The sequence below is a fragment of the Pseudomonas sp. HR1 genome, from assembly GCF_030175875.1.
In the GTDB taxonomy this organism is placed as follows: Bacteria; Pseudomonadota; Gammaproteobacteria; order Pseudomonadales; family Pseudomonadaceae; genus Chryseomonas; species Chryseomonas oryzihabitans.
In genome coordinates, this window is sequence record NZ_JASNRF010000001.1 from 1,272,459 (window position 1) to 1,496,662 (window position 224,204).

General features: G+C 66.9%; 212 protein-coding genes, 3 tRNA genes and 1 pseudogene (1 of these 216 only partly in view). 103 read left to right on the plus strand and 113 right to left on the minus strand.

What is annotated here, in order from left to right; translation table 11 throughout:
- Positions 1–37: 37 nt before the first annotated feature.
- Both QKY98_RS05910 and QKY98_RS05915 read left to right on the plus strand, forming a co-directional pair.
- A complete protein-coding gene (locus tag QKY98_RS05910; protein WP_284670591.1) occupies positions 38–1,771 on the plus strand; it encodes a terminase ATPase subunit family protein in 1,734 nt (577 codons plus the stop codon).
- Complete coding sequence (locus QKY98_RS05915; RefSeq protein WP_284670518.1) at positions 1,771–2,781, plus strand: phage portal protein; 1,011 nt, start codon at positions 1,771–1,773, stop codon at positions 2,779–2,781. Before QKY98_RS05910 ends, QKY98_RS05915 begins: the two co-directional genes overlap by 1 nt.
- A gap of 9 nt (positions 2,782–2,790) precedes the next feature.
- Here QKY98_RS05915 and QKY98_RS05920 read toward each other — a convergent pair whose 3' ends face one another.
- From QKY98_RS05920 to QKY98_RS05935, 4 genes are all read right to left on the minus strand, one after another.
- Positions 2,791–3,615 (minus strand): hypothetical protein, encoded by an 825-nt coding sequence (locus tag QKY98_RS05920; protein WP_284670519.1) that lies wholly within the window; start codon positions 3,613–3,615, stop codon positions 2,791–2,793.
- A 14-nt stretch (positions 3,616–3,629) separates the two neighbouring features.
- The gene (locus tag QKY98_RS05925) at positions 3,630–4,277 is read right to left on the minus strand and encodes a helix-turn-helix domain-containing protein (RefSeq protein WP_284670520.1); all 648 of its coding nucleotides are present in this window, start codon (positions 4,275–4,277) and stop codon (positions 3,630–3,632) included.
- A gap of 3 nt (positions 4,278–4,280) precedes the next feature.
- Complete coding sequence (locus QKY98_RS05930) at positions 4,281–5,063, minus strand: TIGR04255 family protein (protein WP_284670521.1); 783 nt, start codon at positions 5,061–5,063, stop codon at positions 4,281–4,283.
- A gap of 890 nt (positions 5,064–5,953) precedes the next feature.
- Positions 5,954–6,029 (minus strand) — tRNA-Thr (locus QKY98_RS05935).
- Positions 6,030–6,147: 118 nt separating this feature from the next.
- Between QKY98_RS05935 and QKY98_RS05940 the strand changes: the two genes are divergently transcribed.
- Positions 6,148–6,495: a hypothetical protein gene (locus QKY98_RS05940; protein ID WP_027597345.1), complete on the plus strand. Its 348-nt coding sequence runs from the start codon at positions 6,148–6,150 to the stop codon at positions 6,493–6,495.
- Between the two features lie 153 nt (positions 6,496–6,648).
- Here the strand turns inward: QKY98_RS05940 and betA are convergent, their stop codons facing one another.
- The 3 genes from betA to betI form a co-directional block, all read right to left on the minus strand.
- Positions 6,649–8,391 carry a choline dehydrogenase gene (gene betA / locus QKY98_RS05945; RefSeq protein ID WP_027600605.1) on the minus strand — a complete coding sequence of 581 codons (1,743 nt, stop codon included), beginning with the start codon at positions 8,389–8,391 and terminating at the stop codon, positions 6,649–6,651.
- A gap of 90 nt (positions 8,392–8,481) precedes the next feature.
- Positions 8,482–9,954 (minus strand): betaine-aldehyde dehydrogenase, encoded by a 1,473-nt coding sequence (betB, locus tag QKY98_RS05950; RefSeq protein WP_284670522.1) that lies wholly within the window; start codon positions 9,952–9,954, stop codon positions 8,482–8,484.
- Between the two features lie 256 nt (positions 9,955–10,210).
- Complete coding sequence (betI, locus tag QKY98_RS05955; RefSeq protein WP_007159951.1) at positions 10,211–10,798, minus strand: transcriptional regulator BetI; 588 nt, start codon at positions 10,796–10,798, stop codon at positions 10,211–10,213.
- Between the two features lie 195 nt (positions 10,799–10,993).
- Between betI and QKY98_RS05960 the strand changes: the two genes are divergently transcribed.
- Both QKY98_RS05960 and QKY98_RS05965 read left to right on the plus strand, forming a co-directional pair.
- A complete protein-coding gene (locus QKY98_RS05960; RefSeq protein WP_044342493.1) occupies positions 10,994–11,404 on the plus strand; it encodes a winged helix-turn-helix transcriptional regulator in 411 nt (136 codons plus the stop codon).
- The gene (locus QKY98_RS05965; protein WP_007159949.1) at positions 11,388–12,389 is read left to right on the plus strand and encodes an LLM class flavin-dependent oxidoreductase; all 1,002 of its coding nucleotides are present in this window, start codon (positions 11,388–11,390) and stop codon (positions 12,387–12,389) included. Before QKY98_RS05960 ends, QKY98_RS05965 begins: the two co-directional genes overlap by 17 nt.
- A gap of 330 nt (positions 12,390–12,719) precedes the next feature.
- On the opposite strand, the gene nfsB is transcribed toward QKY98_RS05965, so the two are convergent.
- Genes nfsB through QKY98_RS05980 form a run of 3 tightly spaced genes read right to left on the minus strand, consistent with a single transcriptional unit; the run spans position 12,720 to position 15,541 of the window.
- Positions 12,720–13,367 (minus strand): oxygen-insensitive NAD(P)H nitroreductase, encoded by a 648-nt coding sequence (gene nfsB / locus QKY98_RS05970; RefSeq protein ID WP_074584227.1) that lies wholly within the window; start codon positions 13,365–13,367, stop codon positions 12,720–12,722.
- Positions 13,368–13,385: 18 nt separating this feature from the next.
- Entirely contained in the window at positions 13,386–14,534 is a 1,149-nt protein-coding gene (locus tag QKY98_RS05975) for an L-dopachrome tautomerase-related protein (protein ID WP_284670523.1), read from the minus strand.
- A complete protein-coding gene (locus tag QKY98_RS05980) occupies positions 14,534–15,541 on the minus strand; it encodes a zinc-binding alcohol dehydrogenase family protein (protein WP_284670524.1) in 1,008 nt (335 codons plus the stop codon). The genes QKY98_RS05975 and QKY98_RS05980 overlap by 1 nt, the downstream gene beginning before the upstream one ends.
- Before the next feature lie 105 nt (positions 15,542–15,646).
- On the opposite strand from QKY98_RS05980, the gene QKY98_RS05985 reads away from it, so the two are divergent.
- Complete coding sequence (locus QKY98_RS05985) at positions 15,647–16,555, plus strand: LysR family transcriptional regulator (protein WP_077171141.1); 909 nt, start codon at positions 15,647–15,649, stop codon at positions 16,553–16,555.
- 56 nt (positions 16,556–16,611) lie between these two features.
- Here QKY98_RS05985 and QKY98_RS05990 read toward each other — a convergent pair whose 3' ends face one another.
- The 3 genes from QKY98_RS05990 to QKY98_RS06000 form a co-directional block, all read right to left on the minus strand.
- Positions 16,612–17,637 carry an alpha/beta hydrolase gene (locus QKY98_RS05990; RefSeq protein WP_284670525.1) on the minus strand — a complete coding sequence of 342 codons (1,026 nt, stop codon included), beginning with the start codon at positions 17,635–17,637 and terminating at the stop codon, positions 16,612–16,614.
- A gap of 68 nt (positions 17,638–17,705) precedes the next feature.
- A complete protein-coding gene (locus QKY98_RS05995) occupies positions 17,706–18,122 on the minus strand; it encodes an organic hydroperoxide resistance protein (RefSeq protein WP_027597355.1) in 417 nt (138 codons plus the stop codon).
- A gap of 145 nt (positions 18,123–18,267) precedes the next feature.
- Positions 18,268–18,702: a MarR family winged helix-turn-helix transcriptional regulator gene (locus QKY98_RS06000; RefSeq protein ID WP_027597356.1), complete on the minus strand. Its 435-nt coding sequence runs from the start codon at positions 18,700–18,702 to the stop codon at positions 18,268–18,270.
- Between the two features lie 88 nt (positions 18,703–18,790).
- On the opposite strand from QKY98_RS06000, the gene gcsR reads away from it, so the two are divergent.
- The 4 genes from gcsR (at position 18,791) to QKY98_RS06020 (ending at position 23,705) form a co-directional block, all read left to right on the plus strand.
- Positions 18,791–20,311: a transcriptional regulator GcsR gene (gene gcsR, locus QKY98_RS06005; RefSeq protein WP_027597357.1), complete on the plus strand. Its 1,521-nt coding sequence runs from the start codon at positions 18,791–18,793 to the stop codon at positions 20,309–20,311.
- Between the two features lie 90 nt (positions 20,312–20,401).
- Positions 20,402–21,127: a substrate-binding periplasmic protein gene (locus QKY98_RS06010; protein WP_042134706.1), complete on the plus strand. Its 726-nt coding sequence runs from the start codon at positions 20,402–20,404 to the stop codon at positions 21,125–21,127.
- Positions 21,128–21,132: 5 nt separating this feature from the next.
- A complete protein-coding gene (locus tag QKY98_RS06015; protein ID WP_186380406.1) occupies positions 21,133–22,992 on the plus strand; it encodes a GGDEF domain-containing protein in 1,860 nt (619 codons plus the stop codon).
- Positions 22,989–23,705, plus strand: coding sequence for a substrate-binding periplasmic protein (locus QKY98_RS06020; protein WP_108581663.1), 717 nt, complete (start codon positions 22,989–22,991; stop codon positions 23,703–23,705). The genes QKY98_RS06015 and QKY98_RS06020 overlap by 4 nt, the downstream gene beginning before the upstream one ends.
- An 18-nt stretch (positions 23,706–23,723) precedes the next feature.
- Here QKY98_RS06020 and poxB read toward each other — a convergent pair whose 3' ends face one another.
- On the minus strand, positions 23,724–25,448 hold the full coding sequence (poxB, locus tag QKY98_RS06025) for a ubiquinone-dependent pyruvate dehydrogenase (RefSeq protein WP_169854540.1): 1,725 nt from the start codon (positions 25,446–25,448) through the stop codon (positions 23,724–23,726).
- Positions 25,449–25,742: 294 nt separating this feature from the next.
- Between poxB and vapB the strand changes: the two genes are divergently transcribed.
- The 5 genes from vapB to gcvT all read left to right on the plus strand — a co-directional run bounded on the left by vapB (position 25,743) and on the right by gcvT (position 31,284).
- Positions 25,743–25,973, plus strand: coding sequence for a type II toxin-antitoxin system VapB family antitoxin (vapB, locus tag QKY98_RS06030; protein ID WP_027597360.1), 231 nt, complete (start codon positions 25,743–25,745; stop codon positions 25,971–25,973).
- Positions 25,973–26,386: a type II toxin-antitoxin system tRNA(fMet)-specific endonuclease VapC gene (gene vapC / locus QKY98_RS06035; RefSeq protein ID WP_027597361.1), complete on the plus strand. Its 414-nt coding sequence runs from the start codon at positions 25,973–25,975 to the stop codon at positions 26,384–26,386. Before vapB ends, vapC begins: the two co-directional genes overlap by 1 nt.
- A gap of 297 nt (positions 26,387–26,683) precedes the next feature.
- Positions 26,684–27,052, plus strand: a complete 369-nt coding sequence (gene gcvH, locus QKY98_RS06040) for a glycine cleavage system protein GcvH (RefSeq protein WP_284670526.1) — start codon at positions 26,684–26,686, stop codon at positions 27,050–27,052.
- Positions 27,053–27,059: 7 nt separating this feature from the next.
- Complete coding sequence (gcvP, locus tag QKY98_RS06045; protein WP_284670527.1) at positions 27,060–29,915, plus strand: aminomethyl-transferring glycine dehydrogenase; 2,856 nt, start codon at positions 27,060–27,062, stop codon at positions 29,913–29,915.
- A 259-nt stretch (positions 29,916–30,174) separates the two neighbouring features.
- Positions 30,175–31,284: a glycine cleavage system aminomethyltransferase GcvT gene (gene gcvT, locus QKY98_RS06050; RefSeq protein ID WP_074584221.1), complete on the plus strand. Its 1,110-nt coding sequence runs from the start codon at positions 30,175–30,177 to the stop codon at positions 31,282–31,284.
- Between the two features lie 95 nt (positions 31,285–31,379).
- On the opposite strand, the gene QKY98_RS06055 is transcribed toward gcvT, so the two are convergent.
- Positions 31,380–31,994, minus strand: coding sequence for a glutathione S-transferase (locus QKY98_RS06055; protein WP_284670528.1), 615 nt, complete (start codon positions 31,992–31,994; stop codon positions 31,380–31,382).
- Between the two features lie 155 nt (positions 31,995–32,149).
- Here QKY98_RS06055 and QKY98_RS06060 point away from each other — a divergent pair, with 155 nt between their 5' ends.
- Positions 32,150–33,055, plus strand: coding sequence for a LysR substrate-binding domain-containing protein (locus tag QKY98_RS06060; protein ID WP_042134696.1), 906 nt, complete (start codon positions 32,150–32,152; stop codon positions 33,053–33,055).
- Between the two features lie 18 nt (positions 33,056–33,073).
- Here the strand turns inward: QKY98_RS06060 and QKY98_RS06065 are convergent, their stop codons facing one another.
- The gene (locus QKY98_RS06065; protein WP_144954499.1) at positions 33,074–33,265 is read right to left on the minus strand and encodes a hypothetical protein; all 192 of its coding nucleotides are present in this window, start codon (positions 33,263–33,265) and stop codon (positions 33,074–33,076) included.
- A gap of 243 nt (positions 33,266–33,508) precedes the next feature.
- Between QKY98_RS06065 and QKY98_RS06070 the strand changes: the two genes are divergently transcribed.
- The gene (locus QKY98_RS06070; protein WP_284670529.1) at positions 33,509–35,473 is read left to right on the plus strand and encodes a DNA topoisomerase III; all 1,965 of its coding nucleotides are present in this window, start codon (positions 33,509–33,511) and stop codon (positions 35,471–35,473) included.
- Here the strand turns inward: QKY98_RS06070 and QKY98_RS06075 are convergent.
- The 11 genes from QKY98_RS06075 to QKY98_RS06125 all read right to left on the minus strand — a co-directional run bounded on the left by QKY98_RS06075 (position 35,460) and on the right by QKY98_RS06125 (position 46,306).
- Positions 35,460–35,792, minus strand: a complete 333-nt coding sequence (locus tag QKY98_RS06075; RefSeq protein WP_284670530.1) for an endonuclease domain-containing protein — start codon at positions 35,790–35,792, stop codon at positions 35,460–35,462. The genes QKY98_RS06070 and QKY98_RS06075 overlap by 14 nt on opposite strands.
- Before the next feature lie 853 nt (positions 35,793–36,645).
- Positions 36,646–36,954 (minus strand): hypothetical protein, encoded by a 309-nt coding sequence (locus tag QKY98_RS06080; protein ID WP_027597369.1) that lies wholly within the window; start codon positions 36,952–36,954, stop codon positions 36,646–36,648.
- A gap of 175 nt (positions 36,955–37,129) precedes the next feature.
- Positions 37,130–38,437, minus strand: coding sequence for an MFS transporter (locus QKY98_RS06085; RefSeq protein WP_042134690.1), 1,308 nt, complete (start codon positions 38,435–38,437; stop codon positions 37,130–37,132).
- Between the two features lie 169 nt (positions 38,438–38,606).
- Positions 38,607–39,935, minus strand: coding sequence for a two-component system response regulator MifR (gene mifR, locus QKY98_RS06090; RefSeq protein ID WP_108581658.1), 1,329 nt, complete (start codon positions 39,933–39,935; stop codon positions 38,607–38,609).
- A gap of 65 nt (positions 39,936–40,000) precedes the next feature.
- Positions 40,001–41,374 carry a sensor histidine kinase gene (locus QKY98_RS06095; RefSeq protein WP_278388664.1) on the minus strand — a complete coding sequence of 458 codons (1,374 nt, stop codon included), beginning with the start codon at positions 41,372–41,374 and terminating at the stop codon, positions 40,001–40,003.
- Entirely contained in the window at positions 41,371–42,030 is a 660-nt protein-coding gene (locus tag QKY98_RS06100) for a response regulator transcription factor (protein WP_027597373.1), read from the minus strand. Before QKY98_RS06100 ends, QKY98_RS06095 begins: the two co-directional genes overlap by 4 nt.
- A 10-nt stretch (positions 42,031–42,040) precedes the next feature.
- Positions 42,041–42,688 carry a tetratricopeptide repeat protein gene (locus tag QKY98_RS06105; protein WP_169855060.1) on the minus strand — a complete coding sequence of 216 codons (648 nt, stop codon included), beginning with the start codon at positions 42,686–42,688 and terminating at the stop codon, positions 42,041–42,043.
- Positions 42,685–43,494 carry an SDR family oxidoreductase gene (locus QKY98_RS06110; protein WP_278893988.1) on the minus strand — a complete coding sequence of 270 codons (810 nt, stop codon included), beginning with the start codon at positions 43,492–43,494 and terminating at the stop codon, positions 42,685–42,687. The genes QKY98_RS06105 and QKY98_RS06110 overlap by 4 nt, the downstream gene beginning before the upstream one ends.
- Positions 43,481–44,164 carry an iron-containing redox enzyme family protein gene (locus tag QKY98_RS06115; RefSeq protein ID WP_144960891.1) on the minus strand — a complete coding sequence of 228 codons (684 nt, stop codon included), beginning with the start codon at positions 44,162–44,164 and terminating at the stop codon, positions 43,481–43,483. The genes QKY98_RS06110 and QKY98_RS06115 overlap by 14 nt, the downstream gene beginning before the upstream one ends.
- Entirely contained in the window at positions 44,161–45,642 is a 1,482-nt protein-coding gene (locus tag QKY98_RS06120) for an AMP-binding protein (protein WP_284670531.1), read from the minus strand. The genes QKY98_RS06115 and QKY98_RS06120 overlap by 4 nt, the downstream gene beginning before the upstream one ends.
- Positions 45,632–46,306: a thermostable hemolysin gene (locus QKY98_RS06125; protein WP_284670532.1), complete on the minus strand. Its 675-nt coding sequence runs from the start codon at positions 46,304–46,306 to the stop codon at positions 45,632–45,634. Before QKY98_RS06125 ends, QKY98_RS06120 begins: the two co-directional genes overlap by 11 nt.
- Before the next feature lie 131 nt (positions 46,307–46,437).
- Between QKY98_RS06125 and QKY98_RS06130 the strand changes: the two genes are divergently transcribed.
- Positions 46,438–46,659: a hypothetical protein gene (locus QKY98_RS06130; protein ID WP_284670533.1), complete on the plus strand. Its 222-nt coding sequence runs from the start codon at positions 46,438–46,440 to the stop codon at positions 46,657–46,659.
- Here the strand turns inward: QKY98_RS06130 and QKY98_RS06135 are convergent.
- The 3 genes from QKY98_RS06135 to phoB are packed head-to-tail and all read right to left on the minus strand — an operon-like array spanning position 46,656 to position 50,484.
- Complete coding sequence (locus QKY98_RS06135) at positions 46,656–48,407, minus strand: sensor histidine kinase (RefSeq protein ID WP_144954470.1); 1,752 nt, start codon at positions 48,405–48,407, stop codon at positions 46,656–46,658. The two genes, QKY98_RS06130 and QKY98_RS06135, sit on opposite strands and share 4 nt — an antisense overlap.
- Before the next feature lie 55 nt (positions 48,408–48,462).
- Positions 48,463–49,776, minus strand: a complete 1,314-nt coding sequence (phoR, locus tag QKY98_RS06140; RefSeq protein ID WP_027597381.1) for a phosphate regulon sensor histidine kinase PhoR — start codon at positions 49,774–49,776, stop codon at positions 48,463–48,465.
- An 18-nt stretch (positions 49,777–49,794) separates the two neighbouring features.
- Entirely contained in the window at positions 49,795–50,484 is a 690-nt protein-coding gene (phoB, locus tag QKY98_RS06145) for a phosphate regulon transcriptional regulator PhoB (RefSeq protein ID WP_007159925.1), read from the minus strand.
- Positions 50,485–50,643: 159 nt separating this feature from the next.
- Between phoB and QKY98_RS06150 the strand changes: the two genes are divergently transcribed.
- From QKY98_RS06150 to QKY98_RS06180, 7 genes are all read left to right on the plus strand, one after another.
- Positions 50,644–51,438, plus strand: coding sequence for an IclR family transcriptional regulator (locus tag QKY98_RS06150; RefSeq protein WP_027597382.1), 795 nt, complete (start codon positions 50,644–50,646; stop codon positions 51,436–51,438).
- Positions 51,435–52,388 (plus strand): 2-dehydro-3-deoxygalactonokinase, encoded by a 954-nt coding sequence (locus tag QKY98_RS06155; protein WP_284670534.1) that lies wholly within the window; start codon positions 51,435–51,437, stop codon positions 52,386–52,388. Before QKY98_RS06150 ends, QKY98_RS06155 begins: the two co-directional genes overlap by 4 nt.
- Positions 52,381–53,007 carry a 2-dehydro-3-deoxy-6-phosphogalactonate aldolase gene (locus QKY98_RS06160; RefSeq protein WP_284670535.1) on the plus strand — a complete coding sequence of 209 codons (627 nt, stop codon included), beginning with the start codon at positions 52,381–52,383 and terminating at the stop codon, positions 53,005–53,007. The genes QKY98_RS06155 and QKY98_RS06160 overlap by 8 nt, the downstream gene beginning before the upstream one ends.
- 114 nt (positions 53,008–53,121) lie before the next feature.
- Complete coding sequence (gene dgoD, locus QKY98_RS06165; RefSeq protein WP_197852111.1) at positions 53,122–54,270, plus strand: galactonate dehydratase; 1,149 nt, start codon at positions 53,122–53,124, stop codon at positions 54,268–54,270.
- A gap of 314 nt (positions 54,271–54,584) precedes the next feature.
- Positions 54,585–55,910 carry an MFS transporter gene (locus QKY98_RS06170; RefSeq protein ID WP_077171127.1) on the plus strand — a complete coding sequence of 442 codons (1,326 nt, stop codon included), beginning with the start codon at positions 54,585–54,587 and terminating at the stop codon, positions 55,908–55,910.
- Between the two features lie 91 nt (positions 55,911–56,001).
- The gene (locus QKY98_RS06175; RefSeq protein ID WP_042134668.1) at positions 56,002–57,054 is read left to right on the plus strand and encodes an SMP-30/gluconolactonase/LRE family protein; all 1,053 of its coding nucleotides are present in this window, start codon (positions 56,002–56,004) and stop codon (positions 57,052–57,054) included.
- Positions 57,055–57,163: 109 nt separating this feature from the next.
- Positions 57,164–58,564, plus strand: coding sequence for a sugar porter family MFS transporter (locus QKY98_RS06180; protein ID WP_074584205.1), 1,401 nt, complete (start codon positions 57,164–57,166; stop codon positions 58,562–58,564).
- Between the two features lie 45 nt (positions 58,565–58,609).
- Here the strand turns inward: QKY98_RS06180 and QKY98_RS06185 are convergent, their stop codons facing one another.
- Positions 58,610–59,056: a YMGG-like glycine zipper-containing protein gene (locus tag QKY98_RS06185; RefSeq protein WP_007159917.1), complete on the minus strand. Its 447-nt coding sequence runs from the start codon at positions 59,054–59,056 to the stop codon at positions 58,610–58,612.
- A gap of 231 nt (positions 59,057–59,287) precedes the next feature.
- Between QKY98_RS06185 and QKY98_RS06190 the strand changes: the two genes are divergently transcribed.
- On the plus strand, positions 59,288–60,496 hold the full coding sequence (locus QKY98_RS06190; protein ID WP_037007502.1) for an aldose 1-epimerase family protein: 1,209 nt from the start codon (positions 59,288–59,290) through the stop codon (positions 60,494–60,496).
- Positions 60,497–60,514: 18 nt separating this feature from the next.
- Here the strand turns inward: QKY98_RS06190 and QKY98_RS06195 are convergent, their stop codons facing one another.
- Positions 60,515–60,916: an acyl-CoA thioesterase gene (locus QKY98_RS06195; RefSeq protein WP_026083995.1), complete on the minus strand. Its 402-nt coding sequence runs from the start codon at positions 60,914–60,916 to the stop codon at positions 60,515–60,517.
- A 487-nt stretch (positions 60,917–61,403) separates the two neighbouring features.
- On the opposite strand from QKY98_RS06195, the gene QKY98_RS06200 reads away from it, so the two are divergent.
- The 5 genes from QKY98_RS06200 to gltP all read left to right on the plus strand — a co-directional run bounded on the left by QKY98_RS06200 (position 61,404) and on the right by gltP (position 67,143).
- On the plus strand, positions 61,404–62,711 hold the full coding sequence (locus tag QKY98_RS06200; RefSeq protein WP_169742418.1) for an MFS transporter: 1,308 nt from the start codon (positions 61,404–61,406) through the stop codon (positions 62,709–62,711).
- Between the two features lie 167 nt (positions 62,712–62,878).
- Positions 62,879–64,078 (plus strand): formaldehyde dehydrogenase, glutathione-independent, encoded by a 1,200-nt coding sequence (gene fdhA, locus QKY98_RS06205; RefSeq protein ID WP_027597391.1) that lies wholly within the window; start codon positions 62,879–62,881, stop codon positions 64,076–64,078.
- A 145-nt stretch (positions 64,079–64,223) separates the two neighbouring features.
- Positions 64,224–64,586, plus strand: coding sequence for a hypothetical protein (locus tag QKY98_RS06210; protein ID WP_223855398.1), 363 nt, complete (start codon positions 64,224–64,226; stop codon positions 64,584–64,586).
- Positions 64,587–64,652: 66 nt separating this feature from the next.
- Positions 64,653–65,483, plus strand: coding sequence for an aldo/keto reductase (locus tag QKY98_RS06215; RefSeq protein ID WP_284670536.1), 831 nt, complete (start codon positions 64,653–64,655; stop codon positions 65,481–65,483).
- Between the two features lie 310 nt (positions 65,484–65,793).
- Entirely contained in the window at positions 65,794–67,143 is a 1,350-nt protein-coding gene (gene gltP, locus QKY98_RS06220; protein WP_284670537.1) for a glutamate/aspartate:proton symporter GltP, read from the plus strand.
- A 51-nt stretch (positions 67,144–67,194) separates the two neighbouring features.
- On the opposite strand, the gene QKY98_RS06225 is transcribed toward gltP, so the two are convergent.
- Complete coding sequence (locus QKY98_RS06225) at positions 67,195–68,040, minus strand: NAD-dependent epimerase/dehydratase family protein (RefSeq protein WP_144945229.1); 846 nt, start codon at positions 68,038–68,040, stop codon at positions 67,195–67,197.
- Positions 68,041–68,191: 151 nt separating this feature from the next.
- Between QKY98_RS06225 and QKY98_RS06230 the strand changes: the two genes are divergently transcribed.
- The 3 genes from QKY98_RS06230 (at position 68,192) to QKY98_RS06240 (ending at position 72,666) form a co-directional block, all read left to right on the plus strand.
- Positions 68,192–69,124 (plus strand): hydrogen peroxide-inducible genes activator, encoded by a 933-nt coding sequence (locus QKY98_RS06230; protein ID WP_007159908.1) that lies wholly within the window; start codon positions 68,192–68,194, stop codon positions 69,122–69,124.
- Positions 69,121–71,196, plus strand: a complete 2,076-nt coding sequence (recG, locus tag QKY98_RS06235) for an ATP-dependent DNA helicase RecG (RefSeq protein WP_027597395.1) — start codon at positions 69,121–69,123, stop codon at positions 71,194–71,196. The genes QKY98_RS06230 and recG overlap by 4 nt, the downstream gene beginning before the upstream one ends.
- Before the next feature lie 75 nt (positions 71,197–71,271).
- Positions 71,272–72,666 carry an aminoacyl-tRNA deacylase and HDOD domain-containing protein gene (locus tag QKY98_RS06240; protein ID WP_074584201.1) on the plus strand — a complete coding sequence of 465 codons (1,395 nt, stop codon included), beginning with the start codon at positions 71,272–71,274 and terminating at the stop codon, positions 72,664–72,666.
- A gap of 104 nt (positions 72,667–72,770) precedes the next feature.
- On the opposite strand, the gene rpmG is transcribed toward QKY98_RS06240, so the two are convergent.
- Positions 72,771–72,926 (minus strand): 50S ribosomal protein L33, encoded by a 156-nt coding sequence (gene rpmG, locus QKY98_RS06245; protein WP_007159904.1) that lies wholly within the window; start codon positions 72,924–72,926, stop codon positions 72,771–72,773.
- Positions 72,927–72,937: 11 nt separating this feature from the next.
- On the minus strand, positions 72,938–73,174 hold the full coding sequence (gene rpmB / locus QKY98_RS06250; RefSeq protein WP_007159903.1) for a 50S ribosomal protein L28: 237 nt from the start codon (positions 73,172–73,174) through the stop codon (positions 72,938–72,940).
- Between the two features lie 383 nt (positions 73,175–73,557).
- On the opposite strand from rpmB, the gene QKY98_RS06255 reads away from it, so the two are divergent.
- Complete coding sequence (locus QKY98_RS06255) at positions 73,558–75,135, plus strand: ABC transporter substrate-binding protein (RefSeq protein ID WP_027597397.1); 1,578 nt, start codon at positions 73,558–73,560, stop codon at positions 75,133–75,135.
- A gap of 23 nt (positions 75,136–75,158) precedes the next feature.
- Here QKY98_RS06255 and QKY98_RS06260 read toward each other — a convergent pair whose 3' ends face one another.
- The 9 genes from QKY98_RS06260 to QKY98_RS06300 form a co-directional block, all read right to left on the minus strand.
- Entirely contained in the window at positions 75,159–75,488 is a 330-nt protein-coding gene (locus tag QKY98_RS06260) for a Na+/H+ antiporter subunit G (protein WP_017642340.1), read from the minus strand.
- A 14-nt stretch (positions 75,489–75,502) separates the two neighbouring features.
- The gene (locus tag QKY98_RS06265; RefSeq protein ID WP_007159900.1) at positions 75,503–75,772 is read right to left on the minus strand and encodes a K+/H+ antiporter subunit F; all 270 of its coding nucleotides are present in this window, start codon (positions 75,770–75,772) and stop codon (positions 75,503–75,505) included.
- A complete protein-coding gene (locus QKY98_RS06270) occupies positions 75,757–76,254 on the minus strand; it encodes a Na+/H+ antiporter subunit E (RefSeq protein ID WP_284670538.1) in 498 nt (165 codons plus the stop codon). Before QKY98_RS06270 ends, QKY98_RS06265 begins: the two co-directional genes overlap by 16 nt.
- The gene (locus QKY98_RS06275; protein ID WP_027597399.1) at positions 76,251–77,750 is read right to left on the minus strand and encodes a monovalent cation/H+ antiporter subunit D; all 1,500 of its coding nucleotides are present in this window, start codon (positions 77,748–77,750) and stop codon (positions 76,251–76,253) included. The genes QKY98_RS06270 and QKY98_RS06275 overlap by 4 nt, the downstream gene beginning before the upstream one ends.
- Positions 77,747–78,076 (minus strand): Na+/H+ antiporter subunit C, encoded by a 330-nt coding sequence (locus QKY98_RS06280; protein WP_027597400.1) that lies wholly within the window; start codon positions 78,074–78,076, stop codon positions 77,747–77,749. The genes QKY98_RS06275 and QKY98_RS06280 overlap by 4 nt, the downstream gene beginning before the upstream one ends.
- Position 78,077: 1 nt before the next feature.
- Entirely contained in the window at positions 78,078–80,885 is a 2,808-nt protein-coding gene (locus tag QKY98_RS06285) for a monovalent cation/H+ antiporter subunit A (protein ID WP_284670539.1), read from the minus strand.
- A 434-nt stretch (positions 80,886–81,319) separates the two neighbouring features.
- Positions 81,320–82,753 (minus strand): efflux transporter outer membrane subunit, encoded by a 1,434-nt coding sequence (locus QKY98_RS06290; RefSeq protein ID WP_284670540.1) that lies wholly within the window; start codon positions 82,751–82,753, stop codon positions 81,320–81,322.
- Positions 82,750–85,926 (minus strand): efflux RND transporter permease subunit, encoded by a 3,177-nt coding sequence (locus tag QKY98_RS06295; protein WP_027597403.1) that lies wholly within the window; start codon positions 85,924–85,926, stop codon positions 82,750–82,752. The genes QKY98_RS06290 and QKY98_RS06295 overlap by 4 nt, the downstream gene beginning before the upstream one ends.
- Before the next feature lie 141 nt (positions 85,927–86,067).
- Positions 86,068–87,285, minus strand: coding sequence for an efflux RND transporter periplasmic adaptor subunit (locus QKY98_RS06300; RefSeq protein WP_027600643.1), 1,218 nt, complete (start codon positions 87,283–87,285; stop codon positions 86,068–86,070).
- Positions 87,286–87,567: 282 nt separating this feature from the next.
- Here QKY98_RS06300 and QKY98_RS06305 point away from each other — a divergent pair, with 282 nt between their 5' ends.
- Complete coding sequence (locus QKY98_RS06305) at positions 87,568–87,888, plus strand: hypothetical protein (protein ID WP_284670541.1); 321 nt, start codon at positions 87,568–87,570, stop codon at positions 87,886–87,888.
- On the opposite strand, the gene QKY98_RS06310 is transcribed toward QKY98_RS06305, so the two are convergent.
- On the minus strand, positions 87,885–88,805 hold the full coding sequence (locus QKY98_RS06310) for a LysR family transcriptional regulator (protein ID WP_027597405.1): 921 nt from the start codon (positions 88,803–88,805) through the stop codon (positions 87,885–87,887). The genes QKY98_RS06305 and QKY98_RS06310 overlap by 4 nt on opposite strands.
- A 149-nt stretch (positions 88,806–88,954) precedes the next feature.
- Here QKY98_RS06310 and QKY98_RS06315 point away from each other — a divergent pair, with 149 nt between their 5' ends.
- Positions 88,955–89,971 (plus strand): zinc-dependent alcohol dehydrogenase family protein, encoded by a 1,017-nt coding sequence (locus tag QKY98_RS06315; RefSeq protein ID WP_027600644.1) that lies wholly within the window; start codon positions 88,955–88,957, stop codon positions 89,969–89,971.
- A gap of 68 nt (positions 89,972–90,039) precedes the next feature.
- Here the strand turns inward: QKY98_RS06315 and QKY98_RS06320 are convergent, their stop codons facing one another.
- Together QKY98_RS06320 and QKY98_RS06325 are read right to left on the minus strand one after the other, a co-directional pair.
- The gene (locus QKY98_RS06320; RefSeq protein ID WP_027597407.1) at positions 90,040–91,101 is read right to left on the minus strand and encodes an acyltransferase family protein; all 1,062 of its coding nucleotides are present in this window, start codon (positions 91,099–91,101) and stop codon (positions 90,040–90,042) included.
- Positions 91,102–91,404: 303 nt separating this feature from the next.
- Positions 91,405–91,701, minus strand: coding sequence for a YciI family protein (locus tag QKY98_RS06325; protein ID WP_027600646.1), 297 nt, complete (start codon positions 91,699–91,701; stop codon positions 91,405–91,407).
- Positions 91,702–91,897: 196 nt separating this feature from the next.
- Here QKY98_RS06325 and QKY98_RS06330 point away from each other — a divergent pair, with 196 nt between their 5' ends.
- On the plus strand, positions 91,898–92,854 hold the full coding sequence (locus QKY98_RS06330) for a sulfonate ABC transporter substrate-binding protein (RefSeq protein WP_197852121.1): 957 nt from the start codon (positions 91,898–91,900) through the stop codon (positions 92,852–92,854).
- A gap of 5 nt (positions 92,855–92,859) precedes the next feature.
- On the opposite strand, the gene znuB is transcribed toward QKY98_RS06330, so the two are convergent.
- From znuB to QKY98_RS06345, 3 genes are read right to left on the minus strand one after another with little or no spacing between them, the layout of a single operon-like run.
- Entirely contained in the window at positions 92,860–93,645 is a 786-nt protein-coding gene (znuB, locus tag QKY98_RS06335; RefSeq protein ID WP_017642327.1) for a zinc ABC transporter permease subunit ZnuB, read from the minus strand.
- Positions 93,638–94,408 carry a zinc ABC transporter ATP-binding protein ZnuC gene (gene znuC, locus QKY98_RS06340; RefSeq protein ID WP_074584194.1) on the minus strand — a complete coding sequence of 257 codons (771 nt, stop codon included), beginning with the start codon at positions 94,406–94,408 and terminating at the stop codon, positions 93,638–93,640. Before znuC ends, znuB begins: the two co-directional genes overlap by 8 nt.
- The gene (locus QKY98_RS06345; protein WP_027597410.1) at positions 94,405–94,890 is read right to left on the minus strand and encodes a Fur family transcriptional regulator; all 486 of its coding nucleotides are present in this window, start codon (positions 94,888–94,890) and stop codon (positions 94,405–94,407) included. The genes znuC and QKY98_RS06345 overlap by 4 nt, the downstream gene beginning before the upstream one ends.
- Before the next feature lie 65 nt (positions 94,891–94,955).
- On the opposite strand from QKY98_RS06345, the gene znuA reads away from it, so the two are divergent.
- The 4 genes from znuA to QKY98_RS06365 all read left to right on the plus strand — a co-directional run bounded on the left by znuA (position 94,956) and on the right by QKY98_RS06365 (position 99,037).
- Positions 94,956–95,936, plus strand: coding sequence for a zinc ABC transporter substrate-binding protein ZnuA (gene znuA / locus QKY98_RS06350; RefSeq protein ID WP_074584193.1), 981 nt, complete (start codon positions 94,956–94,958; stop codon positions 95,934–95,936).
- Positions 95,937–96,454: 518 nt separating this feature from the next.
- Complete coding sequence (locus QKY98_RS06355; protein WP_007159882.1) at positions 96,455–97,132, plus strand: response regulator transcription factor; 678 nt, start codon at positions 96,455–96,457, stop codon at positions 97,130–97,132.
- The gene (locus QKY98_RS06360) at positions 97,129–98,523 is read left to right on the plus strand and encodes an ATP-binding protein (protein WP_042134637.1); all 1,395 of its coding nucleotides are present in this window, start codon (positions 97,129–97,131) and stop codon (positions 98,521–98,523) included. Before QKY98_RS06355 ends, QKY98_RS06360 begins: the two co-directional genes overlap by 4 nt.
- Before the next feature lie 61 nt (positions 98,524–98,584).
- On the plus strand, positions 98,585–99,037 hold the full coding sequence (locus QKY98_RS06365) for a thioesterase domain-containing protein (protein ID WP_007159880.1): 453 nt from the start codon (positions 98,585–98,587) through the stop codon (positions 99,035–99,037).
- A 206-nt stretch (positions 99,038–99,243) separates the two neighbouring features.
- On the opposite strand, the gene QKY98_RS06370 is transcribed toward QKY98_RS06365, so the two are convergent.
- Complete coding sequence (locus QKY98_RS06370; protein WP_284670542.1) at positions 99,244–100,947, minus strand: peptidoglycan D,D-transpeptidase FtsI family protein; 1,704 nt, start codon at positions 100,945–100,947, stop codon at positions 99,244–99,246.
- Positions 100,948–101,076: 129 nt separating this feature from the next.
- Between QKY98_RS06370 and QKY98_RS06375 the strand changes: the two genes are divergently transcribed.
- A complete protein-coding gene (locus QKY98_RS06375) occupies positions 101,077–101,391 on the plus strand; it encodes a YkgJ family cysteine cluster protein (protein WP_027597413.1) in 315 nt (104 codons plus the stop codon).
- Between the two features lie 153 nt (positions 101,392–101,544).
- Here QKY98_RS06375 and QKY98_RS06380 read toward each other — a convergent pair whose 3' ends face one another.
- On the minus strand, positions 101,545–101,949 hold the full coding sequence (locus tag QKY98_RS06380) for a YkgJ family cysteine cluster protein (RefSeq protein ID WP_027600650.1): 405 nt from the start codon (positions 101,947–101,949) through the stop codon (positions 101,545–101,547).
- A gap of 3 nt (positions 101,950–101,952) precedes the next feature.
- Entirely contained in the window at positions 101,953–102,525 is a 573-nt protein-coding gene (locus tag QKY98_RS06385) for a xanthine phosphoribosyltransferase (protein ID WP_027597415.1), read from the minus strand.
- Between the two features lie 180 nt (positions 102,526–102,705).
- Here QKY98_RS06385 and QKY98_RS06390 point away from each other — a divergent pair, with 180 nt between their 5' ends.
- On the plus strand, positions 102,706–104,763 hold the full coding sequence (locus QKY98_RS06390; RefSeq protein ID WP_284670543.1) for a methyl-accepting chemotaxis protein: 2,058 nt from the start codon (positions 102,706–102,708) through the stop codon (positions 104,761–104,763).
- Positions 104,764–104,814: 51 nt separating this feature from the next.
- Here the strand turns inward: QKY98_RS06390 and QKY98_RS06395 are convergent, their stop codons facing one another.
- From QKY98_RS06395 to QKY98_RS06445, 11 genes are all read right to left on the minus strand, one after another.
- Entirely contained in the window at positions 104,815–105,081 is a 267-nt protein-coding gene (locus QKY98_RS06395) for a hypothetical protein (RefSeq protein WP_108581639.1), read from the minus strand.
- A gap of 89 nt (positions 105,082–105,170) precedes the next feature.
- Positions 105,171–106,277 carry a hypothetical protein gene (locus tag QKY98_RS06400; protein WP_284670544.1) on the minus strand — a complete coding sequence of 369 codons (1,107 nt, stop codon included), beginning with the start codon at positions 106,275–106,277 and terminating at the stop codon, positions 105,171–105,173.
- Between the two features lie 76 nt (positions 106,278–106,353).
- Positions 106,354–107,025, minus strand: a complete 672-nt coding sequence (bioD, locus tag QKY98_RS06405; RefSeq protein WP_284670545.1) for a dethiobiotin synthase — start codon at positions 107,023–107,025, stop codon at positions 106,354–106,356.
- Positions 107,026–107,030: 5 nt separating this feature from the next.
- Positions 107,031–107,846 (minus strand): malonyl-ACP O-methyltransferase BioC, encoded by an 816-nt coding sequence (bioC, locus tag QKY98_RS06410; RefSeq protein ID WP_108581636.1) that lies wholly within the window; start codon positions 107,844–107,846, stop codon positions 107,031–107,033.
- The gene (locus QKY98_RS06415; RefSeq protein WP_042134626.1) at positions 107,827–108,552 is read right to left on the minus strand and encodes an alpha/beta fold hydrolase; all 726 of its coding nucleotides are present in this window, start codon (positions 108,550–108,552) and stop codon (positions 107,827–107,829) included. Before QKY98_RS06415 ends, bioC begins: the two co-directional genes overlap by 20 nt.
- Before the next feature lie 7 nt (positions 108,553–108,559).
- A complete protein-coding gene (bioF, locus tag QKY98_RS06420) occupies positions 108,560–109,735 on the minus strand; it encodes an 8-amino-7-oxononanoate synthase (protein WP_027597422.1) in 1,176 nt (391 codons plus the stop codon).
- Positions 109,736–109,872: 137 nt separating this feature from the next.
- Entirely contained in the window at positions 109,873–110,922 is a 1,050-nt protein-coding gene (gene bioB, locus QKY98_RS06425; RefSeq protein ID WP_027600655.1) for a biotin synthase BioB, read from the minus strand.
- 425 nt (positions 110,923–111,347) lie between these two features.
- Positions 111,348–112,898 carry a phospholipase D family protein gene (locus tag QKY98_RS06430; protein WP_284670546.1) on the minus strand — a complete coding sequence of 517 codons (1,551 nt, stop codon included), beginning with the start codon at positions 112,896–112,898 and terminating at the stop codon, positions 111,348–111,350.
- Positions 112,895–114,175: an NAD(P)/FAD-dependent oxidoreductase gene (locus QKY98_RS06435; protein WP_027597424.1), complete on the minus strand. Its 1,281-nt coding sequence runs from the start codon at positions 114,173–114,175 to the stop codon at positions 112,895–112,897. Before QKY98_RS06435 ends, QKY98_RS06430 begins: the two co-directional genes overlap by 4 nt.
- 173 nt (positions 114,176–114,348) lie before the next feature.
- The gene (locus tag QKY98_RS06440; RefSeq protein WP_284670547.1) at positions 114,349–115,158 is read right to left on the minus strand and encodes a class I SAM-dependent methyltransferase; all 810 of its coding nucleotides are present in this window, start codon (positions 115,156–115,158) and stop codon (positions 114,349–114,351) included.
- Positions 115,159–115,225: 67 nt separating this feature from the next.
- A complete protein-coding gene (locus tag QKY98_RS06445) occupies positions 115,226–115,714 on the minus strand; it encodes an Lrp/AsnC ligand binding domain-containing protein (protein WP_007159864.1) in 489 nt (162 codons plus the stop codon).
- Between the two features lie 157 nt (positions 115,715–115,871).
- Between QKY98_RS06445 and dadA the strand changes: the two genes are divergently transcribed.
- The 4 genes from dadA to QKY98_RS06465 all read left to right on the plus strand — a co-directional run bounded on the left by dadA (position 115,872) and on the right by QKY98_RS06465 (position 119,402).
- Positions 115,872–117,170 (plus strand): D-amino acid dehydrogenase, encoded by a 1,299-nt coding sequence (gene dadA, locus QKY98_RS06450; protein WP_284670548.1) that lies wholly within the window; start codon positions 115,872–115,874, stop codon positions 117,168–117,170.
- Positions 117,145–117,501: a RidA family protein gene (locus QKY98_RS06455; RefSeq protein ID WP_027597427.1), complete on the plus strand. Its 357-nt coding sequence runs from the start codon at positions 117,145–117,147 to the stop codon at positions 117,499–117,501. The genes dadA and QKY98_RS06455 overlap by 26 nt, the downstream gene beginning before the upstream one ends.
- Before the next feature lie 93 nt (positions 117,502–117,594).
- Positions 117,595–118,665 carry an alanine racemase gene (gene alr, locus QKY98_RS06460; RefSeq protein ID WP_145248801.1) on the plus strand — a complete coding sequence of 357 codons (1,071 nt, stop codon included), beginning with the start codon at positions 117,595–117,597 and terminating at the stop codon, positions 118,663–118,665.
- A 182-nt stretch (positions 118,666–118,847) separates the two neighbouring features.
- On the plus strand, positions 118,848–119,402 hold the full coding sequence (locus QKY98_RS06465) for a cupin domain-containing protein (protein WP_027597429.1): 555 nt from the start codon (positions 118,848–118,850) through the stop codon (positions 119,400–119,402).
- 646 nt (positions 119,403–120,048) lie between these two features.
- Here QKY98_RS06465 and QKY98_RS06470 read toward each other — a convergent pair.
- A complete protein-coding gene (locus QKY98_RS06470) occupies positions 120,049–120,600 on the minus strand; it encodes a DinB family protein (RefSeq protein ID WP_284670549.1) in 552 nt (183 codons plus the stop codon).
- A 148-nt stretch (positions 120,601–120,748) separates the two neighbouring features.
- Here QKY98_RS06470 and QKY98_RS06475 point away from each other — a divergent pair, with 148 nt between their 5' ends.
- Both QKY98_RS06475 and QKY98_RS06480 read left to right on the plus strand, forming a co-directional pair.
- Positions 120,749–121,726 carry a glycosyl hydrolase 53 family protein gene (locus QKY98_RS06475; RefSeq protein WP_284670550.1) on the plus strand — a complete coding sequence of 326 codons (978 nt, stop codon included), beginning with the start codon at positions 120,749–120,751 and terminating at the stop codon, positions 121,724–121,726.
- A gap of 283 nt (positions 121,727–122,009) precedes the next feature.
- Positions 122,010–124,661, plus strand: coding sequence for a cellulase family glycosylhydrolase (locus QKY98_RS06480; protein WP_284670551.1), 2,652 nt, complete (start codon positions 122,010–122,012; stop codon positions 124,659–124,661).
- Positions 124,662–125,286: 625 nt separating this feature from the next.
- Here the strand turns inward: QKY98_RS06480 and rep are convergent.
- Together rep and QKY98_RS06490 are read right to left on the minus strand one after the other, a co-directional pair.
- A complete protein-coding gene (gene rep / locus QKY98_RS06485) occupies positions 125,287–127,299 on the minus strand; it encodes a DNA helicase Rep (RefSeq protein ID WP_027597433.1) in 2,013 nt (670 codons plus the stop codon).
- A 199-nt stretch (positions 127,300–127,498) separates the two neighbouring features.
- Positions 127,499–128,191: a hypothetical protein gene (locus tag QKY98_RS06490; protein ID WP_284670552.1), complete on the minus strand. Its 693-nt coding sequence runs from the start codon at positions 128,189–128,191 to the stop codon at positions 127,499–127,501.
- Between the two features lie 173 nt (positions 128,192–128,364).
- Here QKY98_RS06490 and QKY98_RS06495 point away from each other — a divergent pair, with 173 nt between their 5' ends.
- The gene (locus QKY98_RS06495) at positions 128,365–128,949 is read left to right on the plus strand and encodes a flavin reductase family protein (RefSeq protein WP_042134596.1); all 585 of its coding nucleotides are present in this window, start codon (positions 128,365–128,367) and stop codon (positions 128,947–128,949) included.
- A gap of 39 nt (positions 128,950–128,988) precedes the next feature.
- Here QKY98_RS06495 and QKY98_RS23925 read toward each other — a convergent pair whose 3' ends face one another.
- The 6 genes and pseudogenes from QKY98_RS23925 to QKY98_RS06520 form a co-directional block, all read right to left on the minus strand.
- Entirely contained in the window at positions 128,989–129,702 is a 714-nt protein-coding gene (locus QKY98_RS23925; RefSeq protein WP_437127535.1) for a methyl-accepting chemotaxis protein, read from the minus strand.
- Positions 129,688–130,950, minus strand: a pseudogene (locus tag QKY98_RS23930) (HAMP domain-containing methyl-accepting chemotaxis protein); the annotation flags it as partial. The pseudogene QKY98_RS23930 and the gene QKY98_RS23925, both read right to left, overlap by 15 nt.
- A 101-nt stretch (positions 130,951–131,051) precedes the next feature.
- Entirely contained in the window at positions 131,052–131,381 is a 330-nt protein-coding gene (locus QKY98_RS06505; RefSeq protein ID WP_115946352.1) for an Arc family DNA-binding protein, read from the minus strand.
- A 29-nt stretch (positions 131,382–131,410) separates the two neighbouring features.
- Positions 131,411–132,052, minus strand: coding sequence for a LysE family translocator (locus QKY98_RS06510; RefSeq protein WP_027597438.1), 642 nt, complete (start codon positions 132,050–132,052; stop codon positions 131,411–131,413).
- Position 132,053: 1 nt separating this feature from the next.
- Positions 132,054–132,824: a 2OG-Fe(II) oxygenase gene (locus QKY98_RS06515; protein ID WP_150340475.1), complete on the minus strand. Its 771-nt coding sequence runs from the start codon at positions 132,822–132,824 to the stop codon at positions 132,054–132,056.
- A gap of 35 nt (positions 132,825–132,859) precedes the next feature.
- On the minus strand, positions 132,860–133,498 hold the full coding sequence (locus tag QKY98_RS06520) for an alanyl-tRNA editing protein (RefSeq protein ID WP_144954396.1): 639 nt from the start codon (positions 133,496–133,498) through the stop codon (positions 132,860–132,862).
- A gap of 92 nt (positions 133,499–133,590) precedes the next feature.
- On the opposite strand from QKY98_RS06520, the gene QKY98_RS06525 reads away from it, so the two are divergent.
- The 3 genes from QKY98_RS06525 to QKY98_RS06535 all read left to right on the plus strand — a co-directional run bounded on the left by QKY98_RS06525 (position 133,591) and on the right by QKY98_RS06535 (position 136,736).
- Positions 133,591–134,574 carry a LysR family transcriptional regulator gene (locus QKY98_RS06525; protein WP_007159848.1) on the plus strand — a complete coding sequence of 328 codons (984 nt, stop codon included), beginning with the start codon at positions 133,591–133,593 and terminating at the stop codon, positions 134,572–134,574.
- Between the two features lie 199 nt (positions 134,575–134,773).
- Positions 134,774–136,174 carry a sugar porter family MFS transporter gene (locus QKY98_RS06530; RefSeq protein WP_037007504.1) on the plus strand — a complete coding sequence of 467 codons (1,401 nt, stop codon included), beginning with the start codon at positions 134,774–134,776 and terminating at the stop codon, positions 136,172–136,174.
- A gap of 76 nt (positions 136,175–136,250) precedes the next feature.
- Positions 136,251–136,736, plus strand: a complete 486-nt coding sequence (locus tag QKY98_RS06535) for a UPF0158 family protein (RefSeq protein WP_027597441.1) — start codon at positions 136,251–136,253, stop codon at positions 136,734–136,736.
- Positions 136,737–136,739: 3 nt separating this feature from the next.
- On the opposite strand, the gene QKY98_RS06540 is transcribed toward QKY98_RS06535, so the two are convergent.
- From QKY98_RS06540 to QKY98_RS06560, 5 genes are all read right to left on the minus strand, one after another.
- Entirely contained in the window at positions 136,740–137,264 is a 525-nt protein-coding gene (locus tag QKY98_RS06540; RefSeq protein ID WP_027597442.1) for a glycine cleavage system transcriptional repressor, read from the minus strand.
- Between the two features lie 58 nt (positions 137,265–137,322).
- Complete coding sequence (locus QKY98_RS06545; protein WP_042134584.1) at positions 137,323–138,381, minus strand: HAD family hydrolase; 1,059 nt, start codon at positions 138,379–138,381, stop codon at positions 137,323–137,325.
- A 136-nt stretch (positions 138,382–138,517) separates the two neighbouring features.
- A complete protein-coding gene (locus QKY98_RS06550) occupies positions 138,518–139,798 on the minus strand; it encodes an MFS transporter (RefSeq protein WP_027597444.1) in 1,281 nt (426 codons plus the stop codon).
- A gap of 219 nt (positions 139,799–140,017) precedes the next feature.
- The gene (locus QKY98_RS06555; protein WP_144949145.1) at positions 140,018–141,751 is read right to left on the minus strand and encodes an OPT/YSL family transporter; all 1,734 of its coding nucleotides are present in this window, start codon (positions 141,749–141,751) and stop codon (positions 140,018–140,020) included.
- A gap of 70 nt (positions 141,752–141,821) precedes the next feature.
- The gene (locus tag QKY98_RS06560; protein ID WP_284670554.1) at positions 141,822–142,736 is read right to left on the minus strand and encodes a LysR family transcriptional regulator; all 915 of its coding nucleotides are present in this window, start codon (positions 142,734–142,736) and stop codon (positions 141,822–141,824) included.
- 270 nt (positions 142,737–143,006) lie between these two features.
- Here QKY98_RS06560 and QKY98_RS06565 point away from each other — a divergent pair, with 270 nt between their 5' ends.
- Positions 143,007–143,987, plus strand: coding sequence for an aldo/keto reductase (locus tag QKY98_RS06565; protein WP_284670555.1), 981 nt, complete (start codon positions 143,007–143,009; stop codon positions 143,985–143,987).
- Between the two features lie 68 nt (positions 143,988–144,055).
- Positions 144,056–144,208, plus strand: a complete 153-nt coding sequence (locus tag QKY98_RS06570) for a hypothetical protein (RefSeq protein WP_169742412.1) — start codon at positions 144,056–144,058, stop codon at positions 144,206–144,208.
- A gap of 93 nt (positions 144,209–144,301) precedes the next feature.
- Here QKY98_RS06570 and QKY98_RS06575 read toward each other — a convergent pair whose 3' ends face one another.
- From QKY98_RS06575 to QKY98_RS06585, 3 genes are read right to left on the minus strand one after another with little or no spacing between them, the layout of a single operon-like run.
- On the minus strand, positions 144,302–145,282 hold the full coding sequence (locus QKY98_RS06575; RefSeq protein ID WP_115946359.1) for a DUF3618 domain-containing protein: 981 nt from the start codon (positions 145,280–145,282) through the stop codon (positions 144,302–144,304).
- Positions 145,279–145,692 (minus strand): phage holin family protein, encoded by a 414-nt coding sequence (locus QKY98_RS06580; protein ID WP_027597449.1) that lies wholly within the window; start codon positions 145,690–145,692, stop codon positions 145,279–145,281. Before QKY98_RS06580 ends, QKY98_RS06575 begins: the two co-directional genes overlap by 4 nt.
- Positions 145,689–146,399, minus strand: a complete 711-nt coding sequence (locus tag QKY98_RS06585; RefSeq protein ID WP_284670556.1) for a hypothetical protein — start codon at positions 146,397–146,399, stop codon at positions 145,689–145,691. The genes QKY98_RS06580 and QKY98_RS06585 overlap by 4 nt, the downstream gene beginning before the upstream one ends.
- A 374-nt stretch (positions 146,400–146,773) precedes the next feature.
- Between QKY98_RS06585 and QKY98_RS06590 the strand changes: the two genes are divergently transcribed.
- Positions 146,774–147,304 carry a Dps family protein gene (locus QKY98_RS06590; protein WP_017639603.1) on the plus strand — a complete coding sequence of 177 codons (531 nt, stop codon included), beginning with the start codon at positions 146,774–146,776 and terminating at the stop codon, positions 147,302–147,304.
- Here the strand turns inward: QKY98_RS06590 and QKY98_RS06595 are convergent.
- Positions 147,286–148,539 carry a XylR family transcriptional regulator gene (locus QKY98_RS06595; RefSeq protein WP_074584173.1) on the minus strand — a complete coding sequence of 418 codons (1,254 nt, stop codon included), beginning with the start codon at positions 148,537–148,539 and terminating at the stop codon, positions 147,286–147,288. The two genes, QKY98_RS06590 and QKY98_RS06595, sit on opposite strands and share 19 nt — an antisense overlap.
- A gap of 185 nt (positions 148,540–148,724) precedes the next feature.
- Here QKY98_RS06595 and xylA point away from each other — a divergent pair, with 185 nt between their 5' ends.
- The 4 genes from xylA (at position 148,725) to QKY98_RS06615 (ending at position 153,914) form a co-directional block, all read left to right on the plus strand.
- A complete protein-coding gene (xylA, locus tag QKY98_RS06600) occupies positions 148,725–150,041 on the plus strand; it encodes a xylose isomerase (protein ID WP_027597452.1) in 1,317 nt (438 codons plus the stop codon).
- 115 nt (positions 150,042–150,156) lie between these two features.
- Entirely contained in the window at positions 150,157–151,158 is a 1,002-nt protein-coding gene (gene xylF / locus QKY98_RS06605) for a D-xylose ABC transporter substrate-binding protein (protein ID WP_007159832.1), read from the plus strand.
- A gap of 63 nt (positions 151,159–151,221) precedes the next feature.
- Positions 151,222–152,778: a D-xylose ABC transporter ATP-binding protein gene (gene xylG / locus QKY98_RS06610; RefSeq protein WP_027597454.1), complete on the plus strand. Its 1,557-nt coding sequence runs from the start codon at positions 151,222–151,224 to the stop codon at positions 152,776–152,778.
- Positions 152,778–153,914, plus strand: coding sequence for a sugar ABC transporter permease (locus tag QKY98_RS06615; RefSeq protein WP_007159830.1), 1,137 nt, complete (start codon positions 152,778–152,780; stop codon positions 153,912–153,914). The genes xylG and QKY98_RS06615 overlap by 1 nt, the downstream gene beginning before the upstream one ends.
- Before the next feature lie 322 nt (positions 153,915–154,236).
- On the opposite strand, the gene QKY98_RS06620 is transcribed toward QKY98_RS06615, so the two are convergent.
- Positions 154,237–154,521: a hypothetical protein gene (locus QKY98_RS06620; RefSeq protein WP_017639596.1), complete on the minus strand. Its 285-nt coding sequence runs from the start codon at positions 154,519–154,521 to the stop codon at positions 154,237–154,239.
- 289 nt (positions 154,522–154,810) lie between these two features.
- Between QKY98_RS06620 and QKY98_RS06625 the strand changes: the two genes are divergently transcribed.
- Complete coding sequence (locus tag QKY98_RS06625; RefSeq protein ID WP_284670557.1) at positions 154,811–156,130, plus strand: Na+/H+ antiporter family protein; 1,320 nt, start codon at positions 154,811–154,813, stop codon at positions 156,128–156,130.
- 70 nt (positions 156,131–156,200) lie between these two features.
- The gene (locus QKY98_RS06630) at positions 156,201–157,142 is read left to right on the plus strand and encodes a GNAT family N-acetyltransferase (RefSeq protein ID WP_181085571.1); all 942 of its coding nucleotides are present in this window, start codon (positions 156,201–156,203) and stop codon (positions 157,140–157,142) included.
- On the opposite strand, the gene QKY98_RS06635 is transcribed toward QKY98_RS06630, so the two are convergent.
- The 5 genes from QKY98_RS06635 to QKY98_RS06655 form a co-directional block, all read right to left on the minus strand.
- Positions 157,139–157,369 (minus strand): DUF2934 domain-containing protein, encoded by a 231-nt coding sequence (locus tag QKY98_RS06635; protein WP_145248785.1) that lies wholly within the window; start codon positions 157,367–157,369, stop codon positions 157,139–157,141. The two genes, QKY98_RS06630 and QKY98_RS06635, sit on opposite strands and share 4 nt — an antisense overlap.
- 175 nt (positions 157,370–157,544) lie before the next feature.
- Positions 157,545–158,372, minus strand: coding sequence for an AraC family transcriptional regulator (locus QKY98_RS06640; protein WP_278388584.1), 828 nt, complete (start codon positions 158,370–158,372; stop codon positions 157,545–157,547).
- 36 nt (positions 158,373–158,408) lie between these two features.
- Positions 158,409–158,720 carry an AzlD domain-containing protein gene (locus QKY98_RS06645; RefSeq protein ID WP_027597460.1) on the minus strand — a complete coding sequence of 104 codons (312 nt, stop codon included), beginning with the start codon at positions 158,718–158,720 and terminating at the stop codon, positions 158,409–158,411.
- Entirely contained in the window at positions 158,717–159,409 is a 693-nt protein-coding gene (locus tag QKY98_RS06650; RefSeq protein WP_007159822.1) for an AzlC family ABC transporter permease, read from the minus strand. Before QKY98_RS06650 ends, QKY98_RS06645 begins: the two co-directional genes overlap by 4 nt.
- An 83-nt stretch (positions 159,410–159,492) precedes the next feature.
- The gene (locus QKY98_RS06655; protein ID WP_144949169.1) at positions 159,493–160,251 is read right to left on the minus strand and encodes a ParA family protein; all 759 of its coding nucleotides are present in this window, start codon (positions 160,249–160,251) and stop codon (positions 159,493–159,495) included.
- 229 nt (positions 160,252–160,480) lie between these two features.
- On the opposite strand from QKY98_RS06655, the gene QKY98_RS06660 reads away from it, so the two are divergent.
- Together QKY98_RS06660 and QKY98_RS06665 are read left to right on the plus strand one after the other, a co-directional pair.
- Entirely contained in the window at positions 160,481–161,275 is a 795-nt protein-coding gene (locus QKY98_RS06660; RefSeq protein ID WP_169854910.1) for an OBAP family protein, read from the plus strand.
- Positions 161,276–161,319: 44 nt separating this feature from the next.
- Positions 161,320–161,865 (plus strand): GNAT family N-acetyltransferase, encoded by a 546-nt coding sequence (locus tag QKY98_RS06665; protein ID WP_284670558.1) that lies wholly within the window; start codon positions 161,320–161,322, stop codon positions 161,863–161,865.
- Here QKY98_RS06665 and QKY98_RS06670 read toward each other — a convergent pair.
- Together QKY98_RS06670 and QKY98_RS06675 are read right to left on the minus strand one after the other, a co-directional pair.
- Positions 161,831–162,907 (minus strand): zinc ribbon domain-containing protein, encoded by a 1,077-nt coding sequence (locus tag QKY98_RS06670; protein ID WP_284670559.1) that lies wholly within the window; start codon positions 162,905–162,907, stop codon positions 161,831–161,833. The genes QKY98_RS06665 and QKY98_RS06670 overlap by 35 nt on opposite strands.
- Positions 162,908–162,961: 54 nt before the next feature.
- Positions 162,962–163,807, minus strand: coding sequence for an EamA family transporter (locus QKY98_RS06675; protein WP_284670560.1), 846 nt, complete (start codon positions 163,805–163,807; stop codon positions 162,962–162,964).
- A 127-nt stretch (positions 163,808–163,934) separates the two neighbouring features.
- On the opposite strand from QKY98_RS06675, the gene QKY98_RS06680 reads away from it, so the two are divergent.
- Both QKY98_RS06680 and QKY98_RS06685 read left to right on the plus strand, forming a co-directional pair.
- Positions 163,935–164,624, plus strand: coding sequence for a YoaK family protein (locus tag QKY98_RS06680; protein ID WP_267397668.1), 690 nt, complete (start codon positions 163,935–163,937; stop codon positions 164,622–164,624).
- On the plus strand, positions 164,621–166,252 hold the full coding sequence (locus QKY98_RS06685; protein WP_144960822.1) for an ATP-binding response regulator: 1,632 nt from the start codon (positions 164,621–164,623) through the stop codon (positions 166,250–166,252). The genes QKY98_RS06680 and QKY98_RS06685 overlap by 4 nt, the downstream gene beginning before the upstream one ends.
- Here QKY98_RS06685 and QKY98_RS06690 read toward each other — a convergent pair.
- Both QKY98_RS06690 and QKY98_RS06695 read right to left on the minus strand, forming a co-directional pair.
- On the minus strand, positions 166,245–166,886 hold the full coding sequence (locus QKY98_RS06690) for a LuxR C-terminal-related transcriptional regulator (protein WP_027600685.1): 642 nt from the start codon (positions 166,884–166,886) through the stop codon (positions 166,245–166,247). The genes QKY98_RS06685 and QKY98_RS06690 overlap by 8 nt on opposite strands.
- A 119-nt stretch (positions 166,887–167,005) precedes the next feature.
- On the minus strand, positions 167,006–168,409 hold the full coding sequence (locus QKY98_RS06695) for a NorM family multidrug efflux MATE transporter (protein WP_267397676.1): 1,404 nt from the start codon (positions 168,407–168,409) through the stop codon (positions 167,006–167,008).
- A gap of 105 nt (positions 168,410–168,514) precedes the next feature.
- On the opposite strand from QKY98_RS06695, the gene QKY98_RS06700 reads away from it, so the two are divergent.
- The 3 genes from QKY98_RS06700 (at position 168,515) to QKY98_RS06710 (ending at position 171,896) form a co-directional block, all read left to right on the plus strand.
- Entirely contained in the window at positions 168,515–169,444 is a 930-nt protein-coding gene (locus QKY98_RS06700) for a LysR substrate-binding domain-containing protein (RefSeq protein WP_077171080.1), read from the plus strand.
- Positions 169,445–169,605: 161 nt separating this feature from the next.
- Positions 169,606–171,576 carry a methyl-accepting chemotaxis protein gene (locus QKY98_RS06705; RefSeq protein WP_037006627.1) on the plus strand — a complete coding sequence of 657 codons (1,971 nt, stop codon included), beginning with the start codon at positions 169,606–169,608 and terminating at the stop codon, positions 171,574–171,576.
- Positions 171,577–171,704: 128 nt separating this feature from the next.
- Positions 171,705–171,896 (plus strand): hypothetical protein, encoded by a 192-nt coding sequence (locus QKY98_RS06710; protein WP_027597468.1) that lies wholly within the window; start codon positions 171,705–171,707, stop codon positions 171,894–171,896.
- On the opposite strand, the gene QKY98_RS06715 is transcribed toward QKY98_RS06710, so the two are convergent.
- Positions 171,893–173,383 (minus strand): YifB family Mg chelatase-like AAA ATPase, encoded by a 1,491-nt coding sequence (locus QKY98_RS06715; RefSeq protein ID WP_027597469.1) that lies wholly within the window; start codon positions 173,381–173,383, stop codon positions 171,893–171,895. The genes QKY98_RS06710 and QKY98_RS06715 overlap by 4 nt on opposite strands.
- Before the next feature lie 63 nt (positions 173,384–173,446).
- Complete coding sequence (locus QKY98_RS06720) at positions 173,447–173,746, minus strand: accessory factor UbiK family protein (protein WP_027597470.1); 300 nt, start codon at positions 173,744–173,746, stop codon at positions 173,447–173,449.
- 393 nt (positions 173,747–174,139) lie between these two features.
- On the opposite strand from QKY98_RS06720, the gene glnK reads away from it, so the two are divergent.
- The 4 genes from glnK (at position 174,140) to sutA (ending at position 176,863) form a co-directional block, all read left to right on the plus strand.
- Entirely contained in the window at positions 174,140–174,478 is a 339-nt protein-coding gene (gene glnK / locus QKY98_RS06725) for a P-II family nitrogen regulator (RefSeq protein WP_003096476.1), read from the plus strand.
- Between the two features lie 48 nt (positions 174,479–174,526).
- Positions 174,527–175,867 carry an ammonium transporter gene (locus tag QKY98_RS06730; RefSeq protein WP_027597471.1) on the plus strand — a complete coding sequence of 447 codons (1,341 nt, stop codon included), beginning with the start codon at positions 174,527–174,529 and terminating at the stop codon, positions 175,865–175,867.
- A gap of 172 nt (positions 175,868–176,039) precedes the next feature.
- A complete protein-coding gene (locus tag QKY98_RS06735) occupies positions 176,040–176,459 on the plus strand; it encodes a secondary thiamine-phosphate synthase enzyme YjbQ (RefSeq protein ID WP_007159806.1) in 420 nt (139 codons plus the stop codon).
- Positions 176,460–176,530: 71 nt separating this feature from the next.
- Positions 176,531–176,863: a dormancy-specific transcriptional regulator SutA gene (gene sutA, locus QKY98_RS06740; RefSeq protein WP_007159805.1), complete on the plus strand. Its 333-nt coding sequence runs from the start codon at positions 176,531–176,533 to the stop codon at positions 176,861–176,863.
- A gap of 263 nt (positions 176,864–177,126) precedes the next feature.
- On the opposite strand, the gene QKY98_RS06745 is transcribed toward sutA, so the two are convergent.
- On the minus strand, positions 177,127–177,462 hold the full coding sequence (locus QKY98_RS06745) for a hypothetical protein (protein WP_007159803.1): 336 nt from the start codon (positions 177,460–177,462) through the stop codon (positions 177,127–177,129).
- A 728-nt stretch (positions 177,463–178,190) separates the two neighbouring features.
- Between QKY98_RS06745 and QKY98_RS06750 the strand changes: the two genes are divergently transcribed.
- On the plus strand, positions 178,191–178,529 hold the full coding sequence (locus QKY98_RS06750; protein WP_077171075.1) for a cupin domain-containing protein: 339 nt from the start codon (positions 178,191–178,193) through the stop codon (positions 178,527–178,529).
- Positions 178,530–178,716: 187 nt separating this feature from the next.
- Here the strand turns inward: QKY98_RS06750 and QKY98_RS06755 are convergent.
- From QKY98_RS06755 to QKY98_RS06770, 4 genes are all read right to left on the minus strand, one after another.
- Positions 178,717–178,792, minus strand: a tRNA-Phe gene (locus QKY98_RS06755).
- An 86-nt stretch (positions 178,793–178,878) separates the two neighbouring features.
- Positions 178,879–179,151, minus strand: coding sequence for an oxidative damage protection protein (locus QKY98_RS06760; protein WP_027597475.1), 273 nt, complete (start codon positions 179,149–179,151; stop codon positions 178,879–178,881).
- Entirely contained in the window at positions 179,148–180,212 is a 1,065-nt protein-coding gene (gene mutY, locus QKY98_RS06765) for an A/G-specific adenine glycosylase (RefSeq protein ID WP_027600689.1), read from the minus strand. The genes QKY98_RS06760 and mutY overlap by 4 nt, the downstream gene beginning before the upstream one ends.
- Positions 180,209–182,434: an AsmA family protein gene (locus tag QKY98_RS06770; protein WP_284670561.1), complete on the minus strand. Its 2,226-nt coding sequence runs from the start codon at positions 182,432–182,434 to the stop codon at positions 180,209–180,211. The genes mutY and QKY98_RS06770 overlap by 4 nt, the downstream gene beginning before the upstream one ends.
- Positions 182,435–182,729: 295 nt before the next feature.
- Between QKY98_RS06770 and QKY98_RS06775 the strand changes: the two genes are divergently transcribed.
- The 9 genes from QKY98_RS06775 to QKY98_RS06815 all read left to right on the plus strand — a co-directional run bounded on the left by QKY98_RS06775 (position 182,730) and on the right by QKY98_RS06815 (position 190,129).
- Positions 182,730–184,394 carry an OFA family MFS transporter gene (locus QKY98_RS06775; RefSeq protein WP_027600691.1) on the plus strand — a complete coding sequence of 555 codons (1,665 nt, stop codon included), beginning with the start codon at positions 182,730–182,732 and terminating at the stop codon, positions 184,392–184,394.
- A gap of 144 nt (positions 184,395–184,538) precedes the next feature.
- Complete coding sequence (gene hisB, locus QKY98_RS06780; RefSeq protein ID WP_007159790.1) at positions 184,539–185,132, plus strand: imidazoleglycerol-phosphate dehydratase HisB; 594 nt, start codon at positions 184,539–184,541, stop codon at positions 185,130–185,132.
- Positions 185,132–185,770, plus strand: coding sequence for an imidazole glycerol phosphate synthase subunit HisH (gene hisH, locus QKY98_RS06785; RefSeq protein WP_027600692.1), 639 nt, complete (start codon positions 185,132–185,134; stop codon positions 185,768–185,770). The genes hisB and hisH overlap by 1 nt, the downstream gene beginning before the upstream one ends.
- Positions 185,770–186,027: a DUF2164 domain-containing protein gene (locus tag QKY98_RS06790; RefSeq protein ID WP_027597480.1), complete on the plus strand. Its 258-nt coding sequence runs from the start codon at positions 185,770–185,772 to the stop codon at positions 186,025–186,027. Before hisH ends, QKY98_RS06790 begins: the two co-directional genes overlap by 1 nt.
- Positions 186,028–186,058: 31 nt before the next feature.
- Positions 186,059–186,796, plus strand: coding sequence for a 1-(5-phosphoribosyl)-5-[(5-phosphoribosylamino)methylideneamino]imidazole-4-carboxamide isomerase (hisA, locus tag QKY98_RS06795; protein ID WP_027597481.1), 738 nt, complete (start codon positions 186,059–186,061; stop codon positions 186,794–186,796).
- Positions 186,797–186,806: 10 nt separating this feature from the next.
- Positions 186,807–187,589: an imidazole glycerol phosphate synthase subunit HisF gene (hisF, locus tag QKY98_RS06800; protein ID WP_007159785.1), complete on the plus strand. Its 783-nt coding sequence runs from the start codon at positions 186,807–186,809 to the stop codon at positions 187,587–187,589.
- A 29-nt stretch (positions 187,590–187,618) separates the two neighbouring features.
- Entirely contained in the window at positions 187,619–188,380 is a 762-nt protein-coding gene (locus QKY98_RS06805; RefSeq protein ID WP_027600694.1) for a substrate-binding periplasmic protein, read from the plus strand.
- A gap of 49 nt (positions 188,381–188,429) precedes the next feature.
- Positions 188,430–189,191 carry a substrate-binding periplasmic protein gene (locus QKY98_RS06810; protein WP_027597483.1) on the plus strand — a complete coding sequence of 254 codons (762 nt, stop codon included), beginning with the start codon at positions 188,430–188,432 and terminating at the stop codon, positions 189,189–189,191.
- A 176-nt stretch (positions 189,192–189,367) separates the two neighbouring features.
- A complete protein-coding gene (locus QKY98_RS06815; protein WP_027597484.1) occupies positions 189,368–190,129 on the plus strand; it encodes a substrate-binding periplasmic protein in 762 nt (253 codons plus the stop codon).
- 17 nt (positions 190,130–190,146) lie between these two features.
- Here QKY98_RS06815 and QKY98_RS06820 read toward each other — a convergent pair whose 3' ends face one another.
- From QKY98_RS06820 to QKY98_RS06835, 4 genes are all read right to left on the minus strand, one after another.
- On the minus strand, positions 190,147–190,908 hold the full coding sequence (locus QKY98_RS06820) for a divergent polysaccharide deacetylase family protein (protein WP_027597485.1): 762 nt from the start codon (positions 190,906–190,908) through the stop codon (positions 190,147–190,149).
- On the minus strand, positions 190,905–192,248 hold the full coding sequence (locus QKY98_RS06825; protein WP_027600695.1) for a S41 family peptidase: 1,344 nt from the start codon (positions 192,246–192,248) through the stop codon (positions 190,905–190,907). The genes QKY98_RS06820 and QKY98_RS06825 overlap by 4 nt, the downstream gene beginning before the upstream one ends.
- A 29-nt stretch (positions 192,249–192,277) precedes the next feature.
- A complete protein-coding gene (locus QKY98_RS06830) occupies positions 192,278–193,561 on the minus strand; it encodes a murein hydrolase activator EnvC family protein (protein WP_267397798.1) in 1,284 nt (427 codons plus the stop codon).
- A 133-nt stretch (positions 193,562–193,694) separates the two neighbouring features.
- Positions 193,695–194,306, minus strand: a complete 612-nt coding sequence (locus tag QKY98_RS06835) for an NAD(P)-dependent oxidoreductase (RefSeq protein ID WP_267397799.1) — start codon at positions 194,304–194,306, stop codon at positions 193,695–193,697.
- 182 nt (positions 194,307–194,488) lie between these two features.
- Between QKY98_RS06835 and QKY98_RS06840 the strand changes: the two genes are divergently transcribed.
- Genes QKY98_RS06840 through secB form a run of 3 tightly spaced genes read left to right on the plus strand, consistent with a single transcriptional unit; the run spans position 194,489 to position 195,696 of the window.
- Positions 194,489–194,908 carry a rhodanese-like domain-containing protein gene (locus tag QKY98_RS06840; protein WP_007159777.1) on the plus strand — a complete coding sequence of 140 codons (420 nt, stop codon included), beginning with the start codon at positions 194,489–194,491 and terminating at the stop codon, positions 194,906–194,908.
- Between the two features lie 41 nt (positions 194,909–194,949).
- Positions 194,950–195,204, plus strand: coding sequence for a glutaredoxin 3 (gene grxC / locus QKY98_RS06845; protein ID WP_007159776.1), 255 nt, complete (start codon positions 194,950–194,952; stop codon positions 195,202–195,204).
- A gap of 27 nt (positions 195,205–195,231) precedes the next feature.
- Complete coding sequence (secB, locus tag QKY98_RS06850; RefSeq protein ID WP_007159775.1) at positions 195,232–195,696, plus strand: protein-export chaperone SecB; 465 nt, start codon at positions 195,232–195,234, stop codon at positions 195,694–195,696.
- A gap of 45 nt (positions 195,697–195,741) precedes the next feature.
- Here the strand turns inward: secB and rarD are convergent, their stop codons facing one another.
- From rarD to QKY98_RS06875, 5 genes are all read right to left on the minus strand, one after another.
- Positions 195,742–196,629, minus strand: a complete 888-nt coding sequence (rarD, locus tag QKY98_RS06855; protein ID WP_042134534.1) for an EamA family transporter RarD — start codon at positions 196,627–196,629, stop codon at positions 195,742–195,744.
- 440 nt (positions 196,630–197,069) lie between these two features.
- Positions 197,070–198,044, minus strand: a complete 975-nt coding sequence (locus tag QKY98_RS06860) for a serine/threonine protein kinase (RefSeq protein WP_007159773.1) — start codon at positions 198,042–198,044, stop codon at positions 197,070–197,072.
- Positions 198,045–198,154: 110 nt separating this feature from the next.
- The gene (locus QKY98_RS06865; protein ID WP_284670562.1) at positions 198,155–200,044 is read right to left on the minus strand and encodes a PhoX family protein; all 1,890 of its coding nucleotides are present in this window, start codon (positions 200,042–200,044) and stop codon (positions 198,155–198,157) included.
- Positions 200,045–200,109: 65 nt separating this feature from the next.
- Positions 200,110–200,847, minus strand: a complete 738-nt coding sequence (locus tag QKY98_RS06870; protein ID WP_260984933.1) for a ComFC family protein — start codon at positions 200,845–200,847, stop codon at positions 200,110–200,112.
- 58 nt (positions 200,848–200,905) lie between these two features.
- Positions 200,906–201,202 carry a hypothetical protein gene (locus QKY98_RS06875; protein WP_007159771.1) on the minus strand — a complete coding sequence of 99 codons (297 nt, stop codon included), beginning with the start codon at positions 201,200–201,202 and terminating at the stop codon, positions 200,906–200,908.
- A gap of 112 nt (positions 201,203–201,314) precedes the next feature.
- Between QKY98_RS06875 and QKY98_RS06880 the strand changes: the two genes are divergently transcribed.
- Both QKY98_RS06880 and QKY98_RS06885 read left to right on the plus strand, forming a co-directional pair.
- Positions 201,315–202,016: an alpha/beta fold hydrolase gene (locus QKY98_RS06880; protein WP_027600701.1), complete on the plus strand. Its 702-nt coding sequence runs from the start codon at positions 201,315–201,317 to the stop codon at positions 202,014–202,016.
- 70 nt (positions 202,017–202,086) lie between these two features.
- On the plus strand, positions 202,087–202,674 hold the full coding sequence (locus QKY98_RS06885) for a cupin domain-containing protein (RefSeq protein WP_081347950.1): 588 nt from the start codon (positions 202,087–202,089) through the stop codon (positions 202,672–202,674).
- Here QKY98_RS06885 and QKY98_RS06890 read toward each other — a convergent pair.
- Together QKY98_RS06890 and QKY98_RS06895 are read right to left on the minus strand one after the other, a co-directional pair.
- Entirely contained in the window at positions 202,671–203,093 is a 423-nt protein-coding gene (locus tag QKY98_RS06890) for a DUF1810 domain-containing protein (RefSeq protein ID WP_284670563.1), read from the minus strand. The two genes, QKY98_RS06885 and QKY98_RS06890, sit on opposite strands and share 4 nt — an antisense overlap.
- 70 nt (positions 203,094–203,163) lie before the next feature.
- A complete protein-coding gene (locus tag QKY98_RS06895) occupies positions 203,164–204,498 on the minus strand; it encodes an MFS transporter (protein ID WP_197852310.1) in 1,335 nt (444 codons plus the stop codon).
- A gap of 165 nt (positions 204,499–204,663) precedes the next feature.
- Here QKY98_RS06895 and QKY98_RS06900 point away from each other — a divergent pair, with 165 nt between their 5' ends.
- The 14 genes from QKY98_RS06900 (at position 204,664) to QKY98_RS06965 (ending at position 221,253) form a co-directional block, all read left to right on the plus strand.
- Positions 204,664–204,987 carry a thioredoxin family protein gene (locus QKY98_RS06900; protein WP_027600705.1) on the plus strand — a complete coding sequence of 108 codons (324 nt, stop codon included), beginning with the start codon at positions 204,664–204,666 and terminating at the stop codon, positions 204,985–204,987.
- A gap of 146 nt (positions 204,988–205,133) precedes the next feature.
- The gene (locus tag QKY98_RS06905) at positions 205,134–206,939 is read left to right on the plus strand and encodes a phenylacyl-CoA dehydrogenase (protein WP_027600706.1); all 1,806 of its coding nucleotides are present in this window, start codon (positions 205,134–205,136) and stop codon (positions 206,937–206,939) included.
- Between the two features lie 187 nt (positions 206,940–207,126).
- Complete coding sequence (locus QKY98_RS06910) at positions 207,127–208,896, plus strand: acyl-CoA dehydrogenase C-terminal domain-containing protein (RefSeq protein WP_284670564.1); 1,770 nt, start codon at positions 207,127–207,129, stop codon at positions 208,894–208,896.
- 359 nt (positions 208,897–209,255) lie between these two features.
- Positions 209,256–209,414 (plus strand): YqaE/Pmp3 family membrane protein, encoded by a 159-nt coding sequence (locus QKY98_RS06915; RefSeq protein WP_007159763.1) that lies wholly within the window; start codon positions 209,256–209,258, stop codon positions 209,412–209,414.
- Between the two features lie 263 nt (positions 209,415–209,677).
- A complete protein-coding gene (locus tag QKY98_RS06920; protein ID WP_044342246.1) occupies positions 209,678–213,214 on the plus strand; it encodes a response regulator in 3,537 nt (1,178 codons plus the stop codon).
- A 3-nt stretch (positions 213,215–213,217) separates the two neighbouring features.
- Entirely contained in the window at positions 213,218–214,036 is an 819-nt protein-coding gene (locus tag QKY98_RS06925; RefSeq protein ID WP_027597501.1) for a CheR family methyltransferase, read from the plus strand.
- A gap of 1 nt (position 214,037) precedes the next feature.
- Entirely contained in the window at positions 214,038–214,625 is a 588-nt protein-coding gene (locus tag QKY98_RS06930; protein WP_044342245.1) for a chemotaxis protein CheB, read from the plus strand.
- Positions 214,618–215,814 (plus strand): hybrid sensor histidine kinase/response regulator, encoded by a 1,197-nt coding sequence (locus QKY98_RS06935; protein WP_027600709.1) that lies wholly within the window; start codon positions 214,618–214,620, stop codon positions 215,812–215,814. Before QKY98_RS06930 ends, QKY98_RS06935 begins: the two co-directional genes overlap by 8 nt.
- Positions 215,815–215,910: 96 nt before the next feature.
- Positions 215,911–216,729 carry an NAD-dependent epimerase/dehydratase family protein gene (locus tag QKY98_RS06940; RefSeq protein WP_044342244.1) on the plus strand — a complete coding sequence of 273 codons (819 nt, stop codon included), beginning with the start codon at positions 215,911–215,913 and terminating at the stop codon, positions 216,727–216,729.
- Positions 216,730–216,740: 11 nt separating this feature from the next.
- On the plus strand, positions 216,741–217,619 hold the full coding sequence (locus tag QKY98_RS06945; protein WP_284670565.1) for an SMP-30/gluconolactonase/LRE family protein: 879 nt from the start codon (positions 216,741–216,743) through the stop codon (positions 217,617–217,619).
- A gap of 160 nt (positions 217,620–217,779) precedes the next feature.
- The gene (locus QKY98_RS06950; RefSeq protein WP_284670566.1) at positions 217,780–219,039 is read left to right on the plus strand and encodes an acyltransferase family protein; all 1,260 of its coding nucleotides are present in this window, start codon (positions 217,780–217,782) and stop codon (positions 219,037–219,039) included.
- A 58-nt stretch (positions 219,040–219,097) separates the two neighbouring features.
- Complete coding sequence (locus QKY98_RS06955) at positions 219,098–219,679, plus strand: DUF4337 domain-containing protein (RefSeq protein ID WP_007159754.1); 582 nt, start codon at positions 219,098–219,100, stop codon at positions 219,677–219,679.
- 135 nt (positions 219,680–219,814) lie between these two features.
- Entirely contained in the window at positions 219,815–220,066 is a 252-nt protein-coding gene (locus tag QKY98_RS06960) for a helix-turn-helix transcriptional regulator (RefSeq protein WP_026083668.1), read from the plus strand.
- Complete coding sequence (locus QKY98_RS06965; RefSeq protein WP_284670567.1) at positions 220,066–221,253, plus strand: type II toxin-antitoxin system HipA family toxin; 1,188 nt, start codon at positions 220,066–220,068, stop codon at positions 221,251–221,253. The genes QKY98_RS06960 and QKY98_RS06965 overlap by 1 nt, the downstream gene beginning before the upstream one ends.
- Before the next feature lie 81 nt (positions 221,254–221,334).
- Here the strand turns inward: QKY98_RS06965 and QKY98_RS06970 are convergent.
- The 3 genes from QKY98_RS06970 to dnaG form a co-directional block, all read right to left on the minus strand.
- A tRNA-Ile gene (locus QKY98_RS06970) sits at positions 221,335–221,411 on the minus strand.
- A 104-nt stretch (positions 221,412–221,515) separates the two neighbouring features.
- On the minus strand, positions 221,516–223,369 hold the full coding sequence (gene rpoD, locus QKY98_RS06975; RefSeq protein WP_077171042.1) for an RNA polymerase sigma factor RpoD: 1,854 nt from the start codon (positions 223,367–223,369) through the stop codon (positions 221,516–221,518).
- 76 nt (positions 223,370–223,445) lie between these two features.
- Positions 223,446–224,204, minus strand: the 3' end of a protein-coding gene (gene dnaG, locus QKY98_RS06980) for a DNA primase (protein ID WP_144960789.1). Its footprint extends 1,149 nt past the window's final position; the window shows 759 of its 1,908 coding nt (coding positions 1,150–1,908); its start codon lies off the right edge, out of view; its stop codon occupies positions 223,446–223,448.

Here is a 224,204-nt window from a genome sequence, read left to right on the forward strand (position 1 = left end):
CGAAACGCCGGCGGCCGCCCCGTCCACCGACCTGCTGATGGACGTGCGTCGGCGCGCCAAGCATCTGTACTGGATGGGCTGGCGGGTGACGGAGATCGCCGAGGCGATTGGCGAGAAGGAAAAGACCGTCCACAGCTGGAAGGCCCGGGACGAATGGGATCGGGCGGACAACGTCGAGCGGATCGGCGGTGCCCTGGAGGCGCGCCTGGTGCAGCTGATCCTCAAGGACGGCAAGACCGGCGGCGACTTCAAGGAGATTGATCTGCTCCACCGCCAACTGGAGCGCCAGGCGCGGATCCAGCGCTTCCAGGGCGGCGGTACCGAGGCTGAGCTCAATCCCAAGCTGGACAACCGCAATGCCGGACCGAAGAAGAAGGCCGCGCGCAACGAATTCACCGAGGAGCAGATCGAGGCCCTTGAAAGCGCCTTCCGCGACCAGTGCTTCGGCTATCAGCTCGACTGGTACCGCGCAGGCCAGCAGCGGACCCGGGCGATCCTCAAGAGCCGGCAGATCGGCGCCACCTACTACTTCGCTCGCGAGGCCTTCCTGGACGCCCTGATCACCGGGCGCAACCAGATCTTCCTCTCGGCCAGTAAGAACCAGGCGCATATCTTCAAGGCGTATATCCAGGCCTTCGCCCGGGAGGTCTGTGGCGTCGATGTGACCGGGGATCCGATCATCCTCGCCAACGGCGCCGAGCTGCACTTCCTCGGTACCAATGCCCGCACTGCCCAGGGCTACCACGGCAACTTCTACTTCGACGAATTCTTCTGGACCTTCCGCTTCGAAGAGCTGAACAAGGTGGCCAGTGGCATGGCCATGCAGAAGCAATACCGCCGTACCTACTTCTCGACGCCCAGTTCGATGGCCCATGAGGCCTATACCTTCTGGACCGGCGAGCGCTTCAACAAGGGCAAGCCCGTCGCCCAGCACCTCAAGTTGGACGTCTCCCACGACGCTCTGCAGGAGGGCCGGCTGTGCGAGGACCGGATCTGGCGGCAGATCGTCACCATCCTGGACGCTGAGGCCCGCGGCTGCGACCTGTTCGACCTGGAGGAGCTCAAGCTCGAATATTCGGCCGAGGCCTTCCAGAACCTGCTGATGTGCCAGTTCGTCGACGACGGCGCGAGCATCTTCCCCCTGGCCATGCTGCAGCCCTGCATGGTGGACAGCTGGGTCGAGTGGGCCGAGGACTACAAACCGTTTGCAGCCCGCCCCCTGGGCGATCGCCCGGTCTGGGTCGGCTATGACCCCGCCGAGACCGGCGACACCGCCGGCCTGGTGGTGGTCGCGCCGCCGGCGGTACCGGGCGGCAAGTTTCGCGTGCTCGAGCGCCACCAGTTCCGCGGGATGGACTTCGCCGCCCAGGCCGAGGCGATCCGCCAAGTCTGCCAGCGCTATTGGGTGACCTATATCGGCATCGATGTCACCGGCATGGGCAGCGGCGTGGCCCAGCTGGTGAAGCAATTCTTCCCGGGCGTGACCACCTTCAGCTACTCGCCCGAGGTCAAGACCCGCCTGGTGCTCAAGGCCTACGACGTGATCAAGAACGGCCGGCTCGAGTTCGACGCCGGTTGGACTGACGTCGCCCAGTCGCTCATGGCCATTCGCAAGACCACCACCGCCAGCGGCCGCCAGTTCACCTACACCGCCGGCCGCAACGACACCACCGGCCACGCGGATCTCGCGTGGGCCCTCTTTCATGCCCTGCACAACGAGCCGCTGGAAGGGCAGACCGCCCGCAATACCGGCGTCATGGAGATCTACTGATGAGCGATTCCACCAGCCTGGCCGTCCAGGCCACCGCGGCGCCCGGCCCGATCGAGGCCTTCACCTTCGGCGATCCCTCGCCGGTGCTCGAGGGCCGCGAGGTCTTCGACTACCTAGAATGCTGGTTTAACGGTCGCTACTACGACCCGCCGCTGTCCCTCGACGGCCTGGCCAAGGCCACCCGGGCCAGCGTCTATCTGGACTCGGGCCTCAAGTTCAAGCGCAACCTCCTGGCCCGGACCTTCATCCCGCACAAGCTGCTGAGCCGCGGGGCCTTCGAGCAGTTCGCCCTGGACTGGCTCTGGTCGGGCAATGCGTACCTGGAGCGGCGCAAGTCGCTGCTAGGCAATCCGGTCAGCCTGCAGCCGGTGCTGGCCAAGTACATGCGCCGCGGTGAGGGCGACCAGTTCTTCCAGGTGCGCGGTTGGCGGGACGAACACGAATTCGCCCCGGGCACCATCTGCCACCTGCGCGAGGCCGATATCAACCAGGAGATCTACGGCATGCCGGAGTGGCTTGCCGCCATGCAGTCGGCGCTGCTCAACGAGTCGGCCACGCTGTTCCGCCGCAAGTACTACAACAACGGCAGCCACGCCGGCTTCATCTTCTACATGACCGATGCCGCCCAGAAGGAAGAGGACATCGACTCCCTGCGCACCGCGCTGCGCTCGGCCAAGGGCCCGGGCAACTTCCGCAACCTGTTTGTCTACGCGCCCAACGGCAAGAAGGACGGCATCCAGCTGATCCCGGTCAGCGAGGTGGCCGCGAAGGACGAATTCAACTCGATCAAGAGCATCACCCGCGACGACATGCTCGCCGGCCTGCGGATCCCGCCGCAGCTGATGGGCATCGTGCCGCAGAACGCCGGCGGCTTCGGCTCGATCAGGGACGCCGCTCAGGTCTACGCCGCCAACGAGCTGGAGCCGCTGCAGGCGCGGCTTATTCAAGTCAACGACTGGATTGGCGAGGAAGTAGTACGTTTCAGACCATATGAAATTGGATTGGACTAATGGATGTTTTTAATAATGGCCAGTCGGTAAAAATTCTTCATCATTGGCCGCAAGACTAATCCATTCAATCCGCCACTGGTCGAGCTTCAATAGATCAGAAAGGGCGATTTTATTGTCAGCCAGTGCTTTGCATTCTACTAGGCAGATTGAATCTGAGTCCCTTCCATAAGCTTGGAGAAACAAATCGTTTATACCAGTTTCAATCTCTTCCGCCGCAGCTCTGCATTCAAAAATATTGTCGGAGCTTTTGTAGGCGATGTATATGCTCAAAAAGTAAGGGTTTCCCTCTTCGAGATCATTATATTTGTCCTCGTCAAGACTAATAAATAGGCCAGTTATTTTCTCTTGATGAGGTTCTATAAGCTTAGATATTTTTCTCTCGAGGAAGTCCTTTCCGATTTTGACTCTCAAACGATCCTCAAAATTGTTGGGAAACGCCGGTCTGCCATAGCGGATACTTAGCCATTGCTTAAAAATTCGTTTTTCTGAGTCATCTAATACGTAGCTAGCGTCTGGGCCTGAAAGATTTTCGAAAAAGCTGTCTCTTGAGATTATGATTCTTGCTTGGAAACAAAGCTCTAGGCACAGAGGTGCGGCTTCTCTATTAATAATTAAGTGAAGTTTTCTGACATTCCTTGATGCCATGAGGTTTTTGTCTGCATTGACAATCTCGCAAACAATAACTTCAATCTGTCCTTCCTTTTTTTGCGGAAGATCGCAGTCGTGCGTTATGACAATCCCGAGTTTATTGCCTTCATTCGGGATGCCTACATTAGGAAGCTCATCCTGTTTGATAATGCTACCTTGCCGCCAATCTGTAAGGCGCTCGTTCAACTTGGCTACCTTTTTTATACTTCATTAGCAGAAGGGACTGAAATGCTACTTTTCCAATCACTATTCCCAGCCCCTTTGAGGACGGAAATCTTTGAGGCAGTATAAGAAGCATCTAAAACTCTATACTCTTTTATCAACGCTGCTAGAGATTCCGAGTAATCCTCATCTCTCTTCATAAGATCGAGTATAGAGCTTCCATTGAAAGCTTTAGCTTTCACCAGATCCGAAGGCCTACTAACCTTAGCTTCTGCCAAGCCATCGGCAAGCCTGCTAAGCTCGCGGACTTTCATGATGTTTTCCGTGTCAGGCGTAGATAAACCGGCTTGCCATTTATAGATTGCTTGCCGAGTTACTCCAAGAAAACCCGAAAGTTCAGATATGGAAAGACCAATATGGGTCTTTATTTTCTTCAGATGTTGTTCGACAGTAATAAGGTCGGCAACCTCTGGCGATAATTTTGCAATAGGTCTTGAGCCTAGGTTGCTGGTAGGGTTAACGGGTCGATAGTTCCCATGGCGATCATTATAGTTCGTGCTTGGCGCAACACTACCTGTTCCAAGTACTAATCCAATTGCAGCTACAGTAGCTCGCGTAACCGATTTAAAAAATTCGCGATTACTGGTGGCCGGGATCGACATATATCCGGTTGATGTATAGCTCATAAGTTAACTCCAGTATTTAAAAGCTAAAGGAGTTGTGATTCTTGTAAAGCAGTCACTTGTATCGTTGTGAAGCATGTTGAGAGTGTCGTTTACAATTTCTTCATCTGGCGGAATAATTGCTTCAGAATAATGATCTATATCAATTACTGCGTGCCTTAAAGGAGCTTCCGTTATGAAGCGATCTTGCATTCTGATAGACTTTATTTGAAGGTCTGCCGGAAAGCCAAGATGGGAATTGGCTGCTCTATAAACCTTTGAAACTAGTATTCCATGTTCAGTGGGGAAGACGCTTTCAGATGAGCCCGCTATCCAGTCTTTTCCTAAGTTGATACCTTGGACTCCTGGATCTAAATAGTCCTCAACTTTTTGATTGTGCGCTGGAATTACTGCATTGAGGTAGCGTAATCCTAGTCTATTGATGCTAGGAATCTTTACTATTTCATTCAGTAGGCGCAGGCCATTAATCATTTGCTCGAAGAAATGATAATGCGATGTGTATGCGGTTGTATGAAATGTTAAATAATCATGGCCCAATACGAACCCACTAGATCTGTCTTGCGAGGTGAAATACCACTGATTCTCTTGAGTTAGAATCGGCGAGTTATTGTTTTCACCATTAAAGGATATCGAGAACGACTGAATAGTATCTGTTTCAAAAACAGGGTAGCCATTCAACCTCAAGCGCTCTTGAATATCATTTGCAAATTTTGCCATAGATGCGACGGCATCAAACCTCATCTGCACTAAGGCGTAGTAGACGGGCGCGTTGGCAAGTGTTGCACTCATTTCATCATCCCTATCGTCGAGACGGTGGTAGACCAAACCATGGTCTTGATAAAAGCAGTTTACACACTGGTTGACACCCTCTCAATGCAAAAGTGCTGCAAAAGTTAATGATAAGCACTATCAAAAGCATTAAAAAGCTCGTAGGGATGCGCGGGCTAGAGCTGCTAGAAGGCATTGCCACCTAATGATATTGATTATCATTAGGTGGCTAACCTGGCAGCCCTTCTGCGCGCCGTCGTCCCCCCGCCACGCCCGCGGTCTAAATGTGTCGCTTTTTCTGCAGCCCTGCACCTGTGCCCGTTCCGCGCCGCTACTGGGGCTGTACGGGGGTTGGCAGGCCTGAAAAACCCTGCGAATCCCTGCACCACCGGCCCTTATCTGGAGGTGTGACCTGGCTCAAATCCTAGACAGGGTGGTACGGGGCGTTACTTCCGTTCCTTGGAGATCAGCAGCGCACTGGCAACCCGCGTCACTGCTGGGCTAGCACCTGATTTCGTGGCCGTTACCCAGCCGTTACCTCTACCGTTACTTTTTCTCAAACCATTGATTTAGAAGGGTTTGTGGTTCATCAAAAGTAACAGTGAAAATTGTTACTAAAGAACGGTGAAGTAACGGAAAAGTAACGGCAAGCGGATGGGCTGAAAAGCTTGTGGGGCGGGCTTTCGAGCGGGGGAAGGAAGGCAGGTAACGCAAGTAACGCAATCCCCTTGGCCGAACATGAAAAGGGGATAAAGCCAGTGGGAGGGGACTAGAATGGCGAGGCATCCAGCCGTCTCCACACTGCCACTGCCTGGCAGAGACGCTCTGCCATTCATGCTGGCTTGTTACGTCGCTTGTTACGTAGACGCTGACCTGTCGACGAATCGAGCGGCTGGAAGCCGTGGTGTAGATGGTGCCGGCACCAGGAGTCGAACCCGGGACCTACTGATTACAAGTCAGTTGCTCTACCAGCTGAGCTATACCGGCAAGGGGGACGCCATTATAGCCATGGGAAAGCCCTTGTAAACCAAGGATGTGCGGCGGTTAAGGCTGGCGTAAGCCAGCTGCGGCTAAAATGACGCAAAGAGCTTGCGAGGAGCCGCTGATGAGAACCAAAACCCTGGCCTTCCTGGCCGCTGCCCTGGCCGGTTGCACCAGCCAGGCGAATCTTGAACGCAATCCGCCCATGGAGCTGCGCACCGGCAAGAGTGCCGAGGACTATCGCACCTGCCTGGTGACCGGTCTGGAAAAGGACGGCCGCCATGTGCTGGTCCAGCCGCAGGGCAGCAGTGGGCAGCGGGTGCTGGTGGACAGCAAGGTGCCGGGCGCCACGGCGGCCATCATCGACATCGGCTCGGCGTCGCGCGGTACGCGCATCCAGTTGCGCGAGCAGATGGCGAACAACCCGCTGCGGCCGCGGACCATTCTGACGGCGGTGAAGGATTGTCTGTGAGGTGAGGGGCTGGGCGGCCCTCACCCCGGCCCTCTCCCAGAGGGAGAGGGGGGAAGAGCGGGCTGTCTTGCCGAGTCCCTTGCCAGGCGATTCGAAGAGCCAGATACAAGAAGGGCGCCCGAGGGCGCCCTTCTTGCGTTCCGCTGCCTGGGATCAGGCGGCCGGCTGGTTGCGGCGCTGCGGGACCGGCTCGGCGGCGCGCTGACCGTTGACGTCACGCAGCGGGGTACCTCGTACCGGGGCGCCGTTGGCGACGTAGTAGGCGGCATTGCTGCGCGGCAGCGGGGCGCGACCGCGGATTTTGTCGGCGATCTTCTCGGCGATCATGATGGTCGGGGCGTTGAGGTTGCCCGTCGCGATGATCGGCATGATGGAGGCGTCCACCACGCGCAGGCCTTCCAGGCCGTGCACGCGACCGGCGCCGTCGACCACCGCCATGTCGTCGGTACCCATCTTGTTGGAGCAGGAGGGGTGGTAGGCGGTCTCGGCGTGGGAGCGCACGAAGGCGTCCAGCTGGGCGTCGGTCACGCAGTCGCGGCCCGGGTTGATCTCTTCGCCACGGTAGGGATCCAGCGCCGGCTGCTGCATGATCTCGCGGGTCAGGCGGATGCCGTCGCGGAATTCGCGCCAGTCCTGCTCGGTGCTCATGTAGTTGAACAGGATGCTCGGGTGCTGGCGCGGATCGCGCGAGGTCAGTTCGATACGACCGCGGCTGGGCGAGCGCATGGAGCCGACGTGGGCCTGGAAGCCATGGGCCTCGATGGCGTTGGTGCCGTTGTAATTGATGGCGATCGGCAGGAAGTGGTACTGGATGTTGGGCCAGTCGAATTCTTCGCTGGAGCGGATGAAGCCGCCCGCCTCGAAGTGGTTGCTGGCGCCCAGGCCGGTGCCCTTGAGCATCCATTCCAGGCCGATCTGCGGCTGGTTGTACCACTTCAGCGCCGGGTACAGCGAGACCGGCTGCTTGCACTCGTACTGCAGGTACATCTCCAGGTGGTCCTGCAGATTCTGGCCGACGCCCGGCAGGTCGTGGACCAGCGGGATGTCGAAGCGCCGCAGCAGCGGCGCGGGGCCGACGCCGGAGCGCTGCAGGATCTGCGGCGAGGCGATGGCGCCGGCGCAGAGCAGGACTTCACGACGGGCGCGCACGGTGATGGCTTCCAGGGAATCGCCCTTCATGTAGGCGACGCCGTTGGCGCGCTTGCCCTCGAAGAGGATGCGATCGGTGGTGGCGTGGGTGACGATGGTCAGGTTCGGGCGACCCTTGGCCTGGTCCAGATAGCCACGCGCGGTGCTAGAACGACGACCGTTCGGGGTGACGAAGCGGTCCATCGGGCCGAAGCCTTCCTGCTGATAGCCGTTGAGGTCTTCGGTGCGCGGATAGCCCGCCTGGACACCGGCTTCGACCATGGCTTCGAACAAGGGATTGGTATTCGGCTTGGCGGTGGTCACCGAGACCGGGCCGTCGCCGCCGTGCCAGTCGTTGGCACCGGCATCGCGCTTCTCGGCTTTGCGGAAGTAGGGCAGGCAGTCGAGGTAGGTCCAGTCTTCCAGGCCGTCGAGTTGCGCCCAGTTGTCATAGTCCAGGGCGTTGCCGCGGATGTAGCACATGCCGTTGATCAGCGAGGAGCCGCCCAGGCCCTTGCCGCGACCGCATTCCATCCGGCGGTTGTCCATGTGCGGCTCGGGCTCGGTCTGGTAGGCCCAGTTGTACTGCTTGCCCTGCAGCGGATAGGCCAGGGCGGCCGGCATCTGGGTGCGGAAGTCCAGGCGGTAGTCGGGTCCGCCGGCTTCCAGCAGCAGGACGGTGACGTCCTTGTCTTCGGTCAGCCGGGTGGCCAGGACGTTGCCGGCCGAGCCGGCGCCTATGACGATGTAGTCGAATTCGTGTGCCATGAAAAAGTCTCCTCCTGACGGCGGGTGGGGTCTGGCCCCAGCCCCGGACCCTCTCCAGCGGAGAGGGGAGAACAGCGCTGCCTGAGCGGCTTAGAAGATCGAGGCGTAGTCGCCCAGCTCGACCTGCACCGACTTGATGCGGGTGTAGTGGCCGAGGGTGGTGAGGCCGTTTTCGCGACCGACGCCGGAATGCTTGTAGCCACCCACCGGCATCTCAGCGGGGGATTCGCCCCAGGTGTTGATCCAGCAGATGCCGGCTTCCAGGCGATGGATCAGGCGGTGGGCACGGGCCAGGTCACGGGTGACCACGCCGGCCGCCAGGCCGTACTCGGTGTCGTTGGCGCGACGCACCACCTCGTCCTCGTCGGCATAGGCCAGGATGCTCATGACCGGGCCGAAGATCTCTTCGCGGGCGATGGCCATGTCGTCACGGCAATCGGTGAAGACGGTGGGGGCGACGAAGTTGCCCTTGGCCAGTTCGCCCTGGGTGACGCGCTCGCCACCAATGAGCAGGCGGGCGCCTTCGGCCTGGCCCTGGGCGATGTAGCCCAGCACGTTTTCCATGTGCGGGGTGCTGACCAGCGGCCCGAAGTTGGTCTCGGCGGCCAGGGGATCGCCCAGCTTGATGCGCTTGACCCGCTCCACCACCTTGGCCTCGAAGTCGGCCTTCAGCGCCTGGGGCACGAAGACGCGGGTGCCGTTGGTGCAGACCTGACCGGAACTGAAGAAGTTGGCCATGACGGCGATGTCGGCGGCGCGCTCCAGGTCGGCGTCGTCACAGACGATCAGCGGCGATTTGCCGCCCAGCTCCATGGTGACTTCCTTGAGGGTCGAGCCGGCGGCGCTGGCCATGACCTTCTTGCCGGTGGCGACGCCGCCGGTAAAGGAGATCTTCTCGATGCCAGGATGCTCGGTCAGGGCCACGCCCACCTCCGGGCCGACGCCATTGACCACGTTGAAGACGCCAGCGGGCAGACCGGCCTCGGTGTAGATCTCGGCCAGCTTCAGCGCGGTCAGCGGGGTGACTTCGCTGGGCTTGAAGATCATGGCGTTGCCGGCGGCCAGGGCCGGAGCGGATTTCCACAGGGCGATCTGGATCGGGTAGTTCCAGGCGCCGATGCCAGCAACCACGCCCAGCGGCTCGCGGCGGGTGTAGACGAAGGAGGTCTCGCGCAGCGGGATCTGCTCGCCTTCCAGGGCCGGCACGAGACCCGCGTAGTACTCGAGCACGTCGGCACCGGTGACGATATCGACGGCCTGGGTCTCGGACAGGGCCTTGCCGGTGTCGAGGGTTTCCAGCAGCGCCAGCTCGTCGTTGCGCTCGCGGAGGATATCCACGGCCTTGCGCAGGATGCGCGAGCGCTGCATGGCGGTCATCGCGGCCCAGACCTTCTGGCCGGCGGCGGCGGCGGCCACCGCCTTGTCCACGTCGGCGCGGCTGGCGCTCTGCACCGTGGCGAGCACCTCGCCGGTGGCGGGATTCAGGGTTTCGAAGGTGGCACCACCGGTGGCGGCGACATAACGGCCACCGATGTACAGCTGCTGTTCGGCGAAACGGGCCATGGACGTTCTCCCAATCTGGGCGGGCGCCGTGGCACCCGCAAGGAACACAGGGGGCGCGAAAGAAAGGTCTCTCTGCGCCAGCGATGAATCCAGTCTACTTAATTTTTATTGAACGTTCAATCAATTAAAAATTCACAGGCGTGCCGAAACGGGGCGATGGGCGGCCCAGAGCGGTTCTGTCGAAGCGGGGAGGGAGCGGGAAACGCGGGAGGAGAGCCTCGCGCCGAGTGGACGGGGCGGGGCGGCGAGAGAGGGGTCAGGCCTTGGCCAGTTGCAGGTCCAGGTAGTCGTAGGCGATCTGCAGGGCCTGCTGGGTGTTGAAGGTGTCGCCGGAGAGGGCGCCGCGCAGCCAGAGGCCGTCGATGATAGCGGCCAGGCCCTTGGCCGAGGCGCGGGCCTGCTCATGGGGCAGGAGGCGACGGAATTGCCAGCAGAGGTTGGAGTAGAGCCGCAGGTCGTTGATGCGTTGCAGCCGGCGCAGATTGGGCTGGTGCATGCTGGTGGCCCAGAAGGCCAGCCAGGTCTTCATGGCCGGGCCGCTGACCTGGGTGTCGTCGAAGTTGCCCTGGATGATGGCGCGCAGGTTGGCGGCTGGGTCGTCACCGGGCAGGGCAGCGCGGCGTTCGCGCACGGCCTGGCGCAGGGCATTCATCAGATGCCGCATGGTGGCTTCGAGCAGGCCGTTCTTGTCCTGGAAGTAGTGGCTGATGATGCCGTTGGAAACGCCGGCCTTGCGGGCGATGAAGGCGATACTGGCATCGCCCATGCCGACTTCGTCGACGGCTTCGAGGGTCGCGGCAATGAGCTGCGAACGGCGGATGGGCTGCATCCCGACCTTGGGCACGAGGCATCTCCTGGACAGAGCGGAAGGAGCCTCGGAGGGTAACTATTTTTTATTGAACGTTCAATCAATAAAAACGGTCACGACCTCCTGGATTGTGCCCTGGCCCAGGCGGCAATACCAGTCCTGACGGGTGGTTACTTTTAATAACCGCCCGAAAGGCGTAGGCTGGAAGCCAGTTCTGCTTCGAGGATCGCCATGGACGCCGTGGTCAGTCGTATCTCCAGCCGTCGCCGCCTGCATGCCCACGCCTGTCCGATCAGGGACGTGCTGGACCGGATCGGCGATGCCTGGTCCCTGCTCACGCTCTTTACCCTGGAACCCGGTCCGCTGCGCTTCAACGAATTGCGCCGGCGGGTCGACGGCATTTCCCAGCGCATGCTCAGCGTGACCCTGCGCCAGCTGGAGCGCGACGGCCTGGTGTCCCGCACGGTGACGCCGACCAAGCCGCCCCAGGTGGAATACGCCCTCACCGAACTGGGCCAGAGCCTGATGGTGCCGGTGGGCGCCCTGGCCGCCTGGGCCTCCGCGAAGCAGCCTCTCATTCAGCGCCACAGGGCGGCCTACGATCAGGTCGCCGAGGAGTTCTCTGATGACCCGTCTCGCTAAGACCGCCCTGTCGGTCCTCGACCTCGCTCCCATCCGTGACGATGGCGATGCCGCCCAGGCGTTGCACAACGCCCTGGATCTGGCGCGCCACGTCGAGCAACTCGGCTTTTCCCGTTACTGGGTCGCCGAGCACCACAACATGGACGGCATCGCCAGTTCGGCGACCGCCGTGCTGCTGGGCTATCTGGCCGCTGGCACCAGCACCCTGCGCCTGGGTTCGGGCGGCATCATGCTGCCCAACCATGCGCCGCTGGTGGTGGCCGAGCAATTCGGCACCCTGGCTTCGCTGTATCCGGGCCGCATCGAACTCGGCCTGGGTCGCGCACCGGGCTCGGATCAGCGCACCGCCTATGCCCTGCGCCGTGATCGCCTGGGCAGCTCCGACGACTTCCCGCGGGATGTGGAAGAGCTGCAGCACTACTTCGGGCCGCAGCAGCCGGGGCAGGGCGTGATCGCCATGCCGGGTGCGGGTACCGAGGTGCCGATCTGGCTGCTGGGCTCGAGCCTGTTCAGCGCCCAGCTGGCGGCGGCCAAGGGCCTGCCCTATGCCTTCGCCTCGCACTTCGCGCCGCGCTACGTGCACGAGGCCATCCGCCTCTATCGCGAGAACTTCAAGCCGTCCAAGGTGCTCGATCGCCCCTATGTGATGCTCGGGGTACCCCTGGTGGCGGCCGACAGCGACGACGAAGCCAATTACCTGGCCACCACCGTCTACCAGCGCATCCTCGCCCTGTTCCGCGGCGACAGCCTGCGCCTGCAACCGCCGGTGCGCAGCATGGAAGGGGTCTGGTTGCCCCATGAGAAGGAATCGGTGTCGAGTTTCCTCGGCATGGCGGTGATCGGTGGCCCGGACAAGGTCCGCGAGCGCCTGGAGCTGCTGCTGGAAAAGACCGACGCCGACGAGCTGATCTTTACCTGCGACGTCTACGAGCAGGCGGATCGCCTGCGCGCCTTCTCGATCCTGGCGGATCTGAAGGGCGGTTGATGGGGATAGGTAGCGTTGGGCCTCGTTGGGCTCGGCATGACCCGGATTTATCGCGGCCATGGCGGTCCGCCGATGCGGCCGCTCCTACGAAAGCATGAAAAGCATCGTCCCTCTAGGAGCGGTCGCTACGGCGCACCGGCATGGCCGCGAATAAAAGCCGACCGTCTCGCGACGGTCGGCTTTTATATGGGTGCTGCTGTTGGGCTTCGCTGCGCTCAACCCAACCTACGCCTGCGTAGCGTGGAAAACCGCGCCAGCGTTTTCCACTGGCGGCTACCGGTTCGTACTGTGGATAAGGCTGCGCCGTTATCCACGCTACGGAGGTCTGCGTTACAGGAAGGTGAAGACCTGCTCGCGGGTCAGGCGGGACTTGGGCAGGGCGGCGTTGAAGTCGCTTTCGCCGCGATAGCCCAGGCCGACCACCACCAGGGCGGTGTAGCCCTGCTCGCGCAGGCCCAGTTCCTGGTCCAGGCTGTTGGCGTCGAAGCCTTCCATGGGGGTGGCGTCGATGCCGAGGGCGGCGGCGCCCAGCAGCAGGGTGCCCAGGGCCAGGTAGGTCTGCTTCTCCATCCAGTGCTGCACGTCCTTGCGCTCATACCGATGCAGGTCGACGAAGTGACGGCGGGTACCGTCCTGGGTGGCGCGCGCCTCGGGCTTGGCGAAGCGGCCGTCCTGGGCTTCCTGCTCCAGCACCTGGGCCAGGTGGCCTTCGGTCATTTCCAGGCGGGTGCACAGCACGATGACGTGGGACGCCGGCAGCACCTTGGGTTCGTTGTAGGGACTCTGCATGCCCTGGGCGATGCGCGCCTTGGCCTCGGCGCTGGCGGCGACCACGAAGTGCCACGGCTGGGAGTTGACCGAGGAGGGCGCCTGGCGCAGCAGCTCCAGCAATTCCTCGACCTGTTCGGCCGGGATGCTGCGGGAGCCGTCGAAGGCCTTGGTGGTGTAACGGGTGCGGGCGATCTGGGACAGCTGCATGGATAACTCCTGATCGGATCAGTGGGTAGGGGCCGGCTGCGCGTCGATCTTGACGCGGAACAGGCTGTAGGGCTTCTGGCGCAGGTCCTGGCCGCTGTGGAACTGGGCCTGGCGATGGAGCTGGTTGGCGGTGAAATAGAGGTAGCCGTCCGGACCGATGCTGAAGGTGTCGGGCCAGAGCACACGGGGATCGTGGACCAGGGTCTTCCAGCTGCCGTCGGCCTGGCGCTGGCGCACGGCGTTGTGCTCGTAGTCGCCGGCATAGACGCGACCCTGGGCATCGGCTTCGAGGCCGTCGGAGGCACCCTTCTCGCCGAGATCCTGCACCCCGGCGCGCACCTGAGCCTCGCTCGCCTTGGGATCGCGCAGCAGGGCGGTGGGCACGGCATAGAGGTGGCGGCTGGACAGCGGGCTGAAGTAGAGGGTGCCGCCGTCCGGCGACAGGGCGATGCCGTCGCTGGCGATGGCCGGTCGGAGCTTGCTGCCATCGGGGCGCTGCATCAGCAACGGTTCGCCTTCCACCACCGGGGCGAAGCTGGGGTCGACGTTGGCCTGGGGCGCGCCGGTCAGGCGACGCTGGGCCTGGCCGGTGGCGAGATCGAGGATGATCAGGCCACCGGGAGGCGCCGAATCGGTGATATAGGCCACTCCGGCGCGACCGACGCGAAAGTCGAAGCGCACGTCGTTGACGTAGCTGTTGGGTTCGAGCACCGCGGCCGGGAAGACCAGGGTCCTGGCGACCTTGTTGGTCTTGAGGTCGATGGCCACCAGCTTGGCGCCGCCGGCCTTGGGCGCCGCGAAGCCCGGTGCGGCGGTGTCCAGCACCCAGAGGTGCCCGCGACCATCGGCCACCACGCTCTGCACGCTGATGAAGCCCTTGCCCGGCTGGCCGGGGGTCTCGACGTTGAGCGCGGCATCCGGGTAGGGCACCGCCTTGCCGTCCTTGAGTTCGGCGACGGTAAAGGGCACCGCGTCGCCCCAACGCGGGTAGTTGACGAAGATCCGCCCGGTTTCGCTGACGGTGACGCCGGTGGGCATGGCGTCCTGGAAGGCGAACACCGGCTCCAGCTGGCCAAGGGTGCGCTCCTGGGGCAGGGCTGCCGCCTGGGCCGTCAGGCTACCCACGGCCAGGGCGACGGCGAGGGTCAGGGCACTCAAGCGAGGCATCAGAACCCCTCCAGCACGAGCTTGCCGCGCGCCTGATGGCTTTCCAGCTGGGCATGGGCGCGGCGCAGGTTGGCGGCATCGATCCGGCCCAGGTGCTCGCCGAGGGTGGTCTTGAGGGTGCCCTGGTCGATCAGTCCGGCGACGCGTTCGAGGATCTCGTGCTGGCGCACCTTGTCCGGGGTCTGGAACAGCGAGCGGGTAAACATCAGTTCCCAGTGCAGCGACAGCGACTTGGCCTTCATCGGCACCACGTCGAGTTGCGCCGGATCGTCGATCACGCCCAGGCGACCCTGGGGCCGCAGGACATCCACCAGCTGGGTGAAGTGCTCATCGGTGTGGGTGAGGCTGGCCACCAGGGTCACGCCATCCAGACCCAGGGCTTCGAGCTGGGGTCGCAGCGGCTGGTGATGGTCGATGACGTGGTGGGCACCCAGCTGGCGCACCCAGTCCTGGGTTTCCTGGCGCGAGGCGGTACCGATCACCGTCAGCTCGGTGAGCTGGCGGGCCAGCTGCACCAGCACGGAGCCGACGCCGCCTGCCGCGCCTATCACCAGCAGCTGCTGGCCGGCGCCGCCACCTTCGGTCGCGCCAAGACGGTCGAACAGCAGTTCCCAGGCGGTGATGGCGGTCAGCGGCAAGGCCGCGGCCTGGGCGTGATCCAGGCTCTTGGGCTTGTGCCCGGCCAGATGCTCGTCGACCAGGTGCAGTTCGCTGTTGCAGCCGGCGCGGAACAGCTCGCCGGCGTAATAGACCTCGTCACCCACGGCGAAGCGGCTGACGGCGCTGCCCACGGCGCGGACCACGCCGGAGACGTCCCAGCCCAGTACCTTGGACTCGCGCTGCACCAGGCCCTGGCGCACCTTGGTATCGACCGGATTGACCGACACGGCGCGGACTTCCACCAGGAGGTCATGGGCCTCGGGCGTGGGGTCGGGCAGCACCGCGTCCTGCAGGGCACGGGGATCGCTGGCGGGCAGGGTGGTGTCGCCGTGGACGATGGCTTTCATGGGCGGGTTCCTTTGTACGATAAGAAGACGTGAGCCCATGGTCGTCTTCATGCTCGACCGGAAAAAGCGGCAGAATCGGATAGCACCTTCACTGCAGGAGTGAAAATGATCCGCTTCGACGACCTCGGCCTCTTCGTCCGCTCCGCCGCCCTCGGCAGCTTTTCCCGCGCCGCCCGCGAGGCAGACCTCCTGCCGGGGCAGGTGAGCGCCGCCATCGGCCGGCTGGAGCGCGAACTGGGCATCCGCCTGTTCGCCCGCTCGACCCGTAGCCTGCGCCTGACCGCCGAGGGCGAGGCCTATCTGCCCTATGCCCGCGAGGTGCTGGAGACCTTGCGCGAAGGGCGCGAGCGGTTGCAGGGGGAGAGTCCGGAATTGCGTGGGGTGCTGCAGGTGGCGGCGCCTTCGGACCTGGGGCGCAATCTCCTGCTGCCCTGGCTGGCCGAGTTTCGTCAGCGCCATCCCGGCCTGACCCTCAGGCTCTACGTCTCGGACCAGCAGGCCGACGTCTATCGCGATCCGGTGGACATCGCCATCCGCTACGGTCGCAGCCAGGACGACAGCCTGGTGGCCCTGCCGCTGGCCCCGGACAATCGCCGGCTGCTGGCGGCGGCGCCGGCCTATCTGGCCCGCCAGGGCGCGCCGCGCAGCCTGGACGACCTGTCCAGGCACGCCTGCCTGCTCTACCAGCTGCATGGGCGCACCTATGACAAGTGGAGCTTTCCACAGGCCGACGGCAGTCTGCGCCAGGTGGCCGTCAGCGGACCCCTGCAAAGCGACGATGCCGAGGTGGTGCGGCGCTGGGCGGTGGCTGGGGAGGGTATCGTCTACAAGTCCTGGCTGGACATGCGCGACGACCTGCAGCGCGGTCGGCTGGTGCGGCTGCTGCCCGAGCAGCCCGGCGAGCCGTTGCCGCTGCAGCTGTTCTGCCCGCACCGGCGGCAATTCTCGCCGGCGGTGCGGCAGCTGCACGGCTGGCTGGCGGAACGCTTCGCGGCCCTGGGCGAGCAGCCCTGAAACGCGAAGGGGATGGCGCCGCGAACGGAGCCACCCCCTTGGGTACCGCGCCTGCCTTATTGCAGGTGCTGCTTGAGCAACTGGCCGGCCTGGGTCAGCGCAGTCTGGACCTCGGGTACCTTGGCCAGGGCATTGAGCAGGCCGTAGTCGTGGATCATGCCGTTGTAGCGCACCTGGACGACATCGACGCCGGCGGCGTTGAGCTTGCGGGCATAGGCCTCGCCCTCGTCTCGCAGCACGTCGTTCTCGGCGGTCTGCACCAGCGCCGGCGGTAGACCCTTGAGCTGGGCCTCGCTGGCCCGCAACGGCGAGGCGTAGACGTTGGCGCGCTCGGTGTCGCTGGTGGTGTAGTTGTCCCAGAACCACTTCATCATGTTGCGGGTCAGGAAGCGGCCCTCGGCATAGGTCTGGTAGGAGCCGTTGTCGAAGTTCGCATCGGTCACCGGCCAGAACAGCACCTGGTAGCGCAGCTTGGGCGTGCCCTTGTCCTTGGCCATCAGGCTGACCACCGCGGCCATGTTGCCGCCGACGCTGTTGCCGGCCACCGCCAGGCGACTGCCGTCGACATCGATGTCCTTGCCGTGCTCGGCCACCCACTGGGTCGCGGCATAGGCCTGGTTGATGGCCACCGGGAAGTGGGCTTCCGGACTCGGGGTGTAGTTGACGAACACCGCCGTGGCGCCGGACGCCACCACCAGGTCACGCACCAGGCGCTGGTGGGTGGGGAAGTCGCCCAGCACCCAGCCGCCGCCATGGAAGAACATGAAGGCCGGTGTCTGCCCCTTGGCGTTCGCCGGGCGGACGATGGTCAGCTGCAGCGGCTTGCCGTCGACCTGGATGGTCTTTTCACGGGTCTTGACCCCCGAGAGATCGACCTTGACGCCGGACTGGGCGCCGGCCAGCACTGCGCGGGCGTCCTTGGGGCTCAGGGTTTCCAGGGGTTTGCCACCGCTGCCGTTCAGGGCATCGACGAAGCCCTGGGTGGTGCGCTCCAGGTGCGGATCGGGCTGGGGCGCGGCGAAGGCGCTGCCCAGGGCCAGGCTGAGCGCGGAAAGGCCAAGCAGGCGAGAGACGGTACGCATGACAGATGACTCCTCGAACGGGAAGGACCGGGCGCCTCGGCGGAGGCGCCTGGGTAATACCGCGACCTTTAGGCCAGGGTCAGGCGCACGTCCACGTTGCCGCGGGTGGCGTTGGAGTAGGGGCAGACCTGGTGGGCCTTCTCGACCAGGTCTTCGGCCACGGCACGCTCCAGGCCCGGCAGGCTGATGACCAGCTCGACGTCCAGGGCGAAGCCGGTGGGGATCGGGCCGATGCCGACCTGGGCGGTCACGCTGACGTCCGCCGGCACGGCGATCTTTTCCTTGGCGCCGACGAACTTGAGCGCGCCGATGAAGCAGGCCGAATAGCCGGCGGCGAAGAGTTGCTCGGGATTGGTGCCGGCACCGCCGGCGCCGCCCAGCTCCTTGGGCGTGGACAGCTGCACGTCCAGGACCTTGTCGCTGCTGATGGAACGGCCGTCACGGCCACCGGTGCTGGTTGCGGAAGCGGTATAGAGGATGTTCATGGCGTGCTCCTGTTTAGGTATCGCGATAACTGATCGTTCGGACGTTGACCGAAGGAATCGTCCGGGTACGGATTTAAGTTATCGCGATATTCGTTATCGCGCAAATATATTTTTAGGAGCAGCCGACCAGCGGCAGCGAAGGAGGCTAACGCTCCAGCTTGGCTCTCAGGGTCATCAGGTTTTCGCGCAGGGCATTCATCTGGGCATCGCCCAGCGCGCAATAGCTGCTGATGGTGCCGTTGATCTCCCGGGCCCGCTCGCGCAGGGCACGGCCAGACTCGGTGAGTTCGATGGACAGGTTGCGCTCGTCCTCGGCATTGCGCTGCCGGGTCACGTAGCCCTCGGCTTCCAGGCGCTTGAGCACCGGGGTCAGGGCGCCGGAGTCCTGGTGCAGCCGGCGCGCCAGCTCCTTGAGCGGCAGCCGATCGTTTTCCCACAGCACCAGCATCATCAGGTACTGCGGATAGGTCAGGCCCACCTCTTCGAGCAGCGGCTTGTACACCTTGGTCATGGCCAGCGAGGTGGAGTACAGCGCGAAGCACAGCTGCTGATCGAGAAGAAGGGGGTCTTTGTTGTTCATCGCGTTCCCGCCTGGGTAAATGAGAAATGATTCTACCCCGAGCATTTGGGTAGCATTAGTCCTTTCGCACTCAGACCCCAGGGTTTCCATGCGTATCCATGTGTCGTTCATCGATCGTGTCGGCATCACCCAGGAAGTCCTGGCGCTGCTCGGTGCCCGCAATCTCAACCTGGACGCCGTGGAGATGGTGCCGCCCAACGTCTACATCGATGCGCCGACCCTGAGCGCGACGGTGCTGGAGGAGTTGCGCGCCGCCCTGCTGACCGTGGTGGGGGTGGAGGCGGTGCGGGTGGTGGACATCCTGCCCGGCCAGCGCCGCTCCCTGCAGCTCGACGCCCTGCTCGCCGCCATGGCCGATCCGGTGCTGGCGGTGGACGGCGAGGGCCGCATCCTGCTGGCCAATCCGGCCTTTGCCGCCCTGGCCGGGGAAGGCGCCGGCAACACCCTGGCCGAACTCTTCAATGACGGCGAATTGTCCGCCGAACTGCTGGACCAGGGCTTTCGCCTGCCCCTGCGCGAGGTGGTGCTGCGCGGCCAGGCACTGCTGCTGGACGCCACCCCCATCGGCGAACCGGTGGGCGGCCTGGCCGGTGGCCTGCTGACCCTCTATGCCCCCAGCCGTATCGGTGGCCGCCTCTCGGCGCTGCGCCACGACACCCCCGAGGGCTTCGATTCGCTGCTCGGCGACTGCGCCGCCATCCGCACCCTCAAGGCCCGCGCCCAGCGCCTGGCCGCCCTGGAGGCGCCGCTGCTGATCCTCGGCGAGACCGGCACCGGCAAGGAACTGGTGGCGCGCGCCTGCCATGCGGCCAGTGCGCGGCGCGAGGCGCCCTTTCTGGCGCTGAACTGCGCGGCTCTGCCGGAAAGCCTCGCCGAGAGCGAATTGTTCGGCTATGCCCCGGGCGCCTTTACCGGCGCCCAGCGCGGCGGCAAGCCGGGCCTGCTGGAACTGGCCGACCAGGGCACGGTGTTTCTCGACGAAGTCGGCGAGATGTCGCCCTATCTGCAGGCCAAGCTGCTGAGATTTCTCTCCGATGGCACCTTCCGCCGCGTTGGCGGAGCCCAGGAAACCCAGGTCAATGTGCGCATCCTCGCCGCCACCCATCGCGACCTGCAGGCCATGGTCGCCGCCGGCACCTTTCGCGAAGACCTCTTCTATCGCCTCAATGTGCTCAGCCTACAGGTGCCGGCACTGCGCGAGCGGGGCCAGGACATACTGCTGCTGGCACGGCACTTCCTGCAGCAGGCCTGCGCCCAGATCGGCCGACCGCCATGTCGCCTGGCGCCGGCCACCTATGGCGTGCTGCTGGGCAACGCCTGGCCGGGCAACGTGCGGCAATTGCAGAACATCCTCTTTCGCGCCGCCGCCATCAGCGAGAGCGGCCAGATCGACGTCGACGACCTCGACCTGGCCGGCACGGCGGTGGCGGGGCAGGTCGAGACCGAGGTCAGCACCCTGGAGGCCGCCGTCCAGGGCTACGAGGCGGCGCTGCTGGAACGACTCTATCCGCAGTACCCGTCCAGCCGCCAGCTGGCCGCGCGGTTGCAGACGTCCCACTCGGCCATTGCCATGCGCCTGCGGCGTTATGGTATCCCCCGGCGAGACTAGCCCCGCCGCTTCAAGTTTCGTCACGGCAGCCCGATAACGTCAGACGACATCACGCTCGGACGGGGGGAGGGCTTCGTGACGAGCAGCTTCTTGCATTGGCTGGTTCTCGGTCTGGTGCTGGTGTGCACGGGCGTCCGTGCCGGCGCACTGCAACTGGTGACCGAGGACTATCCGCCGTTCAGCGTGGTCCAGCCGGATGGCCGGGTGACCGGCTTTTCCGTCGAGTTGGTGCGGCTGCTGTTGGCCCGGGCCGAGCTTGCGGCCGAGCCGCAGGTCATGCCGTGGGCGCGGGCCTTCGCCCAGGCCCAGGGCCGGCCCGATGTCCTCGTCTTTTCCATGGCGCGTCTGCCCGAGCGCGAGGCGCTGTTCGAGTGGGTGGTGCCCCTGACCGAGACCACCCTCTGCCTGTTCGGCTGGCGGGACCGCGTGCGTCCCTTGGCCAGCCTGCAGGCGGCCCGCGGCCTGCAAATCGCTACGGTCAACGGCGATGCGGGAGAGCGCATCCTGCTGGAGCAGGGCTTCACCGTCGGACGGGAGCTGCAATCCGGCACGCATTACAGCCTCAACCTGGAGAAACTCAAAGCCGGTCGGGTCGACCTGTGGATCGCCAACCGCGCCGTGGCCGATCACCTCGCTCGCCAGGCCGGCTACGATCCTCAGGGCGATCTGCGGCAGGCCTACTGCGCCGCCCCCTATCCGCTGTATCTGGCGGCCAGCCTGGGCACCGCTCCCGAGGTGATGGCACGGCTGCGGGCGGCCTTCGTGACGTTGCAACAGGACGGTACGCTGGCCGAACTCCAGCGGCGCTGGCTATGAGGGGCGTGCTGAAACGCCGCTCGCTCGGTAACCGCCTGGCCTTGCTGACGGTGGCGTTCTGTCTGCTGTTTTCCGCGGCCACGGCAGGGCTGCGCACCTGGAATATCTGGGAACAGAATCGCCTGGGTATGGATACCGAGCTGCAATTGCTGGAGCAGGTGTACCAGTCGACCCTGACCAAGGCCATCTGGGAACTGGACAAGCCCGCGGTGCAGGCGCAACTGGACGGGGCGTCGCGCATCGCCTCGGTCGGCCGTATCGAGCTGCGGCTGACCGGCCACGGCCAGGAGTCCGACGTCCAATCCCGTCAGCAGGCCGACTGGGCGCCCTCGAGCCTGGCGCCGAGTCGAAGCTCCACGCTGGTCTACAGTCCCTATCCGGGCGGTCACGAGGTGCTCGGCGAACTCCTCATCCAAGGCAATGAAGCCCTGCTCTGGCGTGAATTGCGCGACAGCGTGGCGAGTACCCTGCTGACCCAACTGGCACTCGCCCTGCTGCTCGCCGGCCTGGTCAGCCTGGCCTTCAATCGGCTGGTGACCCTGCATGTCCGTCGGATCGCCCGCCACCTGTCCCGGCTGACGGCCGCCACCCTCGCCGAGCCCCTTCGACTGCGGCGGCCCACCCGCCAGGACGAGCTGGATCTGCTGGTGAGTGGCATCAATACCCTGCAGGGCAACCTGGCGGGCTACCTGGCCCAACAGCATCGCCACGAAGAAGAGCTCGCCGCGCATCGCGATCTCCTGGCGGAGCGAGTTCGCGAGCGCACGGCAGAGCTCGAGGCCTTGGCGACGGCGCAGCAAACCATCCTGAGGCTGTCCAACCAACTGATCCATGCGCCTTACGCGGACTTCGACCGGCATTGCCAACTCTGTCTACAGGAGGTCGCACAACGCTTGCGCGCGCGTCAGGCCTTCTGGTTCAAGCGTGACACCCGGGATGCGCCCTATCGCCTTTACCAGGGCTGGTTCCGCGACGCCGAGCCGTTGGCCGCTGGTCTGACACTGCCGCCGCCCTGCGCCCAGGTGCTGGAAGCCCTGCTGGAACCCGAGGTCCCCCGTACCTTCGCGACGCGCGAGGCGCTCGTGGCCGCCTTCGGTGACGCGGCGGAGCCGCTGTTGGCACTAGGTAACGAAGCCCTGGCGCTGGTCCATCTGCGGATCGCCGAGGACGAAGACGGTTTGCTGCTCTTCGGCTGCAATCTGGGTGGCGAGTGGCGCACCGATGAACGCGCCCTCATCAACATGACCACCCAACTGCTCTTGCATGCCTCCCATCACCAGTTGCAATTGCGCGACCTGCTGACGTCCCAGGAGGCGTTGCGCAGCGCCAACGCGCGGCTGGAGCAACTGTCGCGCAGCGATCCGCTCACCGGGCTGCCCAATAGGCGCTGTTTCGACGAGGCCGAGGAGGTGGAGTTTCGCCGCGCGCGACGCTCCGGGGAGCCCCTCGCGCTGCTGCTCTGCGATGTCGACTTTTTCAAGCGCTACAACGATACCTATGGGCATGCCCAGGGCGATGTCTGTCTGCAGCAGGTAGCGACCGCCATGCAGCAGGTCGTCACGCGCCCAGGCGACCTGGTGGCGCGGATCGGCGGCGAAGAGTTCGCGGTTCTGCTGCCCGCGACCGATCTGGCGGGCGCGGGGGCGATGGCCGAGCGCTTGCGCCGGGCCGTCGCCGCGCTGGAAATCACCCATGCCGGCTCGGAGGCTGCTGGCCACGTCACCCTGAGCATCGGCTATGCCACCCTGAGTACCGATATGCACGATTTCGCCAGCCTGCTGCGCCAGGCCGACCGGGCGCTCTACCGCGCGAAAAGCCTGGGGCGCCATCGCAGCTGTCATCTGCCTGAGGAGCCGCTGCCATGAAGCGTCATCTGTTGTTGGCCCTGCTGGCCCTGCTGGGGCCGGGCGTGGAGGCCGCCACGGTGCGCGCCGTGACGGAAGAGACGTCCTTGAGCTGGAGCGTGGACGGTCGGGTGGGTGGGCCGGCGACCTCGGTGGTGGAGCGTACCCTGGCCCTGGCGGGTATCACCGACTACCGCCTGGAACTCTATCCCTGGGCTCGCGCCTATGATCTGGCCCTGCACGAGCCAGGGGTGCTGATCTATCTGATCGCCCGCACGCCGGCTCGCGAGACCCAATTCCAGTGGGTCGGGGAGGTCATGCGCCTGCGGTACTACTTCTATCGGCTGGCGAATCGCGACGACGTGCGTATCGAGCGTCTCGACGACGCCCGCGCCTATCGGCTGGGCGTGATGCGCGACGATGTGCGCCACCAGTATTTGCAGTCGCTCGGCTTCCAGCAGCTGGTGGTGTCAGGCCAGCAAAAGGACAACTTCAGCCGCTTGCTCAATGGTCAGGTTGATGCCGTGCTGCTGCCGGAGCAGGATGCCATTCGCTTCTGCCAGGACGCGGCTAGCGCCTGTCCGGGATTGCGCCGCCTCGCCGCCCTGGAGGATCTCGATACCCCGCTGTACATGGCGTTCAGCCCGACCACGCCGGCGCCGCTGGTAGCCCGGCTGCGCACGGCGTTCGCGCAGCTCAAGGCCAGTGGCGAGGTCGCTCGGCTGCTGGAATAGCCGAGCAACCCCCGACCATCAACGCAGCACGTTGGTCTTGGCTAGGTCCAGCACCTCGCTGCCGCGCCCGCTCATCACCGCGCGCAGCATGTAGAGGCTGAAGCCCTTGGCCTGGGCGGCCTCGATCTTCGGTGGCAGCGACAGCTCCTGCTTGGCGATGCGTACATCCACCAGCGCCGGGCCGGGGTGGGCGAAGGCCTCCTCCAGGGTGGCGTCGAGCAGACTGGCCGATTCCACCTTCCAGCCGCGCACGCCGCAGGCCTCGGCCACCTGGGCGAAGTCGACGGCGGCGAGATCCGTGGTCTCGTCGATCATGCCGGCGGCCTTCATCTCCATGGCGACGAAGCCCAGGGTGGCGTTGTCGTAGACGATGACCTTGACCGGCAGCTTCTCGCTGGCCAGGGTCGCCAGTTCGCCGAGCAGCATGGACAGTCCGCCGTCGCCGGCCAGCGCCACCACCTGGCGGTCGGGATAGGCCGCCTGCAGACCCATGGCCTGGGGCAGGGCATTGGCCATGGAGCCATGGGTAAAGGAGCCGGCCAGCTTGCGCTCGAAATTCATCGCCAGGTAGCGCGCCGCCCACACCGTGGGAGTGCCGACGTCGCAGGTGAAAAGGGCATCCGCCGCGGCCAGTTCGCTGACGCGGGTGGTGAGGTACTGCGGATGCAGCGGCTCGCCATCGGCGGTGGCGGTGGCCAGTTCGTCCAGCTCGGCGCGGGTCTTGCGATAGTGCTGCTGGGCCTTTTCCAGGAAGCGGCTGTGGCTGTTGGGCTGGAGTCGCGGCAGCAGGGCTTCGAGGGTGGCGCGGACATCGCCCACCAGGCCCTTGAGCAGCGGGGTGCGTACGCCCAGGTGGGCGCCGCGCACGTCGATCTGCACCACGCGGCCGTGATCCGGGAAGAAGTTGCGATAGGGGAAGTTGCTGCCCAGCATCAGCAGCAGGTCGCATTCCTTGAGTGCGTGATAGCCGGACGAAAAGCCGATCAGGCCGGTCATGCCCACGCCATAGGGATTCGAATACTCGATATGGGCCTTGCCGCGCAGCGCATGGACCACCGGCGCCTGCAGGCGCTCGGCCAGGGCCACCACCTGGGCATGGGCACCGGCGCAACCGGCGCCGCAGAGTAGGGTGATGCGCTTTTCCCCGGCCAGCAATTCGGCCAGGGCATCCAGCTCGGCGTCCGGTGGCACCACCACCGGACGCACCGGCTCGCTCCACTGAGCTTCCTTGATCGGCGCCTCGGCCAGGGCCACGTCGCCGGGAATCACCACCACCGACACCGAACGATTGAGGATGGCCGAACGCATGGCGGTCTCGAGGATGCGGGGCAGTTGCTCGGGATGGGAGACCACCTCGCAGAAGTCGCTGCAGTCGCGGAACAGGCGTTCCGGATGGGTCTCCTGGAAGTAACCCAGGCCGATCTCGCTGGAGGGAATCTGGGCGGCGATGGCCAGCACCGGCGCACCGCTGCGCTGGGCGTCGAACAGGCCATTGATCAGGTGCAGGTTGCCCGGGCCACAGGAGCCGGCGCAGACCGCCAGACGCCCGCTGGTGTCGGCCGCGGCACTGGCGGCGAAGGCCGCGGCTTCTTCGTGCCGCACGCCACGCCAGCGGATGCGCTCACGCTTGCGCAGGCTTTCGGTGAGGCCGTTGAGCGAATCGCCCGGCAGGCCCCAGATGGTGTCGACACCAGCCGCTTCGAGGGTGGCGACGAGCAAATCGGCAACGGTTTTCACAGCCATGACAAAGACTCCAGACAAGGATGGAAGAGGGCAAAGCCGCTTGGCAGAGGTCTTGTTGTGCCTTGTTGGTCCGACGAAGCGGGGCGGAAGTTCGCGGCGGGTGCGCTTGTCCGAATCTTGCCACGAGCCGATGACATTTCCGCCTCCGGCGTCTTTCCCAAGGCTTCACCAGGTGTCATCCGCGCGAAGAGCGCTATGCCAGCCGTAATGCCTGATGCCGCGAGGGTGCCGATTGACAGATCCAGCCTTGCCCCTAATATGGGATATACATCCGATATATCCCGGAGGTCGATCATGGATCAAGGCGCCGTATTCCAAAGCAATCGCAGTCAGGCGGTGAGACTGCCAAAGGCGGTTGCCCTGCCCGCAGACGTGAAGCGCGTCGATGTGGTCGCGGTCGGTCGCACGAGGATCATTACCCCGGCCGGGGAATCCTGGGATTCCTGGTTCGAGGGGGAGGGTGTCACGGCGGATTTCATGGCGGAACGGGACCAGCCCGCCGAGCAGGAGCGCGAGGGCTTCTGATGCTCAAGTTCATGCTCGACACCAACACCTGCATCTTCACCATCAAGAACCGACCGACGTCGGTTCGCGAGGCCTTCACCCGGCACCAGGGGCAGTTGTGCATCAGTACGATCACCCTGATGGAGCTGATCTACGGTGCGGAAAAGTCTTCCAGCCCGGAGCGCAACCTGGCGGTGATCGAGGGCTTCGCCGCGCGGCTGGAGGTGTTGACGTACGGTCCCGAAGCCGCAGCCCATACCGGGCAGTTGCGCGCCGAACTAGCCCGAGCGGGTCAGCAGATCGGTCCCTATGATCAGATGATCGCGGGGCATGCGCGCTCTCTGGGCCTGATCGTGGTCACCAACAACCGTCGCGAGTTCGACCGGGTGCCAGGCCTGCGCGTTGAAGACTGGGTCACCGCGGGAGGAAATTAGCGCGCAAGACGCTCTATCCGCCTCTGTCTGCAGCACGGTGATAAGGAACAGCAGGGCCCTGGCGTACAGCCCAGCTGTCGGACCCAGGAGCCTGGCTAATATCGTAACGATTTCGATACGATGTTTGTAAATCGATACGAGTGTGGCGGGTTGGGGCGTCAATCGTAACGATTTCGCTACGGCGCAATAGGGGTTCTTTAGCTAAACCCCTGAAAACACTGGCCTTTGTTCCTGGCATCACCCTTGCAATCCCAGACCCATCTATCCATCAGGACAAAGGTCCGCAGGAGTCTGGCAATGGGTCTGCGCTATACCGAAGAACACGAATGGCTGCGTCAGGAAGCCGATGGCAGCATTACCGTCGGCATCACCGACTATGCTCAGGACTCCTTGGGCGACCTGGTCTTCGTGCAATTGCCGGAGCTGCGCAGCTACACCCAGGGCGATGAGGTGGCGGTGCTGGAGTCGGTCAAGGCCGCCAGCAACATCACCATGCCGCTGGACGGCGAGGTCCTGGCGGTCAACGAGGCGCTGAACGATGCGCCCGAGACCATCAACAGCGATCCGCTGAACGCCGGCTGGTTCTTTCGTTTCCAGCCCGCCAATGCCGAAGCCTTCGCCGCGCTGCTCGACGAAGCCGCCTATCAGCAACTGATCAAGGGGTAAGACCGCCATGTCGCTGCACGACACCCTCAGCACCGCCGACGAATTCGTCCCGCGCCACATAGGTCCGCGCGAGCTCGACGAGATCGCCATGCTGAATCTGCTCGGCTATGAATCCCTGGACGCCATGACCGCCCAGGTGATTCCCGAGAGCATCAAGGGCACCAGCGTGCTGGACCTGCCCGCCGGGCTGTCCGAAGCCGACGCCCTGGCCGAGCTGCGCGCCATCGCCGGCAAGAATCGCCTGCTCAAGAGCCTGGTCGGCCAGGGCTACTACAACACCCATACCCCGGCGCCGATCCTGCGCAACCTGCTGGAAAATCCGGCCTGGTACACCGCCTACACCCCCTACCAGCCGGAGATCTCCCAGGGTCGTCTGGAAGCCCTGCTCAACTTCCAGACGCTGATCGGCGACCTCACCGGCATGCCGGTGGCCAACGCCTCGCTGCTGGACGAGGGCACCGCCGCCGCCGAGGCCATGACCTTCTGCAAGCGCCTGGCGAAAAACAAGGCCGGCGCCTTCTTTGCCTCCGTGCACTGCCATCCGCAGACCCTGGACGTCCTGCGCACCCGTGCCGAGCCCCTGGGCATCGAGGTGGTGGTGGGCGTGGAAACCGAGATCGAGGACCACGGCCGCTTCTTTGGTGCGCTGTTCCAGTACCCCATGACCACCGGCGAGATCCGTGACTACCGGGAGAGCATCCAGGCCTTCCAGGCCGCCGGTGCCCTGGTGGCCATGGCCGCCGACCTGCTGGCCCTGACCCTGCTCACCCCGCCCGGCGAACTGGGCGCGGACGTGGCCATCGGCACCGCCCAGCGTTTTGGCGTACCGCTCGGTTTCGGCGGCCCGCACGCGGCCTACTTCGCCACCCAGGACAAGTACAAGCGTGACATGCCCGGGCGCGTCGTCGGGGTGTCCATCGATCGCCACGGCAACCCGGCCTATCGCCTGGCGCTGCAGACCCGCGAGCAGCACATCCGCCGCGAGAAGGCCACCAGCAACATCTGCACCGCCCAGGTGCTCCTGGCCAACATCGCCAGCATGTACGCGGTCTACCACGGTCCCGAAGGTCTGACCCGCATCGCCACCCGGGTGCAGCGTCTGACCAGCCTGCTGGCCGCCGGCCTGCAGCGCCTGGGCCACGAGACCCAGCACACCGCCTTCGACACCCTGACCCTGGTGTTCGGCGCGCGCACCGCCGCGCTGCACGAGGCCGCCCGTGCCTGTGGCTACAACCTGCGCGAAGTCAGCGCCGAGGCCCTGGGCGTGTCCTTGGACGAGACCAGCACCCTGGCCGATGTCCAGGCGCTGCTGGAGATCCTGGCCGACGGCAAGCCCGCGCCCCAGGTCGCCGAGCTGGGCGATGCCCAGGGCGTGGAAGTGCCCGCGGCGCTGCAGCGCCAATCGGCCTTCCTGACCCATCCGGTGTTCGCCAGCCACAGGTCCGAGACCGAGCTGATGCGTTACCTGCGCAAGCTGGCGGACAAGGACCTGGCGCTGGATCGCACCATGATCCCGCTGGGTTCCTGCACCATGAAGCTCAACGCCGCCAGCGAGATGATCCCGGTCACCTGGGCGGAATTCGGCGGTATCCACCCCTTCGCCCCGGCCGACCAGGCCGAGGGCTATGCCCAGCTCACCACCGAGCTGGAGGCCATGCTCTGCGCCGCCACCGGCTATGACGCCGTCTCCCTGCAGCCCAACGCCGGCTCCCAGGGCGAGTACGCGGGCCTGCTGGCCATCCGTGCCTATCACGCGAGCCGCGGCCAGGGCGAACGCGACGTCTGCCTGATCCCGGCCTCGGCCCACGGCACCAACCCGGCTACCGCCAGCATGGTCGACATGCGCGTGGTGGTGGTGGCCTGCGACAAGCGCGGCAACGTCGATCTCGACGACCTGCGGGCCAAGGCCGAGCAGCACAGCGAGCGCCTGGCCGCGCTGATGATCACCTACCCGTCCACCCACGGGGTGTTCGAAGAGGCCATCCGCGAGATCTGCCAGGTGGTCCACGACCACGGCGGCCAGGTCTATATCGACGGCGCCAACATGAACGCCATGGTCGGTCTCTGCGCTCCGGGTCAGTTCGGCGGTGACGTCTCCCACCTCAACCTGCACAAGACCTTCTGCATCCCCCATGGCGGCGGCGGTCCGGGCGTCGGCCCTATCGGCGTCAAGGCGCACCTGGCGCCCTTCCTGCCTGGCCATGCCCGGCTGGAACGCAAGGAAGGCGCGGTCTGCGCGGCGCCCTACGGCAGCGCCAGCATCCTGCCGATCTCCTGGATGTACCTGAAGATGATGGGCAGCGCCGGTCTGACCCGCGCCTCCCAGATCGCCATCCTCAGCGCCAACTACATCGCCCGCCGGCTGGAAGAGCACTACCCGGTGCTCTACAGCGGCACCGGTGGCCTGGTGGCCCACGAGTGCATCCTCGACCTGCGTCCGCTCAAGGACAGCAGCGGCGTGACCGTGGACGACGTGGCCAAGCGCCTGATCGACTTCGGCTTCCATGCGCCGACCATGTCCTTCCCGGTGGCCGGCACCCTGATGATCGAGCCCACCGAGAGCGAGTCCAAGCAGGAACTGGACAGATTCTGCGACGCCATGATCGCCATCCGCGAAGAGATCCGCGCCTTGGAAGCCGGCACCCTGGATCCCCAGGACAACCCGCTGAAGAACGCGCCGCACACCGCGCGCGAACTGGCCGGGGAGTGGACCCACCCCTACAGCCGCGAGCAGGCGGTCTTCCCGCTGCCGAGTCTGGTGGACGGCAAGTACTGGCCGCCGGTGGCGCGCATCGACAACGTCTACGGCGATCGCAACCTGGTCTGCTCCTGCCCGCCGATCGAAGCCTACGGCGAGGCCTGACCCTGACCCCCGGCCCCTCTCCCAGGGGGAGAGGGGAGGAGCGCCGTAGCACTCCGATAGCTCTGCAGCAGTTGTGCAGGATGTCCGAGCGAAGCACCGCTCTTCCCCCTCTCCCTCAGGGAGAGGGCCGGGGTGAGGGAAATCCGAAGCACCGAGGTCGCGTCTCGCTCATCAGTGGCAGGCACGACCCACTCAGATCACAGCTTCCTGCTCTGGAGGACCGGAGTGCGGAAGCCGCCACCCGACACGGAGCCCCACCATGTCCCTGCTCAAGACTTCGCTGCACGCCCTGCACCTGGAACTCGGCGCCCGCATGGTGCCCTTCGCCGGCTACGAGATGCCGGTGCAATACCCGCTCGGCGTGCTCAAGGAGCACCAGCACACCCGCGCCCAGGCCGGGTTGTTCGACGTGTCCCACATGGGCCAGGTCCTGCTCGAAGGCGAAGAAGCCGCCGAGGCGCTGGAGACCCTGGTGCCGGTCGACATCATCGACCTGCCCAGCGGCATGCAGCGCTATGCCCTGCTGACCGACGACAACGGCGGCATCCTCGACGACCTGATGGTCGCCAACCTGGGTGACTGCCTCTACCTGGTGGTCAACGCCGCCTGCAAGGAAGCCGACCTCGCCCACCTGGAAAAGCACCTGGGCGATCGCTGTCAGGTGCTGCCGCAATTCGATCGCGCCCTGCTGGCCCTGCAAGGGCCCGCCGCTGCCGCGGTGCTGGCGCGCCTGGCGCCAGAGGTGGCCGAGATGACCTTCATGCAGGTCCGCCGCGTCAAGCTGCTGGACCAGCCCTGCATCGTCAGTCGCAGTGGCTATACCGGCGAAGACGGCTACGAGATCTCGGTGCCCAGCGCCGCCGCCGAGGCCCTGGCCCGCCGCCTGCTGGCCGAGCCGGAGGTCGAGGCCATCGGCCTGGGCGCGCGCGACTCCCTGCGCCTGGAAGCCGGTCTCTGCCTCTATGGCCATGACATGGATGCCGGCACCACGCCGGTGATGGCCAACCTGGGATGGGCGCTGTCCAAGGTGCGGCGTGAAGGCAACGGTCGCGCCGGCGGTTTCCCCGGTGCCGAGCGCATCTTCACCGAACAGCGTGAGGGCGTGAGCCGCAAGCGCGTCGGCCTGCTGGTGCAGGAACGGGTGCCGGTGCGCGAGGGCGCCGAGCTGGTGGATGCCAATGGCGCCAGCATCGGTCGTGTCACCAGTGGCGGCTTCGGCCCGACCCTGGGGGCGCCGGTGGCCATGGGTTATGTCGACAGCGACTTCGCCGCCCTGGATACCCAGCTGTTCGCCGTGGTGCGCGGCAAGCAGGTGCCGGTCAAGGTCGCCAAGACCCCCTTCGTGCCGCAGCGGTATTACCGCGGGTAGGGAGTCGCCAAGCGCATCGCGGCCATGGCGGTCCGCCGATGCGGCCGCTCCTACAGGGTCCCGTAGGAGCGGCCCATGGCCGCCATGCTTTTCCGTCACGCCAGCGGATAATCGCGAAACACCGACAGCGTCTCCGCCTCGGCGGCCAGGGCCTCCAGCGTCGGGTAGTTACGCCGCTCGATCAGCCCCGGCAGGGCGAAGTGCAGGAAGGTCCAGGCCACCGCCGTGTCGATGGCGTCCTGGCCGATACTGTCTTCACCCAGCGGCGGACGCGGGCCCAGCCAGGCCTTGTCCAAGGCGCCACAGGCCGCACGCAACTGACCTTCCACGCGCTGCTGCCAGGGCGCATGACGCTTCTCTTCCGGTCGCAGATCACGCTCGTACACCAGCTGCACCGCCTTCTCGGACAGGGCCAGCGCCAGGCCGCTGCGACTGAGGGCGGTGGCCCGGGCCGCGTGGCCGCTTGGCCACAACTGCCGACTGCCACAGGCGAGATGCTGGGCATAGTCCAGAATCAGCGACGAATCCATCAGCCGCTGACCGTCCAGGCAGATCAATGTGGGTGCCTTGAGCACCGGATTGAAGCTGCGAAAGCGCTCGACCTCACGAAACAGCGAGATCTGGCGCAGCTCGAAGGGCAGAACCAGCAGGCGAAGGGAGATCGCGACCCGCCGCACATAGGGGGAGTCGAGCATGCCGATGAGTTGCATGGGGGTGTCCTGTCAGAAAGAGTGAATCCTGTTTCACGTGGAACGTCATCCTGGCCGTGTGTTTCACGCCATGTGCCGCTCTGGACAAGACATTAAGGATTCGGCGAAGCTGCTTCCAGCGAGAAATTCTGACCGGACCATTAAGGAAAGCTTACATGTCCCGTGTGCCGCCGTTGAATGCCCTGCGCTGCTTCGAAGCGGTTGCCCGCCTGGGCAGCGTGACCCGCGCCGCCAATGAATTGCACCTCACCCATGCCGCGGTCAGTCAGCAGGTGAAGGGCCTGGAGCACCAGCTGGGCATGGTGCTGTTCGAGCGCCAGGGGCGCGGGATCGAGGTCACCGGCGACGGTCGCGTCTATGCCGAGCAGGTCCGCCAGCTGCTCGAGGATCTGGGCGAGGCGACCCGGCGACTGCAGGCCCGCCCGCGGCGCAACGAGCTGGTATTCGCCACCTTTCCCTCCTTCGCCACCCACTGGCTGCTGCCCCGGCTGCCGCGTTTTCGCGCCCTGTACCCGGACTATCGCATCCGTATCCAGACCAGCCTGGATTTCCAGGATCTGCGCCAGGGCATGGTGGATATCGGAGTGCGCATGGGCGAGGGCCAGTGGGATGGCCTGACGGCGCTTCGGCTGTTTCAGGACGATGTGCTGCTGGTGGCGGCACCTGGTTACAACGGTGGGCAACTGCCGTGCAGCCTGGACGAGGCTCTCGCGCAGCCGCTATTGCACACGGAGGAAACCTGGCTGCACTGGGGCGAAACGGCTGGTCTAGGCGAAGCAGCACCCAATCGCGGCATCAGCGTGAATGATTCCAACGTGGTACTGGAGGCGCTACGCCTTGGTCAGGCGCTAGCGCTGGAGCGGCGCAGCCTGGTGCAGGCCGCGCTGGACGAGGGGCGTCTGGTCCAGCTCAGTCCGGTAACGGCGCCCTATCCCTATGCCTACTGGCTGGTCTGGCCGGAACGCGCCGAATCGGCGGAAAAGCAGGAGCGCTTCAGTGCCTGGATCCAGGCCGAGGTCGCGACCTATCTGGCCGCGCTGGAGACGCCGACGCCCGCCTAGGGCGTCGGGCGGGAGGTCTTAGCGCAGCAGCAGCTTGCGACGGCCGTCCGGCCAGACTTCCCAGAGTTGATCGTTGATGCGCTGCACCTGGCTGGTGGTCCGGCGCATGGCCGAAATGCTGGCCCGCAGGGCCTGGCCGCTGGCGGTGTCGACGAGATTTCCGGCGCCGGTGCTCTCGGCCGTGGTGCGATCCATAGCTACAGTGTTCATTGACGCCTCCCAGAGCTCGGCTAAAGACGGCGAAAGTGCCGTAGCCCAAGGACTGCCCAGCCACGGCAAGATTCCGCGTCCGCGGCGGCCGCCGTTCAAGCTGTGATCCACGTCCTGAGGACGCTGTGGCCCACTGGGCGAATTTGCGCAAAGGCCGCTTTCTGTACGGATATACAGATTAGGCCTTGCGCCGCTCGCGCAGGCTTTGCATCCTGTGGCGATTCCCCTCGTGCGACGCCCGCCATGCAGCTGTATCTCTGCGAAAAACCCTCCCAGGCCAAGGACATCGCCCGCATCCTCGGCGCCACCCGCCGCGGCGAGGGCTGCCTGCAGGGGCAGGGCGTGACCGTGACCTGGTGCATCGGCCACCTGCTGGAAACGGCGCCACCGGACGCCTATGACGCCCGCTACAAGCGCTGGTCGCTGGACGACCTGCCCATCGTTCCCGAGCAGTGGAAGCTGCAGGTCAAGAAGACCACTGGCAGCCAGTTCAAGGCGGTCAAGCGCCTGCTGGGCGAGGCCAGCGAACTGGTGATCGCCACCGACGCCGATCGCGAAGGCGAGATGATCGCCCGCGAGCTGGTGGAGCATTGCCGCTATCGCGGGCCGATCCGCCGGCTGTGGCTGTCGGCGCTGGATGACGTCTCCATCCGCCGCGCTCTGGCCGCGCTCAAGCCCGGTGCCGAGACCTATGGGCTCTATCAGTCCGCCCTGGGCCGCTCGCGCGCCGACTGGCTGATCGGCATGAACATGAGCCGGCTGTTCACCCTGCTGGGGCGTCGCTCCGGCTATCAGGGCGTGCTTTCGGTCGGACGCGTGCAGACGCCGACCCTGCGTCTGGTGGTGGACCGCGATCGTGCCATCGCCGCCTTCGTGCCGGTGCCCTTCTGGACCGTGGAGGCGACCCTGGACGCCTCCGGCAGTCGCTTCCAGGCCCAATGGCAGCCGCCAGAGGAGGTCTGCGACGACCAGGGCCGCTGTCTCAAGCCCGAGGTGGCCCAGGCGGCGGCGCGGGCCATCGAGGCGGCTGGGCAGGCGCGGCTGGTCAAGCTCAAGACCGAGCGCGTCCGCGAGGCGGCGCCCTTGCCCTTCGATCTGGGCACCTTGCAGGAGGTCTGTTCCAAGCGCCTCAACCTGGGCGCCCAGCAGACCCTGGACGTCGCCCAGGCGCTCTACGAGAAGTACAAGCTGATCACCTATCCGCGCAGCGATTGCGGCTACCTGCCGCTGTCCCAGCACGCCGAGGCGCCGGCGCTGCTGGCCGCCTTGCTGGGCGCCGACAGCAGTCTCGCCCCACTGCGCGACCATCTGGACGCCAGTCGCCGCTCGCGGGCCTGGAACGATGCGAAGGTCAGCGCCCACCACGGCATCATCCCGACGCAGGTGACCCGCGACCTGGGCCGCCTGAGTCCGCAGGAGCGCAACGTCTATGGCCTGATCCGCGCGCGTTACCTGGCGCAATTCCTGCCGCCGCACGAATTCGATCGCACCCAGGCCGACTTCGCGGCGGGCGGCGAACGCCTGCGGGCCACCGGCAAGCGGCTGGTGGAACCCGGCTGGCGGCGCGCCTTGCCCGAATCGCTCACGCCGCCCAAGGGTCGCGAGGCACCGCCGCCCCAGGCGCTGCCCGAGTTGCGCGAGGGTGAGTCCTATCCGGTGGTCGAGGTGCGTTGCAAGGATCAGCTGACCCAACCGCCCAAGCCCTTCACCGAGGGCGATCTGATCAAGGCGATGAAGAACGTCGCCAAGCTGGTGGAGGATCCCGCCCTCAAGCAGAAGCTCAAGGACACCACCGGCATCGGCACCGAGGCGACCCGCGCCAGCATCATCCAGGGCCTGCTGGACCGCGGCTACCTGGTCAAGCAGGGCAAGGCCCTGGCGGCGACCCCGGCGGCCTTCGGCCTGATCGACGCCGTGCCCCGGGCCATCGCCGATCCGGGCACCACGGCGCTCTGGGAGCAGGCGCTGGATCGGGTGCAGGAGGGCGAGCTGAGCCTGGCCGAATTCGTCACCAAGCAATCGGCCTGGATGGGCAAGCAGGTGGAGCGCTGTCTCGGCCTGACCCTGACCATCAGCGGACCGCCGCCGGCGGGCAAGGGCGCGCCCTGGAAGAAGAAGCGACGTACGGGCGGGAGCAAGGCCAAGGCGACGGCGAAGACGGGTGGCGCAGTGCCGCGCGTGCGCAAGCCGAGGGTCAAGCCGGGCTGAGGGCTGCGTGAAGGCGTTCGAGCACGGCGTCGGGCTGGGTCAGGACCTCATGATTCCAGAAGCGAATGATCTTGAATCCCTGGGCCTGCAGCCAGGCGTCGCGCTCGCGGTCGTTGGCGCTGCCCTGATGCTGGCCGCCATCCAGTTCGATCACTAGCCGCGCTTCCAGGCAGACGAAGTCCAGGATATAGCGACCATAGGGATGCTGACGGCGGAATTTATGACCCTGTAGACGGTTGCCGCACAGGTGATACCAGAGTGCGCGCTCGGCGTCGGTCTGACCCCGGCGCAGGGCGCGGGCATGGCTGATGAGGAGCATGGGAATCCTTTCCCTGGGTGTTCTGGTGTCGGGTTCGCCCTCACCCCAACCCTCTCCCGGAGGGAGAGGGGGTGGTACGGAGTGAGAGGTGATCCGGGGAGTATCGCCTGGGGAAATAGTGTTGGCGAGGCTCTAACGCGCGGTTCGCGCGGCTATGACAAGGGTGCCTGTGCGGCCCTCACCCCAACCCTCTCCCGGAGGGAGAGGGGGTGGTACGGAGTGAGAGGTGATCCGGGGAGTATCGCCTGGGGAAATCGTGTTGGCGAGGCTCCAACGCGCGGTTCGCGCGGCTATGACAAGGGTGCCTGTGCGGCCCTCACCCCAACCCTCTCCCGGGGGGAGAGGGGGCCATACGGAGCGAAGCGGAGCTATGGAGTAGCTCTCGCTGAAAGACAGTCAAAACTGCTATCGCAGCAGCACTGAAAACAGCTTCAGTACCCACGTCTGGAGAAAGAGCCCGCCACCGCTCCAGGCCGCTCCCTCTCCCTGAGGGAGAGGGTTGGGGTGAGGGCCCGGGGCCAGCCTTACTTCCCCTCGAACGCCGCAGCAGCAGTGGCATAGGCCGCTTTGTGATATTCAAAGCTGGCTGACTGCGCCAACATGATTTCCCAGTCCTCGATAAAGGCGATCACCGAGCGCTAGGAGAGGCTGTCAGCCTTGATTTCGGCTCTGTCGATGAAGTTGGAGGGGGTGGAGGTGAAATGGCCTCAACTGGCCTAAGCGAATCGCTATCGCAGTAACACTGAAAACAGGCTTGGAACCCACGTCTGGAGGAAGAGCCCGCTACCGCTCCAGACCGCCCCCTCTCCCTGGGGGAGAGGGTTGGGGTGAGGGCGCAGGGCCCCAGCGAGTCTTACTTCTTCTCGAACGCCGCCGCGGCGGTGGCGTAGGCCGCTTCGTGATAGTCGAATTCGGCGGACTGCACCAGCAGGGTTTCCTCGTCCTCGGTGAAGGCGATCACCGGGCGATAGGAGAGGCCGTCGGCCTTGATTTCGGCTTCGTCGATGAGCTTGGAGAGATCGAAGGCGAAGTCGCCGCAGATGGCCTTGGCCTGGGCGTCGGTGATGCCGTGCTTCTTCAGGGCATCGCGCAGCAGGCTGCTCCACTGGTATTGAAACTGGAGACCCAGTTTGGCGTAGCTGGGACCGTAGTCGATTTCCATGAGTGTGTAACCCGGGCTTGGGAGGAGGGGGCGAACTCGCCACAGCGGTCAGCGAAATGACCGTTGTGGACGCTGCCGGTGACACTACGATGGCGTGCCCCAAAGCCCAGGCAAAGGGGGGCGGGCCGGACGGCCAAATCTAATGACCGAGAGGCCCGCACCCAGGGACGAGCGGTTATTCGTGCACGATGCGCGAGTGATCGCGGGTGTCCTTCATGAAGACGTAGACCAGCAGCGAGCAGGCGATGCAGCCGGTCACGTACCAGTAGTAGCCGCTCTCCATGCCGATGCTCTTGAACCACAGGGCCAGGTATTCGGCGGTACCGCCGAAGATGGACACGGTCAGGGCATAGGGCAGGCCGACGCCCAGGGCGCGGATCTCGGTGGGGAACAGCTCGGCCTTCACCACGGCGTTGATCGAGGTGTAGAAGCTGACGATCACCAGCGCCACCATGATCAGGCCGAAGGCGCCCCACCAGGTGGTGACGCTGCCCAGGGCGGTGAGGATCGGGTAGGTGAACAGGGTGCCGAGCACGCCGAAGGCGATCAGTACCGGACGCCGGCCGACGCGGTCGGAGAGGGCGCCGACCACGGGCTGCAGCAGCATGAACAGGAACAGCGTCGCCGCCGAGATGGAGGTGGCGTCGGTCTTGCTCATGCCCACCGAGTTGACCAGGTACTTCTGCATGTAGGTGGTGTAGGTGTAGAAGGCCAGGGTGCCGCCCATGGTCAGGCCGACCACGGTGAAGAATTCCTTGGGATGGCGCATCAGGGTGCGCATCAGGGATTCCTTGGGTTTTTCGGCCTTCTTGAAGGAGCTGGTCTCTTCCATGCCGCGGCGCAGGTAGAGCGCGGTCACGGCGCAGGCGGCGCCGATCAGGAAGGGGATGCGCCAGCCCCAGCTTTCCAGCTGTTCGACGGTCAGGGTCTGCTGCAGCACGATCAGGGTAGCCAGCGCCAGCAGCTGCCCGGAGATCAGGGTGACGTACTGGAAGCTGGAGTAGAAGCCGCGGCTTTCCTTGGTCGCCATCTCGCTCAGGTAGGTGGCGGAGGTGCCGTATTCACCGCCCACCGAGAGGCCCTGCAGCAGCCGCGCCAGCACCAGCATGATGGGGGCGGCGACGCCGATGGTGGTGTAGCTGGGGGTGAGGGCGATGATCAGCGAGCCGGCGCACATCATGATCACCGAGACCATCAGCGCGGACTTGCGGCCGGCCTTGTCGGCATAGAGGCCCATCAGCCAGCCGCCGATGGGGCGCATGAGAAAGCCCACGGCAAAGATGGCGGCGACGTTGAGCAGCTGGGCGGTCTGGTCGCCCTTGGGAAAGAAGGCCTTGGCGAAATACAGGGAGAAGGCGGCGTAGACGTACCAGTCGTACCATTCGACCAGGTTGCCGACGGAACCGCTGAAGATGGACTTGATGCGCTGCGAGGTGGTCTTGGGCGCGGTCTGGCCGGCCGCGAGGGTAGCGGTGCTATCCACAGGGTGTTCCTCTTGTCGTTGTTATTAGGGCGCTCGGGGCGTCGACAAGGGCTATAGCAGGGGGCGTGCCAGGTCGCGAAGCCGCGTCCTGACTGGGTTTTGCCAGGGCGGATCGGCGAAAGATCGCCGAAAGGCGGTGAGCAATGAGCGGATTTCCGCCTATGGCCTCTCAGTCCTCATCGCGGAAGTCGGCCCGTACCAGGCCATGGCGCTGCATCTTCTCGTTGAGGGTGCGCCGTGGCAGTTGCAACTCGTCCATCACCGCCTTGATCTCGCCGCCGTGGCGGGCCAGGGCGGCGCGCAGGCACTGGGCCTCGAAGGCTTCCAGCTGATCGGCCAGGGAGTGGCCCGCGGCCGCGGTGGCGGGGGTACCCAGGCCGAGGGCCTCGCGCTCGGCGGCGTTGGCCAGCTCGCGCACGTTGCCGGGCCAGCCGTGACCCAGCAGCTGGGCCAGGCGCGCCGCGCCGGGCGGGGTGACCGGCCGGCCCAGGCGGGCGCCGGCCTCGGCGAGGAAGTGATCGAACAGCAGCGGGATGTCTTCACGCCGGGCGCGCAGCGGCGGCAGGTGCAGCTCGGCGACATTGAGGCGATAGGCCAGGTCTTCGCGAAAGCGTCCGGCGCGGGCTTCTTCCAGGAGATCCGGCTTGGTGGCGGCGACGATGCGCAGGTCCAGGGCGATGCTCTGGTTGGAGCCGAGGCGCTCCAGACGCTGCTCCTGCAGCACCCGCAAGAGCTTGACCTGCTGCGCCAGGGGCATGCTCTCGATCTCGTCGAGAAACAGGGTGCCGCCGTTGGCGTATTCCAGCTTGCCGATGCGCTTGCCCTGGGCGCCGGTGAAGGCGCCGCTCTCGTGGCCGAACAATTCGCTCTCGAACAGCTGCTCGGGGATGGCCGCGCAGTTGAGGGCGACGAAGGCCTTGCCGGCGCGGGGACCGAAGTCGTGCAGGCAGCGGGCGACCAGTTCCTTGCCGCTGCCGGTCTCGCCGCGCAGGAGTACGTTGACCGGCGTCGGCGCCAGGTCGAGGATCTGCTGGCGCAGCCGGACGATGCCGGGCGAGACGCCGAGCAGGCGGCGGGCGAGCGCGCTCTGGTCGTCGACCCGGCGGTGCAGCTGGCGGTTCTCCAGCACCAGCCGGCGCTTTTCCAGGGCGCGGCCGAGATCGCCGAGCAGCGCCTCGGGGCTGAAGGGCTTTTCCAGGAAATCGTAGGCGCCCTGGCGCATGGCGCTGACCGCCAGGGCGACGTCGCCGTGGGCGGTGAGCAGAATCACCGGCAGGTCGGCATCCAACGCCTGCAGCTGTTCCAGCAGGGCCAGGCCGTCCATGCCGGGCATGCGCACGTCGCTGACCACCACCCCGGCGAAATCCGGGGTCACTGCCGCCAGGCAGTCTTCGGCGCGGGCGAACAGCCGCACCTGATGCCCCGACAGCTCCAGCCACTGGCGCACCGCTTCGCGGATGCTGGCTTCGTCGTCGACCAGATAGACCTGAGCTTGCATGGGAGGCGTCCTCTCGCGGCCGGTGCGCCGCTACCTTGCCCGAAGGCCGGCGACGGGTCGAGTCCCTAGCCGGGTCCCGGCAGCACCGGCAGGCCGAGACGGGCACAGGCGCCGCCCTCCGGGCGGTTGCCCAGTTCGATGCGTCCGCCCAGGTGCTGGGCGACGGTCTGGACGATGGACAGTCCCAGGCCGGCGCCGTTGGCCGCGCCGCTGCTGTAGAAGCGCTCGAACAGCCGTGGCTGGATCTCCTCCGCGATGCCGGGGCCCTGGTCGAGGATCTGGATCTCCGCCCAGTCGGCGGTGACCTCCAGGCGGATGCGGATCTCGCCGCCGGGAGGCGACACGTTGACCGCATTGGTCAGCAGATTCTGCAGGGCGATGCCCAGCATGGCGCTGTCGCCATGGACCTGCACCCGGCTGGCTTCGGCGTCGAGGCTGAGGTCCAGGCCCTTGTCGAGAATCCAGGGACCCAGTTCTTCCAGGGTGGCGCTGAGGGCGGTGCGCAAATCGAAGCGCTGCTCGGCGCTCCAGCTCGGCCGGGGTTCCAGACGCGCCAGGATCAGCAGCTGGTTGACCACCCGGGTCAGTCGGTCGGTGCCGCTGACGACGAATTTCAGCGCCTCGTCGCGGGCCGCCGCGGTCTGCGCGGACAGGGCGTTCTGCGCATGCAGGCGCAGCACCGCCAGCGGCGTGCGCAACTCGTGGGCGGCATCGGCGATGAAGCGGCGTTCGCGCTGCAGCAGTTGCTCGATCTGCAGCAGCAGCCGATTGAGCGCCGCCTGCATGGGTTCCAGTTCGCGCGGCAGCGGATCCAGCTGCAGCGGTTGCAGGGATTCCGGGTCGCGGTGGCGGATCAGCCCGGCCATGCGCCGCAGCGGTTTCAGGCCCCAGCCGATGGCCAGCCAGGCCAGCAGCGACAGCAGCACCAGGCCGATCAGATGCGGCGTGAGGGTGTGGCGCAGGATGCGGCGGACCAGATCGGCGCGCACCTCTTCGCGTTCGCCGACCCAGAGCATCAGGTCGTGCTCCGGGTCGGGCAGCAGGAAGCCATACCAGGCCTCGCCCTCCAGGGTCTGCTCGGTGAAACCCGGGGTCGTCGGCATGCTGAAGATGGGCGCGCTGGGCGAGCGCATCAGGGGGACGCCGCGGGCGTTCCAGGCCTGGAAGGCCATCTTGGCCTCGTATCTGTGGCCATAGGGGCTGTCGCTGGCCTCGGCCAGAGCCTGGGTGACACTGGCGTGCAGCGCCAGGCGGCCTTCGCCGCGGGGGGCGGCGCGCAGCATGCCCTGCAGGATGCGCGCGCTCTGCGCCAGCTGGGCATCGTAGATCTCGCCGATCTCGCGCTGGCTGTCGTGGACGTTGGTCAGGGCGATCAGCAGGGTGCCGATCAGCAGCAGCGAGAGCACCAGGCCGACGGTGCGGCGGCGGATGGAGGTCATGGACATTCGAGGCGGTAACCGATGCCCCGGACGGTACGAATCAGGTCGGCGCGCAGCTTCTTGCGCAGGTTGTAGATGTGCACTTCCAGGGTGTTGCTTTCCACCCCCTCGTCCCAGCCGTAGAGCAGCCCCATGAGGCGGTCGCGACTGAAGATCTTGCCCGGATTGGCCAGCAGTTCGTGCAGCAGCTGGTATTCGCGCGGGGTGAGGTTGACCGGCTGGCCATCGAAGGTGACCCGGCGGGTGGCCGGATCCAGAGCGATGCCGCCGCCTTCGAGCTGGATCTGCGAGGGACCGTTGCGCCGCCGCAGCAGGGCGCGCAGGCGCGCCTTGAGTTCCTTGATGTCGAAGGGCTTGACCAGGTAGTCGTCGGCGCCGGCGTCGAGGCCGGCGACCCGGTCCTCGGTGTCGTCGCGGGCGGTAAGGATCAGCACCGGCGTGGTCAGGCCGTTGGCGCGACTCTGGCGCAGCACCTGGATGCCGTCCAGGCGCGGCAGGCCGAGATCCAGCACCACCAGGTCGAAGCCCTCTTCGCGCAGGGCGTGGACGGCGCTTTCGCCGTCCTTGAGCCAGTCCAGGGTATAGCCCTCTTCCCGCAGACTGGTGCGGATGCCCTCGCCGAGGTCGGGATCGTCTTCGATCAGCAGCACGCGCATGGAGGCCTCGTCACTTCAGCTTCTGGTCGACGTCCTTGAGCAGCGCGGCGATCTCGCCCCGCCGTCCCTGGTCGGCCAGTTCGCGTCCCGGCCGCGGGGCGGCCTGCTGCGCCTTGAGCAGGGCGGCGCGGGCTTCGGCATAGCGCTGCTGGCGATACAGGTGGTCACCCCAGAAGTATAGGGTATCGATACCGCTGGGGTTGAGGGCGAGGGCCCGCTGCAGCAGACGATCGGCTTCGCTGGCGTCACCAAAGGCGATCGGCCAGCCGGGAACCCGGTCGTAGAGGGCGGCGAGACTGGTGTAGGCGGAGCCCTGCAGCGCCGTGGGATCGAGCTTGAGCGCCTGTTCCAGGTCGCTGCGGGCTTCCTTGACCTTGCCCAGCGCTCCCAGCCCGCCCTGGGCGCCGGCCCAGCTGCTGAGCACGATGCCCTGCCAGATCAGCGCTGGCGCCGACTGGGGCGCGGCCTGGGTGAAGGCGCGCGCCTCGCCGGCCAGCTGTTCGAAGGCCGCGGGTTTTTCGGCGCTGGGCAGGCGGTACTGGATCTCGGCCCAGCGCTGCTGGATCTGGGCCAGGCGCTGGCCATCGTCGGCCAGGGCGAAGGGGCTGGCGAGCAGGGCGGCGAGCAGCAGGCCGAGGGCCTTGCGCGGGGTCGTCATGGGTGTTTCTCCGGGGCGAAGGCGGGGTCGATGAAGCGGCGGATCACCGGCAGCTGGCGGCGCAGGGCGCGATCCACCAGGCCGGGCATCAGGCCGTTGAGGCGGACGAAGAGCTTTTCCGGCCAGCCGAGATAGAGCTCCTGGCGGTCCTCGACCAGGGCACGGATCACCGCGCCGGCGACCACGGTGGGGTCGTCCACCTGGCTCTTGAGCGCCTGGTTCACGGCCATGGCCGCCGGGCCGTTCATCGCCGTGCGGGTGGCGCGGGGCGCCACGTAGAGCACCCGGATGCGGGTATCGGCCAGCTCCCGGCGCAGGGCCTGGGTGAAGCCGCGCAGGGCGAACTTGCTGGCGCAATAGGGCGCATAGCCGGGATAGCCGATGGAGCCCAGGGTGGAGCCGACATGGGCGATCACCGCGCGCGGCTGGCGGCGCAGCAGCGGCAGCAGCAGGCGGGTCAGCTGGATGGCCGCGCCGATGTTGATCGCCAGCAGGTTGTCGATGGCGTCGTCGTCGAGGGCGTCGAGCAGGGCGAAGCTGTTGCTGCCGGCGGCGTTGAGCAGCACGTTGACGCCCTGGCCGCGGCTGGCTTCGGCCAGCACCGCCTGGCGATCGGCCCGGCGGGTGAGGTCGGCGTCGAGCAGGCGCAACCGGCCACCCAGGCGCTCGGCCAGGGGCTGCAGGGCGCGGGTGTCGCGGGCGACCGCCAGCACCTGGGCGCCGCCGGCGCAGAGTTGTTCCACCAGTGGCAGGCCGATGCCACCGCTGGCACCGGTCAGCAGGATACGGCAGTCAGGCAGCTGCATGGCGCTGCTCCGGTTGCTGGCCGGCGCCGGGCAGGGCGCGGAACATGTCGGCATAGAGGCGATAGACCACCTTGGACACGTGGATCACTGCGGCCTGGTCGGCCGGATCGTCCAGCCGATCCATCAGCTGGCGGTAGGTCGCCATGTGTTCCTGGTCGAGGCTGCCGTGGGAGTCCAGGTAGCTGAAGGCCGTGGCCGGCAGGCCCAGCTGGCCGCGGATGGCGCCGGCGGCCTGGGTGGCCAGGGCGATGCTGGTGCCTTCGAGCACATTGACCATGCCGAACAGGCCGACCGGATTGTCGCGGGCGATGAAGTCGTAGAGATAGGCCACCATCAGCTCGATGGGCAGTTCGGGGCGGCTGGCGCGCACCGCCTCGGCATCGCCCCCGCAGGCGGCGATGTCACTGAGGACCCACTGGTCGTGGCCGTATTCTTCCTCGATGTATTCGCAGACCGCGCCGCGCAGCCATTCCAGCCGCGCCGGCAGGCGGGCGCCGCAGGCCATCATCAGTGGCGCGGTGTGGCGGACGTGGTGATAGGCCTGGCCGAGAAAGGCGACATAGCTCTCCAGGGCGACATTGCCGCCCAGGGCGGCGCGGATGATGGGCACCTCGAACAGCGCCTGGCGTTCCGTGGCGGTTTCGGCTTGCAGGGTGGCGAAGAAACTCATGCTGGTACCTCCAGAAGGTGCGAGAGCAGGGCCGCGTGATGCGCCTGGATGGCGTCGCGGCGAAGGCGTCCGGTTGCGGTGAGCAGGCCGTTGGCGGGGGTGAAGGGTTCGGCGAGGCGGCGCCAGGCGCCGATGCGGGCATAGTCGGGCAGGCGCTGGTTGAGGCGGGCGATCTGGTCGGCGAGCAGGCTGTCGGGCAGGTCCGGCTGCCGTGGCCAGAGCAGCGCCACCAGGTGCCGGGCGCCTTCGCCCTGCACATAGGCCTGGGCGAGGACGCCGCGCTGGGTGAGTTCGGCCTCGATCCAGCCCGGATCGACATTGCGTCCCGAAGCCAGGCTGAACTGGTGTTTCTTGCGGCCGTGCAGGTGGAGATAACCGTCGGTGTCGAATTCGCCGAGATCGCCGGTGGCCACCTCGTCGGTGGCGCTGCCGGGCTCGCCCAGGTAGCCGGCGAAATCGACGCCGCCGACCAGGATTTCGCCGTCGGCGGCCAGGCGCAGGCGCACATGGGGCAGGGGCTGGCCGACGCTGCCCGGGCGGTTGGCCTCAGGGCGATTGAGGGTCACCACCGAGGCGCACTCCGACAGGCCATAGCCCTGGAACAGCGGCAGGCCCAAGGCGCTGGCGCGGGTCAGCAGCGCCTCGCTCAGCGGCGCCCCGCCCACGGCGGCGAAGCGCAGCCCGTCCAGGCGCAGCAGCCCGCGTTCGCCCAGCTCCACGAGTCCCTGCAACAGCTGGGGCATGAGGATCAGACTGTGTGGCTGGCGCTCCTGCAGGCAGGCGGCCAGCTGGGCCCAGTCGATGCCGGCGGAGCCGCGGACACCCTGGTCCTCGGCCTTGAGCACCACCACCTCGGCACCGGCCAGCAGTGCGGCATAGACCCCGAGATTTTCCAGCAGGATGCCCAGCGACAGGAGCACCTGATGGCGTCGGGGCGCCAGGGCGCCGCTGGCGGCTTCCAGGCTGGCGGCCACCCGCAGCAGCTGTCCGGCCTTGAGGCAGACGCCCTTGGGGGTGCCGGTGGTGCCGGAGGTGTAAGTGAGCTTGGCAGTGCCCGCCGGTAGCGCGGTGGCCGCCGCGGCCGGACGCTGCCAGCCGTGGGGCCCCTCGCTGAAGCCTGCCGCGGTCCATTCCGCGGCGCGCTCGGGATTGCCCAGCAACAGATCGGCGCCACAGTCCTGCAGGACATGGGCGCGCTGCGCCGGGCTGAAGAAGTCCGGCAGGATGATGCAGGGCAGTCCGGCGCGCAGGGCGGCCAGGTCCCAGGCCAGCAACTCGGGCCCATTGGGCAGGTCCAGGGCCAGACGCTTTATGCCGTGCTCGGCCAGCCAGGTGACGCGCCGGGCAATCTCCCGCCACAGCCGCAGATAGCTCCAGGTTTCCTGGGCACCACTCAGCGCGGGGCGCTCGCCGTCCCAGGCGACGTGGCGTTCCAGGGCCAGAAAAAAATCACTGACGGAGCGGGCTTCAGGCGACATGGCAGTCCTCCTCGCCAAGGGTGGTGAGGCCCAGGCGGGCGAAGATGCCGGCCTGCAGCAACTGTTGATAGCCCTGGCGGATGTCACCGGCGCAGACCTGGGGAGCGTTGGCGTAGTAGGAGCCCCAGCTCTCGCGCTCGGCGCCCAGACAGGCCGGATCGGCGAGGCCCAGCACCTGGGGCGCCAGGCCGAGGCGATGAAAGCTGTTGATCAGGCGGGTGGCGCCGGTAAAGGTCACCCAGCGCCGGCCACTGCGGGCCAGCAGCCAGGTGGTGACGACGATCAGCAGACGCGCCTGGCCCGGACCCAGCGCCGCCAGATTGCCGACCTCCACCACCTCCGCGCGCTCGATCGGCCGACCGAGCGCCACCGCCACCTGGGTCTCCACCGGCTGGGGCAGATAACGTTCGAGAAACAGCGACTGGTCCAGCGCGGAGCGGATCCCCACCGCCGCCTGCAGCACGCCTTCGGCATCGCGCAGGGCGAGCAGCAGCGGCAGGAAGTGGCTGATGCGGGCGCCGTGCTCCAGGGCGAAACGCGCGCCGATGAAGGCTTCGGTCGCCTGCCGGCCGGGTGCCTCGCGCGGCTCCAGGCGGGCCAGCAGCGAACCGCTGCGGTCGGCCAGGGTAAAGCTGTACGGGGACTGCCAAGTCACGTCGAGCATCGCGACCTCTCCGGGGGAATACGAGGCGCAGTCTTGGCGGTCAAGCTGAAGGCAATCTGAAGCGCCGCTTCATCGCAGCTTCAGGTTGCCGGGCTAGGGTCGCCTTCCATATCCCCTGGTGGAGCCCTGCCATGTCCGAAGAAGAGCCCCTTGCTGCCGCTTCCGAGGAAGCCGCCGACAGCCACTGGCCGCTGGTGCGGATCCTGGCGGGCATCCTCGCCAGCGCCCTGATCGGTGGCGTCGGCCTGCCGCTGCTGGATGCCACCCGCGGGCCCTGGGATGCGGCGACCCTGCTGGTAACCGGGGTGCTCGGCTGGGGCTTCGCCCTGCTGGTGACGCTCTGCGTGCGTTAGCCGGCTGACTCCGGCGCAGCCGGCAGCCGCAGGGCAAAGACCGCGCCCTCGGCGCCGTTGCGCGCGGCCAGGCTGCCACCCTGGGCCTGGACGATGGCCGAGGACACCGCCAGGCCGAGTCCCAGGCCTTCGCCGACCGGCTTGGTGGTGAAGAAGGGATCGAACACCTGGTCCAGGTGCTCGGCGGCGATGCCGCCACCGTTGTCGGCCACCTCCAGCAACCAGGCATCTCCCTCCCGCGCTAGGCTGACCCGGACCTGCGGCCGGGGTCGCTCCGCCACGGCGTCGAGGGCGTTGCGCAGCAGATTGACCAGTACCTGCTCCAGGCGGATGGGATCGCCCAGCAACCAGGCCGGGCGCGGCAACTCCAGGATCAGCTCCACGGCCAGCTCGGCACGGCGGGCCTCCAGCAACTCCAGCGCCTGATCCACCACCCGCGCCAGATCGACCCGCTCGCGCAGGCCGGCGGGGGTCTTGCGCGCATAGGTCTTGAGGTGGGCGGTGAGACCGCTCATGCGGGTCAGCAGGCCATCGAGACGTTCCAGGGCGGCGCGGGCCTCGTCCAGCCGCCCGTGATCCAGCAGCAGGCGCAGACTCGCCAGGTGCATGCGCTGGGCGGTGAGCGGCTGGTTGAGTTCGTGCACCAGGGCCGCCGACATCTGCCCCAGGGCGGCCAGCTTGGCGGCCTGCACCAGGCCGTCCTGGGCGGTGCGCAATTCGGCGGTGCGGGCCTCCACCAGCTGCTCCAGTTCCAGGCGGCTGCGCTGGCGCAGGCGTTGCAGCCGGCGCCGTTGCGCCCAGAGGAGACCGGCGCAGACCAGCAGCAGCCAGACGCAGACGGCGGCCAGTGCCGCACCCGGGCCGCCGCCCTGCAGGTCCCGGGTGGGCCGGAGCAGGTGCAGGGTCCAGCCTTCGCTGGGCAGTGGCAGGCTGTCCCAGAGGTAGTCGGCGCTGCCTTCGGGGGCCTGGATGTGGGCCACCTGGCGCTGCTCGCCGAGCACCCGCTCCTGGCGATAGGGCAGGGGCTGCAGGGTGCGCCGGTCGTACTGGCGGGTGGTGGCCAGCTCGGCGCGATCGGCCGGGGTCAGCTCGCGCAGCAGGCGATAGCGCCAGGCCGGGCGATTGGCGGCAAAGACCACGCCGCGGGCATCGCTGACCAGCAGCACCTCCGGGTGCTCGCCCCAGCGCGCCTCGATGGCGGGGAATTCCAGCTTGACCACTACCGCGCCGAGAAAGCGCCCCTGGGCGTCCAGCACGGCGTGGGAGAGGAAATAGCCGGGAATGCCGGTGGTGACCCCTACGGCATAGAAGCGTCCGCTGCCGCCGGCGAGGGTTTCGCTGAAATAGGGGCGGAAGGCGTAGTTGTGGCCGACGTAGCTGGTGGGCAGCCGCCAGTTGCTGGCGCCGATGGCCAGGCCCGTGCGATCCAGGAGTTCCAGGGTCGAGGATTGCGCCGCCGTGTTCAGGCGCTCCAGCTTGAGATTGAGGTGTTCGGTGGTGGCGGCATCGGGCGGGGTGCTCAGGGCGGCGATCAGCTCCGGGTCCTGGGCCAGCACCGCCGGCAGGGCGCGAAAACGGTCGATCAGGGTCTGCAGGCCGCTGGCGTGGAGGCGCAACTGCTCCTGGCCGAGCAGGCTGGCCTCGGCCAGGCTCGCCTGTTCGGCGCGGTGCCAGGCCTGGCTGCCCAGCAACAGACAGCCGATCAGGGCGAGCAGCAGGACCGGCAGCAGGCGCAGGGCTGGGGGCATGGCAGGAGACCGTGGCAGGGATGGCCGGACGATAGCACGGCGGGGAGGGGACGGCTCAGGCCGAGGCGGCGGTGCGTTGGGCGATCTGTTCAGGCTGGAAATCGCAGGTGAAGCAGCTGCCCTCGCCAGGCACGCTGTGGATGTCCAGGCCGCCGCGATGACGGATCAGCACGTGCTTGACGATGGCCAGGCCCAGGCCGGTGCCGCCGGTGCTGGAGGCGCGGCTGGCGTCGAGGCGATAGAAGCGTTCGGTCAGGCGCGGCAGGTGGCGGGCGTCGATACCGGGACCGTTGTCCTGCACCGCGACATGGGCGCCTGCGGCGTCCTGCCAGGCGCGCACCCGCACCTCGCCGCCTTCGGGGCTGTACTTGACCGCGTTGAACACCAGGTTGGAAAAGCAGCTGCGCAACTCCGTCTCGCTGCCCAGCAGGGCCAGACCCGGCTCGCATTCCAGGCTCAGGCGATGGCCGACGGCGCCGGACAGGGCGCGACCGTCCTGCAGGATGGAGGCGAGCAGCGGCTCCAGGGCCACCGGGCGGTTGTCGGCGGGATAATCGGTGGCTTCCAGACGGGCCAGCAACAGCAGGTCGTCGATGGTGTGCTGCATGCGTCCGGCCTGCTGCTGCATCTGCCCCAGCGCCCGCCGCCAGCGTGGAGTGGCGTGGTCGGCGTTGTCCAGCAGGGTCTCCAGGTAGCCGGTGATCACCGTCAGCGGGGTACGCAATTCGTGGGAGACGTTGGCGACGAAATCCTTGCGCATCTGTTCCAGCTGATGGACGCGGGTCACGTCGCGCACCAGCAGCAGCCGGTCGCCTTCGCCGAAGCGGGTGACCAGGATGTGCAGGTACTGGTCGTCGTTGAGTGGGGAGGCCAGTTCCAGCGGCTCGCCATAGTCGCCGCCGAGAAAATAGTCGGAAAAGCGCGGATGGCGCACCAGGTTGGTGATGGGCTGACCGAGGTCCTGGGGCTGGCGCAGGCCCAGCAGGGTTTCCGCGGCGCGGTTCCACCATTCCAGGTTGCCATGGCGATCCACCAGGATGATGGCGTCGCGCAGGGCCTCGGTGGAGGCCTGGGCGCGACCTATCACGGCGAGCAATTCCTCGCGCTGGCGCTGTTCGTGGCGCTGGCGCCGATAGAGCCGGTCGAACACCTCGCCCCACAGACCCTCGGCTTCCGGCGGCGCGCCCGGGGCCTCGCTCAGCAGCCAGGCCTGCAGGCGCAACAGGTGCCTCAGGGTGACCGCCAGATAGACCGCCAGTCCCAGGGCCACCGCCAGGCCGACATGGCCGAAGGGCCAGCCGGCCAGGGCGCAGCCGGCGACCACGGTCGACAGCTGGGTGGCCAGACGGGAGCGCCAGTTGATGTTCACGGCGGCGGTGATCCCGCGTCAGAGTTTGGTGGAAAAGCGATACCCGGTGCCGCGCACCGTCTGTACCAGGTTCTCGTAGGTCTCGCCGAGGGCCTTGCGCAGGCGGCGGATGTGCACGTCCACGGTACGTTCCTCGACATAGACGTTGCCACCCCAGACCTGATCCAGCAGCTGGCCGCGGGTATAGGCGCGCTCCTGGTGGGTCATGAAGAACTGCAGCAGACGGTATTCGGTGGGGCCCATCTCGGCGGGTGCGCCGTCGATGGTCACCCGGTGGCTGATCGGATCGAGGATCAGGCCGTTGACCTCCAGCGGACCGTCGTTCTCCAGATGCCCGGTGCGGCGCAGCACGGCCTTCAGGCGCGCCACCAGCTCGCGGGGCGAGAAGGGCTTGGTGATGTAGTCGTCGGCACCGGTCTCCAGGCCCTGGACCTTGTTGTCCTCGTCACCCTTGGCCGTGAGCATGATGATGGGGATGGCATCGGTCAGCTCGTCGCGCTTGAGGCGGCGGGCCAGTTCCAGGCCGGAGGTGCCGGGCAGCATCCAGTCGAGCAGGATGAGATCGGGCTTGCGATCGACGATCAGGGCGTGGGCGTCCTTGCTGTTGTCCGCCTCCAGGCATTCATAGCCCGCCATTTCCAGGGCCACGGCGATCATCTCGCGAATGGGCGCCTCATCGTCGACGATCAGGATGGATTTACCCGTCATGGAGCGCTCTGCCTCTCGAGTCCTTGCAATGTGCCGTGCATTAGATAGCGCCAATATTGCAGCTATGTGACAAGGCTGTCATATCTAACTTCTATCCCAACATATGGGATGACGTATCACATATTGAGATTTGCCGAAGAGGCTTCTAGAGTGAAGGCCATGAACGACAACAATTCCAACAAGGGCGAAGCGCCCAGCGGGGCCCAGGCCCTGTTCCGCGGCCTGGCCGTGCTAGAAGCCGTGGCCGCCGGGGCTGACAGCCTGGCCCAGGTCGGCGCCGCCATCGGCTGCACCCGCAGCACCACCCATCGGCTGGTTGCTGCCCTGACCCAGGCGGGCTATCTGCGCAGCGATGGCGGGCGGCTGATCCTCGGCAGCCATCTCATCGCCCTCGGCTACCAGGCCCGCGAGCAGCTGCCGCTGACCGGTGTGGCCCGTCCCCACCTGCAACGCCTGGCCCAGCACTGTGGCGACACCGTGCACCTCGGCGTGCGCGAGGGCGGCGATGTCCTCTATCTCGACAAGCTGCCCGGCAGCCGTGGCCTGGAGATGAGATCCCGGGTCGGGCTGCGCATGCCGTTGGCGCTGACCGGGGTCGGCAAGGCGCTGATGCTGGATCTCGCCGAGGGCGAGTGGGAAGCCCTCTATGGCGAAGGCGTGGCCCGGCGCACCGGCCAGCCCGGGCTGCGCGAGGATTTCCTGCCCTGGGCGGACTACCGTGCGCGGCTGCGGCGCCACGCCGCCGAGGGCTATGCCCTGGATCTGGAAGAAAACGAACTGGGCATCCGCTGCGTGGCCGCGCCCATCCGTGGCGCCGACGGCGCCATCGTCGCGGCCCTCAGCGTGGCCAGCGCCATCCCCTACATGCCCGAGGCGCGGCTGCACGAGTTGCAGCCCGAGGTCACTGCCTGCGCCCGGGCCATTTCCCGCGAACTTGGCTGGAGCCCCGCATGACCGCCACCCCGCACCTCATCGGCCTCGACTGGGGCACCTCGTCCCTGCGGGCCCAGCTGTTCGACGCCCAGGGCGCCGTGCTGGAAACCCGCAGCCGGCCCTGGGGCATCATGCATGTGCCCGACGGCGACTTCGCCGCGGCCTATCGCGCCCTGGTGGGCGACTGGCGCGAGGCCCAGCCGGACCTGCCCGCCATCGCCTGCGGCATGGTCGGCAGTCGCGGCGGCTGGCATGAGGTGCCCTATGCTGACTGCCCGGCCGACGTCCACAGCCTGGCCGCCGGCCTGCTGCGCCTGGACACGGGCTGCGGCGACCTCCACCTGGTTCCCGGAGTGATGCAGCGCGGCGCCTTGCCCAACGTCCTGCGTGGCGAGGAAACCCAGGTGTTCGGCGCCCTCGAACTGGAGCCGGACCTGGCCGCCGAAGCCCTGCTGGTGCTGCCCGGCACCCACAGCAAGTGGGTGCGGGTGCGCGACGGTCGTCTCACCGACTTCGCCACCTACATGACCGGCGAGTTGTTCGCCGTGCTGCGCGAGCATTCCATCCTGGGTCGCCCAGCCGCCGAGGCCGGTCCCGAGGCCAGTGCCGAGGCCTTCCGCCTGGGTCTCACCACCGCCCGCGACGCCGGCGCCGAGGGCCTGTTCGGCCGCCTCTTCACCGCCCGCAGCCGGGTCCTGGCCGGCGAACTGGGTGCGGCGCACAGCCTCGACTACCTCTCCGGCCTGCTGATCGGCGAAGAGTTGCGCAGCCAGGTCGCCGCCCTCGCGGGCGCCACCTGTCCACCCCTGGTGCTGATCGGCGATGCGGCACTCTGCCAGCGCTATCGCGACGCCCTGGCGCTGTTCGACATCGACCAGGTCCGCCTGCTGGAGCAGGCCACCCGGGCCGGGCTCTGGCGCCTGGCCCAGGCTGCCGGCCTGCTCCCCACCTCTGGAGGCTCCCATGCTTGATACCTACCTCAAGGACCTGCCGCTGATCGCCATCCTGCGCGGCGTCACCCCCGACGAGATCGTCCCGGTCGGGCGCGCCCTCTACGACGCCGGCTTTCGCGTCATCGAGATCCCGCTCAATTCGCCGCAGCCCTACGAGAGCATCCGCCGGCTCACCGCCGAGCTGGGCGAGAGCTGCCTGATCGGCGCCGGCACGGTGCTCACCGAAGCCCAGGTGGCCGAGGTGGATGCCGCCGGGGGCCGGCTGATCGTCTCGCCCAACGCCAACCTGGCGGTGATCCGCGCCAGCAAGGCCGCCGGCCTGGTCAGCGCCCCGGGCGTGGCCACGCCCTCGGAGGGCTTCGCTGCCCTCGACGCCGGCGCCGACAGCCTCAAGCTGTTTCCCGCCGAGCAACTCGGCCCGGCGGTGGTCAAGGCCTGGCGCGCGGTCTTTCCCAAGGAGCTGGCGCTGCTGCCGGTGGGCGGCATCACCCCGGACAACATGGGCCCCTACGTGGCCGCCGGTGCCAACGGCTTCGGCCTCGGCTCGGCGCTGTACAAGCCGGGCCTGACCGCGGCGCAGGTGAGCGCCAATGCCCAGGCGTTTGCGGCTGGGTGGGCGGCGGTAAAGAACGCTTAAAGCTCGCGGTCATGGACCGCTCCTACAGATACCCGGTGCCTCCGTAGGAGCGGCCCATGGCCGCGATTTATCCAATCTCCTCGATCCAACAATTCAAATCGAGAATTCCTGACCATGAAGATCACCAAACTCACCACCTATGTCGTCCCGCCGCGCTGGTGCTTTCTCAAGATCGAGACCGACGAGGGCATCCACGGCTGGGGCGAACCCGTGCTGGAAGGCCGCGCCCACAGCGTGGCGGCGGCGGTCGAGGAACTGGCCGACTACCTGATCGGCAAGGACCCGCGCAACATCGAAGACCACTGGACGGTGCTCTACCGCGGCGGCTTCTATCGCGGCGGTGGCATCCACATGAGCGCCCTGGCCGGCATCGACCAGGCGCTGTGGGACATCAAGGGCAAGGCCCTGGGCGTGCCGGTGCACGAGCTGCTCGGCGGCCAGGTGCGCGACAGCATCCGCGTCTATTCCTGGATCGGCGGCGACCGCCCGGCGGAGACCGCGGCCCAGGCCCTGGAGCGCCAGGCCAAGGGCTTTACCGCGATCAAGATGAACGCCAGCGAAGAGATGCAGTTCGTCGACACCTACGACAAGGTCGACCAGGTGATCGCCAACGTCGCCGCCATCCGCGACGCCTGCGGTCCGCACTTCGGCATCGGCGTGGACTTCCATGGCCGGGTGCACAAGCCCATGGCCAAGGTGCTGGTCAAGGAACTGGAACAGTTCCGCCTGATGTTCATCGAGGAGCCGGTGCTCAGCGAGCACCACGAGGCGCTCAAGGAGATCGCCCTGATGAGCAACACGCCCATCGCCCTGGGCGAGCGGCTGTACTCGCGCTGGGACTTCAAGCGCATCCTCCAGGAAGGCTACGTCGACATCTTGCAGCCCGATCCCTCCCATGCCGGCGGCATCACCGAGACGCGCAAGATCGCCAACATGGCCGAGGCCTACGACGTCGCCATCGCCCTGCATTGCCCGCTCGGTCCCATCGCCCTGGCGGTCAACCTGCAGCTGGACGCCAACTGCTACAACGCCTTCATCCAGGAGCAGAGCCTGGGCATCCACTACAACCAGGGCAACGACCTGCTCGACTACATCAAGAATCCCGAGGTGTTCGACTACGGCGATGGCCACGTGAAGATCCCCCAGGGACCGGGGCTGGGCGTGGAGGTCAACGAGGAGTTCGTCAAGGAACGCGCGGCCATCGGCCATCGCTGGCGCAATCCGATCTGGCGGCACAAGGACGGCAGTTTCGCCGAGTGGTGAGAGACGCCCTCACCCCAACCCTCTCCCCAAGGGAGAGGGGGCAAGAGCAGGAGCGCGGAGTTTCGCTCTCGTTCGGACCGTCCCCTCTCCCTCTGGGAGAGGGCCAGGGTGAGGGAAAGCCGGACCACCGCCGCTGACCCCTCACCCCACCCCTCTCCCAAGGAGAGAGGGAGCAAGAACAGGAGCGCGGGGCTCGACCTCCGCACCGACCATCCCCTCTCCCTCTGGGAGAGGGCCAGGGTGAGGGCCGCCCCAGCAGCCTGACCCCAGACATCGACAACGCTCGCCACAACGTCAATTACAGGACCCGAGCCATGCCCACTCCCACCCACGCCTCCCCGGCGGCGGCCGCGGCCGCGCCGACCCTGGCCAAGCCCAGTCGGGCCCGCTTCTTCATCATGACGCTGCTGTTCGTCACCGTGGTGATCAACTACCTCGACCGCAGCAACCTCTCCATCGCCGCGCCCCACCTGGCCCAGGACCTGGGCATCGAGCCGGTGCACATGGGCCTGATCCTCTCGGCCTTCGGCTGGACCTATGCCGCCATGCAGATCCCCGGTGGCTGGCTGGTGGACAAGGTCGCCCCGCGCATCCTCTATCCGGTGGCCATCGCGCTCTGGTCGCTGGCCACCATCGGCCTGGGCTTCGTCGGCAGCTTCATCGGCCTGATCATCCTGCGCCTTGCCGTGGGCGCCCTGGAAGCACCGGCCTATCCAATCAACAACCGGGTGGTCACCACCTGGTTTCCCGAGCGCGAGCGGGCCACCGCCATCGGCTTCTACACCTCCGGCCAGTTCGTCGGCCTGGCCTTTCTCACCCCGGTGCTGATCTACCTGCAGCAGACCTTCGGCTGGCACATGGTCTTTGTCGTCACCGGTGGCGTCGGCATCCTCTGGGCGGCCATCTGGTACCTGGTCTATCGCGAACCCAAGGACTTCCGCGGCGCCAATGCCGCCGAGGTCGCGCTGATCCAGGAGGGCGGTGGCCTGGTCGACCTGGAACAGAAGAACCGCAGCCGCGCCGCCTTCCAGTGGCGTGACCTCTGGAGCGTGCTCAACAAGCGCAAGCTCTGGGGCATCTACATCGGCCAGTTCTGCCTCAATTCCACCCTCTGGTTCTTCCTGACCTGGTTCCCCACCTACCTGGTGAAATACCGCGGCATGGACTTCATCAAGGCCGGCTTCCTCGCCTCGCTGCCGTTCCTGGCCGCCTTTCTCGGCGTGATCTGCTCGGGGCTGCTGTCGGACTGGCTGATCCGCCGCGGCGCTTCCGTGGGCCTGGCGCGCAAGCTGCCGATCATCGGCGGCCTCCTGATCTCCACCAGCATCGTCGGCGCCAACTTCGTCGACTCGCCCGCGCTGATCATCGCCTGCCTGGCACTGGCCTTCTTTGGCAACGGCCTGGCCTCCATCACCTGGTCGATGGTCTCGGCCATGGCGCCGGAGCGGCTGATCGGCCTTACCGGCGGGATGTTCAACTTCATCGGCAACCTCTCCGCCATCTGTGTGCCCATCGTCATCGGCTTCCTGGTCAAGGACGGCAGCTTCGCTCCGGCCATCGCCTTCATCGGCGTGACCGCGCTGATCGGCGCCCTCTGCTACGGCCTGGTGGTGGGCAAGGTGGAACGTCTTCCCGAATAAGGGCGACTAAAGGAGCGCCTTCCGCTCTGGTTGCGGAGGCGCTCTGCCACCGGCCGTGCCGGACCCATAACGACAACAAAGGAGTCTCCCCATGCCACTCGCCCGTCGCACCTTTCTTGGCGTGTCCCTGGCCGCCTCGGCCGGTCTGGTCGCCAGTCGCGCCCTGGCCGACGACAAGTTCGGTCTCACCCGCAACTGGGAGGGCAAGCCGCCCATCGTCATGCCCGATCCCGCCTGGGAGATCCACGATGCGGCCTTCAAGGGCCGCCTGGGCAATGCCTTCGTCGAACGGCTGTGGTCCGGCGGTCTCTGGACCGAAGGCCCGGTGTGGATGGCCGACTGGCGCTGCCTGCTGTTCAGCGACATCCCCAATGCCCGGGTGATGCGCTGGAGCGCCGACGACGGCCATGTCAGCGTCTATGACGACCAGTCCCACAACGCCAACGGCCACACCCGCGATCGCGAGGGTCGGCTGATCAGCTGCGAGCACGACAGCCGCCGCGTGACCCGCCGCGAGTTGAATGGCAGCGTCACGGTGCTGCTCGACCGCTTCGACGGCAAGCCGCTGAACGCCCCCAACGACGTGGTGGTCGGCGCTGACGGCGCCATCTGGTTCACCGATCCGGGCTACGGCATCCTCGGCGCCTACGAGGGCCACAAGGCCGAATTCGAGCTGCCCACCAACGTCTATCGCATCGATCCCCAGGGCAAGGCCACGGTGGCGGTGGGTGACTTCGGCCGCCCCAATGGCCTGGCTTTCGCGCCCGACGGCAAGCGCCTCTACATCAGCGACACCGCTGGCGGCGGCAATCCCGGCAAGCCCAATCACCTCAGGGCGTTCACCGTGAAGGACGACGGCACCCTCGGCGGTGGCGAGGTGCTGATCGACGCCAAGGAGCAGGGCGTGATCGACGGCTTCCGCGTCGACAGCGACGGCAACCTCTGGTGCAGCTGGGCCGGCTCGGCCGAGCAGAACAGCGTGCGGGTCTTCACGCCAGGCGGCCAGCCACTGGCCACCCTGCACCTGCCGGAAACCGTCTCCAACGTCGAATTCGGCGGCCTCAAGGGCAATCGCCTGTTCATCACCGGCGGTGGTTCGCTCTATGCCACCTATGTGAACGCCCAGCCCGCGCGGCTCTGGTAGGGGCTTCTCATCAGCCGAACCAAGGGTCGTTGGACAGGTCTGTAACAAACGGATACGGAACGACCCGCGACAACAAGATCGCCCACAAGGCGAGCGAGGAGCCTCAGTCATGAGCAACACCACTACCCACGCCGACGGTCACGTCACCGAAAAGGCGCAGCCCAAGGCGATCTTCGCCTGCCTGATGGCCGCCCTGGCCGGCCTCATGTTCGGCCTCGACATCGGCGTCATTTCCGGCGCCACCAAATTCATCCAGCAGGAATTCCAGATCTCCGATCAGGTGATCGAGTGGATCGTCTCCAGCATGATGGCCGGCGCCGCCCTGGGTGCGCTGGGCGCCGGTTCGCTGTCGGCCAAGCTGGGTCGCAAGAAGTCCCTGATGCTGGGCGCCATCCTGTTCGTCATCGGCTCGATCCTCTGTGGCCTGGCCACCTCGCCGACCATGCTGATCTTCGCCCGCTTCCTGCTCGGCCTCGCCATCGGCATCGCCTCCTTCACCGCGCCGCTGTACCTGGCCGAGGTCGCCCCGGAAAACATCCGTGGCTCGATGATCTCGCTGTACCAGCTGATGATCACCGCGGGCATCCTGATCGCCTTCCTGTCCAACACCGCCTTCAGCTACTACGAGGCCTGGCGCTGGATGCTCGGCATCATCGCCATCCCCGGGGTGCTGTTCCTGATCGGCGTCTTCGCCCTGCCGGACAGTCCGCGCTGGCTGATCATGGCCGGGCGCAAGCAGGAGGCCATCAAGGTCCTGCACAAGCTGCGCGGTGACGAAAAGGTCATCCAGCAGGAAGTCGCCGAGATCGAAGAGCAGCTCAAGGTGCCGCAGAAGGGCTGGTCGCTGTTCAAGGAGAACGCCAACTTCCGCCGCTCGGTGGGCCTGGGCGTGCTCTTGCAGGTGGTGCAGCAATTCACCGGCATGAACGTGGTGATGTACTACGCGCCGCGCATCTTCGAAGGCATGGGCTACGACACCGCCGCCCAGATGTGGTTTACCGCCGCGGTCGGTCTGACCAATGTGCTGGCCACCTTCATCGCCATCTTCCTGGTCGACAAGTGGGGCCGCAAACCCATCCTCTATACCGGCTTCGTGGTCATGGCCGTGGGTCTGGGCGTGGTCGGCACCATGCTCGGCATGGGCAACCTGAGCCACGGCCAGCAGACCTTTACCGTGGTCATGCTGCTGATCTTCATCGTCGGCTTCGCCATGTCGGCCGGTCCGCTGATCTGGACCCTGTGCTCGGAAGTCCAGCCGCTCAAGGGCCGCGACTTCGGTATCGGCTGCTCCACCTTCACCAACTGGATCGCCAACATGATCGTCGGCGCCACCTTCCTGACCATGCTGGGCACCCTGGGCCAGGGCACCACCTTCTGGATCTATGCCGGATTGAACGTGGTGTTCATCTTCCTGGTGTTCTGGCTGGTGCCGGAAACCAAGGGCGTCACCCTGGAGCGCATCGAGCGCAACCTGATGCAGGGCAAGCGCCTGCGCGACCTCGGCCAGTAGGCTCGAGCGCACAGGAAAACGCCCGGCATAGCCGGGCGTTTTTCATTACCGATCCCAGTGCTTGTGTCGGTGCTTGGCGTGCTTCCAGCCCTTGCCGGGGTGGTCGCGATAGCCCCGATAGCCGCGGTCGTCGCGACCGCTGTCGCCGAGGTTGTTGCCCAGGGCACCGCCGGCACCGCCCCCCAGGGCCGCGCCAACCAGACCGCCGGTGCTGCCACCGACTCTATTGCCGATCACGTTGCCGCCCGCCGCGCCCAGGCCACCGCCGATGGCGGCCTCGGTCCGATTGCGCCGGTCAGCGCCCAGTACACCACCTGCTGCACCGCCGACGCCGGCACCGATGGCCGCACCGGTGCTGCCGCCGACCTGCTGGCCGACCAGAGTACCGAGTACGCCACCCACGGCGCCGCCGAGTCCGGCTTCGGTATTGCCCGCATACGCCGGGGCAACGCCCGCCAGGGCAAGCAACAAGAACAGGGCTGAAGGTTTCATGGAGTCCACTCCGTGGTAGAGACGAGCCGATCCTCGGCAAAAATCGCTGCCCTGGCAAGTACCGAACGGTCGTTTGAATGGTAAAGGTTGTCTTTACCCATTCCTTTGATTTCCTTGTACAAACCTATACGGAAATCGTCGGTCTCGCGCCTTTTCAGGGTCTGGAACGAGGTCTGCAGCCGGGCGAAGGCTGGTCTAGACTCAAGGCGATCGCGCCGCCAAGGGGACTCCATGATCCATGCTCGTCTGCTGTCCGGCTGTCTCCTGTTCCTTGTCAGCGCCAGCGCCTCGGCCTGGGAATACACCCTCATCGCCCCCGACAAGCCGGTGCAGAACTGGAGCATCAGCAGTGATCGCCTGGGCCTGCGCGATGGCCTGGCCTTTGCCGTCGGGGTGCACCGCCTGAGTGGCGGACGCCAGGAAGGCTCGGTGCTGATCGAGATCGACACCGGCGCCCTGCAACTCACCGTGGTGGCGACCCGCGGCATGAACGTCCTGCGCGCCCAGGCCGGCACCCTGCGACTGGGCTGGGATTCGCCGGTGCGCGAGGTGGTCAATCCGGCCTTCGTCAACCTGGAGAGCCGCAATGGCCTGGGCTGGTTGGAAGGCTTCAACGAACTGGTGGCGCGCGCCGGCTTCGAGTGGGTCGGCCACCCCGGAATGGACCGGGGGCAACTGCTGACCCTGCACGGTCGGGCCAGCTACCTGCCGGCCAGCCAGGTGGTGCTGACCATCGACGAACAGCCGCCGCACCGCATCAGCCTCAAGGGCGTGCTGCACGAGGAGGCCTTCAAGCAGGCCAACTTTCGCATCGACACCGAACTGGTCACCCACGCCGGGGCCACCGGCTTCACCCTGCACGATCGCCTGACCAACCAGGGGGCGCACGCCGCCGAGTACCAGGTGCTCTATCACAGCAATTTCGGGCCGCCGCTGCTCGGTGAAGGCGCCCGGTTCGCCGCGCCGGTGCGGGAGGTGTCACCCTTCGATGCGCGGGCGCGCCAGGAGCTGGCGGAGTGGCAGACCTATCGCGCGCCCACGCCGGGCTATGGCGAGACGGTCTACAACCTCTATCCCTGGGGCGACGATCAGGGGCGCAGCCTCGCGGTACTGCACGATCGCAGTGCCCACCAGGGCGTGGCGCTGGCCTTCAATGTGCGGGAATTGCCGGTCTTCACCCTGTGGAAGAACACCGATGCCAAGGCCCAGGGCTATGTCACCGGCCTGGAGCCGGGCACCAGCTTTTCCTACAACCGCAGCCAGCAGCGGGCCCTGGGACTGGTGCCGCGCATCGAAGCCGGCGGCACGCGCGACTTCACCCTCGACTATCGGCTGCTGGCCACCGCCGCCGAGGTCCGGCAGGCGCTGGAGCAGGTCGAAGGCATCCGCCACGGACGGCCGACCCAGGTGCGCGAGGCGCCGCTGGCCCGGGAGCCCTAGCGGCAAGGCCGGCGGGTGCTAGCGCCGCGCGGGCAGGGGGCGGGTGCGGCCGCTGCCATCGATGGCCACGAAGACGAACACCGCCTCGGTCACCTTGCTCCACTCGCTGGACAGCGGATCGTCGCTCCAGACCTCGATGAGGATCTGGATGGAGCTGCGGCCCACCTCCAGGGTGTTGGTATAGAAGGAGAGCTGTGCGCCCACGGGCACCGGTGTCATGAAGGCCATGCGGTCGATGGCCACGGTGGCCACGCGCCCGGCGGCCAGGCGACTGGCCATGGCGCTGCCGGCCAGGTCCATCTGGGCCACCAGCCAGCCGCCGTAGATGTCGCCGAAGCCATTGGTCTCGCGGGGCAGCGCAGTGATCTGCATGGCCAGGTCGCCCTGGGGGATGGGATCTTCTTGTTCGAGCTCTTCGATCATGACAGGGCCCTCGGGAGCCCGGATAGGTAGGTAACGTTCAGCATCTGCACGCAAGAATGCTGCCAATCTCTCGGCGGAGATCGTTAGGGGGCTACAGTATAACGCCTGGGGCAGGGCGGCTCGACCGCTTTTGCACCAGGATGGAACAGCCATAGCTCGGCAGATGAGCCCTGAATGGGCACTGAATGAATAGCGGAAATTCCTTGCAGATTTGCTATCGTGGAGACCGTGCACGGCCAGGCAATCCAGAGGGCCCTGCACGTCCGATGATCAGGTAATGATCGGTAGACCTGCTGCCGCCGTGCTCCACAAGAGCGCAGGCGGCGCGGTGCAGGTCCGGCGCCCATCCGGCGACCCGCCCGATCCCTGCCAGCCGCTCCAGGCGGACGGTCACTCGGGGCCGCGTCTTGTCCGCTACACCCGGAGGGATGCCAGAGGCCGAATTTCCTTTGCGCTCCTCTCTTGTCCGGGATCCTCGATGAAACTGCAATCCGCCTCTGCGCCGCTCACGTCGCGCCCTCTGGGCCGCAACGACTACAAGACCCTCTCGCTGTCCGCCCTGGGCGGCGCGCTGGAGTTCTACGACTTCGTCATCTTCGTCTTCTTCGCCGCGGTGGTGGGGAAGCTGTTCTTTCCCGCCGACATGCCCGACTGGCTGCGACAGATGCAGACCTTCGGCATCTTCGCCGCGGGCTATCTGGCACGTCCGCTGGGCGGCATCATCATGGCCCACTTCGGCGACCTGCTCGGGCGCAAGAAGATGTTCACCCTGAGCATCTTCATGATGGCCCTGCCGACCTTGGGCATGGGCCTGATGCCCACCTACGCGCAGATCGGCGTGGCCGCGCCGATCCTGCTGCTGGTGCTGCGCATCATCCAGGGCGCGGCCATCGGCGGCGAGGTGCCCGGCGCCTGGGTGTTCGTCTCCGAACACGTCCCCGGCAAGCACGTCGGCTATGCCTGCGGCACCCTGACCGCCGGTCTCACCTTCGGCATCCTGCTCGGCTCGCTGATGGCGACCCTGATCAACACCGTCTTCACCCCGGTGGAAGTGGCCGACTACGCCTGGCGCTTTCCCTTCCTGATCGGCGGCGTCTTCGGCCTGTTCTCGGTCTACCTGCGCCGCTGGCTGCACGAGACGCCGGTGTTCGCCGAACTGGCGATCCACAAGTCGCTGGCCGAGGAAGTGCCGCTCAAGGCCGTGCTGCGCGACCACCGCAGCAGCGTGATCCTGTCCATGCTGCTGACCTGGATGCTCACCGCCGGCATCGTGGTGGTCATCCTCATGACCCCGACCCTGCTGCAGACCCAGTACGGCTTCTCCGCCGCCCTGGCGCTCAAGGCCAACAGCCTGGCCATCGTCTTCCTGACCCTGGGCTGCATCGTCTCCGGCGCCCTTTCCGATCGCTTCGGCAGCGGCCCGGTGTTCATCGGCGGCGGTCTGATCCTAGCAGTGGCCAGCTGGGCGCTCTATGCCGGTCTCAAGGTCCATCCGGAATGGCTGTTCCCGCTCTATGCCCTGGCCGGCGCGGCGGTCGGCGTCATCGGCGGTGTGCCGCGGGTGATGGTGCTGGCCTTCCCGCCCAAGGTGCGCTTCTCGGGGCTGTCCTTCTCCTACAACGTGGCCTACGCCATCTTCGGCGGCCTGACCCCCATGGTCGTGACCCTGATGCTCAAGCAGCATCCGCTGGGCCCGGCCTGGTACGTCATGGGCCTGGCCCTGCTGGGCGTGGGCATCGGCTGCTACCTGCTCAGCCGCGAGCGCCGCGCCGCCGCCCTGGCACCCGCCTGATCCCGGCCGGTCATGCCGCCCGCCGTGGCGGCGTGACCGGGTTGGCCAGGCCGACCCGCAGGGGCGACCTCGGCATCGCCAAAAACGCCATCCCCACAGACGCCGCGCTTCGCGAGGACTAGGCTCGAACCGCTAGAGCCAGTCCAACAATAACAGCGAGGTGCAACATGTCCGGTAATCGTGGCGTCGTCTATCTGGGCGCGGGCAAGGTCGAGGTGCAGACCATTCCCTACCCGAAGATGGAAACCCCGCAGGGCAAGCGTATCGACCACGGCGTCATCCTGCGCGTGGTCTCCACCAACATCTGTGGTTCAGACCAGCACATGGTGCGCGGCCGGACCACTGCCCCCGAAGGCCTGGTGCTCGGCCACGAGATCACCGGCGAGGTCATCGAAGCGGGTCGTGACGTCGAGACCCTCAAGGTCGGCGATCTGGTCTCGGTGCCCTTCAACGTCGCCTGCGGTCGCTGCCGCACCTGCAAGGAGCAGGACACCGGCGTCTGCCTGACCGTCAATCCCTCGCGCGCCGGCGGTGCCTACGGCTACGTCGACATGGGCGGCTGGGTCGGTGGCCAGGCCGAATACGTGCTGGTCCCCTATGCCGACTTCAACCTGCTCAAGCTGCCGAATCGTGACGCGGCCATGGAAAAGATCCGTGACCTGACCTGCCTGTCCGACATCCTGCCCACCGGCTACCACGGCGCCGTCACCGCCGGCGTCGGTCCGGGCACCAGCGTCTATGTCGCCGGGGCCGGCCCGGTCGGTCTGGCCGCGGCCGCCTCGGCCCGCCTGCTGGGCGCCGCCGTGGTCATCGTCGGCGACGTCAACCCGGTACGCCTGGCCCACGCCAAGGCCCAGGGCTTCGAGATCGCCGACCTGTCCCAGGACACCCCGCTGCACGAGCAGATCGCCGCGCTGCTGGGCACGCCGGAGGTGGATTGTGCGGTCGACGCCGTCGGCTTCGAAGCCCGTGGCCATGGTCACGAAGGCGCCAAGAGCGAGGCCCCGGCCACCGTGCTGAACTCACTGATGGGCATCGTGCGGGTGGCCGGCAAGATCGGCATCCCCGGCCTCTACGTCACCGACGATCCGGGTGCCGTGGACGCCGCCGCCAAGCAGGGTGCTCTGAGCATCCGCTTCGGTCTGGGCTGGGCCAAGTCCCACAGCTTCCACACCGGCCAGACCCCAGTGATGAAGTACAACCGCCAGCTGATGCAGGCGATCATGTGGGATCGCATCAAGATCGCCGACATCGTCGGTGTACAGGTGATCACCCTGGACGAGGCCCCCCGCGGCTACAGCGAATTCGATTCGGGCGTCCCGAAGAAATTCGTCATCGATCCGCACAAGCTGTTCAGCGCGGCCTAGCTATTGCACTAAGGATTTTGCCCGAGACTGCTGGCCATTTGGCATTTCTCGGGCAAGTCGTGCAGTCGTTTGGCGCACCAGAGGGTCTACCTCCGCAGCGTCCACCCCGGGCGCTGTTTTTTTTGGTGCCACAGACGAGGCCAACATGACCCCGAATGTCCTTTCGACCCTTCGCCGTATCCTTCCTTCACTGCTGGTGGCGGCCCTATTGCTGCTGGGTAGCAACCCAGCCCGCGCCGAGGGCGGAGTGTCCTTTCGCTTCGCCGAAGAAGGACAGGGCTGGATGCTGCGCGGCCCGGTCGATGTGCTCAAGTGGCCCTTCGTCTACGACCGCAGTCGTGAGCGCGCGCGCAACACCCTGACGCGGCTGGACGGCGACACCCAGGTGCGGGTGATCGAGACCCGTTCCTTCCAGCGCTGGAAGCGCATCGAGGTGCAGCAGGACGGCCGTACCCTGCTGGGTTGGGTCGAGAGCTACAGCGTCCCCGAAGCCGTGCGGCTCGACTGATCGGGAGCAAAAGGCCACTGCCGCCAGTCACACCTCTGACAGTCATCAATCTCAGAGGAGCGACGCATGTCCGCGATCACCCGTCTTCAGCTCAACGACGGTCACCACATTCCGCAATTCGGCCTGGGGGTCTGGCAGACCCCGGCCGAAGAGACCGCCCAGGTGGTCAAGACCGCCCTGGACCTCGGCTATCGACACATCGACACCGCTGCCATCTACGGCAACGAAGAGGGCGTCGGCCAGGCCATTGCCCAGGCCGGTCTGCCGCGTGACGAGCTGTTCGTCACCACCAAGCTGTGGAATGCCGACCAGGGCTACGACAGCGCCCTGCGCGCCTTCGACACCAGCCTGGCCAAGCTGGGTCTGGAGCATGTCGACCTCTACCTGATCCACTGGCCGCTGCCGGAAAAGGGCCTGTTCCTCGACAGCTGGAAGGCGCTGATCGAATTGCGCAACCAGGGTCGGGTGAAGTCCATCGGCGTGTCCAACTTCCGTCAGGCCGACATCGAGACCCTGCTGACCGAGACCGGGGTGGTGCCGGTGGTCAACCAGATCGAATGCCATCCGCTGCTGCAGCAGCAGGAGCTGCGCGACTTCAACACCTACAAGGGCATCGCCACCGAAGCCTGGAGTCCGCTGGCCCAGGGTGGCGAGCTGCTGGGCAGCCCGGTGTTGCGGCAACTGGCGGCCAAGCACGGCAAGACGCCGGCCCAGGTGGTGCTGCGCTGGCACATCCAGCTCGGCAACATCGTCTTCCCCAAATCCAAGACGCCCAAGCGCATCGAAGAGAACATGCAGATCTTCGACTTCGCCCTGGACGACGAGGACATGCGGCAGATCGCCGGGCTGAACCAGGACAAGCGTCTGGGTCCGGACCCCGCGACCTTCAACGGCTGACGTTCAGGGGGCGCCGCGATGAGCGGCGCCTCTGTATGCCTGGCGCGCAAGGCGCCAGTGCCTGTATGCTGCGCGGCCCTTTCGGGACACCTCATGCCGGATCGGCATAGGGCAGGCGACAGCGGCATTAGACATACCCCGTTACCCTCTGGCAAAAGTGTGACGCCTTGGTGCTCCCAGTCCTTTTCGAGCACCGTTTCCGCAGCCTGAACGCACCCTCTCGTTGGCGTTGCATGCGCTTCGCGCATCACGACCCGACACGGTGACGTTCGTCCCGAACTCCATCCAAATAGAACAAAGGTGTCGGTACATGACCAAGCCCAAGCTCAGCCTCGCGTGGCAGATCCTTATCGGCCTCGTGCTGGGGATCGCCGTCGGCGCACTGCTCAACCACTTCAGCGCCGAGAAAGCCTGGTGGATCTCGAACGTCCTCAAGCCGGCCGGCGACATCTTCATCCGGCTGATCAAGATGATCGTGGTGCCCATCGTCATCGCCACCCTGGTGGTCGGCATCGCCGGCGTCGGCGATTCCAAGAAGCTTGGTCGCATCGGTCTCAAGACCATCCTCTACTTCGAGATCGTCACCACCCTGGCCATCGTCGTCGGCCTGTTCTTCGCCGACAGCGTGCAGCCCGGTGCCGGCATCGACATGAGCACCCTGGGCACCACCGACATCTCCCAGTACCAGAAGACCACCGCGGAAGTGCAGCATGACCACGCCTTCATCGCGACCATCCTCAACCTGATCCCGTCCAACGTCTTCGCCGCCGTCGCCCGTGGCGAGATGCTGCCGATCATCTTCTTCGCGGTGATGTTCGGCCTGGGCCTGGGCGCCTTGCCGGAAGCTACCCGCGAGCCGGTGGTGCGGATCTTCCAGGGCATCTCCGAGGCCATGTTCAAGGTCACCCACATGATCATGAACTACGCCCCCATCGGTGTCTTCGCGCTGATCGCGGTGACCGTGGCCAACTTCGGCTTCGCCTCCCTGCTGCCGCTGGCCAAGCTGGTGGTGCTGGTCTACGTCGCCATCGGCTTCTTCGCCCTCGGCGTGCTGGGCCTGGTGGCCAAGCTGTTCGGCTTCTCGATCTTCCGCATCATCCGCATCCTCAAGGACGAGCTGATCCTGGCCTATTCCACCGCCAGTTCGGAAACCGTGCTGCCGCGCATCATCGAGAAGATGGAGGCCTATGGCGCGCCCAAGTCCATCACCAGCTTCGTGGTGCCCACCGGCTATTCCTTCAACCTGGACGGCTCCACCCTCTACCAGAGCATCGCGGCGCTGTTCATCGCCCAGCTCTATGGTATCGACCTGTCGCTGAGCCAGCAGCTGCTGCTGGTGCTGACCCTGATGGTCACCTCCAAGGGCATCGCCGGCGTGCCGGGCGTGTCCTTCGTGGTGCTCCTGGCCACCCTGGGCAGCGTCGGCATTCCGCTGGAAGGCCTGGCCTTCATCGCCGGTGTGGATCGCATCATGGACATGGCGCGCACCGCCCTGAACGTGATCGGCAACGCCCTGGCCGCGCTGGTCATCGCCAAGTGGGAAGGTCTCTACGACGCCGAGAAGGGCGCCGCCTACTGGGCAGCCCTGCCGCACCTGAAGAGCACCGCCAAGGTCGAGGAGCGTCCTCAGGCCACCCGCGGTGAAGCCCTGCGCGACTGAGTGGCTGGCTAGCTGAGAACGGAGCCCGGCCCTGTGCCGGGCTCCGTCGTTTCAACCGGCGAGAATGGCCGCGTAGCCCTCGCGATAGCTGGGGTAGCGGGGCGTCCAGCCCAGGGCCCGGGCGCGGGCGTTGCTGCATCTCTTGCTGCCGGCGCGACGCAACTGGGCCTCGTCGGACCAGAAGGTGATGCCCAGCCGCGCCCGCAGCCAGTCGACCACCTCGTCCAGCGGCGCCGGATCGTCGTCCACGCCCAGATAGAGATCATCCAGGGCGACCCCTTCGCGATCCCGCTGCAGCAGCAGCGCCAGCAGGCCGGCGGCGTCCTCGACATGGATGCGATTGCCATACAGCGGCGGCTCGCGGGTCACCCGGGAGCCCTCGCGCACCTGGCGCAGCAGCGCCTCGCGTCCCGGGCCATAGATGCCGGTCAGGCGGACCACGCTGGCGGGCAGGCCGCTGCCCAGCGCCAGGTCTTCCGCCTCGCGCAGGATGCGCCCGGAAAAGCGCTCGGGTTCGGCAGGGGTGGTCTCGTCGACCCAGGCGCCGTCGCCCTGGGCATAGACGCCGCTGCTGGAGACGAACAGCAGGCGCTGCGGACGCTGCTCGCAGGCCGCCAGCCAGCCCAGCAGGTGGCGCAGGCCCTCGACATAGGCGGCGCGATAGCCGGCTTCGTCATGGTGGGTCGCGGCGGTGGCATAGACCACCTGGTCGAGGGGTTCGCGCGGCCAGGCGGCCGGCGGCGTGGCCTCGGCGAGATCGCCCGCGACCGGCAGCAATTCGGCGGGGAGGGCGGCGACAGTGCGCCTGAGGCCGAAGACCCGGTGGCCCTGGGCGACCAGTTGCCGACCGAGACGGCTGCCGACATCGCCGCAACCGGCGATCAGGATGGTGCTCATCGGTGTTTCCTTCTGCAAAGGCCGGGACAGACGGCCAGGGTAGCCTGCGCCCGGCCGTGGTCCAACACGAGAGCGCATGCTGCTGCCCGTCGCGCTTGGCCGTTGATAGAGACAGCCGCTAAGATTGGCCGGCACCCCATGGAATTTGACTATGACCCTGACTGAACTGCGCTATATCGTCACGCTCGCCCAGGAACAGCACTTTGGCCGAGCTGCCGAGCGTTGCCACGTCAGCCAGCCGACGCTGTCGGTCGGCGTCAAGAAGCTCGAGGACGAGCTGGGCATTCTGATCTTCGAGCGCAGCAAGAGTGCCGTGCGCCTGACCCCCACCGGCGAGGGCATCGTCGCCCAGGCGCAAAAGGTGCTGGAGCAGGCCCAGGGCATCCGCGAACTGGCCCAGGCCGGCAAGAACCAGCTCACCGCGCCGTTGAAGATCGGTGCCATCTATACCATCGGGCCCTATCTCTTTCCGCACCTCATCCCGCAGCTCAACCGGGTGGCGCCGGAGATGCCGCTGTACATCGAGGAAAACTTCACCCACCTGCTGCGCGACAAGTTGCGCACCGGTGAGCTGGATGCCGTCATCCTCGCCCTGCCGTTCAACGAGCCGGACGTCCTGACCCTGCCGCTGTACGACGAACCCTTCTATGTGATGATGCCGGCCCGGCACCCCTGGACCAAGCTCAAGGCCATCCCGCAAAACCAGCTCAGCGACAAGAGTCTGCTGCTGCTGGGTGAAGGCCATTGCTTCCGCGACCAGGTCCTGGAAGCCTGTCCGACCGTGCGCAAGCACGAGGAAAACAAGAATTCCACGGTGGAATCCTCTTCGCTGGAAACCATCCGCCACATGGTGGCCTCCGGCCTGGGCGTCTCGGTGCTGCCGTTCTCGGCGGTGGAGAGTCACCACTATGCGCCGGGGATCATCGAGGTGCGCCCCTTCGAGCGGCCGGTGCCCTATCGCACCGTGGCCATCGCCTGGCGCGCCAGCTTTCCGCGGCCCAAGGCCATCGAGGTGCTGGCCGACTCGGTCCGTCTGTGCTCGGTGGCGCGGCCTGAAGCCAAGGGCGTCGTGCAGCCGGCATGAGTGAACTGGCCGCGACGCCGGTCACCGCCCTCAAGGGGGTCGGCGCCGCTCTGCAGGAGAAGCTCGCGCGGGTCGGCCTGGAAACCCTGCAGGACGTGCTCTTCCACCTGCCGCTGCGCTATCAGGATCGCACCCGCATCGTGCCCATCGGCGCCCTGCGGCCCGGTCAGGACGCCGTGGTGGAGGGCATGGTCGCCTCCGCCGAGGTGCTCATGGGCCGGCGGCGCAGCCTGCTGGTGCGCCTGCAGGACGGCAGCGGCACCCTGTCGCTGAGATTCTTCCACTTCAGCCAGGCGCAAAAGGACGGCCTCAAGCGCGGCACCCTGCTGCGCTGCTATGGCGAGGTGCGCCCCGGCGCCTCGGGCCTGGAGATCTACCATCCCGAATACCGCGCCCAGGACGAGAACGCCCCGGCGCCGGTCGAGCAGACGCTGACGCCCATCTACCCGACCACCGAAGGCCTCACCCAGCTGCGCCTGCGCCAGCTCAGCGCCCAGACGTTGGAACGACTCGGGCCCGAATCCCTGCCCGACTGGCTGCCGCCGGAGATGGCCGCGCACTATCGCCTGGGTCCCCTGGCCGATGCCCTGCGCTACCTGCATCGACCGCCGCCGGACGCGGACCTGGAAGAGCTGGCCGAGGGCCGGCACTGGGCCCAGGAGCGGCTGGTCTTCGAAGAATTGCTCACCCACCAGTTGTCCCTGCAGCGGCTGCGCGAGACCCTGCGCGCCCAGCGTGCGGTGCCCCTGCCGGCCGCCCGCCGGCTGCCACAGTTGTATCTGGACAACCTCGGCTTCACCCCCACCGGCGCCCAGCAGCGCGTCGGGCGCGAGATCGCCCATGACCTGGCCCAGCCCGAGCCCATGCTGCGGCTGGTGCAGGGCGACGTCGGCGCCGGCAAGACGGTGGTCGCGGCCCTGGCCGCCCTGCAGGCCATCGAGGCGGGCTATCAGGTGGCGCTGATGGCGCCCACCGAGATCCTCGCCGAGCAGCACTTCCTCAACTTCCAGCGCTGGTTCGCCGCCCTGGACATCGAGGTGGCCTGGCTGGCCGGCAAGCTCAAGGGCAAGGCCCGCGCCAGCTCCCTGGAGCGCATCGCCGCCGGGGCGCCCATGGTGGTGGGCACCCATGCGCTGTTCCAGGACGAGGTGCGTTTCGCCCGCCTGGCGCTGGTGGTGATCGACGAACAGCACCGCTTCGGCGTGCAGCAGCGCCTGGCGCTGCGCCAGAAGGGCGTCGACGGTCGCCTGGCGCCGCACCAGCTGATCATGACCGCCACCCCCATCCCGCGCACCCTGGCCATGAGCGCCTATGCCGATCTGGACACCTCGGTGCTCGACGAACTGCCGCCGGGACGGACGCCGGTCAATACCGTGAGCGTCACCGACAGCCGTCGCGAGGAAGTCGTGGAGCGGGTGCGCGCCGCCTGCCACGAAGGGCGTCAGGCCTACTGGGTCTGCACCCTGATCGAGGAATCCGAGGAACTCACCTGCCAGGCGGCCGAGACCACCTACGAGGAATTGCAGCTGGCCCTGGCCGAATTGCACGTCGGGCTGATCCATGGACGCATGAAGCCGGCGGAAAAGGCCGCGGTGATGGCCGAGTTCAAGGCCGGCAACCTGCAATTGCTGGTGGCCACCACGGTGATCGAGGTGGGGGTGGACGTGCCCAACGCCAGTCTGATGATCATCGAGAATCCCGAGCGCCTGGGTCTGGCCCAGTTGCACCAGCTGCGCGGCCGGGTCGGGCGGGGCAGCGCCGTCAGCCACTGCGTGCTGCTGTTCCATCCGCCGCTGTCGCAGATCGGTCGTGAGCGGCTGGCTATCATGCGCGAGACCAACGACGGCTTCATCATCGCCGAGAAGGACCTGGAGTTGCGCGGCCCGGGCGAGATGCTGGGGACCCGTCAGACCGGCCTGCTGCAGTTCAAGGTGGCCGATCTGATGCGCGACGCCCATTGGCTGCCGGCGGTGCGCGATGCCGCCCAGGAGTTGCTGGCCCGCTGGCCCAGTCATGCCGGTCCGCTGCTGGAGCGCTGGTTGCGCCATGGCCAGCAATACGGCCAGGTTTGACAAAGCTTATACAGACGACGCTACCTACGGAGCCGAATGGTTATACTCCAGGGCGTACGTGAGGAAGAAAATGCCATGACCGATGTAGCGCTCGCTTCGCCCCTCCCTGAGGTTCCCCCTTCGATCCAGCAGTTGCTCGCCCAGTTGAACCTGGCCTATCGGCCGATCCCGGCGACGACGCGCCTGCCGCAGGCGAATCGGGTACACACGGTGCTTCTGAGCGACAGCGTCGGCATGCTGCTGGTGCTCTTGCCCGAGGATCAGCTGCTGGACCTGCGCCGGCTGGTGGAATTCACCGGGCGGCAGCTGGCGGTGGTGGCGCCGGAGCGGCTGATGCGCACCCTGGAGCGCTACGAACTGGATGTCCTGCCGGGGCTGCCGTCGCTGACCAATTCCCCCTGCCTGTATGACGAGCGACTGCTGGAAGCGCCGCGCCTGCTGCTGGAATCCGGTGAACGCTCGCTGCTGCTGGAAGTGGAAACGTCTGACTATAGGCGCCTGCTGAATCAGGCCACCGCGGGCAGCTTCGGCATCCCGGCGGCCGGTATCCAGCCCAATCTGCGGCAACCGGAACGCGACGAGGCGGAGATCCTGCATGCCGCCACCGCCTTCACCGCGCGGCGCATCCGCCAACGCCTGGAGGAGACGCTGGAGATCCCGCCGCTGTCCAAGACGGCGGAAAAGGTCATCAAGCTGCGGGTCGATCCCGAGGCCACGGTGGACGATCTGGCCAATGTGGTGGAGACCGATCCGGCCCTGGCGGCCCAGGTGATCAGCTGGGCCGCCTCGCCCTACTATGCCGCGCCCGGCAAGATCCGCTCGGTGGAAGACGCCATCGTGCGGGTGCTGGGCTTCGACCTGGTGATCAACCTGGCCCTCGGCCTGGCCCTGGGCAAGACCCTGAGCCTGCCCAGCGACCAGGCCCAGCAGGAAACCCCCTACTGGAAGCAGGCCATCTACACCGCCGCCCTGATCGAGGGCCTGGCGCGCTCCATGCCGCGCGCGGAGCGGCCGGAGATGGGCCTGGCCTATCTCGGCGGCCTGCTGCACAACTTCGGCTATCTGGTGCTGGCCCACGTCTTTCCGCCGCACTTCTCGCTGATCTGCCGCCACCTGGAAGCCAACCGCCAGCTCGATCACCAGGTCATCGAGCACCACCTGCTGGGTATCACCCGCGAGCAGATCGGTGCGGCCCTGATGCGCTGCTGGGAAATGCCCGAAGAGGTGGTGACGGCGCTGCGCTTCCAGGGCGATCCGGGCTACCAGGGCGAGCAGGCGGTCTATCCCAACCTGATCTTCCTGGCCGTGCAGCTGCTGCGCGCCGAGGGCATCGGCAACGGCCCGGCCCAGCCGATTCCCGACGAGCTCTATGCGCGGCTGAGCATCGATCCGGCCAAGGCGCGGGAGTGCATGCAGAAGATCCTTGGCGCCGAAGCCGCCCTGCGCGAGCTGACCGGTCAGTTCAAGTAGCGGGCCGAGCGGCCTCCGGCGCCCCGGGCGCCGGAGCTGCCGGGCCGGACGCCAGACAACAAAAAACCCGCCGAGGCGGGTTTCTTGTTCAAGGGGGCGATCAATTACTTGATCTTGCCTTCCTTGTACATGACATGCTTGCGCACGACCGGATCGAATTTCTTGATTTCGATCTTTTCGGGCTTGGTGCGCTTGTTCTTGTCAGTGGTGTAGAAGTGGCCGGTGCCGGCACTGGAAATCAAACGGATCAATTCACGCATGACGAATCCCCTTAGAATTTTTCGCCGCGGCTACGCAGCTCGGACAGTACGGTTTCGATACCGCGCTTGTCGATGATACGCATGCCCTTGGCAGAAACGCGCAGACGCACGAAGCGCTTCTCGGATTCTACCCAGAAACGGTGGTGCTGCAGATTCGGCAGGAAACGACGACGGGTTTTGTTGTTAGCGTGGGAAACGTTGTTCCCAGTAATCGGACCCTTACCGGTTACTTGGCAAACTCTCGACATGGCTCAGCCCTCATAAACCTCATGCCAAACCCGGCATGGGTTGGCCGCTTGTAACTGTATTGATTCCTGTTTTGACGGGGAGAGCCGGCAAACGCCGGGGACCTGAAGCGGCCATACCCCGAAAAAAGAGCGCTGTTTTATACCAGAAGTACTCGGGCATAACAAGGTAGGGCGACGGATGAAATGCCCGCGCACCGGGCGCTGTGCGGGCCCGGCCGGAATGCCAACCGTTCGTCGGTCGGAAGCATTGTGACGGACGGACGGGTGGTCTAGTTTAGAGCGACTGCCAAACTCAATCCACGTCCGCCAGACGACCGCCCTGTCCGCCGTTGCCAGTCATCCGTGCGCCGTCTGCCCACTTCGGCTCTACAAGGAATCGTTCTATGCGTTTCGCCGCCTTGCCACTGCTCTTCGCGCCCCTGCTGGCGCAGGCCGCCACGCTCAGTGTCTGTACCGAAGCCAGTCCGGATGGATTCGACGTGGTGCAGTACAACTCCCTGACCACCACCAACGCCTCGGCCGACGTGCTGATGAATCGCCTGGTGGAATACGATGCCAGCGAAGCCAAGCTGGTGCCGAGCCTGGCGCAGAGCTGGACGATCTCCAACGACGGCCTGACCTACGACTTCGCCCTGCGTCCGGACGTGAAGTTTCACCAGACCGACTACTTCACCCCCAGCCGTACCCTGACGGCCGACGACGTGGTGTTCAGCTTCCAGCGCATGCTGGACAAGGACCATCCCTGGCACGGGGTGGCCAAGAGCGGCTATCCCCATGCCCAGTCGATGCAGTGGCCCAAGCTGATCAAGAGCGTGGAAAAGACCAGCGACCTCGGTGTGCGCATCGTGCTCAACAGCCCGGATGCCACCTTCCTGCCGACCCTGAGCATGGGCTTCGCCTCCATCTACTCGGCCGAGTACGCCGAGCAGCTGCTCAAGGCCGGCAAGACCGAGCAGCTCAACGACGAGCCCATAGGCACCGGTCCCTTCGTCTTCAAGCGCTACCAGAAGGACGCCGTGGTGCGTTACGCCGCCAACCCGGACTACTTTGGCGGCAAGCCCAAGCTGGACGGGCTGATCTACGCCATCACCCCGGATTCGGCGGTGCGCCTGCAGCGACTCAAGCGCGGCGAGTGCCAGATCGCCCTGTCGCCCAAGCCCCAGGATCTGCAGAGCGCCCATGAGGACAAGAGTCTGCAGGTGCTGCAGACGCCGGCCTTCATGACCGCCTTCGTCGGCATCAACACCAGCCATCCGCCGCTGGACAACATCAAGGTGCGCCAGGCCATCAACCTGGCGTTCGACAAGCAGAGCTATCTCAAGGCGGTGTTCCAGGACACCGCGGTGGCCGCCGACAACGTCTATCCGCCCACCACCTGGGGCTATGCCAAGGACGTGCCGGCCTATCCCTATGACCCGGCCAAGGCCAAGGCGCTACTGGCCCAGGCGGGCCTCAAGGACGGCTTCAAGACCACCATCTGGACGAGACCCAGCGGCAGCCTGCTCAATCCCAATCCGCAGCTGGGCGCGCAGATGCTGCAGGCCGACCTGAAGAAGATCGGCGTCGATGCGCAGATCCAGGTGATCGAGTGGGGTGAACTGATCCGCCGCGCCAAGACCGGCGAGCACGACCTGCTGTTCATGGGCTGGGCCGGCGACAACGGCGATCCGGACAACTACCTGACGCCGCAATTCTCCTGCGCCTCGGTGCAGTCGGGCCTGAACTTCGCCCGCTATTGCGACAAGACCCTGGATGGCGCCATCAGCAAGGGCAAGACCCTGTCCGACCAGATGGCGCGGGCCACGGTGTACCACCAGGCGCAGCGCATCATCCACGACCAGGCGCTGTGGCTGCCGCTGGCGCACCCGACGGTGACGGTGCTGGCCAAGAATGGCGTCGAGGGCTACCAGCCCAATCCCTTCGGCCGCCAGGACTTCAGCAAGGTCAGCGGCGGTCGCTAGCAGCGCGTGCGGCGCGGCCAGCCCTAGCGCCAGGGTTGGCCGTCGGTGCGCTCCACCTGCTTGACCTTCTGCTGGATGGCGGCGCGCGCCAGCATATGGGCGCTGACCGGCGCGGTGATGAAGATGAACAGGGCGATCAGCAGCTCGTGCAGGCTGAGGCCCTCGCCCTGGACGCTGAAGAACAGCATCGAGGCGATGATGGTGCTGCCCACGCCCAGGGTGGTGGCCTTGGTCGGACCGTGCAGGCGCATGAAGAAGTCCGGCAGCCGGTACAGGCCAATCGCGCCGATGAGGGCGAAGCTGCTGCCGATGAGCAGCAGGGCGCAGATCAGGAGTTCGAGCCAGAAGGGCATGGGATAGCGCTCCGTTAATCGATGATTTCGCCGTGCAGCATGTGCTTGCCCAGCGCCACGGTGCCGACGAAGCCGGTCACGGCAATGAGCAGCGAGGCTTCGAAGAAGACGTCGGTGGCCAGCCAGATGCCGAACAGGATGATGATCGCCAGGACGTTGATATAGAGGGTGTCCAGGGCCAGCACCCGATCCGGGATGTCCGGTCCCTTCACCAGGCGATAGACGTTGAGCACGGCGGCCACGCCCATCATCCCCATGCACAGCAGGGTCACGTAGGTGAGCATTCGAAGATCTCCTTGAGCGGGGCCTCATAGCGCGTCTTGACCTGGCGGATCACCTCGTCCTTGTCGGCGACATCCAGACCGTGCAGCAGCAGGGTCTTGCGATCGCCGCTGAGGCCGGACGACACGGTGCCGGGGGTGAGGGACACCACGCAGGCGAGCAGGGTGAGCAGGAATTCGTCCTCGATGTCGATGGGGACCTCGATGAAGGCGGGCTCAAGCGCCTCGGTCCGCCCCAGCACCAGCCGTGCGACGTGCAGGTTGGCGACGATGATGTCGTACAGCACCACCAGCATGTAGCGCAGCAGGAGCAGGGGGCGGCGCAAGCGGGGGGCGTGCAGCAGAAAATCCTGGCAGAGCAGCGGGATGCCCCAGCCGAGCAGCAGGCCCAGGAGCAACTGGCCCAGGCTCAGGCTGTTGTTGAGCAGCAGCCAGGTCAGGGTCAGCAGGACGGTGAGCAGTGGGTGCGGTAGCCAGCGCTTCATGGGCCAACTCCCCGGACGATATCGAAGTAGGGTGCGACGTCCAGCAGTTGCCGGGCGGTCTCCAGGGCGTAGCCATGCAGCGGCGCCGCCAGCGCCATCAGCAGCGGGCTACCCAGCAGCAGGCCGAGGGTGGCGGTGAGCTGGATGGGATCGAGGCGGACGTCCAGGGCCGCGCCTCGGCCGCGCCAGAACAGCGTGGTCCCGGCGCGGGACAGGGCGATGATCATGCCCAGTCCGCCGAGCAGCACCACCGGCCAGATGATCAGCGCCGGCCAGGCGGTGCCGGTGGCCTGCAGCAGCATCACCTTGCCAAGAAAGCCGGGGAAGGGTGGCAGCCCGGCGACGGAGACCGCGCCCAGAAAGAACAGCCCGCCGAGCAGTCGGGGGTGCGCCAGCGGCGGACCGCTGCCGAGGGTATCGCCCTGGGCACCGCGCTGCTGGGCGATGAGATCCGCCAGCAGGAACAGGGCGCCGGCGATCCAGGTGCTGTGCACCAGATAGAAGAGGCTGGCGGCGAGTCCGGCGACACTGCCCAGGGCCACGCCGGTCAGCAGCATCCCCACCGAGATGACCACCAGATAGCCGAGCAGGGTCTTGAGGTGATGGGCCGCCAGGGCGCCGAACACCCCGGCGGCCAGGGTGACCGCCGCCAGCGGCCAGAGCCAGGGCAGCACATAGTGGGCGAGGGGACCGGCGGCGGCGCCGAACACCAGCAGAAAGACCCGGACGATGGCGTAGAGCCCGACCTTGGTCATGATGGCGAACAGGGCGGCGACCGGCGCACTGGCCGCCGAATAGGCACTGGGCAGCCAGAAATACAGCGGCAGCAGGGCGCCCTTGAGGCCGAACACCACCAGCAGCAGGAAGCCGGCGGCGGCCAGCAGCGGTGCCTGCGCGGGATCGGCGTTGGCCACCCTCAGGCCCAGATCGGCCATGTTCAGGGTGCCGAGCAGGCCATAGAGCAGGCCGATGCCGATCAGGAACAGCGCCGAGCCCACGAGGTTGAGCACCACATAGTGCAGGCCGGCGCGCACTCGGGCCGGTCCCGCGCCGTGCACCAGCAGGGCATAGGAGGCGATCAGCAGGATCTCGAAGAAGACGAAGAGGTTGAACAGGTCGCCGGTGAGAAAGGCACCGTTGATGCCCAGCAGCTGGAATTGGAACAGCGCGTGGAAATCCGGACCGCGGTTGTCGTCGCCGCGGCAGGCGTAGAGCGCCGCGCCGGCGGCCAGTACCGCCACGGTCGCCAGCATCAGCGCGGCCAGGCGATCCAGCAGCAGGACGATGCCGAAGGGCGCCGGCCAGTCGCCCAGGGCATAGACCTCCAGCTGGCCGCCGTTGGCCCGCTGCAGGAGCAGCAGCGCCAGCGGCAGCAGGGTCGCGGTGGCGAGCAGCGACAGCCCGCGCGCGGTACGGGCGGACAGCCGCGGCCGCATGAGCAGGAAGGCACCCATGAACAGCGGCACGAGGATCGGCAGGATGATCAGGTGCTTCATCGGCGCGGCTCCTCGCCATCCACGTGGTCGGTGCGCAACTCGCCCAGGGCGCGCAGCGACAGGGCGACCACGAAGGCGGTCATGGCGAAGCCGATGACGATGGCGGTGAGCACCAGCGCCTGGGGCACCGGGTCGGCCTGCTCGGCGGCCTGGCCGATCACCGCCGGCACGCCGGTGCGCAGGCGACCCATGGCGAACAGGAAGAGATTGACCGCATAGGAGAGCAGGGTGAGGCCGAGCACCACCGGATAGAGACGCGCCCGCAGCAGCAGGTAGACGCCGCTGGCGGTGAGCACCCCGAGGGCCGTGCAGAACAGGATTTCCATGCTAGAGCACCTCCTGGCTGGAGCCGTCCGTGTCCTTCTCGTCCCGGCTGACGTGGCCCAGGTTGGAGAGGATCAGCAGGGTGGCGCCGACGACGGCGAGGTAGACCCCGAGATCGAAGATCAGCGCCGTGGCCAGTTCGGTCTTGCCGATCAGGGGGATGGCGAAGTAGTCGAAGGCGGTGGTCAGGAAGGGCCGGCCGAACGCCAGCGAGCCCAGTCCGGTGAGGGCGGCGATCAGCACCCCGAGGCCGCAGAGCGCGTGGTAGCTGATCGGCAGGCGCCGCTGGGTCCAGGTCACGCCATGGGCCACGTACTGCAGGATCAGGGCAATGGCGGTGATCAGGCCGGCGATGAAGCCGCCACCGGGCAGGTTGTGGCCGCGCACGAAGATGAAGGCCGACACCAGCAGCGCCAGCGGCAAGAGCACCCGCGCCACGTTGTTGAGGATCATCGGATGGCTGTCGCGCGACCAGGGCGTGCCCTTGGGATCGACCAGCGGATGCGGCAGGTGCAGGTGCTTGAGCAGGCCGTAGACGCCCGCCGCGGCGATGGCCAGCACGGTGATCTCGCCGAGGGTGTCGAAGCCGCGGAAGTCCACCAGGATGACGTTGACCACGTTGTAGCCGCCGCCCCCGGACACCGAATTGGCCAGGAAGAAGTCGCCGATGCCCTCATAGGGGCGGGTCAGCACGGCATAGGCCAGCAGCGCCACCAGCAGCCCCAGGCCGCCGGCCAGCAGGACGTCGCGCAGGCCGCGCAGGCTGCTGGATTCGATGGGGGTGCGATCGGGCATGAAGAACAGCGCCAGCACCAGCAGGATGATGGTCACCACCTCCACCGACAGCTGGGTCAGCGCCAGGTCCGGCGCCGAATAGCGGGCGAACAGCAGGGACACGATCAGGCCCACGGTGCTCAGGGTCATCAGCGCCTTGAGGCGGTTGCGGTGGAAGGACACCGTCAGCACCGCGGTCAGCATGAGGATGCCCAGGCCCAGGGCGGTGAGCGGATCGAAGGGCGACAGGGCGACCGGGCCGTGGAGGCTGTCCAGGCCGGACAGCGCCGCCACCAGCAGCACCAGGGTGGCCGTCAGCATCAGGGCGATATAACCCTGCAGCGAGCCGCTCTCCAGGCGCCCGGTGAGGCGCTGGGCGAAGCCGATCAGCCGATTCAGGCCCTGTTCGAAGACCAGCCGCGCATCGACGTCGGGCAGGCCTTCCTGCCAGCGGAACAGCGGCTGACGGAAGGCATAGACCAGCACCCCGCCGACCATGGCCAGGATACTCATCACCAGGGCGGTGTTGAAGCCGTGCCAGATGGCCAGGCTGTAGTCGGGCAGGCTGCCGCCGAGGGCGGCGCTGGCGCCGGCGGCCAGCAGCGGCGCCACGGTGTAGCCGGGCACCACGCCCACCAGCAGGCAGAGCAGCACCAGGATCTCCACCGGGATCTTCATGTAGCGCGGCGGTTCGTGGGGCGGATAGTGGGGCAGGTCGCGTGGCTCGCCGTTGAAGAAGACGTCATGGATGAAGCGCAGTGAATAGGCCACCGAGAAGACCCCGTAGAGCACCGCCACCGCCGGTACGATCCAGCTGAAGCTGCCGAACAGGCCGTGGTTGAGGGTCTCGTTGAAGAACATCTCCTTGCTTAGGAAACCGTTGAGCAGGGGCACCCCGCCCATGGCCGCGGCGGCGACCATGGCCAGCACCGCGGTGTGCGGCATGTAGCGCCAGAGGCCGGCCAGGCGGCGCATGTCGCGGCTGCCGGTCTCGTGGTCGATGATGCCGGCGGCCATGAACAGGGAGGCCTTGAAGGTGGCGTGGTTGAGGATGTGGAACACCGCCGCCACGGTGGACAGCTGGGTGTCGAGGCCGAACAGCAGGGTGATCAGCCCCAGGTGGCTGATGGTGGAATAGGCCAGCAGGCCTTTGAGGTCGTGCTGGAACAGCGCCAGGATGGCGCCCACCACCAGGGTGGTGAGGCCGGTGAGGGTGACGATGTAGAACCACCACTCGGAATCGGCCAGCGCCGGATAGAGTCGCGCCAGCAGGAAGACCCCGGCCTTGACCATGGTCGCCGAGTGCAGATAGGCCGAGACCGGCGTCGGCGCGGCCATGGCCTGGGGCAGCCAGAAGTGGAAGGGGAATTGCGCGGACTTGGTGAAGACGCCCAGCAGCACCAGGATCAGCGCCAGCGGATAGAGCGCATGGCCGGTGATCAGCGGGCCGGCGGCGAGGACGTCGCTCAGCTCGAAGCTGCCGACGATATGGCCGAGCAACAGGATGCCGGCGAGCAGGGCCAGGCCGCCGCCGCCGGTGACGGTCAGCGCCATGCGTGCGCCCTGGCGGGCTTCCCTGCTGTGGCTCCAGAAGCCGATCAGCAGGAAGGACGACAGGCTGGTCAGCTCCCAGAACACCATCAGCAGCAGCAGGTTTTCCGCCAGCACCACGCCCAGCATGGCGCCCATGAACAGCAGCAGGTAGGCGAAGAAGCGCCCGACCGGCTCGTCCTTGCTCAGGTAGTAGGTGGCATAGAGGATCACCAGCAGGCCGATGACCAGGATCATCAGGGCGAACATCAGCCCCAGGCCGTCCAGGCGCAGGCTGAGATTCAGCCCCAGCGCCGGCAGCCAGTCGACCCGGTGCAACAGCACGCTGCCGTCGAGAACCGCGGGCAGTTGCGTGGCCAGCAGGGCCAGGGCCAGGGCGGGGGCCACGGCGGTGCCCAGGGCGCAGGCGCGCCGGCCGAAGCGATCGGTCGCCAGCGACAGCAGTGTTCCCAGGAAGGGCAACGCGATGATCAGCGCCAATACCATGCCTGCATCCTTTAGCTGAGCCGCCTCACGGCGGTTGGTAGATGGGGCTCCCTAGAGGCCTCGAGCGGCATTCGATCCCCGCGCCGGGACGCTTGCCGGGACGGCAAGGGGCGCGCGAAGCGATCTCTGAGTTTCGTACAAGAACCGGCGGTTTAATAACCTAAGGTGATAATAAAAGAGAGACCACAGATTCCTAGGCCTGTCTCCCTTACAAAATATTAGGAAACAGCCGCAAGGCGTCCAGCCTGGGAGGCAGACACCGGCGGGCAGAGGCCCGGACCTCTTTGAGACCTCTGCAACGGGCTTTTGCTCGCGTCGCCGGGCAGGGGTGCCCCGCTGCGGTGCCAGGGGCGTCGCAGCGGGGCGGGGGGAAGAAAAAAACCGACACGCCAAAGGAGCAGGGGAACACGCGTGCCGGGGGGTAAGCGCCGGCGTCAGAGCGCCGGCGCGGGGGAAGCGTTGCCCTGGGCGAGACGCGCGGGTTGCACGTCCCAGCCGCCACCCAGGGCCTTGTAGAGGGCGACGATGCCGCGATAGAGCTCGATCTCGCCCTGGGCCTGCTGGTCCTCGGCGGCCAGGCGTTCGCGCTGGGCATCGAGCAGCACCAGGAAGTCGGTGCCCCCTTCGCGGTAGCGGATCTCGGCCTGGTCGGCGGCGGCGCGGCTGGCCACCGACTGACGGATCAGCGCCTGCAGGCGCTCCTGGCGACGGCCGTAGTCGCTGAAGGCGTTGGCGCTCTCTTCCAGGGCGGTCAGCACCTGCTGCTCGTAGTTGGCCAGGGCCTCTTCGGAGCCGGCGCGGGCGCCGCGCAGGCGGGCGCGGACGCTGCCCAGGTCGAAGGCCGGCCAGGTGATGCTCGGGCCGAGTCCCCAGGCCCGGGCGGCGCTGCTGCCGATCTGCGAACCGCGCCCGGCGGTGAAGCCGAGAAAGCCCGAGAGGCTGACCCGCGGGAAGAGATCGGCGGTGGCCACGCCCACGTCGGCGGTGGCGGCGGCCAGCCGGCGTTCGGCGGCGGCCACGTCCGGCCGGCGGCGCAGCAATTCGCCGGGATCGCCGATGGGCAGGCGCTTGGCGATGGCCGGCAGGGCCTTGGGTGAGAGATCCACGCTGAGGGCATCCGGGCGCTGGCCGAGCAGGGTGGCGATGCGATTGCGCGCGCGGGTGGCCTGGGCCTGGAATTCCGGCAGGCTGGCTTCGGTGGCCGCCAGCCGCGCTTCGCTGCGCTGCACGTCCAGGTCGCTGCCCATGCCTTCGTCCCTCAGGGTCGCGGTCAGGCGGCGCGCTTCGCGCTGGTTGCCGAGGTTGTCGCGGGCGATGCGTTCGCGCAGCTGGGCGCCGCGCAGATCGCCATAGGCATCCACCAGCTCGGCGATCAGGCTGACCTGCAGCGCGGCGAGATCCGACGCCGCGGCCTCGGCGCGGGCATCGCTGGCTTCCAGGGCATGGCGGACCCGACCGAACAGGTCCAGCTCCCAGGCCATGTCCAGGCCCAGGTCGTAGCGATCACTGTTGACCCGCTCCTCGGTGAAACCGGGTTGCTGGGCCTTGCCGAGCTGGCTGCTGGCACGGCTGGTGACCGTCGGATAGAGGTCGTTGGCGTCGTCGTCGCGCAGGGCGCGGGCGGCGCGCAGCCGGGCGAAGGCGGCGCGCAATTCGCGGTTGCCGTCCAGGCTGCTGGCCACCAGGGCGTTGAGAGTCGGGTCCTCGAACTGGCGCCACCAGAGCGCCTCGAAGCGGCCCTGGTCGTAGGCGCTGGGCTGCTGGCTGGCCTTGAGCTGGACGGGTGCCTGCTCAGGCGCCTGGTAGTGCGGGCCGACGGCGCAGGCGGAGACCGCCAGCGCCAGCAGCAGGGGAGCGAAAGCCTTCATGCCTGGGCCTCCTGGGCAACGGCGGAGCGGGCCTGGCGACGCTCCACGAAGGCGCGTACCAGCACATAGAAGAGCGGCGTGAGCAGCAGACCGAAGAAGGTCACCCCGAGCATCCCGGAAAACACCGCGACGCCCATGGCGTGGCGCATCTCGGCGCCGGCGCCGGTGGAGGTCACCAGGGGTACCACGCCCATGATGAAGGCGAAGCTGGTCATCAGGATGGGCCGCAGGCGCAGGCGGCAGGCCTCCAGCACCGCGGCGACGCGGTCCTTGCCGGTGGCCTGCTGGTCCTTGGCGAACTCGACGATGAGGATGGCGTTCTTGCACGCCAGGCCCACCAGCACGATCAGGCCGATCTGGGTGAAGATGTTGTTGTCGCTGCCGGCCAGGATCACCCCGGTGATGGCCGAGAGCAGGGTCATGGGCACGATCAGGATCACCGCCAGCGGCAGGCTCCAGCTCTCGTACTGGGCGGCCAGCACCAGGAAGGCCAGGAGCACGCAGAGCGGGAACACCAGCAGGGCGGTATTGCCGGAGAGGATCTGCTGGTAGGTCAGCTCGGTCCATTCGAAGGTCATGCCGTTGGGCAGCTCCTGCTTGAGCAGCCCCTCGATGGCCGCCTGGGCCTGGCCGGAGCTGTAGCCGGGCGCCGGCGCGCCGTTGATCTCGGCGGTGAGGAAGCCGTTGTAGTGCATCACCCGGTCGGGACCGGCGGTGTCGCTGACCTTGACGAAGGTGGACAGGGGCACCATCTCGCCGCGGTCGTTGCGCACCTTGAGCTGGCCGATCTGCTCGGGTTCCAGGCGGAAGCGCTGGTCGGCCTGGACGTTGACCTGGAAGGTACGGCCGAAGCGGTTGAAGTCGTTGGCGTAGACCGAGCCCAGGTAGGCCTGCAGGGTGTCGAAGATGGCGTCGATGGGCACCCCGTGAGTCTTGGCCTTCTCGCGGTCGATGTGGGCATCGATCTGCGGCACGTTGACCTGGTAGCTGGTGAACAGCGACTCCGGCGCCAGTTCCGGCAGCTGTCGGGCCTTGGCCAGCACGCTCTGGGTCTGGGCGTAGAGTTCTTCGTAACCCAGGTTGCCGCGGTCCTCCACCTGCAGGCGGAAGCCGCCGATGCTGCCCAGTCCCTGCACCGGCGGCGGCGGGAAGATGGCGATGATGGATTCCTGGATGGCGGCGAATTCGCCGTTCAGCTGGGCGGCGATGGCGCCGGCGGACAACGAGGGATCACGACGCTCCTCGAAGGGCTTCAGGGTCACGAAGACGATGCCGCTGTTGGGGCTGTTGGTGAAGCCGTTGATGGACAGACCGGGGAAGGCCACGGTGCTTTCCACGCCGGGGTGCTTGAGGGCGATGGCCGACATGCGGCGGATGACCTCTTCGCTGCGATCCAGGGTGGCGGCATCGGGCAACTGGGCGAAGGCCACCAGGTACTGCTTGTCCTGGGGCGGCACGAAGCCGGTCGGCGTCTTCACCAGGCCCAGGCCGGTCAGGCCGAGCAGCACCACATAGAGCACCAGCACGATGGAGCCGCCGCGCAGCACCCGGCGCACGGCGCCGACGTAGCCGTGGCTGGCTTTCTCGAAGAAGCGGTTGAAGGGGGCGAACAGCCAGCCGCCGAACAGCCGGTCGAGCAGTCGCGAGAAACGGTCCTTGGGCGCGTCGTGGCCCTTGAGCAGCACCGCGGCCAGGGCCGGCGACAGGGTCAGGGAATTGAAGGCCGAGATCACCGTGGAGATGGCGATGGTCAGGGCGAACTGGCGATAGAACTGCCCGGTGAGACCGGAGATGAAGGCGGTCGGCACGAACACCGCGCAGAGCACCAGGGCGGTGGCGATGATGGGCCCGGTCACCTCGCCCATGGCACGGCGGGTGGCGGCCACCGGATCGAGGCCGAGGCCGATGTTCCGCTCGACGTTTTCCACCACCACGATGGCGTCGTCCACCACGATGCCGATGGCCAGCACCAGGCCGAACAAGGACAGCGCATTGAGCGAGAAGCCGAAGGCGTGCATCACCGCGAAGGTGCCGATCAGCGACACCGGCACCGCCGCCAAGGGAATGATGGAGGCGCGCCAGGTCTGCAGGAACAGGATCACCACCAGCACCACCAGGATGATGGCTTCGAACAGGGTGTGCACCACGGCTTCGATGGAGCCGCGCACGAAGATGGTCGGGTCGTAGACGATCTCGTAGTCCATGCCCTGGGGGAAGCTCTGCTTGAGCTCGGCCATCTTGGCGCGCACCTGGTTGGACAGGTCGATGGCGTTGCTGCCGGGGCGCTGGAAGATCGGGATGGCCACCGCCGGCTGGTTGTTCAGCAGAGATCTCAGGGCGTACTGGTTGGAGCCCAGTTCGATGCGGGCGATGTCGCGCAGCCGGGTGATCTGGCCGTCGCTGCCGGCGCGCACGATGATGTTGGCGAATTCTTCCTCGTCCACCAGGCGGCCCTGGGTGTTGATGGCCAGCTGGAAGCTGGTGCTGCCCGGGGCCGGCGGCGCGCCGAGGGCACCGGCGGCGACCTGGCGATTCTGCTCGCGGATGGCGGTGACCACGTCGCTGGCGGTCAGGCCGCGCGAGGCCACCTTGTCCGGATCGAGCCAGACGCGCAGGGAATAGTCGCCCATGCCGAACAGCTGGACGTCGCCCACGCCGTCCAGTCGCGCCAGCTCGTCCTTGACGTTGATCAGGGCGTAGTTGGACAGATAGAGCATGTCGTAGCGCTGATCCGGCGAGGTCAGGTGCACCACCATCGCCAGGTCCGGCGAAGCCTTGTCGGCGGTCACGCCGAGGCGCTGCACCTCTTCCGGCAGCTTGGGCAGGGTGCGGGTGACGCGGTTCTGCACCTGCACCTGGGCGGTATCCAGATTGGTTCCCAGGGCGAAGGTGATGGTCAGGGTCAGCTTGCCGTCGGCGGTGGACTGGGACGACAGGTAGAGCATGTGCTCCACGCCGTTCATGGCCTGCTCCAGGGGCGCGGCGACGGTCTCGCCGATCACCTTGGGGTTGGCGCCGGGGAAGGTGGCGCGCACCACCACGGTGGGCGGGACGACCTCGGGGTATTCGCTGATCGGCAGCTGGAACAGCGAGATGGCCCCGCCGATCAGGATGATCAGCGAGAGCACGGCGGCGAAGATCGGCCGGCGGATGAAGAACTGGGAGAAGTTCATCGGGCTTTCCTTGGGCAACAGGCGGCCGTCGCGTCCATCGCGGCCATGGGCCGCTCCTACGGTAGGAGCGGTCCATGACCGCGATAGACGCGATGCCTGGACGGTGAAAGTCTGAAATGGGAAGAAGGTTGAGCCTGGGGTCTAGCGACTACCCACCTTGAGCGGCTGGGTGGGCGCCGGCAGGCTGGCGAGGACCGCGTCGCGCTGGCGCTTGAGGGCGGCCAGGGTGGTGGCATCGGCCATGGGCACCGACTGGGCGTCGACGGTCATGCCCGGACGCACTCGCTGCAGGCCGTTGACCACGATGCGATCGCCGGCTTCCAACCCCTTGCGCACGATGCGCAGGCCTTCCAGGCGTGGGCCCAGATCGACGTTGCGATAGGCGGCCTTGTTCTGGCCGTCCACCACCAGCACGAATTTCTTGCCCAGGTCGGTGCCTACGGCGGCGTCCTGGATCAGGGTGCCTTCGTAGGTGCCGCTGCCCACCAGCCGTAGCCGGGCATAGAGTCCCGGGGTGAAGCGGCCGTCGGCATTGTCGAACACGGCGCGACCGTGGATGGTGCCGGTGCGCGGATCGAGCTGGTTGTCCATGAAGTCCATGTGGCCTTCGTGGGAGAAGTCGTCTTCGTTGGACAGCGCCAGGTAGACCGGGCTGGCCGCGCCGCGCTGGCCCTGGCGGGCGAGGGCCTGCTGCTTGAGGAAGACGCGCTCGTCGGCGTCGAAATAGGCATAGACCTTGTCGGTGGAGACCAGGGTGGTGAGGCGGGTGTCTCCGGCGTTGACCAGGTTGCCGGCAGTGACCTCCGCACGGCCGACGCGCCCGTCGATGGCGGCGCGGACCTCGGTGAAGCCCAGATTCAGGCGCGCGGCGTCCAGTTGCGCCTGGGCGGCGGCGACGCTGGCCTTGGCTTCCTGGGCGGCGCTGCGGCGGGCCTCGACGATTTCCGCAGAGATGGCGTTGCTGCTGCGCAGGCGTTCGCCACGGGCGGCTTCGTCGGCGGTGCGACTGGCGTTGGCGCGGGCCTGTTGCAGCTCGGCTTCGAGGCGCTTGACCTCGGCCTGGAAGGGGCGCGGATCGATCTGCAGCAGCAGGTCGCCGCGCTTGACCCGGGCACCCTCGTGGAAGAGCACGCGGTCGACATAGCCGGAGACGCGGGGACGCACCACCACGGACTCGGGCGCTTCCAGGCGGCCGGTCACCTCGTCCCATTCCACCACCGGCTGGCGCAGCACCTCGGCGGCGCTCACCTTGGGCGCGGGCGGTGCCGCGCTGGCCTGGGGATGGGAATCGCCGCAGGCGGCAAGGAACAGCGTGGAGGTCAGGGCCAGGGGGCCGAGGGTTTTCGCGAAGAGATCCATGTTCGAGTCCGCCCGAGGTGGAAAGAGGTCAGGGAGGCGAGTCTGCCGCCGGGGAAGGGCGCCGACGAATCGAAGGGCTCGAACTCATTTATCGATGACGATGATGGTTTTGCTGTAGGTATCGCTGGCGGTGATGGCGCTGAGCGTAGAGCGGCGATCTAGAGCCCTTCAGCTCGGCGTCCGCCCTGGGCTAGAGTGGCTGGCTGCAGACCCTGTCCTTGCCCAAGCGCGCCGCGGTGGTCGCCAGGCTCCGGTCGAGACCCCCGCTGCAGGAGGATGACGATGTCGCTATCCCGCCACACCTTGGTACTGATCACCGCGCTGCTCGCCAGCGCGGCAACGGCCGCCCAGCCGGTCTTGCCGACGCCCGCGCACGCCCATTCCGACTACCTGCTCCTGGCCGGCAACGGAGGAGCCGGCGGTGCGGGTGGCGCAGGCGGTAGCGGCGCGCTACCGGGCAAGGTCGGCAGCGGGGGCCAGGGCGGTGCCGCCGGACCTGGCGGCATTCCCGGCGCCAAGGGTGCGGACGGTACCGAGGGCGCCGTCATCCCTGAGCGTCGGACGCCTCGCGGCGATCAGGAGCCCGACATGGGCAAGCGTTAAAGACTGTCCGGATCGCCAATGAACATCTGGATGCGCGACCTCAGCCAGCGCTCGCCGGGGTCGTGATCCTGGGCGCCGCTCCAGGCCATGGGCAATTCATGGCTGCCGTCGCGCAGCTCTTCTGGCGGGTCTTCGTACCTCAGGCCACCGGTGCTGGCCAGCAGGCGCGCGGTGTAGTCCGGCACCATCACCAGCAGATCGGTTTCCGCCAGCAGCGACCCCAGGCCGTTGAACTGGGGTACCGCCAGCACCACCCGGCGCTGGCGGCCGAGCTTGTCGAGGAGTTCGTCGATATAGCCGGTGAGATCGCCGGCATAGGACACCAGGGCATGGGGCCGCGCGCAGTATTCGTCCAGGGTCAGGCGACCGGGTTTGCTGTCGGCGCGCAGCACCTTGAAGCCGAAACGCCGCACCGGCCGCCGCTTGGCATTGGCCGGCAATTCCTCGGTATAGCCCACCGCCACGGTGATCTCGCCGGAGGCCAGCATGCCGGCGGCAGTCAGGTAGTTCATCCGGCGCACCACCAGGGTGGTGCCCGGCGCCTCGATGCGGATGCGCCTGAGCAGCGGTGGGAGCAGGGCGAATTCGACGTCGTCGGAGAGGCCGACGCGAAAGACCCGGTCGGCGCTGGCCGGCTCGAAACTCTGGGTGCGGCTCACCGCGCTGGAGATCTGGTCCAGCGCCGGCGACAGCAGGGCGGCGATCTCCTGGGCCCGCGGCGTGGGTTCCATGCTGCGCCCGGTGCGGACGAACAGCGGATCGTCGAACAGGGTGCGCAGCCGTGCCAGGGCCGCGCTGATCGCCGGCTGGCCGAGAAACAGCTTTTCCGCGGCACGGGTGACGCTGCGCTCGAGCATCAGGGTCTCGAACACGATGAGCAGGTTGAGGTCGACGCGACGCAGATCGGTACGGTTCATTCGGGCCCCGGCAGGGAGTGGATCGATACCCCCGATGTCCATTATCGATGGGGATGCATAGAATCCTAAGGGAAGGCTGGTTAGAGTCCTAGTCATAGCAGTCCGCCTCGGCACACGTCCCGGGGTTGGCATCAACGCGAGGTAATGCCATGTCCCGCCTGATCCAGTTCACCGAATTCGGCCCGCCGGAGGTGCTCGCCTGCATCGACCGGCCCACGCCCATGGCGGGGCCAGGCGAGGTGCTGGTGCGGGTCCAGGCCATTGGCGTGAGCTGGTACGACGTGCTCTGGCGGCAGAATCTGGCCCCCGAGCAGGCCGTGCCGCCGGCCGGTCTCGGCTGCGAGCTGGCCGGGGTGGTCACCGCCCTGGGCGAAGGCGTGGCCGACCTGGCGGTGGGCGATCGCGTGGCCAGCTTCCTGGGTCACGATATCAATCGCTATCCGGCCTATGGCGATGACCTGGTCTATCCGGCCACCTCCCTGGTGCGCTACCCGGACGTGCTCACCCCGGTGGAAGCCGCGGTGCACTACAACCCGCTGCTCACCGTCTATACCGCGCTGATGCACCAGGCCCGGTTGCAACCGGGCGAATGGGTGCTGATCACCGATGCCAGTCGCTGCTGCGGTCCGGCCTCCATCCAGTTGGCCAAGGCCCTGGGGGCCCGGGTCATCGCCAGCACCCATGACGCCGGCGACCGTGACTACCTGCGCGAACTGGGCGCGGAAAGGGTCATCGCCGCCGAGGAAGAGGATCTGGTCAGCCGCATCGCCAGCATCACCGACGGTGTCGGCGTGCACGTGGCCCTGGATGCCCTGGGCGGTCCGCAACTGGCACTACTCGGCGAGGCCATGGCGCCCCGCGGTCGGCTGCTGCTCTACGGCCTCAATGGGGGCAACCAGACCCCGCTGCCGGCCTGCGCGGCCTTCAAGAAGAAATTCAAGCTCTACATCCACTGCGTCCAGGACTTCACCGGCCAGCCGGAGATGGGGCTGGAGGCGGATTGCGCCGCGGTGCGCGAGGCCCTGCAGCACATCGACCAGTTGACTCGCGATCGCCTGCTCAAGGCGCAGATCAAGCAGGTCTTTCCCTTCGAGCAATTCGTCGAGGCCCACCGCTGCATGGAGCAGTGCCCCACCCGGGGTCGGGTCGTGCTCAGCGTCGACTGATCCGCCAGATAATGAAAAACCCACGCCAAAGCGTGGGTTTTTTATGGCGGGTCGTCCGAGCCGGGCGCCTAGGCGGTGGCTTTCTTTTGCAGCGGCGGCGTAGCCCGATTGACCCGGGTCTTGGCGCCAAAGAAGGCCACGCTGAGGAAGTGCAGCGGACTGATGCGTTCCAGCACCAGCTTGAGCGCCACCGGCAGGAACAGGCCCATGACCATGCTGACGGTAAAGACCACCCAGACGTCGTGAACCTGCAGCTTGTTCAGCACGATGCGGGCACCGGCGGTGCCGAAGACGTGGAACAGGTAGATTTCGAAGGAGAAATAGCCCAGCCAGGCCAGCGGCTTGAAGTAGAAGCGGCGGGCGATCAGCAGGCTGATGGCGGCCAGGCCCAGGGCGGTGCCGACCACGGCCATGTCGTTCTCGTCGAGATCCACCAGTTCGAACAGATACGCCTGGTCGATGATCACCAGGATCGCCAGGGCCACGGCCATGGTGGTGACGTTGCGCCGGGTGATGAGTTGCGCGCCGAAGCGGTAGAGACCCAGGCCCAGGAGGAAGAAGGGGAACAGCTGCACCGCCTTGTAGAGGCTGAACAGGTCCGGGAAGCTCTCCCAGGCGAAGGACGCCGCCAGGGCCACGGCGAACACCAGGCCGAAGTTGCGCAAGGTCAGCAGCAGGCCGGCCTTCTCCAGCAGGGCGATCACCACGAAGATGCAGAAGATCGACTGCAGGAACCAGAAGTGCGCATAGCTGAAGAAGTAGATGCTGAAGATGTCGGTCAGCTGCGGCTTGTAGTTGGTGTTGGGCACGGCCATCTGCAGGGCGAAGAACAGCGTCGACACCACCAGCAGGGGAATCCCGATGCGTTTGAACTTGCCCTGGTAGAAGCGCGACAGGTCGCTGCCGGTATTCACCGGGCGCAAGGCATAGACGTAGCCGGAGATGGCGGTGAACAGCGGCATCCGGACATAGACGAGAGAGTCGTAGAGATAGCGCAGCACGGAGTCGTCGGGCACCTTCATGCCCAGGGTCGACGAACTGCCGATGACGTGGCCCGCTACCATCAGAAACAGCGCCAGGCCGCGAATCGTCTCGATGCGCAGATCCTTTTCAGGCGTGGTCTTGGTCATGCTGAGTCCTCTGTACTAGCTAAGCGAGACAGCGTTTCCACAGGAGTGGGAAAGGATGTCGGCGCATCAGATCATCTGAGCCCGGTGAGCTTAGGCTAGTTCGTTAGCTTCCTTGCGGTAGCGCCGGGAAAACTCGGGCTTTTCTTGCGCTGCATCACTTTTCTGTGAAGCGATTCCTAGAAGTGTGAACTTGCAACGGCTGCGAACGGCGTTGATTAAGGTGGCATTTTGCCAGGTTTAAGGGATTCTTAAGCCAATTCGCGGTAGGGCGGAGGCGGCCGGTCAGGCCGCCCTGGAGAGCACCTAGACGAACGCCTTGCCGTCCAGAATCGCCTTTCGCCAGCGGGTGATGCGCACCTCGCCCGGCAGTCCGGCGCTGGTGAAGGGATCGCGGGCGATGAAGGCTTCGGCTTCGGCGCGGGTTTCCACATCGACGATGTAGACGCTGCCGGTGGCGGTCTCGCCGTCGTCGCTGAGCTTGGCGCCGCAGGCCAGCAGCGCGGCGGCGTTCTCGCGCAGGAAGTCCAGGTGGGCCGGGCGATGCTGCTGGCGCAGGGCCAGGCTGTCCGGCTTGTCGAAGGTCTCGATCAGAAAAGGCATGGCAGGCTCCGATAGGGTCGGCGACCCCGGTGGTCGCCGCTGGCGCAGGGTGGCGCGATCCTGGGGCCAGCGTCAATCGGACCTTGGCTGGCCCTCGCTGCCTGGCTGGGCATAGCCTTAGCAGAGAAATGTATTAAACATTCGGATCTAGATAGGCCAGGCTGACCTTTCCAAATGGAATATAAGGAAGGTCGCCATGTTTCGCTCCTCTCTTCGACGCTGGCTGGCGCGGGGCGCCGTTCTGTTGCTGGCGCTCGGGATGCTCGCCCCGATCCAGGCCGCCGACCAGGCGCTGCGCATCGGCTATCAGAAAGGCGGAGGTCTGCTGGCCGTGCTCAAGGCCCAGGGTACCCTGGAGCAGGCCCTGGGCGCCCAGGGCTACCAGGTGAGCTGGCGCGAATTCCAGGCCGGGCCGCAACTGCTGGAGGCGCTCAATGCCGGCAGCATCGACGTCGGCTATACCGGCTCGCCACCGCCGATCTTCGCCCAGGCCGCCGGGATCGACCTGGTCTACCTGGGCGCCGAACCGGCCAGCGAGGCGGTGGAGGCCATCCTGGTGCCAACCGCCTCGCCGATCCGCGACGTCGCCGGCCTCAGGGGCAGGAAGGTGGCGGTGCAGAAGGGATCGAGCGCCAACTTCCTGCTGGTCGCCGCCCTGGAAAAAGCCGGGCTGAGCTTCAAGGACATCCAGCCGGTGTATCTGCCGCCCGCGGACGCCCGCGCCGCCTTCGTCAATGGGTCGGTGGACGCCTGGGTGGTCTGGGACCCCTATCTTGCGGCCATCCAGCAGAGCCAGCCGGTGCGCGTGCTCGCCGACTACAAAGGACTGCTGCACGCCAACAGCTTCTATGAGGGCTCCCGCCGCTTCGCCGACGCCCATCCCGAGGCGATCCGCCTGCTGCTGGCGGAACTGGCCAAGGCTGGTGCCTGGGCCAATACCCACAAGCCGGAGGTGACACGCATCCTGGCCGAGCAGATCGGACTGCCGGAAGCGGTGATCGCCACTTGGCAGGCGCGTACCGGTTATGGTGCGACGGCGCTGACGCCGGCGATCATCGCCACCCAGCAGCAGACCGCCGACATCTTCAAGGCCCAGGGGCTGATCCCCCGGGCGGTGGACGTCAGCCAGGCGGTCTGGCAGGCGCCGCGCTAGAGCGCCTAGGCGCGGCGGGGCAACAGGTAGCCCAGCAGGAACATCCCGGCGGCGGCCACCACCACCGAGGGGCCGGCCGGGGTGTCCTGGTACCAGGACAGCGTCAGCCCCAGGCACACCGCGGCCATGCCCAGCAGGCTTGCGCCACAGGCCATCTGCTCAGGGCTGCGGGCGTGGCGCTGGGCGGTGGCGGCGGGAATGATCAGCAGCGAGGTGATCAGCAGCACCCCGACGATCTTCATGGCCACGGCGATGACGATGGCCACCAGCAGCATCAGCGCCAGGCGGATCCAGGTCACCGGCAGGCCTTCGACCTGGGCCAGTTCCTCGTGCACGGTGATGGCCAGCAGCGGCCGCCACAGGCAGGCCAGGGCGACCAGCACCAGGGCGCTGCCGCCAAGGATCCAGCGCAGATCGCCGGGACCCACCGCCAGCAGATCGCCGAACAGGTAGCTCATCAGGTCGATGCGCACCTCGTGCATGAACGACAGCGCCACCAGCCCCAGCGACAGGGTGCTGTGGGCGAGGATGCCGAGCAGGGTGTCGGCGGCCAGCCCCCGACGACGCTGCAGCACCACCAGCACCACGGCCAGCGCCAGGCAGCCGACGGTGACGGTCAGGGTCGGGCTGACATCCAGCAAGAAGCCCACGGCGACCCCGAGCAGGGCGGCATGGGACAGGGTGTCGCCGAAATAGGCCATGCGCCGCCAGACCACGAAGGAGCCGAGGGGACCGGCGACAAGGGCGAGGGCGAGACCGGCGAGCAGGGCATACAGCAGAAAATCAGCCATGCTTGCAGTGGGCTCCATGGACATGCGGGGTCTTGACCACGCCGCCATGCAGGTCGTGGGCGTGATCGTGGTGGTGGTGATAGACGGCCAGGTTGCGCGCGCTCTGGCCGAACAGCGCCTGATAGGCCGGATCGCCGCTGACCTGCTCGGGATGGCCCGAGCAGCAGATGTGCCGATTCAGGCAGATCACCTGGTCGGTGGCGCCCATCACCAGGTGCAGGTCGTGGGACACCATCAGCACGCCGCAGCCATGGCGTTCGCGCAACTGGCCGATCAGCCGGTACAGCTCGCTCTGGCCGTTGATGTCGACGCCTTGCACGGGTTCGTCGAGCACCAGCAGCTCGGGCTGGCGGAGCAGGGCGCGGGCCAGCAGCACCCGCTGCAACTCGCCGCCGGAAATGCTCTGCAGAGGGCTGTCGATGACGCCTTCGGCGCCCACTTCGCCGAGGGCGGCCAGGGCACTGGCGCGATTCACGCCCGGTACCAGGCGCAGGAAGCGCAGCACCGACAGCGGCAGGGTGGCATCCACCTGCAGCTTCTGCGGCATGTAGCCGATGCGCAGCCGCGGGCGACGCCAGACGCTGCCGCGATCGGGCGTGAGCAGGCCGAGCACGCTGCGCACCAGGGTGGTCTTGCCGGCGCCATTGGGGCCGATGAGGGTGACGATGCGGCCGGGATCCAGGGTCAGGCTGACCTGATCGAGCACCGGCTGGCCGGCAAAGGTCACGCCGACCTCCTGCAGCCGGATCAGCGCCTCGCTCATGCCTGCTTCCGGCAGGCGGCGCACTGACCGACCACTTCCACGGTCTGGCCTTCGACCTGGAAGCCCACGGCGCTGGCGCCGTCGAGGATCGCCTGGTGCACGGCCGGCTGTTCCAGCTCGATGCTCACCTGGCAGCTGCGGCAGATCAGGAACTGGCCCTGGTGGGCCTCGCCGGGATGGTTGCAACCGACGAAGGCGTTGAGGGAGGCGATGCGGTGCACCAGGCCGTTCTCGACCAGGAAATCCAGCGCCCGGTAGACGGTGGGCGGCGCGGCGCGGCGGCCGTCCTGCTCGCTGAGCACGGCCAGGATGTCGTAGGCGCCGAGCGGCTTGTGGCTTTGCCAGACCAGCTCCAGCACCCGCTTGCGCAGCTCGGTGAGGCGCACGCCGGCGCGGCTGCAGAGGGCGTCGGCCTCGGCCAGCGCGTGGGCGACGCAGCGCGAATGATCGTGGGGCCGAAAGGCCAGGGGGGCGTCGGTCATGAAACAGTACCTTGGGAGCCAGGACGTTATTATATTGCACCTCTCTTAAGAATCGGGATTTTCACGTGCCGCGCCTCCTACCCCTCGTCGCCTCCCTGCTGCTCGCCTGCACCCTGCTGCCCGCCCAGGCCGAGGTGAAGGTGCTCACCAGCATCAAACCCCTGCAACTGATCGCCGCCGCCATCCAGGACGGCGCCGGCCAGCCCGCCGTGCTGCTGCCGCCGGGTGCCTCGCCGCACCACTACGCCCTGAGGCCCTCGGATCTGCGCCAGGTGCGCGAGGCCCGGTTGGTCTACTGGATCGGCCCGGATCTGGAGGCCTTCCTGCCGGCGGTGCTCAAGGAGCGCCAGGGCCCCAGCCTGGCCGTCCAGGAGCTGCCCGGCCTGCACCTGCGCCGCTTCGGTGCCGAGCATGCGGACGCCCATGACGACGATCACGGCGACGAGCACGAGCACGAGCACGCGCATGGCGAGGAACAGGGCGGCGAGCCCGAATACGCCCACGACCACGATCATCGTCCGGGCAGCCTGGATGCCCACCTCTGGCTGAGCCCGGCCAACGCCCGGGTGATCGCCGCCCGCGTGGCCGCCGACCTGAGCCAGGCCGATCCGGCCAATGCCAGTCGCTACGCCAGCAACCTCAAGGCCTTCGAAAGCGGACTGGCCGCCAAGGACCAGGCCCTGCGCGCCCAGCTGGCGCCGCTGGCCGGCAAGCCCTATTTCGTCTTCCACGAAGCCTTCGACTACTTCGAGGAAGCCTATGGCCTGAGCCATCGCGGCGTCTTCGCCCTGGGCGCCGACGTTCAGCCCGGCGCGCGCCACGTGGCCGCCATGCGCGACGAACTCAAGGCTGCCGGGCCGACCTGCGTCTTCACCGAGCCGCCGCTGCAGCCAAAGATCGCCACTACCCTGAGCAGCGGCCTGCCGGTGACCCTGGTGGAACTCGATCCCCTCGGCGCCCGCATCCCGGCCAACGCCGGCGGCTATGCCCAGCTGCTGCAGAACGTGGCCGACACCCTGGGCGGCTGCCTGGGCAAGCTGCCCTGAGGCCTCGTCCGGCGGCGGATCGGCCGAGGCCACCGTCCGTCGCTCTCGGGCCACTTCGCGGCCGTTCAGCTAGCGTTCAGGACGAGTTCAGGCAGCGTTCAGGGCCATTGGCCTAATCTGCAACTGTCAGATCAGCAACGCCGAGGTCGCCCGGATATGTTCACCCTAGCGCAGCTCCCGCTACGGCAGATCGTCCGGACACTTCGACCCGACCTGGCGATGTTCATCCTTGTAACTCCACTACAGGGTCACCAAGTCAGCTCTGGTCCCCTGTAGCCGTCTCGCGACGGAGCCGTCCCCCAACGGCAGTTTCCGATCCCCATGAAGTGCTCCTTACCTCTCCAACTGGAGAGGTTTTTTTTGCCCGGAACAAAGTCAGTGATCCCAGCCATTCCCTTCCCGCTCTCGCCGCCGGCCGGCTCCAGGCGCCATAATCGGCACCAGGGCGCCGCTGCGCGAAGCACGCGACAGGCGCAGTCGCGGCCAGAGAACGTCTCGTTAGCTGTTCAGGAGTCTGCATGAAGATCCTCGTCGTCGAAGACGAAAACCTGCTGCGCCACCACCTCAAGGTGCGTCTGGGTGAAGCCGGTCATGTCGTCAATGCCGTGGCCGATGCGGAAGAAGCGCTCTACAGCGCCCGCGAATTCCATCACGATCTCGCCATCATCGACCTGGGCCTGCCCGGCATGAGCGGTCTCGATCTGATCCGCCAGCTGCGCAACCAGGGCGCGACCCTGCCGATCCTCATCCTCACCGCCCGCGGCAGCTGGCAGGACAAGGTCGAGGGGCTCGGCGCCGGGGCGGACGACTATGTGGTCAAGCCTTTCCAGTTCGAAGAGCTGGAGGCGCGCCTCAACGTGCTGCTGCGTCGTTCGGCGGGTTTCGTCCAGCCGAGCATCCGCGCCGGTTCGCTCAAGCTCGACCTGGGCCGCCAGCAGGCCTTCAACGAAGAGCAGCCGCTGCAGCTGACCGCCTACGAATACCGCCTGCTGGAATACCTGATGCGCAACCACCAGCAGGTGATCACCAAGGAGCGGCTCATGGAGCAGCTCTACGACGATGACGGCGAGCACGACAGCAATGTCATCGAGGTGCTGGTGGGGCGCCTGCGGCGCAAGCTGGAGGCCAGCTGCCAGATGCAACCCATCGAAACGGTCCGGGGCCGCGGCTACCTGTTCACCGAGCGCTGCCAGTGATCCGTTCCTTTCGTGTGCGGCTGCTGCTCAGCGCGGCCCTGCTGGTCAGCGTCTGCCTGGCGCTGATCGTGCCGGCGATCCGCAACGCCTTCGACCGCACCGTGGAAAACTTCGTCGCCGCGCGGCTGGAGGCCAACGCCAACACCCTGATCGGTGCGGCGCGCGCCATCGACGGCCGGCTGGCGATGCCGGAGATGATCGCCGAAGAGGTCTTCGACCGACCCGGCTCGCCGATCCTCGGCTATGTCTACGACCAGAACGGCCGCCTGCTGTGGCGCTCGCGCTCGGCGATCAAGGAGCGGCCCAACTACAAGCCGACCTTCGACGGCGGCGGAGTCAAGCTGGTCAAGGCCACCGACGACCAGGGGCAGGGCTTCTTCGTCTTCGATCGCGAGGTGCTGCTGGGCAATCCGCCGGTGGCCGGCTTCAGCGTGGTCACCATGCAGCCGGCCGAGGAATACGAGCGGCTGCGCGCCACCTTCCTGCACCAGGTGATCCTCTGGCTGGTGGGGGTGCTGGGCGCCCTGTTGCTGCTGCTGGCGCTGGTCATGCAGTGGAGCCTGCGCCCGCTGCGCCGTCTCAGCCAGCAACTCGATGCGGTGGAGACCGATCAGCGCGAGCTGCTCGACGAAAACAACGTGCCCAGCGAGATCAGCCGGCTGATCCGTTCGCTCAACCGCCTGCTCGACCACGAACGGCTGCAGCGCGAGCGCTATCGCGACACCCTCGGCGATCTCGCCCACAGCCTCAAGACGCCGCTGGCGGTGCTGCAGGGGGTGACCGAGGAATTGCGCCGCCGGCCGCAGCTGGATCAGGAGGTCGGCACCCTGCAGACCCAGATCGAGCGCATGAACCAGCAGGTGATGTACCAGCTGCAGCGGGCCACGCGCCAGGGCGGCGCGGTGCTCAGCCGGCCGCTGGAGCTGGCGCCGCTGCTGGAGTCGCTGTTCAGCACCCTGGACAAGGTCTATGCCGAGAAACGCGTCCAGGCGGACATGGACCTGCCGCCGAATCTGCGGGTGCAGGCCGAGGAAGCCGCCATGCTGGAGGTGTTCGGCAACCTGCTGGAAAACGCCTATCGGCTCTGCCTGACCCAGGTACGGGTCAGTGCCCGCCGGCACACCGAGCACTGGATCCTCGACATCGAGGACGACGGCCCGGGGATTCCCGCCGAGCGCCGCGAGAGCGTGCTGCGCCGCGGCATGCGCATGGACAGCCGGCACCCCGGGCAGGGCATCGGCCTGGCCGTGGTGCAGGATATCCTCGAAGGCTATCGCAGCAGCCTGACCATCGACGAATCGAGTCTGGGCGGCGCCCGCTTCCGCTTCCGCCTGCCGGCGGCCATTTCCCCGGAGCGGCCTTCCTTGGTGCACAATGGCGCCAGGACGTGACCCATGGGTCATGGCTTGCGTCTGCTCCTGATAGTGAAATTCTGTCTGTAAGGACCCCGGCATGAGCCGCGACTGCCGTCATCTCGAATCCCTGTTGCACCACGATATTCCCATCACCAAGGCCCTGGGCCTGGAAGTCCGCGACTGGAGCGAGCAGCGCCTGCAGCTGCATGCCCCGCTGGACGCCAACATCAACCACGCCAGCACCATGTTCGGCGGCAGCCTCTATTGCGTGGCCGTGCTGGCCGGCTGGGGCTGGCTGTACCTGCGCCTGCGCGAAGCCGGCATCGAGGAAGGCCATATCCTCATCCAGGAAGGCCAGATCAGCTATCCGCGACCCATCACCACCGATGCCCTGGCCTATGGCGAGCCGCCCGAGGCGCGCGCCTGGGAACGCTTCGAGACCACCTTCCGCCGTCGCGGGCGCGCGCGCATCACCCTGCAGTCGCGCATCGTCAGCGAGAGTGGCGAGGATGGGGTACGTTTTACCGGTCAGTACGTGCTGCACCGCTGAGAGCTTGTCCAAAGTCTGCTGCGCGTCGGCCAAACTGCGTTGAAAAGACCTTCGGAATGCTCATTTACCGCTCGTAAACTCCGCTTCCTCAGGTCTTTTCGCCTTGTCTGGCTCTAGCTCGCGAGCCTTTGAACAAGCTCTGGCCGGGTAACACAGCATGCAAAAGGGCGACCCTGGGGTCGCCCTTTTTCGTTTCCGTCAGCCGCTCAACCGTGGGAATGCGGTTCGGTCTTGGCCTGCTGGGCGGTATTGGTGTCGGGCAGGTTGTCCGGCGGCACGGCCAGGGCGCGCAGGGCGCCGGACATGATCTCGCTGAAGGTCGGCGCCGAGACCAGGCCACCGAAGTAGCCTTCCTTGGTCGGGGTATCCAGCATCACCGCCAACACCAGCTTGGGATCGGCCGCCGGCGCCATGCCGACGAACAGCGAGCGATAGGCGTGCTCGGTGTAGCTGCCGGAGCCGGCCTTGCGCGCGGTACCCGACTTGCCGGCCACGTGATAGCCGGGCACCCGGGCGCGGATCACGCCGCCTTCGTCTTCCACCACGTGGTTGAGCATGGCGCGCAGGCGCCCGGCGATGGTCGGGTCCATGGCCTGGACGCTCTGCTGCTTCTGGTCCTTGAGCAGGGTCAGGGGGGTCAGCAGGCCGTCGTTGGCGATCACCGAATAGGCCTGGGCCAATTCGGCGACGTTGACCGCCAGGCTGTAGCCAAAGGACATACTGGCCGTGGCGATCTGCGACCACTTGGTGTGGCCGGGCAGGTAGCCGGCGTTCTCGCCGGGAAAGCCCAGCGCCATGGGATTGCCGAAACCGACCCGGCTGAGCTGTTCGTAGATGGGCAGCGGGCCGATCTGCAGGGCCACCTTGCTCATGCCGATGTTGGACGAGTTGAGCAGCACCCCGGTCATGGTCAGCACGCCGCGCTTGGCCACGTCGTGGATGGTGTGACCGTCGATGGTCATCCAGCCCGGCGCCACGTCCACGGTGCTGTTCTCGTTGAACTTGCCCGAGGCCAGGGCCACCGACATGCTGAACGGCTTGATCACCGAGCCGGGCTCGAAGGCGTCGGTCAGGGTGCGGTTGCGCATGTTGGGGATCTGCAGGGTGGCGCGGTTGTTGGGGTTGTAGGAGGGGAAGTTGGTCATCGCCAGGATCTGGCCAGTCTTGGGATTGACCAGCACGGCCGACCCGGACTGGGCGCCGAACTTCTCCACCGCCGTCTGCAGGGCGCGATAGGCGATGAACTGCAGGCGCAGGTCGATGGACAGGGCCACGTCCTTGCTCGGTTGCGGCTGGCGCACCACGCGGATGTTCTTGACCACCGAACCGCGCGGATTGATCAGCACCTCGCGCACCCCGCCGCGACCGGCCAGCCAGTCTTCGAAGCCCAGTTCCAGCCCCTCCTGGCCATGGCCGTCGATGTTGACCATGCCGATCACCTGGGCCACCAGGTCGGAGCTGGGGTAGTAGCGCTTGTACTCCTTGATCTGGCGCACCCCGGGCACGCCGAGAGCCATGATGTTCTCGCCATCGATGGGCGACAGGGCCCGCGCCAGGTAGAGGAAGTGCTTTTCCGGATGGCCGAGGATCAGGTTGCGCAGTTCGGCTTCCGGTTTGTGGATGGCCTGGGCCAGGCGCCCCAGCTGGTCGGCGCTGTCCTGCATCTCGGACGGATTGCACCAGATGGTCACCACCTCGGTGGAAACCGCCAGGGGCGCGCCGTTACGGTCGGTGATCATGCCGCGGGTCACTGGAATGGCGATGTGGCGCACCGAGCGGCGATCGCCCTGGTCACCCAGAAAGGCGGCATCGAACAGCTTGAGGTAGGTGATGCGGCCGGCGACCACGCAGGTCAGCAGGACCAGCACGACGACCACGACATAGAAGCGATAGCGGGGTGCGGCCGTCATGGCGGCTCCTGCGCGAGAAGAGGGCTTGGGCATGGTCACAACTGGTTACAACCGTCAGGGACGCGCATGGTAACTGCTCCAGCCATCGGCCGGAAACCGCTGGGCGGTCGGGGGCGGTACACTGCGCACATGAGCGACATCCCCCTGCACGATCTTTCCACCCCAACCGTGACCTGCGAGAGCTGTCAGGCCTGGTGCTGCCGCCAGGAAGTCCTGCTGTTCGACGATGCCGGCGTGCCCGCCCGCTACATCGAGGAAGACTGGACCGGTACCCGCATGAAGCGCCTCGACGACGGCTGGTGCGCCGCCCTGGATCGCGAGCAGATGAATTGCAGCATCTACGAGGTGCGGCCCTGGGTCTGCCGGATCTTCGACATGGCCGGCCCGGAATGCCTGGAAGAGCGGGAGGATATGAAGAGGGCGATGGAGAGCGGTGATTTCTAGCGGCTCGCCTGAAAGGCTCGGCCGCCGGGAAGTCTTATCGCGGCCATGGGCCGCTCCTACAGGAGATGAGGCTTCTGTAGGAGCGGCCCATGGCCGCGATAGTCCAAGCCAGAGCGGTCGCTACGGCGCACCCGCATGGCCGCGATCAGGGATTCAACGCAGCTTCTGCGGCTTGTAGGCGCAATACCCCGGGCGCGGACCGACCCTTGGGTGGTTGCGGCAGGTTTCCGGACGCTGGTCGTAGATGGTGCACAGCCGCGTCTTGGGATGCAGGTAGACGCAGTCGTTGTTGGACAGCCGCACCAGGGTGAACAGCCCGGTCTTGGCGTTGAGGCGCTCGACCACGCCGTCCTTCTTGAGTCGCTTGGCGATGTCCTTGAGCGGCTCGCCCTTCTCGAATTCGTCCACCACGCCCATGCGGATCAGATCGGACAGGCGGGCTTCCACCGGCAGGGTGCAGCAGCTGGATACGCAGTCCAGGCACATGGCCTTGTCGTAACGGATCCAGGTTTCGGTGCGATCGAGATCGGCCCCGAGAATGCGCAGTATCTGAGCCATGGCTTACTCGGCGAAGGTGACCTGACCATCGGCCAGGGAAGCGACGCGGGCCAGGGATTCGACGCGATAGCCCTGGGCGTCGAGTTCGGCGCGACCGACCTGGAAGGACTTCTCGATGACGATGCCCAGCCCTGCGACCTGGGCCCCGGCCTGACCGATGATGGAGATCAGCGCCTTGGCCGCCTTACCGTTGGCGAGGAAGTCGTCGATGATCAGCACCCGGTCGTCGGATGACAGATGCATGGTCGAGACGGCTATGGTGCTCTCCGTCTGCTTGGTAAAGGAATAGACGCTGGCCACCAGCAGGTTGTCGGTCAGGGTCAGCGACTGGTGCTTGCGGGCGAAGATCACCGGCACGCCCAGCTCCAGTCCGGTCAGCACCGCCGGGGCGATCCCCGAGGCTTCGATGGTCACGATCTTGGTGATGCCGGCGTCGGCGAAGCGGCGGGCGAACTCCTGACCGATGTCGCGCATCAGCGCCGGATCGATCTGGTGGTTGAGGAAGGCATCGACCTTGAGCACCTGCTCGGAGAGTACTTGGCCTTCGCTGCGAATCTTGGCTTTGAGGCGTTCCACGCGGACGGTCCTTTAACGGCAACGCCCGGGCCTGAGTGCAGGACCGGGTCTGGGAATACGGGAGGGCGGCGATTGTGCCCTATCTTTCAAGAAAGTCGTTAGTTTGCCGACAAATCGTCCTATAGCTATCCGCAACGGATAGCCGACGCTTGCCGGTGGCCGGCACAGGAGTGGTCGAACATGGGTGTTTTGTTGTCACCGGGTATGCGCGTGCTGAGCCAGTTCGGCTTCGCCCGCAAGTTCGCCCTGCTGCTGGTGCTGTTCATCCTGCCGCTGGCGGTCAGTCTCTGGCTGCTGGGCGCCGATTTCCAGGCCAAGCTGGCCACTGTCAGTGGCGAGCGCAGTGGCGTGCGACTGCTGCAACGGCTGGATGCCGTGGAAGAAGAACTCACCCTCCGGCGCAACCTGACCGCGCGCTGGAAGGCGATCGACACCAGTCGCCAGGAGACGCCGGCCGTGCAGGCCGCCATAGCCGCTCTGGAAAGTCGCAACGACAGTCGGCGCGAGCGGCTCGCCCAGCTCGGACAGCAACTGGAGAGCGAAGGGGCCAGCGCCGATGTGCAGGCGCGCTTCAAGACCCTGCAGCAGGCGCTCGCCGGGCTTGAGGTCAGCGATCTGCGCAGCCTGGGCTGGTGGCCGGACGGCTACGACAGATTCACCGCCGCCCTGGGCGCCGTGCAGGCGCTGCGCGAGGAGATCGCCCTGGACAGCGGCCTCATCCTCGATCCCTGGATGGAAACCTACCTGCTGATGCAGATCGGCACCACCCAGTCGGTCGAGTTGTACGAGCGCCTCGGCCGCCTGGCCAGCGTCGGTCAGGCCAGTGTGGTCTCCGGCCAGTTCAGCCTGCAGAGCCGCCTGCAGTTGCGCGACCTGCGCGCCCGCGTCGGCGATTCCAGCGAGAGCCTGGCCAAGGTCGCGGTGCTGCTCGGCAACAAGCTGCCCGCCGACATGGCCGGCTGGAAGGATGATTACCAGAAGCTCAGCAGCCAGCTGGACGCCAGTCTCAAGACCCTCGATCAGGGGGTGTTCGGCGGCGAGATCACGCTCAAGCCGGAGCAGTTCGAAACCACGCTGGACGGGGTCCTGCAGGGACTGCAGACCTTCCGCCAGCAGACCCTGAAGAATCTGGACCAACGGCTGCAATACTATGGCGCCGATGCCGTGCGCAGCTTTGCCGCCATCGCCGCCGGCTTCGGCCTGCTGCTGGTGGTGACCTGCTACCTGCTGCTGTGCATGCAGGCCGCCATTCGCGGCAGCGCCCGGCGCATCACCAACTTGGCCGAAGGCCTGCGTGACGGCGACCTGACCCGTTCGGCCCAGGTGACTGGCCAGGACGAACTGGCCGAGATCGGCCGCGCACTGGACCTGGCCGTGGTGCAGCTGCGCGGCAGTCTGCAGGCGGTCGAGCAGGAGAGTCGCCAGGTGGGCACGGCGTCCGGGGAGCTGGGTCAGCAGGCCGAGGCGGCGCTGGGCGCCGTCGAAGCCCAGCGCCAGCAGATCACCCAGATCGCCACCGCCGCCACCGAACTGGCCGCCACCGCCCAGGGCGTGGCCCAGAGTTGCGAAGAGGCCGCCGGGCGCGCCGAGCAGATGCGCGGCATCGCCGAGGCCAGCCAGAGTGACAGTCGCCAGACCACCGCCAGCATTCAGCGCCTCAACCAGCGCCTGGACGAGACGGCTGCAGCCATGGCCCAGGTCAATGCCCAGGCCGGGCAGATCCAGCAGGTGGTGGACGTCATCCGCGGCATCGCCGAACAGACCAACCTGCTGGCGCTCAACGCCGCCATCGAGGCGGCCCGGGCCGGTGACCAGGGAAGGGGCTTCGCGGTGGTCGCCGACGAGGTACGTTCGCTGTCGCAGCGCACCCAGGCTTCCACGGCGCAGATCGCCGGGACCGTTGGCAGCCTGAGCGGCACCGTGGCGCAGGCCGTGTCCCTGATGCAGGAGGCCTGCGGCCAGGCCGCCAGCGATGCCCAGTCGATCACCGGGCTGGGGCGGCGGCTGGAAGAGATCGCCGAGTCGGTGCAGGGTGTCTCCGACACCCTGGTGCAGATCGCCACCGCCGCCGAACAGCAGGCGGTCACCGCCGACCAGGTCAGTGGCAATATCCAGCAGATCGATGGGGCCGCGGCCGATCTGCTCGGCAATGCGCGCACGGTGCAGAGCACGGCGGTGGGTCTGGAGGCGGGCAGTCGCACCCTGACGGCCAACACCACCCGCTTCCGCCTGGGCTAGCACGCAAAAGGGGCGCCTTTCAGGGCGCCCCTTCTACTCAAAGCTTTCTGATCAAGCCCGGGTATCGAGCAGCCGGCCCAGGGTTTCCTGCGAGGCCTGCATGACCTTGGTACCGGCCAGCGCCTGGTACTTGCCGACATCCAGATTGACCAGCTCGCTGGCCAGATCGGCCTGGCTGTTGGTGGTCGCGGCCAGGGCTTCCTGTTCGTTGCGCGCCGTCTGGGAGGCGAGGGCGGCACCGGCCTTTTCGACCGTGCGGCTACCGTTCTGGTAGGCCTGCACCCCGGCATAGAGCGAATTGCTTGAAGTCACGTTCATGGACAGGGTCCTCGACGGTGATGTCAAAGGGCTATTGAAGCAGCTTTGACGCCAAAGAACCAGCAGTCCCTGTCACCGCCTGTGTCCGGCTATTGCTGGATCGTCGCCCGATTGCTTTGCCCGCTCTGGCGCAGGTCGAGACTGTTGCCCGCACCGGCCTGACTGATGGAGGCGTACTGGCTGGCGCCCTGCTGACTGACGCTGACCTGGGCGTCGCTGGCCAGTCCCGCCTGCAGCAGATGGCCGTCGCCCAGTTGCTCGACACTCAGCTCGAGGTTGTCGCCCACCCCGATCGCACTGATCTCGTTGTCGTTGCCCTGGGTAGTCAGGGTCAGGCGCGAATCCTCACCGCCGATCAGGACGCCGGCGCTGTTGCGATTGCCCTGTTGCTGCAGCTCGAGGCGGTTGCCATGGCCGGTCAGATTCACCTGGACGGCATTGTCGTCGCCGAGTTGCCGCGCGCTGACGCGCTGGGGGCTGGCGTCGAGGCCGTTCTGCTGCACCGCCGCCTGGTTGCGGTTGCCGATCTGGATCAGCTGGACGTCCTGCTGCCGCGCGCCCTGGCGAGCGCCAGCGCGGTTGTCGTCGCCGCGCTGCTCGACCACCGCCCGGTTGGCGGCGCCGCCCTGCAGCAGCTCGACCTCGTTGCGCGCGCCCAGGCTCAGCACGTCCTGGAGGTGATCCTCGCCCACCTGCCTGAGTCGCGCCGCGCTGTCGCGACCGTCCTGGAACAGATTCAGCCCGTTGCGCGCGCCCTCCTGCTCGATGCGCAGCCGCTGGTCGTCACCGCCCTGGCGCACCAGGGCTTCGTCGAGCAGGCCGCGCTGGACGATCTCCACCGTATTGCGCTGGCCATGGCCCTGGTAGACATAGGCGTGGCTCTGACTGGCTTCGCCCTGGTCGATGCTGACCTCGCGCGCGCCACCGGCGGCCTGGGTGACATTGGTGAAGTTGCCCACGCCGCCCTGCTCGACGCGGGTACGGTCGCCCTGGGAGGCGCTCTGGGTGAGATAGGCCTGGCTGGCACGACCGCTCTGGCTGACCTCCAGGGTGCCCTGGCGGGTATCCGGCGTCTGGCTCAGGAAGGCGCCGAGGCGCTCGCCGCGCTGCTCCACGCGGGTCTGGTTGTCCAGCGCCCAGGTGGTGCTGGTCAGGCCGAGCAGGCCCAGGCAGGTCAGGAACTTGAAGGTAGGCACTCGGGCGATCCGGCAGCGGCAGACAGGGCAGTCTGCCGCCGGCCTGGCCCACCGGCCATCGCCCGAAAGACTGATATCAGTCGGGCAGGCGCAGGTGCGCGGCGACCGCCGCCGGCGTAGCCGCGGCCAGGTGCGGCACCGTGCCCAGGCAGGGCGCCGGCAGGCGTTCGTGCAGGGTGGCCAGGTTGTCGTCCAGGCGCAGGGTGGCCGGTGCCACCAGGTTGGCCACCCAGCCGGCCAGGGTCAGGCCGTCGGCGAGGATGGCCTCGGCGCTGAGCAGGGCGTGGTTGATGCAGCCCAGGCGCACGCCCACCACCAGAACGACCGGCAGACCCAGCTCGCGGGCCAGATCGGACAGGGACTCCCGGCCGGCCAGGGGCACGCGCCAGCCGCCGGCGCCTTCCACCAGGGTGAAGTCGGCCTGCAGCGCCAGGATCCGCCGCACCGGGGCGGCCAGGGCGGCGACGCTGAGGTCGATGCCGGCTTCGCGGGCTGCCAGATGCGGGGCGATGGCGGGTTCCAGGGCGATGGGATTGATGTCGGCGTAGTCGAGCGGCAGCGAGGTCTCGCCGAGCAGGGCCAGGGCGTCGCCGTTGCGCAGGCCCGCGGCGGTCCGTTCGCAGCCGGAGGCCACCGGCTTGACCCCGGCGGTGGCGAGACCCTGCAGCCGGGCCCGGTGCAGCAGGCCGGCGGCGATGGTGGTCTTGCCGATCTCGGTGTCGGTGCCGGTGACGAAGTAGGCGGACATGGGGGTCATTCCTTGCGCAGCAGGACGTGGATCACCTGGTAGGTGGCGGGCAGGCCGGTGGGCTCGCGCAGGCTCTCGTAGGCCTGGGTGAAGGCGGCCAGGCGCTGGCGACCGGTGAGGCCCTGGGGACGTCCCTGGTTGAGGTTGTGGGCGCCGATGGCCTTGAGGTGCTGGGTCAGGGCGCGCAGATCGGGGAAGTGCAGCCGCTCGGGCGCGACCTCCAGCGTCAGCCGCTGCAGGCCGCTGGCCTGGGCGGCTGCGACATAGGCCGTCTGGGGGCGGAAGCGATTGACGTGCACCTGGTCGTCCACCCGGGCCCAGCTCTGGCGCAGTTCGTCGAGGGTGCCGGCGACCAGGCTGCTGAAGGCCAGCACGCCACCCGGGCGTAGGATGCGCCGCGCCTCGGCGAGCACCCTGGGCAGATCCGGGCACCACTGCAGGGCCAGGCTGGAGACGATGAGATCGCAGCTCTCCGCGCGCAGCGGCAGGCGTTCGGCGTCGGCGGTGAGGTAGTGCCGGGCCCCGGCGCCCTGGGCGCGGGCATGGCTAAGCATGCCGGGCGCCAGGTCCAGGGCCAGGCCTTCGGCCTGCGGATAACGGCGGGCCAGGGCGCGACTGCAATAGCCGGTGCCACTGCCCAGGTCCAGCCAGCGTTGCGGGTCAAGCCAGACTCGCTCCTCTAGAGCGTGTAGCCGGGCGAAGAGGCCGTCGGCGACCCGGCGTTGCAGCAGGGCGGCGCCGTCGTACTGCGCGGCGGCGCGGGAAAAGGACAGCGCCACCTGGCGCTTGTCGGGCAATACGTCAGCCATCGCGTCCTGCATAGATGAATTCACGGATACGGGTGGCCACCTCGTCCGGGCGTTCCAGGGGCAGGCCATGGCTGGCGTGCTCCAGGACCTCGACCTGGGCATTGGGCAGCTCGTCGCGCAGGGCTTGGGCCGCCGCGGCCGGCACCAGGGCGTCATGGGCGCCGAACAGGTGCAGCTGGGGACCGCTGAAGGCCTGCAGGGCGGCGCGGGTGTCCAGGCGTGCCAGCAACTCCAGGCCGGCGATGACCACCTCGGGCTCGATCTCCGGCAGGGTCACCTGCAACTGGCGGGCGAGGGTGCGGCTGTCGCGGGCGCCCTGGGCCACCAGCAGGGTGAAGCGCCTGAGGGTCTGCTCGGCGTCCAGCGAGCAGGCCTCGAAGAAGTCGGTGAAGACGCTGCGCGCCATGGCGGTCTGCCAGCCGGCGCGGGCGACGAAGCAGGGATTGCTGGCCAGGGTGATGAGACCGTGCACGCCCTGGGGGCGGCGCAGGGTGAATTCGCTGGCGAGCATGCCGCCCAGCGACCAGCCGGCCAGCCAGCCGCCTTCGGCGATGCGGGCTTCCAGGTCGGTGAACCAGTCCTGGGTGTCGGCCAGGGCCGGCAGCGGCTCGATCAGCACGTCGAGAAAGGGTGCCTGCTCGACGAGTTCGTCACGCAGGGGCTCCAGCGGAGCACTGCCCAGGCCCCAGCCGGGCAACAAGATCAGGGTATCGCGCATTGGTCGGTCACTTATCCGCGTCAGGCGGTAATTCGGCCATGGCCTGGGCCAGAGCGTCGAGCAAGAGGTCCACGTGCGCTTCGCGATGGGCCGCCGTCAGGGTCACCCGCAGGCGGGCACTGCCGGCCGGTACGGTGGGCGGTCGGATGGCGGTGACCAGGATCCCGCGTCGGCGCAGGGCGGCGGAGAGTGCGAGGGCGCGCGCGCTGTCGCCGACCAGGATCGGCTGGATCGGCGTGGCGCTGAGCATAAGGTCCAGGCCGAGGGCCGTCGCGCCCCTGCGGAATCTCTGGATCAAAGTGTGCAGAAGCTCACGGCGCCAGCCCTCCTCACGGACGAGCTGCAGGGCGGCGAGGGTGGCGCAGGCCACCGCCGGCGGCTGGCTGGTGGTGTAGATATAGGGGCGGGCGAACTGGATCAGCGTCTCGATCAGTTCCTCGCTGCCGGCGACAAAGGCCCCGGCGGTGCCGCAGGCCTTGCCCAGGGTGCCGACCAGCACCGGGACCTGGCCCTGATCCAGGCCGAAGTGCTCGACGATGCCGCCGCCGCTGGCGCCCAGGGTGCCGATGCCGTGGGCATCGTCCACCAGGGTCCAGGCGCCGTGGCGCTGGGCGACCTCGCAGAGCTCGGGCAGGGCGGCCAGATCGCCGTCCATGCTGAAGACGCCGTCGGTGACCACCAGGGTGTCGCCCTCGGCCTTGGCCAGGCGCGTGGCCAGGCTGGCCGGGTCGTTGTGCAGATAGCGGCCGAAGCGCGCGCCGCTGAGCAGGCCGGCGTCGAGCAGGGAGGCATGGTTGAGGCGGTCTTCCAGCACAGTGTCGCCACGCCCGACCAGGGCGGTGACCGCCGCCAGGTTGGCCATGTAGCCGGTGGAGAACAGCAGGGCGCGTGGCCGCCCGGTGAGGTCAGCCAGGGCTTCTTCGACCTGGTGATGCGGACCGCTGTGGCCGATCACCAGGTGCGAGGCGCCGCCGCCCACGCCCCAGCGCTCGGCGCCCGCGCGCAGGGCGGCGATCACCTGGGGATGATTGGCCAGGCCCAGGTAGTCGTTGCTGCAGAAGGCCAGCAGGGACTCGCCATCCACCACCACCTCGGGGCCCTGGGGCGCTTCCAGCAAAGGGCGGCGCCGATAGAGGTGCTCGGCGTGACGCTGGGCCAGGCGGGCGGCGAGGTCGAAGGCCATGGGGAGTCTCGGTAGCGTTGGAAGGCCCCTCACCCCAGCCCTCTCGCGAGGGGAGAGGGGTTGGTCTGGAGCGCGGCTTGGGCGGTGGTTTACCCTCACCCCGGCCCTCTCCCGGGGGGAGAGGGGGACGACAGGGGTCAGGCGGTGGCGGCGTCGTAGAAGAGTTCGCCGTTGCGCTGCTCCACCAGGGCCTGCTCGATGGCGGCCTGGTGCACCTCGTCGGCGTGCTCTTCGCGGGCTTCGGGCTGGATGCCGAGGCGGGCGAACAGCTGCATGTCCTTGTCGGCCTGGGGATTGCCGGTGGTCAGCAGCTTCTCGCCGTAGAAGATGGAGTTGGCGCCGGCCAGGAAGGCCAGGGACTGCATCTGCTCGTTCATCTGCTCGCGACCGGCGGACAGGCGCACATGGGACTTGGGCATGAGGATGCGCGCCACCGCCAGGGTGCGGATGAAGTCGAAGGGATCGACGTCCTTCTCTTCGGCCAGCGGGGTGCCCTGGACCTTGACCAGCATGTTGATCGGCACCGACTCGGGGTGCTCGGGCAGGTTGGCCAGCTGGATCAGCAGGCCGGCGCGGTCGTCCACCGACTCGCCCATGCCGAGGATGCCGCCGGAGCAGATCTTCATCCCGGCTTCACGGACGTAGGCCAGGGTCTGCAGGCGCTCGCCGTAGGTGCGGGTGGTGATGATATTGCCGTAGAACTCCGGCGAGGTGTCCAGGTTGTGGTTGTAGTAGTCCAGGCCGGCGTCGGCCAGGGCGCGGGTCTGCTCTTGGTCCAGGCGGCCGAGGGTCATGCAGGTCTCAAGACCCAGGGCCTTGACGCCCTGCACCATCTGCAGCACATAGGGCATGTCCTTGGCGGAGGGATGCTTCCAGGCGGCGCCCATGCAGAAACGGGTGGAGCCGATGGCCTTGGCCTCGGCGGCCGCCTCCAGCACCTTCTGCACCTCCATCAGCTTTTCCTTTTCCAGGCCGGTGTTGTAGTGGCCGGACTGGGGGCAGTACTTGCAGTCTTCCGGGCAGGCGCCGGTCTTGATCGACAGCAGGGTGGAGACCTGCACGCGATTGGGATCGAAGTGCTGGCGGTGCACGCCCTGTGCCTGGAACAGCAGGTCGTTGAAGGGCTGCTGGAACAGGGCGCGGACTTCGGCGAGAGTCCAGTCGTGACGCAGGGCGGTAGCGCTCATGGGAGATCCTCGATGCATAGGACGGCCGGGTGCCGGAGCGGGGCCGATGAATGCGGTCGACCTTAGCCGAAGTCCTGGTCGACTACTGCTCATAAAATGAGCAATTGCCGGATTTTTCGCAGGGAGATTGATTGGGTGTGGTTTGGGACACGGTGGCGCGTGGATCGGGTCCGTTGAGCTTCACCGGGTTCGGTATGGGGTAAGTCGTAGGACTGAAGCCAATCGCGGCCATGGGCCGCTCCTACAAAGGCATCACTCCCTGTAGGAGCGGTCGCTACGGCGCACCGGCATGGCCGCGATAAAGACGGTTGCTCCTACAGCAGCCGGATATTCCGTAGGAGCGGCCGCAGCGGCGGACCGTCATGGCCGCGATAGCCCCAACATGAGCGACCTGGTTGGCTTCGCTATGCTCAGCCCAACCTACGTCAGAGCATCCGCTCCAACCCCACGGCCTTGACCACCCAGGCGCTGAAACGGCGCCAGGCGCTGCCCGGTTCGTGGTGCAGCACCCGCGGCTGGCCGTCGCGTTCGCTGACCCACTCCAGGCGCACCTGCCCGCGATCCTCGACGCGCTTGACGGCGTAGGAGACGCTCGGGTCCATGCCCTGCAGCATCAGCTGGCGCAGGCGGCCGGTGAGGACCGGGCTGTCCACCAGGATGCCGACCTCGGTATTCCACAGCACCGAGCGCGGATCGAAGTTGAAGGAGCCGATAAAGGACCAGCGTCCGTCGATGGCCATGGCCTTGCTGTGCAGACTGGATTCGGATTCGCCAAAGCTGTAGGGCAGCGCGGATCGCTTCTGGTCCGGGCGGGCGCGCAACTCATAGAGCCTGACCCCCTGGGCCAGCAGCGCCGCGCGATAAGGCGCGTAGCCGGCGTGCACGGCGGGCACGTCGGTGGCTTCCAGGGCGTTGGTCAGCACCCGCACATCGACGCCGCGGGCGGCCAGGCCGCCCAGGTAGGCGACCCCCTGATTCATCGGCACGAAGTAGGAAGAGACCAGCAGCAGTTCGTGCTGGGCGCCGTCCAGGGTCGGTTGCAGCTGATGGGTGAGCAGCAGCTGCCAGTCCGGTTCGTCCTCGGCCAAGACCTTGCGCGGCGCATCCCAGAACGCCTGGGCGTGGGCCCAGGTCAGCTCCTGCAGCCAGCCGTCGAGCTGGGGCGCGGTGGCGTAGCGCCGCAGGCGGTTGTACAGCGCCAGGTCGCGGGTGCGTTCGCTGTCGAGGTAGTGATGCAGCCGCGCGCGCAGCCGCACCAGGGCGGTGGGTGAGGGGGCGAACCAGCGCAGTCGCCGGGCCGGCTGGCTCAGCGGACTGTTCCAGTACTGGTCGAAGCTGGTGCCCAGCTGGCACGCCACCGGACCGGCGGCAAGCAGGTCGAGATCGGTGAAATTCATCTCCGGGCGGGCATCGAAGTATTCGTCGCCCAGGTTGCGTCCGCCGACGATGGCCACGCTGTCGTCGGCCAGCCACAGCTTGTTGTGCATGCGGCGGTGCTGGTGGTTGAGATCCACCAGCCGGCCCAGGGCCCGGGTCGGACCGGTGCTGCGACCCAGGTGCAGCGGATTGAAGACGCGGATCTGCACATTGGGATGGGCCGCCAGCACGGCGATCTGGTAGTCGTTGCCGTCGCTGCTGGTGTCGTCGATGAGGAAGCGGATGCGTACGCCGCGATCCGCGGCCTTGAGCAGTTCGTTGACCAGCAGTCGGGTGGTCAGGCCGTCGTGGACGATGTAGTACTGGATGTCCAGGCTGCGCTGGGCCTTGCGGATCAGCTCGGCGCGGGCGGTGAAGGCGTCGGTGCTGGTTTCCAGCAGGCGCAGTCCCGACAGACCCGGATGGGCGGCGCCGGCGGCGCGCACCTGGCTGTCCAGGGCGGTGCCGGCGACCGGCAGCACCTGGGAGGCGTGGCGCGGAATCGACGTGGCGCAGCCGGCCAGCAGCGCCAGCAGCAGGGGGACGAGCAGGCGGATCACAGGCTGTCCTTGAGGCGATACCAGAGCATGCCCAGGGCCAGCAGCGGCGACCTCAGGTGGCGACCGCCGGGAAAGCGCGCATGGGGCACCCTGGCGAAGAGGTCGAAACCGGCCGACTGGGCCAGGATGGCCTCGGCCAGCAGGTGACCGGCCAGGTGGGTGGCGTTGACCCCATGACCGGCATAGGCCTGGGCATGGAAGACGTTGGGGTGCTCGCGCAGCCGACCGATCTGCGGCAGGCGATTGGCGCCGATGCCGATCATGCCGCCCCAGGCGTAGTCCACCCGCACATCCACCAGTTCGGGGAAGACCTCCAGCATCTTCGGCCTCATGTAGCCGGCGATGTCCCGGGGATCGCGCCCGGAATAGTGGCAGGCGCCGCCGAACAGCAGGCGGCGGTCGGCGGAGAGGCGGAAGTAGTCCACCGCCACGTTCTGGTCGCAGACCGCGCGATTGCCCGGCAGCAGCCGCGCGGCGCGCTCGGCGGAGAGCGGCTCGGTGGCGATCACATAGCTGCCGGCCGGCAGGACCTGGGCGGCGAGGTCGGGTTGCAGGTCGTCGATATAGGCGTTGCAGCAGAGCACCAGGGTGTCGGCGCTGACCCGGCCGCGGGCAGTGTGGACGCGCACCCGGGGGCCGTATTCCAGGCGGGTGACCTGGCTGTCTTCGTGCAGCTGCACGCCCAGCGCCCGGGCCGCGGCGGCTTCGCCGAGGGCCAGGTTGAGCGGATGCAGGTGGCCGGAGCCCTCGTCGATCAGAGCACCCTGGTAGCGCTCGGAACCCACCACCTCCGCCAGCCGGGCCTTGGGCACCAGTCGCAGCGGATGGGGGTAACCCAGCGCCTGCAGCGCGGCGTGCTCTTCCTGCAGGTGCTGCCAGTGGCGCGGCTTGTTGGCCAGGTCGGCGAAGCCCCAGGTGAGCGCGCAGTCGATGCCGTGGCGGGCGATGCGCTGGCGTACCCGATCCACCGCCTCGAAGCCCAGCCGCTTGAGTTCGCGTACCCCTTCGGCACCTATGACCGACTCGAATTGCTCGACGTCATGGCCGACGCCACGGATCAACTGACCACCGTTGCGGCCGCTGGCGCCCCAGCCGATGCGGCGGGCTTCCAGCAGCACCACCCGGGCGCCCCGCTCGGCCAGTTCCAGGGCGGTATTGAGCCCGGAAAAGCCACCGCCGACCACGCAGACATCCGCCTGGACCTCGCCCTCCAGGGGCGGAAAGTCCAGGTCCAGATTGGCGGTGGCGGCGTAATAGGAAGGCGCGTGGGGCTGCATAGGCGGCGTCTGATTTAGCAGGCGAAAGGGACGAGAGCCTGTTCAAAGTCTTGCGAGCTAGGGCCAGACAAGGAGAACAGACTTGAGGAAGCGGAGTTTACACAGAGTAAATGAGCATTCCGAAAGTCTGTTCGACGCGGTTTGGCCGACGCGCAGCTGACTTTGAATAGGTTCTAAGCCGTCGGGCGGTGGGCGACCAGGGTAAAGCTCATCGGCAACTGGGCGGTCTGGCCGATGTAGCCGTCATAGTCGGCCTCGCGATTGGAGTGCGGATGCTCTTCCAGCCGTTGCAGCCTCAGGCCGGCGTCCAGGCAGGCGGTGACGATGGTCCCCAGGGTATGGATATGCCAGTAGCTCGGCGCGCCCTGGCCGTGATCCAGGCCGTCGTAGGTGATGAGGTCCGCGCTGACCAGCGGCTCGCGGCGGAAGTAGCTGTAGCGCGGCACCAGCGGCTGGTCCGCATGGGGCTCGAAGACTTCCAGGAAGGGATGGGTCTCGTAGATCACCAGGCGTCCGCCCGGTGCCAGCAGGCTCTGTACCGCGGCGAAGAAGGCCGGCAGGTCCGGCATCCAGTTCAGCACGCCGATGGTGATCAGCACCAGGTCGTGCTGGCCGAGCCCGGCGGGCAGGGCATAGATGTCGGCGGCCACCAGTCGCGGCGCCAGGCCCGCGGCTGCGGCCAGCTGCTCGCCCTGGGCGAGAAAGGCCGGCGACTGGTCGATGCCCAGGGCCGGCCGGGCGCCGAAGGCCGCCAGGGAAAGCAGTTCGCGGCCGTTGTTGCAGCCGACCTGGGCGCAACTCAGGCCGCGGATGTCCAGTGCGGTGAGGGTGGCGGTCAGGCAGGCATCGAGGACCGAGAAGCCGGGTTGGCGAGCCTGTTCCAGCAGGCGCTGCCAGTCCTCGCCCTGGGCATGCAGCGGCGCCGACACCTCCCAGGCCTGGCGATTGGCGGCGGTGATGAACTGACGCTGGTGGGGATCCATGGGCGGCCTCCTTGGCTGTCGATGCAAAACCCGCAGCCTAGACGGTGATCCCCGGGCTCGCCAGCCGTCAGTCCGGCACCGGCAGGCTCAGGGTCTCCTTGATCTCCTCCATCACGATGTAGCTCTTGGATTCGCGCACATGGGGCAGCTTGAGCAGGATGTCACCCAGCAGCTTGCGGTAGGAGGCCATCTCGGAGATGCGCGCCTTGACCAGATAGTCGAATTCGCCGGAGACCAGATGGCATTCCAGCACCTGAGGCAGCTTGAGCACGGCGCGGCGGAATTCCTCGAAGGTGTCGCCGGACTTGTAGTCCAGGCTCAGCTCGACGAACACCAGCAGCCCGGCCTTGAGGTGCTGCGGATTGAGGCGGGCGTTGTAGCCCTGGATGATGCCTTCGCGCTCCAGCCGGCGGACGCGCTCGGTGCAGGGCGTGGTGGACAGCCCCACCCGTTCGCCCAGCTCGGTGAAGGAGATGCGGCCATCGTCCTGGAGGATGCGCAGGATGTTGCGGTCGATCTTGTCCAGCTCGCGTCTGGCCTGGTGATGGGTACGCATCGCGGGGGTCTCTGCCAAAGAGGTCTTTACCGGAAAATTACTCCGAATATAGGCAATTCTTCAGTGATTAGCACTGCGAGCGGCTTTCTATACTTGCCGTATCTGCCTTCATTCCGACGAAAGCCGGCGAAATCCTCTCACCGGCCAGGAGCTAGCGATGCGTGTACTGGTTTTGGGGAGCGGCGTCATCGGCACGACCAGCGCCTACTATCTGGCCCGTCAGGGTTTCGAGGTGGTCGTGGTCGATCGCCAGGCCGGTCCCGCCCTGGAGACCAGCCATGCCAATGCCGGTCAGGTCTCGCCTGGCTATGCCTCGCCCTGGGCCGCGCCCGGCGTGCCGCTCAAGGCGCTGAAATGGTTGTTCCAGAAGCATGCGCCCCTGGCCATCCGCCTGACCGGCGACAGCAGCCAGTACCTGTGGATGGCGCAGATGCTGCGCAACTGCACCGCGGCCCGCTATGCGGTCAACAAGGAGCGCATGGTGCGGCTGTCCGAATACAGCCGCGACTGCCTCGACGAGTTGCGCCAGGACACCGGCATCGCCTACGAAGGCCGCCAGCTGGGCACCACCCAGATCTTCCGCACCCAGCAGCAGGTGGAGGCCGCGGCCAAGGACATCGCCGTCCTGGAGCGTTCCGGCGTGCCCTTCGAATTGCTCGACCGCGACGGCGTGGCCCGGGTCGAACCGGCGCTGGCGGCGGTCAAGCACAAGCTGGCCGGCGGTCTGCGCCTGCCCAACGACCAGACCGGCGACTGCTTCCTGTTCACCAATCGCCTGGCCGAGGAAGCCCGCCGCCTGGGCGTGGAATTCCGCTTCGGCGCCGAGATCCAGCAACTCAGCGCCAATGGCGATCGCATCGACGGCGTCAGGGTCGATGGCGAGCTGCTCACCGCCGATCACTACGTGCTGGCCCTGGGCAGCTATTCGCCGCAATTGCTGGCACCCCTGGGCATCCGCGCGCCGGTCTATCCGCTCAAGGGCTATTCGCTGACGGTGCCCATTGTCGATGCCGCCATGGCGCCGACCTCGACCATCCTCGACGAGACCTACAAGGTCGCCATCACCCGCTTCGACGATCGCATCCGTGTCGGCGGCATGGCCGAGATCTGCGGCTTCGACCTGAGCCTGGATCCACGCCGCCGCGCGACCCTGGAAATGATCACCGGTGACCTCTATCCTCGCGGTGGCGACCTCGCCCGGGCCAGCTTCTGGACCGGTCTGCGGCCCGCCACCCCGGACGGGACCCCCATCGTCGGCGCCACCCGCTATCGCAACCTGTTCCTCAACACCGGGCACGGGACGCTGGGCTGGACCATGGCCTGCGGTTCCGGTCGCCTGCTGGCCGATCTGATCGCCCGCAAGCAGCCGCAGATCAGCGCCGAGGGTCTCGACATCTCCCGTTATTCCGCTACCCAGGAGTCCCCGCGCAATGCCCGTACAGCGTCTGCACACTGATCGCCGCCTCAGCGAAATCAACATCCACAACGGCACCGTCTACCTGGCCGGCCAGTTGGCCGACGACTTTTCCGGCGACATCTATCAGCAGACCCGCGAGACCCTGGCCAACGTCGACAAATTTCTCGCCGAGGCCGGCAGCGACAAGCAGCACATCCTGGTGGTGACCATCTTCCTGCGCGACATCGCCCTGCACTTCGAGGGCATGAATCGCGCCTGGGACGAGTGGGCCGCCCAGGGCGCCACCCCGGGTCGCACCACCGTCGAGGCCAAGCTGGCCAAGCCGGACATCCTGGTGGAAATGAACGTCATCGCCGCCGTCAAGGCGTAAGACCGCTAGTCCCCCTTTCCCCCTGGGAGAGGTCCGGGGTGAGGGCGTTGTCCAGCCCTCCTGTCCCTCACTCTTCCCCTGCCGAGACCTCCCATGCGTCCCGCCCGCGCCGTCATCGACCTCGCCGCCCTGCGCCAGAACTATCGCCTGGCCCGTGAACTCTCCGACGCCCGCGCCCTGGCGGTGATCAAGGCCGATGCCTATGGCCATGGCGCCGTGGCAGTGGCCAGTGCCCTGGCGGGCGAGGCCGACGGCTTCGCCGTGGCCTGCATCGAGGAGGCCCTGGAACTGCGCGCCGCCGGGATCCGCGCGCCCATCCTCTTGCTGGAAGGCTTCTTCGGCATCGACGAGCTGCCGCTGATCGCCGAGCACGAGCTCTGGACGGTGATCCACGCCGACTGGCAACTGGAGGCCCTGGAGCGGACCGCCCTGTCGCGACCGCTGCAGGTCTGGCTGAAGCTGGATTCGGGCATGCACCGGGTCGGCTTCTTTCCCCAGGACTATGCCGCCGCCTACCGGCGACTGCTGGCCAGCGGCAAGGTCAGCGGCATCGTCAAGCTGACCCACTTCGCCCGCGCCGACGAACCGGACAGCCCGGCCACCGCGGCGCAGATCGCCACCTTCCGCGCGGCCACCGAGGGCCTGCCCGGTCCCACCAGCCTGCGCAATTCGCCGGCGACCCTGGGCTGGCCCCAGGCGGCCGGCGACTGGGTGCGCCCCGGGCTGATGCTCTATGGCGTCTCGCCCTTCGCCACGGCCCAGGCCGCCGCCGACCGCCTGCAATCGGTGATGACCCTGACCTCGCGGGTGATCGCCGTGCGCGAACTGCCGGCTGGCGAGCCGGTGGGCTATGGCGCCCGCTACGTCACCGCCGGGCCGACCCGGGTCGGGGTGGTCGCCCTGGGCTATGCCGACGGCTATCCGCGCCATGCGCCCAACGGCACCCCGGTGGCCATCGAAGGGCGTCCCGGCCAGCTGATCGGGCGGGTATCCATGGACATGCTGACCGTCGACCTCACCGATCATCCCCAGGCCGGGGTGGGCAGCGAGGTGGAATTCTGGGGCCGCCAGGTGTCGGTGGCGGACCTGGCCGAGCGCTGCGACACCATCCCCTACCAGTTGCTGTGCAACCTCAAGCGGGTGGCGCGCAGCTATCGCGACTAGGCCCTGGACGGGGCCTTTGCCCGCTGCCGCCGCCAGGCGAGTGCCGCCCGGGGGCCACACGTCCGCCGTAGTGTTGTAAATCTCGAACAGCGTTGCCATGATGCTGAACACCGTGCCACGGCACGCCCTCAGCGCGTGGCCTGGCCACGTCTCACCCGCCTGCTCGAGGAGTCTTTTCCACCTTGGACGTCGGTGCCCGCCTGCAAACCATCCGTACCCTCAAGGGCCTGTCCCAGCGCGAACTCGCCAAGCGTGCCGGGGTGACCAACAGCACCATCTCGATGATCGAGAAGAACAGCGTCAGCCCCTCCATCAGTTCGCTGAAAAAGGTGCTGGCCGGCATTCCCATGTCCCTGGTGGAATTCTTTTCCCTGGACCTGGAGCAGGACACGCCGACCCAGGTGGTCTATCGCGCCAATGAGCTCATCGACATCTCCAGCGGCGCCCACACCGTGCGCATGCGCCTGGTCGGCCGCGCCCATCCCAGTCGCGCCCTGGCCTTTCTCGACGAGACCTATCCGCCCGGCGCCGACACCGGCGAAGAGATGTACGCCCATGATGGCGAGGAGGCCGGCCTGGTGGTGGAAGGCCGCCTGGAGCTGACCGTGGGCGGCGAGGTGCACATCCTCGAACCCGGCGACAGCTACTACTTCGAAAGCAGCCGCCCGCACCGCTTCCGCAATCCCTTCGAAGCCCCCGCCCGGCTGATCAGCGCGACCACGCCAGCGAATTTCTAAGCGCTTGCGCTATGGCGGTCGCAGGGTGGAAAACGGCGCAGCCTTTTCCACGTGGAAGCCGGTGCCTGGGGGCGCCCTCACCCCAACCCTCTCCCGGAGGGAGAGGGGGCTTTCCGAGTGGACGCTCGAGCTCCTCTGTCCGCGTAGGGTGGAAAACGGCGCAGCCTTTTCCACCTGGAGGCCGGTGCCTGGGGGCGCCCTCACCCCAGCCCTCTCCCGGAGGGAGAGGGGGCTGTTCGAGTGGGCGCTCGAGTTCCTCTGTCCGCGTAGGGTGGAAAACGGCGCAGCCTTTTCCACGTTGAAGTGAGTGCCTGGGGCGGCCCTCACCCCAACCCTCTCCCGGAGGGAGAGGGGGCTGTCCGAGTGGGCGCTCGAGTTCCTCTGTCCGCGTAGAGTGGAAAACGGCGCAGCCTTTTCCACGTTGAAGCCGGTGCCTGGGGGCGCCCTCACCCCAACCCTCTCCCGGAGGGAGAGGGGGCTGTTCGAGTGGGCGTTTGTCCCCAGCGCTCCTAGACAGATCGCGATCGGCCGCCGCGATAGGAATTTCAGCAGCGAATCGCGGCCATGGGCCGCTCCTACAGGGGGATGCTTTTGTAGGAGCGGTCGCTACGGCGCACCGGCCTGGCCGCGATAAAGACAGTTGCCACTACAAGGCAGTCCCCCACAACGCCTCCTCATCGATCCCCAACGCCGCCAACTCCGCCCGGCGTAGTGGTCCGTCCTGGGCGAGAAAGAATTCGTCCAGTTGCGGTGGCGCCACGCCGCTGGCCAGGAGCAGGGCGTGGGCCTGGCCGCGGTGGTGCAGCTGGTGCACGAAGAGGTGCTGCAGGGTGCGCAGTCGCCCTTCCCGTACCGGGCCGCTGGCGCGGGACAGGGTGATGAGCTGGCTCAGTTGCGGCGGAGCGAGGCCGCGGCACAGCGCGATCAGGCGCTGGTCGCTGGCGGTCTGGGCTGCATGCAGCGTCGCCAGGTCGGGCCAGTCCGTGTCCTGGTAGGGCCGGGGTTGGTCGTGCAGGGCATCGAGATAGAAGCGATCCACGTCGAGCAGATGGCCGAGCAGGGCCCAGAGCGAGCCGAAGAAGGCGGCGGGTTGGGGCGCCCGCAGGGCTTCCGTTGACAAACCGGCGCAGGCCGCCAGCAGGCGATGGTTCGACCAGCGATTATTGCAGGCCTGGGCCAGCAGCAGGGAAGCGGTCATGGGCAGGTCCTCGACAAGGCGCGCGGACACCTACTGTAACGCGCCTGGTTGTGCGGGGGATCGCAGCCTGGAGGCGTCCATGATTGAGGGGCTGTCGGCACTTTGCCATGCTCCGCCGCTCTGCTGCCCACCTGCAAGGATGCGCCTGATGCCTCGAATATCGCCCTGGTTGGGCCTGGTCGCCGCCCTGTGCCTGGGTGGCCCGGTCCGCGCCGCCGAATCCGTCGCCCTGCCCGAGCTGCCCTACATCCCCCTGGGCGTGGTCGGTCACGACAACAACGCCGCCTATCCCGATGCGCAGATGGAAAGGCGCCTGCAACTGCTCGACCGCTACAACCTGCGCAGCTACCGCTCTGGCGAATTCCTGTTGCTGGATCAGCCGCGCATGGATCGCCTGGTGGCCCTGGCCCGCCAGTACCGCATCACCCTGCGACCGGTGATCACCCAGCAGCTGACCCAGGCCCAGGCCTATGCCCTGGCCAAGCGCTATGCCAAGGACATCAAGATCTGGGAGATCGGCAACGAGCAGGATCACTCGCGGGTCGGCGCGGGTATCCGCATCAGTCGCCTGGTGGACATCTACCGTGGCATCCGCCGCGCCTCCGACGAATTGGACGCCGGCCTCAAGACCACCATCAACGTGATGTCCTGCAATTCCTACGACACCGGGCCCAAGGCGCGTTGCCCGGGCGATCGCCTGGGCTCCATGTGGTTTCTCGATCAGGCCAAGGCGGCCGGCTTTGATTTCGACTACATCAGCTTTCACTACTACCCGCACTACCAGGATCGCGGCCACTGGATGGATCTCTACCTGGGGCAGATGCGCGCCATGGCGGAAAAGTACCGGACGCAGATCTTCTACAACGAGGTCAATTGCGCGGAGATCTACAAGGGCACCACCGACGGTGGCCGGCCGGGAGATCGCAGCTGTTATGACAGCCTCGAATACATCCTCTCCGAGCTCAATGGGCGCTATCGCGACATCGTCCGCGAGATCAACGTCTACGAGCTGCTCGACGAGCCGACCCATCCAGTTGCCCATGAGCGTCACTTCGGGCTGATGTACGACCTGGACCGGCCCAAACCGGTCATGGAACTGGTCCGTCGCTATGCCGGCACGCCCTGAGCCGCCAGAAAGCGGACAAACCTGACTTTATCGCTGGGACAGGTCTTTCGGGTGACCAGTCGGTCACCGACGAACGGTAGACAAAGTGCCATCATCGGCACCGTACATCTGGCAAAACGCTGCGTTTACCCCTGCTTCGTGATGGCACGGGTTCTTATTGGTCTAGCGCTTGCACTAGGCTTTGCAGGTGTTGGGGAAACGATCTTCCCCGGCAGTTTTCCTGCTGTACCGAGGTGGGATGCACGGATCGAATCGCGCACCTCGGCCTATCTGGTTCCTTTGCATGACAATCCTTAGCTCCATCTCCCGCCGCCTGCCGCGTCAGGCGCTGCTCTTGCCTGCCCTGTTCGCCACCGCTTCGCTTGCCACCTCCGCCCAGGCCGTTGACCTGGTCGGTCTCAACTTCTCCGGCGCCACCTTCGCCGCCCAGATCCTGCCCGGTGTCAACGACCGCAACTTCATCTTCCCGGCCGAGAGCCATTTCCAGCAGTGGAGCGCCAAGGGCGTGAAGCTGGTGCGCTTTCCCATTCTCTGGGAGCGCCTGCAACCGTCCATGGGGGTCAATCTCGACCCCACCTATGCCGGCCTGATCGATCGCACCCTGGGCTACGCTCAGAAGTATGGCGTCAAGGTCATCCTCGATCTGCACAACTACGCCCGCTACCAGGGCAAGGTCATCGGCGCGGGCGAAGTCCCCTACGAGGCCTTCCAGAATCTCATGACCCGCGTCGCCCAGCGCTGGGGCACCCATGCGGCGCTCTATGGCTACGACATCATGAACGAGCCCCACGACGCCGTGAGCAACTGGCCGACCGCTGCCCAGTACGGCATCGACGGCGTGCGCGTGGTCGATTCGACCCACCCGATCTTCATCGAAGGCAACGGCTGGGCCGACACCACCCGCTGGCCGCAGTGGAACGATGCGCTGCTCAAGCTCAAGGATCCGGCCAACAATCTGATCTTCATGGCCCAGGCCTTCTTCGACACCAGCCTGAACGTGGCGACCCTCTCGCCGAGCTATGGCGTCGAGCGCCTCAAGCCCTTCGTCTCCTGGCTCAAGACCAACAACAAGCGCGGCTTCATCGGCGGCTTCGGCGTACCTGACACCGATGCGCGCTGGTTGCCCATCCTCGACGGCATGCTGGCCTATCTGAAGCAGAACTGCATTCCGGCAACCTACTGGGCCGCCGGCCCGGGCTGGGGCACCTACAACCAGGCGGTCGAGCCGATCAATGGCAAGGAGCGTCCGCAGTGGGCGGTGCTGGCCAAGTACCTGGACAAGGACAGCTGCGCCGGCATCGGCCCGCAGGTGACTCCGACCGCTACCACGCCGCCCAAGACCGAGACCGCTACCAGCGGCGCGACCGCGGGCACCACCGGCGGGACCGGGGCCTCGGGCACGACCGCGGGCACCACCGGCGGGACCGGGGCCTCGGGCACGACCGGAGCCACCACCGGCACCACCACCGGCGCCGCGCCGGCCACGGGTAGCGGCACCACCGGCACCACCACGGGCGGTGCCACGACAGGCGCTACCACCGGTGCGGCCACCGGTACCGCCGCCAACGCCGCGACCTCGTCCAAGCTGACCACTGTCGAGCAGCTCTACCTGGCCTACTACGGTCGAGCGGCCGATGCCGGTGGCCTCAACTACTGGGCCTCGCGCCTGGCCAGCGACATGAGCGTCGAGCAACTGGCAGCCACCTTCGCCGCCAATGGCGAGTCGACCGCCCTCTATGGCGCGCTGAGCGGCGCCGCTCTGGTCAACCAGGTCTACCAGAACCTCTATGGCCGTAGCGCCGACAGCAGCGGCAGCGCCTTCTGGACCAGCCGCCTGGCCAATGGTGTCACCTCCCGCGCCAACCTGCCGTTGGAAGTCCTGCGCGCCGCCGCTGGCGACGACAAGACCGCCTTCGACAAGAAGGTAAGCACCGCGCTGGCCCAGGGCACTGCCACCACGACCACGCCGACCCCCGCGGCCAGCGTGCAACCGGTGCAGAACGTGGTCCAGCCGGTTACCGGTGGGGCTGTTGCCTCGGCTCCGCTGAGCGGCTACAAGAACATCCCGCTGGGGGTGGTCGGCCACGACAACAGCGCGGCCTATCCGCCGGCCGAGATGGAAGCCCGCTTGCAGGTCCTGGCTGCGCGCAACCTGCGCACCTATCGCTCCGGCGAGTATCTGGTGATGAACCTGCCCGAGCTGGACCGCCTGGTGTCCCTGGCCCGCAAGTACAACATCACCCTGCGACCGGTCATCACCCACAAGCTTACCCAGGCGCAGGCCTATGCCCTGGCCAAGCGCTACGCCAACGACATCAAGATCTGGGAAGTCGGCAACGAGCAGGACTATTCCAAGGCGGGAGCGCAGGATCGCATCAACACCCTGGTCGGCATCTACCGTGGCATCAAGCAGGCCTCGGACGAGCTGGGCGCCAACCTCAAGACCACCATCAACGTGATGGCGTGCAACTCGGATGACCGCACCGCCACCGCCCGTTGCCCGGGTGATCGCAATGGGGCCATGTGGTTCCTCGACCAGGCCAGGGCGTCGGGCTTCAACTTCGACTACATCAGCTTCCACTACTACCCGTACTTCGATGACAAGGGCTACTGGATGGACATGTACCTGGGGCAGATGCGCGCCATGGCCACCAAGTACAAGACCAAGGTGTTCTTCAACGAGATGAACTGCGGCAACGTCTACCAGGGCAACACCGACGGCGGCCGTGACGGCGACCGGGCCTGCTACGACAGCGTCAAGCAGATGCTCACGGTGCTCAACACCAGCTACAAGGACGTGGTGGCCGAGATCAACGTCTACGAACTGCTCGACGAGCCGAGCCTCTCGGTGATCCACGAGCGCCACTTCGGGATGATGTATGACCTCAAGCGTCCCAAGCCGATCTTCGACATGGTGACCAGCTTCGCCAAGTAAGACCCCGGCGCGGCCAGACCACCGCCCCCGCTACCTGACCGGTAGCGGGGGCGGGGTCGTTTTGGGGGTTAGAAATGGGGGGAGGATGTCAGTCCGGCGTGGGGCGGGCCCTCACCCTAACCCTCTCCCAGGGGGGAGAGGGGATTGCTCGGCGTGGGGCGAGTCACCGGAGTAACTTCGGACGCCCCCTCTCCCTCCGGGAGAGGGCCGGGGTGAGGGTGTCAGTTCAGAGTGAAGCGGGCCCTCTCCCAAGGGGAGAGGGGATTGCTCGGTGTGGGGCGAGTCACCGGAGTAACTTCGGACGCCCCTCTCCCTCCGGGAGAGGGCTGGGGTGAGGGTGTCAGTCAGGCATGGGGCGGGCCCTCACCCTAACCCTCTCCCAGGGGGAGAGGGGACTGATCGGCGTGGGGCGAAGCCTGGGATGACTTCGAACGCCCCCTCTCCCTTCGGGAGAGGGCTGGGGTGAGGGTGTCAGTCTGGCGTGGGGCGGACCCTCACCCTAACCCTCTCCCAGGGGGAGAGGGGACTGATCGGCGTGGGGCGAAACCTGGGGTGACTTCGGATATCCCCTCTCCCTCCGGGAGAGGGCTGGGGTGAGGGAGCCACCCACTGGAGACCTTCCCCCTCAACCCCGCTTGAGCATCGCCCGCATCGCCGCCAGGGCATCGTTGCCGCGGGCGGCCTTCTGTTCCTGGGGCGCTTCTTCCAGACCTTCCCACTGCAGGTCCTCGGGCGGCAACTCATCCAGGAAGCGACTGGGGGTGCAGTCGATCAGCTCGCCGTACTGCTTGCGCCGGGTGGCATAGGTGAAGGCCAGGGTCTGGCGCGCGCGGGTGATGCCCACGTAGGCCAGGCGGCGCTCCTCCTCGATGGTGTCGGCCTCGATGCTGGAGCGGTGCGGCAGGATTTCCTCCTCCATGCCCATGATGAACACATAGGGGAATTCCAGGCCCTTGGAGGCGTGCAGGGTCATCATCTGCACCCCGTCGGCGCCTTCCTCTTCTTCCTGCTGGCGTTCGAGCATGTCGCGCAGGACCAGCTTGGCGATGGCGTCCTCGATGGTCATCTGGCCGTCTTCATCCTTTTCCAGGATGTTCTTCAAGGCATCCAGGAGGAACCAGACGTTGCCCATGCGGAAGTCGGCGACCTTATCGGAGCTGGCGTTCTGGCGAATCCAGTTCTCGTAATCGATGTCCATCACCATGCTGCGCAGGGCGCCGATCGGGTCCTCGCCCGCGCAATTCTTGCGTACCCCGTCCATCCAGCGCTTGAAGCGCCCCAGGCGTTCGGTGAAGCGGGCATCCAGGTGTTCGCCCAAGCCGATCTCGTCGGCGGCGGCGTACATCGAGCGATCCCGGCTGCCGGCGTAGTTACCGAGCTTTTCCAGGGTGGTGGAGCCGATTTCCCGGCGCGGCACGTTGATGACCCTCAGGAAGGCGTTGTCGTCGTCCGGATTCACCAGCAGGCGCAGGTAGGACATCACGTCCTTGACCTCCTGGCGGGCGAAGAAGCTGGTGCCGCCGGAGAGTCGGTAGGGGATCTGGTGGTGCTGGAGCTTGAGCTCCATCAGCTTGGCCTGGTGGTTGCCGCGATAGAGGATGGCGAAGTCCGCGTAGGGGCGCTGGGTCTTGAGGTGCAGGGTGAGGATCTCCAGGGCGATGCGCTCGGCCTCGCCGTCCTCGTTCTTGCAGCGCAGCACCCGGATCGGATCGCCGTGGCCCATCTCGCTCCAGAGTTGCTTCTCGAACACGTGGGGGTTGTTGGCGATGAGCACGTTGGCGCACTTGAGAATGCGACTGGTGGAGCGGTAGTTCTGCTCCAGCATCACCACCTTGAGCGAGGGGAAGTCATCCTTGAGCTGCATCAGATTTTCCGGTCGCGCGCCGCGCCAGGCGTAGATCGACTGGTCGTCATCGCCCACCACGGTGAACTGGGCGCGCTCCTGCACCAGCATCTTCACCAGCAGGTACTGGCTGGTGTTGGTGTCCTGGTATTCGTCCACCAGCATGTAGCGGATGCGGTTGCGCCAGCGTTCCAGCACCTCGGGGTGTTCCTGGAACAGCTTGACCGGCATCAGGATGAGGTCGTCGAAATCCACCGCGTTGTAGGCCTTGAGGGTGCGCTGGTAGTGCAGATAGACCACCGCGGCGGTCTGCTCCTTGGGGGTGCGCGCCTTTTCCAGGGCCTCGTCCGGCAGGATGAGGTCGTTCTTCCAGTTGCCGATGTAGTTCTTGATCTCGTCCAGGCCGTCGTCGCCCTGGTATTCCTTCTGCATGATGTCGGTGAGCAGTGCCTTGATGTCGCCCTCGTCGAAGATCGAGAAGCCGGGCTTGTAGCCCAGGTGCGCGTACTCGCGGCGGATGATGTTCAGCCCGAGGTTGTGGAAGGTGGACACGGTCAGGCCGCGGCCTTCGCCGGCCTTGAGCAGGCTGGCCACCCGCGCCTTCATCTCGCGCGCCGCCTTGTTGGTAAAGGTCACGGCGCAGATGTACTGGGCACGGATGCCGCACTGCTGGACCAGGTAGGCGATCTTGCGGGTGATGACGCTGGTCTTGCCGGAGCCGGCACCGGCCAGCACCAGCAGGGGACCGCTGATATAGGCCACGGCTTCGGCCTGGCGGGGGTTGAGCTTGGACATGGCGGACCGGGGTGATGACGCTGGGCAAGAATTCTACCAGCGCCGGTCCCCGCGGTCAGAGCCTGATTCAAAGTCTGCTGCGCGTCGGCCAACCTGCGTTGAAAAGGCCTTCGGAATGCTCATTTACACTATGTAAACTCCGCTTCCTCAGGCCTTTTCGCCTCGTTTGGCTCTAGCTCGCGAGACTTTGAACAGGCCCTTAGGGCTTGGGCGGTGGCGCGACGAAGGTCAGCTGGCGCGGATAGCCGTACTTCTCGCCGGGCAGCACCGGGCTGTCTAGAAACACGCCCATGCTGCGACCGAATTCGCTGACATGGGTGACGGCATAGTCCTGACCGTCGGCCAGGCGGACGATGGCGCCCGGCTTGAATTCCTCGCGATTGCGCTCGGTGACCGGGATGGAGATGCCGGCGGCCTTGCGGTAGATGCCCTTGAGCCAGTCCTGGTTGGTGAAATCGTTGATCGGGGTGTTGAAGCGACCCGGCAGGCGCTGCAGATGGCGTCCGGTGCCGGGGGCGTCATCCACCGCCAGGCGTCTGGGATAGCCCACGGTCTCGGCGTCCAGCGGCTTGCCCTCGACGAACACCGCCAGGTTGTCGCCGACCCGCTGGACTTCGGTGATGGCGCGCCATTCGCCGTCGCCCAGCTGGACCTGGCGGCCGCTGATGAAGCCTTCGACGTTCGCCGGGGTAGCCGGAATGGTCAGACCGGGCACCCGGCGCAGGACGCCGCGATCCCAGTCTTCGTTGCTGAAGTCGTTGATGGAACTGGAGAGCAGCGGCTGGGTGAGCGGAGCGCTGTGCGCCGGCTTGGCGACCTGGGCATGGGCCAGCGGCAGACCCAGGCAGCAGGCGCAGAGCAGCAGGAGGGAGCGGGCCAGGCAGGTGGGCATAGGGGTCATCCTTAACGCAGGTTTCTTGTTGGTCCCGGGCCGGGAGTGGGCGATAGACCCCTGATGTCTCCCGACGTTTGGCGAGCGCGTCGCAAAGCGGCAATTTTTTACCCGCGCGGCGCCGAACGGCAAGGGCTGCGTTACCCTGGGGCTTTTCCCGCGGGAGTCCATCCATGAATTCGACCCTTGCCGCCGTCCCCCTGGCCAAGGCCTATCGGCTGCTGAACCACGGTCCCACGGTGCTGGTCAGCGCCGCCCATGCAGGCCGGCGCAATGTCATGGCCGCGGCCTGGGCGATGGCGGTGGATTTCGAACCGGGCAAGGTGGCGGTGGTGCTGGACAAGCAGACCTGGACCCGCGAACTGCTGGAGGCCGAGGGCAGCTTCGTGCTCAGCGTGCCCTGCGCCGCCCAGGTGGATCTGGTGCAGACGGTGGGCAACACCAGCGGCCGCGAGCTGGACAAGTTCGCCGCCTACGGCATCGAGACGCTGGCCGGTGAAGCGGTCAGCGCGCCGCTGATTGCCGGTTGCGTAGCCTGGCTGGAATGCCGGCTGCTGCCCGAGGCGCACAACCAGCAGGACTACGATCTGTTCCTCGGTGAGGTGGTCGCCGCCCGGGCCGATACCCGGGTGTTTCGCGAGGGACGCTGGGATTTTCGCGGCCAGGACGGCCTGCGCACCCTGCACCACGTCGCCGGCGGCCATTTCCTGGTGATCGGCGACGGCATCCAGGGCCAGTTGCTGACGCCCAAGGCCTGAATCCGACGACGCCAGCGCCTGGCGTCGTCGCGAGCAGGGTCAGACGCGGAAGCGCGCGACCATCTGCTGCAGATCGCCGCCCAGGCGGGCCAGCTCGTTGACCGAGGCGGCGGCATGGGCGTTGGCAGTGGCCGATTCCTCGGCCAGGCCGCTGACCTTGACCACGTTGCCGTTGATTTCCTCGGCCACCAGGCTCTGCTCTTCCACCGCAGTGGCGATCTGCTGATTGAGACTCTGGATCTCCGCCACCGCCTGGTAGATGACCTCCAGGGCGCGCTCGGCGTCCTGGGCCAGGGTCACGGTGCCCAGGGTGCGGTCGCGACTGGCCTGCATCCGCGCACTGGCTTCGGTGGTGCCCTGCTGCAGGGTGGCGATGAGTTCGCCGATTTCCTGGGTGGACTCCTGGGTCCGTTGCGCCAGGGAGCGGACCTCGTCGGCCACCACGGCGAAGCCGCGGCCCTGTTCGCCGGCGCGGGCGGCTTCGATGGCGGCGTTGAGCGCCAGCAGGTTGGTCTGCTCGGCGATCGCCTTGATCACGTCGATGACGCTGCCGATGCGACCGCTGGCACTGTCCAGGCGCTCCATGGCATCGCCCAGGCCCTGCACCTCTTCGGCGGCCAGGGTGATTTCCTCGGCCGCGCGCTTGACCGTGCGGCTGCCTTCGCGGGCCATGCTGTCGGCGTTCTGCGCGGCGCTGGAGGCGTTGGCGGTGTTTTGCGCCACGTTGTGCACCGTGGCCGCCATCTCGTTCATGGCGGTGGCCACCTGCTGCATCTCGTCGCGCTGCTGGGTGACGCCGCGGCTGGTCTGGACGCCAAAGGCCGAGAGTTCGTCGGCCGCGCTGCTGAGTTGCCCCACGCCATTGGCGATGCCCCCGACCAACTGACGCAGGTCATCGGCCATGGCCTGGGTGGTGCGTTGCAGTTCGCCCAGCTCGTCGCGGCGGCTCACCTCGTTGCGCTGGGTGAGATCGCCGGCGGCGACGCGCTTGAGCATGGCCATGGCGGTCGCCAGCGGCTGGGTGATCTGGCGGGTGATCAGCCAGGCGGCGGCGATGCCGATCAGCAGGGCGATCAGGCTGCTCAGCAGCAGCTTGAGCAGGGCGGCTTCACGCTCGGCGGCGGCGGACTTGAGCTGGCCTTCACCCAACTGATCCAGCAATTGCACCAGCTTGTTGCCCTGCTCCTGCAGACTGGCGACGGCGGCCTGGGCCTGACGATTCTGGGCGACGATGGATTCGAAGAAGGCGCGATAGCGGGTCACGTCCTGGGTGGCGCTGTAGAGGCGGGCGGCGGTGTCGCCGTCGATCTGCTTCTGAGCAGTGGCCAGCGTCTTGAGCAGCTCGTCGATGACCTTGAGGGTCGCCTGGGACTTGCTATCATCCGGGGTACCGAGGAAGCGACGGATGGCCAGACGCACACCGACCATCTGCGCCTTCATCTCGGCCAAGGCCTTGAGATCGGCGGTGCTGTAGCTGCCACCCGGGGCAAAGACCAGCTCGAACAGCTGATCGAGGGTCTCGGTAACGGTGTCGGAAACCTGGGTCAGTTCCTTCTGCGCCCCGGCGCTGGCCTGGTTGGCCTGCTGCAGGGCGGCGAAGCGCTCCTGATAGGTTTTCATCTCCCGCTGGATATCCTGCAGGATGGCGACGTTGGCCGGGTTGGTCAGCAGGTTGAGGCCCTTGCCGATGTCTTCCGTCACGCTAGCCAGGGTGGCCTGTTGCCGGGTGGCATTGGCGGCGCTGGGATCGAGCAGATAGGCCTTTTCGTCGATCCTGACGCTGAGGACATCCGCCTTGAGCTGACCGCTGTAGCGCGTCTTGTTGATGCGCTCGAGCAGGGTATTGGCGGTGAAATAGCCGAACAGGGCCACCACCGTCACCATGACCAGCAGGGCGCCGAAGCCCAGGGCCAGCTTCTTGGAAATGCCGAGATTGCTCAGCCAGGAGGCTTTGGATACAGACATGGGGATTCCGGAAGAGAGTACGAAGACCCCCTTCATCGGCTGTCCCGATCGATACTTGAAAGCCGCACGTCAGAGCCGCCTGGTTGGCGGCTCCGGAACCGACGGCCGGTTCGCTGCGGGGCCCGAACCGGCCGGATTCAGGCGGTTTCGCGCGTGTTCATCGGCACGGGTAACTCCAGCTCCAGCACCGAGATCAGCGCATTCTGCTGACGCTCGTTGAGCTGGCGAAAGCGCTGTAGCAGCAGTTGCTCGCTGGCATTGAGCAACTCGTCGTCCGCGTCGACCTGCTGCTGCTCCAGGACCCCGTCCTGCACCAGGCTGCGTTCCAGCCAGGCGACGATCTCGGTGTTCATGCTGTGGCGATGGGAGCGGGCCACGGCGGCGATGCGTTCACGCATTCCATCGGGCAGGCGGACGACGAACTTTTCCGTGGGAATACCAGCGGGAGCGCGGTGGACGTAGGGCATGGAGGACCTCCAAGACGAATGGACTGACGTCAAAGCGCCGACAACAGCAGTCGACCGGCGAAGAAAACTAGCACCAGGCCCATGGTTCGTTCGAACCAGTGGCCCAGGCGCAGGAAGGTCTGGCGAACGCGCGGACTGGAGAACAGCAGGCTGACCAGGGCGAACCAGCCGGCGTTGACCGCGCACATCCACAGGCCATAGAGGCCCTGGACGGTCAGTGGCGTACTGCCGCTGACCACGGTGGTGAAGATGGCCAGGAAGAACAGGGTGGCCTTGGGATTGGTGGCGTTGGTCAGGAAGCCGGTGAGGAAGGCCTTGCCGGGCGACTGCCGTTGCAGATCGGCCTGCTGCCACTGGCTGTCGTCCAGCGGCGCGGCGGTGGGCTTGCTGCGGATCAGGTTGAAGCCCAGCCAGAGGATGTAGGCACCGCCGACCACCTTGGCGACGCCCAGCAGCCAGGGCGTGGCGTGCATCAGGGCGCCGATGCCGAGCAGGGTGTAGAGCACGTGCACCGAGATGCCGGCGCCGATGCCCAGGGCGGTACAGAGACCGATCAGGCGGCCGAATCTCACGCTCTGGCGCACGGTCACGGCGAAATCCGGACCGGGCGCCAGCACGGCGAGGAAGTGGATGGTCGCCAGGGCGAGGAATTCGCTCAGGTAGGGGGACATGTCAGCTCCAGTACGTGAGGGGTTCGGCCACCCCGCGATAGCCGACGAAGCACGACAGCGACAGGCGCGGCTGGTCGTTGCCGGGGGTCACGGCGTGCATGCGGCGGGAATTGAAGAGGATCAGATCGCCCGGTTCGGGGCGGATGGTCAGGCAGGGCGGGCCGAGGCGGTCGGGTTCGATGCCGTAGCTGTCGCCGCGCATGGCGTCGAAGGCCTCCGGCGACAGCTCGCGCGACCAGAGCTGCAGTTCGCCGCCGACACTGGGCATGGTCAGGTAGACGTTGCAGGCCAGCTGGGCGACCAGACTTTCGGCTTCCTCGCTGCCCGGCGCGTCCTTGGCGAAGATGTCGTGGTGGGCGAGAAAGCGCACCCCCGGCTTCACCACCCGCGACAGGCCGACGTACATCTTGCGGCCCCAGAGGGTCTGCAGGCGGGCCCCGGCCGGCCAGACCTCGTCGAGGGTGCAGCGCACCAGGTCGATGGGATTGAGGTAGGGACGGCAGCGGCGGCGCAATTCTTCCAGGTTGCTGGTGACGCTGGCGAAATAGTCGTCCATCTGCGCGCGCTGGTGCTCCGCCTCGTAGAAGGCCATGCCGATGCGGCCGATGCTGGGGGCGTTGGTGTAGGTGGCGAAGCCGTTGCCGAGGATCTGCTGGCCGAGGTCGTCGGCCAGCGGACGCGGCACGAAGTGGCGCACCCGCACGGCCAGCAGGCGTTCATCGGTGAGACGGAGCAGACTCTCGGTGTCGAGAGCGTCGAGTTCGAGCAGCATGGCGCTTCCTTTCTGCGGGTGAGGTGAGCGGTTGATCAGGCGCCAGCCATGTCGTAGCTCACCAGCAGGCGTCCCTTCTTTTCCTTGACGCCCAGGGCGCTCAGGGCGCCGACCGCGCGCAGGGAGCGCACGTGGGTTCCGCCGCAGGCATAGCGCGCCACGTCCTCGCCAAAGCGCACCTGGCGCTGGCCATCGGCCTGCACCTCGATCTGCAGCGGCAGGTCTTCTTCCACCAGGGCGTCGAAGTGCGCCTGCAGGGCTTCGCTGTCCAGGGGCTGCGACGCCTCGCCCGGAATGAATTCGATGCGGCCTTCGCCCGGCCAGTGATGGGCCTTGACCGGCTTCCAGCCATGGGTCTCGCCGATGTGACCGAGCAGGTGCCCGGCCGAATGCAGCCGCGAATGCAGCTGGCGCCGGCCTTCGTCGACCCGGGCCAGCACACGGCCGGGCGGCAGGGGGCGGGTGGTGTGGTGCAGGATACGGTCGCCGTCCTGGACCACCCGGGTCACCTCGGCGGTGCCGATCCAGCCGGTGTCGCTGGGCTGGCCGCCGCCCTGGGGATGGAAGGGCGTGGCCAGCAATTCGACGACATAACCGTCCTCGGCGGCGCTACAGGCGTGGACCTCGACCTCGGCGATCAGGCTGTCGCTCAGGAAATACAGGCGCTCGGTCATACGTCTACTACCTAGAAAACGAGAAACATCCTCATTCTAAAGAGCGCACGCAAGGGTGATAATCCACCCTCCCTCCAAAGGAATTTTGCGCTGTGAGCATAAATCTTCCCCTGCCGCTGCTCAGCGAGATGGCCATCTTCGTGCGGGTGGTGGAGAGCGGCAGCTTCTCTGCGGCGGCCCGTCAGCTGGGTCTGACCCCATCCTCCACCAGTCGCAGCGTGGCGCGCCTGGAGAAGGCTTTGGGCACTCGGCTGCTCAATCGCAGCACGCGCAAGCTGCGCCTGTCGGAGGCGGGGGAGGAGGTCTATCGGCGCTGCAGCGACATGGTCGGCGCCGCGCGGGCGGTGCTGGAGGTCAGTGGCCAGTTCAACCAGGCGCCGGCTGGCATCGTCCGGCTGTCGGTGCCCAAGGCGGTGGGGAGCACGGTGATCCATCCGCACATGGCCGACTTCCTGCGTCGCTATCCGGCGGTGGACGTGCAGTTGCTGCTGGAAGACCGCTATGTCGATCTGATCGACGAGAACGTCGACCTGGCCATCCGCATCACCGACCGGCCGCCGCCCGGGCTGGTGGGTCGTCAGCTGCTGACCATCGAGCACCTGCTCTGCGCCACGCCGCAGTACCTGGCCGAGCACGGTCAGCCCGCCCATCCCCGCGATCTGGCCGGGCACAGCTGCATCTACCTGGCGGAGGAACCGGCCGATTCACGCTGGAAGTTTCGCCAGGGCGCCAAGGTGGTCCACGTCAATGTGCGCGGTCGCTATGCCGCCAATCACACCGGGGTGCGCCTGGACGCGGTGCTTAACCACATCGGCATCGGCAGTCTGCCCCTGTTCACCGCCCAGGCGGCCCTGGCCCGTGGCGAGATCATCCAGGTGCTGCCGGAGTGGTCCTTTCTGCCGCACTACCACGGCGGCGCCTGGCTGCTCTATCCGGCGACGCGCCACCTGCCGCCCAAGCTCAAGGTGTTCATCGACTTCCTGGTCGAGCGCCTGGGCGATCAGGCCCTGCGCCCGGGGCAGGGCGCAGCGGCGCTGCCCGAGCAGCGCTTCCAGGAACTGACCATCGGCAGCTAGCCGCTGCCGGTCGCCAAGCGTGATGCTTTTCACAAGTCCTGTTACAACTGGCATCATTAGGTGAAACGATTCACCTAACGTTTCTCTGCCTGCCGCATCGCGCTTTTCCCTGGGCCATGCTCCCCCACGGCCCGCCCGCGCGGGTGGATCAGGTCGCCGCCGCGATCCTTGCCCTGGCAAAACAAGAAAGGATTTCCCCATGCTCGCTTCATCACCCTCGCTCGCCGCACCCGTGGCGGCCACCCCGCGCAAGGGGCTGGTCGTGCTCATCGCCGTGATCGCCGCCCTGGGCGGTCTGCTGTTCGGCTACGACACCGGCATCATCGGCGTCGCCCTGCTCGGCCTCGGCCGCGAATTCGCCATGGACGACACCGTCAAGCAACTGGTGACCGGCGCCATCATCTTTGGCGCCCTGTTCGGTTGCCTCGGCACCGGCCCGATCTCCGACCGCCTCGGCCGCCGCAAGACCATCATCGGCGTGGCCCTGGTGTTCGCCCTGGGCTCGGTGCTCTCGGCGCTGTCGCCCAACGTCACCTTGCTGATCCTGTCGCGCTTCCTGCTCGGCCTGTCGGCCGGCAGCTCCACCCAGATCATCCCGGTGTACATCGCCGAGGTGGCGCCGCCGGAGCACCGCGGCAAGCTGGTGGTGCTGTTTCAGTTCATGGTGGTGTTCGGCATCACCGTGGCCTATTTCACCGGCTTCGCTCTGGACGAACACTGGCGCTGGATGTTCGGCCTCGGCCTGGTGCCGGCGCTGATCCTGCTGGCGGGCATGGCGGTACTGCCGGAGAGTCCGCGCTGGCTGCTGGTCAAGGGTCGCGAGGGCGACGCCCTGGCGGTGCTGGAACGGGTCCGTGGCGGCAAGGCCGCGGCCCAGGCCGAACTGGCCGAGATCAAGACCGTGAGCAACGCGCCGGAAGGCAACTGGAGTGACCTCTTCTCGCCCTGGGTCCGTCCGGCCCTGCTGGTGGGCGCCGGCATCGCCATGTTCTCGCAGATCACCGGCAACAATGCCCTGATCTACTACGCACCCACCATCCTCACCCAGGCCGGCTTCTCCGACCAGACCGCGGTGCTGGCCACCGGCTGCAGCACCATCCTGGTGGTGATCATGACCGTGGTCGGCAGCTTCCTGGTGGATCGCATCGGTCGTCGCCGCTACCTGCTGACGCTGATTCCCGGCTCCATCATCGCGCTGGCGATCATGGGCTACCTGTTCCAGGGCGCCGGTCCCCAGACCGATGTCGAGCGCTGGACGGTGGTGGCCTGCCTGGCCGCCTACCTGATGCTCAACTGCGGCGGTTTTGGCGTCTGCATCTGGCTGATCAACGCCGAGGTCTATCCGCTGTTCGTGCGCGGCAAGGGCGCCAGCGTCGGCGCCTTCAGCCACTGGGGCTTCGACCTGCTGGTGACCCTCACCACCCTGAGTCTGGTGACCAAGCTGGGCGCCGCCCATACCTTCTGGCTCTATGCCGGGATTTCCCTGGTGGCGCTGTTGTTCATCTGGCGCCTGGTGCCGGAGACCAAGGGCAAGAGCCTGGAGCAGATCGAGCACGACCTGCGCGAGCGGCGCTTCTTCCCCTATCAGCGGAAAGGCTGAACGCCGGCTCCAGCGTCAGGTCGCAACAGGAGCGGAGGTAACCTCCGCTCCTGTTCGCCTGTGCCGGAGTCCTGCCATGCGCCCCCTCACCCTCGACCTCGATCTGCTGGCTGCCGCTCTGGACAGCCGGGAGCGAGGTACCCACTTCCTCGACCTTGCCAGCGGCGCCCTGCGCCTGCTCGATCCGGACGATCTCAGTCTGGAAGAACGCGAGGAACTGGAAGATCCCGAACGCTACCTGCCGCTGCCGCGCCTGACCCAGGACGATCGCCTGGAGCTGCGCGAAGCCTTTCTGCACCAGCTGCGCCATCCCCACGCCCAGCCCTTGCTGCGCGCGGCCCTGGAGAGTCGGCGACCGATTCGCACCTTCGACTACGAACTGGAGCTCTTCCCCTCGGTGCGCGAGGCCTGGCAGGCCTTCGCCCTGAGTCGCCTCAAGGAGGAGGTGCTGGTGCTGCTGGACGAAGCCGGCCTGGAAGCCCTGCCGGCGGACGGGCGGATGCCGCTGCCGGACGATGTCCCCGAGGGCATCCGGCGACGGCTGGAGAAGGGGCGGAGCTAGGGCCTAGTCGTGCCCGTGGCGATAGAGCTTGAGCTCCACCATCAGGTCGTCGGTGAGGGTTTCCAGGTGGGCCTGCAGCGCCTCGAGTTCGAGGTCCGCTGGGAGCGCCAGCAGGGCGGTGGCGTGGAACAGCACCTCGCTGCTCATGGGTGCCGGGCGGGTCTCGGTGGACAGGCGTTCGACGTTGACCCCGACCTGGTGCAGCGCCCGGGTGATGTCGCGGACGATGCCGACCCGGTCATTGCCCAGGAGATCCAACTGCACCAGAGGCGCACCCACCGGCGCCGGCTGGCCGGGTTCGCCGACCAGGATGCGCAGGCCGGGAATGGCCAGCTGCTGCAGCGTCTCCACCAGGCCATTGCGCAATTCCGGTTCCACTTCCACCGAAAGGATGCCGGCGAACTGGCCGGCCAGGTGGGCCATGCGGCTTTCCAGCCAGTTGCCGCCCTGGGCGGCCACGCAGTCGGCCAGGGCTTCCACCAGACCGGGGCGATCGGGGGCGATGACGGTCAGGACCAGGTGTTCCATGGCGGGCTCCAGGGCGGGCTGAGGGAGTCCCAGTCTAGCCCGCCCGATCGCCGCCGGCCTACTGGATGTCTTCAGGCTTGACGATCACCCAGTGCTTGTCCGCGTTCACCGCCACCCCGGCCTTGGCCTGACCCTCGGCGTTGCTCTTCATCATCGCCTCGATCTGGGTGCGGTACTTGGACTTGCGGTCGATCCACAGGTGGATGCCGTTCTTGGCGGCGTCCACGCCCTGGAACAGCATGGGGCCGTCGCTGACCGGGGTGTCGCCGCCGACCAGGATGGGCTTCTTCCAGGGATCTATGTAGGTGAGGATGGCCGCGTACTTGCCGGCGAACCAGGTGGCCGGGGTCCAGAGGTAGGGCGTGACCTGCAGCTTGAGGTTGGCCTGGGGATCGTACTTGCCTTCGGCGATCTGCTTGCGGGCGGTGGTCAGGGCGCCGGTGGCCGGGTCCTTGAGCAGGGTGGTGACGCCAATGACGTTTTCCGGTTTCACGCCGTAGCCGTAGCGCGGATCGGACGCCACCATGCGCACCAGCTCCTCATGGGCGGCACTGATCACATAGACCTCGATGCCGTTCTCCATCAGCTTGTGATAGAGCTCCTGCTGGCCGGTGAAGGGCTTGGGCGGATTGATCTCCACCGTCTCCACCTTGTCGTCCTTGCCGTAGTAGGTGGCGGGGATCGGCTTGCCGTAGGCCATCAGCTCGTCGACGTAGCCCTTGAGTTGCTGCAGGGTGAAGCCGGAAAACACCTGGGCGACCCAGGGGTAGCAGACCAGGTCGTCGACCTCGCACAGCCGGTAGTAGTAGCTGTTGAGACTTTCCTTGTGGCCACCGACATCCTTGAAGGGAATCAGCTTGAGCGAAGGATCCAGAGTGTCGCGGGTCAGCACGCCCTTCATCTCCAGGAAGGGCAGCAGGGCCTCTTCCAGGTCGTAGCGATAGCTGGTGTTGTCCATGTCGAACACCGCGTAGTTGCCCTGGTTGGCATTGGCGGCGATCAGGGCGTCGAGCTGGCGGGCGGCATCGGCCGGCCAGTGGGTCAGCTCGGTGGCGGCAGCGGTAAGGCTGAGCAGACCGCCGGCCAGGCCGGCGAGAAGGCGGGGAAGGGTGGACATCGGCGGACTCCGGCACGGCGACCGCGGGTTGCGGTCATCTGGTCTAGACCATAACAAAAGGTCATGACAGTTCGATGCGCGGAGCGACCTGGGTGGACGCGAGAGCGGCAGGACCTGCCGCTCTGCGACAGGGCTGTCAGGCCGTGACGGTCTTGAAGCGCGGCTCGGTGTTGCCCTTGAACAGGGTCAGGGTCGCGACCAGGCCGAGGACGGCCGCTACGGTCAGCCACATGCCCGGAGCGGCCTTGTTGCCGGTCTCCTGGATCAGCCAGGTGCAGACCATCGGGGTGAAGCCGCCAAAGGTCGCGGTGGCCAGGCTGTAGGCCAGGGAGAAGCCGGTGGTGCGCACATGGGCCGGCATCACCTCGGTCAGGGCTACCACCATGCCACCGTTATAGGTGCCATAGAGGAAGGACAGCCACAGCTCGACCATCAGCAGGCGCGAGAAGCCCGGGGCGTGGGTCAGCCAGATCATCGCCGGGTAGGCGGTGAGGATGGCCAGTACGGTGGCGAAGATCAGCAACGGACGGCGGCCGATGCGATCGCTCAGGGCGCCCATCACCGGCAGCCAGATGAAGTTGGAAACACCCACGCAGGCGGTGACGATCAGGCTGTCCAGCGCGGTCAGGTTCAGCTCGTGCTTGCCGAAGGTCGGGGTGTAGGCGGTGATCAGGTAGAAGGAGGCGGTGGTCATGGAGACCATGGCTACGCCCGCCAGCACCACGCCGAAGTTCTGGCGGATGGAGGTCATGGTTTCGCCGAAGGTCGGGCGATGCTTGCGCGCCTCGAATTCCGGGCTCTCTTCCAGGGAACGACGGATGATGAACAGGAAGGGCACGATCAGGCAGCCGATCAGGAAGGGGATGCGCCAGCCCCATTCACCCATTTCGGCGGGCGACAGCCAGTGGTTGAGCAGCGCGCCCAGCACACCGGCGAAGACCACCGCGACCTGCTGGCTGGCGGACTGCCAGGAAACGAAGAAGCCCTTGCGGCCGGGGGTGGCGATCTCCGACAGGTAGACGGACACGCCGCCCAGTTCGACACCGGCGGAGAAGCCCTGCAGCAGGCGGCCGAGCAGCACCAGCAGCGGTGCGGCGACGCCCAGGGTGGCATAGCCCGGCACCACGGCGATCAGCAGGGTGCCCAGGGCCATCAGCGCCAGGGTGACGATCAGGCCGTGGCGACGGCCGTGCTTGTCGATGTAGGCGCCGAGAAAGATCGCCCCCAGGGGGCGCATCAGGAAGCCGGCGCCGAAGGTGGCCAGCGACAGCATCAGGGAGGCGAGTTCGTTATCGCCGGGAAAGAACGTCTTGGCGATGGCCGTGGCATAGAAGCCATAGACCATGAAGTCGTACATTTCGAGGAAGTTTCCGCTGACGACGCGGAAGATGGATTTGGCTTTCGAGGTGGTGGCCATGACTGCTAGCTCGGATTGGGTTTGTTATGGTGACAGCTCGCGCAGGGCGCCCAGACCTCTCGCGGGTGGGTCGCGCTATTTGTAACCTTATGTGTTGCAAAAGCGCGCTGGCAAGCTGAATCGGACCAGAACCCCCGAATTTCATGGGTTTGAAAGGTTATTGAAAGCTTCGCGACATTACGTCTGGAAATTATTGTCCAGTTGACAAGATGTCGCAGCTCACGTCGAGAGCATTTGCCAGAAAGCCGCCCCCACCCCGGCCAGACTTTCCCCGGCGATGAGGCCGGCCGCGGCGGCCAGGGCGAAGCGTTCGGCCAGCCCCGGTGCCCGCCAGCGCACCAGGGCGGTGAGCAGTGCGCCCAGGGTCATCATCAGCGACACCGAGGCCGGCAGGATGAAGGCCAGCCCCAGGGCCGCCGAGCTGGGCAGCCAGTGCGCGCGGCGGGTCGGCAGCAAGGCTTCGGCCAGGCCCAGCAGCAAGCCGGCCAGGGCGCCCAGGACGATGCCCAGGCGCATGGCGCCATCGAGGGCGCCCAGGCCCTGGGTCAGGGTTTCCGCCACCGCCTTCCACTGGGCCACCGCCGGCGCCGGCCAGGCGGCGCTGAGCAGCAGCGCCTGGGGATCGGGAATCAGCAGCCGATAGGTAAGCACCCCGGTTACCGCACCGAGGGCGATGCCCAGGCACTGGGCGACCACCTGCTTGGCCGGGGTGGCGCCGATGGCCTGGCCGACCTTGAAGTCGTTCATCAGGTCGGTGCTCTGTCCCGCCGCCCCGCCCGCGGTGTTGGCGCCCATGAGGTTGATGTTGACCTGCCCGGGGGCGGCCAGGCCAAAGGTCAGCTGCGACAGCTGGCCGATGGCGCCGATGGGGGGAATGCCGGTGGCGCCGACCACCCGCGCGGCCATGGCGGCGAGAAACAGCGCCAGGGGCAGGGCCAGCAGGGCCAGCCAGGGATCTATGCCGAACAGCCGCACCTGCAGCAGCACCACCAGCAGAGCCGCCGCCAGCAGCAGCGCCAGCGGCCAGGCGCGCGGCCGCTGCCAGCCCTGGCGACGGCGTTCGGCGCGGGGCAGGGTGATCAGCCGCACGGCGAGCGCAGCCAGGGTGGCGCTGACCATCAGACTCACCCCGGGCCAGAGCAGCCATTGCACCAGGAAGGCGTATTGCGGACCGCTGGCCTCCGCCGGCAGCGCGGCGACACCACTGGACAGCAGCCAGGGCGCGACACCGCCCCAGGCCAGCAGGGTGCCGAGCAGCAGTGACAACCCGACCCTCAGGCCGATGATGCCGCCAAAGCCGAGCAGCAGCAGCGAGGGATCGAAGCTGAAGGTCAGGCGTTCCAGGGCTGGCGAGGGCGCGACTCGCGGCAGCGTCCAGGCGAAGGTGTCCACCAGCTTGACCGCCGCCGACAGCGCCAGGGCGCCCAGCAGCACCCGCAGGCGGGCCAGGGCTTCGGCGCCACTGGCATAGACCTGGCGCAGGGCTTCCAGGGTGGCCAGGCCCTCGGGGAATTTCAGGCTGGCATCGGCCAGCAGCAGGGGCCGGAGGTACCAGGCCACCCAGATGCCGAGAAAGCTCACCGCGAACACCCAGCCCATCAGCGGTAGGGTTGGCAATTCCTGGCCGGTCAGCAGGGTGTAGGCCGGGATGGGCGCGACCAGGCCGCCGGAGACGATGCTGGCCGCCGCCGAGGCCACGGTCTGGTTGATGTTGCTCTCGTGCAGCGTCCAGCCCGGTTGCTGCAGGCGGCGCCCCAGGCGGTGCCAGAGACCGTAGCTCACCAGCAGGGCGATGATCGACATGTTGAACGACCAGCCGATCTTGAGGCCGGCATAGACATTGGCCGGGGTCAGCAGGATGCCCAGCAGCGCCCCGGTGAGCAGCGCCCGGGGGCTGAGTTCGCGCTCCACGGGCAGCGGCAGGTCGGATGCGGCGGCGTTGGCTGCGGGCAAGAGGGCCTCCTCGGTCAGGCGATCATGGCGTGGTCAGGGGACCCCCGGGCGCGGCGGTTGGTTCGCGCCCTCAGGGGTGGCGTCCGGTCCAGGTCTGGCGCAGGGCCTCGATCAACTGGCGCAGGCCGGGTGGTGGCTGGCGCCGACTCGGGTAGTAGATGCACAGCGGCGCGCCGGGCGAGGCCCAGTCCGGCAGCACCTGCTTCAGGCGACCGTCGCGCAGTTCGTCGGCCACCCGCCATTCCAGGCAATAGGCCAGGGCCAGGCCGTCGAGGGCGGCCTGGATCGAGGTCTCGGTCTCGTTGACCGTGAGCGGACCCGGCACGTCGATCTTCCGGATGCTGGCGCCACTGCCCAGCTCCCAGCGATAGAGGGCGCCGCTGCCCAGCCGCAGGCGTACGCACTGGTGGTCGGCAAGCTCCTCCGGCTGCTGCGGCCGGCCGTGGCGCGCCAGGTAGGCGGGGGCGCCCACCACGATCCAGCGCAATTCGTCGGTCAGCGGCAGGGCGACCATGTCCTGGGGCACGGTATCGCCATAGCGGATGCCGGCATCGAGGCCGTCGGCGACGATGTCCACCGGGCGATCCTCGACGCTGATGTCCAGTTGCAACTGCGGATAGGCCGCCAGCAGCCGGGGCAGGGTCGGGGTCACCAGCAGCCGCGCCGCATCCCGCGGCACGCTCAGGCGCAGGCGGCCGACCGGGGCGTCGCGGTGCTGGTCCAGTTCGCCCAGCGCCTCGCCAATCAAGGCAAAGCCCTGTTCGAGTTTTTCCGCCAGCGCCGCGCCGGCCAGGGTCGGTACCACCGAGCGACTGGTGCGATTGAGCAGCTTGACCCCCAGGCGCGTCTCCAGCTGGCGCAGGGCGTGGCTCAGCGCCGAGGTGGTGACGCCCAGCTCGATGGCGGCCTGGCGAAAGCTGCGCCGCCGGACCAGGGCGACGAAGACATTGAGATCGGCCAGTTCGCCGCGGTTGAGGGTCGGCATGTACAGTCCTCTCGCGATAAGAGCCTGTCCAAAGTCTGCTGCGCGTCGGCCAAACGGCGTTGAAAATGCCCTGGAAGGCCAGCCCCGTCGGAATGCTCATTTACCATTCGTAAACTCCGCTTCCTCAGGCATTTTCGCCTTGTTTGTCTCTAGCTCGCGAGCCTTTGAACAGGCTCTAAAGGTCAAGCGTTCGTTGAGCCCTATTCAACGCCTTTTGAATTAGCCTCACAAGGCTAACCCTTCCGACTGGCGTCTTCGCCTGGAGATCCTATGAGTGAAACCCTGCGTATCCCGGGTATCGATACCCCCGTTTCCCGCATCGGCCTCGGTACCTGGGCCATCGGTGGCTGGATGTGGGGCGGTACCGACGAAGCCCGTTCCATCGAGACCATCCGCGGCGCCGTGCACGGCGGCATCAACCTGATCGATACCGCGCCGGTGTACGGCTTCGGTCGGTCCGAGGAGATCGTCGGCAAGGCCCTGGAAGGCATCCGCGACCAGGCGGTGATCGCCACCAAGGTAGCCCTGGAGTGGCCCAACGAAGAGGTGCGCCGCAACGCCAGCGCGGCCCGCATTCGCCAGGAGGTGGAGGATTCCCTGCGGCGCCTGCGCACCGATCGCATCGATCTCTATCAGGTGCACTGGCCCGATCCCCAGGTGGCCCACGAAGAAACCGCGGGTGAGCTGGAGCGCTTGCGGCAGGAGGGCAAGATCCTCGCCATCGGCGTGAGCAACTACTCGCCCGAGCAACTGGAGGCCTTCCGCCAGTTCGCCAATCTGTCCACCGTGCAGCCGCCCTACAACCTCTTCGAGCGCGCCATCGAGGCCGATGTGCTGCCCTATGCCCAGCGTCACGGTCTGGTGGTGCTCGCCTATGGCGCGCTCTGCCGCGGCCTGCTGTCCGGGCGTATGAATGCGCAGACGCAATTCGACGGCGATGACCTGCGCCAGGGCGATCCCAAGTTCCAGGCGCCACGCTTCGCCCAGTACCTGGCCGCGGTGGAGGCCCTGAGCGCCTTTGCCCGCGAGCGACATGGCAAGTCGGTGCTGGCCCTGGCGGTGCGCTGGATCCTCGACCAGGGGCCGACCATCGCCCTCTGGGGCGCGCGCAAGCCCGAGCAGTTGCAGGGCCTGGACGAGGCCTTCGGCTGGCGACTGTCCGCCGAGGACCTGGCGGCTATCGACGCCATCCTCGACGAACAAGTCAAGGATCCGGTGGGGCCGGAGTTCATGGCGCCGCCCCTGCGTTGATCGGTGCGGCCGGGGCACCCTGGCCCCGCCGCGTTGCCTAAGCTACTCAGCCACAAGAGGTGAGGATCATGGCCAAGCGCGACGATCTCGATCACAAGCCGGAAAACGCCGGCAAGGTCGGCGAGACCCACAAGGAACTCAACCAGGGCGGTGAAGAACAGCGCCCACAGGACAGCAAGCGACCCGAGCAGCCCAAGGAGAATCCGGATCCGGGTTACTGATAGGGGCACGGAAAACGAAGGCGCCCGGGTGCAGACCCGGGCGCCTTCGTTTTTCAGGCCGAGGTCAGCGGCTGACCCCGGCCATCCTGCCGGTCAGAAACTGCGTGGCGGGGTGGCCATGCCGCTCTCGTCGCCGACCGCGCCCGGGGTATTGCCGTTGGCCGCGGTACGGCCGACATTCATGCCCGCGGTCGCCTGGGTGGCGCCGAGGGTGCTGCCGGTGCCTGCCCTCGGCGAGCCCGCCATGGACTCGACCCCGGCGTCGGGATCGTTGCCCAGATTTTTCGGCGCAGGAGTGCCTGCGTCCGCCGGCTGGCTGCGGTGGTCCTGGCTGGCCTGGCGCGCCTCTTTCGCCACGTCCTGGCCTGCCGCCTTGACCTGTTCGTAGCCACTGCTGGCGGCCTGCTTGGCCTTGGCGGTCAGCTTGTCACTGTGCTTGCCCAGGGCGCGGTCCTCGGTCTCGGTGCGTGGCAGGGCAGCGCCCAGCAGGGCGCCGAGGGCGATGCCCAGCGCACCCACCACCAGCGGCTGTTCACGCAGCAGGGTCTCGAAGGTGCCCTTGAGCTGTTGCGCCTGGTCAGCCAGGGTGTCCTTGGCCTGCGCCGCGGTATCGCTCAGCCGCTCCCCGGTCTGGGAGGCCTTGGCCGAAACGCTCTCGCCCAGGCCGGTCACCTTGTCGCGCACATCGTGACTGCCACGGTTCAGGGAATCGCGGGTATGGCCGGCGCTGTTGGCGACCGAGTCCAGCGCACCGGACAGCTTGTCCTTGAGCGGAGTGCCCGTGGTGGCCGGAGCCGGCGTGCGATTCTGTCCCAGCGCCAGCCACAGCAGGCCTACCGAAGTCAGCACCGCCGGCACCGGATTGGCCTTGAGGGTATTGCCCAGGTTGTGGGCGAATTCGCCGCTGTGGCCCTTGGTGTAGGACAGTGCCTGATCGAACAGCTGGCCGGGCGACAGGCGGCTTTCCAGGGCGCCCACCAGGTCTTCGATACGCTCGCGCTTCTGGTCGATCTCGCGCTCGAGCTCGTCGGGATTCTTGCGGGATTCCTGATCGATCTGATCGGTGATGCTCATTGTGCGGCCCTCCGTACGGCGTCCTTGTCCTTCTGCAGGCTGTTGACGGTGCGATCAGGGGTGAAGTGGGACGGCTCGAACTGCTTCTTGCCCGACTGCACCATGATGAAACCGATCACCATGACCACGGCGCCCACCAGCAGGGCGGCGGCCCAGGGCGTGAGGTACTGGGAGAGGAAATAGACGACGCCCATCAGCAGCACGATGAAGCCGGCCAGCAGTACGATGGCGCCTGCGGCGACGCCGGCTACGCCGGCCTTGGTGGTGCGCAGGGATTCGCCCAGTTCGGCCTTGGCCAGGGCCAGTTCCTTGGTGAACAGCGCCGGCACTTCCTGGACCAGCTGCTTGACCAGGCCAACGACCGAGGTGTCGCCCTCGGTGGGGCGCGGAGTGGGGTTGTCGTTGATCATGGTTGCTTGCCTCCGCTCAGGGTGGGTCGATCCAGCTGGCTGGATGAGGTGCCGGTGTTCAGGTTGCTGTCGCTGCGGGCCGGGTTGATCGCCGCGCCACCGATGGGATCGCCACCACGGGTGGTGGTCGGGGTGTGGAGGTCGGGACCCTTGGGAATGTTGTTGGTGTGGATGACGTCGGCACCCGCCGGCTCCACCAGTTCGTTTTCCGCCGCGACCGAGGGGGTGGTCAGCGAGGGCACCGCGTCTGCGCCGCCGACGCGCGCGCTGCTGCCGGTATCCGGCTGGCTGGAGGCCTTGAGAAAGCGCGACAGGCCGAAGCCGATGGCGATGCTGCCGGTCAGGAACAGCGCCGGGTTGTCGCGGGCCAGGGTGCCGGCCTGGTGCAGCAGCTGCTCGGCGTTCTTGCCGCGCAAATCCTCGGCCAGACCGGTCAGGCTCCGGGCCATGTCGCTGACATAGTGCGCCAGGCCCAGGGTGTCCTTGTCTTCCAGTTCGTCGGCCGCCGCCTGGGCGCTCTGGGCAATGGCGCCCAGCTGGTCGGCCGCGGTGTCGCGGTAGTGCTCGAAGTGCGCGGCACCTTCCTGCTTGGCGTCTTGCACCGTGTCCTTGGCGACCTCTTTCAGGTCATGCAGATGGGCCTCTGCCGTAGAACCGTCCTTGGTCTGCGAGGGTTGTCCCTGGGCGGGATTGAGGGGCGTCGTCATACGCTGTTACCTGTGTGCAGAACCTTGTCGTGGCCGGCAGAGAGCTCTCGGCGACCGTTCGTGTGCCTTGCCTTTTAGGTGACCGGGCGGAACGAGCAGGGGTTCTCACGCGGCGTCGGTTTGCTGGCAAAGCTGACAAACGGTTTTACCTACACATCTAGCTACAAGCGCAGCGGCCGTGGCGAAAGAGGGCCTCTGGGACGGGCAATGAAACGCAGTCGCAACATAGGCAACCATTCGTCATGCCCATGGTGGCGATATGCAAATTCGATGAACGATTTTTCGTCCGGTGCGGTCGATTTCTGCAGACGTTGATGTTCGCGCCAATGCAAGCGAACCCCTTTTCCTCTTCACGTCCTGACAGGAGATCTCTCATGGCCGTTGCCAATGCCAAGCAAGAACTCAAGACCGTTTCCAGCGTCAAGCAGAAGGCCCATCAGGGCGAAGACGCCACCCTGCAGAACCAGCAGGCCGTCGGCGAAGCCCTGGCCGTGCTGCTTTCCGATGTCTTCGCGCTGTACATCAAGACCAAGAACTACCACTGGCACATGAAGGGCTCGCACTTCCGCGACTACCACCTGCTGCTGGAAGAGCAGGCCACCCAGCTGTATGGCATCACCGACCTGATCGCCGAGCGTGCGCGCAAGATCGGCCAGCCGACCGTGCGCTCCCTGGAGCAGATGGTGCAACTCAAGCGCCTGGCCAGCAGCGATGCCACCGATCTGTCGGCGGATCAGATGCTGACCGAGCTGCATGACGACAACCAGTCGCTGGCCGCCTACATGCGCACCACCCACACCCTGACCGACGACGCCAACGACGTCTCCACCACCAGCCTGCTGGAAGAGTGGATCGACCAGGCCGAAGAGCGTGCCTGGTTCCTGGGTCAGACCGTCGGCAAATAAGCCGCGGTAGCGACCTGAAAGCCCGTCTCCGGACGGGCTTTTTCATGGGCGCTCGCCAGGGGTCTGGGATTCGACTGGTACTGCCGCGGGGTGCAGCCGAATTCCCGGCGAAACACCGCATGCAGGTACTGCGCCGAGGTGAAGCCGCAGCGCCGGGCGACCTCGGCCAGGCTCGGCGCCTCTTCCTGCAGCGCCACGGCCGCGGCGGCCAGCTTGAAGCCGAGGATCTCGTCGTGGACGCTGCGCCCCAGCTCGCGGCGAAAGGACGTTTCCAGCGCGGAGCGGGAGATGCCGACATAGCTGGCCACCTGCTCGGTCTTGATGCCCTGGCAGGCGTACTGGCGGATGAAGTGCAGGGCGCGCATCACCTGGGGATGGCGCACCGGCTGGTGACGACTGGAAGCCTGGACGTTGATCCCCTCCGGCGGAATCAGCACCCGTGGCGCCCCCAGTTCGACGCCGTGCAGCCGCTGGTGCAGCAGGCGCGCCGCCTCGCGGCCGATGGCCTCGGTACCCTGGATCACCGAGGTCAGGGGCACCCGGGTCAGGGTGCGCGCCAGGGGATCGTTGTCGATGCCCACCAGCGCCACCTGTTCCGGCACCGGGATGCCGGCGGTGAGGCAGGCCTGCAGGAGTTGCCGCGCCCGGGCGTCGGTGACGGCAAGGATGCCCACCGGTTTGGGCAGGGCCTCCAGCCAGGCGATCAGCTGTTCCACCGCTGTGTCCCACAGCGGTGCGCTGGTCTCCAGGCCGCGATAGATCTCCACCGGCAGGCCGTCGCGGCGGAGCAGGGCGGCAAAGGCCGCCTCGCGCTCGCCGGCCCAGCGATTGGTGTCGGCGGCGGGCAGGCTGAAGCAGGCGAAGCGGGTCAGCCCGGATTCGATCAGGTGGTCGTAGGCCAGGCGTACCAGGGCGGCGTTGTCGGTGGCCACGTAGGGAATGCCGGGCGGGTAGTCGCCAGGGGTCGCGTAGGAGCCGCCGACGGCAACCACCGGCAGCGCGCTGTGAGCCAGGGCGGCGCTCACCGCCGGGTCGTCGAAGTCGGCGATGATGCCGTCGCCCTGCCAGCGCTCGATGCCCTTGAGCCGGCAGAGGAAATCCTCTTCCAGGAACAGATCCCAGCGCGCCCGGGTGCCGCTCAGGTAGTTGCCGATGCCGGCGAGGATGCCTCGGTCGTAGATCTTGCTACCGTTGAACAGCAGGGCGACGCGGTGGACGGGCGGCTGGCTGGGCATGGCGGCGTTTCCGGCAGGAGGCGCGGGCGGGGCTCCAGACTACGACCGCCGCCTGCGCGCCTCAAGCGGCAAAATCGCACCTGGCTCTGGTGATTTTCACAATAGGCAGCCCGGGCAGCGGCGCTACCATCGACGCAAACCGGTACGCCGTATCGGGTGCGACAGATAAGAACAAGGACAACGCCATGGCTTATTTCCCCAATGTCGAAAAGGTCCGCTACGCCGGTCCCGACAGCGATTCCCCGCTTGCCTTCCGCCACTACGAAGCCGACCGCCTGGTCATGGGCAAGCCCATGCGCGAGCACCTGCGCATGGCCGTCTGCTACTGGCACACCTTCGTCTGGCCAGGTAGCGATGTCTTTGGTCAGGGCACCTTCCAGCGGCCCTGGCAGGCAGCGGGTTCGCCCCTGGAGCAGGCCCGCGCCAAGGCCGCCGCCGCCTTCGAATTCTTCAGCAAGCTGGGCGTGGACTACTACTGCTTCCACGACACCGACGTCGCCCCGGAAGGCGCCAGCTTCGCCGAGTACCGCGAGAACTTCGCCCGTCTGGTGGACGAGCTGGAGCGCCACCAGAGCGACACCGGCCTCAAGCTCCTGTGGGGCACCGCCAACTGCTTCAGCCACCCGCGCTATGCCGCAGGCGCCGCCAGCAATCCCGATCCGGAAGTCTTCGCCTGCGCCGCCACCCAGGTCTGCACGGCGATGAACGCCACTCACCGCCTGGGCGGCGAGAACTATGTGCTGTGGGGCGGCCGCGAAGGCTACGAGACCCTGCTCAACACCGACCTTGCGCGCGAGCGCGAGCAACTCGGCCGCTTCATGCAGATGGTGGTGGAGCACAAGCACCGCATCGGCTTCCAGGGCGATCTGCTGATCGAGCCCAAGCCCCAGGAACCGACCAAGCACCAGTACGACTATGACGTGGCCACCGTCTTCGGCTTCCTGCAGCAATTCGGGCTGGAGAAGGAGATCAAGGTCAACATCGAGGCCAACCACGCGACCCTGGCCGGGCACAGCTTCCAGCACGAGATCGCCAGCGCCGTGGCCCTCGGCGTATTCGGCAGCATCGACGCCAACCGCGGCGATCCGCAAAACGGCTGGGACACCGACCAGTTCCCCAACAGCGTCGAGGAAATGACCCTGGCGATCTACGAGATCCTCAAGGGCGGCGGCTTCACCCGCGGCGGCTTCAACTTCGACGCCAAGGTGCGCCGCCAGAGCCTGGACGACGTCGACCTGTTCCACGGCCACGTGGCGGCCATGGACACCCTGGCGCTGTCGCTGGAACGCGCCGCGGCGCTGTTGCAGGACGACCCCCTGGGCAAGTTCAAGGCCGAGCGCTATGCCGGCTGGGACCAGTCCCTCGGTCAGCGCATCCTCGGGGGCCAGCTGAGTCTGGAACAACTGGCCGAGCACACCTTCAGCCAGGGCCTGGCGCCCCAGCCGGTGAGCGGTCGCCAGGAGCTGCTCGAAGGCGTGGTCAACCGTTACCTGTATCGCTAGCGACCGCGAGCGGGTCGGCAGAAAAGCCTGGCTGACCCGCTTGTGCAAGCGCGCTGAATCGTTACACTCAAATCCGTTCTCTCGCTCCACAACAACAATAACCAAGGACGCCACCATGACTTTCAAGACGACCCTGCTCGCCGGTCTGCTCGCCCTGTGCACCACCGGTTTCGCCCAGGCCGACGCCCAGCATCCCAAGATCGGTTTCTCCATCGACGACCTGCGCCTGGAGCGCTGGGCCCGTGACCGCGACTACTTCGTCGCCGCCGCCGAGCAACTCGGCGCCAAGGTCTATGTGCAATCCGCCGACGCCAACGAGCAGCGCCAGCTGTCGCAGATCGAGAACCTGATCTCCCGCGGCGTGGACGCCATCGTCATCGTGCCCTTCAACGCCACGGTGCTGAACAACGTGGTGGCCGAGGCCAAGAAGGCCGGGGTCAAGGTGATCTCCTATGACCGCCTGATCCTCAACGCCGACATCGACGCCTACATCTCCTTCGATAACGAGAAAGTCGGCGAGATGCAGGCCGGTGGCGTGCTCAAGGCCCAGCCCAAGGGCAACTTCTTCCTGCTCGGCGGCGCACCCACCGACAACAACGCCAAGATCCTCCGCCAGGGCCAGATGAAGGTCCTGCAGCCGGCCATCGACAAGGGCGACGTCAAGATCGTCGGCCAGCAGTGGGTCAAGGAGTGGAACCCGACCGAGGCCCTGGCCATCGTCGAGAACGCCCTGACCGCCAACGACAACAAGATCGACGGCATCGTCGCCTCCAACGACGCCACCGCCGGCGGCGCCATCCAGGCCCTGGCCGCGCAGAAGCTGGCCGGCAAGGTCGCCGTGTCCGGTCAGGACGCCGACCTCGCCGCCATCAAGCGGGTGATCGCCGGCACCCAGACCATGACCGTCTACAAGCCGCTCAAGCTGATCGCCTCCGAGGCGGCCAAGCTGTCGGTGCAACTGGTGCGCAACGAGAAGCCGGGCTTCAACTCCAGCTACGACAACGGCACCAAGAAGGTCGACACCCTGCTGCTCACCCCCACCGAGCTGACCAAGGCCAACGTCGACCTGCTGGTCAAGGACGGCTTCTACACCCAGGCCCAGATCGACGGCAAATAACCACTGGCCACCGGCTGGCCGTCTGACGCCTGGCGTCGGGCGGCCCCTGGGCAAGGAGCGGCCATGGCCGACTATCTGCTGGAAATGCACGGCATCGCCAAGAGCTTTGGCGGGGTGCGGGCGCTGGATGGCATCGATCTCAAGGTGCGTCCGGGCGAATGCGTAGGGCTGTGCGGCGAGAACGGCGCCGGCAAGTCCACCCTGATGAAGGTCCTCTCGGCGGTCTATCCCCACGGCACCTGGGAAGGCGAGATCCGCTGGGACGGGCGACCCCTGGAAGCCCAGTCCATCGCCGAATCCGAGGCGGCCGGCATCGTCATCATCCACCAGGAACTGACCCTGGTGCCCGATCTGTCCGTGGCCGAGAACATCTTCATGGGCCACGAACCACGCCGCTTCGGCGGGCGGCTGGACTATCCGACCATGCTGCAGCGCTCGGCCGAGCTGATGCGCCGGCTCAAGGTGCCGGACATGAACGTGGCCCTGCCGGTGTCCCAGTACGGCGGCGGCCTGCAGCAACTGGTGGAAATCGCCAAGGCGCTGAACAAGAACGCCCGGCTGCTGATCCTCGACGAACCGACTTCGGCGCTCACCACCTCCGAGATCGCCGTGCTGCTGGACATCATCCGCGACCTCAAGGCGCAGGGCGTCGCCTGCGTCTACATCTCGCACAAGCTCGACGAGGTGGCGGCCATCTGCGACACCATCACGGTGATCCGCGACGGCAAGCACATCGCCACCACGCCCATGGCCGAGATGGACATCGACCGCATCATCACCCAGATGGTCGGCCGCGCCATGACCAACCTCTATCCGCAGATCCCCCATGAGATCGGCGAGGTGATCTTCGAGGCGCGTCACTTCACCTGCCTGGACGTCGACAATCCCCAGCGCAAGCGCGTCGACGACGTCTCCTTCGCCGTGCGCGCCGGCGAGATCCTCGGCATCGCCGGTCTGGTGGGCGCTGGGCGCACCGAACTGGTCTCGGCCATCTTCGGCGCCTACGACGGCCGCTACGAAGGCGAGGTCTGGCTCAACGGCCAGCGCATCGACACCCGTACCCCGCTGAAATCCATTCGCGCCGGCCTCTGCCTGGTCCCGGAGGATCGCAAGCGCCAGGGCATCATTCCCGACCTGGGCGTGGGCTCGAACATCACCCTCACGGTGCTGGACCGATTCGCCCACCTGAGTCGCATCGACAGCGAGGCGGAACTGTCCTGCATCGACACCGAGATCGCCCGGCTGCAACTCAAGACCAGCAGCCCCTTCCTGCCCATCACCGGCCTCTCCGGCGGCAACCAGCAGAAGGCGGTGCTCTCCAAGATGCTGCTGGCGCGGCCCAAGGTGCTGATCCTCGACGAGCCCACCCGCGGCGTCGACGTCGGCGCCAAGTTCGAGATCTACCGGCTGATCGGCCTGCTCGCCGCGGAGGGCGTGGCTATCGTCATGGTCTCCTCGGAGCTGGCCGAGGTGCTCGGCGTCTCCGACCGGGTGCTGGTGCTCGGCGAAGGCCGGCTGCGCGGCGATTTCCCCAATGAGAATCTGACCCAGGAGCGGGTACTGGCCGCGGCCCTGGGCACCACCGAACGGGCGGTCGCCCAAGCCCGGGAGCACTTCTGATGCACGCCGTGAAACAGCTGTTCACCCGTTACAAGATGCTCGCCTTGCTGATCGCCGTGGCCCTGATCTGGCTGTTCTTCAGCTGGCAGACCGAAGGCGGCTTCGTCACCCCGCGCAACCTCTCCAACCTGCTGCGGCAGATGTCCATCACCGGCATCCTCGCCTGCGGCATGGTGCTGGTGATCATCGCCGGCGAGATCGACCTCTCGGTGGGCTCGCAACTCGGCCTGCTCGGCGGGGTGGCGGCGATACTCGACGTCACCTACCACGTGCCCCTGCCGATCACCCTGCTGGCGGTGGCCGCCGGTGGCCTGCTGATCGGCCTGATCAACGGCTACCTGAGTGCCTATCGCGGGATACCGTCCTTTATCGTCGGCCTCGGCGGCATGCTGGCCTTTCGCGGCGTGCTGCTCGGTCTTACCGGCGGCGTCACCGTCGCCCCGGTGTCGCCGGAACTGGTCTACCTCGGCCAGGGCTATCTGCCGCCGGCCGTGGGCAGCGCCCTGGGCGTGCTGCTGTTCGCCGTGGCCGTGGTGCTCACCTGGCGCCAGCGCAGCAAGCGCAAGACCCTCGGCCTGACCCTCGCACCGCTGTGGCGCGACGTGCTGCGGGTGGTGGTGATCGGCGTGGTGCTGGCGGCCTTCATCCAGACCCTCAACCGCTATGACGGCATCCCGGTGCCGGTGCTGATCCTGCTGGTGCTGCTCGGGGTGTTCAGCTACATCACCAGCCAGACGGTATTTGGCCGGCGCATCTATGCGGTGGGCAGCAACCTGGAAGCCACGCGGCTGTCGGGCATCAACGTCCAGGCGATCAAGCTCGGCATCTTCGGCCTGATGGGCGTGATGTGCGCCCTGGCCGGTCTGGTCAACACCGCCCGCCTGGCCGCCGGTTCGCCCTCGGCCGGCACCATGGGCGAACTGGACGCCATCGCCGCCTGCTTCATCGGCGGCACCTCCATGCGCGGCGGCTCGGGCACCGTCTACGGCGCCCTGCTCGGCGCCCTGGTGATCGCCAGCCTGGACAACGGCATGTCCATGCTCGACGTGGACAGCTATTGGCAGATGATCGTCAAGGGCGGCATCCTGGTCCTGGCCGTCTGGGTCGACGTCAGCACCCGCACCAGCCGGCGCTGAGCGGGATGACCAAGGGTGGATGAGGCGGCGCCGTCATCCACGCTACGGCAGTGCCGCCACTTCACTCCGTATCGCCCCCTCTCCCTCAGGGAGAGGGCTGGGGTGAGGGCGCAACCAACGCCCACTCTTTCTGGCAAGCTCCCCAGGTAGCGTGGAAAACCGCAAAGCGTTTTCCACTGGCTGACTCGGGATCCGAGGTGGATGAGGCCGCGCCGTCATCCACCCTACGGCAAAGCTCCCTCTCACTCCGTATCGCCCCCTCTCCCCCTGGGAGAGGGCAGGGGTGAGGGAGACTCAGCCTGCGCTCAACCCCCAACCCCGCTCAACTCTCGAACCGCTGCACCCGCGGACCGCGCTGGCGCAGGTCGGCGAGGCTTTCCGGGCTCAGGGTGCCGATCGCCCGATCGAGGTCGCGCTGCAGGTCCTTGATCACGGTGGCCAGGGTGGCGGTGCATTCCAGGCTGCACAGGGGAATGGCCTTGGTGACCGTGACCGCGCGGGCGGTGTCGGTGACGGTGAACAGCAGGGTGCGATCGGCGCGACGGGGGACCGCCAGGCAGGAGTGCGGACTGAAGGCGGTGATCAGCATGTCGATGGCGTCTTGCATGGGCAGTTCGTCCTTGGCGTGACCGTGAAAGCGTCCGCGTCAGACGCCTTCCGCCCATGAAAGGTTCATTCCAGAGCGCCTGCATTAAGGTGGGGTCATGCCAAGGCGTACGGCACGTCGGCTAGCCCGGCTGCAAGCGACTCGCGCCAGGCGCCGCCAGGGCTTTTCCACCCGCCCGCGGCAGCGGCCATGGTGGATAAGCCGTACGCCCCGCCATCCATCCCCGGCCTTTGACGCCCGCGCCGGGCTGCGGCAGAGTGCGCGCCCCTTTGGTGGTGCGGAGTCGGCGATGAATGCGGTGGTGGTGGCGGTAGGACTAATGCTGGTCCTGAGTCTGGCGCGGGTGCACGTGGTGGTGGCGATGATCGCCGGCGCCGTGGCCGGTGGTCTGATCGGCGGCCTCGGGCTGGAAGGCACCCTGCTGGCCTTCAACGCCGGCCTGGGCAATGGCGCCAAGGTGGCGCTCTCCTATGCGCTGCTGGGCGCCTTCGCCGTGGCCATCAGCCAGTCGGGGCTGGCGCACATGCTGGCCGATCGCGCCCTGGCGCTGATGGAACGCCAGGCGGCCCAGGGCGGACGCTCGCTGCGCTGGGCGCTGCTCGGCCTGCTGCTGGCGGTGTCCATCGCCTCGCAGAACATCCTGCCCATCCACATCGCCTTCATCCCGCTGCTGGTGCCGCCGCTGCTCTATGTGCTGACGCGCCTGGAGCTGGATCGCCGGCGGCTGTCCTGCGTCATGACCTTCGGCCTGATCGCCCCCTACATGTTCCTGCCGGTGGGCTTCGGCAGTCTCTATCTGCACGACATCCTCCTGGCCAGCGTGTCCCGTGCCGGGGTGGACGTCAGCGGCGTGGATCCCAGTCGCGCCATGCTGCTGCCGGCCCTGGGCATGGTGGTCGGCCTGCTGCTCGCGGTCTTCGTCAGCTATCGCCGGTCGCGACAGTACGATCTCAACCTGGTGGCGCGCACCGAGCGGGCCGACCGTCCCTACAACGGCCGCACCCTGCTGGTGGCGCTGATCGCGGTGATCGCCGCCTTTGGCGTGCAGCTCTGGCTGGACTCCATGATCCTCGGTGCCCTGGTCGGCTTCGTGGTCTTTACCGCCACCGGCGTGGTGCGCTGGCGCGAGGCGGACGACCTGTTCAGCGAGGGGGCGAAGATGATGGCGGTGATCGGCTTCATCATGCTCACCGCCGGCGGCTTCGCCGAGGTGCTGACCGCCACCGGCCAGATCAAGGACCTGGCCGCCACCGCCGCCGGCCTGATCGGCGACAACCGCGCCCTGGGCGCGCTGCTGCTCCTGCTGCTGGGCATGCTGGTGACCCTGGGCATTGGCTCGTCCTTTTCCAGCGTGCCCATCCTCGCCGCCATCCTCGGCCCGCTGTGTCTGCACCTGGGCTTTTCGCCGCTGGCCATCGTCTGCCTGATCGGCACCGCCGGCGCCCTCGGCGACTCGGGTTCGCCGGCTTCGGATTCCACCCTGGGCCCCACCTCCGGCCTCAACGTGGACGGCCAGCACAGCCATATCTGGGACACCGTGGTGCCGTCCTTCCTGCACTTCAGCCTGCCGATGCTGCTGTTCGGCTGGGCCGCGGTGCTGCTGCTGTAACCGGCGATTGCCGCCCGGGCGCAAAGCTCCAGCCGGGCGGGTCCAAGGCCTACAGCCAAGGAGTCGCCCCATGTCCACCCCCGCCTTCAGTGTCGAACCCCTGACCGCCGCCGACCTGCCGGCCACCACCGAGGTGGTGCGCCTGGCCTTCGCCACCTGGATGGGCGCCGCCGAACCGGGCGAATTCTGGAACGACCGCGACTATGTGCGCAGTCGCTTCGCCGCACCCCACACCGCCTGGTTCAAGGCCCTCGACGGCGCGCGGCTGGTCGGCGCCATCTGCGTCACCCGCTGGGGGCGCCACGGCATCCTCGGCCCGCTGGCGGTGCATCCGGACTACTGGGACGCCAAGGTGGCCAAGGCGCTGATGGGCGCCGCGGTCGCGCAGCTCGATGCTTGGCAGCTGGTGCATGCCGGACTCTTCACCTTTCCCGACAGTCCGCGTCACCTGGGGCTCTACCAGGGCTTCGGCTTCTGGCCGCAGACCCTGACCGCGGTGATGGCGCGGCCGGTGCAGGCGCAGGCCGCGCCGCCGGCGCTGCGCTTTTCCCTGGCGGCCGAACCCGACCGGCTGCTGGCGGCCTGCGCCGACGTGGGTCGGGCCAATGCGCCGGGGCTGGATGTCTCCGCCGAGATGGCCGCGGTGCGCGCGCAGGGGCTCGGCGAGAGTCTGCTGCTGCAGGATGCGCAGGGCCGGGCGGAGGGCTTCGCCGTCTGCCACTTCGGGCCCCACAGCGAGGCGGGTACCGGGGTCTGCTATGTGAAGTGCGCGGCGGTGCTGCCCGGCGCGGGCGCGGAGGCGCGCTTCGCCCGGCTGATCGCCGCCTGCGACGGCCTGGCCCGGGACCACGGTCAGCAGCGACTGCTGGCCGGCGTCAATACCGCTCGCCGGGGCGCCTACCAATGGCTGCTGGCTCAAGGCTTTCGCAGCGAGATCCTGGGCATCACCCTGCACCGGGGCGACGCCCATTACGATCACCCCGAGGTCTGGCTGCTGGACGACTGGCGCTAGGCCTTGGTGCTGTCTTCAGGATTCTTCTTGCGCGAGCGGCTGCGCGGCTTGGGTGCCGGCGGAGCGACGCTGCTCTGGATGCCGCCGACCTGGGTCAGGTTGTCGTCGGGCTGGTCTTCCAGTTCGCGATTGGCCTGGAACCAGTGCTCGAAATCCTGGCCATGGGGACGCCCTTCGCGTTCCCAGATTTCATAGGCGCGCTGGCGGATGCGTTCTTCGAGGGTCATACCGGTAACTCCAAAGGGGCAGGGGAGAGCGGCCGGCAGCGCCGGCGCTCTTCCTGACTAGGCCAGGGGCGACCGGAAAAAGTTTCTCCGAGGCTTGCGGTGAGTCAGGCGCCGTTGCCGCTTGCCGGGCTCTGGCAGGCCGCTTTTGCGGCCAAGACCGTTCGTCGGGCCCTGGCTAGCCCTGCCAGGCGCGGCGATAGGCGCCTGGCGCCACGCCGTAGGCCTGCTTGAACTGGCGAGTGAGATGGCTCTGGTCGGCAAAGCCCAGCTGCAGGGCTACCTCCAGGGGCGCCCAGCCGGCGCGCAGCAGGCCCTGGGCGCGGGTCAGGCGCTGCTGCTTGAGCCAGGCGTGGGGCGGCAGGCCCGTCGCCCGGCGGAACACCCGCAGGAAATGAAAGGGCGACAGCCCTACCGCCTGGGCCAGTTCTTCGAGGCTGGGCGGTTGCTGCAACTGCTGGCCGAGCAATTCGCGGGCGCGCTGCACCGCCAGGGGTTCGCGGCCAGGTTCGGTCAGGGCGCCCAGGCGGGCATGGCGGCCGAACAGCAGGAGCAGCGCCTCGCGCCAGGCGGTCTGCTGCTCCAGCGCCTCGGCGCCACCATCGGCCAGCCGATGCAGCTGGCCGAAGGCCGCGCTCACCTGAGGGTCGTGCAGCACGCTGGTGGCGAAGGCCGGGGTGGCGTCCAGCGGGCGTCCCAGCTCGGCGAACACGGGGCCCAGCTGCACCAGCGTCGGATAGAAGCCGCGGTACTGCCAGCCTTCCTCGACCGCCGTGGCCCCGGTGTGCAACTCGTCCGGATTGATCAGCACCATGCTGCCGGCCGCGGCCAGGTGCTCGGCGCCGCGGTGGCGAAAGCGCTGGGCGCCGCGCTCGATCACGGTGAACACATAGCCTTCGTGCACATGGGGCGCAAAGCGTTGGCGGCGATAGCGGGCATGCAGCAGCTCGACGCCGCCCAGGCCGCGGGCCGGCCAGAGGCGGGCGTTTTCCTGTTGTCCGTTCATGGCTCTCTCGTGGCCCCGATGGGTTCCACCTTCGGGCTAGAGGAGCCAGCGTAGCAGGTAGAACACGCCCATGCTGAGGATCACCGTGGTCAGCACCCGTCGCGTCCAGAGCATCAGCCCCACCGCGGTCAGGGCCGCCAGCGGGTAGGGATCGACCAGGGTAGCGGCAAGCGACGTTTCGCCGGAGAACAGGATGGGGCCGCAGATGGCGGTGAGCATCCCGGGCACGGCGAATTCCAGGAAGGTGCGCAGGTTGCGGCCCAGGCGCAGCGGCAGGCGGGGTTCGAGAAAGAGATAGCGATTGCAGAAGACCAGGGCGGCCATGCCGAGCACGGTGGCGAGGATCATGGCAGGCGCTCCCGCAGGCGGCGGACCAGAAAGCCCACGCTCATCCCCGCCAGGCCGCCCAGCACCAGGGCGCCCTGCCAGTGCAGGTGATGCAGCCACACCGACACCAGCAGCGCGGTGAGCACGCAGGCCACGGTGGCCAGGTCGCGCACCAGGGGCACCACCAGGGCGATGAAGGTGGCGGCGATGGAGAAGTCCAGGCCCAGGGCACCCAGGTTGGGCAGTACCCGCCCCAGCAGCAGCCCGGCCAGGGTGAAGAGATTCCACAGCAGATAGAAACTCAGGCCCATGCCCAGGGCGCGCCAGCGGTCGAAGCTGGCTGGTTGCTCGGCATGGTTCAGGGCGAAGAATTCGTCGGTGAGCAGGAAGCCGAAGCCCAGCCGCCAGGGCAGTGGCTGGGGCGCCAGGACGCGTCTCAGGTGCAGGCCATAGAGCAGGTGCTGGGAGGTCAGCAGCAGGGTGGTCAGCAGGATGGCAGCGAGGCCCGCGCCGGCCTTGAGCATGCCCAGGGCCACCAGTTGCGCCGCCCCGGCGAACACCAGCAGGGAAAAGGCCTGGCCTTCCAGCACGCTGAGTCCGGTCTCGATGGCCAGGGCGCCGACCAGGATGCCCCAGGGCGCGCAGGCCAGCGACAGCGGCATGATCTGCCAGGCGCCCTGGAGGAAGGCGCGGCGGCGGGAAGCGGTCATCGGCAGGGCTCCGGAGGGCAGGGGATGCCCAGGGTGCCGCGCCGCGTCGCCGCCGTCTTGAACGTTCTTGCGCTGGGGCGCCTTCAGCCTTCCAGCAGGGCGAACAGTTCCAGGTACTGCCGGGTCAGCTTGTGGCCCGGGTCCAGGTGGATCAGCGGGCGATGCTGCTGGTGGGATTCGCGCATCTTCACCGAAGACATCAGCGGCGCCGCCAGCACCGGCAGGTCGCGCGCCTGGAGTTCCTCGATCAGCTGCCGCGGGGTGCTGGCCTGGGCGTGGTACTGGTTGATGACGATGCCCTCGACGGCGAGCTTTTCGTTGTAGTCCTCGCGGATCTCCTCCAGCTCTTCGAGCAGGTCGTAGAGCGCCTGCTGGGCGAAGACATCGCAGTCGAAGGGGATCAGGCAACGATCGGCGGCGATCAGCGCCGAGATGCTGTAGAAATTCAGCGCCGGCGGGGTGTCCAGGTAGATGCGGTCATAGTCTTCGCCAAGCTTGTCGAGGTACTTGGCGAGCTTCTGGATCTTGTACTTGGATTCGAGCTTGAACTGCAGCTCGGTCAGCTCGCCCGAGGCGGCGATCAGATCCAGATTCGGCCAGGCGGTGGCGTGGATGTTGGCCTGGGCCTTCTTGCCGCCGCTCAGGGTCTGCTTGAAGAAATCGGCGATGCCGTGGGGCAGGTCGTCGCCCACCTCGCCGGTGAGGTACTGGCTGGAGTTGGCCTGGGGATCGAGGTCCACCAGCAGGGTGCGATAGCCCTCGTGGGCGCTGATGGCCGCCAGGTTGCAGGCGATGCTGGACTTGCCGACACCGCCCTTCTTGTTGAAGACCACGCGGCGCAGGGCATGACCGGAGGGAGAGCTGTGTGCGTTCATTGAGTCGTCCCGACAGTGAGAGGAGCCTGGGTGCAAAGGTGTGGCTGTGGCGTTTCGCTTATACCGAAAGGCCAGGCGCGGACGATGACGAATTTATGGCCGTTGCATGACATTCGTATGACGAGCCTAGCGCAGCGGTGGAACCTAGGCGTCCGCCCGGGCTTCGAACTCGGCAAGCTCCCGTCGAGAATGCGCCATGACCCTCCGCCGATTCCCCGCCTTGCTGCTGCTCGCCTGCGCTCCGCTGGCCCAGGCCGCCAACGACACCCAATCGCCGGTCCCGGTGCCGGGTGCCCCCGCCCAGACCGATACCCGCGTCCTCGAAGCCGGGGCCGATGTCCTGCAGCGCAAACCGCCCATCGCCGCCCTCAACACCTACCTGGACGGCTTCCACTTCTACAACGGCCATCCCCACAGCCAGATGGAGGCCCATCACTATTGCAGCGTCCTGGGCGAAGAGATGTTCCAGTGCGTGATCTACGACGGCAATGTCGCCGATGCCAAGCTGATGGGCGTCGAGTACATCATTAGCGAACGGCTGTTCAAGACTCTGCCCGAGGCCGAGAAGGCGCTCTGGCACAGCCATGTGCACGAGGTGAAGTCGGGCCAGCTGGTCGCGCCCGGCGTACCCCAGGTGGCCGAGCACCGGCTGATGGACAAGCTGGTGCACACCTACGGCAAGACCTGGCACACCTGGCATACCGATCAGGACCTGGAGCTGCCCCTGGGCGTGCCCCAGCTGATGATGGGCTTCACCGCCGACGGCCAGCTCGATCCCAAGCTGCTCGCCGAGCGTGATCGCCGCCTGGGTATCTCGTCCAGCGAGACCAAGGCCGCCCGTGCCGACCTGCCGACCCCCGCGGTCGCCCCCGGCGCCAACGCCTGGCAGCAGGGCCAGGTCATCCAGCTGCAGGACCCCACCGGCCAGTTGCACAAGCACGACGGCGAGCACACCGAAAAGGGCGTCAATACCAGTTCGAACAAGCCCTGAGAGTTGGGTTAGGCTCCAGTCAGGTAGCCGTCTGGAGTCGACCCATGTCCTTGCCCACGCTACATACGCCTCGGCTGGTGCTGCGGCCTCTTCAACTGGAGGATGCCCAGGCGATCCAGCGAATCTTTCCGCAGTGGGAGATCGTACGCTACCTCTCGGCCAGGGTGCCCTGGCCCTATCCTGCGGACGGTGCCCTGAGTTTCGTCCGTGATCTGGTTCTGCCCGGCATGGCTGCCGGTACCCATTGGTGTTGGACGCTGCGGCTGCAGGCGCAACCTGACGAGCTGATCGGCCTGGCCAGTCTGCAGGAGGAGCCAGATAACCAGCGAGGCTTCTGGCTCGATCCCGGGTACTGGCGCCAAGGGCTCATGAGCGAAGCCTGCGTCGAACTCAATCGCTACTGGTTCCAGGCACTTGGACGGCCGAGTTTGAGGGTGACCAAGGTGATTGCCAATGAAGGCTCCTGCCGGCTGTCGCAGCGCGAAGGCATGCAGCCTGTCTCCTGCCTGGAGATGGACAGCATGAGCGGACGGCTACCGGCGGAGTGCTGGGCGCTCACCCGGACGCAGTGGTTGGCGCAGCAGGGATAGTCCCGGACCCACGTGCCGCTGTCCCACAGGCGTGGCAGAAGTGCGCGAAGGCGCTCTTGCGCGTCTGGCAGGCGCCGCAGTGGTCGTGCAGGCCGATGCCGCAATGGGGGCAGAAGTCGATCCCCGGGTCCTTGAGGTCCACCGGCCGCTCGCAGCCCGGGCAGACGCCCTTGGCCAGCCGCGCCAGGGCGGTGTCGTAATGCAGCTCTTCGCGCCTGACGGTGTCCGGCTGGGCTTCCTTGAGCGCCAGGCGGGCGCGATAGTCCTGCAGGGCGCGGATGGCGTAGCGCCCGCCCAGGACCGTCAGCAGGATGCCCACCAGATAGCGCACATAGCCGCCATAGCTGGGCAGATAGGGCACCAGCTCGACGAAGAAGGCGAACAGCGCGAAGAAGATGAAACCCCAGACGAAAGGCCACCAGGTGCTCTTGCGCTGGCGGACGAACAGCCAGGCGGCAACCGCCAGCAGGGGGAGCGTCAGCGCCAGGCGATAGAGAAAGACCCGCAGTTCGGCCTGCTGGCGGGCGTCGAGCCAGGCCTGCTGGGCCGCGTCGCTCAGCTCGGCCAGGCTGCGCGCGGCGGCGGCCGCGTGCTGCTCGGCATCCAGCAACGCCTGTTCCTGACGTTCGACCTCCTGCTCGGCGGCGCGCTCGCCGGCCTTGAGCGCGTCCAGGGCGCGGCTGCGGGCGATCAGCTCGGCGTCCTGCTCGGGGCGCTGGGTGGTCTGGCGGGTCGCCAGCCAGTTGTCGAAGGTCTCGCGATTGGCCGTGTAGCTGCGCGCCGCCGCGGCCTGCTGCAGCTGGGCCTGGTCGAGGGCGTCCTGGGCCGCGCGCCGGGCCTGGTTCGCCTGGCGCTGGTCCGCTCGCGCCGTGGCGGTGGCTGCCGGATCCATGAAGTCTTCCAGACCCTGCTGGCGCTCCACCTGGGGCAGATCGCCGACCAGGGTGCCGCCCAGGCCGATGAGAAAGCCGGCGAACACCAGCGCCAGCAGCCAGAGGCCGCGGTTGAACCACTTTTCCGAGAGTCGCAGCGATTTGCCCATGGGTCCCTCCAGGTCGAAAGAAGGCACAGCTTAGCCGCTCCCCGGGTGCCCCGCTCAGGCCAGCTTGATCGCCACCACCCCGGCGACGATGGCCAGGCCGGCGCAGACGCGCCCCAGCGGCAGACTCTCGTGCAGCCAGAAGACCCCGATCAGCAGGGCGAACAGCACGCTGGTCTCGCGCAGCGCCGAGACCAGGCCGATGGGCGCCTGGGTGGTGGCGACGATCACCAGGCTGTAGGCCAGCATCGACATGACCCCGCCAGCCAGCCCGGCGCGCCAGTGCGGACCGAGTCCGGCGAAGGCCGAGCCGCCGCGACTCAGGCGCAGCACCAGCGCGGCCACCACGCCGTTCACCGCGAACAGCCAGAGGGCATAGGTCACCGCATCACCGCTGGCGCGCGCGCCCAGGGCATCGGCCAGGGTGTAGGCGGCGATGAAGCTGCCGGTGGTGAAGGCGCAGACCAGCAACGCCAGGCTGGGCGGCGTGCCGCGCCGGGCCCCGAGCAGCGCCATCAGGGCGAGACCGGTCACCAGCAGGCCGAGACCGAGCAGGGCGGGCGGCGACAGCACTTCGCCGAGGGCGAGAAAAGCCACTCCGCTGACCAGCAGCGGGGCGCTGCCGCGGGAGAGCGGATAGACCTGGCCCAGGTCGCCATAGCGATAGGCGCGGGCAAGAAAGGCGTTGTAGCCGATGTGCAGCAGGGCGGAGAGGGCGATCCAGGGCCAGGCCGCGGCCGCGGGCAGGGCCACGAAGGGCAGGGTCAGCAGGGCGGCGACGCCGGCGCCGATCTGGATCAGGCTGGCGGTGAGAAAGCGATCGAGGCCGATCTTGAGCAGGGCGTTCCAGCCGGCGTGCAGCAGGGCGGCGAGCAGTACCAGGGCGAACAGGGGCGTGGTCACGAGGCCTCCGGCCAGGCGGGTCCATCAGTCTAGCCCAGGGCGCCTTCCGGAGCGTCGCCCATGGCGTCCGGGCGCGTCACGTCGCACACTGATGGCCGTCTTTTTTCGCTCAGCCAGGATGGCTGCCATGCACACCTCTTCCCCCCTTCCACCCGCCGCTCTGCCGGTCGCGCCGCGCCACGGCGCGGTCGGCCTGGCGCTGGTCGCCGGCCTGTCGCTGCTGGCCGGCATGACCGATGCCATCGGCTTTCTCGCCACCGGCGATTTCGTCTCCTTCATGAGCGGTAATACCACCCGTCTAGCAGCCGAGGTGGCGGCAGGCCGCTGGGCTGCGGCGGGGCACCTGGCGCTGGCCATCGGCACCTTCGTGCTGGGCAATGCCGGCGGCGTACTGCTGCAACGGCTGACCCGCCAGCGCGCCTGCCTGCTGCTCGGCCTGCTGGCCCTGCTGTTGGCGCTGGCGGCCAGTCTGCCCCTGGGCCCGCTAGCGCTGCTGATCGGAGTGTTCGCCATGGGCATGGTCAATGCGGTGGTGGAGCAGGTCTATGGCCTGCCCATCGGCCTCACCTACGTCACCGGCGCCCTGTCGCGCTTCGGGCGCGGTCTGGGTCACTGGCTGCTGGGCGAGCGGCGACGCGGCTGGCGCATCCAGCTGGTGCCCTGGCTGGGCATGCTGCTCGGCGGGGTGCTCGGCGCTGCGCTGGAAGCGGGACTGGGCCTGGCGGCCTGGTACGCCAGCGCAGCCCTGGCCGCGATCCTGGCGGTGATCTTTCGCCTGATCCCGCGGGCCTGGCAACTGGGCTATCTGGCTTCATGAGCGCCGCGACCCAGACCCTGGGGGTCAGCGCCCGCGATCCCGAACTGGGCCAGGCCAAGGTTCGGTTGGCCTTCATCCTGCCGGCCTCGACCTACATCATCGGCGCCTGGGCCTGGGGGCTGTTCGACACGTCCATCCTGCTGGCCAACCTGCTCTGTTACGCCCTGTTCGCCGTGGCGGCCGTCGGCCTGTTCGTCGAGGTCCGGCGGCGGCCGGGAGTGAAGCCCTGGCGACGGCTGCTGGCCATGAGCCTGGACTTCAGCGCCATCACCTTTTCCTCCATCACCAGCGGCGAGGCTCTACTACCGCTTTTCGGCGTGCTGCTCTGGGTCACGGTGGGCAATGGCCTGCGCTATGGGCGTGGCTACCTGCTGCTGGCCACCGGACTGTCGCTGACCGCCCTCGCCGCCATCATTGCCGGGATGCCTTTCCTGCAGCGCTATCCCACGGTGGCCCTGATGATGCTGGTGACCGCGCTGCTGGTGCCCGGCTACGTGCATTTCCTGCTGACCCGCATCCAGGATTCGCTGCGCGAGACCCAGGCGGCCAACCTGGCCAAGGCGCGCTTCCTGGCCCAGGCCAGTCACGATCTGCGCCAGCCGATCCATTCCATCGGCCTGTTCACCGCCTGCCTGCGCGACGGCCAGCTGAGCGCCGATCAGGGCCGGCTGGTCGACAACATCGACCGCTCCCTGCTCGGCGTCGAGCAGCTGTTCCGCTCGCTGCTGGACATCTACACCCTCGATCAGCAGCAGGTCAGTCCGCGGCGCACGGTGGTGGACCTGGATACCCTGTTCGGCGACCTGGTGCGGCAGAATGCCGAGGCGGCGCGCTGGGCCGGGGTGGAGATCCGCTGGCGCGCCTGCGGGCTGCAGGTCTACAGCGACCCGGCGCTGCTGCTCACCTCACTGCAGAATCTGCTGTCCAACGCCCTCAAGTACGCGCCGGGCAAACCTCTGCTGCTGGCGGTGCGCCGGCGCCAGGGCCAGCTCGCCCTGGTGGTCTACGACCAGGGACCGGGCATCGCCGCCGAGCACCTGCCGCACCTGTGCGAGGAGTTCTACCGGGTACGGGAGACGCGCGATCGCGACATCGAGGGCGTCGGCCTGGGGCTGTCCATCGTACAGCGCATCGCCACCCTGCTCGATCTGCAGCTGACCATCCGCTCGCGCCCCGGCCGCGGTACCGCGGTCAGGCTTCAGGGCCTGCCGCTGGCTACCCTGCCGCTGGAGGTGCGGCCACGGCCGGTGAACGGCCCCCAGCACCTGCTCGCCGGCTGGCGGGTGCTGCTCATCGAGGACGATGCCAACGTGCTGCTGGCCACCGCGACCCTGCTGCGCAGCTGGGGTTGCGAGGTCAACACCGCCACCAGCATCCCCGCCGGCGCCGTGAGTTGCGACCTGGTGATCACCGATTTCGATCTGGATCGCAGCGCCTCGGGCGCCGACTGCATCGCCTATCTCAATCGGCTGCAGGGCCGGCGCATCCCGGCCATCGTGGTGACCGGGCACGACATTCCCCAGGTCCAGCAGGCGCTGGGCGACGCCGAGATCCCGGTGCTGGCCAAGCCGGTGCGACCGGCGGAATTGCGCGCCCTGCTGCTGGCCTTTCGCGTCGCGGCTAGCTGAGCGAGCGCTGGGCGCCGAGGCCGGCCTTGGCGCCAAAGGCGGCCGCCGCCGCGCGGGTGCCGACGCCCAGGGTGCGCAGCAGCGCGGAAACATGGATGCGCACGGTAAAGGGCGAGATGGCCAGGATCCGGGCGATCTCCTTGTTGCTCAGGCCCTGGGTGATCAGGCCGAGCACCTCCAGCTGCCGCGGCGTCAGCGCCTGCAGCCGGTGGTCGGGCGCCAGACTGGCCGGAGCCAGATTCGGCATGGCATAGCGCACCACCGGTTGCCCGGCGAGGCAGTCGGCGATCGCCTCGGCCATGGCCGCTGGCGGCAGCGCCTTGCCGATGAAGCCATCCACGCCCGCCGCCAGGATATGCTCGATCACCGTGGCGTCTTCCAGCATCGAGACCACGATCAGGGTGCTGCGCTTAAATTCCTGGCGCAGGGCGCGCAGCGAAAAGCTCAGGTCCTGGCCAGGATAGAGCAGGTCCAGCAGCAGCCCGCTGGGCGGCTCGCCCTGGCGTGCCAGTTCCAGGACCTGTTGCAGACTGTCGGCCTGCTCCACCTGCGCCTGCGGCTGCAGCTGGCGCAGGATGCGCACCAGGCCTTCACGAAACAGCGGATGGTCGTCGGCGACGATGAAACGTTGCATCTCTGGCTATCCTGGGGGCCCTGGACACCGGGCGTTACGCCGGGGTGGCCCAAAATGGCTAGTCTAGCGCAGGCCCCAAGGGTGGACCACTTGGTAAAACGCTTGGGCTGCCGCAGCGCTCAGCCGTCTTGCGCCAGGCCACGCGGCGCGGCCAGCGGCTCCGACAGGTCCTGCACGGCACCTGCGCCCAACTGCCGCCGCATCAGCCACTCGAAGGCGCCGGTCAGCAGCAGCGCCGCACAGGCCAGGCCGAATGCCAGGCCCCACCAGACGCCATGGGGGCCGATACCCAACCGGACGCCCAGCAGCCAGGCGCCACTGGCGCCGATCAGGCAGTAGCAGAGCAAGCCGCCGTAGAAACCCAGGCGCGCCTGGCGGATGCCGCGCAGAGCCCCTTGGGCGATGCTCTGGGTGCCATCGAAGATGACGAACACCGCCGCGATCAGCACCAGCTGCCGCGCCAGCTCGCTGACCGGGCTGTGGCCATCCGGCAGAAACAACCCCACCAGCCAGGTGGGAAAGCTCCAGAACAGCAGGGCGATGCCCAGCATCACCAGCGCGCCGCCGCCGATGGCCAGCCGCCCCACCAGCAGGGCTTCGCGCGGCCGCCCGGCGCCCTGGTGCTGGCCGATACGGATGCTGGTGGCGTAGGAGAGGCCGGCTGGCAACATGAACACCAGATACACCAGCTGATTGGCGATCTGGTGGGCCGCCAGGGCGGTGGCGCCGAGGGCGCCCATGCACAGCGCCGCGGAGAGGAACAGGCAGGCTTCCACCGCATAGGTACCGCTGATCGCCAGGCCCTGGCCGAGGGTGTCGGCGAGGGCACGACGATCCGGGCGGCGCAGATAGCGGCGCAGGGGATAGGCGGCATAGGCCGGATGGCGGGAGATATACAGCGCCAGGCCCAGGGCCGCGCCATTCATCACCACCGCGGTCACCGCGCCGATGCCCGGCAGCCCGGGTTGCGGCAGGCCGCCCCAGCCGTGCAGCAGCGCCAGGTTGAACAGGGCATTGAGCACCGCCGCGCCGAGCACGATGGTCAGTACCGGTCCGGGGCGCTCCAGGGCGCTGGTGAAACCCCGCAGGGTCATGAACAGCAGATGGCCGGGCAGGGCGAAGGCCAGGCAGCGCAGGAAGACGCCGGCCGCCTGGCGACTCTCTTCCGGCTGGCCGGCCAGGGCCAGCAATGGCTCGATATGCCACAGCAGGGTGCCGGCCAGCAGTGCCAGCACCGCGGCGATCCAGATCCCGGCCGCCGTCACCGCCGCCACGCCCTCGGTATCGCCCGCGCCCCGGCGCAAGGCCGCCAGGTTGGCCACTGCGGTGATCACCCCCACGCAGATCACCGAGACGAAGGAATAGACCGCCGCCCCCAGGCCGCCACCGGCCAGGGCGGCCGGGCCCAGGCGGCCCATCATCAGGGTGTCGGTGAAGACCATGGCCACATAGGCCAGCTGCGCACCGATCAGGGGCAGGGCGAGGCGCAACAGCGCGAGCAACTCGTGACGCGGCAGAGACATGGGTGGATCTCGCTGAGCAGGGCCGACTTTGACAAGAACTCATTGTTGGATGCGGTCGCGCCTTCCACAATCGGAAAATAGCCATGCCATCCATGAGTCAGAGTCATGCCCGACGTCCCCTCGCGGCTGCCGCCGCTGTATGCCCTGCGCGCCTTCGAGGCCGCCGCTCGCCATGGCTCCTTTACCCGCGCGGCTCAGGAGTTGTCGCTGACCCAGAGTGCGGTCAGTCGCCATGTGCGGACGCTGGAAGAGACCTTTGGCTGCCGCCTGTTCGAGCGCGCCGGCCGTCAGCTGGCGCTGACCGAGCCCGGCAAGCTGCTCCTGCCGGGGCTGAGCGAGGGCTTCGAGGCGTTGGCGCGGGCCTGTGGCAATCTCGCCGTGGCCGAGGGCACCCTGAGACTCAAGGCGCCCACCACCCTGTCGCTGCGCTGGCTGCTGGCGCGGCTGGCGCGCTTTCGCCAGCTCAGTCCGCAACTGGACATCCAGCTTACCAGCGTCTGGATGGCCAGCGACCGGGTCGACTTCGTCCACGAGCCCTTCGATTGCGCGGTGCTGCTCGGTGATGGCCGCTTCCCGGCGGACTGGGAGGTGGTGCCGCTGTTCGAGGAGTGGCTGGTGCCGGTCTGCTCGCCGGCCGCCGCGCGTGAAGGCGTCTGGGACCCGGCGCGCCTGCAGCGGGAAGAGCTGCTGCATCCCACCTTCGACCGCCGCGACTGGCGCCGCTGGCTGCAGGCCATGGGCCTGACTCAGGCGGTGCCCCTGACGGGTGGCCAGGTGTTCGACACCCTGGAGCTGGGCATGGCCGCTGCCGCGCGGGGCTACGGGGTGTCCATCGGCGATCTGGTGATGCTGGCCGAAGACGTGGCGGCCGGACTCATCGCCTTGCCCTGGCCCGAGGCGGTGGCCAGCGGCGATGCCTATTACCTGGTCTGGCCGCGCAATCGCCGGGGGCAGGCGCGCTTTCGCCAGCTGGCTGACTTCTTGCAGAGGGAAGTGGCGTCCCAGAGCCTTCCGGAGGTCATTCGCCATAAATAAGGCGCCAGACTGCTGTCATTGGCTTTAGTTCATCGTACCTCTGCCGATAAGATAACAGTTAACCCCTAAGAAGACCGCCCTAGAGCGGTCGGTCGCCTGATATAGCCCTTGCCCTCAAATTCGTACTGCCCTACAGGGATGTAGGCGCTTTGGAGCCCCCTATGGTCATTTCCCCGCGTCGTAGTATCGCCCGACAACTTGCCTTGGCCCTCAGTCTGGTACTGATTGTCGTGATCGCCGGCAGCTGTCTGTTCGCCCTCCATGCCCTGAGCGTGTCCATCGAAGGCACCCAGCGCAAGCACCTGGGCAGCGAGGCCCGACTGCTCTCCGATCAGCAGCAGACCTTTCTAAGCACCCTGAAGATCAGCACCCAGCGCCTGGCCAATCTGTTCGAGCGCCGCTTCGATGGCGGCCTGAGCCTGGCCGGCGAGCGACTGCCCCTGGGCAGCGCCACGGCCCCCGCGCTGCTGTTCGCCGGTCAGGCGCTGAACAGCGACTTCAGCCAGGTCGACGACTTCACCCGGCTGACCGGTGGCGTCGCTACCATCTTCGTGCGCGATGGCGACGACTTCACCCGTATCACCACCTCGCTGAAGAAGCAGGACGGCAGCCGCGCCATCGGTACCCAGCTCGATCGCAAGCACCCGGCCTATGCCGGTCTGCTGCAGGGCCAGAACTACGTCGGGCGCGCCCAGTTGTTCGGGCGCTCCTACATGACCCAGTACACCCCGGTCCGCGACGGCGCCGGCAAGGTCATCGCCGTGCTCTTCGTCGGCTTCGACTACACCGACGCCCAGGCCCAGCAAATGGCCCAGCTGACCCAGCTGCGCATCGGCGAGACCGGCTCCCTGGCCCTGCTCGACGAGCAGGGCAACTGGCTGGTGCCGCCGGCCAATGCCAAGCAGGCCAACGAGCTCCTCGCCGCCCTCAAGAACGATCCCAAGCAGCACGAACACACCTGGCAGGACGGCAACGAGGATTTCCTCAGCGTCAGCGCGCCGGTCGCCGGCGAAGGCTGGACCGTGGTCGCCACCCTGCCCAAGGCCGAGCTGGACGCGCCGGTGCACGCCGTGGGCCTGCGCCTGGCCATCGGCAGCCTGATCGCCCTGGTGCTGGCGGTACTCGCCTCGGTCGTCCTGCTGCGCCACAAGCTGAAGCCGCTGGGCCAGCTGGTGGAGCGGGCCCAGGCCCTGGGTCGCGGTCAACTCAGCGTGCGGGTCGAGGCGCGCAGCCACGACGAGATCGGCGAACTCGCCCGGAGCTTCAACCAGATGGCCGATGCCCTGGCCTCCACCGTCGAGCAGGTCCGTGGCTCTTCGCGCGCGGTCACCGAGCGCTCCCAGCAACTGAGCCAGCTGTCCGACCAGACCCTGAGACGCTCCGCCGAGCAGTCCAGCCAGATCGACAGCATGGCCAGCGCCGTGGAGGAATTCAGCGCCACCGCCCAGAACATCGCCGACGGCATGCAGCGCACCGAGCGTCTGGTGCAGGAAAACGCCCAGCAGACCCGCACCGGTACCCAGGCCATGCAGGGCGCCTCGGGCGCCCTGGAGCAGATCGCCGATTCCCTGGCCAGCACCGCGGAACTCATCAAGGGCCTGGACGGCCGCTCCCAGCAGATTGGCGGCATCATCGGCGTCATCAGCGGGATCGCCGAGCAGACCAACCTGCTGGCGCTCAACGCCGCCATCGAAGCCGCGCGGGCCGGTGAGCAGGGCCGCGGCTTCGCCGTGGTCGCCGACGAAGTCCGGCAGCTGGCCGGTCGCACCAGCGAAGCGACCCGCGAGATCTCGCAGATGATCGGCGCGGTGCAGGGCGAGACCCAGCGCGCCATGGGCGCCATCGACGAAGGCAATCGCCTCATGGAGCAGGGCCTGGCGCGTAACGCCGACGTGGCCCAGGCGCTGCGCAGCATCGACCAGCAGGTCGCCGAGGCGGTGGAGCAATTCTCCGGCATCGCCCAGGCCACCGCCGAGCAGAGCACCACCGCCACCGCCCTGAGTCGCAACATCCAGGCGATCGCCGTGGACAACGCCGCTCAGCGCGATGCCGCCGAGGTGCTGGCCGGTACGGCGGGCGAGCTGCGTCATCTGGCGGAAGACCTGAGCGCCGAAGTAGGGCGCTTCAGCTGACCGGACCTTTCCGGCAGCAGCGAAAGGGAGGCTCAGGCCTCCCTTTTTCATTCCTGCGCACCTCGGCCCTTGCCTGGCCGCAATACTCTGACTACTGTATGCAAATACAGTATAAGAGGAGGGGTGTCATGGGCGTATCCAACGAGGCGGTGCAGGCCGTCGAACGCATGCTGACCACGCTGCGGGCGGAGCGGGACGACTATCGCGAGCTGGCCCACCAGTGGCGGGCCATGTGCTTCGAGCTGGCGCAGGAAAACCAGGCGTTGCGCGATCGCCTGCAGGAGCCGCCACGCCACTACGGCCCGCCTGCCGGCGCCTAGTGACTCGCCCGATACTGCAGGGCTTCCGCCAGCTGCGGTCGCTGGATCTCGTCCTCGCCGGCGAGATCGGCCAGGGTACGGGCCACCTTGACCACCCGGTGCAGGGCGCGCAGGGACAGATTCAGGCGTTCCCCCGCACCTTCCAGCCAGCGCTGATCGGCCTCGCCAAGGGCACAGACCTGGTGCAGCTGATCGAGACCGAGCAGGGCGTTGGGGCGACCCTGGCGCGCCAGCTGGAGGGCGCGGGCGTCGGCCACCTGGCGTGCGGCCTCCGCCGTGGTGAGTTCGCTGACCACTGAAGCGCCCAGGCGCAGGTGCTCGCGGGCCACGGTCAGGTGCAGGTCGATACGGTCCAGCAACGGACCGGAGAGCTTGCCGCGATAGCGCTGGATCTGCTCCGGGCTGCAGCGACAGCGGCCGCTGGGATCGCCCAGATAGCCGCAGGGGCAGGGATTCATCGCCGCCACCAGCTGGAAGCGCGCCGGAAAGCGCACCCGCTCCCGCGCCCGGGCGATGACGATCTCGCCACTCTCCAGGGGCTCGCGCAGCACCTCCAGCACCTTGCGATCGAATTCCGGCAACTCGTCGAGAAACAGCACCCCGCGGTGGGCCAGGGTGATCTCGCCGGGACCGGGACGGCTGCCACCGCCCACCAGCGCCGGACCGGACGCCGAATGATGCGGCTGGCGAAAGGGTCGCTGCGGCCAGTGTTCAAGCGGCTCGGGGCCGGCCACCGAATGGATGGCGGCCACCTGCAGCGCCTCTTCTTCGTCCAGGGGCGGCAGCAGTCCCGGCAGGCGACTGGCGAGCAGCGTCTTGCCGGTTCCCGGTGGGCCGGCCAGCAGCAGGTTGTGGGCACCGGCCGCGGCCACCACCAGGGCGCGCTTGGCCGCCTGCTGGCCCTGGACCTCGGCGAGATCGGGATAGGGCAGCGGGGTGCGCAGCAGGCCGCTGGGCTGATAGGGGGCCAGTACGGCCTGGCCACTCAGGTGACCGGCGAATTCCAGCAGGTGATCGACCGCCAGCACCCTGAGACCACTGGCCAGGCAGGCTTCCTCGGCATTGGCGCGGGGCACCACCAGGATCCGCCCGGCGGCCCGGGCCGCCAGCGCTGCGGGCAGCACGCCGCGCACCGCCCGCACCGCGCCCGACAGGGCCAGTTCACCCAGGCACTCGTAGCCGTCGAGGCCCTGTGCCGGCAACTGCCCGCTGGCGGCGAGGATGCCGATGGCCAGGGCCAGATCGAAACGCCCGCCGTCCTTGGGCAGGTCGGCGGGCGCGAGATTGAGGGTGATGCGGCGACTGGGGAATTCGAAGCCGGCATTAAGGATGGCGCTGCGCACCCGATCCTTGGCTTCGCGAACGGCGGTTTCCGGCAGCCCGACCAGGGTGAGGGCGGGCAGGCCGTTGGCCAGGTGCGCCTCGACGACCACTGGCGGCGCTTCCACGCCCACCTGGGCGCGGGTATGAACGAGGGCAAGCGACATGATCTCTCCTTGATCGTGATTCGCCAGACTCAGGGCTGCACCATCCTGGCGCGCCCTTGGGGATCAGTCGGCGGGCGCGACGTCCGTGGCCGGGGTAACCGGCGGCTTGACCTCGGCGGTTTGCGGCTTTTCCAGCTCGGTGAGGCGCGCTTCGAGGGCTTCCAGGCGCGCACGGGTGCGGGCCAGCACGGCCATCTGGGCATCGAATTCGTCGCGGCTGACCACATCGAGCTTGCTCAGGGCGCCTTGCAGCAGTGCCTTGAATTGGCTTTCGATCTCGGCCTTGGGCAGCGGCGAGTCCTGACCGAACAGCCGGCTGGCCTGCTGAGTCAGGGAATCGAACAGCGAACGGGTCGTGGACATGGTTATCCCCTGCAATGGATCAAAGCTCGAGTGTAGCACAGCGGGCTTCCGGCCCTCCGGCAGCGGCCTTGCACCGCTTTGGTGCCAGTCCCAGCCCAGAGCTGTTCGCTGTTGGTGCAAAGTCCTGCCCGCAGGGCCAGGTCCTGCCCCTTCAGGAGGCGCGCCAGCCGGGCTGGCGCTCGAAATCCGTACGCCTTCACAAACCTGGCAAGCTTTCTGCTACTGCCGATGCAGAGACGGGCGTCAGAGGGCGCCTGGGGTGGAGGCGCGCTCTGGCCGCTTCTGCCGTGACCGCGGCGATTACCACGCCAACGGTTAAACAGACGGTCACTGCGCTAGACTTGGACCGGGGTTTGTTTTCCTGGGGCCAGTCAACTCAATCGGGAGAAGTTCATGAAACTAGTCACCGCCATCATCAAGCCGTTCAAGCTCGACGACGTGCGTGAGTCGCTGTCCGAGATCGGTGTGCAAGGCATCACCGTTACCGAGGTCAAGGGCTTCGGCCGTCAGAAGGGCCATACCGAGCTCTATCGCGGCGCCGAATACGTCGTCGACTTCCTGCCCAAGGTCAAGATCGACGTCGCCATCGCCGACGATCAGCTCGACCGCGTCATCGAGGCCATCACCAAGGCCGCCAACACCGGCAAGATCGGTGACGGCAAGATCTTCGTGGTGAATCTCGAGCAGGCCATCCGCATCCGCACCGGCGAAACCGACACAGACGCCATCTGACGCCTTAACCGACCGCCCAACCCCACACGAGCCCCAGGAGAAACAACGATGACTCTGCGCACCTACGCAGGGCTAGGAGCCCTCATGTCTTTCGTAGCGCTGCCGGGCCTGGCCATGGCCCAGGAAGCGGCTGCGGCACCAGCCATCAACAGCGGGGATACGGCCTGGATGCTGGTCTCGACGGCCCTGGTGCTGTTCATGACCATCCCGGGTCTCGCGCTGTTCTACGGCGGCATGGTGCGTGCCAAGAACGTCCTCTCGGTGATGATGCAGTGCTTCGCCATCACCGGTCTCGTCAGCATCCTGTGGATGGTCTACGGCTACAGCCTGGCCTTCGACACCACCGGCATGGAGAAGGGCGTCACCAACTTCAATTCCTTCATCGGCGGTCTGGGCAAGGCCTTCCTGTCCAGCCTGCAGCATGATGCCGTGACCTCGGCTACCGCCCTGTTCCCGGAAAGCGTCTTCGTCACCTTCCAGATGACCTTCGCCATCATCACCCCGGCGCTGATCGTCGGTGCCTTCGCCGAGCGCATGAAGTTCTCCGCCATGCTGGTCTTCACCGGCCTGTGGTTCACCTTCGTCTACGCCCCCATCGCCCACATGGTCTGGAGCGGTGACGGCGGCCTGATGTGGGACTGGGGCGTGCTGGACTTCGCCGGCGGCACCGTGGTGCACATCAACGCCGGTGTGGCCGGTCTGGTCGCGGCCCTGGTCCTGGGCAAGCGCAAGGGCTATCCCACCACTCCCATGGCGCCGCACAACCTGGGCTACACCCTGGTCGGTGCCGCCATGCTGTGGGTCGGCTGGTTCGGCTTTAACGCCGGTTCCGCCGCCGCCGCCAACGGCACCGCCGGCATGGCCATGCTGACCACCCAGATCGCCACCGCAGCTGCCGCCCTGGGCTGGATGTTCGCCGAGTGGATCACCCACGGTAAGCCGAGCGCCCTGGGCATCGCTTCCGGCGTGGTCGCCGGTCTGGTCGCCATCACCCCGGCCGCCGGTACCGCCGGCCCCATGGGCGCCCTGATCATCGGCCTGGCCGCTGGCGTGATCTGCTTCTTCACCGCCACCAGCCTCAAGCGCAAGCTCGGCTACGACGACTCCCTGGACGCCTTTGGCGTGCACGGCATCGGTGGCATCGTCGGCGCCCTGCTGACCGGTGTCTTCGCCGCTCCGTCCCTGGGTGGCTTCGGCACCGTTACCGACATCGGCGCCCAGCTGTTCATCCAGTTCAAGGGCGTGGCCTTCACCATCGTCTACACCGGCATCGTCACCTTCGTGATCCTCAAGGTGCTGGACGTGGTCATGGGTCTGAGAGTCAACGAAGAAGAGGAAACCGTAGGTCTGGACCTCACCCTGCACAACGAGCGTGGCTACAACCTGTAAGCCACCACTCTGGAAAAAGGCGCCGCGAGGCGCCTTTTTCATGTCCGCCATACGGCTGGAACAACCGCCATCCTGCTGTGTCTAGACTGCACGCAAGCGGTGTGCAATCACCGCTTTGCTTTTCCGATCGTCGCGCTAGAATGCGCGCCCAGTCAGTCGGCGGGGGTTGTTCATGTGGCTGCAGCGGAGCTTTTCCCTGCGCGCGCGGGCGCGTGGTTTCCATCTCGTCACCGCTGAGGTGCTGGAGCAGCTGCCCGAGCTTGGCGAGTGCCGGATCGGCCTGCTGCACCTCTGGCTGCAGCACACCTCGGCCTCGCTGACCATCAACGAGAATGCCGATGGGGCGGTACGCCGCGACTTCGAGCGGTTCTTCAACCAGCTGGTGCCCCAGGGACAGGCCGGTTACGAACACGACTATGAAGGGCCGGACGACCTGCCTGCGCATTTCAAGAGCAGTCTGCTCGGCTGCAGCCTGAGTCTGCCGGTCCAGGCGGGTCGCCTGGCCCTGGGAACCTGGCAGGGCATCTACCTGGGCGAGCATCGCGACCAGGGTGGCGCACGGCGACTGATCGCGACGCTGCAGGGCGAATAGCCAGGAATTTTTTTTAGGAGGCCGCGTCAAAACGCGCGGTCCGATTTTGCCAAAGTGTGTGGAGGCGGTTTATGAGCGACGAAGATCTGGAGCAGGACGACCTGGAGACAGGCGCGGAAGAAGAGGGCGATAACGAAGACTTCGCTGCCGCAACCGACGACGCCGAGCAAGAGGAAAGCGGGGACAGCGAAGCGCCCGCGTCCGGGAGCAAGGCCAAGAAGAAGCGTGAAGCCGAGCCCGAGGAATTGCCTTCGGTGGAAGCCAAGCAGCGCGAGCGGGATGCGTTGGAAAAGGCCATGCAGGACTTTCTGGCCCGCGGTGGCAAGGTGCAGGAAATCGACGCCAATGTGGTCGCCGATCCGCCGAAGAAGCCCGACAGCAAATATGGCAGTCGTCCCATCTAGGACCGTGCCATACCGCCTTCGAAACCCCGCCTCGGCGGGGTTTCGTCTATCTGGCGATCACAACAGCGCCATCACCATGATGAAGCCGGTGAAGGCTGCAGCCATGGTCGCAAGGCAAGCCATGCAGATTACATCATCTCTCTCATACATGTTGGCAGCGCCCTAAAGCCTAATGGGTGATGGCATTCTGCTCCTCTGGCAAACATCTCCCTGTGTGGCTCATCGCAAAAGGCCATCATCTCGCCGTCGTGATGCCAAGCAGTTCACCAATGGCGCGGGGGCCCGTAATAGGGACGGGGTTCATAGGCCGGCTGGTAGGGGTAGTAGCCCGGTGGCGCCGGCCGCCAATGGGGCGCGGCATAGCCGGGCTGCGGATAGGGCTGGTAATAGCTGTAGGGATAGCGATCCCTGCGGTAATAGGGGTGGTGCCGGTGATGCCGTCGAAATTCGCCCGCCGGCAGGAATTCGCCGCCCTCGGCGACGGCTGCGGGGCCGCCTGCCCAAGGTTGCCCACGCTCGGGGCCCTCGTAGGCGGCGGCCAGGCCGCTGGCGGTCAGGGTGGCGGTCAACAGCAGAATCAACGACGCTCGCGATGCCATGGTGCTCTCCTCGCGGCGCTCGATGGGCCGCGTCACCATGAAACACCTTTGGCGGTCAGCGGACGTCAGGCCAGGTAAAGGTCTGGTAAGGCCGCCCGTAGGCTCAGGCCCAGTCCAGGCCCTGCATGCCCACGGCGACGATGAGCGCCATGGCCAGCAGGCCGATGCCGCACATCAGGATGGTCAACTCAAGTTGATCCAGACGCCGCTTCATCCCTGCCACCAGTGCCATAGGGTAAAGCCGATCAGCGCCATGACCAGGCTGAGAAACAACCGGTTCAACCAGCGGCTGACGCCACTCAGGAGCCTGAGCCAGAAGGGTGCGGCGGGCTCGACGGCGCGCGGGCCGGGTTGAGCGACGGCGTCCTGGGGGAGAGCGCCGGGCAGAGCGGGAGCGACGAGGGGAAGCGAGGGAATGGGCATGCAGCGAGCGCCTCCGTGCGCCTGGTGCGAAGTCCAGCTGACCACAGCGGTCAGCCAAGGTCGAGCAGCACCCTGGACGGGCTGCCACTGCTGCGATCGATCATCGCCGAAATCCCCTACAGCCGGGAAACGACCTCCTGAAACCGTCGGGCGGATCGCACTCCTGACCGCAAATAGCCGCGGACCCGGTGGCCTGGCCGCGGGCTCCGAGTGCGGAGGAGCCCTGCGCGGCTTGAGCGCCCGTGCGGACCGGTGCAGGCTGGATGACCTCGGCGCCCTGGCGCCAGCCCCGGAGGGAAAACGTCATGAGCAATCTGTTTCGCGACCTGCCCGATGCCTCCGCGACGGAGGTGTTCACGGCCCTGCTGGAGCGGCCCGGCTGTCGTATAGAGCGGATCGTCTCCCAGGGCCAGACGACGCCGGCAGCGGCGCCCTGGCGGCAGGCCCATGAGGAATGGGTGCTGCTGCTGAAGGGCGCCGCGCGGATCGCCCTGGAGGGGCGGGAGGTGGCACTCGAACCGGGCGATACGCTGTTCATCCCGGCTGATGTCGAGCACTGGGTGACCTACACCGATCCCGCGGTCGCCACGGTGTGGCTGGCGATCCATCTCGGTGCGGTGGACGGGGCTCCAGCACCCGCGTGAGCAGGGCGGTACCGAACTCTTCAGACCAGGCGCCCGCAGCGCGGGTCGTTGCAAAGACGTTCTGGGCGGCAGGGAAGGGACGCGCCCGGGGTTTGGACGCGAGCGGGTAGGAATCGCAGGCACAAAAAAACCGGCGCTAGGCCGGTTTCTCTGATTTCCAGATCCCGCAGGATCCGGAAGCTTGTCTTGGTGCCCAGGGACGGAATCGAACCGCCGACACGGGGATTTTCAATCCCCTGCTCTACCAACTGAGCTACCTGGGCAACGGGGCGCATTAAAAGCGTTTCTCGACCTTGTGTCAACAGTGAGCCCAAAAAAATTTAGATTTTTCGGGCGGTTAGCCGTCGACTCAGGCGCTGGGGGGTACGTAGCCCTCGGCCTGGGCGTAGTCTTCACCGGACAGGAACTTGTCCATCTCGGCCTGCAGGAACTTGCGATCCTCGGTGTTCATCATGTTCAGCCGACGCTCGTTGATGAGCATGGTCTGGTGCTTCTGCCACTCTTCCCAGGCCTGCTTGGAGACGTGCTGATAGATGTCTTCGCCCTTGGCGCCAGGATAGGGCGGACGATCGAGGCCAGGCAGCTCCTGCTTGTGCTTGCGGCACATCACGGTGCGGGTCATGCGGGTTCTCCTTTGAGCGCCTGCTCGGCGCGCTTGAGCAGTTTCTGCACCGGGGCGGCAAGGCCCAGGCGCGGCGGGGAGGCGAGGTTATACCAAAGCCAGTCGCCCTCGGCCACGCGGTGCTGGCGGTGGTCCACCTGGACCAGCCAGGGTTCGATGGCCAGCTGGAAGTGACTGAAGGTGTGCACCAGGCCAGGTAGCGCCTGGCGTTCGTCGATGACCAGGCCCTGGCGTTCGGCGAGGGCTTCGAGCTCGGCCACGTCGGCCACCTCCGGCGGCCCCCAGAGACCGCCCCAGAGACCGGTCGAGGGGCGGCGCTGCAGCAGCACGGCGTTGGCGTCGTTGACGAACAGCGGCATCAGCGTCTGCCGCTGGGGCAGCGTCTTGCGCGGCTTGGGCGTGGGAAACTCGGTTTCCTGGCCCAGCAGGTGGGCGCGGCAGCCCGGCTTGACCGGACACAGCAGGCAACTGGGCTTGCTGCGGGTGCAGAGGGTGGCGCCCAGGTCCATCATCGCCTGGGTGTAGGGGCCGACCCGCTCGCGGGGCATCAGCCGGTCGGCCACGTCCCAGAGGCGGCGGGCCACGGCGGGTTCGCCGGGATAGCCGGCGGTGGCAGTGTAGCGGGCCAGGACGCGCTTGACGTTGCCGTCGAGAATCGGCGCGCGGATGCCCATGCTCAGGCTGGCGATGGCGCCGGCGGTGGAGCGACCGATGCCGGGCAGCTCGGCCAGGGCCTCGACGCTACGGGGAAATTCGCCGCCATGGCGCTCGACCACGGTCTTGGCGGCCTTGTGCAGGTTGCGCGCGCGGCTGTAGTAGCCAAGACCGGTCCAGAGGTGCAGGACCTCGTCTTCCGGGGCGGCGGCCAGCGCCTCGACGGTGGGCAGCGCCTGCATGAAGCGATCGAAATAGCCCAGCACGGTGGCGACCTGGGTCTGCTGGAGCATGATCTCCGAGACCCAGACTCGATAGGGCGTCACGGCCTGTTGCCAGGGCAGATCCTTGCGACCGTGCAGGTCGTACCAGGCCAGCACGGCGGTACCAAAGTCGTCATCAGTCATCGACGTTGCAACAGCCCTCGGATGGCGTTCTGGATGTCGGGACTGATCTTATCACCGAGCTTCTCTTCGATTTTTTCGTTCAGACGATTGCCGGCGGCGCGGGCGACGATCTGGCCCATGGCTTCGCGATCCAGGCGACAGGCCTTGGCGCCCAGTTCCAGGGGGCCGCGGCACTGCAGGGGCCACTCGATGTCGGCATAGCGCTCGCCGACCTGGCAACCGGGGTCGGCAGCGGCATTGGTGTCGCCCTGCACGGTGATGCCCAGGCGGTAGTCGAGACCGAGGGTGCGCAGGTCGATGTCGCCCGCGCCCTTTACCGCAAGGCCGGGCACGCTGACACTGAGGTCCTGGTTGCGGGCCACGCCGTTGACGATGCTGAGGCTGCCGCTCAGTTGGCGGAAGGGGGTGTTCTGGCCGCCATGGGGCAGCTCCAGCGGCTTGCGATTGAGCAGGGCGATGCCCTGGCACAGCTGGCTTTCGACATTGGCGTCGATCAGCTGGCCGTTGCGCAGGGCGAAGCGCGCGGTACCGCCCAGGTTGTCGATCAGGCTGCGCTGGCTGGCGCCCGAACTGCGCAGATCGGCGTCCAGGTCGAGCAGCCCTTCCACCGGCGGCTTCTGGCCCTGGGCCTGGAGGATGCGCTCCACCGGTACGCCCTTGATGCGCTCGCGGGCGGTCAGTTGCGGCTGGACGCCCCGCACGTCGAGGGCGCCCTCGGCTGCGAAGCGCCCGCCGAACAATTCGCCTTCCAGGGCGCTGAGCTGCAACTGGCCATCAGCGGCCCTGGCCTTGAGGCTGGCGCCTTCGAAGGGCAGGCGATTGAGGGTCAGGTGCTGCAGGCCGAGATCGACCTCGGCGTCCAGGCTGCGCAGGCGCTCCACCGGCAGCAGGGTCTCCTGGCTCCAGGCGTGCTGGGTCGGGGCCTCCGGCAGCGGCGAATTGCCCTGGGTGGCGATGGCATCGACCTGGGCGACCTCTTCCTGGCGCGCGCCATTGGCCTGGCGCGCCGCGGCGGCCTTGGCCGGCAGGTAGCGATCCAGGTCCAGGCGGTCGCCGCTGAGCTGGACGCGCAGGGCGCGGCGGGCGATGTCGGCTACCGCGACCCGGCCCTTGAGGGTGCTGTCGTCCAGCTGGAAATTGAAATCGTCCAGCGCCAGGGCGTTGCGGCTGGCCTGCACCTGGGCATTCATCTCGAAGCGCTGCAGGGTCTTGGCATCGGCCATGGCCGGCAATTCGACGCCGATACTGTCGAAGAAGGCGCGCAGGTCGAGGCGAGCGATGGAGACGCGTCCGGCCAGCTGCGGATCGCTTTCCAGGCCGGTGAGCTTGAGATCGCCCAGGGCCTTGAGGTCGTTGGCGGTGAGCTTGAGGCTGGTCCACTCGGCGGTCTGGGCGCGGCGGTCGACGGCCAGTTGGCCGCTGGCGGAATAGTTGACCAGCTTGCCGTTGAAGGGCTCGCCGCTGGCGTCGCCGGTCAGCTGGAGGTCGTCCAGGGCGTACTGCTGGTTGGCGGGATCGAAGCGGAATTTGCCGTTGAGCAGCACGGTGGCGTTGACCGGCGGCTGGGTGGTGCTGGCGGTGCCGGCCAGCTTGATGGGAATGGCGGTGCCGGCATAGATGGCCCCGGTCTCCAGGTCGATGCCGTCGAAGGCATAGCGCGCGCCGCTGCGGGCGTCGCTGTATTCGACCCGCGAATTGCGCACGGTCAGGCTCTCGACGTTGAGCTTGAGCGGCTGGCGACCGGCGCTCGGCTCGCCTGGCGCGGAGGCGCCGCCTGAGGTGTCGGTAGGCGCGGCGCCCGTGTCCGCCTTGGGTGCCGGGCGGCCGATCTCGGCCCAGTTGGTGCGGCCCTGCTCATCGCGACTGGCGGTGAGGTCCAGGCCGTCGATCTTGATGTCGCTCATCTCCAGGTCGCGCCGCAGCAGCAGCGGCAGCAGGCGGACCGAGAGGATCAGTCGCTGCACCTGGGCCAGCTGGCGATCCGGGGTAGCGGCGCTGGCCAGGGTGGCGTCGTGCAATTCGACGCCCAGCCAGGGAAACAGACTCCAGCCGATGTCGCCCTTGAGTTGCAGGTCGACGTTGGCCTTGTCGCGCGCCAGTTGGCGGATCTCGTCCTTGTAGTCGTTGGGATCGACCAGGTGGGTGAGGGCGAAGCCTACGGCGACCAGCAGGAGCAGCAGGCCGACGAGGACGATACCCAGCACTTTGGCGAAAGCTTTCATGACGAGGAAATTCCTGTTCCGGCGGGCGATGGCGCGACTGGCCAGTATAGGGGCTCGGCCGGCCCCGATGACATCGAGGTGTCGGCGCTGTGACAGCAGTGGTACTCGCCCGTTTCGTCGGATGACTGATGCCGCCCGTACCCTGGTAAATCAGCAGGGCTGGCAGTTGGCCAGGGTGCGCTTTAATGTCGCGCACCTCTGGTCGGTTGGCGCCGTTTCTTTGACTCGTTTAAGGGGAAGCGTGCAGGGAATGTCCACCGGCCTGGACGCTATACACTAGAAAAGGGCTGAACCCATGAGCACTACTCTCACTGCTGGCGGTGTCGCTTCGGCACGTCCGGCTTTCCTTTCCAAGGAGCGCATCGTCGCCCGGCCCGGTTTCAACCGCTGGCTGGTCCCGCCGGCCGCCCTGGCCATCCACCTGTGCATCGGCATGGCCTACGGCTTCTCGGTCTTCTGGCTGCCGCTGTCCAAGGCGATCGGCATCACCGCCGCCGTGGCCTGCCCGGTCGAGATGGGCTTCTTCGAGCAGATCTTCAGTGCCACCTGTGACTGGAAGATCTCCCAGCTCGGCTGGATCTACACCCTGTTCTTCATCTTCCTCGGCTGCTCCGCCGCCCTGTTCGGTGGCTGGCTGGAACACGCCGGTCCCCGCAAGGCCGGGGTCGTCTCGGCCCTGTGCTGGTGCGGTGGTCTGCTGATCTCCGCCCTGGGCATCTATACCCACCAGATCTGGATGCTGTGGCTGGGTTCGGGCGTGATCGGCGGTATCGGTCTGGGTCTGGGCTACATCTCGCCGGTGTCGACCCTGATCAAGTGGTTCCCGGACAAGCGCGGCATGGCCACCGGCATGGCCATCATGGGCTTCGGTGGCGGCGCCATGGTGGGTGCCCCCCTGGCCGACCTGCTGATGCGCCACTTCGCCTCGGCGACCGAGGTTGGCGTCTGGCAGGCCTTCCTGGTCATGGCGGTGGTCTACTTCGTGTTCATGATGAGCGGTGCCCTGGGCTATCGCGTACCGCCGACCGGCTGGAAACCCGCCGGCTGGACGCCTTCGACCAAGAAGGCGCAGAACGCCATGATCACCAATCGCCACGTCCACGTGAGCAAGATCTGGGGCATCCCGCAGTTCTGGCTGGTCTGGGCCGTGCTCTGCCTGAACGTGACCGCCGGCATCGGCATCCTCGGCATGGCGTCGCCGCTGCTGCAGGAAGTCTTCGGTGGTCGTCTGCTGGGCAACGGCCTGGCCTACGGTGAACTCAGCGCCGATCAGCTCAAGCAGATCGCCGCCATCGCCGCCGGCTTCACCGGTCTGCTGAGCCTGTTCAACATCGGCGGTCGCTTCTTCTGGGCATCCTTCTCCGATTACATCGGCCGCAAGATGACCTACTTCGTCTTCTTCACCCTGGGCTTCGTGCTCTATGCCATCGTGCCCTGGACCGGTCACCTGGGCAGCGTGGCGCTGTTCGTCTTCGCCTTCTGCCTGATCCTGTCCATGTACGGCGGTGGTTTCGCCACCGTGCCGGCCTACCTCGCCGACCTGTTCGGTACCCAGATGGTCGGCGCCATCCACGGTCGCCTGCTCACCGCCTGGGCCGCCGCCGGCGTCTTCGGTCCGGTGCTGGTCAACTACCTGCGCGAGTATCAGCTGAGCATGGGCATCCCCCGCGCCCAGGTGTACGACATCACCCTGTACATCCTGGCCGGTCTGCTGGTGCTGGGCTTCATCTGCAACCTGATGGTGCGTCCGGTGGCCGACAAGCACTTCATGACCGAAGCCGAACTCGCCGTCGAGCGCGCCAATGGCCACGACAGCAACGCCGGCAGCGCCCAGGTGCTGGAGTGGAGCGCCGATCCCAAGACCAAGCCGCTGGCCATCGCCGCCTGGCTGGCCGTGGGCATCCCGCTGGCCTGGGGCATCTGGATCACCCTGCAAAAGACCGCCGCCCTGTTCAGCTGAGTCACAGCCGAACCGGACGGTAATGGGGCGTCCCCACGCGGGCGCCCCTCGCGGTGGGACGCCTCGTCCCGCCGCGCTTTCGATCCAGCCCCCGCGCCCCTATAATATCGGCCCTTTCGCCCACCGATTTTCGCGGAGCAGGCTATGGCCGAACGCAAGGCAACCGTCGAGCGCAACACCCTGGAGACCCAGGTCAAGGTATCCCTGGATCTGGACGGCACGGGCGCAGCGCGCTTCGACACCGGGGTCCCCTTCCTCGAGCACATGCTCGACCAGATCGCCCGCCACGGGCTGATCGACCTCGATATCCACTGCCGCGGCGACCTGCACATCGACGACCACCACACGGTGGAAGACATCGGCATCACCCTCGGCCAGGCCTTCGCCAAGGCGGTCGGTGACAAGAAGGGCATCCAGCGCTATGGCCATGCCTATGTGCCCCTGGACGAAGCCCTGTCGCGGGTGGTCATCGACTTCTCCGGCCGGCCCGGGCTGCACTGGAACGTGCCCTTCACCCGCGCCACCGTGGGCCGCATGGACGTCGATTTGTTCCTCGAATTCTTCCAGGGTTTCACCAATCACGCCCAGGTGACCCTGCACGTCGACAACCTGCGCGGCGTCAACAGCCACCACCAGATCGAGACGGTGTTCAAGGCCTTTGGCCGCGCCCTGCGCATGGCCCTTGCCGAAGACCCGCGCATGGCCGGCGTCATGCCCTCCACCAAGGGGTGCCTGTGATGCAGACGGTAGCCGTCATCGACTATGGCATGGGCAACCTGCACTCCGTGGCCAAGGCCCTGGAGCATGCCGGTAGCCACCAGGTACTGGTGACCGGCGATCCCGCGGTGATCCGCGAGGCGGACCGCATCGTCCTGCCCGGCGTCGGCGCCATCCGCGACTGCATGGCCGAGATCCGCCGCCAGGGCATCGATGAGCTGGTCCGTGAAGTCAGCCAGGACCGCCCCTTCCTCGGCGTCTGCGTCGGCATGCAGGCGCTGATGCAGCGCAGCGAAGAGAACGGCGGCGTGGACTGCATCGGCCTGTTCCCCGGCGCCGTACGGCGTTTCCCGGGCGGCATGCAGGAAGAGGGCGAGAGCCTCAAGGTGCCGCACATGGGCTGGAACGAGGTCAGCCATGTGCTCGACCATCCGCTCTGGCACGGCATCCCCGATCGCGCCCGCTTCTATTTCGTGCACAGCTTCTATGTCGAGGCCGGCAATCCGCGCCAGGTGGTCGGGCGCGGCCACTATGGCCTGGATTTCGCCGCGGCGCTGGCCGACGGCTCGCGCTTCGCCACCCAGTTCCACCCCGAGAAGAGCGCCGACTGCGGCCTGCAGCTCTATGCCAACTTCCTCGCCTGGGACGGCCGCTGGTAATGGCGCGCAAGCCGCCCGCGCCGCTGGTGACGCTCGAACCCGAGCAGAGCCAGCGCCTGGTCACGGCCTTGCAGACCCTGCTGGACGACCGCTTCGAGGTCTGCCTGGGGCGGTTCGAAGTCGAGGAACTGCTGGATTTCTTCGCCCGCGAGTGCGGGCCGCTGTACTACAACAAGGCGGTTGCCGACGTGCAGACCCTGCTCAGGGAGCGTGTCGACAGCCTGGAAAGCGACATCTGGGCGCTGGAAAAGCCCTAGATCGCCCTCACCCCCGAGCCAAGGTATTGCCATGCTGATCATCCCCGCCATCGACCTCAAGGACGGTGCCTGCGTCCGCCTGCGCCAGGGGCGCATGGAAGATTCCACAGTGTTCTCCGACGATCCCGTGGCCATGGCCGCCCAGTGGGTCGACGGTGGCTGCCGCCGGCTGCACCTGGTGGATCTCAACGGCGCCTTCGAAGGCCAGCCGGTCAATGGCGAGGTGGTGACCGCCATCGCCAAGCGCTATCCCGGCCTGCCGATCCAGATCGGCGGCGGCATCCGCTCGCTGGAGACCATCGAGCACTATGTCCGCGCCGGCGTCAGCTACGTGATCATCGGCACCAAGGCGGTCAAGCAGCCGGAATTCGTCGCTGAAGCCTGCCGCGCCTTCCCCGGCAAGGTCATCGTCGGCCTGGACGCCAAGGACGGCTTCGTCGCCACCGACGGCTGGGCCGAGGTCAGCGAATTGCAGGTCACCGACCTGGCCCGCCGCTTCGAAGCCGACGGCGTCAGCGCCATCGTCTACACCGACATCGCCCGCGACGGCATGATGCAGGGCTGCAACGTGCCGGCCACCCGCGCCCTGGCCGAAGCCACCAGCATCCCGGTGATCGCCTCCGGCGGCATCCACAACCTGGGTGACATCCAGAACCTGCTCGACGCCCGCAGCCCGGGCATCATCGGCGCCATCACCGGTCGGGCGATCTACGAGGGCACCCTCGACGTCGCCGAGGCCCAGGCGCTGTGCGACAACTTCAAGGTCTGAGGACTCAGTCATGGCGCTGGCGAAACGCATCATCCCCTGCCTGGACGTGGACAATGGCCGCGTGGTCAAGGGCGTCAAGTTCGAGAACATCCGCGATGCCGGTGATCCGGTGGAGATCGCCCGCCGCTACAACGAGCAGGGCGCCGACGAGATCACCTTTCTCGACATCACCGCCAGCCACCAGGGTCGTGATACCACCCTGCACACCGTGGAGCGCATGGCCAGCCAGGTGTTCATCCCGCTGACCGTGGGCGGCGGCGTGCGCACCGTGCAGGACATCCGCAACCTGCTCAATGCCGGCGCCGACAAGGTGTCGATCAACACCGCGGCGGTCTTCACCCCGGAATTCGTCGGCGAGGCCGCGGCGCGCTTCGGTTCCCAGTGCATCGTGGTGGCCATCGACGCCAAGCGCGTCAGCGGCCCCGGCGAAACCCCGCGCTGGGAGATCTTCACCCATGGCGGACGCAAGCCCACCGGCCTCGACGCCGTGGCCTGGGCGCAGAAGATGGAAGGCCTGGGCGCCGGCGAGATCCTGCTCACCAGCATGGACCAGGACGGCATGAAGAACGGCTTCGACCTAGGCGTGACCCGCGCCGTCAGCGAGGCGGTGGGCATCCCGGTGATCGCCTCCGGCGGCGTCGGCAATCTGCAGCACCTGGCCGACGGCATCCTCGAAGGCAAGGCCTCTGCGGTGCTGGCGGCGAGCATCTTCCATTTCGGCGAATGCACCATTCCCGAGGCTAAACGGTACCTGGCCGAAAAAGGGATTGTGATACGCTCCACAAAATCTTAAGCACCGGCGGTGCCGGCAGGGAGAGGGGCGTGCGCAAGGGAATCTGGGCCTGCTTGGCCGGTTTGCTGCTGGTATCGACGACTGCGGTCAGGGCGGAGCTACCGGCGGGTTATCAGCTGACGCTGCTGACGGAAAACTTCCCGCCCTACAACTTCTCCGTGGATGGCAAGAACTTCGCTCGCGAGGGCGAGCTCAAGGGCATCGCCGTCGACATGGTCCGCGAGATGTGCCAGCGCGCCGGCATCTCCTACAACCTCACCCTGAGATTTCCCTGGGAGCGGATCTACGGCATGGCCCTGGATCAGCCCGACCATGGGGTCTTCGTCACCGCCCGGCTGCCCGAGCGCGAGGGGCTGTTCAAGTGGGTCGGCCCCATCGGTCCGGACGACTGGGTGCTGCTCGGGCGCGCCGACAGCCACCTGCAGCTGCGCAGCCTGGACGACGTCCGCAAGCAGCAGCTCAAGATCGGCGCTTACAAGGGCGACGCCATCGCCGAGAGTCTCGCCCAGCAGGGCTTCCAGCCGGATCTCGCGCTGCGCGATCAGGAAAACGTGCAGCGCCTGGTCAAGGGGCAGATCGATGTCTGGGCCACCGGCGATCCCGCCGGCCGCTACCTGGCCCGCCAGGAAGACGTGACCGGACTCAAGATGCTGCTGCGCTTCAACAGCGGCGAGCTGTTCCTGGCGCTGAACAAGCAGACCCCCGACGAGGTGGTACAGAAGCTGCAAAAGGCCCTCGACGAGATGCGCCAGAGCGGCGCGGTTCAGACCATCTTCAATCGTTATCTGTGATCCCGGCGGGCCGAGCGATCGGCGCGGACGGTCGCCTGAGGAGAGAGCTATGCGCAAGTCCTGGTTGGCCATCGCCGCCGTACTGTTGAGTTGCACCCTGGGCCTGGGGACGGCCCGGGCGGAATTGCCAGCGGGCTATCGCGTGGTGCTGCTGACCGAGAACTTCCCGCCCTTCAACATGGCGGTGGACGACAAGAACTTCGCGCGTGACGATGCCATCGACGGCATCAGCGCCGATCTGGTGCGCGAAATGTTCAAGCGCGCCGGGATCGACTACAACCTCTCGCTGCGCTTTCCCTGGGATCGCATCTACAACCTGACCCTGGAGAGCCCCAACTACGCGCTGTTCTCCGTGTCGCGCACCGAATCGAGGCTGCCGCTGTTCAAGTGGGTCGGGCCGCTGGGCAAGACCCGCAAGGTGTTCATGGCGCTGTCCGGCAGCACCCTCAAGGTGCCGGACCTGGCCACGGCGGCCCGGCTGCGCGTCGGTGCCTACAAGAATTCCGCGGTGAGCCTGATGATCCAGGAGAAGGGCATCGTTCCCATCGATGCCCTGCGTGATCAGGAGAACATCGCCAAGTTGCAGAAGGGCGAGATCGACGTCTGGGCCACCACCGACGTGGTCGCCCGCTACCTGGCCAAGCAGCAGGGCGTCAGCAATCTGCAGACCCTGCTCAGCTTCCAGGAATCCGACCTCTACCTGGCCTTGAACAAGGACACCCCCGACGAGGTGGTGACCCGCCTGCAGCAGGCCCTGGATGCCATGCGCCAGGAAGGTCTGGTCGACAGCATCACCAACAACTATCTCTAGTGCGCCGCCCGGCGGTGGGCGTGGACGCGAGGAATTCCGGATCGGCCAGGCGGCTAGACCGGGATCGACGCAGGACTGACGACCGCGGCGCAGCCAGCGGCAGTGAGCGCTGAATGTTGTAAAGGGAAATTCGACGAAACCTCGAAAATGCGGCCGTGCGTCGCCAGGGAGTTGCAATGCAAAAGCTGTGGTTGCGTCTTGCAGGTGTAGTCTTGGGTTGCACCCTGGGTTTGACCCAGGCCCGTGCCGAGTTGCCGGATTACTACCAGGTCGTGCTCCTGACCGAGAATTATCCTCCCTTCAACATGTCGGTCGATGACAAGAACTTCGCCCGCGATGACGCCATCGATGGTATCGCCACCGATATCGTCCGCGAGATGTTCAAGCGGGCCGGCATCAAGTACAGCCTTTCGCTGCGCTTCCCCTGGGACCGCATCTATCGGCTGACCCAGGAGACGCCCAACTACGGCCTCTTCTCCGTGGCCTACACCGAGGCGCGCAAGGATCAGTTCAAATGGGTGGGCCCTTTCGGCCGCTCGAGCTGGACCCTGCAGGCGCTGCCTGGCAGCAAGCTGGACGTCAAGACACTCAAGGACGCCGCCCGCTATCGCATCGGTACCTATCGCAACGATGTGATCAGCAAGACGCTGACCGCCCAGGGCATTCCGGTCATCGACGCCCTGCGCGATCAGGAGAACGTCGACAAACTGGTGAAAGGCCAGATCGACATCTGGGCTACCGCCGATCCTGTCGGCCGCTATCTCGCCAAGCAGCAGGGGGTGACCGGCTTGCAGACGCTGCTGCGCTTCAACGAGGTGGATCAGTATCTGGCGTTGAACAAGGACACCCCTGACGAGGTGGTGATACGCCTCAGGGCGGCGCTGGAGCAGATGCGCAAGGAAGGAGTGATCGACAGCATCACCAACAATTACCTCTGACGCCTGGAGGCCGCTCGCTAGCGATAGCGACCGGCGCGGCCGTGCCCTGGCATGGCCTGGTTGGCCCGCAGGGCGATCATCTGCGGCAGGTCGATGACCTCCACGCCCTGGGCCTTGAGCAGCGGCAACTGCTGGGCCAGCACCGCCAGGGTCGCCGGGTGCGGATGGCCGATCAGCACCGCGCTGCCCTGGCGCTGGGCCAAGCGCACGCCTTCGGCCAGCTGGGCCGCCACCGCCGCCGGGGTGGCATCGTTGTCGAGAAAGACATCGCGCGAGACGCTGGCCAGGCCGATCTTCTGGGCTTCCGCCGCGGCCACGGTGGCCGCGCTGGTGCGGCTGTCGAGAAACAGCAGGTGACGCTCCTGCAGGACCTGCATCAACTCGGCCATGGCGGGGCGGTCCGCGGTCATGCGACTACCTTCATGATTGTTCACCCCATCCGCCTCGGGTACCCGTTCCAGCGCTCGGTCCAGGCGTTGCAGGCGCTCGGCCGAGGACATCTCCGGATGCCAGGCATAGGGACCGCCGGCCGGGTCCATGGGCAGGTGCAGCAGCACGGTGCGTCCGGCGCGGTGGGCCACGGTGGCCAGTTCGGCGGCGTAGCGGGTCTCGGGGATGATCGCCAGGACCACCGGCGCGGGCAGGGCCAGGACCTGCCGATCCCGCGCCGGATTCTGCCCGAGGTCGTCGATGACGATGGTCAGCTGCGCGGTGGCGGCCTGGGCGAGGGTGCCGACCAGGGCGAGCGCCCCGGCCAGTAGCCAGCGTCCCGCCCTCACGGAGTATGGGTGACGTTGAGTCCCTTGAGCAGCGACAGCGCCTGGGAGAGCTGGAAGTCGTCATCCTGCGGCCGCGGACTCTGGTTGGGCGCCTTGCTGCCGGTGGGCCGATCGGCGCCGCCATTGCCATTGCCCAGGTGACCGGCCAGGTCCGCTTCGCGGAAGTATTCGTCGCCGCCGCTCTGCGGGGTGACCTTGGCCGGCGCCACGGCGATGTCCGGGGTGATGCCCTGGGCCTGGATGGAGCGCCCGCTCGGCGTGTAGTAAAGCGCCGTGGTGAGCTTGAGCGCGCGGTCGTTGTTGAGCGGCAGCACCGTCTGCACCGAACCCTTGCCGAAGCTGTCGGTGCCCATGAGGATGCCGCGCTTGGAATCCTGCAGGGCGCCGGCGACGATTTCCGCGGCCGAGGCGCTGCCGCCATTGATCAGCACCACCAGGGGCACCTTCTCGCTGGGATCGGCGGCATCGGCCGAGAAGCGCAGCTCGGAGTTGGGCAGGCGGCCCTTGGTGTAGACGATCAGACCGTGGGTCATGAAGGCATCCGCCACCTCGACCGCCGACTGCAGGACCCCGCCCGGGTTGTTTCTCAGGTCGAGGATCAGGCCCTTGAGCTTGCCCTTGTTCTCCTGACGCAGCTTGCCGAGCGCCTTTACCGTCTCTTCGCCGGTATTGACCTGGAACTGCGAGATGCGCAGCAGGCCGTAGCCGGATTCGAGCAGCTGACTCTTGACGCTGTTGACCTTGATCACCGCCCGCGCCAGCTTGACGTCGAACGGCTGGCCGCCACCGCGGACGATGGTCAGCACGATGGGGCTGCCCGGCTTGCCGCGCATCTTGTCGACGGCTTCGTTGATGGCCTGGCCCTTGGTGGGCTGGCCGTCGATCTTGACGATCAGGTCGCCCGGTTGCAGGCGCGCCTTGGCCGCCGGGGTGTCGTCGATGGGCGAGACCACCTTGATGAAGCCGTTCTCCTGGCCGACTTCCAGGCCCAGGCCGCCGAATTCACCGCTGGTGGTTTCCTGCAGTTCGGCGAAGTCCTTGGGTTCCAGATAGGCGGAATGCGGATCCAGGTTGCTGAGCATGCCCTTGATGGCGTTCTCCAGCAGGACCTTGTCCGACACCGGCTCCACATAGGCGGCCTTGATGCGGTCGAACACCTCGGCGAAGGTGCGCAGCTCGTCCAGCGGCAGCGGAGCACTGGCCGGTGCCGCGGGCGCGGCGCCCGGTGCGACCGGCGTCACCGCAGCCGGCGTGCTCTGCGACGATTGCGCCTGGACGACTCCGACGCCGCTGAACAGCAGGGCGAGGACCAGGACGGTGGGACGAAAGCGATGCGGCATGTGCAGCTCCTAAACCGAGGTGTGTCGCACTATCCCTGAGCACGGCACCAGATGACCGGGTCCGTCGGGCGGCCCTGTTGGCGGATGGCGAAGTACAAGGCGGAGGCTTCCTGACCGCCGCTGGCGCCGACGGTCGCGATGGCATCCCCGGCCTTGACCACGTCACCCGCAGACTTGAGCAGGCTCTGATTATGTCCGTACAGGCTGAGATAGCCATTCCCATGATCGATGATAACCAGTTGGCCAGCGCCTCTTAGCCAGTCGGCGAAGACCACCCGGCCGTCGTGCACCGCCTTGACCCGGGTACCGGCCCCGGCTGCGATCAGGACGCCGTCCCATTTCGCGCGGGGGTCGTCGCCGCGGGCACTGCCGAAACGCGCCACCAGACGGCCATCGACCGGCCAGGGCAGCTTGCCGCGGGCATTGGCGAAGGCGCCGCCATAGGCAGGTGCTGCACTAGACACCGCCAGTTCCGGGGCGTTCGAGGGGCGCGGGGCTTTCGGCTCGCTTTGCGCCTGGCGCCGTGCCGCTTCCCGTGCCTCGGCGGCGCGGGCTTCGGCCAGTTGCCGCTGACGGGCTTCCTCCGCTTCGCGGGCCTGGCGCGCGAGGGTTTCCTCGATGGTCTTGAGCACCTTGTTCAGCGCGGCCTGATCCTGCTCGCGGTTCTCGATCTCGCGACTCTTGTCGCGGTAGTCCGCGTTGATCTTGGCCAGCGCCGCCTGGCGCTCCTTGCGCACCTCGGCCAGCTCCGCCTGACGCTTCTCCAGGTCTTCGCGGCGGGCGACCAGTGCGCCCTGTTCCTGCTGGATGCCCTGTTCCACCTCGCGCAACTCGCGCAGGGTGTCGTTGAAGGTGGCGAGCTGATCCAGCCGGGTGCGATTCAGGTAGTTGTAGTAGGTGAGGGTGCGGCTGACCTTTTCCGGATGCTCCTGATTGAGCAGCAGCTTGAGGTATTCCTGACGGCCGCTCTGGTAGGCGGCGCGCACCTGCACGGCGATCAGCTGTTGTTGCTCAGCGCGAGACTGGTCGAGCTTCTTCTTGCGCCCGTCCAGCTCTTGCAGCTTTTTTTCGCCGTTCTCCAGCTGCTTCTGCAGCGAGTCCACCTGCTTTTCCAGCTCGCCCATCTGGGTCTCGGTGCCCTGCAGCTGCTTCTGCACGCCGGACTTCTCGGCCTGCACCTGCTTGAGGACCTTCTGCATCTCCTGGATTTCCCGGCGGGTCTGCTCGATCTGCCGCTGGGTATCGGCGCGATCGTCGGCCAGGGCGGGAGCGAGAACGCTGGCAAGCAGGAGAAGGGCGAGAACACGGCGCATGCGAGGTCGTACGTTTCTAGGGCGAAGCGCCTAGTATGCCCGTCACATCCGGCAAAAAAAACGGCAAGGCACGCCGTTCAGCGTTCACGGCCCGACCAGGCGGCCAGGCTGCGAACGAGGGGGCATTTCCGTTTCAGTAGCCGACGGTGAAACGGGTACGGTGATGAACGGGACGTTCGACCTCGTCGAGCAGGGCCACGGCAAAGTCTTCGTAGGAGATGTGGCTGTCCCCGGCCGCATCGAACAGCAGGGTATCGTCGCCCAGGCGGAAGCGGCCCGTGCGGGTGCCCGGGGCGAAGACCATCTGCGGACTGACGAAGACCCAGTCGAGGTCGCTGACCCCGCGCAGGGCGTCCAGGGTAGCGATCCCGGCCCCGGCTTCGCTGCGGTATTCCGCGGGAAAGGCCGGCGCATCGAACAGTCGCGAGCCGTCCGGCAGCTTCAGGCTGGCGGCGCCGCCAACGATCAGCAGGCGCGGGATGCCAGTGGCTCTGGCGAAGTCGATCAGCGTATCCGGTGCGATGTCGGCGAATCTCAGGCTGCTGACCAGCACGTCATGGCCGGACAGCACCTTGGCCGCCTGCGGATCCTTGGCGTCGCCGGCAACCACGTTCAGGTCGGCACGGGACGCCAGGCGCGCGGGTTCCCGCACCAGGGCGGTGACCCGGTGGCCGCGGGAGAGGGCTTCGTCGAGCAGACGGCTGCCGACGTTGCCGGTGGCGCCGAGCAGGGCGATGGAAGTCATGGCTGGATTCCTCGGAAATGAAGGGAAGCCAAGCCTAGGCAGAGCGACGGAAGCCGCCAAGGAGGCAGTTCGGGATGAGCTGGTTACCTGCGGATAACCCGGGGGCGGCGAGGGTATGGCGCCATCGGGGGGCTGTGTATACTGGCCAGCATTTTTAGCCCTCCTTGGATAGTTCTTTCATTATGGAATTTCTCGGTCGGGTGGTCGAATTCGCCACCCATCATCCGCTGCTCGTCGCCGCCTTCCTCGCCATCGTCGCCCTGATGCTGTTCAACGAGACCCGTCGGGGCGGGCGCAGCCTGTCCACCGGCGAACTCACCAACCTGGTCAATCGCGAAGAGGGCGTGGTGCTCGACATCCGCCCGAGCAAGGACTTCGCCGCCGGGCATATCGTCGGCGCGTTGAACATCGCCCAGGAGAAAGTCGCCAGCAGCCTGTCTCTACTGGAGAAGCACAAGGCCAAGACCCTGATCGTGGTGGACAGCGCCGGCCAGCAGGCCGGCGCCGTGTGCGGCGATCTGCAGAAGGCCGGCTTCACCGCCGCTCGGCTGAACGGCGGCATCGCCACCTGGCGTGCAGAGAATCTGCCCCTGGTGAAGTGAACCCCTAGCGTGGCCGCCTCATCGGCCACTGGAGACCGCGCATGTCTGACGTCGTCATCTATACCAGTGCCTGGTGTCCCTATTGCCATCGTGCCAAGCACCTGCTCGATCGCAAGAACGTGGCCTACCGGGAAGTCTCCGTCGACGGCCAGCCGGCGCTGCGCAGCGAGATGGCCCGCAAGGCCGGTCGCACCAGCGTGCCGCAGATCTGGGTCGGCAGCACCCACGTCGGCGGTTGCGACGATCTCTATGCCCTAGACCGAAGCGGACGTCTCGATCCGCTGCTGTCCGCCTGACCAACACTCATCACTCAAGGCCCTACCATGACCGACCAAGCCAATGGCGCCCAGGAAGACGGCGCTCAGTTCTCCCTGCAACGCATCTACATCCGCGACCTGTCCTTCGAAGCGCCCAAGAGCCCCGAGATCTTCCGTCAGGACTGGCAGCCCAACGTCAACCTGGACCTGGCCACCCGCCAGAAGACCCTGGGCGACGACTTCCACGAAGTGGTGCTGACCCTGACCGTGACCGTCAAGAACAACGAAGAGACCGCCTTCATCGCCGAAGTGCAGCAGGGTGGCATCTTCCTGATCAAGGGCCTGGACGCCGCCTCCATGGCCCATGCCCTGGGCGCCTTCTGCCCCAACATCCTGTTCCCCTACGCCCGTGAAGCGCTGGACAACATGGTGGTGCGTGGCTCCTTCCCCGCGCTGATGCTGCAGCCGGTGAACTTCGACGCCCTCTACGCCCAGGAACTGGCGCGCATGCAGACCGCCGGCGAAGCCTGATCGGCGCCGCAGCGGTGACGAACGCCCCTTGCGAGGGGCGTTCTGCTATCCGGCCTTCAGCTTGCGACTGGCGCGCCAGAGATCGAAGCTGAACACGGCAAGGCCCGTCCAGATGCAGATGAAGGCGAACAGCCGCTCGCGGGGGAAGGGTTCGTCGTAGAGCCAGACCGCCTGGATCAGCACCAGGGTCGGCGCCAGGTACTGCAGGAAGCCCAGGGTCGAATAGGGCAGCTTGCGCGCCGCGGCGTTGAAGCACAGCAACGGGATCAGGGTGACCGGCCCGGCCAGCACGATCAGCAGGCCCAGCGAGGATTGCCAGGTCTCCGCCTGCAGACTCACCCCCGGGGTCAGCAGCGGCAGCGCGACCAGGGCGATCGGCACCAGCATCCAGCTCTCCACCACCATGCCCGGCAGCGCGGCTACCGGCGTCTGCCGCCGCACCAGGCCATAGAAGGCGAAAGTCAGCGCCAGCGCCAGGGAGACCCAAGGCAGTTGCCCCAGGGTCCACAATTGCTGGGCGACGCCCAGCACCGCCAGGCCCACGGCGATCCACTGCAGCGGCCGCAGGCGTTCACCGAGGATCACCAGGGCGAGCAGGATGTTGACCAGCGGATTAATGTAGTAGCCCAGGCTGGCCTCGACCACATGGGCGTTGTTGACCGCCCAGATGTAGACCAGCCAGTTGCAGGCCACCAGGGCGCCGGACAGCGCCAGCCAGAGCAGCCGTCGCGGGTGGGCGCGCAACTCCGCCCACCAGCCGCGATGGCGCCAGACCAGCAGCAGCAAGGCGCTGAACAGGGCGGACCAGAGGATGCGCTGGAACAGGATTTCGGTCGCCGGCAGGGCCGCCAGCAGCTTGAAGAACAGCGGAAACAAGCCCCACAGCCCATAGGCGGTGAGGCCCAGGGCATAACCCTGGCGCAAGGCAGACATGAGAGGTCCTTAGGCAGGCAACGTTCTTGTCCGGGCAGGATAGCCTAAGGGGCGGTGTGATGTGGGAGTGACGACAGCAAGCGTTTGCCTGCTGCGCCACTGCGCTATCGCGGCCATGGCGACCCGCCGATGCGGCCGCTCCTCCCGATACATCGCGCCTCTGTAGGAGCGGCCCATGGCCGCGATCAGTGCTGTAGCGTGAAAAACGACGCAGCCTTTTCCACTGAAGAGTTCATCGCACGGCTTACCCTCACCCCAGCCCTCTCCCGGAGGGAGAGGGGGTATCCGAGGCCATAGCGTGGAAAACGGCGCAGCCTTTTCCACTGAAGAGTTCATCGCACGGCTTACCCTCACCCCAGCCCTCTCCCGGAGGGAGAGGGGGGTATCCGGGCCTGTAGCGTGGAAAACGGCGCAGCCTTTTCCACTGCGTCGCAGCAAGCCTAGAACAGCCGCAGCGGCGCCTCGTCCAAGGCGGCGCGTTGTTCGCGCAGGGTGAGGATCTGGTCGCCCCAGTAGCGTTCGCTGCCGAACCAGGGAAAGCTCTTGGGAAAGGCCGGATCGTCCCAGCGACGTGCCAGCCAGGCGCTGTAGTGCATCAGCCGCAGGGTGCGCAGCCCCTCGATAAGCGCCAGCTCGCGCGGCTGGAAGTCGTGGAATTCCTCGTAGCCGTCCATCAGCTCGGACAGCTGCGTCAGCCGCTCCTGGCGATCGCCAGCCAGCAGCATCCAGAGATCCTGCATGGCCGGACCGTGGCGGCAGTCGTCGAGGTCGACGATATGGTAGGCGTCATCGCGGCAGAGCAGGTTGCCCGGATGGCAGTCGCCGTGCAGGCGGATGACGTCGTAGCTGACGCTTTCGAAGAGTTCGTCGAGACGCTGCAGCAGGTCGCGCGCCACCGATTCATAGGCTGGCAGCAGGCTCTGGGGAATGAAGTTGCCGGTCAGCAGCGTGTCCAGCGAGGCATGCCCATAGCCCTGGACGTCCAGCGTCTCGCGGTGCTGGAAGGGGCGGCTGGCGCCCACCGCGTGCAGGCGACCCAGCAGTTGGCCGAGGCGATGCAGCTGATTGAGATCACCCGGCTCCGGCGCCCGGCCGCCGCGGCGGGGAAAGAGCGCGAAGCGAAAGCCGGCATGATTGAACAGCGTCTGGCCGTCGCGCTGCAGGGGCGCGACCACCGGCACCTCGCGCTCTTCCAGCTCGGCGGAAAAGGCGTGCTCTTCCAGGATGGCCGCGTCGGTCCAGCGATCCGGGCGATAGAACTTGGCGATCAGCGGGGTCTCGCCTTCGATGCCGATCTGGTAGACGCGGTTCTCGTAGCTGTTGAGGGCCAGTACCCGGGCATCGCTGAGATAGCCCAGGCTTTCGATGGCGTCGATGACGAGGTCGGGACTCAGATTTTCGAACGGATGAGACATGGCGCGCTCCTCGGTCACGGGGGACGATGGCGATTGCCACCCTGCATCCGGGAGATGCTAGCGCATGCCCGAGCCCCATGGCGAAGGCTCGAGCGCTATCCGCTCGCCGGTCAGGCGCCGATCACACCACCGTCTTCGCGGCTGATGACCATTACCGAAGAGCGTGGCTGGCCGTTCGGCTGGGCCTCGGGAAAGCTCGAGCCGCCTTCCTCGCCCGGGTGCTGGATGCCGACGAACATCGTCTTGTAGTCCGGCGAAAAGGCCAGGCCGGTGACCTCGCAGCCGACCGGACCGACCAGGAAGCGGCGCATCTCGCCGCTGCGCGGATCGGCGCAGAGCATCTGATTGTTGCCCATGCCCTCGTAATCGCCCTTGTTGCTGTACTTGCCGTCGGTGAGCACCCACAGCCGGCCGGCGGCGTCGAAGCCCAGGCCATCGGGGCTGTTGAACATGTTCTCGGCGTTGATCTGCTGAGAGCCCGCTTCCGGCTTGCCCGGGTGCACCTTGGGATTGCCGGCGATGACGAAGAGGTCCCAGTCGAAGCTCAGGGCCGCGGCATCGTCACCGCTCTCGCGCCAGCGTACGATCTGGCCGTAGAGGTTGTTGGCGCGGGGATTGGGGCCGCCCACCGGCATGCCGTCCTCGCCGCGCTTGGTGTTGTTGGTCAGGGTGCAATAGACCTGGCCGTCCTTGGGGCTGACGGCGATCCACTCGGGTCTGTCCATGCGCGTGGCGCCGACCTGGGTGCCGGCCTGGCGGGCGTGGATGAGCACCTCGGCCTGGCTGGCGAAGCCGTTGGCGGCGGTCAGGCCGTTCTCGCCATGCACCAGCGGCAGCCACTGGCCGCGACCCTTGGGGCGGTTGGGATCACGATCGCCCTCGTCGAACCGGGCGACATAGAGGGTACCGTGGTCGAGCAGATCGCGATTGGCCTTGGGATCGTCCTGCAGGGGCTCGCGGCTGACGAACTTGTAGATGAATTCGCCACGTTCGTCGTCGCCCATGTAGACCACCACGCGGCCATCGCGGGTGCGGGCGAGGGCGGCGTTCTCGTGCTTGAAGCGCCCCAGGGCGGTGCGCTTGACCGGCTTGGCCTGGGGATCGAAGGGATCGATTTCGGTGATCCAGCCGTGACGATTGAGTTCGTTGGGATTCTGCGCCAGGTCGAAGCGATCGTCGTGCAGGTGCCAGTCGTTCTCCACGCTGGCGTGCTTGACGCTGTAGCGCTTCTGGGCGGCGTCGAACTTCAGGTTGGCATCGCGACTGCCGAAGACGTCGGTGAAGTTCTCTTCGCAGGTCAGGTAGGTGTGCCAGGGGGTGGCGCCGCTGGAGCAATTCTGGAAGGTGCCCAGCACCTCGCGTCCGGCCGGATCGGCGGCGGTCTTGAGCAGGTCATGGCCGGCGGCCGGACCGCTGACGGCGATGGGCGTGTTGCCATGCACGCGGCGGTTATAGGGCGAGCCCTGGACGAAATGCCACTGGCCGTCCACGCGCTTCACCTCGATCACCGAGACGCCCTCGGCGGCCTGGGCCTTGCGGGTGTCTTCCAGGGACTTGGGCGGCGTGCCGTGGCTGAGCAGATAGCGGTAGTTGGTGTATTCGTTGTTGATCGCCATCAGCGCCCGATCCGGATCGTCCGTAAAGGGGTAGAAGGCCATGCCGTCATTGTTGTCGCCGAATTGTACCGCCTGGTCGGCGGCGCTCGGGCTGCCATCGGGACGAAAGGCCGGACCGTCGGCGTGCAGCGGCTGGCCCCAGCTGATGAGCACACTGGCGCGATAGCCGGGCGGCACCACCAGGGTGTCGGCGGTGGAGGCGGGGATGTTGGCGAAGCCGATCAGCGGATTGCCCGAGGCTTCGCCGACGGCGTCGGCCAGGGCGCTGCGACCGAGCAGGCCGCCGCCCAGGAACAGGGCGGCACCGGCCAGGGCGCCGGCACCGATGAAGCGCCGGCGGCTCAGTTGGACGAGGCGTTCGAGATCGGTCTGGTCGTTGTGCATGCTGATGGCTCCCTCACGGTGTGCAGGCGAGGCTAGTCAGACTAAATGACGGTTTGGTGACAGCGCTACTCGCCGGGTGGCGGCGTCCGCGCCAGGCAATAGACATCCACCCGCCGGGCGCCCGCGCGCTTGAGCAGGCGCGCCAGGCTGTCGGCGGTGGCGCCGGTGGTGAGGACGTCGTCCACCAGGGCCAGATGGCGACCCTCCAACCCGGCGTCCTGCACCAGAGCGAAGGCCTGCCGGAGATTGCGCCGCCGCTCGCTGGCGCTCAGGCCCTGCTGGCTGTGCTGCTCCTCCACTCGCTGCAATAGTCCGCCATCCACCGGTAGCTTCAAGGACTTGCCGAGCCAGCCGGCCAGCAGTGCGGCCTGGTTGAAGCCGCGCTGGCGCAGGCGCAGGGGCGAGAGAGGAACGGGCAGCAGGCACTCCGGGCGCAGCTGACCTTCGTCGAACAGGTGCTGCAGATGCCGCGCCAGCAGCGCCCCGGCCAGACGGCCGAGACTCCCGTGATCGCGGTGCTTGAATCTGTTGATCAGGGTGTCGACCGGAAAGGCATAGCGCCAGGGCGCCAGCACCTGGTCGAAGGCCGGCGGCTTGGCCAGGCAGCCGCCGCAGAACAGGCCGTCCACCGGCAGCGGCAGGGCGCAGCCCTGGCAATGGGGGCCGAGCCAGGGCAATTCGCTGTCGCAGCCTTCGCACAGGGGCAGTCCGGCCGGCAGCCAGGCGGCGCAGAGGGCGCAGCTGGTCCCGGGCCGCAGGCGTTGCCAGTGGCGCTTCAAGGCCTGGGAAAGGGGTGGGGTCATGACGGCGTCCGTGCCGAGCGAGAGCCCTACTGTGCCAGGCGGAGCGCCTGGCGACCAGTCAGCCGCGGATCAGCCAGCTCATCACCATCAGGCCGAGAATCAGCCAGATGACGCCGCCCACCACCGAGCGCGCCATGAAGGCGCGTACCGCGGCGTAGAGCAGCAGCAGGCCGATGGCCAGGACGACGAAGCTGATATAGGAGTCGTCCATGCCGATGGAGCGGGCCATGCCATGGAGAAAGTCGTGCACGGCGTCGGCGAGGCCGCCGAGCACCGAGCCGAACAGATCGATGATGAAACGGATGACCTGGCCGAGCGCGGCGCCGAGCCAGTCGAAGAAGCCTTCAGTACGCATGGATGTTTCCGGATCCTTGGCAATGTCCCTTGGAACCCGCGAAGCCCACGGGGTTCGCTGGTGATCCGCGCTACACTGCGCGTTTTCCGCAGTGTCTCTCAAGTCCTTAGTGATGACCGCTACCGATACCCTTCCGCTGATCCTGCTTCCCGGCCTGCTCTGCGACAGCCGTCTCTGGGCCGCTCAGGCCGCCGACCTGGCCGACGTCTGTCCGGTGCTCATTCCCGACCTCACCCGCGACCTGGGCATCCCTGCCCTGGCGCGCCGGGTGCTGGCCGAGGCGCCGCCGCGCTTCGCCCTGGGCGCCCTGTCCATGGGCGGCTACGTGGCCTTCGAGATCCTGCGCCAGGCGCCGGAACGGGTAGCGCGGCTGGCGCTGTTCGACACCATGGCCAGCCCGGACGCCCCGGAGCGCGCCGCCCAGCGCCGCGCCATGCTCGAACTGGCCGAGCGCGGGCGTTTCCTCGGTATCAGTCCGCAACTCTTGCCGCGGCTGATCCACGCCTCGCGCCTGGGCACGCCGGTGGCCGATACCGTGCTGGCCATGGGCAAGGCGGTGGGCAAGGAGGCCTTCCTGCGCCAGCAGCAGTCGATCATCGACCGCCCCGACTCACGCCCGACCCTGGCAGGGATCCGCATCCCGACCCTGATCGTGGTGGGCGCCCAGGACCAGCTGACCCCGCCGGCCGAAGCCGAGCTGATGCACGCCGGCATCCAGGATTCGCGCCTGGTGGTGCTGGACGACTGCGGTCACCTGCCGCCGCTGGAACTGCCGGAGCGCACCTCGGCGCTGCTGCGGGAATGGCTGGCCTGACCCCTCGTCGCGGGCGCTGAACCCGGGCACCAGGCCGGCCTCCATTGGCAAAGCCCCGAGGGAGTCCCGCATGCCGCATCGTCCGTCTCTGTCCGTCCTTTCCCTGGTGCTGGGCCTGGCGCCCGCCGCCCTGGCCCTGGCCGCGCCGGTGGGTGCCGGTCAGCCCGAACAACTGCATTTCGCCGACGATGGCGTCATCCCCAACAGTCGCCTGCCCGTATTGCTCTATCGCCAGGTTCCCCTGGCCGGCTCAGACCGCGCCGCCGCCCTGGAGCGGCTGTTCGCCGACAACGCCTGGCCGCCGCAATGGCGCTATGGCGTCTACGATTATCATCACTATCACCCCAATGCCCATGAAGTCCTTGGCGTGGCGCGCGGCCAGGCGCGGCTGCGGCTGGGTGGCGAGCAGGGGCAGGATGTGGAGGTGACCGCGGGCGACGTGGTGGTGCTGCCGGCAGGGACCGGGCACCGCAACCTGGAATCCAGCGCGGATTTCCTGGTGGTGGGCGCCTATCCGCCCGATCGGCAGGACTTCATCACCCAGCGCGCCGATCCGGCCGCCCATGCCCGTTCAGTCGAATTGATCGCCCAGGTGCCTGTGCCACTGACTGATCCGGTGACCGGACGGGAAGGGGCGCTACCCGAGCTCTGGCGCTAGCAGAGTCGCGTCAGGGTGGCTTCGTCCGGCTGGCCGGCGAAAAAGGTCTTCAGCGCCTGGCGAAAGGGTTCGGGGTCTTCGGCCACGGCGGCGAAGAGGGTCAGGCAGGAATGGAATTTGAGATCGTCCGGCTGGCCGAACAGCGCCGTGGCCGACAGCTGCGGATGCTCCAGCGCGGCGGCGGTGATCTCCCGCAGGCGGGGTCCCAGCAGCGGATGCGCCAAGTAGGCACTGGCCTCGTCGTGGGAGGCGATGGCATAGCGCTGCGCCGTCTCGCTGCGGCCCAGCCCCTGGATCTGCGGAAAGATGAACCACATCCAGTGGCTGCGCTTGCGCCCGGCGCGGATCTCCGCCAGGGCGGTGGCATAGGTGTCGGCCTGGGCGTCGAGGAAGCGTTGCAGATCGTGAGCGGCGGGCATGGCGAAACTCCGGGCCTTTTGCCTATCGGCAGATGGACCCGGAGGAAGTGCCGGTCAAGGGACGAGCGGTCTAGCCGCGCACCGCGCGATAGGCCGTTTCACCGCCTTCGCTGACCTCGTCCAGATCGATGCGCGAAGTCTCGGGCAGACTCAGGCCGCCGATCAGGCCGAGCAGGGCGATCAGGATCAGGTAGAGCGCCGGCGAGAGATTGCTGCCGGTGGTGCCGATCAGCCAGGTCGCCATCAGCGGCGCGGTGCCGCCGAAGATGGTGTAGGCCAGGTTGTAGGTGATGGCCCCGGCGGTGTAGCGCGTGCGGGTGGGGAAGACCTCGCTGAGCAGCGGCGCGGTCACCACGTTGCACAGCACCGCCCCGGCGCCCAGCAGCAGCGAGCCCAGCAGGGCGCTGCCGAACTGGCCGCTGCTGGCCAGCAGCAGCGCCGGATAGACGCCCACCGCCAGCACCAGACTGGCCAGCACCGTGGTCATGCGTCGACCGATGCGGTCGGTGACGCGTCCCAGCACCGGACAGGCCGCCGCTGCCGCGAACAGGGTGATCAGGCTGATGGCCAGGGCCGCGGCCCGGTCGAAGCCGCCGGCCAGTTGCAGGTAGGTGGAGAAGTAGGTGGTGAACATATAGAAGGACAGCGCCGTCAGCGAGATGAAGGCGCCCAGGCGCAGGATCGAGCGACCCTGCAGCCTGAGCGTCTCGCCCAGCGGCGAATGGCTGACCTCATGGTCCGCTTCCAGCGCCTGGAAGGCCGGGGTCTCGTCCAGCTTCAGCCGCAGATAGAGACCGATCAGACCCAGCGGCGCGGCGGCCAGGAAGGGGACGCGCCAGCCCCAGTCGGCCATGGCGGCGGCGCCCAGCAGTCGCTCCAGGCCCCAGGCGGTCAGGGCCGCGCTGGCGAAGGCGAGAAAGGTCGAGACCGGTACGAAGCTGCCATAGCGCCCGCGCCGATCGCGCGGTGAATGCTCCATCACGTAGGCGCAGGCCCCGGCGTATTCGCCGCCGGCGGAAAAGCCCTGGGCGCAGCGGATCAGTGTCAGCAGGATCGGCGCCCAGATGCCGATGGTGGCGTAGCTGGGCAGGATGCCGATCAGGGCGGTGGCGCCGGCCATGATCAGGATGGTCAGCGCCAGGGTGCGCTTGCGGCCGATGCGGTCACCCAACAGGCCGAAGACGATGCCGCCCAGTGGCCGGAAGGCGAAGGCCACGGCAAAGACGGCAAAGGTCTTGAGCAGGCCGGCGGTGGCGTCGCCACTGGGAAAGAAGTGCGCCGCGAGCAGGGTGGCGAGAAAGCCATAGAGGGCGAAATCGAACCATTCGACGAAGTTGCCGATGGATGCGGCGGAGATGACCTTGCGCAGGGTGGCGGGTGAAACGGAAGTCGCTGTCTGGCTCATGGCGGGCCTCGGGAAAGGGCGGAGACGGAGGCAGAAATGGAGCGCCTTGTTTTATTGTCATGACATCGGGGCGTACCGCAGGATCGACCCTAGTCCTTTTCTCGTGACCGAGCAGTCCCGCCAGCGACTTGTCCACCGTTGGAACCGACTTCAGGAGCCCCCGCCATGACCATGACGACCACCTATGCGGAAAAGGAGCCCGCCCGCGCTGATGTCGACGCCCTGCCGGGTGTCACCCTGCTGGAGTTCGGCGCACCCTGGTGCGGACACTGCCGCGCCGCCCAGCCGCTGCTGGCCACGGCGCTCGCGGACTACCCCGGCGTGCGCCATCTCAAGATCGAAGACGGTCCCGGCCGCCGCCTGGGACGCTCCTTTCGCGTCAAGCTCTGGCCCACGCTGATCGTCTTCAAGGACGGCCAGGAACTGGCGCGGCTGGTACGTCCGGCGACGGCGGCGGCCCTGGACGAAGCCCTGGCCCTGGCGGACTGACCGGTCGTTCCGCTCGTCCTCGCCACGCTTGACAAGGCCAGGCCTGGAACATTAGTTTCAAACGACTGTTTAAACGCCCTGGCGGCAGGTCCGCAGCGACGCTGCCGCCACCCTCGACAACAAGCATTCGCAAAGAGGTAACAGTCATGCCCGATTACAAAGCCCCCCTGCGGGACATCCGCTTCGTCCGCGACGAACTCCTGGGCTATGACGCGCACTACCAGAGCCTGCCCGGGTGCGGCGACGCCACTCCCGACATGGTCTCCGCCATCCTCGAAGAAGGCGCCAAGTTCTGCGAACAGGTCCTGGCGCCGCTCAATCGCATCGGCGATCAGCAGGGCTGCACCTGGAGCGAAGACGGGGTGAAGACCCCCGATGGCTTCAAGGAAGCCTATGCCCAGTTCGTCGAAGGCGGCTGGCCGAGCCTGGCGCACAACCCGGCCCACGGTGGCCAGGGCCTGCCCGAATCCCTCGGCATCTCCCTGTCGGAAATGGTCGGCCAGGCCAACTGGTCCTGGGGCATGTACCCCGGCCTGTCCCACGGCGCCATGAACACCCTGGAGCAGCACGGCACCGACGAGCAGAAGCACACCTACCTGGAAAAGCTGGTGACCGGCGAGTGGACCGGCACCATGTGCCTGACCGAACCCCACTGCGGTTCCGACCTGGGCATGCTGCGCACCAAGGCCGAGCCGCGTGCTGACGGCAGCTACGCCATCACCGGCACCAAGATCTTCATCTCCGCCGGTGAACACGACATGGCCGAGAACATCGTCCACATCGTGCTGGCTCGCCTGCCCGACGCCCCCGCCGGCACCAAGGGCATCTCGCTGTTCATCGTGCCCAAGCGCCTGCCCGACGCCAGCGGCGCGGCCGGCGAGCGCAACGCCGTGCATTGCGGTTCCCTGGAACACAAGATGGGCATCCACGGCAACGCCACCTGCGTGATGAACTTCGACGGCGCCACCGGCTTCCTGATCGGCCCGCCGAATCGCGGCCTGAACTGCATGTTCACCTTCATGAACTTCGCCCGCATCGGCACCGCCCTGCAGGGCCTGGCCCATGCCGAGGTGGCCTTCCAGGGCGGTCTGAAGTACGCCCGCGAGCGTCTGCAGATGAGGTCCCTGACCGGTCCCAAGGCGCCCGAGAAGCCCGCCGATCCCATCATCGTGCACCCCGACGTGCGCCGCATGCTGCTGACCATGAAGGCCTTCGCCGAAGGCAGCCGGGCGATGATCTACTACACCGCCAAGCTGGTGGACATCCTCAAGTACAGCCAGGACGAAGAGCAGAAGCAGCAGGTCGAGACCCAGCTGGCCTTCCTCACCCCCATCGCCAAGGCCTTCATGACCGAGGTGGGTTTCGAGGCGGCGAGCCACGGCGTGCAGATCTACGGCGGCCACGGCTACATCGCCGAGTGGGGCATGGAGCAGAATCTGCGCGATGCCCGCATCGCCATGCTCTACGAGGGCACCACCGGCATTCAGGCCATCGACCTGCTGGGTCGCAAGGTGCTGATGACCCAGGGTGAATCCCTCAAGGCCTTCACCAAGGTGGTGCACAAGTTCTGCCAGGCCAACGCCGAGAATGCCCAGCTCAAGGCCTTCGTCGAGCCGCTGGCCAAGCTGAACAAGGAGTGGGGCGAGATCACCCTCAAGGTCGGCATGGCCGCCATGAAGGATCGCGAAGAGGTGGGCGCCGCCGCCGTCGACTACCTGATGTACTCCGGCTACTGCTGCCTGGCGTACTTCTGGGCCGACATGGCCCGGGTCGCCGCCGAGAAGCTGGCCGCCGGTACCGAGGAGGCCGCCTTCTACCAGGCCAAGCTGGCCACCGCGCGCTTCTACTACGAGCGCCTGCTGCCCCGTACCCGCGCCCATGCCGAGGCGCTGCTGGCCGGCGCCGGCAGCCTGATGGCCCTGGCCGAGGAAGACTTCGCCCTCGGCTACTAAGGCGTCGCCGCTCCACTGAAAACCCCGCTCCGGCGGGGTTTTCGTCTTTTCGGGTCCGCGAAAAAACCACCCGCTGCAGACCTCCGATCGGCTGACCATCAGGTCAGATCATGAACCTATGTCTCCCTTCCGGTTCGGTCTTACACTCGGGTCATACCGACAAGAACACCTTCCGAGGAGACTCGACATGGCCGACTACACCCCGCCGCTTCGCGATATCCGTTTCGTGCTGGATGCCGTCTTCAAGGTCAAGGACCGCTGGAGTCAGTGGCCCGCCCTGGCCGAGGTGGTGGACGGCGAGACCGCCGATGCCATCCTCGAAGAAGCCGGCAAGCTGTGCGCCCAGGAACTGGCGCCGCTCAATCGCAATTCCGATGAAGAAGGCTGCCACTGGCAAGCCGGTGAAGTGACCACGCCCCAGGGCTTCCGCCAGGCCTACCAGGCCTTTGCCGAAGGCGGCTGGGTGGGGGTTGGTGGGGATCCCGAATACGGCGGCATGGGCATGCCCAAGGTGCTCACCGCCCAGGTCGAGGAAATGATGCACGCCAGCTGCCTGGCCTTCGGTCTCTATCCGATGCTTAGCGCCGGCGCCTGCCTGGCCCTGCACGCCCATGGCAGCGAAGCCCTGAAGCAGGCCTACCTGCCCAATCTCTACAGTGGCCAGTGGGCCGGCTCCATGTGCCTGACCGAGCCCCATGCCGGTACCGACCTGGGCCTGATCCGCACCCGCGCCGAGCCCCAGGCCGACGGCAGCTACCGGGTCACCGGCACCAAGATCTTCATCACCGCCGGCGAGCACGACCTCACCGAGAACATCATTCACCTGGTGCTGGCCAAGCTGCCCGATGCGCCGACCGGTTCCCGGGGCATCTCGCTGTTCCTGGTGCCCAAGATCCTGGTAGACGAGGCGGGCGCCCTGGGCGCGCGCAACGCCGTGGCCTGTGGCTCCCTGGAACACAAGATGGGCATCAAGGGCGCCGCCACCTGCGTGATGAATTTCGATGGCGCGGTCGGCTACCTGGTGGGCGAGGTCAACAAGGGCCTGGCCGCCATGTTCACCATGATGAACTACGAGCGCCTGGGCGTCGGCATCCAGGGCCTGGGCTCGAGCGAACGCTCCTACCAGAACGCCCTGGCCTATGCCCGCGAACGCCTGCAGAGCCGCTCCCCGGCCGGTATCCAGCAGGCCGCCAAGAACGCCGATCCCATCATCGTCCACCCCGATGTGCGGCGCATGCTGCTGACCATGAAGGCGCTGAACGAAGGCGGCCGGCTGTTCTCCAGCTATGTGGCCCTGCAACTCGACACCGCCAAGTACAGCCCCGAGCCGGCCGAACGCGAGCGCGCCGAAGCCCTGGTGGCGCTGCTCACCCCGGTGGCCAAGGGGTTCCTCACCGATCTCGGCCTGGAACTCTGCGTCGCCGGCCAGCAGGTGTTCGGCGGCCATGGCTACATTCGCGAGTGGGGCCAGGAACAGCTGGTGCGCGACGTGCGCATCACTCAGATCTACGAAGGCACCAACGGCATCCAGGCCCTCGACCTGGTCGGCCGCAAGCTGGCCGGCAGTCGTGGCGCCCTCTACCGGCCCTTCAGCGAAGAGGTCCATGGCTATCTCGCCAGCCTGCCGGCGGACAACGAATTCGCCGCGCCCCTGCGCCAGGCCCTGGATCAGCTGGACGGCGCGACCGAGTGGCTGCTGCAGACCGGCGCCAGTGATCCCCATGAACTGGGCGCCGCCTCGGTGGACTACCTGCACCTGTTCGGCTATGTCGCCTATGCCTATCTCTGGGCACGGGCCGCGGCCGCCGCGGCGGAGCAGGACGCGGCCTTCGCCGAAGCCAAGCTGGCCACCGCACGCTTCTATTTCGCCCGCCTGCTGCCGCGCACCCTGAGCCTGGCGGCCGCCGTGCGCAGCGGCGCCCAGCCGCTCTACGCCCTGGCCGAGGAGGCCTTCTAAGCCGTTGACAGAAAAGGTGAAAAGCCATGTCGTGTAAGCTTTGGCTTACATGACGTCGCCGCGATAAGCCATCGCCTACACCCGGGTAGCTGCGTAATCTACACCCATCGGATCGCGGTACAGGATGTACCCAGCGCTCCAGATGACTTCAAGGAAATGTGGCCAGGATGGCCCCCCGGCAAGGATGTCGGGCAGAGACTTACAGGGATAGATGGCCAAGGATTGGCGGCCCGACAAGGATGTTGGGTTAAGTCTGCGAAACCCCGCTTCGGCGGGGTTTTTTATTGCCTGCCGGAACCTGATTCAGGCCCTGCCAGTCTTAGAGGCATCTTCTTGCCTGCCTGCTACTGGAGCCTGAAATGGACCTCATCCGCCTCATCTTCGCCATCATCCTGCCGCCCGTGGGCGTCTTTCTCCAGGTCGGCTTCGGCGGCGCCTTCTGGCTGAACATCCTGCTGACGCTGCTGGGTTACATTCCGGGTATCATCCATGCCGTCTGGGTGATTGCTCGTCGCTGAACCCACGGCCGGATCGCGGCCCCGGTGCCGCAATCGACTGGCTGACCTAGGGGGCAGCGCCAACCGAAGCGGTAGGGGCTTGAGGGCAAGAGGTCCGCGCTAGGCGAGGGCGCTTCCTGCAGCCCTGTTCGAGGCCTGCCGGTCCATCACGCCGGTATCCTTGATCGACCGCCGGTGGTGCCACGGTCAGTGACGACACCCCTCCGCAGGCCGAGGCTTTGCCGTCGCCGACCGTTTTGTCCCGTACAAGGCTTTCAGACCCCATGAATCGCGAGTCGCCCCTCGATCAGAAGCACTTCAGCCAGATCCTCAAGCGCAATCTCTCCCTGCCTCTGAGCATCGGTGTCTTCAGCGCGATCTTCTTTATCGCCATCATCTATTACCTGCTCAAGGTCACCCAGTGGGTCGAGCATACCGACCGCGTCATCAGCGAGGCCAATGCCAACTTCCGCCTGGTGGTCGACCTGGAAACCGGGATGCGCGGCTATCTGCTGAGCGGCAATACTGCCTTCCTGCAGCCCTACGAACGCGCGTTGCCCAATGTCGAGCCGCAGCTCGATGAGTTGAAGAATCTGGTCAGCGACAGCGCCGTGCAGATCCGGCGCCTGGAACGGATCGAGGCGGTGCATCGCGAGTGGCGCGACTATGCGAGCCGGGTGATCGATGCGCGGCGGTTGGGTGGCGATTTCCAGACGCCGCTGAACGATGGCCAGGGCAAGAACCGCATCGACAGCATCCGCCGCGACTACACCGATTTCATCGCCTACGAAGAGCAGATGCGCGCCGAGCGCACCGAGACGGCCAGTCGCATGACGGTGATCTTCGTCGCCGCCTTCCTCATCGTCAGCCTGCTGCTGTCGGGCATCATGGCCTTCTTCGGGCGCCGCGAGCTCATGCGACTCTCTGCGACCTATACCCGGCTGCTCGATCAGCAGGCCGAGCACACCGACAATCTGGAACGGCAGAGCTGGTTCCGTTCGGGCCAGAATCAGCTGTCGGAAGCCGTCATCGGCCAGGCGTCACTGGCGCCGCTGGGCCAGAGCATCCTGCAATTCCTGGCGCGCTATCTCGGCGCTGCGGCCGGCGCCCTCTATGTGCGACTCGACGACGGCAGTCTGGAGCGCGTCGCCGACTACGCCCTGGACGACGAGGGCCGTCGTCGGCGCCAGCGCCTGGCGCCGGGCGAGGGTCTGGCCGGTCAGGCGGTGCTGGACGGTCGCGTCATGGCGCTGGAGCAGTTGCCCGCCGACTACCTCAAGGTCAACTCGGCCCTGGGTGAACGCCAGGCCAGCGCAGCGCTCATCGTGCCCATCGAGAACGACGGCCGGGTGAATGGCGTGGTCGAGCTGGGCTTCCTGCGTGCCCTGCGCCCGCAGGACGAGGAGCTGCTGACCCTGATCGCCGATTCCATCGGCTCCTCGGTGGAAGCCGCGCGCTATCGCCAGCGCCTGCAGCAGGTCCTGGCGGAAACCCAGCAACTCAACGAAGAACTCCAGGTTCAGCAGGAAGAACTGCGCACCGCCAACGAAGAGCTGGAAGAGCAGTCCCAGGCGCTCAAGGAGTCCCAGGTCCATCTGGAGCAGCAGCAGGCGGAGCTGGAGCAGACCAACGAGCAGCTCTCCGAACAGGCCCAGGAACTGCTGCAGCAGCGCGACGTGCTGGACGACCGCAACAATCGCCTCAACGAAGCCCAGCAGATGCTGGAAGACCGGGCGCGCGAGCTGGAACGGGCCAGCCAGTACAAGTCCGAATTCCTGGCGAACATGTCCCACGAATTGCGCACACCGCTGAACAGCTCGCTGATCCTGTCCAAGCTGCTGGCGGACAACCCGGCCGGTAACCTGAGCGGCGAGCAGGTGCGCTACGCCGAATCCATCTATTCGGCGGGCAATGACCTGCTGACCCTGATCAACGACATCCTCGACATCTCCAAGGTCGAGGCCGGCATGCTGGAGATCCGCCCGGAGCAGCTGTCCGTGCGCCGCCTGGTGGAAGCCCTGAAGACCGCCTTCGAGCCGGTGGCCCAAAACAAGGGTGTCGCCTTCGTGGTGGAGCTGGACGCGCGGATGCCGCCGGCCTTCTTCAGCGATCGCCAGCGGGTCGAGCAGATCCTCAAGAATCTGCTGTCCAACGCCTTCAAGTTCACCGAGCACGGCCAGGTGACCCTGCGCCTTTCGCTGGAAGACGGCCAGCCCAGCTTCGCGGTGAGCGATACCGGCATCGGCATCGCCGCCGAGCAGCAGGAGCTGATCTTCGAGGCCTTCCGCCAGGCGGATGGCGCCATCACCCGGCGCTATGGCGGCACCGGCCTGGGGCTGTCGATCTCCCGTGACCTGGCACTGCTGCTAGGCGGCACCCTGAGCGTCACCAGCCAGCCGGGGGAGGGCAGCACCTTCACCCTGCGCCTGCCGCTGGAGTATCAGGAAGCCGCTGCGCCTGCTCTACCCATCACCCCGGTTACCGCCCCTGCCGCGAACACCGCGCCGGCCGCGGCATCCGCGCCCCTGCCGGCCCTGGCCGCCACCCCGCGTCCGCCGGCTGCACCGCCGATCACCGAGGCGGCGGCTCCCGTGGGAGCGGCCTTCGCCGACGACCGGGACGACTGGCCCTATCCGGATCGCCGGGTCCTGGTGATCGAAGACGAGGTGCCCTTCGCGCAGATCCTCTTCGATCTGGCCCATGAGCTGAAATACAGCTGCCTGGTGGCCCATCGCGCCGAGGAAGGCTTCGCCGCGGCCCTGGAATACCGTCCGGACGCCATCCTGCTGGACATGGGCCTGCCCGATCATTCCGGTCTCACGGTGCTGGAACGGCTCAAGGAAAATCCGCTGACCCGCCACATCCCGGTGCACGTGGTCTCGGCCTCGGATCGCATCGAGACGGCCATGCACATGGGCGCGGTCGGCTACGCCATCAAGCCCACCACCCGCGACGAACTCCGCGAGGCCTTCACTCGCCTGGAAGCCAAGTTCGCCGCCGGCATCAAGCGGGTGCTGCTGGTGGAAGACGACGCCCTGCAGCGCGACAGCATCGCCAAGCTGATCGGCGACGTGGACGTGGAGATCACCGCGGTGGAGATGGGCAGCCAGGCCCTGGAGCTGCTGCGCGACGAGGTCTACGACTGCATGGTCATCGACCTCAAGCTGCCCGACATGGAAGGCGGCGAACTGCTCCAGCGTATGGCCAGCGAAGACATCTGCTCCTTCCCGCCGGTGATCGTCTACACCGGGCGCAGCCTGACCCGCGACGAAGAGGCGGCGCTGCTCAAGTATTCGCGCTCCATCATCATCAAGGGCGCGCGCTCGCCCGAGCGGCTGCTCGACGAGGTGACCCTGTTCCTGCACAAGATCGAGGCCGACATGCCGCTCGATCGCCAGCGCATGCTGGAAAGCGCCCGCAGCCGCGAGAAGGCCTTCGACGGCCGCACCCTGCTGCTGGTGGACGACGACGTGCGCAACATCTTCGCCCTCACCAGCGCCCTGGAGCAGAAGGGCGCCAAGGTGGAGATCGCCCGCAACGGCCTGGAGGCGCTGGAAAAGCTCGACAACAGCGACACCATCGACCTGGTGCTGATGGACATCATGATGCCGATGATGGATGGCTACGAAGCCATGCGCGAGATCCGCAAGCGACCGCACATGAAGAAGCTGCCGATCATCGCCATCACCGCCAAGGCCATGAAGGACGACCAAGAGCGCTGCCTCGCCGCCGGCGCCAGCGACTACCTGGCCAAGCCCATCGACCTGGACCGGCTGTTCTCGCTGATCCGCGTCTGGATGCCGTCGCTGGAGCGGCTGTAGGTCATGAGCGAACGGCTGCAGGACATCGAGCTGAGGTTGCTGCTGGAAGGCATCTTCCTGAGGTACAGCCACGACTTCCGCAACTACTCCAAGGCCTCGCTCAAGCGCCGGGTGCTGCAGGCGCTGACGCGCTTCGACTGTCCGAGCATCTCGGCGCTGCAGGAGCGGGTATTGCGCGATCCGGCGCTGTTCGCCGAGTTGCTGCAATTCATCACCATCCCGGTCAGCGAGATGTTTCGCGATCCGGGCTACTTCCTTGCCCTGCGCCAGCAGGTGGTACCGGTCCTGCGCACCTATCCCTCGCTCAAGGTGTGGATCGCCGGCTGCAGCACCGGCGAGGAAGTCTTCTCGATGGCCATCCTGTTCCAAGAGGAAGGGCTGCTCGACCGCACCCTGTTCTATGCCACCGATATCAATCCGCGCTCCATGGAAAAGGCCCGCCAGGGCATCTTTCCGCTGGAGCGGATGCGCGCCTACACCGCCAGTTACCAGAAGGCCGGCGGCACCCGGGCGTTTTCCGACTACTACACCGCGGCCTACGACGGCGCGCTGTTCGACAAGTCGCTGATCGCCAACGTGACCTTCGCCGATCACAGCCTGGCCACCGACAGCGTCTTTTCCGAGACCCAGCTGGTGTCCTGCCGCAACGTGCTCATCTACTTCAACAAGAATCTGCAGAATCGGGCGCTCGGGCTGTTCCACGAGTCCCTGAGCCACCGCGGCTTTCTCGGCCTGGGCAGCAAGGAGTCGCTGGACTTCTCCGCCTATGCCAACCACTTCGAGCCGGTGGTGAAGCAGGAACGGCTGTTCCGCAGGCTCTAGCATGTTCCCGCCCCGCAAGCCGTTGCGCCTCATCGTCATCGGAGCCTCTGCCGGCGGGCTGCAGGTCCTGCTGCGCCTGCTCTCGACCCTGCCGGCCAGCTATCGCCTGCCGCTGGCCGTGGTGCTGCACCTGCCGGACGATCGCACCTCGCGCCTGGCCGAGCTGTTTCAGCAGCGGCTGGCCCTGCGGGTGCGCGAGGCCGAGGACAAGGACGCTATACTGCCGGGCACCCTGTATTTCGCGCCGCCGGGTTATCACCTGCTGGTGGAGGACGACTTCACCCTGTCGCTGTCCCGCGACGAGCCGGTGCAGTTCTCCCGGCCGTCCATCGATGTGCTGTTCGAAAGCGCGACCGACGCCCTGGGCGAGCAGGTCTGCGGCATCCTGCTGACCGGTGCCAACCATGACGGGGCCAGCGGCCTGCACGCCCTTGCGCAGAACGGGGGGGTCACCGTCGTCCAGTCGCCGCAATCGGCCGAGGTGCCGACCATGCCCGAGGCGGCCTTGAAGAGATTCCACCCGGATTTCGTGCTGGATGTGCCGGGCATCCATCTATTGCTCATCGAGCTGGAACGCGACCATGGCTGAAGTACCCGTCGAACAGGCGAAGCTCCTGCTCGTAGACGACCTGCCGGAAAATCTCCTGGCGCTGGAAGCCCTGCTGCGCAGCGAGGCGCTGGAGATCTTCCAGGCCAGCTCCGCCGAGGCCGCGCTGGAGCTCCTGCTGATGCACGAATTCGCCCTGGCGATCCTCGATGTGCAGATGCCGGGCATGAACGGCTTCGAACTGGCGGAGATGATGCGCGGCCTGGAAAAGACCCGGCACATCCCCATCGTCTTCGTCAGCGCCGCCGGCCGTGACCTCAACTATGCCTTCAAGGGCTACGAGAGCGGTGCGGTGGATTTCCTGCACAAGCCCCTCGATGTCCATGCGGTGAAGAGCAAGACCCGGGTGTTCGTCGACCTCTACTGGCACCGCAAGCGCCTGGCCGAGCAGCTGGTGGCCCTGGAGCAGAGTCGCCAGGAGCAGGAGATCCTGCTGGCGGAACTGCGCCAGACGCAGGTCGAGCTGCAGCAGGCGGTGCGTACCCGCGACGACTTCATGTCCATGGTCTCCCACGAACTCAAGACGCCGCTCAACACCCTGATGCTCGAGGCCCAGTTGCGCCGCATGTACCTGGATAAGGGCAAGCTGGAAGCCTTCACCCCCGACAAGCTGGCTGGCATGGCCGAGCGCGACGAACGGCAGATCCAGCGCCTGGTGCACCTGATCGACGACATGCTCGACATCTCGCGCATCCGCACCGGCAAGCTGTCGATCCGCCCCTCGCAGTGCGATCTCGCGGCCCTGGTCAACACCGTGGTCGACAGCTTCGCCTCGCAATTCGCCGCGGCCGGCTGCCCGGTGGAGTTGCACGCCGAAGGCCCGGCGCCCGGCTACTGGGACGAATTCCGCATCGAGCAGGTGATCACCAACCTGCTGACCAATGCCATGAGATATGGCGCCGGACGTCCGGTGGAGATCTCCCTGCGCAGCGACGGCGCCGACGTGGAGCTGAGCGTCAAGGACCACGGCATCGGCATCCCGGTGGAGCACCAGGCGCTGATCTTCCGCCAGTTCGAGCGCGCCAGTGGCACCGAGAACATCGCCGGCCTGGGCCTGGGCCTCTATATCGCCGACCAGATCGTCAAGGCGCACCACGGCAGCCTGCACGTGGAAAGCATCGCCGGGCAGGGTGCGACCTTCCGCCTGCGGCTGCCCTGTCTGCCGGCCTAGGTAGCATTGACAGGACCCCGGGCGCCCGCGAGAATCGCGAAAAGAGGTGAGATGTCGTACCTCTTGCCAGATAACTCCATAAGAAGGCGCCCGCTCATGTCCGAAGTCTCCTCGTCACCCTTCCATCGACTCCTGCTCACCGGTGCTGCCGGTGGCCTGGGCAAGGAGTTGCGCCAGCGGCTCAAGCCCCATGCCGAGATCCTGCGGCTGTCCGACATCGCGCCGATGGCTGCGGCCGAAGGCCCGGCGGAAGAGGTGGTGACCTGCGACCTGGCGGACAAGGCCGGCGTTCATGCGCTGGTGGAAGGCGTCGACGCCATCCTGCACTTCGGCGGGATTTCCACCGAGCACGCCTTCGAGCCCATCCTCGAAGCCAACATCCGTGGCACCTTCAACCTCTATGAGGCCGCGCGGCGCCACGGGGTGAAGCGCATCGTCTTCGCCAGCTCCAACCATGTCATCGGCTTCTATCGCCAGGACCAGCGCATCGACGCCAGCGTGCCCCAGCGTCCGGACAGCTACTACGGCCTGTCCAAGGCCTTTGGCGAGGACCTGGCCAGCTTCTATTTCGATCGCTATGGCATCGAGACGGTAAGCATCCGCATCGGCTCCTCCTTCCCCGAGGCGCAGAATCGCCGCATGCTCGCCACCTGGCTGAGCTATGAAGACCTGACCGACCTCATCCTGCGCAGCCTGACCACGCCGGACGTCGGCCACACCATCGTCTATGGCGCCTCCGCCAACCGTGACAGCTGGTGGGACAACCACCTGGCCGCGCACCTGGGCTTCCAGCCCAAGGACAGCTCCGAGCCATTCCGCGCCAAGGTCGAAGCCCAGCCCATGCCGGCAGCGGACGATCCGTCGATGGTCTACCAGGGTGGTGCCTTCGTCGCCACCGGTCCCTTCGACGATTGAGGAGGGCCGCCATGACTGCCGAATTACTCGTCGATGCCCGCAACGCCACCGGTGAGTGCCCGGTCTGGCAGGTCGCCGAACAGGCGCTCTACTGGGTCGATATTCCGGCCAAACGGCTGCACCGCTGGACCCCGGCCGGTGCCCTGGACAGCTGGAGCGCACCGGAAATGCTCGCTTGCATCGCCGCCCGCGAGGGTGGCGGCTGGCTCGCCGGTCTGGAAAGCGGGCTCTTCGCCCTGCAGGCCGAGGCTTCCGGCCAGCTGAGCGGCGAACGCCTGGTCGCCCTCCACCATGCCCAGCCGGACATGCGATGCAACGACGGTCGCTGCGATCGCCAGGGCCGGTTCCTGGTGGGCACCATGGTGCAGGACATGGCCCAGGGCGCGCCGGCTGGACGCCTCTACAGTCATGCGGCGGGCGAGGGCGCTCGGCTGCTGCTGGACGACCTCATCGTACCCAATGGCCTGGCCCTGAGCCCCGATGGCCGCACCCTCTATCTGTCCGACTCCCATCCCAGCCGTCAGCTGATCTGGGCCTTCGACTACGATCCGGATACCGGTACACCCAGCAACCGGCGGCTGTTCGTCGACATGAACGCCCATCCCGGCCGACCCGATGGCGCCGCGGTGGATGTCGACGGCTGCTACTGGATCTGCGGCAACGATGCCGGCCTGATCCATCGCTTCACCCCCGAAGGCCGCCTGGATCGCTCCCTGAGCGTACCGGTCAAGAAGCCGGCCATGTGCGCCTTCGGCGGGCGCAACCTGGATACCCTGTTCGTGACCTCCATCCGTCCGGGGGGCGATCTCACCGACCAGCCGCTGGCGGGTGGACTTTTCGCCCTGGATCCCGGGGTGCAGGGATTGCCGGAGCCCGCGTTCGCCGGGTGAATCAATCCCGGTTCAAGGCCCGCAGGGCTTCCTGGCTGCGGAGTCCTGAGCGGTGCATGGCAACCTTGGGAAACCAGTTGTCATGCTTTTGTCATGAAGATCGGCAGGGGTCCCGCCCGGGCGGCTTATAATCAGATTCTATCCGCCGTAATTCGCCGCCATGACCTCTTCAACCGCAAGCCGCCCCACCGCCCGTTACTACGGCCTGGAATGGCTGAGATTCCTCATGGCGCTGTACATGGTCGTCTACCACCTGGGCGGGCTCTACAGCGATCTGCCGGACGCCTTCCGCCGGCTGGCCGGCATGGGCTTCTTCGCCACCAGCACCTTCTTCCTGCTGTCGGGCTTCCTGCTGGCCCATGTCAGCCTGGATCGCCAGGGCGCGCTCAAGGGCAGCTCCCGTGGCTTCGTCCTGCGGCGGCTGTGCAATCTCTATCCCATCCACCTGCTGACCCTGTTGGTCGCGCTGGGGCTGTCCTACTGGCTGTCCCAGGATTCCTGGCTGGAACACGGGGTGCCGGTCTACTACAACCAGCACCCCTATCTGCAGCTGGAAGAGGGCAGCGAGCTGGACGAGATGCTGCCGCTGTCCTGGCTGGCCGCTACCACCCACGTGCTCCTGCAACTGCTGCTGTTGCAATCCTGGGAGCCACGCTTTCTCTGGCTCAACGGCGCCGCCTGGTCGATCTCGGCGCTGCTGTTCTTCTACCTGCTGTTTCCGCTGCTCGGTCCGCGGCTGATGCGCCTGCGCCGCTGGGCCCTGGCCGCCGCCACGCTCTGGGGGCTCTATCTGCTCGGTCCGCTAGTGGCCACCTGGGCCCAGGCCTTCGATACCGTGACGGTGGGCGTCATCCACCGCAATCCGCTGATCCGCCTGCCGGAATTCCTGCTCGGCATCCTGCTCTATCGCGCCGTGCAGGAGCCCTGGGTGGCCGAGACGACCCAGCGCCTGCGCCTGCCGCTGCTGCTGTTCGGCCTGACCGGCCTGTGGCTAGGCGCCCTGCTGTTGGAAGGCGATGGCCGCCGCTGGTTCTACCTGGTCCACAACGGCCTGCTGACACCCTTCCAGGCCGCGGTACTGCTGGCCTGCGCCACCTTCGGCGAACCCGGTCGCGCCGGCGTGCGCCGCCTGGTTCAGCGTCTTGGCGAGGCCTCGCTGTGCATCTTCGCCGTCCACACCCCGCTGATCGGCGTGCTCGAACCCTGGACCCGCACCCTGCTGGGCTGGATGCACCTGGCCGGCGACAGCCTCGAAGACCTGGCCGAAGACGTCGGCGAGGCGCTGGCGCTGCCCATCCCCATTCCCGGCTGGATGCTGCCGCTGCACCTGGTGCTCATCGTCCTGCTCGGCCTGGCCATGCAGCGCTGGGTGGCCGGTCCGCTGCGCCGCTGGCTGCAGGCGCGCTTGCCCCAGTCTTAAGAAGGTCTTAAGCCAGCCCGGCTAGCCTCGCCGCAGGAATCCGCAGCGGAGCTGAGCCTTGTCCAGCGAATACGAAGTCCACGGCCCCCACGACCACGAGGTGGAACACGCCGCCCATGGCGCCCATCGCCGCGACAGCCTCACCGGCCGCATCGCCGTCACCACCGCCATCCTGGCGACGCTAGGCGCGCTCTGCGCCTACCAGGGCGGCAATGCCGAGAGCCTGGCGCTCTACTATAAGAACGAAGAAGCCATCGCCAAGACCGAAGCCGCCAACCAGTGGGGCTACTACCAGGCCAAGGGCGAAAAACAGAACCTTGCCGACCTCGGCGCCGCGCTTGCGACCAACCCCGACACCGCCCAGCGCTTCACCCAGGACAGCCAGCGCTACGCCCAGCAAAAGGCCGAGATCCGTACCAAGGCCGAAGCCCTGGAAGCCAAGGTCGACGCCAACGAAGCCCTCAGCGAAACCCAGCTCCACCGCCACCACCGCTGGGCCCAGGCCACCATGCTCATGCAGGTCGCCATCTCCCTGGCCGCCATCACCCTGCTGACCCGGCGGCGCTGGCTGCAGGCGGCGGTGTATGGGGTGGCGGGGGGAGGAGTGGCGGTTGGGGTGTTGGCGTTGCTGCACGTCTAGCCATTCAGGTGATGCCAGAGAGCGACCATCAGGTACGCAAAAGGCACGACTTGCCACAACATTAGAATTGGCTTTACCGGAAGCTTCAGGTTCCGTATACGTTACAAATCATCAAATTTGTTACGTATGCAGAACATGGATAGCGAGCTGATCAGTCAACGTCTCGGCAGCCAACTCCGCCAGCGGCGCCTTAATCGAGGCCTTACGCAAGCGAGCCTCGCCGAGCTGGCAGGCCTTACCCGGCAAAAGATCATCGCCGTGGAGCGAGGAGACTCCCGTGTCGGTATGGCAGCCTACGCACGAGCGCTCGCAGCCTTGGATTGCGAGCTGGCAATAATCCCTGCCGCCTTGCCAACCTTGGACGAGATTCAGGGGGTATTCGACTGATGAAGACCCGGCTGCGCGTCGCAACCCCGGCAGGCGGGAGCGGAGCGCTCATGGCTCAGGATGGCGACTACCTGTTCCGCTACCAGGACGATGCTTCGGCAAGGGCTGCCATCAGTCTGCTGATGCCGGTGCGCCTGGATGACTATCGCCGCCGCGAACTGCATCCGATCTTCCAGATGAATTTGCCGGAAGGCTATGTACTAGAGCAGCTACGCAACAGGTTGGCCAAGCTGGTACCTCTGGATCCCATGGCTCTGCTGGCCCTGACAGGCAGTAGTTCGCCCATCGGTCGCGTGACGGTGACATCGCCTGAGATCGATACACTGCTGGAGCGCCAGCGCTTTCCAGGCGAACGGCTCAGCGAGATTCTCGCCTGGGATGGCACGGAAGACCTGTTCGTCGAGTTGGTGGATCGCTACATCCTGCGCGCCGGTATCTCCGGCGTACAGCCCAAGGTCCTGGTGCCCGAACGGGAGGATGCCCGCTTCACCTCGAGAACCGCCGAGTTGATCATCAAGAGCGGCCGCGACGAGTTTCCGGGCCTGGCGATCAACGAATACCTCTGCATGTCCGTAGCGCGAGAGTCGGGTATCCCGGTGCCCGAGTTCCATCTTTCCAGCAATGCCAAGCTCTTCGTCATGCGCCGTTTCGACCGCGACGAACATCTCGAACCCATAGGTTTCGAAGACATGGCTGCCCTGATGGGCTTGGCGGCGGAGCAGAAATACAGCAAGAGCTACTCGGCCATCGCCAAGGCCATCCGCCTGTTCTGTGCGCCCGAACATGTCCGCTCTTCGCTGGCGCAACTCTTCGCCACGGTGAGCCTGAGCTGCATCCTCGGCAATGGCGATGCGCATCTGAAGAACTTCGGCTTGCTCTATGCCGACCCTACCCAGCGTGATGCGCGGCTGGCGCCCGCCTACGACATCGTCAACACCACCGCCTACCTTCCCGAGGATGTTCTGGCGCTGGAGTTGATGGGCAACAAGTCGCTGTTTGCCTCGCGCCAGGGTTTGCTGGATTTTGCGGAAGTCTGCGATGTGGAGCGACCAACCGAGGTGATTCGCTCCCAGTTGGAGGCGCTGGAGCGGGTCCTAATGCGTGCAACTGACCTTTGCGAGCAGGCGCCACAGATCGTCGCTGCCATCCGGCACAGCGCTGCGCCCTTCGTGCAGACGTTCGGCTAAAGCACGAGGACTCGGAAAAGGCAGCGCAAAAGCCCAAAATCCAGGCACAAAAAAGCCGCGCAACGCGCGGCTCCTGAAAACTGGTGGGCCCACACGGACTCGAACCGTGGACCAAAGGATTATGAGTCCTCTGCTCTAACCGACTGAGCTATAGGCCCTATAGCGCGGTGGAGTATACCGGGGGTGGCAGGGATCGCCAAACCCTTGTCGGGCATAAAAAAACCGGAGCCTGGGCTCCGGTTTTCTGTACTGCGCTGGCGCCTTACTCGTCGAGGAAGGAGCGCAGGTGTTCGCTGCGGGACGGGTGGCGCAGCTTGCGCAGGGCCTTGGCTTCGATCTGGCGGATACGCTCGCGGGTGACGTCGAACTGCTTGCCCACTTCCTCGAGGGTGTGGTCGGTGTTCATGTCGATGCCGAAACGCATGCGCAGGACCTTGGCTTCACGGGCGGTGAGGCCGGAGAGCACGTCGCGGGTGGCTTCCTTGAGGCTTTCGCTGGTGGCCACTTCGATCGGGGACTGCATGGTGCTGTCCTCGATGAAGTCGCCCAGGTGCGAATCCTCGTCGTCGCCGATGGGCGTCTCCATGGAGATCGGTTCCTTGGCGATCTTGAGCACCTTGCGGATCTTGTCCTCGGGCATCTCCATGCGCTCGCCCAGCTCTTCCGGGGTCGGCTCGCGGCCCATCTCCTGCAGCATCTGGCGGGAGATCCGGTTCAGCTTGTTGATCGTCTCGATCATGTGCACCGGAATCCGGATGGTGCGCGCCTGGTCGGCGATGGAGCGGGTGATGGCCTGGCGAATCCACCAGGTCGCATAGGTGGAGAACTTGTAGCCACGGCGGTATTCGAACTTGTCCACCGCCTTCATCAGACCGATGTTGCCTTCCTGGATCAGATCGAGGAATTGCAGACCACGGTTGGTGTACTTCTTGGCGATGGAGATCACCAGACGCAGGTTCGCCTCGACCATTTCCTTCTTGGCGCGGCGGGCCTTGGCCTCGCCGATGGACATGGCGCGGTTGATGTCCTTGATCTGCGAGATCTTCAGCTCGTAGTCACGCTCCAGCTCGGCCAACTGGGCCTGCTTGGCCTGGATGTCGGCCTGGAAGCGCTCGAGACCTTCGGCGTACTTGGGCTTGCCCTTGAGCAGGCTGGCGGTCCACTCGGTGTTGGTCTCGTTGCCGGGGAAGTGGCGCAGGAAGTCGGCACGCGGCATGCGCGCATCGCGCACGGCCAGCTGCATGATGGCGCGCTCAAGGCCACGCACACGCTCCAGGGACTCGCGCACGCGGGTCACCAGGGCTTCGTACTGCTTGGGTACCAGCTTGATCGGCGAGAACAGCAGCGCCAGGGCGACGAATTCTTCCACGGCGCGATCGTCGTCGCGGCCGTGCTTCTTCAGCACCTTCTGGGTCTTTTCCAGCTGTTCGGCGACCGCGCCGAAACGCAGGCGAGCTTCTTCCGGATCCGGACCGCCGTCGCCTTCTTCCTCGGCGTCGTCGTCGCTCTCTTCCTCGTCGTCCTTCTCGTCGTCCACGGCCTTGGCATCGGCGGCCTTGTTCGGGACGGGCAGCTCATCGCTCTCGTTCGGCAGGCTGCCGTCGTCGGGATCGATGTAGCCGGCGAGGACGTCGGACAGGCGACCGCCTTCGGTGGTGACGCGGGTGTATTCGCTGAGGATGTAGTCGACGGTGCCCGGGAACTGGGCGATGGCGCCCATGACTTCGCGGATGCCTTCCTCGATGCGCTTGGCGATCTCGATCTCGCCTTCGCGGGTCAGCAGTTCCACGGTACCCATTTCACGCATGTACATGCGCACCGGGTCGGTGGTGCGGCCGACATCGCTCTCGACTGCGGCCAGGGCGGCAGCGGCTTCTTCGGCGGCGGCTTCGTCGGTATCCGTCTCGGCCAGCAGCAGGGCATCGGCGTCCGGCGCGGTCTCGAATACGTTGATCCCCATGTCATTGATCATGCGGATGATGTCTTCCACCTGTTCCGGATCTGAAATATCCTCCGGTAGGTGGTCATTGACCTCCGCGTAAGTCAGGTAACCCTGCTCACGACCGCGGGCGATCAATTCTTTCAGACGGGATTGCTGTTGCGCTTTTCCGGACATAGGTACCCTTCCACTGAAGGCTTAGGCGGGCAAAAATAGCTGAACATTATAGCCGGTTAGACGGTTGTCGTGCCAGTTAGGTCACGGACCCCGCCGGACGGCTGAGGAGTTCACGTAGGCGGTCCTTGTCTTCGGAGCTCAGTTCGCTCTGTCGCGCCTTGCGTAGGAGTTGCTCCAGCAGGCGATCACGCTGGCTGGCGGCTAACCTCGTTATGGTGTCGAAAAACTGTTGTTCAAGGTTGTCCCCGGCAATCAGCCATTCTTTTTCCGCCAGAGCGCGCAGCAGTCGACCCTGTTCGGTGCCGTGCCAGCGAGCGATGAGCGCCAGGGTGCTCTGCCCGGGCTTCTTCTGCAGCGCCTCGACCAAGGCAACCAGCAACTGGGCGTACTGATCGCTTTCCTCGGCCAGGTTGCGGGCGTCCTGCACCGCCTGGGCCAGGGTCGGGTGGTGCAGCAGGCTGCGCAGCGCGGCCAGCACCGGGGTCTCCACCTTGACCGGTGGCTGACGGGGAATACGCTCGCCGCCGCCCTTGCCGTTGAAATCCTTTTTCCAGCCCTTGCCGTCGCGCCCGCCCTTGCCTTCGCGACGGGGCGTCCACTGCTGCTGCGCCGGGGCTTCCTCGGCATGGGCATAGGCGTAGTCGCCATAGTCCGGGGGCGGGGCGTCCTGCGGCGGGGCGGACGGCGCCAGCTGGCTCAGGGCATCATTGCCGAGGCCGGTGAGTTCGCTCAGGCGCTGGCGCATCAGCAGGCGCAGGTTGTTGCCGGGAATCTTCTCGATCAGCGGCGCCGCCAGGGTGGCCAGGTGCGCCTTGCCTTCCAGGGTCGCCGGGTC

Coding starts and splice junctions, on each gene's coding strand:
- QKY98_RS05930 (WP_284670521.1), bottom strand. CDS start 5,063: ATGAGTGCAACACTTGCCAACGCGCCCGTCTACTACGCCTTAGTGCAG.
- QKY98_RS06255 (WP_027597397.1), top strand. CDS start 73,558: ATGCGTTTCGCCGCCTTGCCACTGCTCTTCGCGCCCCTGCTGGCGCAG.
- QKY98_RS06130 (WP_284670533.1), top strand. CDS start 46,438: ATGTCCGAAGAAGAGCCCCTTGCTGCCGCTTCCGAGGAAGCCGCCGAC.
- xylA (WP_027597452.1), top strand. CDS start 148,725: ATGGCTTATTTCCCCAATGTCGAAAAGGTCCGCTACGCCGGTCCCGAC.
- nfsB (WP_074584227.1), bottom strand. CDS start 13,367: ATGCAGCTGTCCCAGATCGCCCGCACCCGTTACACCACCAAGGCCTTC.
- QKY98_RS06150 (WP_027597382.1), top strand. CDS start 50,644: ATGAACGACAACAATTCCAACAAGGGCGAAGCGCCCAGCGGGGCCCAG.
- QKY98_RS06705 (WP_037006627.1), top strand. CDS start 169,606: ATGGTCATTTCCCCGCGTCGTAGTATCGCCCGACAACTTGCCTTGGCC.
- QKY98_RS06310 (WP_027597405.1), bottom strand. CDS start 88,805: ATGAACCGTACCGATCTGCGTCGCGTCGACCTCAACCTGCTCATCGTG.
- hisF (WP_007159785.1), top strand. CDS start 186,807: ATGGCGCTGGCGAAACGCATCATCCCCTGCCTGGACGTGGACAATGGC.
- QKY98_RS06330 (WP_197852121.1), top strand. CDS start 91,898: ATGTTTCGCTCCTCTCTTCGACGCTGGCTGGCGCGGGGCGCCGTTCTG.
- QKY98_RS06440 (WP_284670547.1), bottom strand. CDS start 115,158: ATGGATCCCCACCAGCGTCAGTTCATCACCGCCGCCAATCGCCAGGCC.
- QKY98_RS06915 (WP_007159763.1), top strand. CDS start 209,256: ATGGACCTCATCCGCCTCATCTTCGCCATCATCCTGCCGCCCGTGGGC.
- QKY98_RS06395 (WP_108581639.1), bottom strand. CDS start 105,081: ATGAACGTGACTTCAAGCAATTCGCTCTATGCCGGGGTGCAGGCCTAC.
- QKY98_RS06830 (WP_267397798.1), bottom strand. CDS start 193,561: ATGCGCCGTGTTCTCGCCCTTCTCCTGCTTGCCAGCGTTCTCGCTCCC.
- QKY98_RS06325 (WP_027600646.1), bottom strand. CDS start 91,701: ATGCCTTTTCTGATCGAGACCTTCGACAAGCCGGACAGCCTGGCCCTG.
- QKY98_RS06900 (WP_027600705.1), top strand. CDS start 204,664: ATGACCATGACGACCACCTATGCGGAAAAGGAGCCCGCCCGCGCTGAT.
- hisH (WP_027600692.1), top strand. CDS start 185,132: ATGCAGACGGTAGCCGTCATCGACTATGGCATGGGCAACCTGCACTCC.
- QKY98_RS06545 (WP_042134584.1), bottom strand. CDS start 138,381: ATGTCCACCCTTCCCCGCCTTCTCGCCGGCCTGGCCGGCGGTCTGCTC.
- QKY98_RS06275 (WP_027597399.1), bottom strand. CDS start 77,750: ATGAAGCACCTGATCATCCTGCCGATCCTCGTGCCGCTGTTCATGGGT.
- QKY98_RS06415 (WP_042134626.1), bottom strand. CDS start 108,552: ATGCGCGATACCCTGATCTTGTTGCCCGGCTGGGGCCTGGGCAGTGCT.
- QKY98_RS06565 (WP_284670555.1), top strand. CDS start 143,007: ATGAGTGAAACCCTGCGTATCCCGGGTATCGATACCCCCGTTTCCCGC.
- QKY98_RS05975 (WP_284670523.1), bottom strand. CDS start 14,534: ATGCCTCGCTTGAGTGCCCTGACCCTCGCCGTCGCCCTGGCCGTGGGT.
- QKY98_RS06280 (WP_027597400.1), bottom strand. CDS start 78,076: ATGGAAATCCTGTTCTGCACGGCCCTCGGGGTGCTCACCGCCAGCGGC.
- QKY98_RS23925 (WP_437127535.1), bottom strand. CDS start 129,702: ATGAACGAGATGGCGGCCACGGTGCACAACGTGGCGCAAAACACCGCC.
- QKY98_RS06470 (WP_284670549.1), bottom strand. CDS start 120,600: ATGACCGCTTCCCTGCTGCTGGCCCAGGCCTGCAATAATCGCTGGTCG.
- QKY98_RS06515 (WP_150340475.1), bottom strand. CDS start 132,824: ATGCTGCTCGAACTCGACGCTCTCGACACCGAGAGTCTGCTCCGTCTC.
- QKY98_RS06645 (WP_027597460.1), bottom strand. CDS start 158,720: ATGATCCTCGCCACCGTGCTCGGCATGGCCGCCCTGGTCTTCTGCAAT.
- QKY98_RS06170 (WP_077171127.1), top strand. CDS start 54,585: ATGCCCACTCCCACCCACGCCTCCCCGGCGGCGGCCGCGGCCGCGCCG.
- QKY98_RS06475 (WP_284670550.1), top strand. CDS start 120,749: ATGCCTCGAATATCGCCCTGGTTGGGCCTGGTCGCCGCCCTGTGCCTG.
- dgoD (WP_197852111.1), top strand. CDS start 53,122: ATGAAGATCACCAAACTCACCACCTATGTCGTCCCGCCGCGCTGGTGC.
- hisB (WP_007159790.1), top strand. CDS start 184,539: ATGGCCGAACGCAAGGCAACCGTCGAGCGCAACACCCTGGAGACCCAG.
- QKY98_RS06070 (WP_284670529.1), top strand. CDS start 33,509: ATGCAGCTGTATCTCTGCGAAAAACCCTCCCAGGCCAAGGACATCGCC.
- QKY98_RS06120 (WP_284670531.1), bottom strand. CDS start 45,642: ATGTCGCCTGAAGCCCGCTCCGTCAGTGATTTTTTTCTGGCCCTGGAA.
- QKY98_RS06575 (WP_115946359.1), bottom strand. CDS start 145,282: ATGAGCATCACCGATCAGATCGATCAGGAATCCCGCAAGAATCCCGAC.
- QKY98_RS06020 (WP_108581663.1), top strand. CDS start 22,989: ATGAAGCGTCATCTGTTGTTGGCCCTGCTGGCCCTGCTGGGGCCGGGC.
- bioB (WP_027600655.1), bottom strand. CDS start 110,922: ATGAGCGCTACCGCCCTGCGTCACGACTGGACTCTCGCCGAAGTCCGC.
- bioC (WP_108581636.1), bottom strand. CDS start 107,846: ATGCAGGACGCGATGGCTGACGTATTGCCCGACAAGCGCCAGGTGGCG.
- QKY98_RS05990 (WP_284670525.1), bottom strand. CDS start 17,637: ATGCGTACCGTCTCTCGCCTGCTTGGCCTTTCCGCGCTCAGCCTGGCC.
- QKY98_RS06230 (WP_007159908.1), top strand. CDS start 68,192: ATGACCCTGACTGAACTGCGCTATATCGTCACGCTCGCCCAGGAACAG.
- QKY98_RS06590 (WP_017639603.1), top strand. CDS start 146,774: ATGGCCGTTGCCAATGCCAAGCAAGAACTCAAGACCGTTTCCAGCGTC.
- QKY98_RS06935 (WP_027600709.1), top strand. CDS start 214,618: ATGGCTGAAGTACCCGTCGAACAGGCGAAGCTCCTGCTCGTAGACGAC.
- QKY98_RS06315 (WP_027600644.1), top strand. CDS start 88,955: ATGTCCCGCCTGATCCAGTTCACCGAATTCGGCCCGCCGGAGGTGCTC.
- QKY98_RS06295 (WP_027597403.1), bottom strand. CDS start 85,926: ATGAACTTCTCCCAGTTCTTCATCCGCCGGCCGATCTTCGCCGCCGTG.
- QKY98_RS06625 (WP_284670557.1), top strand. CDS start 154,811: ATGAATGCGGTGGTGGTGGCGGTAGGACTAATGCTGGTCCTGAGTCTG.
- dadA (WP_284670548.1), top strand. CDS start 115,872: ATGCGTGTACTGGTTTTGGGGAGCGGCGTCATCGGCACGACCAGCGCC.
- QKY98_RS06720 (WP_027597470.1), bottom strand. CDS start 173,746: ATGTCCACGACCCGTTCGCTGTTCGATTCCCTGACTCAGCAGGCCAGC.
- QKY98_RS06660 (WP_169854910.1), top strand. CDS start 160,481: ATGACCCTCCGCCGATTCCCCGCCTTGCTGCTGCTCGCCTGCGCTCCG.
- QKY98_RS06760 (WP_027597475.1), bottom strand. CDS start 179,151: ATGACCCGCACCGTGATGTGCCGCAAGCACAAGCAGGAGCTGCCTGGC.
- QKY98_RS06160 (WP_284670535.1), top strand. CDS start 52,381: ATGCTTGATACCTACCTCAAGGACCTGCCGCTGATCGCCATCCTGCGC.
- secB (WP_007159775.1), top strand. CDS start 195,232: ATGACCGACCAAGCCAATGGCGCCCAGGAAGACGGCGCTCAGTTCTCC.
- gcvT (WP_074584221.1), top strand. CDS start 30,175: ATGTCCCTGCTCAAGACTTCGCTGCACGCCCTGCACCTGGAACTCGGC.
- QKY98_RS06790 (WP_027597480.1), top strand. CDS start 185,770: ATGGCGCGCAAGCCGCCCGCGCCGCTGGTGACGCTCGAACCCGAGCAG.
- QKY98_RS06490 (WP_284670552.1), bottom strand. CDS start 128,191: ATGCCCACCTGCCTGGCCCGCTCCCTCCTGCTGCTCTGCGCCTGCTGC.
- poxB (WP_169854540.1), bottom strand. CDS start 25,448: ATGGCTGTGAAAACCGTTGCCGATTTGCTCGTCGCCACCCTCGAAGCG.
- QKY98_RS06135 (WP_144954470.1), bottom strand. CDS start 48,407: ATGCCCCCAGCCCTGCGCCTGCTGCCGGTCCTGCTGCTCGCCCTGATC.
- QKY98_RS06930 (WP_044342245.1), top strand. CDS start 214,038: ATGTTCCCGCCCCGCAAGCCGTTGCGCCTCATCGTCATCGGAGCCTCT.
- QKY98_RS06225 (WP_144945229.1), bottom strand. CDS start 68,040: ATGAGCACCATCCTGATCGCCGGTTGCGGCGATGTCGGCAGCCGTCTC.
- vapC (WP_027597361.1), top strand. CDS start 25,973: ATGCTCAAGTTCATGCTCGACACCAACACCTGCATCTTCACCATCAAG.
- QKY98_RS06535 (WP_027597441.1), top strand. CDS start 136,251: ATGCGCCCCCTCACCCTCGACCTCGATCTGCTGGCTGCCGCTCTGGAC.
- QKY98_RS06065 (WP_144954499.1), bottom strand. CDS start 33,265: ATGAACACTGTAGCTATGGATCGCACCACGGCCGAGAGCACCGGCGCC.
- QKY98_RS06775 (WP_027600691.1), top strand. CDS start 182,730: ATGAGCACTACTCTCACTGCTGGCGGTGTCGCTTCGGCACGTCCGGCT.
- QKY98_RS06630 (WP_181085571.1), top strand. CDS start 156,201: ATGTCCACCCCCGCCTTCAGTGTCGAACCCCTGACCGCCGCCGACCTG.
- gcvP (WP_284670527.1), top strand. CDS start 27,060: ATGTCGCTGCACGACACCCTCAGCACCGCCGACGAATTCGTCCCGCGC.
- QKY98_RS06680 (WP_267397668.1), top strand. CDS start 163,935: ATGCACACCTCTTCCCCCCTTCCACCCGCCGCTCTGCCGGTCGCGCCG.
- QKY98_RS06115 (WP_144960891.1), bottom strand. CDS start 44,164: ATGAGTTTCTTCGCCACCCTGCAAGCCGAAACCGCCACGGAACGCCAG.
- QKY98_RS06860 (WP_007159773.1), bottom strand. CDS start 198,044: ATGTCTCATCCGTTCGAAAATCTGAGTCCCGACCTCGTCATCGACGCC.
- znuB (WP_017642327.1), bottom strand. CDS start 93,645: ATGGCTGATTTTCTGCTGTATGCCCTGCTCGCCGGTCTCGCCCTCGCC.
- QKY98_RS06840 (WP_007159777.1), top strand. CDS start 194,489: ATGGAATTTCTCGGTCGGGTGGTCGAATTCGCCACCCATCATCCGCTG.
- QKY98_RS06715 (WP_027597469.1), bottom strand. CDS start 173,383: ATGTCGCTTGCCCTCGTTCATACCCGCGCCCAGGTGGGCGTGGAAGCG.
- QKY98_RS06885 (WP_081347950.1), top strand. CDS start 202,087: ATGCCGCATCGTCCGTCTCTGTCCGTCCTTTCCCTGGTGCTGGGCCTG.
- QKY98_RS06835 (WP_267397799.1), bottom strand. CDS start 194,306: ATGACTTCCATCGCCCTGCTCGGCGCCACCGGCAACGTCGGCAGCCGT.
- QKY98_RS06125 (WP_284670532.1), bottom strand. CDS start 46,306: ATGCTCGACGTGACTTGGCAGTCCCCGTACAGCTTTACCCTGGCCGAC.
- mutY (WP_027600689.1), bottom strand. CDS start 180,212: ATGACTGATGACGACTTTGGTACCGCCGTGCTGGCCTGGTACGACCTG.
- QKY98_RS06945 (WP_284670565.1), top strand. CDS start 216,741: ATGACTGCCGAATTACTCGTCGATGCCCGCAACGCCACCGGTGAGTGC.
- QKY98_RS06000 (WP_027597356.1), bottom strand. CDS start 18,702: ATGAACAACAAAGACCCCCTTCTTCTCGATCAGCAGCTGTGCTTCGCG.
- rpmG (WP_007159904.1), bottom strand. CDS start 72,926: ATGCGTGAATTGATCCGTTTGATTTCCAGTGCCGGCACCGGCCACTTC.
- rep (WP_027597433.1), bottom strand. CDS start 127,299: ATGTCCAAGCTCAACCCCCGCCAGGCCGAAGCCGTGGCCTATATCAGC.
- QKY98_RS06815 (WP_027597484.1), top strand. CDS start 189,368: ATGCAAAAGCTGTGGTTGCGTCTTGCAGGTGTAGTCTTGGGTTGCACC.
- QKY98_RS06055 (WP_284670528.1), bottom strand. CDS start 31,994: ATGCAACTCATCGGCATGCTCGACTCCCCCTATGTGCGGCGGGTCGCG.
- QKY98_RS06770 (WP_284670561.1), bottom strand. CDS start 182,434: ATGAAAGCTTTCGCCAAAGTGCTGGGTATCGTCCTCGTCGGCCTGCTG.
- QKY98_RS06180 (WP_074584205.1), top strand. CDS start 57,164: ATGAGCAACACCACTACCCACGCCGACGGTCACGTCACCGAAAAGGCG.
- QKY98_RS05965 (WP_007159949.1), top strand. CDS start 11,388: ATGACCCGTCTCGCTAAGACCGCCCTGTCGGTCCTCGACCTCGCTCCC.
- QKY98_RS05910 (WP_284670591.1), top strand. CDS start 38: ATGGACGTGCGTCGGCGCGCCAAGCATCTGTACTGGATGGGCTGGCGG.
- xylG (WP_027597454.1), top strand. CDS start 151,222: ATGGCCGACTATCTGCTGGAAATGCACGGCATCGCCAAGAGCTTTGGC.
- rpoD (WP_077171042.1), bottom strand. CDS start 223,369: ATGTCCGGAAAAGCGCAACAGCAATCCCGTCTGAAAGAATTGATCGCC.
- bioD (WP_284670545.1), bottom strand. CDS start 107,025: ATGTCCGCCTACTTCGTCACCGGCACCGACACCGAGATCGGCAAGACC.
- QKY98_RS06290 (WP_284670540.1), bottom strand. CDS start 82,753: ATGAAGGCTTTCGCTCCCCTGCTGCTGGCGCTGGCGGTCTCCGCCTGC.
- hisA (WP_027597481.1), top strand. CDS start 186,059: ATGCTGATCATCCCCGCCATCGACCTCAAGGACGGTGCCTGCGTCCGC.
- QKY98_RS06215 (WP_284670536.1), top strand. CDS start 64,653: ATGTCCGCGATCACCCGTCTTCAGCTCAACGACGGTCACCACATTCCG.
- QKY98_RS06695 (WP_267397676.1), bottom strand. CDS start 168,409: ATGTCTCTGCCGCGTCACGAGTTGCTCGCGCTGTTGCGCCTCGCCCTG.
- bioF (WP_027597422.1), bottom strand. CDS start 109,735: ATGGCCTTCGACCTCGCCGCCCGCCTGGCCCAGCGTCACGCCGAGCAC.
- QKY98_RS06895 (WP_197852310.1), bottom strand. CDS start 204,498: ATGAGCCAGACAGCGACTTCCGTTTCACCCGCCACCCTGCGCAAGGTC.
- QKY98_RS06455 (WP_027597427.1), top strand. CDS start 117,145: ATGCCCGTACAGCGTCTGCACACTGATCGCCGCCTCAGCGAAATCAAC.
- mifR (WP_108581658.1), bottom strand. CDS start 39,935: ATGCAAGCTCAGGTCTATCTGGTCGACGACGAAGCCAGCATCCGCGAA.
- QKY98_RS06875 (WP_007159771.1), bottom strand. CDS start 201,202: ATGCGTACTGAAGGCTTCTTCGACTGGCTCGGCGCCGCGCTCGGCCAG.
- QKY98_RS06345 (WP_027597410.1), bottom strand. CDS start 94,890: ATGACCGACGCCCCCCTGGCCTTTCGGCCCCACGATCATTCGCGCTGC.
- QKY98_RS06560 (WP_284670554.1), bottom strand. CDS start 142,736: ATGCCGACCCTCAACCGCGGCGAACTGGCCGATCTCAATGTCTTCGTC.
- fdhA (WP_027597391.1), top strand. CDS start 62,879: ATGTCCGGTAATCGTGGCGTCGTCTATCTGGGCGCGGGCAAGGTCGAG.
- QKY98_RS05985 (WP_077171141.1), top strand. CDS start 15,647: ATGATCCGCTTCGACGACCTCGGCCTCTTCGTCCGCTCCGCCGCCCTC.
- QKY98_RS06925 (WP_027597501.1), top strand. CDS start 213,218: ATGAGCGAACGGCTGCAGGACATCGAGCTGAGGTTGCTGCTGGAAGGC.
- QKY98_RS06615 (WP_007159830.1), top strand. CDS start 152,778: ATGCACGCCGTGAAACAGCTGTTCACCCGTTACAAGATGCTCGCCTTG.
- QKY98_RS06580 (WP_027597449.1), bottom strand. CDS start 145,692: ATGATCAACGACAACCCCACTCCGCGCCCCACCGAGGGCGACACCTCG.
- gcsR (WP_027597357.1), top strand. CDS start 18,791: ATGCGTATCCATGTGTCGTTCATCGATCGTGTCGGCATCACCCAGGAA.
- QKY98_RS06710 (WP_027597468.1), top strand. CDS start 171,705: ATGGGCGTATCCAACGAGGCGGTGCAGGCCGTCGAACGCATGCTGACC.
- QKY98_RS06530 (WP_037007504.1), top strand. CDS start 134,774: ATGCTCGCTTCATCACCCTCGCTCGCCGCACCCGTGGCGGCCACCCCG.
- betB (WP_284670522.1), bottom strand. CDS start 9,954: ATGGCCCGTTTCGCCGAACAGCAGCTGTACATCGGTGGCCGTTATGTC.
- QKY98_RS06355 (WP_007159882.1), top strand. CDS start 96,455: ATGAAGATCCTCGTCGTCGAAGACGAAAACCTGCTGCGCCACCACCTC.
- recG (WP_027597395.1), top strand. CDS start 69,121: ATGAGTGAACTGGCCGCGACGCCGGTCACCGCCCTCAAGGGGGTCGGC.
- QKY98_RS06265 (WP_007159900.1), bottom strand. CDS start 75,772: ATGCTCACCTACGTGACCCTGCTGTGCATGGGGATGATGGGCGTGGCC.
- QKY98_RS06270 (WP_284670538.1), bottom strand. CDS start 76,254: ATGAAGCGCTGGCTACCGCACCCACTGCTCACCGTCCTGCTGACCCTG.
- QKY98_RS06960 (WP_026083668.1), top strand. CDS start 219,815: ATGGATAGCGAGCTGATCAGTCAACGTCTCGGCAGCCAACTCCGCCAG.
- QKY98_RS06380 (WP_027600650.1), bottom strand. CDS start 101,949: ATGGCTCAGATACTGCGCATTCTCGGGGCCGATCTCGATCGCACCGAA.
- QKY98_RS06745 (WP_007159803.1), bottom strand. CDS start 177,462: ATGGCATCGCGAGCGTCGTTGATTCTGCTGTTGACCGCCACCCTGACC.
- QKY98_RS06105 (WP_169855060.1), bottom strand. CDS start 42,688: ATGACGACCCCGCGCAAGGCCCTCGGCCTGCTGCTCGCCGCCCTGCTC.
- QKY98_RS06950 (WP_284670566.1), top strand. CDS start 217,780: ATGACCTCTTCAACCGCAAGCCGCCCCACCGCCCGTTACTACGGCCTG.
- QKY98_RS05980 (WP_284670524.1), bottom strand. CDS start 15,541: ATGAAAGCCATCGTCCACGGCGACACCACCCTGCCCGCCAGCGATCCC.
- QKY98_RS06435 (WP_027597424.1), bottom strand. CDS start 114,175: ATGCAGCCCCACGCGCCTTCCTATTACGCCGCCACCGCCAATCTGGAC.
- QKY98_RS06210 (WP_223855398.1), top strand. CDS start 64,224: ATGACCCCGAATGTCCTTTCGACCCTTCGCCGTATCCTTCCTTCACTG.
- QKY98_RS06750 (WP_077171075.1), top strand. CDS start 178,191: ATGAGCAATCTGTTTCGCGACCTGCCCGATGCCTCCGCGACGGAGGTG.
- QKY98_RS06570 (WP_169742412.1), top strand. CDS start 144,056: ATGGCCAAGCGCGACGATCTCGATCACAAGCCGGAAAACGCCGGCAAG.
- xylF (WP_007159832.1), top strand. CDS start 150,157: ATGACTTTCAAGACGACCCTGCTCGCCGGTCTGCTCGCCCTGTGCACC.
- alr (WP_145248801.1), top strand. CDS start 117,595: ATGCGTCCCGCCCGCGCCGTCATCGACCTCGCCGCCCTGCGCCAGAAC.
- rarD (WP_042134534.1), bottom strand. CDS start 196,629: ATGTCTGCCTTGCGCCAGGGTTATGCCCTGGGCCTCACCGCCTATGGG.
- QKY98_RS06730 (WP_027597471.1), top strand. CDS start 174,527: ATGACTCTGCGCACCTACGCAGGGCTAGGAGCCCTCATGTCTTTCGTA.
- QKY98_RS05960 (WP_044342493.1), top strand. CDS start 10,994: ATGGACGCCGTGGTCAGTCGTATCTCCAGCCGTCGCCGCCTGCATGCC.
- grxC (WP_007159776.1), top strand. CDS start 194,950: ATGTCTGACGTCGTCATCTATACCAGTGCCTGGTGTCCCTATTGCCAT.
- QKY98_RS06920 (WP_044342246.1), top strand. CDS start 209,678: ATGAATCGCGAGTCGCCCCTCGATCAGAAGCACTTCAGCCAGATCCTC.
- QKY98_RS06810 (WP_027597483.1), top strand. CDS start 188,430: ATGCGCAAGTCCTGGTTGGCCATCGCCGCCGTACTGTTGAGTTGCACC.
- QKY98_RS06075 (WP_284670530.1), bottom strand. CDS start 35,792: ATGCTCCTCATCAGCCATGCCCGCGCCCTGCGCCGGGGTCAGACCGAC.
- QKY98_RS06595 (WP_074584173.1), bottom strand. CDS start 148,539: ATGCCCAGCCAGCCGCCCGTCCACCGCGTCGCCCTGCTGTTCAACGGT.
- QKY98_RS06540 (WP_027597442.1), bottom strand. CDS start 137,264: ATGGAACACCTGGTCCTGACCGTCATCGCCCCCGATCGCCCCGGTCTG.
- QKY98_RS06260 (WP_017642340.1), bottom strand. CDS start 75,488: ATGCCCTTCTGGCTCGAACTCCTGATCTGCGCCCTGCTGCTCATCGGC.
- gltP (WP_284670537.1), top strand. CDS start 65,794: ATGACCAAGCCCAAGCTCAGCCTCGCGTGGCAGATCCTTATCGGCCTC.
- QKY98_RS06445 (WP_007159864.1), bottom strand. CDS start 115,714: ATGCGTACCCATCACCAGGCCAGACGCGAGCTGGACAAGATCGACCGC.
- betA (WP_027600605.1), bottom strand. CDS start 8,391: ATGGCACACGAATTCGACTACATCGTCATAGGCGCCGGCTCGGCCGGC.
- QKY98_RS06370 (WP_284670542.1), bottom strand. CDS start 100,947: ATGACGGCCGCACCCCGCTATCGCTTCTATGTCGTGGTCGTCGTGCTG.
- QKY98_RS06185 (WP_007159917.1), bottom strand. CDS start 59,056: ATGAAACCTTCAGCCCTGTTCTTGTTGCTTGCCCTGGCGGGCGTTGCC.
- phoB (WP_007159925.1), bottom strand. CDS start 50,484: ATGACGGGTAAATCCATCCTGATCGTCGACGATGAGGCGCCCATTCGC.
- QKY98_RS06155 (WP_284670534.1), top strand. CDS start 51,435: ATGACCGCCACCCCGCACCTCATCGGCCTCGACTGGGGCACCTCGTCC.
- QKY98_RS06520 (WP_144954396.1), bottom strand. CDS start 133,498: ATGACCGAGCGCCTGTATTTCCTGAGCGACAGCCTGATCGCCGAGGTC.
- glnK (WP_003096476.1), top strand. CDS start 174,140: ATGAAACTAGTCACCGCCATCATCAAGCCGTTCAAGCTCGACGACGTG.
- QKY98_RS06060 (WP_042134696.1), top strand. CDS start 32,150: ATGTCCCGTGTGCCGCCGTTGAATGCCCTGCGCTGCTTCGAAGCGGTT.
- QKY98_RS06685 (WP_144960822.1), top strand. CDS start 164,621: ATGAGCGCCGCGACCCAGACCCTGGGGGTCAGCGCCCGCGATCCCGAA.
- QKY98_RS06585 (WP_284670556.1), bottom strand. CDS start 146,399: ATGACGACGCCCCTCAATCCCGCCCAGGGACAACCCTCGCAGACCAAG.
- gcvH (WP_284670526.1), top strand. CDS start 26,684: ATGGGTCTGCGCTATACCGAAGAACACGAATGGCTGCGTCAGGAAGCC.
- QKY98_RS06620 (WP_017639596.1), bottom strand. CDS start 154,521: ATGCAAGACGCCATCGACATGCTGATCACCGCCTTCAGTCCGCACTCC.
- QKY98_RS06390 (WP_284670543.1), top strand. CDS start 102,706: ATGGGTGTTTTGTTGTCACCGGGTATGCGCGTGCTGAGCCAGTTCGGC.
- QKY98_RS06735 (WP_007159806.1), top strand. CDS start 176,040: ATGTGGCTGCAGCGGAGCTTTTCCCTGCGCGCGCGGGCGCGTGGTTTC.
- QKY98_RS06910 (WP_284670564.1), top strand. CDS start 207,127: ATGGCCGACTACACCCCGCCGCTTCGCGATATCCGTTTCGTGCTGGAT.
- QKY98_RS06550 (WP_027597444.1), bottom strand. CDS start 139,798: ATGGCCACCACCTCGAAAGCCAAATCCATCTTCCGCGTCGTCAGCGGA.
- QKY98_RS06480 (WP_284670551.1), top strand. CDS start 122,010: ATGACAATCCTTAGCTCCATCTCCCGCCGCCTGCCGCGTCAGGCGCTG.
- QKY98_RS06865 (WP_284670562.1), bottom strand. CDS start 200,044: ATGCACAACGACCAGACCGATCTCGAACGCCTCGTCCAACTGAGCCGC.
- QKY98_RS06940 (WP_044342244.1), top strand. CDS start 215,911: ATGTCCGAAGTCTCCTCGTCACCCTTCCATCGACTCCTGCTCACCGGT.
- QKY98_RS06365 (WP_007159880.1), top strand. CDS start 98,585: ATGAGCCGCGACTGCCGTCATCTCGAATCCCTGTTGCACCACGATATT.
- QKY98_RS06640 (WP_278388584.1), bottom strand. CDS start 158,372: ATGAACGGACAACAGGAAAACGCCCGCCTCTGGCCGGCCCGCGGCCTG.
- QKY98_RS06285 (WP_284670539.1), bottom strand. CDS start 80,885: ATGGTATTGGCGCTGATCATCGCGTTGCCCTTCCTGGGAACACTGCTG.
- QKY98_RS05915 (WP_284670518.1), top strand. CDS start 1,771: ATGAGCGATTCCACCAGCCTGGCCGTCCAGGCCACCGCGGCGCCCGGC.
- QKY98_RS06510 (WP_027597438.1), bottom strand. CDS start 132,052: ATGTCCCCCTACCTGAGCGAATTCCTCGCCCTGGCGACCATCCACTTC.
- QKY98_RS06080 (WP_027597369.1), bottom strand. CDS start 36,954: ATGGAAATCGACTACGGTCCCAGCTACGCCAAACTGGGTCTCCAGTTT.
- QKY98_RS05940 (WP_027597345.1), top strand. CDS start 6,148: ATGAGAACCAAAACCCTGGCCTTCCTGGCCGCTGCCCTGGCCGGTTGC.
- QKY98_RS06175 (WP_042134668.1), top strand. CDS start 56,002: ATGCCACTCGCCCGTCGCACCTTTCTTGGCGTGTCCCTGGCCGCCTCG.
- QKY98_RS06825 (WP_027600695.1), bottom strand. CDS start 192,248: ATGCCGCATCGCTTTCGTCCCACCGTCCTGGTCCTCGCCCTGCTGTTC.
- QKY98_RS06110 (WP_278893988.1), bottom strand. CDS start 43,494: ATGCAGCTGCCTGACTGCCGTATCCTGCTGACCGGTGCCAGCGGTGGC.
- rpmB (WP_007159903.1), bottom strand. CDS start 73,174: ATGTCGAGAGTTTGCCAAGTAACCGGTAAGGGTCCGATTACTGGGAAC.
- QKY98_RS06700 (WP_077171080.1), top strand. CDS start 168,515: ATGCCCGACGTCCCCTCGCGGCTGCCGCCGCTGTATGCCCTGCGCGCC.
- QKY98_RS06505 (WP_115946352.1), bottom strand. CDS start 131,381: ATGCCCTACGTCCACCGCGCTCCCGCTGGTATTCCCACGGAAAAGTTC.
- QKY98_RS05925 (WP_284670520.1), bottom strand. CDS start 4,277: ATGAGCTATACATCAACCGGATATATGTCGATCCCGGCCACCAGTAAT.
- znuC (WP_074584194.1), bottom strand. CDS start 94,408: ATGAGCGAGGCGCTGATCCGGCTGCAGGAGGTCGGCGTGACCTTTGCC.
- QKY98_RS06650 (WP_007159822.1), bottom strand. CDS start 159,409: ATGACCGCTTCCCGCCGCCGCGCCTTCCTCCAGGGCGCCTGGCAGATC.
- QKY98_RS06635 (WP_145248785.1), bottom strand. CDS start 157,369: ATGACCCTCGAAGAACGCATCCGCCAGCGCGCCTATGAAATCTGGGAA.
- QKY98_RS06375 (WP_027597413.1), top strand. CDS start 101,077: ATGAGCGACATCCCCCTGCACGATCTTTCCACCCCAACCGTGACCTGC.
- QKY98_RS05995 (WP_027597355.1), bottom strand. CDS start 18,122: ATGAACATCCTCTATACCGCTTCCGCAACCAGCACCGGTGGCCGTGAC.
- QKY98_RS06100 (WP_027597373.1), bottom strand. CDS start 42,030: ATGCGCGTGCTGCTGATCGAAGACGATCCCGACCTCGGCGAGGGCATC.
- QKY98_RS06665 (WP_284670558.1), top strand. CDS start 161,320: ATGTCCTTGCCCACGCTACATACGCCTCGGCTGGTGCTGCGGCCTCTT.
- QKY98_RS06305 (WP_284670541.1), top strand. CDS start 87,568: ATGTCGCTATCCCGCCACACCTTGGTACTGATCACCGCGCTGCTCGCC.
- vapB (WP_027597360.1), top strand. CDS start 25,743: ATGGATCAAGGCGCCGTATTCCAAAGCAATCGCAGTCAGGCGGTGAGA.
- QKY98_RS06670 (WP_284670559.1), bottom strand. CDS start 162,907: ATGGGCAAATCGCTGCGACTCTCGGAAAAGTGGTTCAACCGCGGCCTC.
- QKY98_RS06965 (WP_284670567.1), top strand. CDS start 220,066: ATGAAGACCCGGCTGCGCGTCGCAACCCCGGCAGGCGGGAGCGGAGCG.
- QKY98_RS06320 (WP_027597407.1), bottom strand. CDS start 91,101: ATGACCAAGACCACGCCTGAAAAGGATCTGCGCATCGAGACGATTCGC.
- QKY98_RS06495 (WP_042134596.1), top strand. CDS start 128,365: ATGAATTCGACCCTTGCCGCCGTCCCCCTGGCCAAGGCCTATCGGCTG.
- QKY98_RS06240 (WP_074584201.1), top strand. CDS start 71,272: ATGACCGATGTAGCGCTCGCTTCGCCCCTCCCTGAGGTTCCCCCTTCG.
- QKY98_RS06905 (WP_027600706.1), top strand. CDS start 205,134: ATGCCCGATTACAAAGCCCCCCTGCGGGACATCCGCTTCGTCCGCGAC.
- QKY98_RS06880 (WP_027600701.1), top strand. CDS start 201,315: ATGACCGCTACCGATACCCTTCCGCTGATCCTGCTTCCCGGCCTGCTC.
- sutA (WP_007159805.1), top strand. CDS start 176,531: ATGAGCGACGAAGATCTGGAGCAGGACGACCTGGAGACAGGCGCGGAA.
- QKY98_RS06890 (WP_284670563.1), bottom strand. CDS start 203,093: ATGCCCGCCGCTCACGATCTGCAACGCTTCCTCGACGCCCAGGCCGAC.
- QKY98_RS06300 (WP_027600643.1), bottom strand. CDS start 87,285: ATGGATCTCTTCGCGAAAACCCTCGGCCCCCTGGCCCTGACCTCCACG.
- QKY98_RS06095 (WP_278388664.1), bottom strand. CDS start 41,374: ATGACCTCCATCCGCCGCCGCACCGTCGGCCTGGTGCTCTCGCTGCTG.
- QKY98_RS06690 (WP_027600685.1), bottom strand. CDS start 166,886: ATGCAACGTTTCATCGTCGCCGACGACCATCCGCTGTTTCGTGAAGGC.
- QKY98_RS06190 (WP_037007502.1), top strand. CDS start 59,288: ATGATCCATGCTCGTCTGCTGTCCGGCTGTCTCCTGTTCCTTGTCAGC.
- QKY98_RS06870 (WP_260984933.1), bottom strand. CDS start 200,847: ATGACCCCACCCCTTTCCCAGGCCTTGAAGCGCCACTGGCAACGCCTG.